The following is a 230,686-nucleotide window of genomic DNA, read 5'->3' on the forward strand; positions in this document are numbered from 1 at the left end:
CCAAGACCCGGTAGAGCTCGTTTAGACTCTGATTCATCACTTGTCGGCTTTTCCAGAAGTACTCGACTGCTCTCCAGAAAATTTTTTTTTAATATCAACCCGATATTCCTCTTCAGCCAGCTCATCTTTTGCTGAAAATCGATAAGAAGTTGCTTCTGACCAACTACCCGCTCTAATTCTGCTACTTTTTTCTTCAGCTCCAGCAACTGAACAGTGTCACTTTGGCTTTCCACGATCAAACGCTCTTGCTTCTGTTTCATACTACCGAATTTAATCATCCAGCGCCGAACTGACATGTCGGATACTTGATATTGTTGTCGAAGATCCCGGATACTCACTAGCCCTAGCTCTAGTTCTCTTACCTTTTCCTTTCTGAAATTGTCACTGAATCTGCGAACTCTACGCTCCGATTCACTCATCGTAAATTGTTCTCGTCTTGCCATTTTTTATCTAAGTTTTTTCAGACAAAAACGGTCAACTTATTTCAGGCACCGACAGGTTGTGAGTTGTGGGTTGTAGGTTTTAGGTTGTTAATGGCTATTACTTAGCTCCTACTGTTTACTTTTTAGATTTATTTGTTCAAAAAATGAGAAATAAAAAACCGCCTCAGGGATCTGAGGCGGCTTTCTTATTATTGGTCTAAGCCATATTTGAGGGTTTTTCCTTTTTCAACAGCCGGAAGACCTTCTGTCATCCACAAAGGTGCCGGAGCTCCTTTCAGGTAGTGATCGAAAAACTGACTCAATCTGATGGAAAGGTCTTTGCGGTTTTTACGCAGGCGTAAGTTGTGATCCTCTCCATTGTACTGGAGAAGCCAGGCCGGCTGGTTGAGACGCTTCAAAGCCATGAACATCTCAATGCCCTGATACCATGGAACTGCTCCATCTTCATCGTTGTGCATGATGAGTACAGGAGTCTGAACCCTATCCATATAGAATAGAGGAGAGTTTTCCAGGTAATACAAAGGCTTTTCCCAAAGTGTCCCACCGATTCTGGACTGGGTTTGTTCGTACTGGAACATACGGCTCATTCCTGTACCCCAACGGATACCGCCATAAGCAGAGGTCATGTTGACCACAGGAGCTCCGGCACCCGCAGCTTTAAACATATTGGTCTGGGTAATGAGGTAAGCCACTTGGTACCCTCCCCAACTTTGACCTTGGATTGCCATATTGTCTGCATCTACAAAACCTCTGGCCACAATGGACTGTACCCCGGGGATGATGCAGTTGTAGGCACTTGGTCCGGGAAGTCCCAAATCATACTTGATATCCGGAACGAAGACCAGGTAGTCGTTACTGACAAAGTATGGGATATTGATTGTGGAAGCGGAAGGTGCAGGTGCACGGTAATTATGCAACCCGTCACTGTTTCGCTCATAGAAATATACCATCATCGGATACTTCTTGCTGGCATCGAAACTTTCCGGTTTGAACAACAAACCCTGCAGGGCTGTACCATCATTGGCCAGGTAATCCACCAATTCTACAGAACCCCAGTTCACCTGGGCTTGTTGAGGGTTCAGGCTGGAAGCCTTTTTCAGGTTATGGAAGGAAAGATCACCAAGATATAAATCCGGGTTTTCCTGATAGGTACTTCTCTGAATGGTAATCTCATCTGATTCTTTCGCCTTATTCAAACCAAAATAGCGATGGGCACTCATGATGATTTTCTTAGGCGCAATCTTTCCATCCGTAGACCCCTGGTACATTCCAGATTCTTTATTTACCTCATTAAATGCTGTAAGGTAAAGTGGGGATTTAGGGTCAATGCTTTTTTCCTCCCGATCCAAAACCTGTCTTCTGAAAACAATCTTGTTCTTTCTTCCTTCTCCAGAAGTGATATTTACTGAAGAAGAGGGGTTCTTTGGATCAATTTTCCAGATATCGTAGCGGTCATTGATCAAAATAGCAGCATCCCCTTTGAGCCATCCTGAAGAACCATAGCTTCCGGGCAAGGAAGGAGAATCATGGAGCTCTTCATAGAAGTCAACTGGAATCGCCTTGGTCAGATTGATTTTCTTTTTAGAGGCAATATCGTAGACAACCCATGAGGAATCCCCGCTAGCATACCAGGTAACATAGTTGCTTTCCGGAGAAATGCTAGGGAAGCCCTGCACGTTTTTCTCAATTAAAGTTCTCTGACCGGTTTCGAAATCAACCAAATACAGGTCTCTTCCAATTTGAATATTCCAGCTATACTCCCTTCTATAAGCATTGTCTGTCCAGGCCAGGGCGAAGTCACGTTCTACCTTATCCTCCAAAACTACCTGATCCACCTTCCTATCTCCCAGCTGAGCAATACGCTTATCTTTCAGGTCAACGACAGCCAGATAAGACTTTTTCTCTTCTTGGGATTTCCGTCGCAACTGCATAGGCTGTATTTCAGAATCCTGCCAACCCCAGATATCCAAACTCACTCTTTCTTCATCAAGAATGGTCGTATCAGACTCATAGTCATAATCCTGATAGTCCTCGGCTACTCCAAAGAACAACCTGCCTTCATCCTCTGAAAACTTCAGGGAGGCATCCGGGCTAATTCTTCCGTTTTCCAAAATCCCCGGACTATCCTTTGCGACCAAAACCTCTGAAGAAGGCTTGGATGTATGGGTCAGAAAAATAGAGTGATAAGGCTTTTTGGCTTTGGAGGAATCATTGGTGCTGACAAAAGCCAGAAATCTGGATTTGGGGGAAAATGTCACTCGTTCATAAGAGGTATTCCCCTCATGAAGCAATGAGCTTTCCATTGTCTTCAGGTCCAAAAGGTAAATTGCCGCATTATCCAGAGTGTCTTCTTCTGCCAGTACATACTGAAGAAAATCCCCTTTTGGAGAAAAGCCGTATGACTTTACCCTTTCCAATTCTATGGATTGATCTCCTTTGAGTGTACGAACGATGAGTTTGCTCCCTTCAGTCTTTTTAGGCTTTTCTGCTTTGGCAGTTGAGTCGGCAGGATCTTTCTTTGCCGGCTTTTCCTTTTCAAAATGGATTGCTATCCAACTTCCTTCTTTTTCAGGAATGTCAAAGGATTTCACCTCAGGAAATTTTTCCAAAGTCCCGGAATTCAGTTGAAGGATAAATAGGCTATCCTTTGGCATATCCTCTTTTTTGGACTTTTTGAGCTTGAGCACTCTCAAGGAATCCTTTTGAGGCAGGATTTTACCGACAACAAAAGCATCATCTGGCGTAAAACTGAACCCTTGGGCTCTGGGAATTATGGTTTTTTTATCAGGATTATCAAAAGGGAGGATTTCCAGTCTGGCATCACCATCCTGTGGGGAAATCATATAGCCTACCCACTTGCCATTTTTGGTGATTTTATCAGAGGAAAGACTCTCCCAGGAATCATAGTCCTGATGAGTTAGAGCACGCTTTTGTTTTGCCACTGCGACCTGCCCCAGCAGGAAAAAAAGGAGCAGGGTAAATTGGCTTAGTTTTCTTAGCATAATCAGTTCAATATTACTTTAGGGTAAACTCTTTTGTAAATAGACCACCTCGGGTGGAAGAAAGCTTGATTTTGCCTTTCACTTCTTCCTCTCCCTTCACCGTCACTTTGAAGGTTGCACTTTTCTTTTCTCCTTTTCCGGTATAACCGCTATAAATGGTTTTGTCATACAGATCAGGGCTGGTGATTATCACCTTGGCCTCTTCATAGCCTTTGGTAAGTTCCTTGTCAAAATCCAGGCTCACCCGGTCTTCCTGAACAATTTTAACCAATTTGGCCTGCTCCAATGCAACAGGAAGGCCGCCCACATTTGTCCATTCCAAAGTAATTTCATATTCCCCTTTTCCGGTTTTTTTCACTTTAGGTTCGGAAACCTGTAGTTCGGGAAGTCTTTTGGCCATAGCCAGGTTAAACAGAGCCTGCTTTTTGGCCCAGTTTTCCAATTGCCAAGTAGGGCCATTCTGTCCAAAGAATTTGGGATGAAAACCGCCAATTTCCACCTCGCCCAATTGGGGATGGTTCATAGGAGTCCAGGATTTAAAGCCTCTTCCCTCATTTTCTTCCTCATCCCAAACTAGGGCATCGTAATCGTCATAAATTCCATCTCCGTTGTAATCTTTCATCGCTCCATTGTTCCAAAGCTCATCTCCGTACCAGATGCTTCCGAAGTAGAAATATCCAAAGTCGGGTCCATGTCCGAAAAGAGGGCTTGGCTTCAGGGGATCGCCAGTCATGGAATTGACTTTATATCTTGTGCTGTAAGTTTCATACACATCTCCTGCCCAAGGATAAGCGGTGAATGAAAGTCCGAGCTGATCCATCTCCTTATATATAGCCAAATCCGAAGGATACATGCGTTCCTCACTTTTGGAAGTTGAAGGTGGTCTCAGGTGCATAGGAACCCGGGTATCCATTGAGTTGACTACAGAAATATTGGCATGGCTCAACATCCACAGCACAGTAGACCTGCTTTCCGGTTCGCTCAGAGGGTACTCCCCTGCCCCATATTGGGTATAAGCTCTTCCTGTCAGGTCTCCTCCTATATCCGGTCTCCAGTTTTCAGGATAATTTCTATGCAGATCCAATCCTCCAATTCCGTCTTCATTATAATCCCCGTCGCCATCATTGTCGATTCCTTCGGTGTAGAGCAAGTAGTCTCCTTTTCCTGCAAAAACCCTTTTCATCAATTTTCCTGATGGGTGCTCCGGATCGATTATGAAATTGGCTTTTTCCTTTTCCTCAGGAGTAACTGCCTTCTTTCTGATTTGGTAAATGATACCGTCACCATCCAGGTCCTCTTCCGGATCCTCATCCAAAAGTCCATCCCTGTCGTTGTCATGAGGTCTTACTGTACTTCTATTTCTCTGTTCGGTGAAAAGATAGAGATTGGATCCATCCGGATTGTTTTGAGGACGGAGGTAGATTGTCTTGGTATCGATCAGATGGGTGATTTCCTGATCCTTTCCATAATTTTCCAACAGGTGTTGGGTCAGCCAAAGGATGGATTCACTGGATGTGATTTCTCCTGAATGTCTTCCTCCCTCAAAATAGGCGGCAGGTTTATCCGTATCCTTACCAGTCTTCTTGTTGGTAAGAGTCATTTGGTAGATCGGTCTTCCTTCAAAAGAATAACCGATCACATAAAGGTCTACAATCTCGGGAAATTCCTGAGCCCATTTTTCATACCAGTGATACATGACGTCCACGGTATGGTATTTATCAAAGGTGAGTTGTTCGCCGGGAGTATACTCTACTTCAGGAAAAGTGAATTTCTTGAAAAAAGAAGGCCCATGGCGCTCTCCACTTACTGTGTGGAATTTGGCTTTGCTGTCTTTTTCGGGAAAAACTTTCTCTTTTTTGAAGGGTTCGACCTGGGCTATGGCCAAGGTGCTTACAAAAGTCAAGCCCGCTGCTAGTAGGATTTTATTCATGTTCAGTTCACATTTTGACTGAATAAAAATAACCTCCTGATGGGGTCTAATCCAACCGCTCAAAAAAAAAGCCGGTTAAACCGGCTTATAATTTATTTTCTGATGACCATTTCGAAAACCTGAGGCCCATATTGTGTCATTCCCGGAATGGGTTCGCAATTTGGCAACTTTCGAATCACGTAATCTAATCTGTTGATCAATCCTTTGTCTTCGGAGTTCAAAACATCAAATCCACTGATTCTTCCCATGGAGTCAACTTCAAGTTGGATTTTCACTTCCTCCATTTCCTGACTTTTCTTGGTTCTGAAAATAAATGGAGAATAACTGTCCACCATTTCCAGGGAATTTTCTGCAAAAGCCCAATGAGCGACTGCCTCTTCGGAATTGTCAATAGACTTTACAAGAAGCTTGTCTTCCTTTTCGTTGGCCAAAATGGAAGAAGCCGAAATCATCAGTAAAAATAAAATCGAGAAGATATTGGAAAGGATCTTTTTCATGATTTCCTTATTAATAGCTTCAAAGATTAACAAAAAAACATTTCAAAGCAAGTTTTATGCATTTTATATCTGAGAAAAGGAAACAAAAAAGTCTTGCCAAAAGCAAGACCCTTTTCAGAATATAAACCCAAATATAACTTTAGAGATTAAAAGTTTTGATTCTAGTAGCTTTAACGTTTTGAAACAGAGGGTAAGTCCAACTATTATTTCAAGAAAACAATAATTATCAGAATAATTATTTGTAGTTCAAAGCTGAGCCCAAAGTAAAGCGATTTTAGCTTTAATTACAAATTGAAAAAATAATTTTGCAATATTTTGAACAATCTCTAATTTACAATCGATTTCATTAACAATCATCTAAATCCAAGCGCATAAAATGGATAAAATTTTAGATATCGATAACATAGACCTAAAAATTATTTCGCTTTTAAATGAGGACGCAAAGACTCCTTACACAGAAATTGCCAAAAAAGTATTCGTTTCCTCCGGTACAGTCCACGTAAGAATGAAGAAACTGGAGGATATGGGCATAGTAAAAAGCGCCACTTTGAATATAGATTTCTCCAAGCTTGGATATGATATTTCGGCTTTTCTGGGAATCTACCTCGAGAAAAGCTCTTTATATGACACGGTGATCGAAAAACTCAAGGGAATTTCAGAAGTGGTCAGCGCCTATTATACCACCGGTAATTATTCCATTTTCGCCAAAATCATCTGTCGCGATACCAATCACCTAAGAACTGTACTTGATAATATCCAAAAAGTAGAAGGGATAGACCGTACAGAGACTTTGATAGTACTTGAGGAAAGCATTAACAGACCCATACAGTTTTTTGACAAAGAGAAACAAGGTAATTAAGATTAAATCTAAATAAAGAAAATTTGGGGTAAAACCCGTCAAAAATGAGACTCGGAAAATTTTCAGTCTCATTTTTTTTTAGATTAAAATTTGGCCCAAATCAAAAAATAGGGCGATTTTGATCAGATTTTTAAATATCCCATAGATTTTTCAAATGAGCCGGAACATTATCTTTTCATTATAAGTTGTACATTCGCAATCAAAATGTAATTAGTCTAAATAACTCAGCACATGAGCAAAGACAACCAGATTTTAGAAGAACTTACCTCAAAGGAATACGAACACGGATGGTCGGTAAACTACGAAGCTGATGAGGCCCCTGTAGGATTGAATGAAGACATTATCCGTTGGATTTCCGCAAAAAAGGAAGAACCTCAATGGCTTCTTGAATGGAGACTGAAAGCCTTTAAAACCTGGCAATCCATGACAGAGCCTGAATGGGCAAATGTTCATTATCCCAAAGTGGATTTTCAGGCTTTGAAATATTATTCAGCTCCCAAGCAAAACTCCAAGCCCAAGAGCCTGGATGAGGTGGACCCTGAACTTTTGGCCATCTATGAGCGCCTGGGTATTTCTTTGAATGAGCAAAAAAGACTACAAGGGATTGCGGTAGATGCAGTACTGGATTCAGTTTCGGTTGCAACTACATTTAAAGGTACCCTTAGCAAACTGGGTATTATTTTCTGTTCTTTCAGCGAAGCGGTCAAAGAACATCCCGAACTGGTGAAGAAATATCTGGGTTCTGTAGTCCCGATGACGGACAATTATTATGCAGCACTCAATTCGGCAGTATTTTCTGACGGATCCTTCTGCTACATTCCAAAAGGGGTTAGATGCCCAATGGAGCTTTCTACTTATTTCCGGATCAACGCTGCCAATACAGGACAATTTGAGCGTACGCTGATTGTAGCTGAGGAAGAATCCTATGTGAGCTATCTAGAAGGATGTACCGCTCCTCAAAGAGACGAAAACCAGCTTCATGCCGCTGTTGTAGAAATTTATGCTGCAGCCCATGCTGAAGTAAAATATTCTACGGTTCAAAACTGGTTTCCCGGTGATAAAGAAGGAAAGGGCGGTATTTACAACTTTGTAACCAAAAGGGGTATATGCGCCGGGGATTTCTCCAAAATCTCCTGGACACAAGTTGAGACCGGTTCGGCTGTTACCTGGAAATATCCTTCCTGTATATTAAAAGGAGACAATTCCATTGGAGAGTTTTACTCTGTGGCAGTCACCAATAATTACCAACAGGCAGATACCGGTACGAAAATGATCCATATTGGTAAAAACACCAAGTCAAGAATCGTATCCAAGGGTATTTCCGCAGGAAAATCCCAAAACTCCTACAGAGGTCAGGTTCAGGTGATGAAGAGAGCCGACAATGCCAGAAACTTTTCCCAGTGTGATTCCTTATTGATGGGCGACCGATGTGGAGCACATACCTTCCCTTACATCGATATCCAAAATCCAAGTGCCAAAGTGGAGCATGAAGCTACCACCTCCAAAATCGGAGAGGATCAGATTTTCTATTGCAACCAAAGAGGTATTGCGACTGAAGACGCTGTGGCTCTGATTGTCAACGGTTATGCCAAGGAAGTTTTGAACCAGCTTCCTATGGAGTTTGCTGTAGAAGCCCAAAAGCTTTTGGCGCTAACCCTTGAGGGATCTGTTGGGTAAAAACTGATTTGAGATTTGAAATTCAGAATTTGAAATTATGGCAACTGTCACAAAATTCGAAGACCTGGAAGTCTGGAGAAAATCCAGAGAATTTTCCAAACAAGTCTTTGAATTGACACAAGCCAATGGCTTTGAAAAGGATTTCGTTCTCAAAAATCAAATCAATTCCTCCTCTGGATCAATTTCAGACAACATTGCTGAAGGATTTGAAAGAGAAGGAAAGAAAGAGTTTATTAATTTCTTGAGCATTGCTAAAGGTTCAGCGGGAGAATCTAGATCTCAACTTTACCGAGCATTTGACAGGAAATATATATCTGAAGAAACGCTTCAGGAAATGCTCAATATGTGTCTTGAAATTTCTAAATCAATTTCAGGCTTTATTAAATATCTGAAAGATTCGGAATACAAGGGAAACAAGTTCAAATGAACAAAAGAACCTGAGGTTTCAAATCTCAAATTTCAAATGAAATTATTAGTATCATGCTTTCTATAAAAAATCTACACGCTTCAATTGAAGGGACGCCGATTCTAAGAGGTATTAATCTGGAAGTAAAACCAGGAGAAGTCCATGCGATCATGGGGCCAAATGGTTCCGGAAAATCAACATTGGCATCTGTGCTTGCAGGAAGAGAAGAATATGAGGTTACTGAAGGAGAAGTTATCTTCCAAGGCAAGGACCTTTTGGAACTCTCTCCTGAGGACCGAGCCAGGGAGGGTGTTTTTCTTGCCTTCCAGTATCCTGTTGAGATCCCCGGAGTATCCTCTACCAACTTTCTTAGAACAGCGGTAAATCAGGTACGTGAGTACAGAGGACTGGAGCCTTTGGATGCAGTCAAATTTCTTTCTCTTATGAAAGAGAAAATGAAGCTGGTTGAGATTGATCAGAAATTGCTCAGCAGATCCCTTAACGAGGGTTTCTCTGGAGGTGAGAAAAAACGAAACGAAATCTTCCAGATGGCCATGCTTGAGCCAACGCTTTCCATTTTGGATGAAACAGATTCCGGTTTGGACATCGATGCATTGAGAATCGTTTCCAATGGTGTCAACCAGTTGAAATCAGATAAAACCGCTACCATCGTGGTAACGCATTACCAAAGACTTTTGGATTACATTGTTCCGGATTTTGTACACGTATTGTATAAAGGAAGAATCGTAAAATCCGGCACCAAAGAACTGGCTTTGGAACTTGAAGAAAAAGGCTACGACTGGATCAAAGACGAAGTTGATTCAAAGGCTACTGTCTGATTTCTAAAACAACAATCATGAGTACCTTGACCAAACAAGATACATTTAACAGCATATTAGAAGGGGCTCCCAAAAACTTCGAGTCAGAGAGGACTTTGGCAAAGGAAAGTTATTTTGCTCAGGGGCTACCTGCCTTGAAAGCAGAGGAATACAAGTTTACTTCCATTGCCAAAAAACTGGAGCAGACGATTGAAAACTTCTCTTCTGCCCAGGCTTTCGAAGTGAGCGATGAATTGGTTAAATCCTCCATTTATCCGGGATTTGAGGGAAATGTATTGGTTTTTTCCAACGGGAAATTCCTTCCTGAACTTTCCTCAAACATTGAAGGGCTGGAAATTTCTGCCCTATCTGAAAAACCGGAAACAGCCATTGGAAGCATTGCAAAAGTTGAAAAAGATGCTTTTGCGGCTTTGAATCAGGCTTCATTTGTTGATGGAGCATTCATCTCTGTTCCTAAAAAGTCACAAGTTGAGAAGCCATTTCTTCTTCTTTCCTTCAACAAGTCCAATGAAGGCCAGGTAATTCAGCCAAGAATTTGGATTGAAGCAGGGGATTTTGCTGAGGTCACATTTATTGACCAAAGTGTAGATCTAAGCGAGACCAGCTATTTCCTTAATAAGGTAATAGAAATCAAAGGAGGAGTAAATACCCACATTCGTTATTACAGAATCCAAAACGAAGGAAAAAACAGTATTGAGGTAAGCAATATTGAAACAGACATCCAGCAGGATTCCCGTTTCACTTCAGTCAATATTTCGCTTTCGGGAGATATGGTCAGAAACAACCTCAACCTGAACCTTTTGGGAAGTAATTCAGAGGGGAATATGTATGGTTTATACCTATTGAATGGGAAAACCCATGTGGACAACCATACCAATGTGGATCATACCATCCCTCATGCTGAGTCCAATGAACTCTATAAAGGTATCCTTGCCGATCAATCCCGAGGGGTATTCAACGGGAAAATCTTTGTACGTCAGGACGCTCAAAAAACAAATGCTTTTCAGCAAAACAACAATATCCTGTTATCTGAGGATGCGGTCGTGAACACCAAACCTCAGTTGGAAATCTGGGCAGACGATGTCAAATGTTCCCATGGCTGCACCACGGGTCAGCTGGATGAGGAAGCACTTTTCTACCTACAGGCTCGAGGAATTGATAAAACCCAGGCTAAAGGTTTGTTGTTGTATGCTTTTGCGGGAGAAGTCCTGGAGCATATTGAGGAAGACAGCTTCCGTGAGTATTGCATCTCCCTGGTACAAGAACGACTGGGAAGCAAATTTTAAACACCGACATGAGTTTAAATATTGACCAAATCAGGGGCTTGTTTCCTGTGCTTCATCAAGAGGTGCATGGCAAGCCCTTGATTTATTTTGACAATGCGGCAACTACCCAGAAGCCCAAGGCGGTTTTGGACTCCCTTTTGAACTACTATGAAAAGGACAACTCCAATATCCACCGTGGGGCACATGCATTGGCGGACAGAGCCACGCGATTCTATGAATCTACTCGTGAAGCAGTCCGAGATTTTATCAATGCCCGAGAAGCTGCTGAAATCATTTTTACGAAGGGAACTACAGAAAGCATCAATCTGGTTGCCCAGACTTTTGGAAGAAAATTCATCGGGAAGGATGATGAGCTCATCATTTCCACCATGGAGCATCATTCCAATATTGTACCTTGGCAGATGCTCTGCGAGGAAAAAGGAGCTGTACTGAAAGTGATCCCTATCAATGATTCAGGAGAGATCATTTACGAGGAATTTGAAAAACTCCTTTCCCCAAAGACCAAGTTGGTAAGCATTGTTCATGCTTCCAATGCTTTGGGGACCATCAATCCCGTCAAAAAAATCATCCAAGCTGCTCATGCTGTTGGTGCAAGGGTATTGGTGGATGGGGCTCAGTCCACCTCCCATCTTGAAATCGATGTTCAGGACTTGGATTGCGATTTCCTGGCATTTTCCGCCCACAAACTCTACGGACCTACCGGATTGGGAGTACTTTATGGAAAAAGAGAAGTTTTGGAAGCCATGCCGCCATTTTTGGGAGGAGGAGAAATGATCCGTGAGGTGACTTTTGAAAAGACCACCTACAATGACATCCCATTTAAATTTGAAGCGGGAACTCCCAATATCGGAGATGTGATCGCATTTGGTGAGTCGCTGAAATTCATCAAGTCTTTGGGAAAAAAGGCTATCAAGGATCATGAAGATGAGCTTCTATCCTATGCCAATGAACTTTTGCTTCCTATCAAGGGATTTATTCCAGTGGGCACAGCGGCTGAAAAAGTCAGCGTTTTATCCTTCAATATCAACGGAATGCACCCATTTGACGTGGGGCAGATGTTGGATGCCAAGGGGATAGCCGTACGTACAGGACACCATTGCACCCAGCCTTTGATGCAAAGATTTGGGATTGAAGGAACTGTAAGAGCTTCTTTTTCTGTTTACAATTCCAAGTCTGAAATCGAAAAGCTGGCCGAAGGGGTAAGTCAACTAGCCAGAATCAAAAACAAATGAGCACAATCAGAGAAATTCAGGACGAGATCGTATCCGAATTTGAAATTCTGGGGGAGGACCGGGAATCCACCATTTTTTATATCATGGAATTGGGAGGAAACCTGGAAGAGTTTCCCGAAGAGGAGAAAAAAGAGGAAAACATCATTAAAGGCTGTCAGTCAAAAGTCTGGCTGATTGCGGATGAGCATGATGGCAAAATCCACTATAAGGCAGATTCCAATACTGATATAACCAAAGGATTGATTTCCCTTTTGATCCGGGTTTTGAATGACAGAAGCCCGGAAGAAATCATTCAGGCTGAATTGAATTTTATTAACAGGATTGGTATGGGCAATATCATAGGGAGCCAGAGATCCAATGGATTGGCGGCTATGATCCAGCAAATGAAGCGATATGCCCTAGCTTTTCAAACCAAATTAAATACCTGATATGGAGACTGAAAACAGTGAATCAGCTGGACAAATCAAGGATCTGAAGGAAAAGGTCAAACTTGCGATCAAGCAGGTTTATGATCCGGAAATCCCTGTGGATGTATATGAGTTGGGGCTAGTATATGAAATCAGCGTATACCCAGTAAACAATGTCTATGTCCTGATGACCCTGACCTCACCCAACTGTCCCTCTGCAGAATTCATTCCTTCTGAAGTAAAGGATAAAATCCAGCAGATCCAAGGTATCAACCATGTGGAAGTAGAGATCACCTTTGATCCCCCCTACTCCCAGGATATGATGTCCGAGGCTGCCAAACTTGAATTAGGATTTCTTTAAAACGTAAAATAAAAACAAGAATAAATATGTATCCTGAAGAACTAATCGCTCCAATGAGAGCAGAACTTTCAAACGTTGGATTCGAAGAATTCAGAACCGCTAAGCAGGTAGCAGAACACCTGGGAGCATCACACAAGGGAACCACCTTTGTGGTGGTCAACTCTGTATGTGGATGTGCTGCCGGAGCGGCGAGACCAGGCGTATTGTATGCTTTAGAGAATGCCTCAAAAAAACCAAGCACCCTTGCTACGGTATTTGCAGGAAATGACAGAGAAGCCACTGCCAAGTTTAGAGAAATGGTATTACCCTACCCTCCTTCCTCTCCTGCCATGGCCATGTTTAAAGACGGGGAACTGGTTCACTTCATCGAAAGACACCACATAGAAGGTAGATCTGCAAAAATGATCGGGGATCATTTGGTTGAAGTTTTCGAGCATTTCTGTGATTAAAAAATAATAGCCCTTCGGGGCTTTTTTTACGAAAATTCCGGCTTTTACTGAATTCTTTCCAGGAAAAACCCAATTAAACAAATCACCGAAATTCATTTGGGGACACTTTAAATGTTCATTCAATCGATTTCGGATTAATTTATTACCCAAAATCGAATAAACCTCTTAAAAAAGATTTGATTTTATTAACTTAACAGCATCTTTTAAGGTTTTTCATTCAAAGAAATCCAATCTATTCGCAATATGTCTGAATCCGTTAAATTGTCTTACAAAGGACAAGATTTTGAGTTTCCGGTTACCGTCGGAACCGAACAAGAACCTGCAATTGACATTGCAAAATTAAGAGCCTCAACAGGTCTTATCACCCTAGATCCTGGATACAAAAACACAGGTTCTACCACAAGTGCCATCACGTTTTTGGATGGTGAAGAAGGTATCCTTCGTTACAGAGGCTATAGAATTGAAGATCTTGCAGAAAAATCAACGTTTCTGGAAGTAGCTTATCTTCTGATTTATGGAGAACTCCCAACTCAGGCTGAGTATGAAGTATTCACCCGGGAAATCACCCACCACACCCTAGTTCATGAGGACATTAAGAAGATTTTGGACGGTTTTCCTTCCAATGCTCACCCAATGGGCGTTCTTTCTTCCTTAATTTGCTCCCTTTCGGCATTTTATCCAAACTCTCTAAATCCAAACAGAAGTGAGGAAGAGGTTAATTTGAGCATCATCCGACTGATCGCCAAAATGCCAACCTTTGCTGCATGGGCCTACAAAAATGAGATGGGACATCCGGTGAATTATCCTGATAATACCCTGGACTACTGCTCCAACTTCATGAAAATGATGTTTGCGCTTCCTGCAGAGAAATATGAAGTGGATCCAGTTGTTGCAAAGGCTTTGGATTCCCTATTGATCCTTCATGCAGATCATGAGCAAAACTGCTCCACCTCTACCGTTAGAATTGTTGGTTCTTCCCAAGCTAGCATCTACGCGTCTATTTCTGCCGGAATCAACGCCCTTTGGGGACCTCTTCATGGTGGTGCCAACCAGTCTGTAATCGAAATGCTGGAAGCAATTAAAGCTGATGGTGGAGATGCTAAGAAATATCTGGACAAGGCTAAGGACAAAAATGATCCTTTCCGATTGATGGGCTTTGGACACAGAGTTTACAAAAACTTTGACCCAAGAGCTAAAATCATCAAGAAGGCTGCTGACGATGTATTGGGCAAGTTGGGTGTGAATGACCCAATTTTGGAAATTGCCAAAGAATTGGAATACGCCGCATTGAATGACCAGTACTTTGTAGACAGAAAGCTCTATCCTAACGTAGACTTCTACTCCGGAATCATTTACAGAGCCTTGGGAATTCCTACCGATATGTTTACGGTAATGTTTGCCCTAGGTCGTCTCCCAGGATGGATCGCACAGTGGAAAGAAATGCGTGAAAACGGAGAGCCTATCGGTAGACCTCGTCAGGTTTATGTAGGTGCCAATGAGCGTGATTATGTTACCATGAACAAGAGATAATCAATACTTGGAATAAAATAGAAAATGCCAGCCCAAAAGCTGGCATTTTTCATTAACGGTCTGTTTAAATCTTTGAAGTCTTCGCATATTTAGGAAAACATTACAAACTGAGATTTTAGAAAATTCATGAAACCAACTACACTTGAGGAAGCAGTGGCTTTGACCAAAAGATTTACATCCAAACCAAGCAACGAGGAGCTGCTTAGACTTTATGGTTTGTACAAGCAAGCCACAGAAGGAGACAATGAAGGAGAAAGACCTGGAGGGTTTGATTTTAAAGCCGCTGCAAAATATAATGCCTGGCTCACGCTTAAGGGCAAGTCTAAAGAGGAAGCATCACAAGCCTATTTAGAATTAGTGGAAGAACTTTCAAAAAAATACATGTAAGAAGATTGAGAGACAAATTATGGCAGCTCAATTTTGACTTTGTTTTCTTCCAAACCATCCAGCGATGATACTTCCCAAAATCAATTGCTGAATGTGGTAGAGCATTACCGGAAGAAGAACAAAACCCAATATAGTGGGGTCTGGAAAAATTACTTTCCCAATCACCACCCCATGAACAAGGGACTTCTTGGAACCACAAAAAAGAGCGGTAATTCGATCTTCAATCGGAAATTTCAATAGTCGGGAAACCAAGGAAATCAAAAACCAAATCAGCAAAAACAGCGAGAGCATGGTGAGTGCCACCTGCAGTAAGGTACTTAGGGAATAAGGAGAAAAGACCTTCTGGGAAAAGGATTGGGAAAATGCCGTAAAAACAATCATCATGATTACCGTTTGATCCACATATTTCAACCTGGACAGATGATTTTTAATCAAGGGGAATAATTTGGAGTGGATTGTAATTCCTAGCGATACAGGCAAAATCACCTTGAAAAAGAGCTCTATAAATGTTGGTAAAAAATCCACTTCAACCCCTTCTGAACCGGTCAGCACACTCATCCAAGCTGGTGTAATCAACACACCCAACAAGCTGGAGATACTGGCATTGAAAATTGCTCCGGGAATATTTCCACCTGCCAATGAAACCATTACCACAGATGCACTGACGGTTGAAGGTAAAGCTGATAAATAACTGATTCCCAATTTAAAATCAGAATCTATATAAGGTAATAGATCAAGTATAAAATATACCAGGACAGGAAAGACTAAAAAAGTAAACATCTGCACCAGAACATGCAATTTCCAATTGCTCAAGCCTTTTTTGAGTTGAACCGGATCGAGTTTGACTCCATAAAAAAAGAAGACCAGCGCAATCCCTACGTCAATCAGTGGCTTCCAGGGAATGGGGGAATCAGCAGCCCCCACTGAAGGGAAAAGCCATGCCAGAAAGATCGCTGCAAACAGGCCCAGCAAAAATCCATTGATACCTACCTTAGAAAGCGTGCTGGAAAGTTTGGGGATCATGAGCCAAGAATACGTTTGAAGTTGTCGCAGATGATAGCTGTAGCAATAGCCACATTCAGGGATTCTGCATTTCCAAAAGCCGGGATGGTCACTTTTTTACTGATCCATTTTTCCAGCTTTTCAGAAATTCCCTTCGATTCATTTCCCATCAAAATGACTCCTGGTTGGACTCGCTTGATCTGATGGACATTCTCCCCGTCCAAAAAAGCTCCGTACACGGGCAAGTTCCATTTTTGAAAAATCTGTTCCAGATCCCCGTAGAAAAAATTGACCCGGGTAAAGGACCCCATGCTGGATTGTATGACTTTTGGATTGTACAGCTCTGCCGTTTGGGGAGAAAAGACCAAATTCTTAATTCCGTACCAATCGGCAATCCGAAGAATGGTGCCCAGATTTCCTGGGTCTCGCACATCATCCAAGGCTATTATCAATTCATCCTTTTCGGGGGAAAAAGGCTGATTGGCTTTCATTTTAACCACGGCAAGACATGAATCATTGCTTTGGTATTGACCAAGGGATTCGAGCTGTTTGGGGGATACAGAAATTAGTTCTCCCCTGAAGGATTCTAGCAGTTTTTGGTTTTTTTCCAGGAAAAGTTCCGTAGCCAAAAGCAACTCTGTCTCGAAATTGGAGGACAGGACTTCCTGGACACTTTTTTCTCCTTCTACAAAGAACTTTCCGGACTCGAACCTGTATTTTTTTTGATGTAAGGATTTTATAAACTTAACTGTATTTTTGCTAAGCATTTGCGTCGATTCTCCTGTTTTGAAATTCATCAAATATATACTTTTTCTTCCTCTACTCGGGCTTTGCCTGAGTTGTTCACTCACCAAAAACCTTAAGGAGGGTGAATATGTACTCTATGAATCCGAACTGAAGGGAGTAGAAAAATCAGATGAGGAAGAGCTGATGGGGCTCATGCAACAAGAGCCAAATTTCAGAATCCCCTTATTCAATTTTTCCCCGGGCGTTTTCATCTACAAAACCGGGGAACTATTCTATGACAGCAGCAAAGTCGCCCGAAAAAAACTAAGATTGGAAAATGAGCTTGTCCAGGTAAAAGAACAATTGGATAGTCTTTCGGAAAACAGGAAACTATTGAAGCGACAGGATAAGCTACAGACCAAACTGGAAAACGTCAAAAAGAAGGAGGAGTTTGGAAACTCCCTCATGAGAACCGGGAATCCAGTCAGCATTTTGGACAGTGTCAAAGTCTATAATTCAGTCCGGAATATGGAAGGCTATCTGAAAAACCATGGTTTCTTTGAGGCCGAGGTGGATTATGAAGTGCGGACAAAGAAGAAAAAGGCCTATCTCACCTATCTGGCTGAAGAGAAGAAACCTTACTTGATAGACTCTTTTTATACCCGTACCAAAAACGAGGAGATTCTGAATCTACTTAAAAAACACAAGGAATCCTCCATGATTTCCAAGGGGAAAATATACAATCAGGATGATCTAATTGGGGAAAGAAACCGGATTGAGGAACTATTGAAGAACAATGGCTTCTATATGTTTTCCAATTCCTACATAGAGTATTTTGTCTATCAGGATAGCAGTGCCAAAACTGTCAAAATCGAACAGCTGATCAGCAGACCAACCTTTGCGGAAAAGCACCAGTCCTATACGATTGATTCCATCAATTTCCGGATCAACCCTCCTTCCGATGAGTTTGCGGATCGCCAAGTCAACCGAGTATTCAGAAACATAGATTTCAATTTTTACAGAGACAGGTATTCCGAAAAAATACTGGCCTCGAGGATATTTTTCCAAAAGGGCTCTACCTACAATCGCTCTGTGGTACTGGAATCCCAAAGACAGCTCAGCAATCTGGATCTGTTTAGGTTCGTAAATATCACCTTTGATACCTTAGGGACTTCTTTGACTGCAAAGATTTTTACCCAGCCCAATCAAAAATATCAGCTCACCAATCAAGTCGGGCTAAGCATCACTGAGCAATTGCCGGGCCCCTTCTTCAGTACATCGTTAAGGAACCGGAATTTTTTCCGCGCTGGTGAGATTTTGGAATTCAACTTCAGAGCTGGCCTGGAAGGGGTCGCCTCTGCTACTGACCAAGGGGTTTACCAAAGCCGGGAATTGGGTGTGTCAGCGGCTGTGATCTTTCCAAGATTCTTGATCCCGTTTGCAAAAGGATCATTGCAGCGCTATGGCCGCTATAATCCCAATACACGAACCCAAATAGGCTTCAATTATACCAACCGTCCTGAATACACCCGAAACAGCCTCAGCGGGCAGCTTTCCTACACTTGGGCTACCCGAAATCAAAGACAGCGGTATACAATCAATGCAGCCGACGTCAGTTACGTTCGTACTCCCAACATCACCGGAGATTTCCTCAATGTGCTCAACGACCTAGCCAGCCAGGGGAACAACCTGATTTATTCCTTTTTGCCTTCCTTTGTGAGCAGTTTTTCAGCTCAGACCATAATCAATTTCAATCAATATGGAGATTGGCAAAATAGACCTTCCTCTTTGTTGAGATTGTTTATGGAAAGTGGCGGCACTTCCCTGAATCTCTTCAATGTGCAAAGCAACAACACGGAAGGGATAGAATATGCCAACTTCCAATGGCTGAAATTTCAAGCCGACTTCAGGAGATATTATCCCTTGGACAAAAAACAGACTGTGGCCTATAGAGCCAACTTTGGTGTAGCAAGGCCCTATGGAGTCAGTGCAGGAATTCTTCCTTACGAAAAATATTTCTTTGCAGGAGGAGGAACCAGCATCCGTGCCTGGCAGGCCAGGCGACTTGGTCCGGGGAGTTTCAGTCCTCAAACGGGTTCAGGTGGGGAGTTTGATTACACCTTTGAACAGCCAGCAGAAATGATATTTGAAACCATGCTGGAATACCGTCGCAAAATCTATGGATATTTTGACATGGCTCTTTTTGTAGACGCGGGTAATTCCTGGGATATCGGGGTGGATCCAAGTAGACCAGGTTCCGACTTTAGGTTTGACCGATTTTATAAGGAAATAGCTGTGGGATCCGGAATCGGACTGAGAATGGACTTTGATTTCCTGATCATCCGACTTGATTTGGCCACCAAAGCCATTGATCCCGCGCAGCCTGAGGGAGAGCGATGGATCTTAGACAATCTTTCATTCAAAAAACCATTTGGAGTCCGAGGCCAAACAGTATTGAATTTTGGCATAGGCTATCCATTCTGATTGATTCAAATTATGAGTAGAAAAAGTAAAGAGGAAATAGCAATCATTTACCAAGGTATTCAAGATCATATTTGCAGTGAACTTGAGATACACGATGGTGGGGGCAGTTTTATGGAAGACCTTTGGGACAGACCCGAAGGAGGAGGAGGCAGGACCAGAATATTCCAAAATGGCAATATCATTGAAAAGGGAGGCGTTGCCTTTTCGGCAGTTCATGGGCCTACACCTGAAAAAATACTGGCTAAACTTGGGCTTGAAAAATCAGATTTTTTCGCGACTGGAGTTTCAATTGTGCTCCATCCCAAAAGCCCTATGGTTCCCATCATTCACATGAATATCCGCTATTTTGAGATGGATAATGGTACCCATTGGTTTGGAGGAGGAATAGACCTCACACCCCACTACATCGTTCCGGAAGATGCCCGATATTTTCACCAGGAAGTAAAAAAAGTCTGTGACCGCTTTGATCCAGCATATTACCCTAAGTTTAAAGCTTGGGCTGATGAATACTTTTTTGTCAAGCATAGAAATGAAACCCGAGGTGTGGGAGGTATATTCTATGACCGGCTAAGTGCCCAATCAGACGAGCATTTTGAAGAAATCCTAAATTTCAGCTTGGCTGTGGGGAGACTGTTCCCGGATGTTTATGGGTATTTTATGGAAAAAAACTCCCCTCTCCCCTATGGAGAAAAAGAAAAGCAATGGCAAAACCTGAGACGGGGACGCTATGTGGAATTTAATTTAGTTTGGGATGCAGGCACCAAATTCGGTCTGGACACCAATGGACGCACCGAAAGTATATTGATGAGTATGCCTCCGTTAGCGGAATGGAAATACATGCATCAGCCTGCTCCAGGCAGCCCGGAGGAGTTTACTCTTGAGCATTTGAAAAAAGATATGGATTGGCTTTCCTATACCCTATGATCGAAGTTTTCAAAAAATGGGATGAATCACTTTTTCTCTGGCTGAATTCCTTTCATGCGGACTGGCTGGATCCTATCGTGTTTCAAATGACTGAAACCATTACCTGGTTTCCCCTTTATGGCTTTTTGCTGTATAAAATTTACAAGCTGGACCCGAAAAACAGTGTTTGGATATTTGGGGGAGTTGCTTTGACCATTTTGATCACGGATCAGTTGACCTCAGGTTTTATGAAACCTTTTTTTGAGCGTCTTCGCCCCTGCCATGATGAGCGATGGACAGGGATCATCCACAATTACGGAAGATGCGGTGGGCTTTATGGTTTTGTTTCCTCCCATGCCGCCAACACCTTTGGAATGGCTGTATTTCTCAACAAGAAGCTTAAAGGTAAAATCCCCTACATACAGTATTTATTTCTATATGCCTTGGTTGTGAGCTATACCCGAATCTACTTGGGTGTTCACTATCCATTTGACGTGATTTTGGGTGCCGCGATAGGTATTGTGGCTGGTTTTATGGTTTGGTTTTTAATTGTATTTGTAAAGCGGGAAATCCTTAAAAAAGCCCTCAAGTAATCAAGGATTCCCTTTTTTGACCTTAGTATTTTAATCTGGCAATCATGGATTGCCTTTCGGGTCTCCTTTGTCACTTTTTCGGCTGACAAAACTCATAGAAATCCAGGTATAAATTGACTTAATTTATTCTATGTGAATCCATTAAAGAGGGTATTCTTCTCTTTTTACGCAGACAAACTAATGTGATAATTTAAAATAAACCAACACCATGAAAGCTTTAAAAATTGCATTTTCCCTTGCGTTAATTTTAATGATGGGATCATGTGGCCCCAACACGAAGATCCTGGGATCCTGGACCAACCCCAACAAACCGGCAGGTGGTTATGAAAGTATTTTTGTAACAGCACTTACGGACAATATCCTTGCAAGAAGGACAGTAGAAACTGATCTAGAACATCTACTTCAAGCAGAAGGGGTAAATGCGCGTAGCAGCTTTGAGGTAATGCCTCCGGGCTTCAAATCTGATGGAGTGGACAAGGATGAAATCCTTCATGAAATCAGGCAGTATGGAAGTGATGCCATTCTAACCATAGCCTTGCTAGAAAAAACCACTGAAACCCGGTATGTTCCCGGTACTACGACAGTTTATTCTCCTATGGTATTCAGGTATCACGGCAGGTTCTGGGTGTATTACAATTACTATAATCCAATCATCTATGATCCCGGATATTATACCACCGATAAGAGTTATTATTTAGAGGCCAACCTTTATGACTCAGAATCGGAGGAATTAATGTGGTCCTCCCAATCTGAAACGACCAATCCCTATTCATTGGATTCTTTTTCGGAGGATTTCTCTGAAGTAGTGGTAGGTCAGCTAAAGAAAAACGGGCTTATTCGATAAAAACGATCCCGTTTTAAAAGCAAAACCCCGGGAATGTATTCCGGGGTTTTTGTTTTAAGCTGCGTTTCTGGCGGCATTAATGATTCCGAACATACTTCTCAAAATGAGTTTTTGGAGAATCTCAGAAGTCTTTCCGGATTCCAGCATGGACTGAATCGCAAATTGCTGAATCGTAATCAAAGGCAAAACTATACGCTCCCGGATGGCGATGGAAGTTTTGGAAGTGGGATTGTCTCCCATCAATTCATCCATTGCAGCCACGGTTTTCAACTTCTGAATACTTCTTTCGTATTCCTCCACCATCAGTTCCCAGAATTGTCCATAATCCTTGTTTTCCTTTAGGTAACCAGTAGCAGGATAGAAACTCTTGTTGAGGGACTGCATGGAATTTCCCAAAAGGGTTCGGAAGAAGAGACTTTCCTGATAGAGGGATTTCAGCTGATCCAGTTTTCCGGATTTTTCCATGGCTTCAATTGCTGCGCCTACCCCATAGAATCCGGGAATATTCTGTTTCATCTGCGCCCAGGATCCCACAAATGGAATCGCTCTCAAATCCTCAAACTTCAAGCCTTCTCCTTTTCCTCTTTTCAAGGGACGGGATCCTATATTGGTCATTCCAAAATACTTCAGAGGAGTCACATGTTCCAAATACGGCACGAATTTCGGATGATTTTTAAAGTCCTTATAAGCCTGATATCCCAAATCTGCCAATTCCTGAATCAAGGCCCTTTGCTGATCGTTGAGGTTACGTTCTGCATCTGAATACAAATGATTTTCCAGACCAGCACTTAGCAGCTGCTCAAAATTATAGGTACAAGAAGCTTGCTTTCCATAGTTAGCGGAAATAGTCTGCCCCTGAATGGTTACTTGGATCTCTGAGTTTTCCACCCTTTCCCCTAAGGACGCATAGAAGTTGTGCATATTACCCCCTCCCCTTGCCGGAGGTCCACCACGGCCATCAAAGAAGACCACCTCTATACCGTTTTCTTTCGATACCCTTGTCAACTCCTCCTTAGCTCTCAAAATGGACCAGTTGGCTTTCAGATACCCCCCATCTTTTGTTCCATCCGAAAAGCCCAGCATGATGGTCTGCTTGTTCCCTCTTTTAGCAAGGTGCTGTCTATACTCTGGAAGCCCATACATCCAAGTCATGATTTCCGGCGCCTCAGCCAAGTCATCTATGGTTTCAAATAAAGGAACAATGTCCAGTGGAATGAACTCCTTCCCTGCACCTAAAGTCAATTTCGCCAACTGATACACCTCAATCATATGCTTGGAGGATTGACAGTTGGAGATAATATACCGGTGAAGCGCTTCCTCTCCATTTCTATCATGGATTTCCCCTATTGCCTGAAAAGACTTCAGCATTTCCTTATGGAAAGAATCCTTAAATAGAGAAAGCTGAGGAAGAGAATCGCAGGCAAGGATCTGATTGATCTGTTCCGACTCATTCTCTGCCTGAACTATGCCTTTCAATTGAAACAACTCCTCCCAAAGCCCATCATGCTTCCGGCTATCCTGCCGCATGTCCATGTAGGCAAAGTGAAAACCGAAGACCCTGACTTTCAGAATAAATTGATCAAGCAAATCCAAGAAAAGACCGTCATGGTATTTAATAAGTGCCTCCCTAGCCTGAAGCAGGTCATTCAACAGATCTTCCTTGGAAGCATAGACTGTCTTTTCTTCGAAGAGAGTTGAATAAATCCCTCTTTCCACCTGAAGCATCACTTCCTCCACTTTTTTGAAGGTCAGCCTTCTCCTTAGCTTTCGCAAGTCTCTGTAGTAGCATCTCAAAATCCATTTTTTAAGGCGATCTGCGACTTGAAGGGAAGTTTCATGGGTCACGAACGGGTTACCGTCCCGATCTCCACCAGGCCAAAAACCTATTTTCAACAGCCCTGGATTTTCCCAGTCATGCAGTGGGATATTCAAACTGTTGAGCAAGCGGATCATAATGTCCGAAATACTTTGGTAAAATACGTTTTCCAAATACCAGATCAAGCTCACGGCTTCCTCAAAAGGACTTGGTTTTTCCCGGTTGATAAATCCTGTTTTTCCCAGTTGTTGAAGCAATTGATTGATTCTGCCGATATCGTCATTTCGGATTGCCTCTTCCAGATCGGTAATGATCCCCAGTACATTTCCGGGGTAAAATTGTGTAGGGTGGGCAGTCAAAGTCAGCCTTACAGAGAAGGTTTTGAGTTTTTCGATCAGCTCCTCCTTTTTATGGTCATTTTCAGTTCGGTCTATTAGCGCCTTCATGGAGCCTTTCCCTCTCAAATCATTGATTTTTTCATAGGCAGCATCCTCAATGGAGTCAAAGAGGACCACTTGCCTTTCCACATATTGGATCATTTGAAAAAGCAAATCAGACTGGTCCTTCTCACTTTTTCCGGGGAGCATTTCCTCAAAAAAACCCTGAATGATCTCTTTTGGCGTTTTTCCGGACTGAAAACCCTTCTGACATGCTGTAGACAACAAGGGAAGCAAGGTCCCTGTACGGAAAATATCATCGAAGGGAAGATCTAAAAATAAACTATTGTAAATCGTGAAGCGCTTGGCGACTTCCGTATCGTAAGTAGTAAACATGGTCTATTAGGTTTTAAGGCATGGCAAATTAATGAATTTTATATTTTTTGAGGAAAAATTTAAAAATTCCACAAGAAACGAATTAATTTATTTCTCTTTTTTCATCAAACAAGGCAAATGAAAACAGTATAAAAATTCAGATACTATTCAATTTAACTATCTTCACCCTATGAGAAAAATATTTCAAATAATCTTCATTGCTTTCTTAGCCGCATGTTCGGCTCCGGAGCAGCATACATCCTCTACAAACAGCTCCATGGAATACAAATTTCTGGTAGGAACCTACACCGATAGCCCGATTGACGGGATCAATATGATCACATTTTCCCCCGACAGCAACCTACTTGTGGTAGAAACCATTGCAGCGGGAATAGCCAACCCTTCCTTTGTACTGGCGAGCGCAGATGGAAAGAGGGTATTTTCCCTGGAAGAGGAAGCCGGTGAAAAAGGAGGAAGAGTTTTGAGTTTTGAGAGAAGCGAGGACAATGCCCTTACCCTGATTGACCAAAAGGAGTCCATGGGAGATCATCCCTGCCATATTGCTCTTTCACCTGAAGAGGATTTTCTGGTAGTCAGCAATTACACTGGAGGAAGTCTCAGCGCTTTTCGGATTTCAGCAGACGGGAATTTGGAATTTCTCCAAAAAATCCAGCACGAAGGGAAAAGTATCAATGCAGAGCGACAGGAAGCTCCCCATGTACACAGTGCTAATTTTAGCCCAGATGGGAAAAAAGTTTTAGTAGCAGACTTGGGAACTGATAAGGTTTATGTGTACAACTTTGACAAGGGTCAGGCTGAACCACTAAGCCTTTTTGCAGAAATACCTGTCAATCCAGGAGACGGACCAAGACACCTTGCGTTCTCCAAAGACGGATCAGAAGTGTTTGTTGTCGAGGAATTGACTGCCAGTTTGGACATCTTTTCCTACGAAGGCGGCAAAATGCAGGCAAAACAAAGACTTTCCTTACTGTCAGAAGGATTTACCGGCGCAGTTGGAGCAGCAGAAGTTCGGGTTTCTCCAGATGGTCAAAACGTCTATGTCTCCAACCGGGGAGATGCCAACACCATTTCTGTTTTTGGAAAAAATGCCGATGGAGCATATGAGCGAATCCAAAACATCTCTTCTGGTGGGATAATGCCCCGTAATTTCAACCTGACCTCAGACGGCAAATACCTTTTTGCCGCTCATCAAGCCAGCAATGACATTATCCTCTTCGAAAGAGACCCGGAAACAGGAATACTGAGCCAGACCCTATGGAAAGCGGAGGTTCACAAACCGGTGTACCTATTCCCCTTGAAAAACTAGGAAGGCGCCTCCCATTTCTGATCCATCCTATAATGAATCTCACCCCCGCTGATTTCCAGCGGGGATTTTAGATTGTTATGATAGAGCTTTCCGGTACCCAAACCCTGAGGAATTATTGGATTCAAAGAGGAGGCCAATTGGGCAATGGCATTCAAGCCTATATTACTTTCCAAGGCTGAAGTCATCCACCAACCTATCCCGCGCTCCTCAGCCAGTCTTATCCATTCTTTGCTCTCTTGAAAGCCTCCCAAAAGCATTGGCTTCAATATAATATGTTGAGGTCTGATAGAATCCAGTAAGCCAGCTTTGTCCTCAACCCCAATCAATTCTTCATCCAATGCTATAGGAATAGGAGAGCTTTGACACAGTTTGTGCATTTCCTCAATCTGGCCCGCCCTTATGGGTTGTTCAATGCTGTGGATCTGAAATTCAGCCAATTTTTGAAGCTTATCCAAAGCCTCTTCGGGGCTAAAAGCCCCATTGGCATCAACCCTGAGCGTGATTTGATCCTCGGAATATTTTGATCTTATATAGGAAAGAAGTTCCAGTTCCTGCCGAAAATCTATCGCTCCAATTTTCAACTTGATACAATTAAAACCCTCACTGAGCTTCTGGTCAATCTGCTGCAGCATAAAATCCTTATTCCCCATCCAAATCAGACCGTTGATTGGAATAGCTTTTTGATTGTCGTAAAAATCATTTTGGAAAAAGCGCTTTTTCCCGCCGTTGACCCAATCCAATAGGGCCATTTCCAAACCAAAGCGGATGGAGGGTAACTGGAAAGGAACTCTCTCCTGAATTTGGTAGAGGAGAGTTTCAGGATCTTTGTCCCAAGAATAAGATTCCATTTGAACAAGAACATCCTTTAGAACAGATTCAAAATCAGGGATATAATCAACACTCAAGCCTACCAAAGGGGCGGATTCCCCCCAACCTATACGACTGGGATGAAGCGGATCAAAAACTTTGATCCACCAAACATCCCGGGTCTTCAGCACTCCTCGGGAGGTACCTGCATCAAATCGAAAAACTAAGGTTCTTTTTATACAATCAAATTTCAAAACTGACAAACTGGACATGGATTAGAAAGGGTTAATAAGGCAATAGGACTTAAAGGACTTATATTTGCCCTGCAAATGAGCAGATCAATGAAAGACCCCCAGATAGACCTTAGAGACTACGAATATACATTGCCTGAAGATCGAATTGCCAAATTCCCCTTGGAAAAACGGGATCATTCCAGGCTTTTACATTATAAAAAGGGAAAGATTGAACATCTTCATTTTTATGATTTACCAGATTTATTGGAATCCAACACCCTACTGGTTTACAATAACACCAAAGTAATCCCAGCTAGATTGATCTTTCAGCGGGAAACAGGAGCAAGGATAGAGATATTCCTGCTTCAACCCATTGCTCCGACTAGGGTAATTCCAGAAATCATGCTGGCCACACATCCGGTCATTTGGGAGGTAATGGTCGGCAACGCCAAAAAATGGAAAGATGAGGAAGTGCTGACAGGTAAAATTCAGATTGAAAATCAGGAAATCATCCTGGAGGCAAGATGGATCAACCGGGAGGATAAAAAAGTGGAATTTTCCTGGAACAGTGATAACATTCCTTTTGTCGATTTGGTCGAAGCTTGTGGAGAAGTGCCACTTCCCCCCTATCTCAACAGAAAACCAATTCAGGAAGACAAATCCAGGTACCAAACCGTTTATTCGGAAAAAGAGGGAGCCGTTGCCGCACCTACCGCAGGTCTGCATTTTACCCCTGAAATTTTCGAGAAGATCAGAGAAAAAGGAATCCAAGAAGCTCAAGTGACCCTGCATGTGAGTGCGGGAACTTTTCAACCGATCAAAGTTGAAAATGTGACTGAACATCCCATGCACAGCGAGCAGATCCATATCTCAAAGGAAACCATAGAGCAACTTCTTCAAAACACCGGAAAAACTGTTGCAGTAGGGACTACATCAGTAAGGACCCTGGAAAGCTTGTATTGGTACGGAGTAAAACTTCTGGAATCAAATGATCAAGAATTTAAAGTAGAAAAGCTCTACCCTTATCTGGAGAGGCAAAGTCTTCCTTCGAAACAAAAAGCACTTCAAGCGATTTTGCATCTGATGGAAGAAAGCGGAAAAGACCAATTGATGGGTTCAACTGAGATCTTCATTTTCCCCGGCTATCAATTCAAGATGATTGAGGGTTTGATCACAAACTTTCATCAACCCGGATCCACCTTGGTTTTGCTTATTGCGTCCATTTTAGGGGAAAACTGGAAAAAGGTTTACAGCGAGGCTCTTGAAAACGATTACCGATTCCTGAGTTATGGCGACAGTAGCTTGCTATGGCTTTAAGAAATAGAAAAAATTTTTGGAGAAAGTTTCAAAGGCGATGAGCAACAAAAAAGCCTGATTTTTTCAAATCAGGCTTTCCTTTTTATATCGATTATCAGTCCAACACGCTTATTTTTTTAGCATTGCTTCTGATTACATCATCAAGTTCTTTTGCCAAGGGCTTTAAATAGGAGAAGTATTTTTTATTTTCTTCATCCAATTTCCTTTGATCGATAAGATCCAAAAGCCCCATCATGGATGACAAAGGAGACCGAAGAATATGGGATGGACGAAATGCCAATTCCTTTAATGCTTCTGATTCCGATTCCAATTGTTGTAGTCTAGTATAGAGCGAGCTGATGTCAATTGCCTGAAGGATTACGTATTTGGCAATTCCTTTGGCATCAGAATAGGGATTGGCTAAAAACCGCCAAAACCCAGGAGATCCGTTCAGGTTGTTGATCCGAATGTCAATCTGACCAGCACTTCCCTTCAAGGCCATTTCCAGAATCCTTGCAATTCGGTTGTTTCTACCGGAATCCACTGGCAAACTGAAAAAGTCACCTTCCACAAAATTGCTGTTTTCCCAAACCAATTTCATTCTACCAGCCAGATGGTTTTGTTGATGAATTATCCTTTCCGGTCCCAAAACCCAAATCGGACCGGTAAAAGCCGCCAAATGAGCCTGAGAAATCGGCTTTTCAATAGATTGAGCCATGTTATTGGATTTAGTTGGAGCCAATAGAATCAAATATCCGTTTTTGTTTTTCAGAATAATCAGAGCAAACTCCCTGAACAAATTATTCATCGCTCCTATTCGTAAGCAAAGCGGTTCGTCATTCTCTTCTAATTTGAGGATAGCGGAAGCATCTGTTTTGGAAAAATCCAGAAACCCGTTGTCAAAAATAGAATCGCCGATCAACTTTTTACCTTCTTCCCCTATCCAACTCATTACCTTGGAGTCCATTGAATCAATCTTAAGATCCTCAGTGAGTTGTATTTTTGAAAAACTGAGAACATCCACCAAATTACTCCAAGGCATCTTTTGCTCTAAAAATTTAAGTCCTACTCCAATACCGATCAGTCCAATCAAATCCATATCAGAATTGGTAATCACAGAAAACTCCCACCATATAGGTGTTTCGGATATCCCTTTGGAATTTTTAAGGTTGAGCAACAAGTTTCGACTATCTTTAGGGCTGGTCAAAATTGAATCCAGCATTTCAGAAAACTCCGCTTGAGTTCCTTCACCAATCGCCAGCTTCAGGTCCTCTCCAACCTTCAGATTAGAATTAAAAGCAAACAACTTATTGTAATCCTGAATATGACCCTCCACATCCAAACGCACCACAAAAAAATGCTTTGAATCCATCAGGAAATCCGGGACTAATTGGTCAGTATTATCTATGCTTATCAATTGAAATAATGGGTTAGATGGAACGATTTTCTTCAAATACCAAATGAAAGATTACCTTTTTTTTTGAATTAAAAAAAGCTCAAAACAACCCTCAAGTCGCTAAAAAACACCTATTTACATACTCATATTTATTGCAATTCATTAAAAAGTTTCTGCCCAAACAAAAAATGCTTTTCATCCCTGAAAAGCATTTTAAAATTTTTTTATTTTTTTTTAAAATATTTACCCCAACACTGAAACAACACTTGAAAAATCGAAATAATCGATCTCTTTGACCATCAAAATCAAGGCGTCTGAAAACTCCTGTTTGCAGGACTTCACATGAAATGGCAACGTGTGGTTTTCTGATTTATTGATTTCCAAAGATCCAAAATAACGGGCTAAGTCAATCTCTGAATTACTATGTATAGTAATGCAATCTTTTTGATCCTGGCAAGTTTGAATTAAAAATGAGGCAGTAGAAGTTTGAATAATCATTTATAAGAATTTAGATATCAAATTTATCGGCTTTGCCTTTTACATAAAATACCCAGTACAGGGTATTTTTTTAAAAATCACCAATTTAAACCATTAATTATTTTATTTGATTATCAGATAGTTAAAAAAAAGAGAAAAACAGTGGCTAAACCGTGCCTCTTTCATTTGCTAAAATCTGGGCAATTGACTTATATTTGCATCGCTTTAGAGAGTTAGGCGAGTGGCTTATCCTCGATAGTTATCGGGACAGCAGTTTGCTAAATTCAAAAAAATAGAGAGTTGGGTGAGTGGCTTAAACCAGCAGTTTGCTAAACTGTCGTACGGGTCAAACCGTACCGGGGGTTCGAATCCCCCACTCTCTGCATTTTAATTCTCAAATCAGTTTAAAGCTCAACAAAAGACATTTGTTGAGCTTTTTATTTTTAATAAATCTCAAAGCATAACAGGCTTCGAAAGCTCTGTGCTTCATTATTTTAAAAATTTAAGTTTGACATTTCTGCACCATGATTGAAAAATCTTTTCAAATGACTTTTTTCCTAAAAACCTGAAAAAATGCGACCGACTAGTCACGTCACATATTCCTTCAAGTCACTGTAAATGGGAACAGCCGGGAAATCTCCCCCAAACTGGATTGACCTAAAAAGGGATGGAGTACTAAGGCCTGAATGGCTACCGGCTATAAGGAGGATGCATTGCGACTAAATACCTATTGGGTTTCCATACGTATCAAAGTAATACAAGCCAGGTGAAGCTTCTACCAAAAATTGGTTTTTGATCATAGATGTAGAGGAATAAATTTTGTTCTCTTTTTACAGAACCAACAAAACTTTTTCTAATTTTGCACGGTTACTTACTCGATTTGCCATAACAACATGGAAGTAAACGAAAAACAAAAAGAGCTCATTGAGCGGATAGGTGTTTTCTACGAGCGAAAAGGCATGCAGCCGCTGGTAGGAAAAATCATAGGCTTGCTTTTGGTTCATGAGCAGGCAGAAGCCGCGTTTGACGAAATCATCGAAACCCTTGGCGTAAGCAAAAGCGCAGTAAGCAATGCCCTCACCTTTCTCCAGGCCAAAAATTATGTGATTTACACCTCCAAACTTGGAGAGCGTAAACGCTACTTCACACTTAAGTCTACGGATTGGAAAGCAGATTTCGAGCAGGAACTGGAACATATCGCAGATATTCAGCGGTTTTTAGAGGAAGTTCTAGCAATCAGGCCCGGAGAAACCCAAGAATTCAATGACAGGCTTCGGGATTTCTGTGACTTCCTGGAATTTTTCCGAAACGAAATCCCCTCTTTATTTGAGCGATTCAAAAACCAAAGAGGCTAAAAAAATTTAAACCCTTGGTTCTCTTTTAACAGAACAAACCACATTAAACTTAATCAACTATCCCACAAAATGTTACGAAAGTATCTGTTCTATGCTTTTGCCTCTCTGATTCCCGGTTTGGCAATGGCTCAGAATCCGATGGAAGAAAATTCCAGCTCGGATAAAGTCACGCTAAAGGAGAGTATCGAAATCGGTCTCAAAAACAACCGAAATCTCCAAAAAGCACTCTTGGATGAAAAAAAGGCCCAATACCAAAGAAACGAAATCCGGGGTGCCGGCCTACCTCAATTCTCCGCCTATGGCAATTACAACAACTTTATAAATGTATTTCCACAGGCTGTGCCCGGAGGTATCTTCGGAGGTAATCCCGATGAAATCCAAGTGATCGCACTTGGAGTGCCCCAATCCCTAAAAGCCGGGTTTCAGCTTAATCAGCTTATCTACAGCAACTCCTACCTAATCGGACTGAAGGCTGCCCGTACAGGGGAAGAGTTTTATAGGCTCCTGGCCCAGCAATCGGAGGAAGATGTCATCTATGACATTGCTGCCAACTATTTGGGCACGGTACAGCTTCATTTGCAGCGGGAAAATCTCCTTGCCACCATTGATCAGTTAAAGGGACTGGAAAGAATCCTTCAGGCCCAATATGACAATGATCTAGCCCGAAAAGTGGATCTGAATAGAGTAAAAGTGAACCTGACCGCAGTCAGAGCCGAACTCGAAAACCTCGATATTGCCATCTACCAGCGAGAAGGCTACCTCAAGTTGCTGATGGGTATGCCTGTGGAAAATCCCATTACCCTCGACTTGGAAACAGATTCCTTACAGGGATACCTGTCCTCTTTCAATTCACTGGATTTCTCGGCACAGGACAGAAAGGATTTGCAGATTCTGGGAGTTCAAAAACAACTCTATGAATATGAGTTCAAAAACATCAAGTCCAATCATCTTCCACAGCTGGTAGGATTTGCGGATTGGAACCGAAACGCCTTTGCTACGCAATTTGACTTTCTGACGGACGGCAAAGTCTGGAGGCAGGGTTTTCTGATCGGTCTGCAACTACGGGTTCCCATTTTCGACGGATTACAAACCCGAAATCGCGCTGCCCAAACCAAAGTCAAGCTGGCTCAACTTGCTCTAGATCAAAGCCAAGCGGAACAGGGGGCTCAACTGGAATACCAAAGCGCTTCAAACAAGTACAAAAACTCAGTCAACACACTAGTCTCTCTAGACAAAAACCTGCAACTAGCTGAAGAGGTGCTGAAGGAAACTAATCTCCTATACAAAGAAGGTCTCAGCCCTCTCACTGACCTGTTGGAAGCAGAGACTACGCAAAGACAAGCACAAACCAACTATAATAATCAACTGATCCAAGTACAAATCGCCCAACTGGAGCTACTCAAATCCTCCGGACAAATCAAAAATCTAATCCAGAACTAATATTCTACCAAGCAATGAAAAATTTTATCATTCTGGCTGTCGTCATCCTCGGAATAGGTGCCATTGGCTATACCCTTTACAAAAATAAAACTGAACTCGAAACCTCTGCCAACCTGGCCATGAAGACCAGCGATCACATCGCCGTGACCATGGAAACGGTGAAAGAAGAGACCATCCTGAGGTCTTTTGAGGCCAACGGGGTATTTGAGCCCTCCCAAGAACTCAAGCTCATGGCAGAAACTGCCGGAGCGATCGTCAAAATCAATAAGCGAAAAGGTGATTTTGTAAAAAAAGGAGACATCATCCTACAGGTAGATGACCGCCTCATCCAGTCGGAATACACCATCGTCAAGCTCAACAGAGATCAGGCCGAAAAAGACATGAAGCGATTTGAAAACCTAGCTTCCACTGATGCGGTGACTCAAAAGCAGCTGGAAGAATACCAAAAAGCATTCAAAATCTACGATGCACAGTTTTCAGCGCTGCAAAAGCGCCTGGACGACACCCGTGTAGCCGCTCCAATCTCCGGATACATCAATCAAGAATACTTTGAAATGGGAGCGCTTGTGAGCCCGGGTATGCCGATCGTTGATATCATCAATTCTTCCCCTTTGAAGTTGACTGTGAAAGTAAGCGAAAGCGAAGTGTCCAGCATCAAAAAAGGAGACCAGGTTTCCGTCAAAGCAAATGCACTGTCTAACGACAACCTGATTGGCAAAGTCGACTTCATTTCCAACAAGGCTGATGGTTCCTTCAAATACGAAGTGATCCTCATTGTGAGTGGAGACAAGCTTCAGGAGATCAAGCCAGGTATGTTTGGCACGGCTACTTTCAAGTCTACAAAAGAAGAAAAAATCCTGAAAATCAGCAGGAAATCAATTGCCGGAAGCATCAAGGATCCTGGAGTTTACTTAGTAGAAAACGAACAGGCAACCTACCGTCCGGTAAAAATCAACCCGCTCCAGGATGGTACCGTGGAGATCCTTCAGGGGCTTAAGGTTGGGGAAGAAGTCATCTCCTCCGGACTTATCAACATCAAAGAAGGAACCAAAGTCAAAATCCAATAATCATGAAAATTACCAAACTTTCCATACAGCGTTCTTCGCTGGTAGTGGTACTGTTCACGGTATTGACTTTGCTGGGGATCTTTTCCTACACGCAGCTGTCCTATGAGCTTTTGCCCAAAATGGACACCAATATCCTGACCATCTCTACCATCTATCCGGGAGCGGCACCTTCGGAGGTGGAAACCTCCGTCACCAAAAAAATCGAAGATGCAGTCGCCTCTTTGGAGGGGATCAAAGCGATGAACTCCATTTCTCAGGAGAGCGTATCCATCATCACCATCGAGCTGGCATCTGGGACCGATGTAAACCTTTCTCTTCAGGATGCCCAACGCAAGATCAACGCTATTCTAGGTGATCTACCCGAAAGTGTGGATCCTCCTAGCTTGGGCAAATTTGACCTGGATGACATGCCCATCATGCAGATGGCAGTGTATTCAAACCTGAATCCGGCGGAGTTTTATGACTTGGTCAAAAACAAAATCCAACCCTCCCTGGCTAAAATAAACGGCGTGGCCCAAGTGAATATGCTGGGAGGTACCGAGCGGGAAATCAAGGTCAATCTAGACCGAAACAAGATGGAAGCCTACGGCATCTCTCCTCTTCAGGTCGTTCAGCAGATTGCCACTTCCAACTTAGACTTCCCTACCGGAAGGCTAAAAAACTCAGACAGTCAGATTCTCATCCGACTTGCCGGTAAGTTTAATTCTGTGGATGAACTCCAGGAACTCATCATTTCCTACCGCCCCAATGAATCACCGATCAAGCTAAAAGAAATCGCCGAGGTGGTGGATGACTTCAAAGACGAAAGCGTCCTGACCCGACTCAACAACAATGAGGCAATCGGACTTACCATACAAAAGCAGTCAGATGCGAATGCCGTAGAAGTGACCGAGATTGTACAGCGGGAACTCCAATCCTTGGAATCTACCTATGTCAATGAAGGACTTTCCTTCCAGATCTCTCAAAACAGTTCCGAATTCACCTTGGAAGCAGCAAATGATGTGATCAAGGACTTGGTGATTGCCGTCGTCTTAGTGGCCTTGATCATGTTGCTTTTCCTTCACAGCATTCGAAATGCAGTTATTGTGATGGTGGCGGTTCCAGCTTCTATCATCGCCACCTTTACAGTGATGTACTTGGCAGGATTCACGCTCAATCTCATGTCCCTGCTTGCCCTTTCCTTGGTAGTGGGTATCCTTGTGGATGATGCGATTGTGGTCATCGAAAACATCTACCGTCACCTTGAAATGGGTAAATCCATCGCCCAGGCATCCTATGACGGGATCAGAGAAATCGGCGGTACAGTCGTTTCTATTACTTTGGTAATTATGGTGGTATTCGTACCATTGGCGCTTACCGGGGGATTGATCGCCGGGATCATCAAGCAATTCAGTATCACGGTAGCGGTGGCAACACTTTTCAGTTTGCTGGTGGCCTTTACCCTCATTCCCCTGCTCACTTCCCGGTTTTCCAAATTGGAACATCTGGATAAGAGTTCCTTTTTGGGAAAAATAATTTATGGCTTTGAGCATGGGATAGATGCTTTCGTGGATTGGTTGCTGGGAATTTTAAGATGGGGTTTTGCCCATAAAATCGCTCTACTTCTCATCACCTTTGCCCTGTTTATTTCCTCCTTCTTCCTGATCGGAATGGGCTTGATCGGGAGTGAGTTTGTGTCTCAGGGTGATCGGGGAGAATTCATCATCCGTATGGAACTTCCAAAAGATGCTACCTTAGAACAGACCAATTTCCAAACCCAGGCAGTAGAAAACTATCTCCGAACCATTCCAGAAGTAAGTGAGGTATTTACCATGGTAGGCATGGCAAGCGGGCAATTTACCGGCTCTCAATCCTCTCCTTTTACTTCGGAAATTTCGGTGAAGTTGGTTCCAAAAGAAGAAAGAAAGGTCTCAGGACCTGATCTAGCACGACAGGTAGAATCCTATCTGGAAGAAAACCTTACCGGTGCCGAATACACCACTGTACCGATCTCCATTATGGGTACGGCAAACGACGCCCCTATTCAGGTCATCGTGTCCGGTCCAGACAAAGACTCGGTAACCGTAACTTCTGAGAAGATCATGGACATTCTGGCTGGAATCCGAGGAACCCGTAAAATCGAAAGCTCTCTGGAAGCCGGAAACCCGGAAATCCGTGTGGAAGTGAACCGGGTCAAAATGAATGAATTGGGGCTATCGATGAATCAGGTCGGTGGCACTCTTCAGGTCGCCTTCAATGGAAACGATGACTCCAAGTACAGTGATGGAGACTATGAATACGATATACAGGTACGCCTCAACGAGTTTGACAGACAATCTATCTCCGATGTAGAGCAGATTACCTTCCTCAACAACAGAGGACAATTGGTCAAGTTGAAGCAGTTTGCCGAGGTGATTCAGTCAGAAGGACCCACCAAACTGGAGCGTCGTGACCGCGTAGGTTCTGTAAAGATCACCTCCCAAGTGGCCGGAGTACCTTCAGGGACCGTTGGCGCTCAGCTTACCGAACAGATCAATCAGCTTCAGCTTCCTCCACAGGTAGAAATCAACTATGAAGGTGATTTGAAAAATCAAAGTGAAGGATTTGGAAGTTTGGGTATCGCCTTGATCGCATCGATCATTCTGATTTACTTAATCATGGTAGCCCTGTATGAGTCCTATGTCTACCCGCTCGTGGTGATGTTTTCACTGCCTATGGCTTTGATCGGTTCACTTCTAGCCTTGGCACTGACCAAAGGGACCCTGAGTATCTTCAGTATCATGGGTCTGATCATGTTGATGGGACTGGTGGCCAAAAACGCCATCCTCCTTGTGGACTTCACCAATGAACTGAAAGCAGCAGGGGTGGAAGTGAAAAAAGCTCTGGAAAAAGCCGTAAAAATCCGTTTCCGTCCGATTTTGATGACCACGTTGGCCATGGTCATTGGTATGCTTCCAATTGCCTTGGCTTCAGGTGCCGGTGCAGAGTGGAAAAACGGTCTGGCATGGGTCATCATTGGTGGATTGATTTCCTCCATGTTTTTGACCTTGGTGGTTGTACCGGTGATTTACTTCCTGTTTGACCGCTTCCTCGTAAAAATCGGTAAGTCCGAGAAAAAAGAAATTCCACTGGAAGATACCCCAATGGATGAATTTGAGTCTGAAGCGGCCTCTTACGTCTAATTTAAAAATGGCTGTCTCATAAGGGCTATCACGTAAAACTACCCTGAGACAGCCTAATTTCTCTACCCTTATGAAAAATTTCACTGATCTTCGCAAAATCTCAAAGGTTTTTCATCAATATGGAATCACTTTGACCGGAAAGAAAAAATACGCCTCCTTCGAAAAAGACCTCAATATGGACAAAGTGTTTGTCAATGGTCTGATATTCGAATGTGAACTGGAGCTAAGAAAGGAATTGGAGGAAGAAAAAATCCATCAAATTAAAGCTCCTGCCCAAGTAATTGAGCTTTTGGTGGGTTGATGAAAAAACATCCATCAAGCGAACCACTTATCGACTTCTTCAATATTTAATGGGATACTTGGGAGGATTTACTCACACAAAATGTAGATCCTCCCTTTTCTCTGTCTAGACTACATTTAGTATAAAGCATGTTATCTATCTGCCAACAGGGGCTGGCTGAATATGCGACTTCACCCTATATCTTCATTACTTTGAAAGGAAAAGGGATGCAATGAGAAAACACCTTTAGAATTTTTCCTCCATTCCTAAAAAATCGGAAAAACCTTTACACCTACAGCCGTCGGCGTTAACCTGAGCAAGTAGGCGGAAAGGGCTTTTTCAATCTGTTTACAGTGAATGGATTTTAACTTAAAATTTTTGCATTACCAAAAAAGTAAAAATCCATTAACCTTTAAAATCTGCTCTTATTGAAAGAGCACTCCCTTTTTCAACTGCTGCCCAAGCAACCTGTTGTTTTTTTTCTCCATCAATGCAAGTACATCAATTTCTAAATCAAGCATCTGAGAATTTTAGGCCTCAGCGGTCCTTTTATTATCAGCAAATCCCTTGCTCTAAGCTCAGAATGCATGACTGAAGCAATGAATAAGGTTCTTTAGCCTAAACTTTCAAAATGTTCCATTTAAACTAAATCATTTTATTATGTTCAAAACCTTAATCGCATCCCTGGCATTTTTCTTAAGTGCTGAAGTCTGTAATGCCCAGGAAAAAGTATTCCACTTCCACGAAGAGGGAGAAAAACAATGGAATTATGCCCAAGCCTATCGCTCAGGCAACCTTCTCTTTATTTCCGGAACTGTCGGAAAAGGAACTATGGAGGAAGCTGTAACAAGGGTTTATGACACATTGGGCAAAACCCTTGAAAAATATGGGTTGGATTTCAATCATGTGGTCAAAGAAGGACTTTTTACCACAAATATGCTTGCCATGCAAAATGCCCAGCCTATCCGACAAAAGTATTATGGCACACATACACCTGCTGCCACTTGGGTGGAGATCAAAAGACTTTTTGATGAGGATTCCATCCTTGAAGTAGAACTTATCGCTGAAATCGAAAAGCAGTGAAAAAATTTAAGAAAACACTAATAGAGCGTTTCCAATCCCTTTGGTTAAGCAGTTTCTTGCTTAGTATTTTTTGGTATTTCATGAGCTGTAGCAATTCCCCTGATCCCCTGGAAACTTTACTGCAAGCCGATCGGGATTTTGCCAAAATGGGAAGTTCAATTGGGCTGAAGGAAGCATTTCTTTACTATGCTGCCCCAGAGGCTATCCTATTGAGAAACGGGAGTAAACCCATCCAAGGAAAAGAATCCTTAGGAAGCTTTCTGGAACCAATGAATGGCGGGTTTAAATTGGAATGGGAACCGGAGTCAGGAACCATTGCCTCCTCCGAAGATTTGGGATACACCATGGGAAATTTTGTACTTCGGGATTCTTCCAATAAGCTACTGAGCAAGGGAAGCTATTTATCGATCTGGAAAAAAGACCCAGTCGGAGAATGGAAATGGGTGGTAGATGTGGGAATTAATCACTAGGAAAGGAAAAGCCGCATCATGGACGCGGCTTTACCATGAATAAAAAAGAGGCTGTTTAACACAGCCTCCCAACCAAAAAATACCCTAAAAAATTATTTCTCGATAGGCATCTCTAATTCAGCTACCATTTTATCAAAATCAGATTCATTCATTTGGGCTTTTACCACCTTCAAAACTTGCAGATAGAAAAACTCAGGGGCATTTGCCCTTAATCCTCCCATAGCCATCCTTCTCTCTGAATAAGTCAGAGAAGGGATGATGTATTTAAACGTTGCCATAATCTGATCCGGAGTAAAAGATGCCAGGATCCGCTGATGCTGTTCCATCAATTCCTCATCCGAAAAATTCATCCAGATTTTCTCCAAAATATCCTGCTCTTCCAATAACATGTGCTTGAGGTACTCAGCCTGGAAATTTGAAAAATCCAGATAAAAATTATTGACCTCCAGCATACTACTCTCCGCATTCAAGGCTTCAAGTTGTTTTGATAGAGTTCCAATTTGGGCATCCAAATACTCGTGTTCTTCATGATTTTCCAGAGTACTTCCCGGCATTCTCATTTCCAGCGCAGGCAAAATGACCTGATCCTCAACTTGGGCATGTTCCTCCAAAAAATCATAGAGTTCTTTAAAAAGGAATTTGAGGCTTTGAAGGGATTCTGGAAAGGAGGGATCTGCATTTCCAGCAGCTATTGACACTTTTCCCAACAAAGTTCTCAAAGCCTTATGAGGAAAGGCATAGGTATTCATTCTCATAATATGATGGTTTAAGTTACTCTTGGGAGATTGAAAAATTTCAATTGTGGTTGCATGAGGTATGAAAAAATAAGCTGAGTCTTACAAGCAACTCACTTTTCTATTTTTCCATCTCTTACCTACTAACTATTAATTCATATTGCCATGAAAAATTCACTTTTCACATTAGCTGCAATTGGCTGCCTGGTGTTTCAGGCCAATGCCCAGCAGATCCAAGAACCACAAATCCCCACTCACCATGATAGCAGAGGGTATGCAATTCTGAAAAACGGAGGGTTGATTGAGGGAAGAATTTATGATACAGAACATTCCAAATCAATCAAGCAAATCCATATGGAAATAGCTTCTGGCACTAATAAAAAAATAGCTGCCCAAGAGCTTCATGAATTCGGAATAGTAATATCAGATAAAGCCGAAGCCAACAAAAAGCTTATTTCCGAGAAAAAAGAAAGTTTGATGCCAGAAGATTTCATCATTTACCGCAATCTGAAAGTCCATGGAAAAAAGGAACTGTTGCTACAGCTCTTGAACCCAGAGAACAGCGGTATCATTGAGGTTTATTATGCACCATCCACTGAAAAAAGAAGGTTGAAACAGGTTGCACAAGACCCAACTCCTAATCCCAAAGAAGGAACCTATTACCTTTCAAAAAATGGAGAGAGAGTTCTAAAGGTGAAGTACCAAAACTATTGGAGAGCCTACAAAAAACTATTTAAAGAATGTCCTGAATTGATGAAAAACAAGTCTCCGGAACTTTGGGATTTGGAGGAGCATATTCAGGTCTTCACCTCACATGCACACTAATCCATCTTTTTATGAAGTCTTATAAACATTTAATTATTGCCACCAAAACGTACATGAGTTTGTCGTTGATATCCTTGTTTTATGTAAGCCTGATGGCACTTTTGGATCCCCAGGCGGTCATGGATCTGGTCCAAGTTAAGCTTGAAAACAACGACGCCTTGAGTTCTATCAGAGGAGTTTACGGAGGAGTGGGATTCACGATTTGCCTCAGCACCCTTTATCTTCTAGTCAATTTCCCGGAAAAGGGTGCGGCATTCCTGAGTTTGTTCTGGGGGTCTTATGCATTTTCAAGATTAATCACCTTGCTTTCAGATGGTCCTTTAGGGGATTTCGGGACTCAATGGTTTTTTATTGAAGGCCTATTTGCCCTGCTGGGACTTGGTCTTTGGTTCGCTCTGAAATCCAAAAGGAGACAACAGAAATTTATCCCAAAGCAAGGATTTTGATTTAGAGTCCCTTTCTATTTTTCGCCTTGATCTGAAAAACGGTCAAGGCGTTTTTATTTTCTGCTTTTAGAAGAAAGCCTCTCTCTTTTTTTCAGTGAGGAAGGGAAGATTAAATCGGCACCAAGGTATACGAATTTGCTTTCTGAATTAAGTTTTTGTCGAAAGAGCAAAGCTTAGGGACCTGTTTTTGAATGATCATCGTTCCATTCAACCTGAGGTAAAAACATTCCTAATGCCTTTCGTCTATACGCCTTCCCTTCTTGAGGAAAAGGCAAAAAAAAAGCCATCAAAATGATAGCCTTTCCAATTTAACCTGCATTCCATTTATCTTTTTTGGGGCTTGGCCTCCGCTCCGGCCAGGATCCCCCCATCTACAGTCAGTTCAATTCCTGTGAGATACGAAGATTCATCCGAAGCCAAAAAGAGAGCAGCATAAGCTACTTCTTCAGGCTTTCCAAACCTTCCTAAGGGAATTCCTGATTCCACCTGCTCGATTATTTTCTCCCGCATCTCCCCTTCTCCAAGCATGGAATCCCACATAGGAGTCATGATGGCAGCAGGATGAATGGAGTTGCATCGGATGGCATATCCTTTTTCAGCACACAGAAGTGCCACCGATTTACTATGATTTCTCACCGCCGCCTTACTAGCTGCGTAGGCTGCCGCCCCCGGAATCCCCACGATCCCGCTTCTGGAAGAAATATTCACGATACTTCCTCCTCCCTTTCTCTTCATCAGGGGAATGGCATATTTACAGCCTAACACTGTTCCATTGAGATTGACGGCCATTACCTCATTCCAAGAATCCATATCTACCTGTTCGGCATCAAAAGGCCCCTTGGTTTCCAAAAAACCCGTGATTCCAGCGTTGTTTACAAGGATATCCAGTCCTCCATATTCCAATAAAATCCGTTCGTAAACGAGCTGCCATTCCCCCTCATTTTTCACATCCAGATGGGTATAGCATGCCATTTCTCCCAATTCTTTTGCTAGCTCCTTACCCTGTTGGTCCAAGATGTCGGAAAGGATCACTCTGGCTCCCTCCTGAATAAATAGTCTAGCGATACTTTCTCCAATACCCCTGGCAGCACCTGTGATTAGGGCTGTTTTGTTTTTGAGTCTTTCCATCTGTTTTGGTTTAAACAATTTCCTAGTCAGGAATTTCAGGCATTACTAGCCCTTCAATATAAAATCTGGCAACCCCTCTAGAAAGGAAAGGATAAAAACCTCCTCTGCGGTTGGTAAGAACAATAATACTGATTTTTAAGTCAGGAAACCGTATCAGATCTGCCAAGGCCGGCCCACCACTGTGGCCCGTCATCTTAAACCCTTGGTATTCCTCGGTAATCCATCCCAAACCAAAATTTGATTGCTTCCCATCTTTCAAAGGATTGGGACCAAAAACCATATCCTGAATTTCCTTTCGGATAAAAACTCCACTGTCCAATGCTTGCATGGCTTTCGCCATATCACTTATGGATGAATAAATGCCTCCTGCAGGGTAAAACCAAATCGGGAATCTCATATCCGAAATAAAGTGGTGATCCGTATCCCATCCATACACAGCTACTCTTTCTTTGATAAGGTTTGCCGAACGAAACAATCCTCCGTCACTGAGATTATCAAATCCAGTCTGAGTCAAGCCCAATGGTTTCAGAAGGTGTTTGTCCATAGCTTCCTGAAAAGGCATCCCGGTGATATTTTGGATGATCTGATTTAAAAACGCATAATCCGTGCTGACATAGAATTCCCTAGAACCGGGTTCGTATTCCAAGCCTGCCTCAACAGCCGCCTTCATCGCAGACCCAAGATCCTGATAGCTTTCCAAGGAAATCATCCGAATCCCAGACTGGTGGGCTGCCAATTGTCGGATCGTGATTCCTTTCCAACTATCCGGTATGGAATCCAAGTAGCTGCCCATGGGATCATCCAAAGAAAGTAACCCTTCCTGATGCATTTTTCCCAAGAGCATTCCTGTGTATATTTTTGTCACAGATGCCAATTGGAAAGGACTGCTTTCCCGCAGCGGGATATTCCATTCCAGGTTAGCCAGGCCATAGGTTTGTTTCTTTATGATTTCCCCTTCCCGGATCACCGCCACAGCTATTCCGGGAATATGCTGGGCTTGCATCACGCTGTCCAAAAACAAATCAGTTTGATCCTGAGCTTTTACACTAAAACCCAGAAAGGCCATCAGAGCCAGGGTCATTATCTTTTTCATTGTAAGTGGTTTTTAAGGATATAAAATTGATTCAACTCTTCAGATGGATTAACCAACACTCTTGCAGAAGCCGGGTTTTTCATTTTGGAATGGAACCTTTCTGCATAATCAAAATACTCATGAGACTTACCCAAAGAGAAATCCCTCAGGAAATCCTGATAGTCCTCCAATAGATCACTTTCCTCTACAAGTACCCTCCCGAGGGACAGTCCTTCAAGCTGTATTTCAGTTCCTGAAAAAGCAGGGGCCTGAAGGGTATTGTTATGGGGATCCTGTATTTGAAAGACCAGCCAAGTCAAATTGGGCTCACTCGCTCCGAACCAAATTGAATAGACCAGATCTAGATCACCAGTTGGGTTAAGCAGATAATCTGTTTCATTCTTTGCCTGAAGAGAGAAATCCCCTGTAAACAACTCTATTTCCCCTTCAAATTCTTCCCCTCTAAAGCGGGAAAAGGTCTGGCTATCCTGCTCGAAATACGTGAGTTGAAACTCTACCCATGGGAAAAATTCGGCATAATCTGCAAGGGTGACCTGGTCCTGGTCTTCGAGTAGGTCTACCTGCAGGTAATATTGGCTTTGAAGATTGTTGGGATTTTCAAAACCAAAGGCCGAAAAGGAACCTGAAACAGATTTTGACAAGCTGATAGTTAAAGAATTGAGTTCCTGAAGTTGGGACAAATCAAAATCAAGAGAAGCACCGGAAAGGGTAGCCTGCTGTTGAAAAAATTTCCCCAGTATCCTTTCTCCCTGGTTTAAACGAAGGAAAAATCGGGATGGGATGTAATCCAAAAAAACAGCAAAGTTGGCTGAAAGAGATGTTCCATGGGAAAAGCCACCTCGGTTGCCAATCCAGTATTCCTGATGGGACGGAATATTTCTGAATTTTAGGTTTGCGGAACCAAATGGACTTTCATTCTCTGCATCAACTTTCAAGGGCCAGCTTTTTCCAAAGGGAACCTGCTTAAAGATCTGACCTAATCCCTGTTCAAAACCATTTGCTCTGGAAAATATCCCAAAACTGAATTCTGTCCCCAATATCTCTCCCATAGGAATTCGGATATTGCCTGTTTCCAAGATTTCCTTTTCCAAAAAGGAATTCCCCTCTTCATCCCAAACAAGGAGAAAATGCCGTATATCCTCCGATAAAAAACTTTCATCCACCCGTAATTCCAGAAGAAATTCAGCCTTTTCAAAAGGCTTTTGTTTCATGTTCTCAGGGTTGGACTTTTGTCTTGCTTTCAGCAGATGAACTCCTGCATCCAATTCAGCTATGGAAACTTCATAGGTCCCATTTGCGAGTTTTTGAGGAAAAACCTGCTGGGAGCCTATGAAAAAATCCAAATCTGAGTCCTGAATAGTTGGACTGGACTGGATTTCAAACCAAAGAGTGCTACCAAACACACCTGGCTGGCTAATCTCCAACTCAAATGGAGTCAAAGGATTTTCCGGATTCTTGTCACATGAAAAAAGGATCAATAGAAAAAAAACGGAAAGGATTCGTTGTATCATGGTCTTTAGAGTTTTAAAAAAAGGTTATTGTCTTTTTGTGTTATTGATTGAGAAAACATGTGCGGGGTTGCGTATATCCCAGAGAAAAATATCTCACATAAACATGTGATTATGAGACAAAAGATCGTGGCTTTCAGAGCGATTCACTTATTTTTAGCAGCTGAAAATGATTAAGAAACTCCTGCTTTCCGTTTTATTGTTTCTCTCCGTTCTCACTTTGCTGGCGGAAAGGAGAAAGTATTTTGTAACCCATTTTGGGACCGAGCAGGGAATGGCCTCTGATCAGATTTTTACACTTTTCAGGGATGATTCTGGATACTTATGGATAGGGACGGTGAATGGACTGCAGCGCTTTGACGGCAGGTCCTTCATGACCTATCAGATTAAAAGCCCAGAACTCCAACCCAGCAAACCAGTCATGGAAATCCTTAAGGATCTGGAGGGGACACTATGGCTAAAAGTTGGAGATGACTATGGATATTATCAGCCGGAACTGGAACTCTTTACTCCTATTCCTTTTGAAAAAGAAGAAAACCGCTTTTTGGGTGAGCAATTGTGGATGGACAGCAAGGGAAATCTTTTTGTAATTCTCACCAACACCAAGCTTCTGTGGATAGACCAGAAAAACAATAGAATTACTGACCAGAATCTTCCGGTTCAGATCCCGGATGGATGGAGACCCCGGTCTCTATTTGAAGATAAAAATGGACTCTATTGGATAAGCTGTGTAGAAGGGGTTGCGGTTTTTGACCCAAGCACTTCCGAAATTTTCACACATCAAAACAATCCAAGAAACCTGGAGGTCCTGAAAAACCAAGACCTCGGGCATGTTATAAATACTATTATTGATTCAAAAGGAATTTTTTGGATTAACTACTGGGCTCCGAATGAAAAGCTTGTTTCCTATAATCCACAGACCAATACCTGGAAAGAGCACCAGCAAGACTTGGCGAATACTAATTCCAACTACCAGGAGATATTTGGAAGCTTGGAGTTGCCGAATGGCGAACTATGGAGGTATGGAGTCCAGGCTTTTGCAAAACTGAACCGGGAAGCGCATCGGTTTGAGGTATTTGAACAGAGCAGTGTAAAATATGACTTGATATCAAAGTTGGTTTATGATCCCTCCGGAGGGCTCTGGGCAGGAACAGACAGGGGCTTGTATTTCCTTCATTTTGACACACCCAGTATGTATTTCATGGAGCTTTCTACCGAGAATGGAAATTATGAATTCCAGGCTTTGGAAGAGGTCATTTACCAAGGGGACACTACTTTTTGGCTTGGAAGCTGGGGAAAAGGAATCCAAATCTTTAAAAGCGGATTCCAAACGGTTAATCTCCCTTGGTTGTATACTACTTCTCCCGGTACAATTGAATCCAAACAAGTATGGGACATTCATTTTGATCCAAAAAGATCTTTGGTCTGGGTGGGACTTCAAAAAGGTCTGCTTCAGATCATTGATCTTCAAACCAATACTTCCAAATTCATCAAGCCTCCTCTATTCGAAAACTCTACCATTTTGACTATCACCCAAATGGAAAATGGAGATTTATGGTTTGGCACACAAAGTGGAAGAGTGCTTCGGTACCGTCGGGAAGGATTGGATGAAAATGGATTTGAAATTGTCCGAAGGTTCGATGCACATGTTCCGAAAATCATCGTCAGTCAGGATCAAAAAATCTGGGTCACCACTTCAGATGAAGGAGTCTATATGCTGGATCCCGAAACCGGGGATATAAACAGGCATCTAGACAAGAATCAGCTTAGTTCCAACAAAATGGAAGGTATCCTCCAAGTCAATGACAGCCTTTTTATGATGGGCTTTGAATTGCTCAACAAGTACAATGTGAATACCGGTGAAAACGAGGTTTTTTCCTATTCCAATGGCTTGCTGAGCAATAATATTTTTGATATGGAGGTGGATAAAGAAGGCATGGTCTGGGTCTATACCCCAAATGGACTAACCAGATTTGACCCTATTTCCAATACCTTTACATCGTTTGGTAAAAACCATATTTTCTCCCATCTGCCCAAAGACGGAAGAACCGGAAAAAGATTTTCAAATGGACAGCTGGCCTTTGTGAGCTCCAATGGAATGATCATTTTCGATCCTCTTCAGTTTGACAAAAACCTCCCTCCTCTTACTCCAACCATAACCAATGTGGAATTATTTGGGGTGTATGTAGGAGATGGCACTTCGGAAAATCCCCTGCAATCCTTCAAATCCCATCAGAACAGTCTGAATTTTGATTTCAATATCCTAAATTTTTCGCTTCAGGACAGATTCCGCTATCAATACCGGCTTGTAGGGGCCGATCCAGATTGGGTGGAGGCTAAAGGCGAATTTCGGGCTGTTTATTCACTTTTACCTCCCGGGGAATACCGATTTGAGGTAAGAAGTTACAATGAATCCGGAGTCTTTTCTGAGGCCGCCAGCTATCCTTTTGAAATCAAGCCCAGCCTTATTCAAACCTGGTGGTTTAAGGCTTTAATGGGTTTGCTGTTTCTGAGCATCATTCTTTTAATCTATAAAATGAATGTCAACCGGATTCTGGCTGTGGTCAAGCTCCGAAGCAGGTTGGCAAGAGACCTTCATGACGACATGGGATCTACCCTGAGTACCATCAATATTCTTAGCTCCATGGCTAAAACTAAAATCGGAACCGATCCTGCCAAGTCCAGTGAATATATTTCCAAGATTTCAGAAAACTCCCAACGAATGATGGAATCCATGGATGACATTGTATGGAGTATCAAGCCCCAAAATGACACCATGGAAAAGCTCATTGCCAGAATGAGGGAATTTGCCAATCAAGTATTGGAGAGTAAAGGCATTGAGTTTTCTATGGAAATCAATGAAAAAGTGCTTGGCATGAAGCTCAGCATGGATGCCAGAAGAGACCTTTTTTTGATTTTCAAGGAGGGTATCAACAATGCCGCAAAGTATTCCAAAGCAGAGCGGGTATTGATTTTGTTTTCATTGGATAAAACCAGCTTTACAATGCAGATCAAGGACAACGGAAAAGGTTTTGATTCCGAGAACAATCATGAGGGCAATGGGCTTCAAAACATGAAAAAACGGGCAGCGAGCCTTGAAGGAACAATGTACATCTACTCTAAACCCGGAAAAGGAACCGAGTTGATTTTAACCATTCCTCTGTAATCCACATATTTATGTGATTGAATTGGGATAGAACAAGAGGTATCTTTACCAAGATTTTTAGATTCTCTATGATTAAGCTACTGATATACGAAGACAATCCACAACTGAGAGAAGGTTTGACCATGTTGATTGACGGCAGTGAGGGTTTCAGCGTATTGGCGGCTTTTAAAAACTGTTCGAATGTAGCCAACGAGATAAAAACCTACCAACCGGATGTCATATTGATGGATATAGACATGCCCGGTGTCAATGGATTGCAGGGATTAAAGATCATCCGTGAAACCAACACGGAAGTCAAAATATTGATGCTCACCGTTTTTGATGATCACCAGAATATTTTTGAAGCCTTGCAAAATGGGGCAAACGGATATATTCTCAAGAAGACACCTCCTGCCAAACTATTGGAATACATAGAGGAAGCCTCGACAGGCGGAGCTCCAATGACTGCCTCCGTTGCTACCCAGGTTTTAAAAATGTTTGCCCAGCTAAATCTTCCATCAGACAAGGACTATAATCTTTCCGAAAGAGAAAAAGAGGTGCTTCAATGGTTGGTCAAAGGCTATTCCTACAAAATGATCGCAGCAGAAATGTTCATTGCCATGGACACCGTCAGAAGCCATATCAAAAAAATCTACGAAAAGCTTCATGTCAACTCAAAAAGTGAGGCAGTTGCCAAAGCTTTTCGAGACAAAATTGTTTAGTGTTGAACTTTTTGCAAGCCGCCCAAGGGTGGCTTTTTTTTATTACATCCTCTTCTTCCCAAAATTCGCAACTCACTATTTTTCACATATTTATGCGATTTCAAGATCCGGCCAACACTCGCAAATTTGTACTGTACAAAATGTGAAATACCTACATGAAAGCCTTCCTGAAAATTACCTTGATTTTATGGGGATTGACCTTTTCGGTGAACTATTCCAAACCAAAAAGTCAAAGCACTTACACTCGGGTTGACCTAAAAAGTGACTTTAAAATCACACAAACATGTGATCCCTTGTCCATGATCGGGAAAGATCAACTTTCGTAATAATAGCTATCAACCAAAGGCCCTTTTTGAAAATGAAACCAACTACTACCCACAGAAAAACTAACCATGAAAAAGCCATTGGTGAATCCAAAAGAAATCCAACTTCTTCCCCAAGTTGCCGCCGAAAAACGCTTGTTTTTAGGTTGCTTGGAGGGAAACCCAAAAATTCAGCGGGAACTTTTTAATAAGCTGTCTCCGAAGATGCTATCCATTTGCCTCAGGTACATTAAGGAGACAGCCGCCGCTGAAGATGTACTGATCATCGCCTTCGGAAAAGTGTTCGACAGAATTGGACAATTCCAACAGCGAGGAAGTTTTGAAGGATGGATCAGACGCATTGTAGTCAACGAATGCCTGATGCATCTGGAAAAAGAAAGAAATCTTTTTAGAGAGATCGGACTGGAAAACATCTACCCTGTTGCCAATCAATACAATCCCTCAGATCTATTGGAGTGGAACGACATGGTCAGCATGCTAAACTTCCTCCCCTCTGGATATAGAAAAGTCTTCGAACTCTTTGTGCTGAAAGGAATGAGCCATGAAGAAATTGGCAAAACCTTGGGAATATCCGAAAACACCTCCAAATCGCAGCTTAGCCGGGCGAGAGTTTACCTACAGCGGCTAATGGAATATAGAAACAATAAAAACTGAAGCCCAAATGAAGCCACCAATTAAAATCATTCATTTCCTGATTTTGGCCACTGCACTTACCCTGGTGGCCAACTTCATTCCGGCTTTATCAAGCGCAGGAAATATTAAGTCCCTGGTAATCATGTGGACACCTGGTTTGGCAGCCTTGGTTGTCAGTCTAATTCACAAAAGATCGCTCCGGGAAATCGGCTGGGGATTCAGCTTGAAATGGATTGCTTTGGGCTGGATCATTCCTGTCACCTATGGTAGCATTTCCTATTTCATAATCTGGCTGACCGGTGTTGGAGAATTCCCAAATCCCACATTTTTGGAAAGAGCCCAATTTACCATGGGCTTCGAAAGTGAAAATAGTGGCCTCGTCATACTGGCTGCATTTTTCTACATAACCCTGGTTAATTTGCTTCCTTCCATGTTTTTAGGGTTGGGCGAAGAGATCGGATGGAGAGGTTTTTTGGTCCCCGAACTTTTCAAAAGGGTAGACTTCAAGATGACGGCAATTATCAGCGGACTGATTTGGGCAATTTGGCACTTGCCCGGAATTATCCAAGGTGAATACGGTGAATCAAGCACCCCATTGGGGTATCGCTTGGTATGCTTTTTCCTACTTGTTATTTCAGGCGCAATCATTTTGGCTTGGTTGAGGATTAAATCCGGAAGTATTTGGCCTGTAGCGGTTTTTCATGCCACACATAACGGGGTGATCCAAACCTTTTTTGACCGACTGACCAAGTATGAGGAGCTTACCCCTTACTTCGCCGGGGAGTTCGGAATAGTCGTTCCGCTTATAAGCATGGCAATTGCCCTTATATTTTTAAAAAATTCAGGGACTTCTCTAGGCCTAAACGATAGAAAATAAAATAATTTCCCCACAATGCTTCAGCATTCTAAGCCTATTCTATTGGTCATTGGATCCGAACGTTTTTATTCAAAAGCTCTTCCAAGTTCTTTGGAAGAGCTTTTTACTCTCATACATTTTGACAACTTGGGATTTTCCCATTCTCCAAATTATTCAGAAAGTCTATATTCTGATCTCAATTCCATCCTTTTAGATATTGAGTCTTTCCGAAGTCAAAAGCAGCTGAATAATTTTCTGGTTTTTGGACACTCGGGCCATGCATATATGGCTCTAGAATATGCGAAAACCTATCCCCAACATGTATCCGCCCTTATTCTTTGTGCTTGTAGTCCCAATCTCCATGAAAATACAACCCAGAAAATAGCCGGGTATTTTGAACTGGAAGCAGATACCGAAAGGAAGGAAATTTTTAAAAAGGACATGTCTGGATTATCCGAAAAAATATCAAAAAATCCCGAGGCCAGATTTGTCCATTTTGCACTGGCACAAAAAGCCAAAAACTGGTTTGATCCTAATTTTGATGCTTCCAAACTTTGGGAGGGAGTCCCAACACACCTTCCCACTCTGGATTGGGTCTGGGGAAAACTATTTCATGATTATGAATTAAACCTGGGAGGCATGCCTTTATCCTGCCCAACTTTACTGATTCATGGAAAGCATGATTATGTAGGCGGATCATTATCCCTTTGGGATTCTTACTTGTCAGACTTCCTTCATTTGAACACCAAAATTTTTCAGAAAAGCGGACATTACCCCATGGTTGAGGAACCAGAATTATTTGAGGAAACGCTTATTTCCTGGTATAAGAGCAGCTGGGAGAAACCCTGAATAAATACCACAGAAATAAATAATCCTGTTTATAAAATAGAAATCCCCCAAAAAAAAGATAAAACATCATATTTGTATAAAATTCTAAACTCCAATGGAAGAATTCCTAATCAGCGAAGTCATGTTTGTGGAAGACGATTTGATCGTCAAAAAAGTAGGCAGCATACTCTTTCGCACCATTGGCTATACGAAAACTATCAGTCTATACGACAACGGAAGCCATGCAATCCAGGAAATCCAAAGAAGGATTGAAGAGAAGCAATTTGAAAATCTGGAACTGCCCATTCTATTGCTTCTGGACATCAATATGCCGGTGATGAATTCCTGGGACTTCTTGACCGAATATGCTTCCTTGGACCAATCTGTCAAAAAAAGATTCAGAATTGCCATCATCACCAGCTCCATCAACCCAGAGGATGAGGTAAAAGCTTATTCCTTCCCTGACGTGTTGGATTATATTCAAAAGCCCCTATCCCCTGAATACCTCAAGGATTTTTTGATTCGGCATAAGTTTTTTATTCAGCCATCAGTCAATGAGCAATAAAAAAGCCCTCAGCTTTCTGAAGGCTCTTTTATTGTATTTGGTTCAAACGGGATTCCCACCAACCCACTTTTAGATCAGTTTTGCTTAATAGTTTGGAAGGCACGTTCGCTTGACCCTTCCAAGAGCTTCAAAGTTACATGTGATCTACCAAGCCCCCAATCCTGGACCTGAAGTCGATAGCCCATTTGGAAAGCGCTAGTGGGTTCATTTCTGTCAAAATTCATGGAAGGATTACAGGAACTATGATATTTCTTTCTCCTTATGTCAGGGCTAAAAACCAATTGATCATCCACGAACTCAACCTTTCCCTCTAAGTATTCTGCAATATAAGCCTGGCAGCCTCCCACCCCGGTGGATACCACTGTGGACCAAGAAAATGTCCCATCTTCAAAAATCTCAATACCAAAGCCTGGCCTAGGATTCATGCTCCAAGGATCATAAGCTCCGTCAAACCACTGCCCAGTTGCCGGATTATACAGCTTATCCTTGTAGGCATAGCCACTTGTAAAGCTCCACTCATCCAACCAAGTGCCCAGTAAAATTTCAGGCAATTCGTTGGAATTGGGCAGCGGATCCTGGTCTTCACCGCAAGATGAAAATCCAATCAGGCAAATCAAGCCTGTCAATATTGATGTACGAAACATAAATGTTGATTAAGTATTAAAACAGAAAATTCAATCCTTGAGATGGGAAAAATTGAGCTACAGTTGCTTAGGATAAAGGCTTTATTTGCCTAGAATTACTCCCATCTTTTAGAGTCAGCATATTAAAGGTCCTTGGAATTCAAATCTTTGGAGTGGAATTCTAATCGGTACCATGCAAAAGGAAGCCTATGACCTATTATTTAGTCATAGGCAAGGGATAAAAAAAAATTATCCTAATTAAAAACACGAGTAGCATTTAAGTAATTTTTCCCTAAGTTTGCATCCGAATTAGGGATTGGCCTATTCAGAAAAGTTTGTTTCAGGTAGTTTACAACCAGTACAAACTTACCAAAAAGTCTTCGGGGTGTAGCGTAGCCCGGTATCGCGCCACATTTGGGATGTGGAGGTCGTAGGTTCGAATCCTGCCACCCCGACTTTTAAATCATTTAATGAAAATCCGTTGCGGACGTGGCGAAATTGGTAGACGCACTGTCTTCAGGTGGCAGCGCCTTCGGGTGTGAAGGTTCGAATCCTTTCGTCCGCACAAAAAGAGCCTATACTCACTGTATAGGCTCTTTTTTTGTTTCAGTATGCCAATCTTAGTTTTACCAATTTGTCCGAGTCAGTTAATCTTCTTTCTCTTAATCTTTTTCAAAAAGAGTTTTAAGTAATTTTCCTTCTCTTCATTTACCGGCACATCATCGCTAAGCAAATATCCAAATGCTTCCAAACCGTAACTTCTCTCCAAGGTAATTTTCAAAACTCCCACCATTGGAATAAAAAGAACCATTCCTGAAATTCCCCAAAGCCATCCTCCAAGTAGTATGGCCAAAATCACTGCCAAGGCATTAACTTTTACCTGAGACCCTACAATCCATGGAGTGATGATGTTATTTTCCAACAACTGAATACCCCATAATACCACAAAAGTCAAGAGTGGATACACCATGGAGTCTGTGGTCAAAAACACGTAAAGGATTGCGAAAAAGGAAGAAATCACCACTCCTACATAAGGGATTAGGTTCATCACAGCAATAAACACCCCAAATAAGAGAAAATATTTGACCCCGATGGAGTAGAAAAACAAACCCGCCAAAACCACCATAATCCCTGTTACCCGAAGCATACCGCTAAGGTAGGACTGAATGATATGACCACTGTCTCCAACCCAAAGCAGGACTTTCTCATTTGAATCGGCAGAAAGTTTTAATAGAAAAGCCATAAAAAAATCCTTATAATACATCATTAGAAAGATATACAAAGGAATAATACCTGCCAGAGTCAATGATTTTCCCGTAGAAAAGAGAGTCTCGTCCAGGTTTTCTAATTTCAGAATCGACCAAACCTCCAATTTATGAGCAGGGTCTCGCCAGTTTTCCCCTAGTAGCAAACTGGCTTCGTCCATATAAATACTTAGCTTTTCCTGAAGTTTTTCTCCTATTTCGGGTACATCCCGTATCAACCCTACCATTTGATTGAGCAGCAGGTAGAATATACCCACGGCTATCAGGGTAACAATAAGAATACTGATAACAATAGCTACTCCCCGAGGAAATCTTCGTTTTTCGAACCAGTTGGAAATGGGATTGAGGGAAAAGGCAAAAAAGACCCCCCAAACCATAGGAACCAGGATAAATGAACCTTCCTTGAGCACCAGGGATCCAAAAACCAATATGACAAGAAAGTATGCCGTTTTCTGTAGTGAATTCATCAGGTTTTGATATTGATAGCTGAATATACTAAATCCATTGAAGGCAAATATTTTCAGCCCATCAATCTTCAAATGAAAACTTCCAAATAATACTTAATTTTCAAAAATCTAGAATTGATCAAACTCATACCTATGAAAAAATTAATCGTTGCCTTGGCTTTGTCTATTCCTGCCTTGGGCTTTGCTCAGGCCCGGGTGGACACAATTGAAGTATATTCTTCCGCCATGAACAAAACCCTGAAGGCTGCTGTCACCACCCCATCAACCTACCAATCCAATGAAAAAAGCTACCCCGTAATTTACCTCCTACATGGTGGAAGTGGTTCATTCAGTGATTGGCATCAGAAGGTAACCGAGCCAGGATTGGTGAATCGAATGGCAGAAGAACAGGATTTGATCATCGTGACTCCAGGAGTTGGGCCTTCCTGTTACTATTATGATAGCCCTAAAATGGATTCTGTCCGTTATGAAACCTATCTCATCCAAGAGCTTATCCCTTTTGTTGACGAAAATTACAGGACGCTCAATCAGAGAGAATCCAGGGCGATTACTGGACTTTCCATGGGAGGACATGGGGCCATTTGGCTTTCTGCCCGCCACCCTGAGCTTTTTGTAGCGGCCGGGAGTATGAGTGGGGTAATGAATATTGACACCCGTATGTGGAAAGTTCCGGAAGAATTCGGAACCCTCAGAAGTACCCAACAAAAAGCCATGTTGGGCGAAGACCTGAATTACGATGGACCTGAATTCAACTCCTATACTGCTGTAGGCTATGTGGGAAAAATGAAGGAAAACGGGCTGCATCTTATTCTCGATTGTGGGGTGGATGATTTTCTCATCGCTACCAATAGGCAAATGCATCAGCTTCTCCTGGAAAACGGCACTCCTCACGAATACATTGAAAGACCGGGAGCCCATACCTGGCCCTATTGGACTGAAGCTTTACCGGTTCACCTGTTGTTTTTTGACAAGTACCTGAAAAGACAATAATTAACTTTCCTTCCTCCTACAAAAGCATAAATAAATTCCAAAATTCGTCGAATTTTTGCTTTTTGCAGGAGTTTCACTACCCATTACTATGTCCAAATTTGATTCAATCAGGCCTTTTTACGATGCTGAAGTCCATAATGCATTGATGAGTATCATCGATGATCCCATGCTTGAGGCCATGATGAATTTCACCTTCCCGGAAGACCAAAGCTCTCATTGGAAAGAACAAATGAGTCATACTCATTCCCTACGGGATTTTCAGATCAACTTCATTTATCCCGGATTGATGAAAGTCCTCGAAAAAAGTTCAGATGGCCTATCCTCTGGAGGTTTTGATCTTTTGGAACCCAACACCGCATATCTCTTTATCTCCAATCACCGGGACATCATTCTCGATACCTCTCTTCTGAATTCCTGTCTCTATGAAAATGGGCTGGTGATGACAACATCGGCAATTGGAGACAATTTGATCCAAAAACCATTTCTTCTGACTCTGTCCAAACTCAACCGGAACTTCGCCATTAAAAGAGGCTTGACCGGAAGGGCTTTACTGGAAAGTTCTCAGCTGGTATCTGAGTATATCCGAAAATCCTTGGTCCATGAAAACCGTTCCGTATGGACAGCACAGCGGGAAGGAAGGACCAAAGACGGAAATGACATTACTCAAAAAGGAGTGCTAAAAATGCTTACTCTATCAGAGGAAAGTAGAGACTCATTTTCCTATTTCGAAAAAATCAAGTTGGTTCCTGTATCAATTTCCTATGAATACGATCCCACTGATATCCTAAAAATGCCCGAACTTCTGGCAAAATCAAGAGATGAAAAGTATGTAAAAAGTGAAAATGAGGATTTCCTCAACTTGCTAAGAGGGATCATGGGTACTAAAAAACGAATTCACATTCAGGTCAATGGGGTTCTGGATCAGGAAATCCAGCAAATTTCCCAAATGGAAATCAGCCAAGGTGAAAAACTTTCTGCATTGGGCGAGTTAATTGACCAAAAAATCTGGAAAGGCTACAAACTATGGCCTTCCAACTTCATAGCCCATGACCTGCTTCATGGAAATGAAGAATACAGGAACTTTTATACCCCGGAAGAGAAAAAAGCATTTGAGAATAGGCTGAATTCCAAAATTGACACTTCCCATCCTGAAATAGTCAAGAACTTCCTTTCCATGTATGCCTATCCTGTGATTAATCATCAAAAAGTGCTTAGTGTTCATTGAGCACTTTTTGCTTAAACACCTTATTTGAAAAGACTAGGACGACATTTGGATTTTCTAACAAGGAATGCGCATTCGAAAAATAGAACCCCAAGAGCAAGAGGCATGAAAAACTTCCTTTTTCTTCTCCTTCTGACTGGTTTCGTGTTGAGTCCAGCCCTCCTTTCAGCCCAATCCCAAGCTGAAAAAATACCGGTAGGCCAGATTCAAACCCCTTATGGAACCATTCTGATCTCCCTAGATGAGCGTACTCCAAACCATAAAAAAAGCTTTATCCAACTTGCGGAATCGGGATACTGGGATTCCTTGACCTTTAACCGGGTCATTCCGAATTTCGTGGCACAAGGCGGTTGCCCAGACACCCCTGAGGGATTCAATGATCCTGAGTATTTGTTGGAACCGGAATTCCACCCTGAACTTAGGCATCGCTACGGGGCTGTAGGAGCAGGAAGGGATGATAACCCCGGCAAATTATCCGCTAGGTGCCAGTTTTATATCGTACAAAATAAGGAAGGCCTGCACCGCTTGGACAATAATTACACGGTTTTTGGCCAGGTGATCAAAGGCATGGAAATCATCGATCAAATTGTCAATGTTGATCGGGACCAGCTGGATACTCCGCTACAGCCTGTGAGTTTGGACATTGATATCATTTATCTCAGCCAAGAGGAAATCCAAGGCTTGAAAGCCCCCATTCACTGAGACCATTTATAACCAAAGAAAGCCAAATCATACATTCCCGAAATGGAAACTTGGTAAATCCGTCAAAGAGGATAATTTGGAGAATGGTTTTAGCCCATTAAAAAGATCAGTCAATTACTAACCTTAATTCCCAAAATAATGCGTAAGCCCATCCGAATCCTGATTGTTGGTTGTGGAAACATGGGTGCTTCCCATGCAACTGCCTATCATCACATGGCAGAATTTGAAATCTGCGGACTCGTAGCCCGTGGGGAGAGTAAAGTCCGGTTAAACAAAAACCTGGGAGCGGATTATCCACTTTTCGACGATTATGAAAATGCATTGGCGGAAACCAAACCTGATGCTGTCTGCATTTCCACATACCCGGACACCCATGAGGACTTTGCATTGAAAGCCTTAGATTCAGGATGCCATATTTTTATTGAAAAACCACTGGCAGATACAGTAATCGGCTGCGAAAAAATCATCTCAAAAGCGAAGGAAACAGGAAAAAAAGTGGTAGTTGGCTATATTTTGAGACACCATCCCTCCTGGATCAGATTCATTGAAGAAGCACAGAAACTGGGCAAGCCATTGGTCATGAGAATGAATCTCAACCAGCAAAGTCACGGCTTCATGTGGGATGTTCACAGAAATCTCATGAAGAGCCTTAGCCCTATTGTAGACTGTGGAGTACACTACATCGATGTAATGTGCCAAATGACCCGGTCCAAACCCCTGTCAGTCTCTGCAATTGGAGCACGTCTGACTGATGATATAGCAAAGGATAATTACAATTACGGACAGCTTCAAATCCGCTTTGATGACGGTTCCGTAGGATGGTATGAGGCAGGTTGGGGTCCAATGATCAGCGAAACTGCATTTTTTGTCAAAGATGTCTTCGGGCCTAAGGGAGCTGTCTCCATTGTGGCAAAGGATGCCGGTGCCGCAGGCAAATCAGACAACGTGGATTCACACACCAAGACCGAATCCATACGGATCCATCATGCTGACATTGACGACAAAAATCATTTCACCAAAAAAGATGAATGGGTGAACATGAAAGACGAACCAGGACACCAAGAGCTGTGTGACCGTGAACAAGCGTATTTTCTGAAAGCCATCCAAGAAGATCTGGATTTGACTGACCATCTGGATGATGCACTGAACAGTCTTAAAATTGCTTTTGCCTGTGATGAGTCGGTTAGGACAGGAGAAATTGTTAGATTATAGACTAATCTAAGTCAAGGAGACTTGGTTTTTCACCTATGACGAAGAACCTCCACTCAAAAATCATCTATCCAAAATGCCACAAATACCCTCAGATAAGCAAAATCAAGAAGAAAGAATTTCGAAGGAGCTGATTTCTGAAAAAGCCCAGATGATGGAATTAGTCAGAAAACTGGAATTGGCACAGGAGATTGGCAAAATCGGGTACTGGGAACTTGACCTTGTGACCCATGAAATTTTTTGGTCTGATGAAGTATATAAAATCTGGGGAGTCGAAAAAGAATCCTTTAAACCAAAGCTAAGTACATTTGAGGCCACCATTCATCCAGAAGATTTTCAGGAATTTCTAAAGCATCAGGATGGAGCCATTGCTGGGCTACATCCGCTGGACATGTCTCACAGGATCATTCTTCCCTTTGGTGAAATCAAATATGTCCATGAAAAGGGAATTTTGGAAACCGATTCCATTTCAGGGAACCCGCGTTTTAAGGGAACTGTCCAAGACATCACCCTTCAAAAGACTTTCGAATTGGAATTGGTTAAAAGAAACCAATTCATAGAAGAAACTCTCAAAAATCTTCCTCTTGGAATAACTGTCAATCAGATCAGTACAGGAAAAGTCACCTACATCAATCCCGCATTTTCCAAAATTTATGGATGGCCGGAAGAAGATTTTACAGACCTAGGCTCCTTCTTTGAAAAAATATATCCGAATTTGGAATACCGCAATTATATCACGAACATCATCTTAAATGATATTGAAAGCGGAGTTCCGGAAAGAATGGAATGGAGGGAAATACCCATTAGCACTCAACAGGGAGAAACACGCATTATCTCTGCCAAAAACATCCCCCTCCCCGATCAGGACCTGATGATTTCGACTGTTATCGACGAAACGGACCGCTATTGGGCTCAACAGGCTCTTCAAAAAAGTAATGAACGTTTCCATCTTGCCACGGAGGCGGTATCAGATGCCGTATCCGATTGGGATATTCCAAGCGAGAAAATTTTCTGGGGAAAAGGATTTCACCGACTCTTCGGATATCCAGAAACGATGGAATACGTTTCACCGGATTTTTGGGAAAGCAAAGTTCATCCAGACGATTTACAGAAGATTATGGAATCCATAATCGAAACCAGAAAAAACATCTCTGCGAGTAAATGGACTGGCGAATACCGTTTCCAGAAATTTGACGGTACCTATGCCTTTGTTAAAGAAAACACTATAATTATTCGAGATCAAACAGGAATTCCCATCCGAATCGTAGGAGCACTTCAGGACATAACCGAAAGAAAGGAAGCGGAAAAAAAGATCGAGGAATACAATGAACGGTTTAATATCATAGCCAATGCAACCAACGATGCGATTTGGGACTGGAAGATTGATACGGGAGAGCATTTCTGGAGTGAGGGCTTCAACCGCTTTTTGGAGGAAGATGTCGCGGGTATTCATTTTGATTTCAGCAAATGGAGCGACAGAATCCATCCCGAAGACAAACAAAAAATCACCGATAATCTCTATAGACTTCTGGGAGACCCTTCGATATATTATTTCCAAACGGAATACAGGTTTATCAAAAAATCCGGGGAAGCTATTTACGTAATAGACAAAGGAAGAATTATTAGGGATGAAGAGGGAAAGGCCATCCGTATGGTAGGTGCAATTCAGGACATCACGGAAAGAAAATCCTATGAAGAATCCCTGAAAACCTTAAATACCCGACTGGAACAGATCAACCACGATCTGGAAATCAGCAATAAAGAACTTGAGCAATTTGCTTATGTCGCCTCCCATGACCTACAGGAGCCTTTGCGGATGATTTCAAGCTTTTTGGGTCTAATCGAAAAAAAATACGAGGAAGTCCTGGACGAAAAAGGAAGGCAATACATTCACTTTGCGGTAGACGGAGCCAAACGAATGCGGGAAATCATGCTGGACTTGTTGGAGTTTTCGAGGGTGGGAGACCATTCTGAAGTCAAAACAAAACTGAACACCCATTCGGTGATCCAGGAAATTCTGCTTTACAACAAAAAATTAATCGAGGAAAAAAAGGCAAAAATCCATCTTGGAAGACTTGTGGAAATTTTTGCACACCGAAACTCCATTTTCCAACTATTTCAGAATCTGATCCTGAATTCTCTTAAATACCAACCCGAAAATCAGATTCCTGAAATTTGGATTGAATCACAGGATGAAGGAGATCATTGGAAATTCAGTATAAAGGATAACGGAATTGGGATAGAGCATGAATACCATGAGAAAATATTTATAATCTTCCAAAGACTTCACCAAAGGGAAGAATATTCCGGATCAGGAATAGGCTTGGCCATCTGCAAAAAAATCGTCGAAATTCACGGAGGAAAAATCTGGCTGGAATCAATACCGGGTCAGGGAAGCACCTTTTTCTTTTCGATTAAAAAACCCTTCTAATCTTGAATCCTCCAAAAGATACCTCGCTCATTTTAAAGTTGCTGTTCAGGAGGCCAATCCTAACGGGCATCATAATTTTTTTACTAAGCATTGCCTTTTCATTTTACACAAGTTTTAGTGAGTACAAATTCATCAAATTGGATCAGGATCAGTTGGTCACCTTAAAGCTTAATGAGCTTAGAAAATCCATTATTTCAACCATTGATGAAGGGAAGACTGCAATGAAAACCCTTGCCTTTATCTCAGAAAATTATCCTGTTGATACCAATTTCGAATTAATTGGTAAAGAAATCCTTGAAAGCAACCCTAAAATCGATGTTATCCAATTGTTGGACAGTGGCAAAATCATAGCAGTTTATCCGATCCATGGAAATGAATCTGTTCTAGGTTATGATATTTTGTCGGATACAGTCACAAAAAGTGAGGCTCTTGAAGCAATCCGAAGAAGGGACGTATATTTTGCAGGTCCTATTGATCTCAAACAAGGGGGAAGAGGTCTCGTAGGAAGATTTCCCATTTTTAAAGGGGGACAATTCAAAGGTTTTTCTGCCTGCATCATTTTTCAGAATTCCTTGGTGTCAAGCCTACAGCTCGATCAGGAAAATGACCTCTTCTATTACCAGCTTGACAAGTTCAATCCAAATACAGGCAAAAGGGATTATTTGCTACCTCTACCAGATGAAAAAAAAGAAATCTTGGGGCAAAAAGCAGAAACAACTATTGAAGAGGGAGGCTTAACACTTTCGGTTCAATATATAGACTCCCCAATAAGTTCTAGATTAATTACACAGGCAATCATTCAAGGCCTATTTTCAATACTTTTGGGCTTTTTTGCCTGGAACTTCGCCAGGCAGCCTGCCCATCTTGCCAAAAAAGTGGAAGAACAATCAAAGGCTCTTAAGGAATCCAACCAAAGATATGAGTATGCCACTATTGCCACCTCCGATGTGATTTGGGATTGGGATTTAAAAACAGGTCATATTTATCGCTCCTCTCAGTTTTATAAAATGCTGGGATTTAAACCCGATGAATATACTGGAATAGTGGATGTTTTTCGGAGTAGAATCCATCCCCAAGACCGAGAAGAAGCTGTAAACGAACTAAATGAAACTATAGCAGGGGAAAAATCTTATTGGGAAAATGAATTCAGAATCCAAAACGGGGAGGGAGAATATATCTATGTAATTGACAAAGGTCATATCCTCAGGGACAAAAATGGAAAAGCAATTCGAATGATTGGTGCGACTCAGGACATCACCAAGAGAAAAAATACGGAATTGGCCTTGAAGAAAGAAAAAGATCGGCTCAACTATGTGATTGATGGTACCCAAGCTGGAACATGGGAGTGGAATGTCCAGACTGGAGAGACGGTGTTCAATGAATCATGGGCCAAAATTATCGGCTATACCCTAGATGAAATTCAACCAGTATCCATCGATACCTGGATTAAATTCTCACATCCGGAAGATCTAAAAAAATCCAATGAGGAATTAAAACTATACTTTGAAGGCAAAAAAGACAGGTACGAAGCCGAAGTGCGAATGAAGCATAAAAACGGTTCCTGGAGATGGGTACTGGATAGAGGAAGGGCCTTTTCATGGACAGAAGATGGGAAACCTTTGATGATGTTTGGTACCCACCTCGACATTACCCATATAAAAACCCAAGAGGAGGAAATACAGAAAACCAACCAAAAATTGCTCGCCGCCAATGAGGAATTGAAAGTGTTTGCGAGTTTGGCGTCTCATGATATGAAAGAGCCTTTGCGAATGATCAGTTCCTTTCTTTCCCTTTTGAAGAAAAAGTACCAAGAGGTCTTGGATGCAAAGGGAAACCAATTCATTGATTTCGCAGTAGATGGATCCAAAAGGCTTACAGCTCTGATTGACAACCTTTTAGAATACTCAAAAATCGGATTTGACCTCAATCTTGCTGAAAATATTAACACCAAAAAATTGCTTGATGAGATTTTGGAACTAAAAAAACAAGTAATTCTCGAAATTGGAGCCGAAATCACTATCGGAGATCTTCCAAACATTCGTGGAGTAAAAACACCTATTCAATCTCTATTTCAGAATCTAATAAGCAATGCACTGAAATTCCGCCAAAAAGGCAAAGTCCCGAAAATTGTAATTAATGGCCATGAAACGGAAAATTTCTGGGAATTTTCTGTATCGGATAATGGGATAGGTATTGAATCCGAGTATATTGATAAAATCTTTGAAATTCTGGTTAAACTCCATTCAAAAGATGAATATTCAGGAACAGGCTTAGGACTTGCAATGTGTAAAAAAATCGTCAATCAACATGGAGGGAATATTTGGGTAGAGTCTACCCCTGGCCTAGGAAGTAAATTTAACTTTTCAATTAAAAAGAATGGAATATAAACCAATCAAAATTTTACTGGTCGAAGACAACGAAGGCGATATTTTCCTGACAAAAGAAGCCTTATCAGAAGCCAGAATCAAAAACGTAACGGAGGTTGTTCGAGACGGTGAACAGGCTATTTCTTTATTGGAGAACAGACTGAAAAAAAATCCAGACGAACTACCCGACCTGATCATTCTCGATATCAACCTTCCCAAAAAAAATGGGCATGAAGTTTTGATGCACCTCAAAAAAAATAAAGGCTTAACACATGTACCCATTATCATTTTAAGCACCTCATTTTCAGATCAGGATGTTTTAAAAGCATATCAAGAACATGCCAATTGCTATATAGTTAAACCTATTGATGTCTTTGATTTTATGCAAGTTGTTTCGAAAATTGAGGACTTTTGGTTTAATATTATCAAATACCCTAAAATTAAATAATTAGGCTATTTCATGAGAAAGGACAAAAAAATATACACTTTCCTAGTAATTGAAGATAATCTAGGCGACTATGTATTGATTGATGAGTACCTTTCTGAAGTTTTTGTCAACCCAATTTCGGTCAATTGCCGTTCCTTTCAAGAAGCAAAATCAATACTTGAAGGACCCGAAAAAATCGATTTGGTATTTTTAGACCTTTCCCTTCCTGATCTCTCCGGAGAAACCCTGATTAAAGCAGTGGTAGAATCTGCGCAGGAAATTCCAGTCATTGCCTTAACTGGATTTTCTGATCTGGATTTTAGCATTCGGTCCCTTTCTTTGGGAATATCAGATTACCTTCTCAAAGACGAATTGACTCCTACGGTTCTATACAAGAGCATCATTTATTCTATAGAAAGAAACAAACACATTGAGGAACTTCAGCATTCGGAAAAGCGATACAGTGACTTATTCCACCTCAATCCTACCCCTATGATGGTTTATGATTTGGCCACATTGAAAATATTGAATGTCAATGAAGCTGCAATTGAGGCATATGGCTATTCTCATCAGGAGTTTATTTCTATGACATTGAAAGATATTCGCCCCGATGAGGATGTTCCCAAGCTTCTTCAATCAGTGGAAGACTTTTGGGTAAATAACAACCCCAACTACCTAAGAATTTCCAGACACATTAAAAAATCAGGAGAAATAATAGATGTGGAAATCAGCCCTGCAAAAATCACTTATAATGGAAAAGAAGGGGCAATGGTTTTGATTCAGGACATCACCGAAAAACTGAAATATATCCGCACTATTGAGAATCAGAACAAAACATTTAGGGAAATTGCCTGGATTCAATCCCATGTGGTTCGGGCCCCTTTAGCCAGACTCATGGGTTTGATTAATCTATTTGAGAGCATTACAGAGTCCAACTCTGAAAAACAAGAGTTGATAAAATACATCAAAGCATCTTCAGAGGAACTAGACCAAATTATAAGGGATATCAGCAAAAAATCTGAAGGTCTGGAAGATTTCCATCAAAAAAACACCTAAAGTGATTTTATACCAAGGAGAAATCCTTTCAGAGCATTCTAAAACAGCAAACTAGATATCAACAGAAAGTAATACAAAAGAGCCAAGAATATTCGCCGTTAATCCACTTTAGCTTTGGTTATCATTTGATTTTTGAGCATTTTTTGACTTGATCTATAATCAAAAATCCATGAAGCATAAGACTGTCCTCATTACAGGAGGAGCGAGCGGAATAGGCCAGGCAATGGTCAGAAAATTTGCCGCCGAAGGTTGTTTGGTACATTTCATTGATACCAATCACGCCGAAGGAGTCAAACTCCAGTTCGAAGAACATGAAAAAGGCCTGCATGTCAAGTTCCATGAAGGAGACATCACAGACTACAATCAAGTAGAGAACATCATCCAATCCATCCCCGGAAAACTGGACGTATTGATTAATAATGCCGGCGTTTCCCACATAGGAAAGGCCGAATCCACCTCAGGAGAAGACTTTGACAGGGTATTTCAGGTAAATGTCAAAGGGATGTTCCATTGCATCAAAGCCGCCCTTCCCAAATTGAAAGAAAATGGAGGAGGCTCCATTTTAAACATGGCCTCCGTGGCAGCCACCATAGGTATCCCGGACAGATTTGCCTACAGTATGACTAAAGGCGCTGCTCTTTCCATGACCCTAAGCGTGGCTCGGGATTATGTTCAGGATGGCATTCGCTGCAACTGCCTTTCGCCCGGAAGAGTGCATACTCCATTCGTCGATGGGTTCCTAGCTAAAAATTATCCAGGACAAGAAAAGGAAATGTTTGATAAACTGGCAGCAACCCAACCTATTGGAAGGATGGGAACTCCAGCTGAAATCGCTGAATTGGCCTTTTTTGTAAGTTCGGATGCGGGTAGCTTCATCACAGGAGCCAATATCCCAATTGACGGGGGATTCTTGGGGCTTAAAATGTAAATTCCTCTTCTGCAGAAACCAACAACATTAAATCTTAAAACATCAATTCTCAATACCTAAAAAAACCTATATATGAAACTAATTCGATTTGGAGAAGCCGGACAGGAAAAGCCTGGGGTTCTGGACGAAAATGGAAAATATCTGGACTGTAGTTCTTTTGGTGAAGATTGGAATGAAACATTCTTCACAAACGAAGGATTGGAAAGACTTTTGGTTTGGCTACATGCCAATCAAAAAAACTTGCCTGAGATTCCAGCTGGGTCAAGAATCGGATCTCCAATAGCGAGACCATCCAAAATTCTATGCATTGGCCTAAATTATAGAAAACATGCCGCGGAAGCAGGAATGGCAGTTCCTGAAGTACCCATCGTTTTTATGAAAGCCACTTCTTCCCTATCCGGTCCTTATGACCCGGTGTTTATACCCAAAAATTCAGTAAAAACCGACTGGGAAGTAGAACTCGCGGTCGTAATCGGAAAAAGAGCCAAATATGTCAGTAAAGAAGAGGCCATGGATTATGTCGCGGGCTATTGTCTCCACAATGATGTCAGTGAACGGGATTTCCAATTGAATCACGGGGGCCAGTGGGTCAAAGGAAAAAGTGCAGATCACTTTGCTCCTTTAGGCCCTGTACTTGCCACCAAGGATGAAATCCCCGATCCTCACAACTTAAGACTTTGGCTCAAACTCAATGGAGAAATGCTGCAGGACAGCAATACCTCTGATCTGATTTTCGATATCCCAACCATTGTTTCTCATCTTTCCCAATACATGACCCTACTTCCCGGTGATGTGATTTCCACAGGAACACCAGCAGGTGTAGGGATGGGGCTAAATCCCCCCACCTACCTGAAAGACGGAGATGTCATGGAACTTGGAATTGATGGTTTGGGCAGTTCCAAGCAGGTGGCAGTCAATGATCCTGAAGCATGAAAATTGACGCCCATCAGCACTTCTGGCAGTTCGATCCTGTAAGGGATTCCTGGATCACAGAGGACATGGGGCGAATCCGGAGAAACTTCCTTCCGGAGGACCTTTACCCCTTGCTCAAAAGCAGTGGAATAGAGGCCTGTATTGCTGTGCAGGCAGATACAAGCTTGAGAGAAACAGACTTCTTGCTGGATTTGGCAGGGCAGTACAGCTGGATTTCGGGGGTAGTTGGTTGGGTGGACCTAAGTAGCCTAAACCTGGACCAGACATTAGAGGTTTATTCCGGGAATTCTAAACTATTGGGCTTTCGGGAAATCTTACAGAGCAAAGACCCTCAGTTTATGCTGAGAGAAAAATTCATCCAAGGAATTCAAGCCATAGGAAAAAAGGGATACACCTATGATATTTTGGTGTATCCCCACCACCTTTCTGCAAGCCTAGAGCTGGTCAAAAAATGTCCAAACCAAAAATTCGTGATCGATCATTTGGCCAAACCCTATATCAAGGACAAGGAATGGAAGGAATGGAAAAAAGCCATGCAGCCTATAGCTGAAAGGGAGTTGGTCTATTGCAAGGTTTCGGGAATGGTGACGGAGGCCGATTGGAAAAACTGGACTGAAGATGACCTTGCCCCTTACCTGGAAATTGCATTGGAGCTCTTTGGTCCTGACCGCCTGATGTATGGAAGTGACTGGCCTGTATGTCTCCTTGCCGGGGAATACGGACAGGTTTATGAAGTCATTCAAAATTGGACATCTCGTCTGAGCAAATCGGAGCGGGATAGAATTTTGGGAGAAACAGCAGCCGAATTCTACCATATCTACTGAATAAAAATCAGGCCCATTGGAAATGGGTTTTGAAATAACCTATATCAACCCAAAATGAACCTTAACCTACAAGACAAAGTCTACTTGATATCCGGAGGTGCCAAAGGAATCGGTGGAGCCATTTCACGAGGGCTCATCGAAGAGGGAGCGATTCCGGTGATGATTGACCCATCCGAACAAGAGGGAAAGGAAATAATAGAATTGGCGAAAGGAAAAGCCATGCAGATTCCTGTCCGGTTGTTTGCACCGGAAGATTCCCAAAAAGCGGTAGAACTGGCTTTGGAAAAATTTGGCAGAATTGACGGACTGGTAAACAATGCCGGAGCGAATGATTCGGTGGGCTTGGAAAAGGGAGACCCCGAAGCCTTTGCCAACTCCATCTCGAAAAACCTTTTTCATTACTACCACATGGCTCATTATGCCTTGCCTCATTTAAAAAAAAGCCAAGGTAGCATCGTTAATATCAGTAGTAAAACAGCGGTTACAGGCCAGGGAAACACCTCAGGGTATATCGCTGCCAAAGGAGCCCAGCTTGCTCTGACCCGGGAATGGGCGGTGGAACTTCTACCCTACCAAATCCGGGTAAATGCTATTTTACCGGCGGAGGTTTTGACTCCCCTATACCAAAACTGGATCAACACTTTTGCTGAACCCGATAAAAAGCTTGCTGAGATTACTAAAAGAATTCCTTTGGGAAAAAGAATGACCCAGCCGGAAGAAATCGCCTCCATGGCAATCTTTTTACTTTCTGATCGAGCATCTCACATCACCGGACAACATATCTATGTAGACGGTGGATACACCCATCTTGACCGTGCCCTATGAGCCAAAAACCTGCTCTTGTTCCGAAGGGATTATTGTTTCCCTTCATACTGATCACTTCCCTTTTTGCCTTATGGGGCTTTGCCAATGACATCACCAATCCCATGGTCGCTGCTTTCAAACGGGTCCTTGAACTGAACAATGTGCAGGCATCCTGGGTACAATTGGCCTTTTATGGGGGGTATTTCACTATGGCCCTGCCTGCTGCATTTTTCATCAAAAAATACTCCTACAAAACCGGAGTGCTTCTGGGCTTGGGACTCTATGCTTTTGGGGCCTTGCTCTTTTATCCTGCGGCAGCATGGGAAAGCTATGGTTTTTTTCTGGCCTCACTTTACATTCTAACCTTTGGTTTGGCTTTTCTGGAGACTACTGCCAATCCCTATATTCTTTCCATGGGACCTGAAGCCACGGCTACCCAGCGTCTAAATCTCGCTCAGGCCTTCAATCCCATGGGAGCTTTGGCGGGATTGTTTGTTGCCAAACAGTTCATCCTCAACTCCTTGGAATCCAATAACGTGGATGAAAACGGGAATTTGATTTTTGACAGCTTGGATGAATCTGCCAAGGCCATTATCCGGACCAATGACCTAATGGTCATCCGCAACCCTTACGTAATGCTGGGACTTGTGGTACTGGGAATGCTAGTCCTGATCATCTTGGCTAAAATGCCTGAAAGCAAAGATTCCGGCGAAAAAATTGAGTTTGGGCCTACCATGAAGAGACTTTTCAGTAAGCGGAATTTTGTGGAAGGGACCTTCGCTCAGATGTTTTATGTAGGGGCTCAGATTATGGTCTGGACCTATATCTACCAATATGCAGAGGCTCTTGGGATTGCAAATTCGGATGCGGTAAATTATGGGTATGCCGCTCTAGTGGTATTCCTTCTGGGCCGATGGGTCTGTACCTTCCTTCTCCGGTTTCTTTCACCCTCCAAACTCCTCACTGGTTTTTCAGTATTGGCAATGGCATTTACCCTTGGAGCAATTTTCCTTCCCGGAATGTCCGGACTTTACAGTCTGGTAGGGATTAGTTTTGCAATGTCCCTGATGTTTCCTACCATCTACGGTATCGCATTGGATGGACTTGGAGAGGATTCCAAGTTTGCTGCAGCATTTCTGGTCATGGCCATTGTCGGCGGTGCCATAATGCCCACTTTACAGGGAATGATTCTGGACTGGGGTGGATCAGGCTATACTGATATTCAAATCATGGGAGTTTCAGAAGTGAATTTTTCCTTTGTCCTTCCCCTAGTCTGTTTTCTGATGGTCTTCCTTTTTGCCTGGAGGGTAAAAAAGCCCGAAACCAAATCAACCCTGACCGAATAGCCATGAAGACCTATGTTTTAATTTGTGATCTCAAAGACGAACCTGAAGCTATTCAAGCCTATGTGGAATGTCATAAGGCTGTGGCTCCGGAAATCCTAGAAAGTATCCGGGTGGCCGGAGTATTGGAAATGAGCATTTACAGATGGAGAAACCGACTGAGCATGATACTCATTGGTGACGAGAATTTTAGCTTTGAAAGAAAAGCCGCTCTGGACAATGCCAATCCAAAAGTTCAGGAATGGGAAGCCTTTTTGGGGCAGTTCCAAACCAACCTTCCCGGTACTCCTCCAAATTGGCGCTGGGCTTTGACCGAGAAAATTTTCGACTTTAAGGCTTAACTGCTTCCAACCATGAACCTAAAAATAACGCCATGAAAAAAATCCTAACCTTAGTTTTCCTTTATATGACAATTTCAATCAGCCAAGCCCAAAATCATATTCTCCCCCTTTGGGAGGGTACCCCTCCGCTTCAGACCGACATGGGATTGAAGGAAGAAGCCACTCAGGAAGGGATCTTAAGGATTGGAAATGTACAGACTCCAAGTATTGAGGTTTACCTGCCAACCAGACAGATCGCCACCGGAAAGGCAGTGGTGATTTTCCCCGGAGGAGGATATTCCATCCTAGCCTATGATTGGGAAGGAACTGATTTTGCAAAATGGCTCAACTCTCAAGGGATTGCCGGCATTGTGGTCAAATACCGTCTGCCCCGATCCAAATCCCTGACAGATCCCAAGGAAGTTCCTCTTTTGGATGCGCAGCGAGCCATCAGATTGGTCAGACAACATGCCTCTGAATGGGACATAGACCCTGCCCAGGTTGGAGTTATGGGGTTCTCGGCGGGTGGACATCTGGCCTCCACACTGAGCACCCAGTATTTACATGAAATAGACCGAAAAAAAGATGAGGTAGATGCACTATCAGCCCGTCCTGATTTTTCCATTTTGGTTTATCCGGTGATTAGTTTCAGGGATGCTGCAGTGCATTCAGGATCCAGAAACAATTTGATTGGCGAAAATGCCCCCCAGGAATTGATTGATCGCTTTTCCGGTGAACTCAACGTCAATTCCGAAACTCCCCCGACCTTTTTGGTTCATGCCCAGGATGACAAAGGTGTTCCTATAGAAAACAGCCTGTTATACTACCGTGCTTTGCATCAACAGGGAGTAAGTGCTTCCCTGCACATCTACCCAACAGGTGGGCATGGGTTTGCTTTTGGGCTAGGCAAAGGAGCCGTAGAAAGCTGGAGAGATGTATTGCTGGCTTGGATAAAAGAAATTACACCTTAATATGTCAATAAAAGTCATAGCTTTTGATGCCGATGATACCCTCTGGGTAAATGAGCCTTTCTTCCGGGAGGCTGAGGAAAAATTCGCCTCTCTGCTTGAAGACTTCATGCCCACACATGCCTGTATCAAGGAACTTTACCGTACAGAAATCGGAAACCTGAATCTTTACGGGTATGGCATAAAAGGCTTTATGCTTTCTATGATCGAAACAGCTATGAGGATTACGGATCAAAAGATCCCAATTTCTGTGGTGGAAAAAGTCATAGCCATTGGTCGGGAAATGTTGGAAAAACCTGTAGAATTATTGCCCGGTGTAGAAGCCGTATTGAAAAGCCTGAATGGAGACTTTCGGATGGTGATGGCCACGAAAGGTGACCTATTGGATCAGGAAAGGAAGTTGAAGAAATCAGGACTTGAAAAATACTTCCATCACATCGAGATCATGAGCGAAAAAAGGGTGCCTGACTACCAAAAGTTGATGCTGCATCTGGATGTAATTCCAGGCGAATTTGTCATGATGGGAAACAGCCTGAAGTCTGATATTCTTCCGGTACTCGAACTGGGAGGTCATGGCATTCATATCCCCTTTCACATCACCTGGGAACACGAACAAGTAGAACATGAGATCAGGCATGAGTTTTTTTACCAGGTTGAGCATATCAGTGAAGCCGCAGACCTGATCCGGAAGATGAGGTAAGTGAGAAATCAGGTAAACTAATTAAGAATTTATTTCTCCATCAAAATCGAATTTCCATGATGGTATAGTCCTTTCCTGATTTTTGAAATCTATTAAAGGTATCTACCATCCCAAAGCGCTCATAAAACCCCTTTTTTTCCAAGCGGGCATTGCACCAGACTCTTTTACATCCTTTTTTCTTTGCCTCTTCCAATAGATGCAGGAGCAATTTGGAGCCCCATCCTTTTCCCTGATGATCCAGGCTAGTTGCAAATTTCCTAAACTGCATTTCTCCATTGGATTCGAAGCAGGAAACCACAGAAGTCAGGTTTTCATCCAGAAACAATCCATAATGGATTCCTTCTTTATCTTCTTCAATTTTGACAAAGTCTATGGGATGGTCCGGCCACATGACCCGGTGGCGAAGAGGCCAAGTTTCCTCAGGCTGGATTTCTCGGATAAGCATTACCAAAAGTACTTCATCTGATTTTTTCTTCAGCTACTTTTTCTTGCTTTTTTGATGATATCCCAAATAGCCAGGGCAACTCCCAAAGCGATCAAGGAGTAGCCGACCAATTGGTTTTCCCCAAAAAATATACCCGCAATGACCAGAGCAAAAGCAAGTCCTGCTATAGGGGACAGGCCTTTCTGGTCTTTATCCTTCCTGACAAAAAACATGATAAAAACCAGACCCAGCACCAAAACTAAAACAACAATATAAGTTAGCTCAACTTCCATAATCCTCCTTCTGTAAATGGGTTTTGAATCTACTCGTGATCTTAAATTTCAAAGAAAAATTTTCTCCTAAATCTGAGTTAAGTACAATTTGGCTAGATGCTACCGGATTTCAAATAAAATTATTCAGATATCATTTTAATCTTTACAGCTATCTATTTCAATTAGTTAAAGCAAAATCCTACTTAAATAAAAAAAGGCCCATAGAGTTCAAAAAAGGCTGTTTATCCGACAACAAGCGACTACTGTCGGATACTAATGATTATTAACCGATTAGCGTATTGAACAGCTGCCAACTTTGGTTCATCGATTTTCCTCTGGCGAAAACGAAAAATAAATTTTCTAACAAAAACAACATTATCATGAACACGCTAAGAAACAAAGTACAGCTAATCGGTCGCTTGGGCGACAGAATTGAAGTGAAAAATCTAGAATCCGGAAAGAAACTGGGAAAGGTAAGTTTGGCCACAAACGAAAGCTACAGAAACAAGGACGGAGAAAAGGTGACAGAAACCACTTGGCATAACCTGGTCATTTGGGGTAAGCAGGTAGATATCCTCGAGAAGTACACCGACAAAGGTTCTGAACTAGCCATAGAAGGAAAGATCAGTAATCGGGATTATAAGGACAAAGATGGTGTAAAGCGCTACATCACAGAAATCATCGTAAATGATTTTCTTCTCATGGGCAGCGGAAAAAGCGAGGCCAAAAACGGCTCTAAGGAAGAGGAGGATCTGCCTTTCTGAAAGTCTTGAAACTTCAAAAAAGGATGTTGAAAGCGGGTTTATATTACCCGCTTTTTTCTCTTTAACTGAACCCTCTAAAAATTAAAAACCTCCGGAACATTGTTCCGAAGGTTTCATAATAAAAAACCACCAACCTTAAATCAATCATGCTTTAATCTTACGCAGCGTCATATTCAACTTATCTGCCAGCAAATACATGACTGGTACGATCACTAACGTAAGGAAGGTCGCAAAGGTTAACCCAAATATTACAGTCCATGCCATCGGTCCCCAAAATTCCGCATTGTCCCCTCCTACATAAAACTGTGGATCAAACTGGCTCAACAGAGTTCCAAAATTGACATTCATCCCAATTGCCAATGGGATCAAACCCAAGACAGTAGTGATAGCAGTCAGTAATACAGGTCTCAATCGGGTCTTGCCTGCCTCAATAATACTTGAAAGAAGGTCATTGTACTCCAAAAATCCTCCCTCTTCAATTCCCAATTCCTTGCGTCTTCGACTTCGGACCAGATTGGTATAGTCAATCAAAACGATCGCATTATTCACCACGACCCCTGCAAGGGAGATAATTCCGATACCGGTCATAATCACCACAAAGTCCATGTTGAAAATCACCAACCCTAAGAATACCCCAATGGTACTGAGGACCACTGATGCCATGATAATCAAAGGAGTAATAATGGAATTAAACTGCGCGACAATGATCAAAAAGATCAATGAAACGGCTATCAGCAAAGCGTTTACCAAGAATGCCATGGATTTGGCCTGCTCCTCCTGCTCCCCGGTAAACTTGACGGTGATCCCGTCTGGAATCTGATAATCTGCCAATAAGTCTTGGATTTTCTGGTTGATCTCGGTAGGGTTATAACCATCCAGAACATTAGAATAGATCGTTACCGCTTTCTCCATGTCCTTTCTTTTTACCGAACCATAGGTAGAGCCATAGTGAATATCAGCAACTGCAGAAATTGGCACCTCTCTTTTTTCACCAAACTTATCCCTGAAACCGATTTTCTTATTCACCAAGGTATTGATGTCGTATCGGTAATCTTCTGCCAACCTCAACTGAATTGGATAATCATCTTCACCTTCTTTGTACTTTGAGACCTCCATACCAAATAAGGCAGTTCTCAGTTCGGTGGCAATCGTTGAAGTAGAAAGACCAAATCTTCTCGCCTTTTCCCTGTCTATATCCACAACAACTTCCGGGCTTCCCAGAGAAAGATCCGTCTTGAGTTCTTCAACACCTTCTATGTTTTTCTGATCCAAAAACTCCTTGGTCCGATTGACAAAGGCAATAAGCTGCTCATAGTCTTCGGAGACAAACTCAATATTAATAGGATTACCAACTGGAGGGCCATTTCTCTGCTTGCCCACAGTGATCAAAACCCCTGGATATTTCTCAACTAGTTTACGAATATCTTCCATGGCCAAGTTGGTGTTCACTCCCTGTCGGTCTATATAATCCACAAAGCCGATGGTGATTTTAGCTTTATGGGGAGTGGCTTCGTTGGTGCTACCTTCAGTAGGATCGGAAGTTCCTTCTCCAACTTGGGTGATTACAGATTCGATGATTTTATTGTAAGGTTCAAGAACCTCCATCATCTCATCTTCCATGTCGTCCACAAAGGCATTGGTGGCCTCGATATCCGCACCCATCGGAAACTCCACATAGACATTGATCAACTGGGGCTTGTTGTCCGGAAACAAAAGCACCTTAGGTGAACGGATAGCCAAAAGGCCTGCAGACCCGATCAATACCAAGAAGATTCCACCGAAAAACCAAAATGGCCTACTTCCATTCAATGCAAATTTGAGGGTTCTCTCATAAATATCTTCCAATTTGGAAAGAAGCACGATTTGGAACCAGGCGATGGCCTTTCGTAAAACAAAGACGTTGAAGAGCGTAAGAACAGATGCCACCAAAGCCAAGGATCCCATAGCAGTCAAGCCGGTGAGATAAAAGATAGCCGATAGCACCAAGAATATTCCCGAAACAATGATTGGTTTCTTTTTAGGCTTCACCTTGTTCACATCTTCCACTTTCATAAACATGGAAGTCATCACTGGATTGATTACCAATGCAACAAACAAGGAAGAGGAAAGTACAATGATCAGAGTAATCGGAAGGTATTTCATAAATTCCCCGATGGTGTCTTGCCAGAAAGCCAGAGGTAGAAAAGCCCCCAAGGTCGTAGCAGTGGAAGTAATAATTGGCCAAGCCACTTCCCCTACCCCCTCTTTCGCTGCTCGAAGCGGGCTTTTTCCTTCCGACATCAGACGGTAGATATTCTCCACCACCACGATACCATTGTCCACGAGCATACCCAAAGCCAGGATCAGGGAAAACAGAACCATCAGGTTCAGTGTAATCCCAAAGGCATTGAGGATCAAGAAGGAGATAAACATGGATAGCGGAATCGCCGAACCCACGAAAAGGGCATTGCGGAAGCCCATGAAAAACATCAGCACCAAGACCACCAGTATAATCCCAAAGATGATGGAATTTTCCAAATCACTCACCTGGGTTCTGGTGCTCTTACTCTGGTCATTGGTGATGGTCACCTCCAGGTCTTTAGGAAATCTGTTGGCTTGGGTTTCATCGATGATCGCCTTGATTTTATCGGCCGCGTCCAACAAGTTCTCCCCGGATCTCTTTACGACGTTGATCGTCACTACAGGAAGGTTCTTATTTCTGGCGTAGCTGCTTCTATCCTTGTAGGTATCCTTTACTTCAGCAACATCTCGCAGATATACAATTTTGTTGTTGTCTGTCTTGACGATAATGTCCAAAAGGTCCAAAGGATTGCTAAATTCCCCATCGATACGCAAGGTGCTCTGATAATCCCCGGCTCGGATATTTCCACCGGAAATTGTCACATTTTCTGCTTGAACTGCCCCAGAAATATCGGAGAAGCTAACCCCTACAGCCTCCATTTTGTAAGGATCTGCGTTGATCTGAATCTCCCGCTCCACGGTACCTGCAAGGTCTGCTTTGGAGATTTCCGGAAGCTTTTCGATTTCATCCTCCAGGTATTCCCCAAACTTCTTCAGTTCCGCTTCCGAATAATTTCCGGTAAGGTTCACGTTCATAATCGGAAAATCCGAAGTATTGATTTCCAATACACTCGGGTCCTGATCCAAATCAGTGGGCAATTCACTTTTTGCCTGATCCACAGCATCCTTTACATCCTGAATTGCCTTGGTAATTTCAACCCCAGGGGAAAAAGTGATCACAATGGATGAAAAGTCCTGAACCGATGTGGATTTGATATCCTTGACATCGTTCAATCCCTTCAATTCCTTTTCAATAGGTCTCGTGATCAGGTTTTCCATATCCACCGGTGAATTACCAGGATAAGGTGTACCTACATAAACCGTAGGAATAACCACCTCTGGAAAACTTTCCTTGGGCATTGTTCTATAAGCCCCTAATCCCAATACGGTGATAATCAGCGTCAATATGATCACAGAAGTAGAATTGTCCACACTGAAACTGGACAGTCCAAACTCCCTGATTACTTTATTATTTGATTGTTCAGCCATGATTTACAGCTTCGAAATGTTCACATTGAAATTGTCCCCTACTTCTCTAAAACCCTTGTCCACCAGGATCTCATCCCCTACCAGACCTTCCAGGATTTCGGTTTCGTTATTGAAGGTTTTTCCTCTTTTCACATATTTCTTCCTTGCAATATTCTCTTCAACCGTAAAGATGTAATCCCCACGATTGTCACTTAGAATCAAGTAATTCGGAACGATCACCGAACTAGAATTTTCATAATCCTTGATTTTCAATACGGCAAGCATATTGGGTTTTACCTCCGAAATACTTGGTAAAAACACCTCCGCTTTGAAGGTTCTGTTGTTTGGATTGATAATGGAACCAATTGCAGAAACCTTGGTTTTCAAATCCTGCTCAATCGAAGGAAAATAAACTTCTACAGAATCTCCTTTTGTCAAAACCCCCACATAAGCTTCAGAAACGTCCGCTTCAATAAACAGGTCATTTTCTCCTACAAACTGGAACATTGCCGATCCAGGCTGCACCAATTCACCCAAGCGAACATTGATGGATTCGATCGTTCCGTCAAATGGAGCCTTAACTACTGTCTTCTGAAGCTGAGTTCTCAAAGTAGCCAAACTACGCTCCAAGCTTTCCTTTCTATTTTTTGCTTCCAGATATTGGATTTCCGTACCGATTTCCTGCCTCCACAATCTTTCCTGCTTTTCGAATAAGGTTTTGGCTAAATCCAGGCTGATCGTCAATTCATCTATATTTCTCTGAATAGCTTCCGGATCGATCTTGGCAAGGACAGTCCCCTTGGAGACTCTCATCCCCTCCACTGCAGGAATTTCCAAAATCACCCCAGCACTCTCGGAGCTAATGCTGACATTCTTTTTGGAAACAACGGAACCCGTCACTTCTACATAATGCACAAAGCGGTCCTTTTTAGCATTTGTTGTGGATATTAATATTGATTTTTGGCCTGAACGGGCGAAATCCGGATCCAATTCAGCGATTTCCGCCTCCAGTGTTCTTATGGATTCAGCAATTTCATTGGCTTGAGTCTTCAATTCAGCCAATTGGTTCTTTTTAACCTCCAATTCTCTCTCATCAGTTGCACAGGACGCAATCAAACCTCCGAGAATGATAATTGGTAAAAATTTAAGCGTTGCTTTCATGATTGATTTTATGATGTCTTTGGAATAATGCCTAAAAGGCAGTTGGTTTAGTTTAATTTTCTGTCGATAAAAGCCCCAGAGCTTTTTCGAGGTCCACTTTTGCAATCAGTCCGTCATAGAGTGCAGATAGGTAATTGATCTCTGCCTCGATGAGTGCCGCATCTGCTTCTACTACTTCCAAGTTGGAACCTACGCCTTCATTGTACTTGATTTTGGAAATATCATAGACCTCTTTGGCAAGCTCGAGGTTTTCACGCTGCACATTGAGAACCTCCAAATCATTTCTAAGATTAGTTTTGGCGGTGAACACCTCATTTTTGATGGATTCATTCAAGAAGTAGCGCTGATTCTCCAATTGCTGGATCTGAATTCTGTTTTTTTGGATTCTTGCGCTTTTCCGGAGGCCATCAAAAACAGGAACGCTCATACTGAGTCCGATCAAGGAGCTTCCAAACCAGTTTTGCTTGTTGAAAGTTGTTTTCAGGGTATTCCCTGCTCCCAGTCGCTGCATATTCCCCACCAAGTCAATGGATGGCATATACTGGGCATGGTTGTTTTTCAAGTCCAGGTTGATCAGTTCTATATTTGTGTTCAATTGTTTGACCTCCACTCTCTCCGTTCCTTCCTCTGCAAGCAATGCATCCAGTTCCTCAATAGGATTGATGGTTTCCAGGGATTCGGTCAATTCCAAATCGAATTCCATAGGCATTCCCATTTGCAGTTTGAGGATTTGCTCACTAATCTCCAGCGCGGCCTGACTTCTTTCCACTTGGGTATAGGTATTGTTTCTCTGAACCTGAATTCTGGAAACCTCGATCTTTTCTGCAAAACCAGCTTCATTCAGAGCTTTGGTTTCCTGAAGTAAAGTATCGATCCTGCTCAGATTGGCCTTGGCAAGTTTGATTCTCTCCTGATTAACCAAGACTCCGAAATAAGCCTTTTTAACTGACTCAATTACATCATTTTCAGCTTTAACCAAATCGAGATCCGTGAGATTTTTATAGGTTTTGGCGGCTCTTAATCCTACGAAAAAAGAACCGTCAAATAACATTTGGGTCACATTGGCTGCTAAGGTTGACTGATAACTGACCCCAAATCTTGCCGGGATCACATCTCCAGGGATGTCGGGATTGGCAAAAGGGCCATCATTGGGCAAGAATACCACCGGAATGGATGGATTGTAATTGATTCCAAAGGACCCGTTGATCTGTGGTAGGCCATCCGCTGTAGTTTCCTTGACTGTAGCCTTGGAAATCAAAGTCTCCAATCGGGCATTTTTTGCATTGCTGTTATTTTCCAGGGAATAACTGAGAGCATCCTCAAGAGAAAGGCGCACAAACTGCTGTGCAGTCACCTCATAGGCTCCCATCACTAGAAATAAAAAGGCTAAAATGTAATTTTTCATCACGATGCTGTACGTTCTTGCGTTTCTTTTTGTGTTTGGTAGGCTTGTCTTCCTTTTTCGGTAAAAATCCCATGCAGAAAATGATCCAGCATCTGCATTTGAAAGTCTACCAGGTTAAAATCATTACGTTGAAAATTAGAAGGATCAAATGCAGAAGTAATCTGCTCCACCCTTAAACGAGCCAGAATATTGGAGTCTATTTCACTTCTGAAGTATCCCAAAGTCTTTCCCTTTTCAAGAATAAAGACCAAGTCCTTTTGAATAATTCCCTCCTTGTGCCGTTCAAAAATTTCCCATACATCTGGAAAATATTTTTGAATCTCCAAAATGGCGATGGGGTTAATTTTTGATAGGCTCTCCCGCATATACTTGGATAAATTAACCAGGTGTTCGATCACTCCATCTTCTGATTCAATCAAAAAGGACATGTCCTCTTGGTCCTTTTGAAGCTTCTTTTCAAAGGTTTCCTTTAATAGTTCCTTCTTGTCCTTGAATTCCTGATAAAGTGTTTTTTTAGATATCCCGAGCTGCCTAGCTACATCATCCATGGTCACATTTCTGATACCATAAGTCGAAAATTGCCCAATAGCAAACTCCAAAATTTTTTCTCTCATCTCCACTCTTTATCAAATTTGAGGCAAAACTAAGGAAACTATTTACACCCCCAAAGTTTCCGAAGTTTTAATTAAGAATTTTATTTGGGAAAAAGCTTGAATAAAAATACACCTAAAAAAAATCTCATGAATCATCAAGGGATTAAAACAGATAATTTTGCAGGAAAGTCCATCCTGTTCTTTTGGAAAAACTAATTCATTTTGGAAACTGATCTCAAAATGACACCTTGGAGTCTGTACGTTAATTGCTTCACCTGAGTTTAAAAAGAACATTCAGAATACCGAACCAATTTACGTTGGTTCAAAACAGGCTCCTACTCTAGTTGATCTTGAATGGAAAAATGGAGGAGAAGATTCCCCTCCTAAAATCATCTTTGGTCAGTCTTTTAGCTAATTTTTATCATGTTTTGAATTGTCTTTTTTAAGTTTCTATTCTAAAGGCTCCTTTTATATTAGCCGAAAATTACCGTTATGACTGACATAGAAATTGCAAATAGTATCACCCCGAGCCATATCAAGGAAGTAGCCTCCAAGTTGGATATTCCGGAAGATGAGTTGGAGTTTTATGGAAAATTCAAGGCCAAATTACCCCTGAACCTCATCAATGAAAACAAAATCAAACAAAGTAATTTGATATTGGTCACGGCCATTACCCCCACCCCTGCCGGTGAGGGCAAAACCACTACAACGATTGGCCTGGTAGATGCCTTAAATAAAACGGGAAATAAAACCACCGCAGTGATCCGAGAACCCAGCCTTGGACCCGTATTTGGAATCAAGGGAGGTGCAGCCGGAGGTGGATGGAGTCAGGTGATCCCCATGGAGGACATCAATCTCCATTTTACAGGAGATTTTCATGCGATAGAAAAAGCCAACAATCTACTTGCCGCTCTTATTGACAACAATATCCAAAGCAAAACAAGAAGTCAGAACATTGACCCCAGAAAGGTGCTTTGGAAAAGAGCCATGGACATGAATGACCGGGCACTTCGGAATACCGTAGTCGCTTTGGGCGGAATGGCTGGAGGCTTGCCACGGGAAACTGGATTTAATATCACGGCTGCCAGTGAGATCATGGCCATTCTTTGCCAAAGTAAGGGATTGCAAGACCTAAAAGACCGATTTTCAAAAATCTATATAGGAGACCGTTTTGATGGGACACCCGTATTTGCGGGAGATCTCAATGCCCAAGGAGCCATGGCTACCTTGATGAAGGATGCCATCAAACCCAACCTTGCCCAAACCCTGGAACACAACCCTGCCATCATTCATGGAGGACCTTTTGCAAATATTGCCCAGGGAACCAACTCTATTCTGGCTACCAAAATGGGAATGAGCCTAAGTGATTTTGTGGTCACTGAAGGAGGCTTTGGATCAGATTTGGGTGCCGAAAAGTTCTTCAACATCAAATGCAGGGAGGCCGAACTCTCCCCAAAAGTCGTGGTCCTGGTGGCTACCATCCGCGCTTTGAAATACCATGGAGGCAAAGCACTATCCGAATTAACCCAGGAAGATTTGTCCGCATTGGAAAAAGGATTTGAAAACTTAGCCGGACATATTGAATCCCTTCAAAGTTTTGGGGTTCCCATCGTAGTTTCCATTAATGCCTTCAGCAGCGACACAGAAGCCGAAAAACAAAGCCTGTTGCAGTATTGTAAAAACCTGGGAATTCCGGCCGCTTTAAGTTATGGCTGGGCCAAGGGCGGATCAGGCTGTCTTGATCTGGCAGAGCTCGTCATCAATGCCGCTGCCCACAGCGGGTCAACCTTCCATAAAACCTACGAGGACGAAGACCCAATCCTTACCAAAATCGAAAAAGTAGCAAAAACCATTTACGGAGCTTCCCATGTCACGCTGAGCAATCAGGCACAATCCAAACTCAAGCGATTTGAGAATCTGGGCTATGGGAAATTACCAGTTTGCATCGCCAAAACCCAAAAAAGTTTCAGTGACAATGAAAAGCTGTTGGGTAGACCCAAAAATTTTGAACTCCATATCCGGGATTTTGAAATAGCCGCAGGGGCCGGATTTGTAATTCCAATTGCAGGAGACATTCTACGCATGCCCGGTTTGCCCGCAACTCCTGCAGCAGAATCCATTGATATTGATTCAGAAGGAACAATCACCGGCCTTTCCTGAGGCATCATTGAATTCAAACACATGGAAAGTTGAGAGATTGGTGATTTTTCCAATCTTTCAATTTTCAATTTTTTCCAAAGATTATTTCAATTCCTTACCTTTGCATCTTACCAGCTCAAGGACATGATTTTCTTCTTTGAATCACCTCAGAAACTCGTTTACGCAGTTCAAACCCCACAGCCCTTCGCTTCCGAAGACATCGAAAAACTCACCTGGTTATTTGGCGGTGCCAAGGCGCTAGCAGCCTCATCCCTTGCCGGAAAATTCTCCGGACCGCGAAAGGAAATGATCACCCCTTGGTCCACCAATGCCGTAGAAATCACCCTAAACATGGGAATTCCGGGCATTCAGAGAATTGAGGAGTTCAACCCTATGCAGGAAGGAGACGAAATCGACCCCATGCTTCAAAAAGCATACGAGGGTCTGGACCAGGATATTTTCGACATCCATCTCCAGCCGGAACCAATTCAGGAGATCACGGACATCGAAAGCTACAACAAGCAGGAAGGGCTGGCTCTGAGCGAGGAAGAGGTACAATACCTTCAAAAAGTTTCTTCCCAATTGGGCAGACCACTGACTGATTCGGAAGTATTTGGCTTTTCTCAGGTGAATTCCGAGCATTGCCGTCACAAAATTTTCAACGGGACCTTTGTCATCGATGGAGAGGAGAAGCCGATGACGCTTTTCCAATTGATCAAGGAAACTTCCAAGAAGCATCCCAACCGGATCGCATCCGCATACAAGGACAATGTAGCCTTTATCAAAGGCCCATCCGTCCAGCAATTTGCCCCAAAAACCCAGCACCAGGCTGACTTTTTTGAAACCCGGGACATTGACACCGTGATTTCCCTAAAAGCAGAAACCCATAACTTCCCTACCACTGTGGAGCCTTTCAACGGAGCTGCAACAGGATCCGGCGGGGAAATCCGGGACCGTATGGCAGGAGGAACAGCCTCCATTCCATTGGCAGGAACTGCGGTCTACATGACTTCCTATTCCCGAAGCGAAAAGGACAGAAGCTGGGAAAAAAATCTTCCTGAGCGTCCATGGCTCTATCAAACTCCAATGGACATTCTGATCAAGGCTTCCAATGGAGCTTCTGATTTTGGAAACAAATTCGGACAACCTCTGATTTCTGGTTCTCTTTTGACCTTTGAGCATGAGGAAGGCGACAAACAATACGGTTTCGACAAAGTCATTATGCTAGCTGGCGGTGTTGGTTTTACCAATGCCAAATACACCAAAAAAGGAGAACCGGAAAAAGGCGATCAGATCGTCATCATGGGCGGAGACAATTACCGAATTGGTATGGGTGGATCGGCTGTATCTTCTCTCAACACCGGTGAACTTTCCAATGCCATAGAACTTAACGCCATCCAGCGTTCCAATCCGGAAATGCAAAAGCGGGTTTCGAATGTGATCCGGGCCATGGCAGAAAATGAGAACAATCCCATCATTTCCATTCATGACCACGGAGCTGGCGGACATCTCAACTGCCTTTCCGAATTGGTGGAAAACACTGGAGGAACTATTCATATTGACAAGCTCCCTATCGGGGACCCTACCCTCTCTGCCAAGGAAATCATCGGCAATGAGTCTCAGGAACGAATGGGACTGGTAGTGGGTAAAAAAGACATAGATACCCTCAAGCAACTTTCCGACCGGGAAAGAGCTCCTTTCTACGTAGTGGGTGAGACCACCGGAGACATGCATTTCAAGTTTGAGAATGAGAAAACAGGTGAAAAACCGGTGGACTGGAACTTGATGTACATGTTCGGATCTTCTCCGAAAACCGTATTGGAAGACAAGACTTCTGTTTCTTCCTTCTCAGAAGGCAGCTACGACAACATGAAGCTGAAAACCTACATCAAGGAAGTGCTTCAGTTGGAGGCCGTGGCCTGTAAGGACTGGTTGACCAATAAAGTGGACCGATCTGTGACAGGACGTGTAGCCACCCAACAGACTGTTGGCAAAATACAACTCCCATTGAATGACGTGGCTGTCATGGCTCTGGACTTCACCGGAAACAAAGGAATTGCAACTTCCATTGGACATGCTCCGGTTGCAGCTTTGGCCAACCCTGAAGCAGGAAGCCGACTTGCGATCGCCGAGGCAATGACCAATTTGGTTTTTGCTCCGATTGCAGATGGCATGCAGGGGATTTCCCTGAGCGCCAACTGGATGTGGCCTGCTAAAAACGAAGGGGAAAACGACAGACTGTATAGAGCGGTTCAGGCAGTATCCGATTTTGCCATTGAATTGGGTGTGAATATCCCAACCGGAAAAGATTCCCTTTCCATGACTCAAAAATATCCCGACGGAAAAGTGGTCTACTCTCCGGGGACGGTGATCATCTCTACCGTTGGGGAGTGCAGCGATATCAACAAAACGGTGAAAGCCGCGCTGAAGCCTGTCAAGGGTTCCAAGGTATTTTACCTGGACTTCTCCAAAGATGCCGCCAAACTGGGAGGTTCCAGTTTCTATCAGGTACTCAACAAGATCGGAAACGAGACTCCTACTGTTCAGGACGCAGCATACTTTAGCAAGGCATTTATGACCGTGCAGAAGCTCATCGAACAGGGGCTTATTCTGGCAGGGCACGATATTTCCTCCGGTGGCATCATTACGGCATTGCTGGAAATGTGCTTCCCGGGAACCCATACCGGATTGAAAGTGAAAACCGGAAGACTGAAAGAAAGAGACCTGATTAAGGCCTTGTTCTCCGAAAATCCGGGCATCCTCATCCAAGTTTCTGAAGTAGAGAAAGTCAAATCCATCTTGGCTAATTTCGAGGTAGACTACATTTCTCTGGCAGATGTGACCTTGGATGGAAAAGTTGACTTGGATGAGGCAGGTTTGGTTCTGGATGTAGCTGAAATGCGGGACACCTGGTATCGATCTTCCTACCTATTGGACAGAAGACAAAGTGGGGAAAAACTTGCCAAAGCCCGTTTTGAAAACTATAAAAACCAACCACTTATTTACGATTTTGAAGAAGGATGGCAAGGACGCTTCGAGGAAGCAGGTATTGATCCCTTCCGAAAAAATACCGGAAAGGCCAAAGCCGCTATCATCCGTGAAAAAGGAGTGAATGGAGACCGCGAGATGGCCTATTCCCTCTGGTTGGCTGGTTTCGAGGTGAAGGACGTCCACATGACCGACCTGATCTCCGGACGTGAAAATCTGGAAGATGTGCAGATGATCGTCTTTGTGGGTGGGTTCTCCAACTCTGACGTATTGGGTTCTGCCAAAGGCTGGGCCGGTGCCTTCCTGTACAACCCTAAAGCCAAGCAGGCCCTGGATAACTTCTATGCAAGACCTGACACCCTGAGTTTGGGGGTGTGCAACGGATGCCAGCTGATGATTGAGCTTGGACTGGTCACTGCAGACCACGACCAAAATCCGAAAATGCTCCACAATGAAAGCCACAAGTTCGAATCCGGGTTTGTGAACGTATCCATTCCTCAAAACAACTCCGTTATGCTGGGTAGCCTCAGCGGACAGAGACTGGGCGTTTGGGTAGCGCATGGAGAAGGTAAGTTCTCCCTTCCAAAAGAAGCTTCTGAATACAACTTCGCCATGAAATACAGCTATGATGCCTATCCAGGAAATCCGAATGGGTCGGATCATTCCACTGCAGGGATTGCTTCCGCAGATGGAAGACACCTGGCAATCATGCCACATATTGAGCGAAGCATTAAGCCTTGGAACTGGGCCCATTACCCATCCGATCGTCAGGATGAGTTCACCCCTTGGCTGGAAGCCTTTGTGAATGCAAGAAAATGGGTGGAAGAGCAGCTGTAAGCCTCAAAACATAAGCTCTATTAACAAATCCCTTTTGGTAAAAACCTGAAGGGATTTTTTTTGCCTTTGGAATAAAGAATTTGTAGTGTTTCTATTGAATCCTATATAATTATCAGTTTTTTTAATAATACCACCTCACGAGGTTTTGTTCTGTATTAATCTAGGTTATACCCATTCCTATCCTTTGGAATTTGTATTTTGGGAATATTGACTAAACCCTGACTGATTTAAAAAATGATTGAACTCTTATTCTTTTCCGGCAAAACCTGTGGAGTCTGTCAGGTGCTTAAACCCAAACTTTTACCTGCTGTACAAGAGGAGTTTCCTGAGGTCAACGTTCGTGTGATCGATGTGGAAGAAGAGGCAGAGCTGGCAGGACAATCCATGGTGTTTACCCTTCCGGTGGTAATCATCAAGTTTGATGGCCAAGAAATGCACCGTTTTGCGAGAAGTTTTTCTGTTTACGAGGTATTAAACTATTTGGATCGCTTGGTAAAAATGACCCAATAGAAGTATCTCCAACGATACTGTCATAAAATTGCATTCAATTAGATGTGATCCTCTGGCAGTAATTGCACCAAATGGTTTCGTGGATTTTATTCAGTGTTTTGCTAAATTTTGAAGGGCTTGAACCAAACACCGCCAAGTTGAAGGCTTAAGCACAAGAAAGCAATCAAAAATTCCAAATCCTGAAAATATGTTGAGGAGCCACCCATTTCTTTTATTTGATGGCAACTGTGCCGAGGCGATGACTTTTTACCACCATTGTCTTGGTGGTGAATTAAGGTTAACCAAGTTGGCTGACACGCCCATGAAAGATCAGTTTCCGCCGGAGAAACATGCCAGAATCATCAATGCCCATTTGAAGAGCAACCTGATTGAAATAGAAGCTACGGACTGGATGGCCTCGCCGGAATTTGACCCGGTACATGGAAATACCTTTGCCCTATTCATTACCGGGGATAATTATCAGGAAATGAAGGTGGTTTTTGACAAACTAAAGGATGGAACCAACAACAGCAGATTGCAGGATCTACATGAGTTGCCCATGGGAATCTATGGTCAGTTCTACGACAAGTATGGCATCCAATGGATTTTCCTTTGCTAGTCTTTGAATAATGAATAACTGGATCTACAGAAGAAATTGAAAATACCATGAAAACAATAGGACTGATCGGAGGAATGAGTTGGGAATCTTCAGCAGTGTATTACAAGCTGATCAATCAAAGGGTACATGAATTACTGGGAGGCTTTCATTCCTGTCAATGCATCATGTACTCAGTTGACTTTGCTGAAATTGAAAAGCTACAGCGGGAGGATAAGTGGGCCGAGCTGGATACCCTAATGGCAGACGCTGCAAAAAGACTGGAAAATGCCGGAGCAGACCTTCTTGTTTTATGCACGAATACCATGCATCTGTGTAGCGAAGCAATTCAGAAGGCCATATCAATTCCATTCCTTCATATTGCCGAGGCTGCCGGGGAGGAAATTGTAAAAGGAAACCTGAGGAAGGTCGGATTGCTTGGAACGAAGTTTACCATGGAAAAGGATTTCTACAAAGAAGTGCTAACCGGCAAATTTGGAATCGAGGTCATCATCCCCAATGAACAGGAAAGAGAAGAGGTGCACAGGATCATATATGATGAGTTGGTTCATGGACAAATCAAAGGAGAATCCAGAGAGAGGTATCAGGCAATCATCCACAATCTTGAAAAAAATGGAGCTGAGGGAGTAATTCTGGGCTGTACCGAAATCCCCTTACTGATTTCGAGTTCCGATGTAAATATCCCTGTTTTTGATACCACAAGATTACATGCAGAAAAAGCCGTAGAATGGATAGTAAAGAATAGCTAAGCCCCTGTTTGCAATAACAAGGAGAGGATTTTTTTGTATATTAATTTGCTGTAAATCAATTTTTTAATAATTAAATCCTATTGCAAATGGAGAAATACAAGGACCTATACAAGTGGATGTTGATCCCAATGGTCATTATGCAACTTGGAATTTTCAGGGATTATTGGGGAGATTTTTCAGACAACGCCTGGTCGGTCCATATTCATTATTGGACAGGTACGATATGGTATCTCTATTTGATTATCCAGCCTTATTATGCCACGCATGGAAAGCTGGAAAAGCACCGTACCAATGGAATTATAGGTATGTTTTTAGCGGGGGGCGTTACTATAACTGCCTTGAGCATGATGCATAGAGATATTGTTACCACCCAAAATGCAGCTCAAATGCCGGAAATTTTCGGTCCCTTTGAACCTTGGTTTTTCTTTGGGGTGGCTGCGGTTGAAATCCCTCAAATTACTGCATTTGGCTTTGCCGTCATCAAGAGCATTCTCAACAGAAAAAAGCTTGAAGATCATGCCTGGTGGTTGATCTGTTCCGTTTTTATAATCATGATGCCTGCTTTGGGCCGGGGTGTTCAAAACTTCTATGTGGGGATTCACATGGACACTTGGCCTGACATAGACATAATGCTGCCTTTGTATTATGCCCAATTCATCATTATCGGACTGCTTTTACTGACTGCATGGAAATTTAAAAACCTTAAACACCCAGGTACTTACCTGGCAGTGGGAGTGAATATTTATACCTGTTTCCTAGCACCAATTGGCAAATCAGAAGCGGTGCAGAACTTTTTAGAAAGCTTCATCAAAGGGTAAGCTCTATCCCGGCAAAACCTAGAAAATACGGCTCTCTCCCACTATTTCGGGTAAAACCCTTGCAGGAACACTTTCACTTCCGGAAGGATCTGGCAGCAAGCAAGTCCAAAAAGCAGGAGGTTATTTTGTTAGAAGGATTAAATCATTTATTTCAGGAAAGCAAAACAGGTCATCTTTCTGAATACCCTCAAATTGAACAAACATTTGCACCTGTGGCTTTAGAAAAAATCAGTAATTGGATAATAGAATAACCCAACTAGAATTTGTCTCATGAAAGTGAATTTGAAAGAAAAATTCTCCAAAATCAATCAGCACTGGCATCCCTATATCATAGGGGAGTTAAATGAAAACTATGTAAAGCTGGCAAAGCTTAAAGGAGAATTGGTATGGCATAGCCATCAGGAAGAGGACGAGATGTTTGTCGTGGTGAGTGGCACGCTAATGATGGACTTTAGAGATGGAAAAACAATCCAAACAGAACCAGGAGAGATTTTAATTGTGCCAAAAGGAGTGGAACACAAACCATGGACCCAAGATGAAGAAGTTTTGGTAATGCTTATAGAACCCAAGACCACCCTTCATACCGGTGATCTTAAAGTCGAGCAAACGATAGAAAAATTGAATTGGATATAAGGTAAGGCAATAGTAAAAAAACCGGGCGAATCGACTTCTACCCGGTTTTTTCATTTCTATCGATTCAAGGATTAACGCCCGAATTTTTTAGCGGTCTCTATTACTCCCCTATAGACATTTTTGCCCTCTTCCAGAACCTTCAGCACTTCCTGCTTTTGCTCTTCTGAGTAGAACAAACCTTTGGTGTTGACCCACTCTTCCAACTGTTCCGTAATTTCAATAAACCTTTCTGCTGGTTCGGACATGCCGGCTGGCCTTCCCTTGAAATTGACAAAGACAGGATTGGAATGGGCTCCGTTCGTCCTAACAGCCAAACAGCCGGAGTCTTCAAGGATGATCGTTTCATTCATACTTGTCCCTGATTGGATCACCTTCCCATTGAAGACAATTTCCACCGGCAATTCTCCTTCAGGAGAAAGAGCTTTTGCAGAGATTTCAAGCTTTGCTTTTTTGCCATTGACATTGAATTTTGTTCCTGCCAATTGCCCATTTACGGTAAAAAACAGCATTGGCCCTTTGGTAATAAAGCTTCTACCTCCTTTGCTTTGACAAACCTTAAAAAGTGAAAAAACCATTGCTTAAAAAATAAAAGCCACCTATTCTCCGACACTTTTTTTATCTCACTTTTCTGGTTAATTTATTGAACGGGGTTAGGAAATTTTCAAATCCTTGGGGCAATCGAGTTTCCTTAAAAACGTCTTATTTGAAAATGGGAGCAATAAATAATCCTGCCGAAATGCGCAAAAGAGTATATAGGCACATGCTCGAAACGAGGGGCTGGAAATACCGTGTGTTTCTCCGCTACCTACGAGTTTTTAAGTATGCTGCTTTTGCACCAACAAGAGGTGAATTCCTGGAATCCTACTATGTTTTGATGCGCTATCTGGATGATATTGTGGACGGAGATGCTCCCCTTCCTGAAGGCTATCATTCTGCAAGTGATTACCTATTGGGCAAAATTAAATTCTCGAAAAACCCAATTGACCCAAAAGACGAGGTGGATCATTTGATGAGCTATTGCTTTGACTTGGCAAAAAAGTTCGGGGAGGAATTTAATAACGAGACTGAGGACATCTTGAATTCCCTGCTTTTCGATGCCAACAGAAGAGGAAAAATGATCATTTTCCCCAAAAAGGATTTGATGCATCACTTCCACCTGCTGGACATCAGGGGAACAATCAAAGCCACCTTGAAAGTATTCAATGATGACCCTGAAAAATACCTGCTGCTGGAGCCGCTTGGGATTGCATGCCGCTACCAGTTCGATATAGAAGATATAGAAACAGATCTGGCAGTTGGTTTCGTGAATATTTCAAAAGAGGAATGTGAGCAATTCGGAATAGACCAGGAAGATCTGAAGAATCCGAATTCATTGAAGCTCAAAAAATGGTTGAGGCAAAGAGCAAAGGACGGATTGCTCCTTCTTGAAGAACACCACCGCAGAATCCCGGAAGGCAATTTTTCCTTGCTTGAAAGAATGACCTTTTCATTGGTCTATGAAAATCCAGCCCGGAAAGTTTTTGAAAAAGTAATCTCAGACACCAAAACCATCGCGTAAAATGGGAAGATCTGATTTTCATCTGGAAAAATGGTACCTCGATTTTGTGGGCAGGAATGGTGAAATCATGATCTTTTATGCAGCTAAATTATCGTTCAAAAGCATTACAGTACACTACGCAAGTTGGATAAACTACCAAACCCAAAGTGGACTAAAAGTGGAGTCGCACTTTAGACATGTCAATCTTCCGGAGAAGAAAGGCAATCTGATTACCTGGAAAAACGACGCTTTCCAAATTTCTGGAAGTTGGCAAGCTATATCCACACCGATTCAGGCACGGATAGTTGAGGATCACCAAGGCTACCTGGATTGGAACTGTTTCCAGCCAGCATCCAATGTCCAGTTAAAAATCAAGGACAAAACTCTTGAAGGCACAGGTTACGCCGAACTATTAACTCTGACCACCTATCCTTGGAACATCCCCATGAATCACCTCCGTTGGGGAAGGTTTCATTCCTTTCAGGATACTTTGGTCTGGATTGAACTGAGAGGAGACCAAAAGCAGCAATGGGTATGGCTCAATAGAAAAAGGCTTTCCGAATGTACCATTGAGAACGATCAACTTTCCTCAACAGAAGAGGGCTTTTCACTCACATTCGATCGCGGGATTGTACTGGAATCCGAAAAGAAAATAGGGAGTGTTGTCAAAAATATTTTGCGCTTTATCCCGGGATTCAATCATCTGATGAACCAAAATTTCCTTACCGCAACCAACCACAAATGGTTTAGCAAGTGCGAATTTCAAAAAAAGGGATGTTCCACTGTCCAAGGTTCAGCCATTCACGAATGGGTAAACTTTAACTCCGATACCCCATGATTTTAGAAGTGAAAAATATTGAAAAGGCTTTTGGAAGAAAACCCGTTTTGAAGGACATCAATTTCTTGTTGGAGCCCGGTTCTATTACGGGAATAGTCGGAGAAAATGGGTCGGGAAAAACCGTCCTAATGGAAATAATCGTTGGGGTGAAAAAGGCTCAAAAAGGAAAAGTCCACATCAATGGAAAACTGGGATATTGCCCTCAGAAAGCAATGCTCTTCTCACATCTGACTGTAAAAGAGCATTTTGATTATTTTTCAATTGCCTATGAACTCGATAAGACTCAATCGAAATTGAGAACTGAGGAGTTGCTGGACCATTTCAATTTCGGAAAGTACAAACAGGAACGAATAATCAACCTAAGCGGGGGGACACAACAGAAACTCAACCTCTCACTGGCCCTTCTCCATCAACCCAACTTACTGATTCTTGATGAGCCATACAATGGATTTGACTGGGAGACCTATGAACGATTTTGGAACTATACTACTACATTAAAAAACCAAGGTTGTGCCATCCTAATCGTCACTCATTTGTTGAGCGAAAAAGTAAGACTTGACCGCATTTATAAACTCGAAAACGGGATTCTGGTATGAGCGTCAAGAAAATCACCACGGGCGTTTCAATGATTTTGCGGATGCTAGTCCGGCAAAAAATAGTGATCCTGTTAATTCTGGTCATCCCGGCTTTTTTCTTAACCATTGTTGAACTTACTTCCTCGGATCGAATTCTACCATTTCAACTTGCCTCTGTTGGGGAGGATATTTTTGTAAACATCAGTGAAAATGGCATCTCCTTTATTTTTTTCTCAGTTGCCTCCTCTGGTTTTTTGGTTTCATTCTTAGCTCTCAATCTGATTCAAAAAAACAACCTGGTAAACCGTCGACTCATCATTTGCGGATACCACCCGGTAGAATTGCTTCTCTCGATTTTAACAGTATTGGTTTTAGTGATCACCTTTATCGCCGTCTATGTTGGTCTTCTCACCAATGCCTTTTACTCCATCGAGCACCTTGAAAAATTTATTCTGGGTTTAGTCCTGATAGGGTTCGTGTATGGAAGTTATGGCCTTGCGGTTGGTAGTTTGATTAAAGGAGAATTAGAGGGGATTTTGATGATTGTCTTGTTGGTAAACATTGATGTGGGCTGGCTACAGAACCCGCTTTTCTATGCCGAGGCGCAAAATCAAATCATTATCAAATTTCTCCCGGCTTACTTTCCTTCCCAAACCTGCATCATTACGGCAGTCACAGACTTTTCTTCTTCCTCATCAACGATGTACAGTTTAGCCTATGGATCAATATTTTTATTTTTCTCTATGCTTACCTTTTTCTACAAAATGCGGACAAAATGAAAACTGGAAAAACACTCTTGAACAAGATATTTTATGCTCTCACGTTTCTGGTCCTTATTCCTGCATTACTCTGGTTTTGGGCAAAAAAAACTGAAGATTTTATAAATCTGCCTGTTATTGATTCCATCGGATCGGGTTGGTTTTTGATCATTTTAGGAGGCTTACTCATGCTTTGGGCGATGTATAGTTTAAAGAAATTCGGGAAAGGTCTGCCCATGAATGCCTTTCCGCCCAAAAATTTTGTCACAAAAGGGCCTTATCATTTTCTCCGACATCCAATTTATATCGGATTCGGCCTATTTCTCACGGGATATTTTATTGTAACCCAATCGCCAAGTGGTCTTTGGTTCGTCACCCCAATAACCCTGCTGGCCATGGTCGCTCTTGTGCTGGGGTATGAATCCATTGATTTGAAAGAACGGTTTCCTGATGAATCCTTCCGGGTCCTTTTAGACCTTCCTGAAAACAGAGAAGCTCCTGCGAGTACAAAGGATAGACTTGTAGCTTTATTTTGGGCGGCATTGAGCTTGGGAGCAAGCAATTACATCATTGCTTTGTTGGTTGGAAGCTCAACTCCACTTTTCGGCAAACCCTGGGTTTTGGGATCCATTTCCGAAAACATCCAATTTCTTCTCCTTCCGACTTTACTTTTACTGACCATGCCTTTCCTTCTCAAAAGGAAGGATATTTTGCGTAATTGGTCCTATTCAGGTCTAATTGCCCTTGCAGTCTCCACTTTTTTGGCCTTGCTATATCCGAAAATTGGAGCCCAATTTTTCCCAATAGAGCAAATGCCTGTTTACACAGTTCCTATTTTCATGCTTTTACTTTCCGTAAAATCTGCTTTTCAACAAGATCAAAGGCTAGGCTTTTTGGTTGGTTTGATCACAGCAGGTTTGCTGGCCATAGAAGTTTCGTTTAGCCGTTCGGCAATACTCCATGTTTTCACTTCAATTTTCCTATTCCTAATTGGAGGCTATTATTTCCAAATCTGGATTTTCTTAAAAAACACTGCGGAAAAAATCGCCAATTCATGGCAGGAATGGATTTTTGGAAAGGTAAGGGTCATCAACCATGGCTTTTATGTTGGTTTTGGTTCCTTCTTCGGAATTGCACTTGCCGGGTATTTAGTAGGGGATGCTTATTCCTGGGCAATTTTAATGTTTGCCTTTGTGGTCATTATATTTTCAGCCCTCTGGGCCCAGATCATAGAAGGGTCGGAAAAACTGAAACGACCTTTTGGGTATTACGGGGCTTTGGTTGGGATAATTTTCGCCAGTACCGTGGTTTGGGCATTAGGGTTTGATGTTTGGGTGATCATTGGAGTGATTTCCGTAGTGATGCCATGGGTACAAGGAATCGGTCGTTTTCGCTGTTTGGTAAATGGTTGCTGTCATGGAAGCAAGGTCCCAGACCCCAACATCGGGATTCGTTATTTTCATGAACGTTCCCGAGTTTGTGGCATTTCACATCTAAAAGGAGAACTAATACACCCAACCCCATTGTATTCAATAATTTGGCTCTTCTGGGCGGGTTTTATACTTCTCTCACTCTGGCGAAATGGCTTTTCTCCTTCCTTCATTTTCGGCAGTTATTTGATTCTAAACGGGATAGGACGCTTTGTAGAGGAAGCCTACCGGGGTGAGGTTCAAACACCGATTTTAAAAGGCCTTAGGCTATATCAATGGACCGCCATTCTATCCGTCTTGATAGGAATCAGCATGACCATGATCCCAATTTCTGTGGAATTGAACCCATCATCCTTTGGCTGGCAAACGATTCTTTCTGCGATTTCCGGTGGCTTATTTACGGCTTTTGCGATGGGGATAGATTTCCCGTTTTCCAATGCCCGTTTCTCCAGACTGGTGTGATTTTTTTCCAAAATGAAGATTGAAATGGAAGGGATTTCAAAAAGGGGGAGAAAACCAATCTTTAACTGATTTCAGAAAATTTAAAGGTGAATGAACTGTCTTATTTTTCATTTTGATAGTCCTTATTAACTTAACTTAATGAAACGTCGGCCTTTCCTCCAAAAACTCAGCCTCATTGGCTCCACTTTAATGACCATGCCATTTATCACCTATGGGAAAATGGAATTCCCAAAAGCTACACGACTCAAATTCATCACTGCTTCCGATGGACATTATGGACAGCCGGATACAGATTTTGAAAGTTCTCACCGCCAACTGATAGATGCGATCAACCGGGAACAGGGAGTGGATTTTGTGGTATTCAACGGGGACTTGATCCATGATGACCCCAAGTGGATGCCGGAGGTAAAAAAAGTATATGATCAGTTGAACTACCCCTATTATGTATGCAGGGGAAACCATGATCGAGTAACCAAAGAAGCCTGGCTTCAGATCTGGGACCAACCTGAAGATTTTGCCTTTGTAGAAAAAGAAGACAAGGGAATTATTCTGCTTAATTGTTCCAATGAAGCTGGAGAATACCTATGCGCAGATCTGGCATTTCTAAAAGCCAAACTGGAGGAGTTTAAGCAACTTTCCCAGGTATTTGTTTTTGTCCATATTTCTCAAAACGACTGGACCAGGCATGGAGTAGCCTGCGAGGAAATCCTAGACGAAATCGCAGCTTATCCAAATGTAAAGGCTACTTTCCATGGCCATGATCATGATGTGGATGGGATCATGCTTCGAAAGAAAAAGGCCTTCCTCTGGTCTGGACACTTTGGTGGAAGTTGGGGAAACCCCTTCCCTTCCTACCGTGTCTGTGAAGTGGGGGAAGATGGGAAAACCATTTCCTACCTTAAGACGGTAAAAGATGGAACCATCCTGAATGGACATACACTTTGACCCTGAATACAGCTAAAGGCATTAATTCTGCTTTTCGACGACAAAACCAACCCTTCTTATGGAAAGCCTGCTGATAGACACCGAAACCTTCCGCTTGACCCAGGGGGAGTTTATCCTAAGGTTATTGGTTGCAATGGGGATTGGTGCGGTCATTGGACTGGAGAGGCAGCATGCTGCATTTCTTGAAAAGGTCACCGGATTTGCAGGAATCCGTTCATTTGTCTTTGTGACCCTTTTGGGTTTCATGGCAGGCCTGACTTATTTTCTTCTTTCCCCTTGGGTGTATTTGGGAATTTTGATTTCCGTTGCCATCCTTACCGGGGTATCCTATTGGGTCACGGCAACTAAAGGAGACATAGGATCTACTACTGAATTTTCAGTGTTGATCAGTTTTGTCCTTGGCACCTTGGCTTTTCTCGGTATCATCGAGCTCAGTCTGATGATCATGGTATTGGTGGTGGTATTCCTCTCTTCCAAATTCAGATTTATCAGGATCATCGGTAAAATCACTCCTGACGAGCTTTATGCCTTTATTCGGTTTGTGGTCATAGCCTTGTTGGTTTTCCCCTTCCTTCCGGATCAAACTTTTGGACCCTATCAAGTTCTCAATCCTCGAGAAGTCGGCTGGGTAATAATCCTGACCTCCGGTTTGGGATTTTTGGGATATATCCTGATCAAGTTTCTTGGAGCTCAAAAAGGAATTCTCTTGAGTGGGATTTTGGGAGGCTTGGTCTCCAGTACTGCGACTACTTGGATATTTGCCAAAAAAAGTAAAGAAAGCCCCAGGTATTCCTCCAGTTGCTCAGTTGCCATCATGGCCTCCTCCTCCATTATGATTTTGCGGGTGATGCTGTGGACCTTTGTTTTCAACAAGGGACTCTTCAACGACCTTTACCTTGAGTTTTTCCTGGTCTTTCTGAGTGGGTTTGGCATGACCATTTTCTATTTTTTCAAACAAAAGGAAAAGAAGCAAGTGAAGACCGAATTACCGGAAGGCAAACCTCTGGACATACCCGGGGCCCTTATGTTTGGATTGATTTATGTTGCCATCCTATTGATTGTGAGCTATGCAAATGAAAACTTAGGGGAGCGGGGAATCCTGATCTCCAGTGCTATTGCCGGTCTGACCGATATTGATGCCATTACCATCACGGTCTCCAAGCTTGCGGACCTGAAACTGGATTATTCCATCGCCTTTGTGGCACTATTGATTTCCTCTATTTCCAATACCATTTTCAAATTTGCGATCGGAGCCTGGGCAGGAAGCTCTGCACTCAGAAAGGATTTGTTTTGGGGATATGGGGCATTTTTTTTAGCAGCCTTATTGGTTTTGGTATTTAGATAATCCCAACCGGAAAAAGAGATCTTCCTTCTGTTAGTTCCTACCATTGGACTAGGCATTTTTGTGTTTACATCAAAAGGACTTTTTTATTGCTGATTTTTAGTTAATTTCTGCCATAGCCTTTGGCATAGTTACAAAAACCCAAAATAAATCCGTTCCTTAAATGCTTACCCTTTTCCTGATCCTTTTGGCCCTCGGCCTTATTTTATTGGCAATTTTAAAGTTCGACATTCATCCTTTTTTGGCTCTTTTCTCCGGGGCTATTCTCTATGGCCTGATGTCCGGTATGCCCACTGAGTTAATCATCAAGTCCGTATCTGAAGGTTTTGGGGGAGTATTGGGTTCTGTGGGTTTATTGATTTTGTTGGGGGTAATATTGGGCACCTTTTTGGAAAAAACTGGGGGAGCGATCGTGATCGCAGAAAAAATCCTGAGTTGGATTGGAAAAAAATCGGTCAACCTGACCATGATGCTTGGAGGTTATGTGCTTTCCATTCCGGTTTTCGGAGACAGCACCATCATCATGATGAACCCAATTGCCAAATCCCTTTCAGTACAGAGTAAAGTTTCCTATGCAGCCACCATGATCGCACTTTCTTTGGGAGCCATGTGCAGTCATTCCCTGGTCCCACCCACTCCAGGCCCGATTGCTACGGCAGGTTTATTGGGAGCGGATTTGGGATTGATGATTTTCTGGGGGATCATCGTCTCCCTGATCACCTTGATCCCGGGCTATATTTTTGTAAATAAGTTTGTAACCAAAATCCCCTTGGAAGCTAAAATGGCAACCAATGACACAGCGCCTGACAGAAATAAATTCCCTTCCGCTTTCAAGTCTTTTTTACCCATCATATTCCCTCTAATTCTGATCATCCTGGCTTCCATTGCCAAGTATCCTACCAAACCTTTTGGGGAAGGTGGATTTTATACGGTCATAGAGTTTTTGGGAACTCCCTTCGTCGCTTTGTTTATCGGGGCTTTGCTTTCGTTTTCCCTTCCTAAAAAGCTGGACAAAAAGATGCTTTCCGCTTCTGGATGGGCAGGGGAAGCCATGTTGATAGCCGCCCCGGTGATCTTCATTACGGGAGCAGGTGGAGTTTTTGGGAAAATGCTCCAAAATTCAGGAATAGGAGATTTGGTGAGTTCGGGAATGAGCGGTGCAAGCTGGGGAATATTCCTTCCCTTCTTGATTGCATTTGCATTAAAAACCGCCCAAGGATCCTCCACAGTAGCCATGATCACCACGGCCTCCATTATCGCTCCTCTTTTGGGATCTTTAGGTTTGGACTCCGAATCCATGAAAGTTTTTACTGCCTTGGCAGTGGGTGCAGGTGCCTTGGCAATTTCCCATGCGAATGACAGTGGTTTTTGGGTAGTAACCCAACTTTCCGGGATGAGCATCCGTCAAGGAAATAAATCCCACAGTTTGGGCACGCTGATCATGTCCCTGTCAGCAATTTCCGTCATCTACGTCCTATCCCTCTTTTTCGAATAAAAGACAAAAAATGAAGGCAGTTCCTTAATTGAAACTGCCTTTTACATATCATCGAGCTGTCCAGCCCCCATCGACTGTCACCATGGACCCGACCATATAGGTCCCTGCTTCGGAGGCCAATAAAATCGCTGCTCCCTGAATTTCTGAGAGCTTCCCCCATCGGCCTAGGGCCGTAGCACCCACCACAAATTTCTTACCCTCTTCAGTATCTGCTATGGGCAAATTCATTTCTGTCAAAAAGGGTCCAGGACAAATGGCATTTACAGCAATATTCCAAGGTGCAAGCTCCAAAGCCAATGCCCGGGTCATTTGAACCACAGCGCCTTTACTTGCGGTATAAGGAGTCCGGTTAGCCAAGCCAACCAAACCAAGCGTACTTGCCAAATTGATAATGGAACCTTTTTTCTGGTTTTTCATATAAGGGGTTACTGCTTTGGAAGCCAACCAGGTACCATTGACATTGATTTTCATCACCTGATTAAAGTCCTCCTGGGTCAGCTCGTCAATAGCTCCACGGATATTGATCCCTGCGGAATTGATCAAGACATCAATGCTTCCAAATGCCTCGAAGGCTGTTTTGGCCATTTCCTCCATGGCACTTTCCTCACTGACATCACCAGCAAAGGAAATCGCCTTGACTCCATATTCCTGGGCTATCTGCTTCGCGGATTCATGACCTTCCTGTTTGTTTCTGCTGACCAGCATGACATTGGCTCCGGCAGATGCCAAGCCAGCGGCCATCGCAAGGCCCAAGCCTTTGGACCCTCCCGTTATGATTGCGGATTTACCGCTCAGATCAAAAAGTTTTATTCCCGGTAATTGAGTGAAATCGGTTTTTTGAAACATGTCGAATTGTTTTAATTGGTAATTGAGAGTTTTGATTCAGCAATAATTCTTAAGATAAAAGGTTTGCTTTGGAATACTCCAAGCAAGCCACTACGTTTTCTTCCTCAAAAGCCAAGCGCTCTTCAGAGTTCAAGCCTTGAACTTTAGGCAAATCCTTTTTAGACTCCTTACTTCGGATATAGTCCAGCTTTTTGGCAAGGTCAGTTGCCTGAAAATCTCCGAAGGTAGCCCAATATTTTTCTGTCAGACAAGGAACCTCCAAGGGATCTCTAGTGATCATTTCCAGGGAAAAGGTGATTTGGGAATTGTGTTTCTTACATAGCTCCACTCCCCTTTTCAAATCCACGATTCCTTCTCCCAAAGGAACCTCGGAAAGTAAAAACCCTTCTGTATTCTGCTTCACTCCCATATCTTTCACATGAGTGGAAAATGAGTAGGGAGCTAAAACTTCTATCACCTCATCCGGATCTTCAAGAAGTGAGACATTATTTCCAAAATCCAGGGTCACTCCTACCCACTCGCTTCCCAGGTTTTGGATCAGTTCAGCCAATTCTTTGGCCTTCCAATCCTTGTGATTTTCAATAGCCAAACGAACCTGATGCTTCCGGACTATGGACTCTGCTAGATGTATGGATTCCAACGCGCGGGACTTGAAACCCTGGAATTCCCCGGCTGAGGCAAAATTCTCATAGCGCCTTCCATTCAGACAAACCGTCCTAAGTACCGTCGCTCCGGCTTCCTTGGCTGCTTTCACCTCCTTCTCAAAACGGGTTACATCATCCCTGCTTTTAGGCATGGAAATACTCCCCTCCAAATAAAGCCCAAGGTTTTCTCTGGCATCCCTGACCTTTTTTGCAAAGTCTGTTTCCCAGCCATTCACCATGACCTGAATCCCTCCTGCTCCTATGGATTTGCAGTGCTCCATCATGTCAATCGCATCCTGAAATGCAGGGTATTTGGTGCTTCCTGCCTTGGAACCCCATCTTGCCCCATAAGAATGCACCACTACCCCCATGGGTATATCCCTGAGAAAATCCGGAATCATTGAAAAAGGAAATGCAAGAGCCAAGGCGCTGGCACTTGAGGATTTGAGAAAGTCCCTTCTGGAGACAGTCGGCCGAAAGTGTTTTTCGGATAAGTTCATAGGCTGAGTTTTAAAGGTTATTGGGCTTTGTTTAGGGATTCCATATGTTGGTTCAGTTCGGCAGCGGACCAAGGATACACCCTTCCCTGTGAGGTATGGCGTACCCCTCCGACAGTTCTGCCTTGTACCGGTGGGGCTTGATTTCCCCACTCGTTTCGGATATAGGTAAGAATAGCTGCAATACTTCCATCATCCATGGTGGAATGAGCAGGCATAACCGGAAGAATATCCGGTGCATCATACTTTTTACCAGCAACTTCTATAGGGCCCTCTATCCCGTGGAGAAGTATCAGGGAAAGCCTTTTTTCATCTCCAAGCACCCATTCCGATCCGGCAAGAGGTGGCCCCATTCTATTCACCCCTTTGCCATTGGAGGCATGACATCCGGCACAACTGGCCAGGTATTTTTGCCGTCCTTGGGCAAATTGTTTCATTCCTGCATCATCCAGAGAATTCCCTGTAGAAGCAATTTCCCCAGGTGAGAAACCCGGCAATGAAAACAGTCTTTTCAGCATTTCCAAACGGGTCCCTTCCAAAGGAAGGTCTTCTCTTTGAAAGAGCTCAGGTTCAGAATCCAATGCCACTAAACCCAAAGCTTCCTGATCGGAGGCATGAATGGCCATAGCACCTAAAATCACTTCTTCTTTCCAGGTAAAATCGGGCTGGTCGCAAATCACCAATAGTTCTTTTATCTCCCCGATTTCTCCATTTTTCACCACAGCAGCAGTCAGCATTTCCAGAAATATTTCTTTATCTGTATCCTGATTTTGCCAAGAAGGATCTTTGAGTATTTGAGTCAGAAAAGCATATTCAGCATTTTCCAAACTGCTCATCACCGCATCCCGTATCAAAGGACTGTCTTTATGTTCTTGTATTACCTGAAAAAGAATGGATGCAGCTTGGTTCTTTTCCAAAACTCCGGCACTCAAAGCCAATTGAAGTGCTAGTTTTTCAGAAGCATTTTCAGAGATTCGAGCCATGGCACTGCCCAGTTTTTGACGCAGGGATGCATCTTCCAAGGATTGGCCTTCAAAAATTCTAAGGCTATTGGTCTGGATGAGTACGCTTGGATCTTCAAGGAGTATCAGCATAGACTCATCCAAAGGCTCATGCACCCCCTCTAAAACCCAAAGGGCATGAAACCTTCCCAACTCACTTTCTCCATTGATCAGGAGTTCTTTCAAATTCTGCACTATTTCCTTATTATTTCTTTCAACCAATAATCGCTGAGCTCTGTCCCTATACCAACCATCGGTATGACTTAAAAAAGAAATCAATTGCCCGTCTTCTAACTCCGAAAGTTTTTCTGGCTTTTTATAATGAGAATTTTCCGGAACTACTCTCCATATCCTTCCCAAATGAACCGGAGTCTCCAAGCCTCTTTCCAGGGTTTGCTCCTTCAAGTATGGAGTCATATACGATCCATGCTGCACAATCCCGTGGTACATGTCTACGATGTATAGTCCTCCATCAGGGCCTATGGCTCCATGCACAGGTCTGAACCTTTCGTCTGTGGATGCCAAAAACTCCCTACCGGGATTGGGGTCATGTGCCTCCAGCAAAATCCCGTTTTCCCGGACCACATTCCGCTTTACAATATTTCCGGCATTTTCCATGACAAACATATTCCCATAGTACTCTCCTGGAAAAAGATGGCTTCTGTAGACTACAGGTGAGCATGCAGATGTAAATTCTAAAAGTCTGCCCTCCTCATTGAGGGTTCCCGGTATATAGCCTCTATTGACAGCCGGATTGGATCGGATTGGAAATATTTTCCGGTCAATGGTCAACCCATGGTCTATTCCAGTGCTACTTTGATGATTGGCATTTCTGGACAAATAATTAGCTGGAACCATATCTCCATGAAGTTGGGACCAGTTGTAATTATAAATCAACCTCCCCTCATCATCCTGGGCGATACCCCATTGTCCCCGGAATTCTGTACTATCTCTGATCCAAGCCCCCTTTTCATAGCGGTATCTCAGTCTGGATTTGGCACTGTAATACCAATTGTCTACGTTTCTCAAAAAACCATTATCGGAATGCTCGGGAATCCCGTTGGACGCATACGTAGAGTCCAACAGTTCTTTGCTGTCAGCTATGAGGTCTCCGTCCAAATCCCTGGTAAACCAAAGGGAATTATTTTCTGCAACCAAAGCCCCACCGGAAACCAATCCCAAAGCCCGCGGCATGACCAGGCTGTCCAGATAAATCGTGGATTTATCCATTTTCCCATCCCCGTCTTCATCTTCCAATACGGATATTCTTCCAATAGGAAGATCTTCCTCGCTGCCCTCAATATCCGTCATATAGCCTCTCATCTCCACCACCCAGAGTCTTCCATCTTCATCAAAGTCAATCAGTACGGGATCTTCCACAAGTGGCTCAGAAGCCACCAACTCCACACGAAATCCTGGCTCGACCTGAAAGGTCTCCAATTCCTCCTCTGCAGTTCGTGCCGGGGAAAGTCCTTCTTCCTCAAGGAGACCTTGCTTTTTACAGGAACTAAGCGCAATTGCAATAAAAAAGGCGCTGCATAGAATGCGGGAAAAAGACATAGTCAATAGGGTAATTTTGGGTTTGAAGATTTGAGGGATTATCTCTAATTCAATTCAGTGAAGCGAGAGGTAAATCCCTTAGTTGTAATTTGATATATATTCTATAGATACACAAACAGGTTTTATCTGAATGGCTGATAATAAAAAAGTAGGCTTACTCTTCTTCTATCAAATCCAAGAAAAAGCCAATGATTCAAGTCATGAATCCACCTTAAAGGCAAATTCCTGAACTACAAAGCTTAACTTTGCCCAAAATCTCCTTTATGAATTTTTCAGACCTAGGATTATCCGACCAATTACTCAAAGCCATTGAGAAAGCGAACTATGAAAGCCCTTATCCCATACAGATTCAAGGGATTCCTGCTGTATTGAGCGGAAAGGATGTTCTTGGTATTGCGCCCACTGGTTCAGGAAAAACCGCTTCCTATATACTTCCCATTCTTCAGGTTTTACAGAAAAAAGAGGAGACCATCGGGAGGTCTGTTCCGGTTTTGGTTTTGGTTCCCACCCGGGAACTTGCGTCTCAGGTTGCCATGGTAGCAGAGGAATTCAGTCGCTTTCTGGACCGAAAAGTCAAGTCCTTCGCCGTATTTGGCGGGGTATCCATCAACCCCCAAATGAAAAAACTGAACCGGACGGATATTTTGATTGCCACTCCCGGGCGTTTGTTGGATCTGCTTTCCAGAAATGCACTTTCTCTTTCAAATGTGGAAATTCTTGTTTTGGATGAGATGGACAAGGTCCTCAACATGGGATTCAAGGAAGAGGTCGATCAGATTCTTTCTCAACTTCCCAAAAAGCGTCAAAACATCCTCTATTCCGCAACCCAAGACGAAAACATAGAAGATGTAATCAAAAAATTATTAAAAAACCCAGTCAGCATTTCCCTGCAACCTGAATCCATTGGGGTGGATCAGATCAATCAATACGCATACCGGGTCAGTCCGGAAAAGAAAGGTCCCTTCCTCCGACACTTGATCAGCTCAAAGGGCTGGAGTCAAGTCTTGGTTTTCGTTTCTTCCATCAGGACTGCCGACAACGTAGTGGGAAAACTGAATAAAAACGGGATTGAAGCCGTAGCCTTCCATGGAGATAAAAGCCAAGGGGCAAGAACAGAGGCTTTGAGCAGATTCAAATCCGGAAAAACAAAAGTCTTGGTCGCCACTGACCTTGCTGCCAGAGGAATAGACATTAAGTTTTTACCGGTAGTGATCAACTATGAGCTCCCAAGATCTCCAAAAGACTATGTACACCGGATAGGAAGGACCGGTCGTGCCGGAGCCGAAGGCGAGGCTATTTCCCTGATAACGGAAGAAGAGCTTCACCATTTCAAGGTCATTCAGAAAAAAATGAAAAAACGGGTTCAACTGCTCAATTCGGAAGATTTGGATTTTTAATTTTTGATAATTGAAAAGAACCTCTTCTGTCACTGAATAGGAAGTAATTCTTTTGTATTTTGGGTGTGAAGACCTGAAAACAACCATGAATTTTTTCTCCATTTCAGAAAAAGAACTTTATGAATCCCTAAAGTCGGGGCCTTCAGGACTTTCTCAACAGGAAGCAGCCAATCGCCTTCTTTCCAAGGGCCCCAACAAGCTCATCGAAAAAAAGAAACAACCGGCTTGGAAGCTTTTTTTGGGTCAGTTTAAAGATTTCATGATCAGCATTCTGATCATTGCGGCTCTACTTTCCGGAATAGCAGGAGAAATCACTGACACAATCATTATTCTGGTGATTATTATCCTGAATGCCATTTTGGGATTTGTCCAGGAATACAGAGCTGAAAAGGCCATGGAATCCTTGAAAAAGCTCACCCAGCCCCATTCTAAGGTAATCCGGGAAGGTCAGCTACTCACCCTTTTGTCAGAAGAGCTGGTACCCGGGGATTTGGTTCTCCTCGAAGCCGGAAACATGGTTCCGGCAGACATCCGGTTACTGGAAATTTTTTCATTGAAAGTAGATGAATCCTCCCTTACCGGGGAATCCGTAGCTGTCGAAAAATCCACTTTACTTTTAACGGACGAAAACCTAAATCCCGGTGACCAAAAGAACATGGCTTTCAAAGGCACTTTGATCACCAGTGGAAGGGGAAAAGGAATTGTGGTCTCCACAGGTATGGACACCATGCTGGGTAAAATCGCCAGCATGCTACAGGAAAAGGAAGGAAAAACTCCCCTTCAGGAAAGAATGAACCGATTTGGAAAAATGATTTCCTATATCATTCTCTTGATTTGTCTCTTCCTGTTTGGTTTGGGATGGCTAAGGGGTGAGGAATTTTTACCATTGCTACTGCTGACTGTCAGTTTGGCTGTCGCTGCTATCCCGGAAGCTCTTCCTGCCTTGATCACCATCGCCCTTTCTCTCGGGGCCGCCAGACTAGCCAAAAAGAATACGTTGATCCGAAAGCTACCCGCTGTGGAAAGTCTGGGCTCCGTCACCTTCATCTGCACTGACAAGACAGGCACCATCACCCAAAACAAAATGAAGGTGGTGAAAATGGAAGATGAGAGTACAGCCCCTCTTTTTTCAGGAATCAACAATTTGCTTTTGAGTATGGGGCTCAATGAGGACGTACACTTAGATGAAAACAGTGTACCTCAAGGAGAAGCGACCGAACTAGCCATGGTGGAAGAGCTCATTTTCCAAACCTCCCTTGAAGAATTCAAAAAAGTCAACAGTACTTTTAAGCGGATTGGTGAAGTCCCTTTTGATTCTGAAAGAAAAAGAATGAGTACCATCCATCTATTTGGAGACCGATACTTAGTCGTTACCAAAGGAGCAAGTGAATCTGTTGCCAGCCTTCTACAATCCCGGGAAAAGGCAGATCATTTCAGGGAAAAATCCCAGGAATGGGCTTGCCAAGGAATCCGTGTTTTGGCATTTGCCATGAAAATAGTGGATCATTTACCTGAAGAAAACCAATGGACCGAACTTGAAAGTGAGTTGGAAGCTATTGGGTTAGTAGGGCTGATAGATCCTCCAAGGGAGGAAGTCAATCTTGCCATTGAGGAATGCAAGACAGCGGGAATACGGCCTGTGATGATAACTGGAGATCATCCTGCTACCGCCAAAGCCATCGCTCAGGACGTAGGAATCTGGAACGAGGGAGATTTAGTGCTCAGTGGCTCGGAACTGGCCCAAATGAATGATCAGGAGTTTGCCGATAAGGTAGAAAAAACCACCGTATATGCTCGGGTGTCCCCAGACCAAAAACTCCGGATAGTCCGTGCCCTACAAGCGAAAGGGCATTATGCAGCCATGACCGGAGATGGGGTCAACGACGCCCCTTCCCTGCGAGCTGCCAACATGGGAATCGCCATGGGCATATCCGGAACCGATGTCAGTAAGGAAGCCGCACATATGATCCTGCTGGATGATAATTTCTCCACCATAGTCAATGCGGTGAAGGAAGGCAGAAGGATTTTTGACAATATCCGGAAGTTTGTCAAATACATCATGACCTGCAATAGCGCTGAAATATGGACTATTGCCCTTGCACCTGTATTGGGACTTCCCATCCCGCTATTGCCCATTCATATTCTTTGGATCAATTTGGTCACTGACGGACTGCCTGCTTTGGCCCTTGCAGGGGAACGCTCTGAAAAAAATGTCATGAAACGCCCTCCTCGAAAACCTCAGGAAAGCCTTTTTTCAGATGGAGTGGGCTACCATATTATTTGGGTGGGAATCCTGATGGCCGGGTTAACACTCTTCACACAATATTGGTCTTTGGAAACCGGAAAGGAACACTGGCAAACCATGGTTTTTGCCGTTTTGTCCTTTTCCCAACTTGCCCATGTCATGGCAGTCAGAAGCGACCATACCTTCCTGTACCGACAGGGATTTTTTTCCAACATGCCTCTATTGATTGCGGTTTCTATGACCATGGTATTTCAATTGGCAGTGATTTATCTCCCCTCTTTTAATTATCTATTCAAAACTCAGGCGCTGTCCTTGGAAGAACTGATTTTCTGTTTCAGTATGGCACTAATCCTATTTCATGCAGTGGAACTTGAAAAATTTGTCCGGAGAAAATTGAAAAACAAGCACCAAAAGAATACAGATTAAGCAGGAAAAAATTATTGAATTTATCCCAAAGTCCCATTGAATTTTGACCATAGAACCCTTTCCTCTGCATGTAAATAGTATTTTTCATTTATCTTCCGAAATCAGAGTAAAATCAAATTTCTTTTAGAATCGTGATTCAAAATACCAGGCAGGGAGAAATCCAGGAAAAATTACCAAGAAATCTAGGGCTTTGGGGAATATGGATGTTGGTGGTAAATGGCCTGATCGGGGCGGGGATTTTTGGGCTTCCCAGTGGAGCTGCTGCACTTGCCGGAGAATATAGTGTTCTGATCTACGCCTTTTGTGCACTTTTGATCTTGCCGGTCATCTTGTCCTTTGCAGAACTTGGCAGTTATTTTAGAGGAACGGGTGGACCAATACGCTATGGGACTTTGGCTTTTGGACCTTTCATTGGTTTTCAGGGAGGCTGGCTGTATTACCTTGCGCGTTTGATTTCCTTTTCGGCTAATACAGTACTTCTAACAGACAGCATCGCCTATTTTATCCCTGTTGCAGGGGATGGTACAGGAAGATTAATCTCCCTTGCTTTGACCTGCATAGTCTTGAGTTTGGTAAACATGGTGGGCTCTGTGGAGTCCATCCGCTCCATGACCCTTTTTACCATTATCAAGTTTGCCGTATTGATCGGTTTGGTTTTGGGAGGATTTAGCATTCTTGGCTCAGAAGTCATTCCTGATTTTAGCAGTCCTGCCCCTCCAATCTCAGATCTTGGAAGTGCTGCATTGTTGTTGATTTATGCATTTGTGGGATTTGAAGGGGCGGTTGTACCTGCAGGGGAAGCCAAACGTCCGGAGCGTGATATGCCGATGGGCTTATTGCTGGGACTGGGTATTGTCGCAGCTTTGTATATGCTGATCCAAGTCGTATCCCAAGCGGCAGTTCCCAACTTGGCCGAATCAACCACTCCCCTTTTGGATGCATCCTCTGCTCTTTTTGGACATGCAGGAGCAGTTGTACTGATGATCGGCGTTGCCACTTCTGTCTTAGCCAATCTTATCAGCTCAATGTTTTCGGCTACAAGAGTTACTTATGCCCTTTCTCTGGAAAACTCACTTCCAAAATGGTTTGGAGAAGTTCATCCCAAGTACCTTACCCCAGCCAACTCCGTCCTGTTTTTTGGTTTGGCGGCCTTTGTTTTGGCAGCAATGGGTTCCTTCACCGTATTGGCAGCAATGACGGTTCTGTCCCGTTTGTTCTTATTTATCATGAGCTGTGCTGCAATTCCGGTATTGAGACCGAAATTCAGGCAGGAAGGGAGATTCATCTTAAAAGGAGGATACCTCATCCCTGCGTTGGGGATTCTGGCTTGCATCTGGTTGATGTTTCAGGTAAGCTGGAATTCCGTATGGATGACGGCCCTGTTTATAATGATTGGGTCTGCTTTGTACTGGGTTGGAAAAAAACAGCAAAAAAATAAAGATCAGGAAAACTAAGGCTGAGCCCTTTCCCATTTTTTTCAAAAAAGCCAAGCAATCGAAGAATTTGTATAATTTGCTAAATGACCCCTTCTAACCTAGCAATCCGTACTGTGATTTTCAGCATGTTGGGCAATATTGTCCTTGCTGGGATCAAGTTTTTGACTGGAATATTGGGGAATTCCTATGCGCTGATTGCGGATGCTATCGAATCAGTAGTAGATGTTTTTACCGGGATTTTGATTTTGATAGGGCTGAAATACGCAGCCAGACCCGCTGATGAAAATCATCCCTATGGTCATGGAAAGGCAGAACCCTTGGTCACTTTTTTGGTAGTTGGCTTTTTGATAGTGTCGGCGGCTACCATCGCCTGGCAAGCCATATCCAATATCCAAACTCCCCATCAGGGGCCTGAAAACTGGACCTTATTGGTTTTAGGGTCCATCATTCTCTGGAAAGAAGTTTCCTTTCAGTTGGTCATGAGTCGGAGCAAAAACCTAAAAAGCTCCTCATTAAAAGCCGAAGCCTGGCATCATCGCAGTGATGCCATTACTTCGATCGCTGCTTTTATCGGAATTGTGATTGCTATTATTGGAGGAGAAGGGTATGAAGTGGCAGATGATTACGCAGCATTGGTTGCAGTTCTCTTTATTCTTTACAACTGTTATAAAATTTTCCGTCCCGCATTGGGAGAAGTGATGGATGAGGATTCCCACGAAGACTTGACCCAGGAAATTCGAAAAATAGCCCTTACTGTAGAAGGTGTAAAAGACACGGAGAAGTGTTTTATCCGGAAGGCGGGCATGAAATACCATGTGGATCTACACGCGAATGTCAACGGAGAACTCAGTGTAAAAGCAGGTCATGATATAGCCCATGATCTGAAGGATACGCTGAGGAAAGAGCTCCCCCAGCTCGGCCATGTTTTGATTCATATTGAGCCCTACGGGGATTAAGATGCTACCCTTTGGACCCCAACTGATCATCCAAACCAAATTTAATACAATCATGAAACGACTTTCCCTGCTTTCCCTGGCCTTATTTCTCTCCCTGACTCAGGTTTTCGCTCAAGCCAAACAAGACGTTGAGGCTTCTTTTTTAAAATTCAACCAAGCGCTTTTGGATGAGAACGTTGAGGCACTCCAATCCCTTACCTCCAAAGACTTGAGTTATGGACATTCCAGCGGAGGCATTGAAGACCAGGAAGCTTTTTTGGACGTGTTTAGAAATAAGAGCAATGACTATCAGCGTTGGGATGTTAGTGAAGTTAGCATACAAACTCCAAGTCCAAACCTCGCGATTCTAAGACATATGGTGGATGGGGTGATTTCAGCCAACGGTCAGGATATCCCTCTCAGTCTGGGAGTCATGATGATTTGGGTCAAGGAAAAAGGAAACTGGAAACTACTCGCTCGCCAAGCCTACAAACGATAAGTCATAATTTTTCCTATTTTTATACAAAAGTGTAGTTTAAGTACAATTTATTTTTAAAACCATGCCTAAAATAGTTATACAACCCTTCCAAAGCCCTGTAGGTGAACTCCTGTTGGGTTCTTTTGAAGATAAGCTATGTCTTTGTGACTGGACTTTCCGAAGTATGCGGGGTGTGGTGGATCATCGGATCCAAAAAGGACTGAGTGCCGAATTTGTATCCGGAGATAGTTCTGTTATTCAAGAGACCATATCCCAACTCGGAGAATATTTCAAAGGGGAAAGAAAAGAATTTAACATTCCAACGCTGTTAATCGGCACTGATTTTCAGAAACAGGTCTGGGCGGCTTTGATGAAAATACCTTATGGAGAAACCCGCACCTATCTTCAACTTTCCAAGGAACTCGGGAATCCAGACGCCAACCGGGCCGTGGCCTCTGCCAATGGAGCCAATGCACTTTCCATTCTAATTCCTTGCCACAGAATTATCGGTTCAGATGGAAGCTTAGTAGGCTATGCCGGAGGATTGGGAGCAAAAAAACAACTCCTGAAGCTTGAAAAAGCCCGCATTAGTCCAGGCAATGGCCAATTAGCCATCTTTTGAATCTCAAAAAAAGAAAAAACATCTGTCTAGAATCATACAACTAAACAGATGTTTTAATACACTCTCTTTTAAATCAGTTCAAACAGTTGCCTATTTTCCTTCCTTACTTTTTTTCTAAACTGACTTTTGTCTTGAACTGATCGGTAACCTACCGGGACAATAATTGCAGCATTTAGTCCTTGATTTCTGAGACCCAGGATTTCATTGTATGCCGTGGAATCAAATCCCTCCATAGGACAAGAATCTATCCTTAGTTCCGCACATGCCATCAGCAAATTATTCATGGCCACGTAGCATTGTTTTTCAGACCAGGAGTTTCTTTCTGAGGAGCTCATTTTGCGGATATCCTCCTTGATAGATTTACCATAATTCTTCAGATTCTCTGAGTCAGCATGATTCGTTTCGATCACCAAATCAATGTACTCCTCCACTCCTGAGCAGAAGTTTGAATTGTAATTACAAAAAACAAAGAGCTGTGAAGAGTCCGTGATTTGGGGTTGATCATAAGAATGTTCTCTTAATTTTTGCCGGATGGATTGATCCTCGATAATGAGGATTTTATAAAGCTGAAGCCCATAGGATGAAACGGACAAGCGAACAGCTTCCTTTAGGAGTTCGAGATTCTCTTCGCTGATTTTTTTATTGGGGTCAAATAATTTAGTGGCATAGCGCCAATTGAGATGATGGATTAAATTCATGATTAAGGTCTTTTTACTGTGAAAATTTTGATCGTAAAATCCTCCTCAAAGCCGGTTTTCAGGTAAAGTCCCTTACCCATTTCTGAAGCTTGGAGAATTGCATATTTGGACCCTTGGCTCTTGGCCTGATCCAAAACCTGTAGGAAAATATCCTCTGCATAACCTTTTCTTCTATGTGCAGGAATGATTCCAAGGGAATATATCCCTGCCGTCTCAAGTCCTTGCCCCTTGTAGATCAAGGCTGTCCCTACGGGATTCTCCCCTTCCCATGCAATCAGCCAATCCGCATGATTTCTCAATAGAAAAACTGACTCAGGACTGATCACGTAACCAAACGCCTCTTCAAACAAGCCCGACCAAAGACTTGCATTCTGTGGGTTTTCCACTTGAGTTAATCTAAGTTGGGCAGTATGGGGCGGCAATTCTGCTAAAGGGGCTGACATGCCGATGATTTCCATTTTCTTTTCCAAACCAAGGCTTAGAAGCCGATTTTCCTCCTCTTCAGTATGAATTTCCCAAATGGGAAGGGTCAGTGAGTTACGGAACAGGAGTGGATGAATGACTTTCCAGTTCTGCTGGGACAGTCCCCCTTTTAGCCATAGCTTGTTAGGCCAATGGGAATTTTCCACCATACTGAAATCATACGTGTCGGTGGAGACAAATTCACCTCCGATTTCACCACCTAGTTTCCATAATCCAGTCAGATTATCAATATTCAATTGTTTAAAATCCATGTCAGTTTTTACGCAGCTTTTACCAATATTCAGTGATTCTGAAAATCTTGCCGTCCTTGAACTCAAATACAGCCATTTCACCATCTTCCTGTTGAGGATTTGGGTTGGTTTGGGACACATATCTCTTGCTGACTGCCAATGCATCTTTTCCGGATATGACCGAAAACACACGGATATCATAAATGCTACCATCGTAGTCCCCCTTTTCTATATTCCGGCTATATCCATTATACAAATCTTCTCTTGTATACACTCCTCCATACTCCTCATGAACATACGTGAAGTCTTCTGAAAACATTTGAAAGAGCTTTTCAACATCCTTTATATCAGAATCTTTACTGAAAATCTTCAGATTGAGTTGATAATATTGATGGAGCAGTTCCTCCTGTTTGATTTTTTTATCAGCATCAGGGTTTCTTTCATTTTGAATTCCCAAAAACCCCAAAAACAGCAAATAAGCAATGGTAATGGCAATTTTCATTTCAAGTACTTTTGTTTTTCATGTGATTTAAAAAGGTTCAGATCGAACCCCGTACTATTTTATCCAAGATTTACACAGCCAGATTTTTAGAAAATCCTTATTTTCGACGATGGTCACGCGTAGTTCATCCCTATTTGAAATCCCCCTCACAGAGGAAGAAGCCCAAATCATTGACGAATTGATCCCAATCAAAACCTTCAAAAAAGGAACAATCCTTTTAGAAGAGGGGCAGGTTGCGAGGGAATCCTATTTCAACCTCAAAGGTCTTGTACGTCTCTATTACCTGATTGACGGAGAAGAAAGAACCATCCACTTTTTTGAGGAAGGCCAGCCGATTGCTTCCCTTTCCAGCTATCTGAATAAAACTCCCGCTAACCACTATTTTGAATGTGTGGAGGACACGACCTTGACCATTCTCAGCTATGATAATGAGCAGGAATTAATCAAGCGGGTGCCAGTTTTCGAATCAGTATGCAGAGTTTCGATTGAGCAGGAATTTGGGAAAAACCAGCAAATGCTCGCCGACTACATGATCAAATCCCCAGAGAAACGTTACTTGGAACTACAGAAAAAGCAACCTGAACTCCTCAACCGGGTTCCCCAGTATATTCTTGCTTCTTACCTAGGAGTAAAACCAGAGTCTCTTAGCAGGATTCGAAAACGATTGGCGACCAAAGCCTGATCTAAGCTACCTTAATGGCCACATTCCCAGCTTTTCTCCCTTTTTCCACATAGGCATGCGCGGCAGGAATTTCCTCGAAAGAGTAAACTCTATCCAAGTATGGGCTGATTTTTTTTTCAGCAAGCAGGGATTGAATTACTTTCAAATCAGTCTTTTTCTGATCGGCAATCCCCAACAAAATCTGCTCCTTTTTACCACTCAGGGTTTGGGTAAACAAATCCAGGTAATCTGAAAGAGAGGCGTCATTGGACAGGTATTTTCCTGTACTCTTGAGCAAATGTTTGACTTCCCGATAGGAGGTTTTTCCCACCGCATTGATGATCAAATCAAATTTTTCAGGAATTTGAGTGAAGTCTTCCTGCTCATAGCTAATCACCTGATCTGCTCCCAATTTTTTTACCCAACTCGCATTTCTTGAACTGCAAACCCCTACTACATACGATTGCTTCACTTTTGCCAATTGGAGCATGGCTGAGCCGACAGATCCGGAAACTCCATGGATCAGCACGTTCATTCCCGGCTGCAGATTTACTTTTTGGAGGAAATAATAGGCAGAAAGAAAACCTACTGGAACGACCGCAGCTTCCTCAAAGCTCAATCCCTCAGGGATTTTTGCCAAAGGCAATTCAGAATCTACCACCACGTATTCGGCATAGGTCCCTGAATTCATCCCCAAACTGCCAAAAATTCTATCCCCTACCTGGAATTCTGAGACATCCGTACCTACCTCCTCTACAACTCCGGCAAACTCATGCCCAAGCAAGGTGTTTTTTGGCTTCAGCAATCCGGCGTGAAACCGAATAGGAAAGGGAGTTGCACTCCGGATTCTCCAGTCTCCGGCAGTCACAGAAGTAGCACGAATTTTCACCAAAATCTGATTTGCTTTTGGTTTTGGCTTTTCCAGCGCATCGGGATTCAACACATCCGAAGCCCCATATCTTTTGAAGGTAAATGCTTTCATTTTCAAATGTTTTTGATTTACGCTTCAAAAGTAAAATCCACTTCTTCCCCAAAAATTGATCTGGGTTAAGAAGTGGATTAATTAGAAAAAAGGCCTTTACAAAAAATTTAAAAGATGAATTTTTATAGACTTTCTATAGCCAATTTGGCTATTTCTCGGGTAATTACAGTAGGTGAATTGCAATCGCAGTTACTCAATCCAACCACATAAATATCCTGCTCCGGAAGGTAAACTCCCATGGATTTAAAGCCAAAAACACTTCCCCCATGCTCTCTAATCGGCATTCCTCCTAACTCCTTGATATGCCAACCATAGCCATAGGTCAAGGTTTCTCCATTGGACAAAGTCCCGGGAGTGAAGGCCTTTCGTATGGTTTCCTGCTTCAGAAGTTTCTCCGAATTCAAGGCATTTTGCCAAATCAGTAAATCATCCACTGTGGACATCAATGAACCTGATGCAAAGGGAATATTCAAACTCACCCACATTTTATTGGTATAACCACCCCGGTCATGATAGCCATAGGCTCTGTTTTTTACCAATTCACGATCGGAGGCATAGCGCGAGTCATTCATTCCCAATTTTTGAAAAATTCGCTGCTCCACAAAATCCTCATAGCTCATTCCGGAAACCAACTCAATCACATATCCTAAAACCACATACCCTGAATTGTTGTATTCAAATTTTTCTCCCGGAAGAAAATCCACTGGCTCATCCTTGAAAAAATCAACTATTTCTTTTGGACTAAGGTCATTCCGGGCAATCGACATAATGCTTTTCATTCTGGTGAAATCCTTGATCCCAGAGGTATGATTCATTAATTGCTGAATGGTTAATTGATCTCCCTGAACAGGAAAATCGGGAATGTACTTTCTAACATCATCTTCGATATCGAGTTTCCCATCTTCTTCCAACATCAAAATTCCAACCGCAGTGAACTGCTTGGTCATGGAACCGATCTGAAAAATATTTTCGGGAACCATTGGCACCTCTAACTCCAGATTTGCCATTCCAAAGGCTTTTCTATAGATAGGCTTGCCATCTTTGGCTACCATAAAAACTGCCCCAGGCCCCTCCGTTTCAAACATCTTCGTCAATAGACTGTCAATTTTAGTTTCGAGAGTTTGGGCTTTGAGACTTAGTTGGCTTAAAAGCAACAATGCTATAAGCATACAGAAGGTGAATGCGTTTCTAGTTTGTTTTTGAGTTTTCATTTTTATCGTTATGATTAATAATACAGTATTGTCAATTCCTTTGGAGATAGTTTTTGAATTGATTTAAAGCCTGAGATTTTTGTCTAGGGAATGGCTTTGAGCTTATTGGGAAGCATTGATTTCCAGAACTTCCTTCAACAAGGAATCCATGGCTTTCACATTCACATAGTTAACCAGCAGGTTATCAGTACTTTTATCCATTTTTACCCCGTTCAGAAAAGGCAATAGGATTCCCAGAATGAATAATTTCATTTCAAAATTTTGTTTATTAGTTAGTTAGGAAATTAATCCAGACGGGAAAGCCTAAGGCTTTTTACCCATCCATTTGAAAGGTTTACTTCCGTCGCCTTAGCCTCTGAATCAGGGACAATTTCAACGGAAAGCACAGGCCATGCTCCCCGAAACGCATTTGCGGCAATTCTTTCCAAAGGAATTTCCCCATGGCGTGGATGATAGGCCACTAAGCCATCTCCTTTTACTGAAACCCAATAAGAAGTCTGAAGCTCCTCACTGTAATACTCCCCTTCCAAACCCACCAAATCGGATGTTGAAAAGGAATTTTCTCCATTTCCCCAATACTGAAGTGGGCGTTCGGAAGTTCCTATCGTACCAATAAGGCCCTGCTCCATCATTAGAATTTGAATCATATGCTTATCGTAGGTATCCCAGTAATTCCCCTCCAAAAGCATTAACTCATTTGGATCAGGAATTTGTGTCCCTACCTTTTCAGATGCGGATAGGTGATTGGAGGTTACAGCTTTTTCCAAAATTATTTCAGAACCCCCCTTAAACTTTTGGCCTAGGTTAGAGGAATTGAAGTTGGAAAGCATTACCATACTTAGCTTCAAGTCAGGACTAAACCGTGCCAAAGAATTTCCTATTGCACTTAAATAAAAGATGAAAATGAAGACTAGCTTTTTCAAAGGCTTATGCGGACTTGATTTTTTCTTGGTTCAAAATTAAGGCACCTATTTCCCTTTGACATTGACTTAGGTTAAGAATTCATTTTTTTACGGAAACCACCAATTTTTCATTCTTAACCTAGATCAATGTACAGCCTTTTTCAGCACCCTAGGTTTGTAGAAAATTTAGACAAAATGAAAAAGGAACTTCATCCAAATGACAGAAACCTCCATTTAGGGCTAACTGGCATACTTTATTTAATAGTAATTGTCGGCGGACTTTTCAGTGAACTGGGCGTACGAGGAGCTTTATTCCTACCTGAAAATCTCTTTCAGACCATGGAAAACATCCAAGGAAACCAAAGTCTACTTAAACTAGGCGTGGCTTCAGACATGGTGATGTTTTTAGCAGATATAGGATTGGCTTGGTTCTTCTTGATTCTGTTTCAGCAAAACTTTCCAAGACTTTCTTATCTAGCTGCCTTCTTCCGATTGGTTCAGGCGGGGATTATTGGGATCAATCTGATCCACCTGCTACAGATTCCTGCTCTATTTCAGTTTTTCCCCGAGACCAAAGATGCGCAATGGATAGCTCAACAAATAGGCTATCTGATTGAATCCCATCGTATGGGCTATTTACTCAGCGGGATTCCATTTGGAATGAGCTGTATTCTTTTGGGCTATATGATGTACCAATCCGGCTGGTTTTCCCGCCTTCTTGGAGCCATGGTACTGATTGCAGGATTTTCCTATTTGATTGATTCCTTCACCAACATCCTCTTTCCGGAGTATTCCCCAAAAAGTGAAATCCTGGTTATGGCGATTGCTGTCATCACAGAATTATCCCTATGCATCTATCTGATAATTAAAGGAATAAAGAAATACTAAACCAACTATTCTATTTACTTAAACACAAACAAAATGAGAAAAATCGTTTCAACGTTCGCTGTGGTTCTAGCCACTACCCTCCTTTTGAGTTCCTGCCATTCGTACACAGTCACAGTGGGAGAAGGCTCGCAAACCGGGATCGAGTACAAAGAGAAAAACCATTACCTGATTGAGGGATTGGCTCCTTTAAAAGTATCCGATCCTGAGAAAATGGCCCGGGGTGCCAAAGATTACGAAGTCACCACCAAGCACACCTTTGTGGATGGATTGATCCACGTGTTGACTTTCGGAATCTATGCTCCTACGACTACCATTGTAAGGAAGTAAAAATCAGGCATAATCAAAAAAGAAAGGGGGTCCGCAGGTTACCTGTGGATACCCTATCAATTATCAATGGAATTAACCCATGAACAAATCCTTTTCCTTAAGCTTATTGGCCCTATTCCTGACTTGGAGCCATTTGGCTGCACAAACTGAGGACAATGTGGTTGGAACAAATCATTGGATAGACTCCAACATACTGGAGGAAAAAAGAAATATCCAGATTTTCTTTCCGGAAGGCTATGAGGATTCACAAAGCAATTTCCCGGTTCTTTACCTGCTGGATGGACAGCGGTTTTTCCTTCATGGAGTTAGTCTTCAGCAATCTTTCCGACAATATGAACTGACTCCGGGCTTCATTGTCGTGGGAATCACCAACCAATATCCCAGTCGATTTAACCATTTTGGAGATGGGAAGGAAAAATTCCTGGCATTTCTCAAAGAAGAGGTAATCCCTTATATAGAGGAAAAATTCCGTGTCAACAAAAGTGAACGGATTCTCTTTGGTTGGGAATATGGAGCCGGTTTTACTTTTCATAGTTTATTGACCCAACCCGATCTATTTGATGCCTATTTACTAGCAAGCCCATACCCCATTCTAGATAAAACCCAGGATCTTGGCCAGTTTGATAGTTTAAAAAAGGTTTTGGTATATGCGGTAAGTCCGGATGAACACGAAATCAATCATGCGGTAGACCAACTGGATTCCCTGCTTTCAGCCAAAAAAATAAGTGGATTAGATCCAATTGGATTAAGACTTGAAAATGAGGAACATCGATCAACTGGCTGCCCTACACTTTATCATGGATTGAGACATTATTTTCGCTTCTATCCCGAACTTCAGGAAGACAACCTTTACAAGTTTCTGGAAAAGGGAGGTTTGGATTATGCTGAAAACTATACAATGGAGAGATCAAAACGGTATGGCTTTCCTGCTGAACTCTCAATTTGGTCCAAATACAGCATTATCCGAAGTGCCATCAGAGCAAGTGAATTTGGTCATTTCCAAGAATTTATAAAAAGGCTAAATCTTGAATCACTGATCTCTGACCTGATTGAGGATCAGAGGAATTATGCGGTTTTTCAAATACTTTCCTTTTACTATAAAAATGATCAAACTGAAAAGGTAGAATATCTCTTGGAGTTTCTAAATGATCAATATCCTGATCTCAAAATCCCTGATTCAATTTTAGAAAAATTGAAATCATCAGAATGAAAAAAAATCATATCAGAACAACCATCTCTCACTTTATCCATAAAATATTATGCCCCACTTTATTATTGACTGTTCAAAGGTGCTTTTAGAAAAGCAGCCCCCGGAAAAAATTATGAAAACGGTTTATGAAGCAGTAAGCTCATCAGGCCTATTTCAACCGGAAGATATAAAAGTCAGAATTAGTCCTTTTGCCTATTCATTCGGAACATTTACTCCATCTGAGTTTATCCATGTCTTTGGAAATATTATGGAAGGCCGAACGGCTGATCAGAAAAATGCACTTTCGGAAAGAGTAGTAACCGAACTAAACCGGCTTTTCCCGGAGCTTACAATCCTATCCATTAATATCAGAGATTTTGAAAAGCAAGGCTATTTCAATAAATCAATGATATCTGGATCTCCCCTAGAAACTAATTATAAGGCATAAACGAATCGAGATAAAATGAGAACGATATTAGTTATCCTGGCATTCACATTCAGCCAACTTAGTGTAAATGCCCAGTTAGCAAGAAACATAGAAATGACTCCCGACAATCAACTATTGGGCTTGGGACAACAGCATTTAATACAGTCAGAGATTTTACAAGAGGAACGTCCAATTATTGTTTCGTTGCCCAATGACTATGAAAATAGCGAAGCAGGTTATCCGGTGATTTATGTTTTGGATGGTCTGGAAAATATCAAGCATACTGTGGGTACGATAGAAATTTTATCCGAATCAGGTCTCATCCCTCCAATGATCATTGTTGGAATTCAAAGTTTAGACCGAGCGAGAGATTTAACTCCTTCGAATGCAGGGCAAAACGTTTACGGAGGAACCGGAAATAAGGGAATCCCACAAAGTGGTGGGGCCAAAAGATTCTTACAATTCATCAGCGAAGAAGTGTTCACTTTCGTGGAGAAGAACTACCGCACGTACCCTTATCGAGTCCTTGAAGGACATTCTTTTGGAGGTTTATTTGGTGTTTACACCTTGATGGAAAGCCCAGAATTATTTGATGCCTTCATCATAGAAGCTCCGGCACTGTGGTGGAATGAGGAGCAGATGACCCAAAAAGCATCTACTTTTTTCGCAGAAAATCAATCCCTAAATAAGACCGTCTACTTGGGTATAGGTGGTGGAGATGGATGGGGTATGAAACAGGAGTTGATCAGGTATGTGGATGAGATCAAAAAGAACCAACCGGAAGAGTTTCGCTGGCTTCATGAAGAAGTGGGCGATGAAGATCACATGGCTTCTCGCCTGTTGCTCAATTATCATGGGTTGAAATTCTTGTTCTCTGACATAAAACTTTCGGATAGTTTGAAGTCCAATTTTTCGGAGGAAGAATTTCTCCAAGGTGAGGAACAACTAATGCTGAAATATGGAGGCAACGTCAGGCGAGGTGCCAATGAGTATGTAAATCTGGCTTTTGAAGAGATTGACAAAAAAAATGAAAAAGGAGCAATAACTATCTTAAAAAGAGCGACCCAAGCTTATCCCAAATACATTGGAATGTTGACATTATTGGCACAGACCTATGAGAAGACTGGTCAGATTGAGCTTGCAATAGATACCTACAGGAAGGGAATAGAGGTTTCCAAACGCTATAAACTAGGAATGGAAGATGATTTTGTTCAAAAAATAGAACAGCTGAAACAGTCAAAATAGTGCGCTTGATACTCTGATTTTCGTCTCCATTTGGAAGTTGTACCTATCAACCACTCAGACCTAAGTATTCTTCTATTAACATATTTTCTCACGATAAATCCATCCAAAAAATGAAAAAAGGTACAAGCCTACTCTTGGCCATACTGCTTTTGATTTCCTGCAACTCTCCTAAAAAAGAGCGGGGAAGAATATTGATCATCGTTTCCAATACCGAAGACATGGGAGACCCCGAAAAGCATTTTGCTGGAAATAACCTCTGGGAAGTAGCGCCGCCTTACCACATTTTTGTCTCGCATGGTTATGAAGTGGATTTTCTATCACCTACCGGCGTAGAAGTCCCTTTTTCCATGGACCCCATGGGAATCAGCAGTTATACGATAAAGTATGAGAACTTCCTTGAAAGGGTTGAAAATTCCTTAACCCCTGATGAGGTAGATTTTGAAGAATATCAAGCAGTATTTATTGGCGGTGGATATGGGCCTTTGTTCGATGTGGCCTATGATGAAAAAATCATGTCCCTAATCGCCAAAATCTATGAAAATGGTGGAATCGTAGGAGGCTGTGGCCATGGTCCTGGTGCTTTTGCAAATGTCAAACTTAGCAATGGCGATTATATGGTTAAAGATAAAAAAGTAACTGGCTTCCCAAATTCTACCGAAATCACTAAAGATTGGGCTAAAAATGGCACCTTATTACCAATAATGCTCGAGGATCAATTAAGAGACAATGGTGCGGTGTTTCAAACCAAAAGTGATTTGGCCGATAAGCACGATGTAGTGATTGACGAGAGGATCGTGACCACCATGTTTCTTCCTTCCTCTGCCATAGTTGCCAAAGAAATGATAAATCAAATTGAAAACTAAAGTAACAAGATGTGTTAGGTCTATCGGCAGTAATTAAAACAAACAAAACATTCAAAAATCTTATTATTAAACTCTCAGCACTTGTGTTTTTAGCATTCTTAAGTGCTTGTAAAATTGAGAAATCAGAAACAAAAAAGAATGATTCTTCAACAGAGGAAAACCTCTACTTTGGGTATAAGCCACCCGGACTAACCCCTGAAATTTTTATTCCTAAAAGGAGTGCTTCTGAAGATTGGAAATTAGGGAACAAAGACTCTTTGGATATGCAGGAATTTTACTTCACATATTCAGGGAACGACCCCTTTCAGCCGGCTGTGGTTGTATATCGAAATGAAGGAAGTTATTACAGGGTCAATAAGTATAGCTTCAAACATAATCCTGGCGATAGTAACATCTTATACTCTAGATGGAACTACATAGAACGTACAGATTCCGGTTGGTCAAAGCTAAAAAGCCTGGGTCCAATGTTTGACAGGGAAGATTGGGGCATTATGGTCATGTCAGTATCTACTAAAGGGACCATGATTTTTGACGATTACAAAAGTAATGATGTACTCCGCATCTCAAGGGTTGTAGACGGAAAGCGTGAAGAACCAAAATTACTCGGTAAACATATTAACACAGGCAAATGGACCGCTCACCCCTTTATAGCTCCTGATGAATCCTTCATAATATGGGGTAGTGAGCGAGAAGAGGGATATGGCAAGTCGGACAATTACATCAGTTTTCAACAGCCCGATGGTTCATATGGTCCAGCTATTAATATGGGAGATAAGATAAATACAGAACTAATAGAAAATGGCGCCCGATTAACACCTGACGGAAAATATTTACTTTTTTCAAGGTCAGAAGAAAAAGTAAGGGAAGATGGAAGTACATATTCGGAATCAAAAAATTATTGGGTTGATGCTAAAATCATTGACCAGTTAAGACCTCAACAATGATTTGTAATAAAAATTAAGGTTAAAAAAGTGTAACTATAGCCAACAAGGTATATATGTAACAGCTGTTTTAAGTGATATAACGAAAGTATAAATATGAAACAACGGTTACTGTAAAACCTAAAGGTTTGTTGTAGATCCCTGCAATTTCTCATGCACTTGACCAATTATCAAAGCAATTAACCCATGAATAAATTCTTTTCCATAAGCTTTTTGTCCCTATTCCTGACTTGGAGTCATTTGGCTGCACAGACTGAGGACCATGTGGTTGGAAAAAATCATTGGATAGACTCCAATATACTGGAGGAAAAAAGAAATATCCAGATTTTCATCCCGGAGGGCTATGAGGATTCACAAAGCAATTTCCCGGTTCTTTACCTGCTGGATGGACAGCGGTTTTTCCTTCATGGAGTTAGTCTTCAGCAATCTTTCCGACAATATGAACTGACTCCGGGCTTCATTGTCGTGGGAATCACCAACCAATATCCCAGTCGATTTAACCATTTTGGAGAGGGGAAGGAAAAATTCCTGGCATTTCTCAAAGAAGAGGTAATCCCCTATGTAGAGGAAAAATTCCGTGTCAACAAAAGTGAACGGATTCTCTTTGGTTGGGAATATGGGGCCGGTTTTACTTTTCATAGTCTATTGACCCAGCCCGATCTATTTGATGCCTATTTACTAGCAAGCCCATACCCCATTCTAGATAAAATCCAGGATCTTGAAAAGTTTGATAGTTTAAAAAAGGTATTGGTATATGCGGTAAGTACTGATGAATACGAAATCAATCATGCAGTAGACCAACTGGATTCCCTGCTTTCAGCCAAAAAAATAAATGGATTAGATCCAATTGGATTAAGACTTGAAAATGAGGAACATCGATCAACTGGCTATGCTACACTTTATCATGGATTGAGACATTATTTTCGCTTCTATCCCGAACTTCAGGAAGACAACCTTTACAAGTTTTTGGAAAAGGGAGGTTTGAATTATGCAAAAGCCCATGCCATTGAAAGAGCTAGACGCTATGGTTTTGCTCCGGAACTCAGCCTTTGGTCCAGATTCACCATAATTCGGAGTGCAATCCGGGCAGAAGATTTTCCTCATTTCGAAATGTTATTGGAAGGGCTTGAATCTGAAAAATTTATCGATGAGTTGGTAAATAGTAATTGGGCTTATGGAGCAGGAATGATTGCCGAGTTCTATGAAAAAAACGCCCACTATGAGGAAACCATCCCCATTTATAAAAAGCTTTTGGAAAAAAATCCGGAATCTGAGCGTTTATTGAGCCGAATAGCCAATGCATTTCTGCAACTCGGAAAAGAAAAAGAGGCAAATTAGTATTTTCAACAAGCCAAAAAGAAAAAATCTGGCCAATAGCTAGCTTTTAAAAAAAGAAGAAAGATGACGATGGCCGAATATGTGCTCAAAAGAAACGGAGTGCCTTTGGGAGAATCCAATTCCCTGAGGAATATGCTCCTGCGTTCCCTTGGAGCTAAAAATTTTGCCGAGTTTTGGAATTATTGGAATCCCATTTTCGGATATTTCTTGGGTTATAAAATATTCAAACCCATTAAGACCATCTTACCGGATTCAATGGCATTTCTGACGACTTTTTTGGTAAGTGGATTGATCCATGATCTGGCGGCCTTGATTTTTACAGGCAGGACTTCTTTCCTATTTTCAATATGGTTTCTATGGATGGCAACGGGAGTTCTTTTAACTCAACTTTTGAAGTTCAATTTCAGCAAGAAACCTTTTGTCATTCGGGCCTTGATCAATCTGACCATCATTCTATTCTGCCTTGCTATTGCTTTTTCTCTGAAAAAATTCTTGGGATTCGAAATTTTACTCTCCCAATTCCTTTAAAATAAGGAGGACAAGTATTACCCGAGCATTGCAGCTACTGCAAATCCCAAGTAGGTTCCAAGCGCATTTCCCAAACTCCCTACAAGTACTCCAGGAATCAGCAGATCAGGTCGATTTAAGCTTTCTGCCGCAGCAATTGCCGTGGTATTCCCTCCTACATTTGCTTGTGAAGCCACAGCTACCACATCCCAATCCATCTTGAAAAAAGAACCCAATCCGAAAATCACCAACCCATGGATGAAAACCAGAAGGCCAACGAAAAGGATCAAGGTTACTGCCAGTTCTCCCGTTTCAGAAAGTGCACTTATATCGCAAAGGGTACCGATGACAGCAAGGAAAATCAGAATAAAGAAAAAGCCTAAAGTATGTTTGCCTTTAAGTTTCTGAACAGAGGGCAATTGAGCCATAATCAAAGCAATAGTAGTCAGGGTAATGATTTCAGGAATCTGAGGAAAATATTCCGCTACGATCTTGCTAATCACCATTGCAAAAAAAGCATAAGCCAAAAGTATTGCTAAAGAAGCAATAGAAACCTGCTCTTTTGGTAACGCATGCTCTCCCTGCTCTGCAGATTTTAGCTTTTTTCTGGGAAATAATTTTTGAAGGTATTTGGGCAGAATCAAAGTTGCGATCACCCAGGGAGTCCCGATCAAATTATCTACCACAGTGGTAGCAGCGTAGAGTGTTCCGTTTTCATTTACTCCATAGCCCAAGGCAACCGCATTGAAATTGATGCTCCCACCGATATAAGTTCCAGTATACATCCCTGCTACCGCAGCAGCCATATCCCCTATTTCCACTTCAGGGTTGACCAAATACCAGGACACCATAACTCCAACCAAAGTCCCCAATGTGCCGATTCCAAACATCAATAAAATGGGCAGACCTGCTTTTTTTAAACTTTTCAGATCCACTTCCAATAAGGCTATAAAAATTCCCAAAGGAGCCAGGTAAAGAAATACCCCGTCATAAACAGGATTTCCCTGCATGGCACTGGGAATAATTCCCACATTGGAAAGAACCGCACAGATCAGAATAACCAAGATGGGTGTTCCTATAGTTTTGCCCCAGGAAAACTTGGTGAGCCAGGTTGAAAAAAACACAGAAATACTCAGGATGCCGGCAACAAAGAGTGGGTCTTGGGTAAAAGTCATTTTTGAAAATAAATAAAATGAGGAGAAGTCCAACCCAGCTTTTTACTCAAGGTCTAAAAAACGCCCTGATTCTATTCACTATAAACCAAACGTCTTCTTCCGAAAGCCAGGGATTGAGCGGCAAGGACAAAGCCTCTCGGGTAATTTTTCTGGAAGTTCCAAAATCACCATTTTGAAAAAACACATCCATATCTGGCAATATCTGAGGATAATGTATAGCGGTCCCTATTCCTTCACTCGCCAAAAATTCTTTCAAACTGTCTCTGAATTGGGTCTGAATAACAAATAAATGAGCATTGTGATTATCAGAAAGGATTTTTTCGGGCAATTTCAGTTCGGAAATTTCAGCAAGACCCTCCAGATAGATCTGAGCTAATTTTTTGCGCTTTCCTTGGTGGACTTGGAAGTCCTCCAACATCACATTTAAAAATGCAGCCTGAACAGTATCGATTCGGCTATTCCTACCTATCAGGACATGTTCGTCCCGAATTGGCTGGCCGTGATTTCCCAGCAATCGTATCTTCTCTGCTATTTCTTTGTTTTGACTCAAGCACATCCCCGCCTCTCCCAAAGCTCCCAGATTTTTTGTGGGATAAAAACTCAGGCATCCCACCTCTGAAAAAGTGCCAGCTGGTTTTCCATTTTGCTTAGCTCCAAATGCCTGGGCAGCGTCTTCGATTACAAAAATCCCGAGTTCCCTAGCTTTTTCTCCCAAGGTTTTCATATCCGCCATTTGTCCATAAAGGTGAACTGGCACTACCGCTTTGGTAGTTGCATTGACGGCCTGAACCCAATCAGAACGAAGGAGACCTTCTTCATCCGTATCCCAAAAAACCGGTTTTGCACCAACCATAACCACCGCTTCTGCGGTACTTACCCAAGTCAGAGCAGGAACAATTACCTCATCCCCGGGACCGATTCCCAAAGCCCGGAATGCAAGTTCCAAAGCATCTGTCCCATTGGCGCAGGCTATGGCAAATTGGCTATTCAAAGTAGATTTAAAAGTCCCTTCCAACAGTTGTACTTCCTTTCCCCCGGAAAAGACTCCTTCCTCCAAAAGAGCAGCAAACCGAAGTTTCAATTTCTCTTTCAGCTTTTGGTCTAGTTTGCTCAGATCAAGAAACGGAATGTTCATCCAGAATTTTGGCTAGTTGGAAACTCAATGTGCGTCTGGAATACTTCTCCAAATCAGGGGAATCTATTTGTAAAGAAGTCGATTCAAATAATTCTCTGAGTCTCCTTCGGATTCCAGCAAGATCGGAATGAGGCAAGACAACTCCAGCCCCGGCATTTTTAAGAATCAACGCCGAATCCCCCTCAGGGTCCCCCAAAGCCAAGACTGGTATTTTTGTTGCTAAATATTCAAACAATTTACCGGGAATATTTCCCTTGGCATTTTTGGTATCCGTCAGAATCAAAACAAGGGCATCAGCTTCTGCATAAAAGCCAAAAACCTCTTGATGGGAAACATATCCCGGAAAGTGAATTCTAGAAGCAAGCCAAGAATCAGCCTGAACAAAGCCCCTGACCTGTTCGCTGACTTTTCCTACAAAGGTCATTTGGACTTGCACGTCTTCCGCTGAAAACTCCTCTTTCAACGCTTCCAGAAGAGGAATAGGATTGCGAATAGAATCGATAATTCCAGTATACACCAAATTCAATCTGCCCGGAATTTTTTCTTTTCTCTGAAAATCCCTTGGAAGATCAGCTGGATCAAAACCATTGGTCAGCAACCTTACTTTTCGATTGGCAATGGCTTCTAAATCATTCCGAAAAGTTGGGGAAATCGTGACGACCTCATCAGCCTCTTTCAATACCGATTGTTCCAGTTTTCGGTGCTTCTTTCTTACCCAGTCCTGCATAGGAAGCGCATCCAAAAACTCCCATTGGGACCAAGGATCCCGAAAATCTGCAAGCCAAAGTACTCCAGTTTTGCGCTTCAGCCCCCTTCCAATCAAATGCAAAGAATGAGGAGGACCGGTGGTAATGACAGCCTGAAACTGCTCTTTCCCCATCAAATCGACGAGAAAATCCACAGAGGGTTTTACCCAAAACACCCTCGGGTCAGGCACCAAAAAATTGGCCCTAAGCCAAATGGCCGTTTTTTCAAGCAATCCCTTTTTCTTTTGTTCAAGCATTCTCGAAGGATGGCCTCCTGTTTTTCCCTTCAGCTTTGCAAAAAGCTGATAGGGCTCCCAAATGGGGAATTTCAACACTTCAAGACTTGGAGGAACTTCTCGCGCCAAGGTCTCATCCTTCAGATCAAAATCCGGATTCTCGGTTGTAAAAATCACCGGTTCCCAACCAGCCTCCGGCAGGTACTTGGCGAATTTTAGCCAACGCTGCACCCCGGAGCCTCCACTGGGTGGCCAATAATAGGTGATGATGAGAACACGTTTTGTCATTAGGAATCGAAAAAAACAAAGGATGAAATTAATGGAATCCACCCAAAAAGAAAGGGAGAAAGTATCCTTTCTCCCTTTTAACTGTTCCAAAAGGAAACTTTTTGAATTACTCGCCCTGAGCCAGGGAATATCCCCTCACTCCGTCAAAGGTGTACAAATGCTCAGTTTTGATAAAATCAAAGCCCAGATTTTCAATCTGCTTGAGCAAATCCAAAATCTGTCCGTGAGTGATCACTCCTCCATCAGCTGTCTTGAATCTGCATCTCCAATGGTCTGTGCAAAAAGTTTCCTTTAATCCTTCCGGAAACACTTTTACACCTCGGTTAGTGATCAAGTAAAGTTGAAGTCCATTGGCATTTGCCTGACGGAGTCTTTCTCCGATCACATTAGGATCTCTTCCTTCCTCATCCCAATCAATAAATACGTCCACCCCTGTCAGTTCTTTCTTTGCTTTTGCCTTTGGAGAAAGTTTAATATTCATCGGTTGTGTATCCTCCTTTTCGAACGATGCGGAGGTCATTTTTTCTGGCTTTTGTCCCAAGCGTTCGATCACAGCCTGAGCAAACTCCTGAGTCCCCACCTTCTTGGAAGAAAGTCCTTCCTGATAAATATCCCCCGTGTGGATTCCATCTTCCAAAGTCTTCATCCATGCATTGGCGATTTTTTCGGCTACTTCCGGCTGTCCGATATGCACCAACATCATGATTGCACCGTTCAACAAACCGGAAGGATTGGCTATATCCATTCCTGCAATATCAGGAGCAGAACCGTGAATGGCTTCGAACATCGCGACTTCTTCCCCAACGTTTGCTGAACCTCCAAGGCCTACTGATCCAGTTACCTGAGCCGCAACATCAGAAATGATATCACCATAAAGATTGAGGGTGACGATCACATCAAAAATCTCAGGACGCTCGGCAATCAAAGCAGTACCGATATCGATAATCTTGTGGTCGGTTTGTATATCCGGATATTCTTTGGCGATTTCATCAAATGTTTTGTGAAATAGTCCATCGGCCAACTTCATGATGTTGTCCTTGGTCATACAAGTCACCTTTTTTCTTCCGTATTTTTTCGCGTATTCGAATGCGTAACGGATGATTTTTTCAGAACCAGGTTGGGATATCAATTTGAGTGTCTGATACACTTCCTGAGTTTGACGGTGCTCAATACCTGCATAGAGGTCCTCTTCGTTTTCCCGGATAATTACCAAATCGGTTTTTGGGAAATGAGTTTTGATAAAAGGAGAGTAAGCCTTACAAGGCCTTACGTTTGCGTAGAGACCAAAAGATTTTCGGGTGGTCACATTCAGCGACTTAAATCCTCCCCCTTGAGGAGTAGTGATTGGTGACTTCAAAAAGACCTTGGTTTCACGGAGCGAATCAAAGGCTTTGGGATCCATGCCGGAAGAAATTCCTTTGAGATAAACCTGCTCTCCGATTTCAATCACGTCATATTCCAGTTGTGCTCCAGCAGCCTCTAGAATATTGAGTGTGGCTTGCATGATTTCGGGCCCGATTCCGTCCCCGTAGGCAACCGTAATTTTTCTTTTGGAAGACATATTAAATAGTGGATTTAGTTTTAAAATTTCCTTCCGCAAAAGTAAAGAAATTTGCCATAAGAGGGCTTTCAAACTCCTGAAATTCATCTTATCACCTCTATAAAATTTTCTTTGGAAAATTAAATACACCAACGGTATTTGGATTTTTCTAATGTAGAGATTTGGGATTGAATACCCTGCTTGTATATTTGTTCGCGACTGAAGCTTACTATTATGGAAGATTTTCGAAATATTCTTGCCCAAGAAAAAGATGGAGTTCTTTATTTGACCGTCAACCGGGAGGATAAAATGAATGCCCTGAACTTTGCTACCCTAGAAGAGCTCCGAGAAATCTTCGATGTGGTGATCGACAACAAATCCATCAAGGCTGTGATCATCACCGGAGCAGGAGAAAAAGCCTTCGTCGCTGGAGCCGATATCAGCGAAATCGCAGAACTCAACGAAGTGAATGCCCGTAAATTTGCCGAGAATGGGCAGGAGATTTTTTCCATGATCGAAAATTGCCATAAACCTGTCATCGCCGTCACAAATGGCTACACTCTGGGCGGTGGATGCGAATTAGCAATGGCATGCCATATGCGAATTGCCACGGCCAATGCAAAATTTGGTCAACCCGAGGTCAACTTGGGAATCATTCCCGGTTATGGAGGTACTCAACGACTGACAATTCTGGTGGGAAGAGGAAAAGCCAATGAGCTGATGATGACCGGAGACATGATCGGTGCAGAGGAGGCAAAAAGCCTGGGACTGGTCAACCATGTACTTTCAACTAAAGAGGAGGCTATGGCCATGGCGGAGCAAATTATTGCCAAAATCATGTCCAAAGCTCCACTGGCCATTGGAATGATCGTGGACTGTGTCAACGCTGTCTATCTTTCTGAGGAAAACGGCTATCAAACTGAGGCCAACAGTTTTGCCCGATGTGTTAAATCCGGTGATTACAAAGAAGGAACCACTGCATTTTTGGAGAAAAGAAAACCGGTTTTTAAAGGAGAGTAAACTCCTTTCTACCGCATGAGCAATCTAAAAAAACTAGCCGGGCAAACCGCCATATATGGACTGAGCAGCATTTTGGGCCGGTCCATCAATTTTTTGCTCATCATAGTCTATACTGCCTACCTCAGCAAAGAATCCTTAGGGGCATTTACCGGTATTTATGCACTGATCGGCTTTCTCAATATTGTATTTACCTATGGGATGGAAACCAGTTTTTTCCGTTTTTCCACTGGTAAAAACCTGGATCAAACCAAAGTTTATCACAATACTCAGTCCCTTCTGGTCACCAGCTCCCTGATTTTGGGTTCGGCTATATATCTTTTAGCCCCCTTTCTCGCGGAGTGGATGAATTACCCGGGACAGGCCTACCTATTCCGCTGGACAGCATTGATTCTCAGTTTTGATGCTGTTCTTGCTATTCCTTTTGCAAAACTGAGACTGGACAATAAAGCCATTCTCTTTGCTTCGGCAAAACTGATCAACATTACCTTCAACGTTGCATTCAATCTGTTATTTATCATTGGAATCCCCATGATGATGGAGGCAGGTCAACTTCCGGAGGATTTCTTGGGATACAGATCAGATTGGGGAGTAGAATACATCCTATTAGCCAATTTATTGGCAAACGGGCTGATCATTCCATTTGTATGGTGGAAAGCCGGTTTTTTCCAATTCAAATTGGAAGGGCACATTCTTCGACCCATGTGGAGCTATTCCCTCCCCCTTCTTTTCATGGGACTGGCAGGAGTAACCAACGAACTGGTTTCCAGACTTCTTTTTGAATACGTCCTTCCACAAAATTTCTATCCTGGATTGAGTACCAGAGAAGCTACAGGGATATTTGGAGCCAATTTCAAATTGGCCATTTTAATGAATTTGGTTATCCAGGCTTTTAAATATGCCGCCGAACCTTTTTTCTTCAAACAGTCCGAAAACAAAAACTCACCTGCTCTATATGCCCGTGTAATGCATGCATTCATCATTTTCTGTTCCCTTTTGATGATTGCCATCTCCGTGAACCTATTCTGGCTAGGCCCTTTATTTTTAAGGAGTCCTGGATACGGGTCAGCCTTATACATCGTTCCTACGCTGCTTATGGGTTATTTATTTCTGGGAATTTATTTCAACCTTTCCATTTGGTTCAAAATCACTGACAAAACCCAATATAGCTTTTGGATTACATTCATAGGGGCAATAGTGAGTGTGGGCGTGATTCTTGGCTTTGTCCCAATTTGGGGCTATATGGGCGGGGCCTTGAGTACTTTCCTGTGCTATTTGACCATGAGTGCTATCTGCTTTTTTTACGGGCAGAAGTATTATCCCATCCCCTATCAAACTGGAAAAGGACTCAGCTATTTGGTAATGGCTTTCGGGTTGAGCTATCTCGGGTTCTTTTTGGAAAGCGGCAATACGATTTTAGATTTCTTCGTTAAAAACGCACTATTGATCCCATTTTTCCTGCTTATCTGGATTTTTGAGAAAAATGAAATTAAAAAATTGTTGACCAGTAAAAACCAAAAGATTAACTAAATTCTATTTGGATCATTTTTGGCTGAATTTTGGTTTAAACCGAGTAACAAGCCTTCAAAGGAGTTTGAATGCAATTCATTCACTCCTTTTGATAAAAGGCATTATGTTTGTGAATCCATGCAGATACTCTCATTACCCGTGATTTCCAGAAAATTCCCAATAATACTTCTTCTCTTGGCAATGGTAATTTCCCCGGTTTTTGCCCAGCAAAAACTTAGCAGGAAAGAACGAAAAGCAAAGGAAAAAGAAGCACTTACTAGCCGGTATTTTATAGAAGGCACCAAGTTGATGGCTTTGGGTGACTTGGAAAAGTCTTTTTTCTATTTGGAAAAAGCCCTTGAGCTTAACCCGGAGGAAGCTGCAATTCATTATAAAATCGCTGAAATTTTTACCCGCGCCAACCAAGCGGAGAAAGCGCTTCCATATGCTGAAAAGGCAGTATTGCTAGACGGAAACAACAAGTACTATGCGCTGATGGTTGCCGAGATTTATACCAAGCTCAACCAACCCCTCAAAGCTGCGGAAATCCTGGACAGGTTGACAGCAGACGGAAGCAGCAATCAGCAATACAACTTAGACCTCGCCTCCATTTACCTGAATTCAGGCGAGTTTGACAAGGCCTTGGTGGTATTGAACCGAGCCGAAGAGTATTACGGAGTCATGGAACCAATCACTGTACAGAAGCAACGCATCTATTTGCGAAAAAATGACCTAAACAGTGCATTAGAAGAAGGAAAAAGACTTATAGAAGCAAAGCCTGGCAATCCAAAGTATGTTCTCAATCTGGTCGAGATCTATTACAACAACAATCGAAAGGATGAGGCACTTGAATTGGTATCCCAAGAAATTGAAAAATATCCAAACCAGCCAGAACTTCAAATGGCTGCTCATTCCCTGCTAAAGGACAAGGGACTGATCGAGGAATCTACTGATTACTTATTGATGGCCATCGCTAGTCCTGATCTTGACCCGGAAGTCAAAGCCAGGGCTTTTTCGGCACAACTGGAAGAATTCCAGACTGTTGAGAGAGATGAACTATTAGATACTATGGAGGTTCTTTTGCGAAAAACAGAGCCTGAAAATGCTGCTATATTCGAAGCCCTTGGAGACAGGAAAATCAAAAGCGGTGACCAAAAAGAAGGTTTGGATCTGTATAAAAAATCCCTTGACCTGAACCCAAAAAATGCCAAAATTCTGGAACAAGTGATTTTGGGCTCTTTTGGTGAAAATCCGGACTTTGTCTCGGCAGAGCGCTACACCATTCTTGGAGTGGATGAATTCCCCCAAAATGCAGAATTTTGGTTCTATGATGGAATCGTCAAATCAGCCCAGAAAAAGGATAGTTTGGCTGTAAATTCACTCAGCAAGGCAGTTGAACTGAATGCCGGAAAAAACCAACAATTGGATCAGGTAGCATTTGGTTCTTTAGGCAGTTCCCTATACAATCTCAACCAGAAAGATTCGGCATTTCAATACTTTGAAAAAGCCCTAAAGCTGAACCCAAATGACGAACAGGTTTTGAATAATTATGCCTATTTCCTTTCACTGGAGAAAAGGGATTTGGAAAAAGCCAAGACCATGTCTGAAAAAGTAGTTCGGAAATTTCCAGACAATGGCACTTTTTTAGACACCCATGCATGGGTCCTTTTCCAGATGGGGGATTTCGAGGGCGCTAAGAAGTATATGGATCTTGCGATCAAAAACGAAGCCGAACCCAGTGGGGTGATGCTTGAACATTACGGGGATATTTTATACCATTTGGGTGAAAAATCAGAAGCATTGAGCTATTGGAAAAAAGCTGCTGGCAGCTCTGAGGCCTCAGAAAAGCTACCTCTAAAAATTAAAAATGGAAAATACCATGAGTAGAGTTTCAGGCATCTTTCTCATTTTGATAGCCATGGTAACCATTGCCGGTTGCGTAAAAAAAACAGTTTTCTATCAATCAGAAGGCAAAATGGAGGACTTCAACCCTGTCTATGCTGATTTTGATTTCATCAATGCCAGAGCAAAGGTGGTGATTGAGGAAGAGTCCGGTAAGGTCACCCGTGGAACCATGAATATCCGCGCCAAAAAGGACAGTGTGCTTTGGTTTTCGATTTCACCTGGAATGGGCATGGAAGCTGTTCGTGGTTTAGTCACGCAGGAAAAGATCAAAATCAAAGATCGCTTGGGGAATGAGGATATAGATATGAGTTTTCAGGAATTCGAAACCCTGTATGGGCTCTCTCTTTCCTTGGATTTGTTCCAGAATCTGCTTTGGGCTAACCCACCCTATCCATTTGATTACAGGGATAGGCTGGTTCGAGTAGGCAAGGCTTTTGAACTAACCCAAGTGCGAAACCAAGTCCGGTATTTTAGCAAGGTGGATGTAAACTATGCAAAAGTCACTGAATTGGTCAGCAATTCCCTAAACGACCGAGGATCCCTTCTTGCTAGTTTTGCCAGCTATCAGGAAGTCAACAAGCGTCCCTTCCCCGCCGAAGTCCTCTATAAATTAGCCTACCAACTTCCAAATGGGTCACAAAACACCATTATCCATTTGGATTGGGTATCCATCAATCCACAGTCCGAACCTTTAAATTTTCCATTTAGATTTTGAAAAGGTCATTTAGCGTCTATTTCCTCTATTTGAGTTTAGTTGGTGCACTCACCCTACTTTTTTCTTTGGAAGGATTTGCACAAACCCGAAAGACCCGTGAACAATTGGAACGGGAAAAAGCGGAAGTTCAGGCAAAACTCAAGGAGTTTGACGCCATCCTGAAACAAACCACTGCAACAAAAAATAACACCATTGGGGAACTTAATTCCATTATAAAACAATTTCAAACACAGACCCGATTGGTAAATACTCTTGACCGGGAGGTTAAACTCCTGAATCAGGAAATCAGCCAGACTGAGAGCAAAATCAAAGCACTGGAAGAAAAACTGAAAAACCTAAAAGCCGAATATGCCCGGATGGTTTACAATGCATCCAAACTTAACAGAGGGCTTTCGATTGTTGCCTTTGTTTTCAGTTCATCCAACTTCAATCAATTGTATATGAGATTGAAGTACCTAAAACAATATACGGATAGCCGAAAGCAACAAGCCGAACAAATTGAAAAGGTAGGTCTTGAACTTGAAGAACAGCGAAAGCAACTTGACCAACGAAAAGCTGACAAGGAAAAAGTCCTAGTGGAAGAGCGGGAGGAAAGAGCGAAGCTGGAAAAAATGAGAAAAGAGCAGCAAGTAGTTCTCAATTCCTTGACCTTGAAAGAAAGACAGATCAAAAGACAGATCTCGGCAGCCAAAAAGCAACAGGAACAGCTCAATCAATTGATTCGACAGGTAATTGAAGAGGAAATTCGGAAAGCAGAAGAAGCAGCTAAAAAGGAAAACAGCAAAGCAACCAAGTCTTCCGGAAGCAGCATGCCAATGACGCCGGAAGCCGCAGCACTCTCCAATTCCTTTGCAGGCAACCGAGGCAAGCTTCCTTGGCCGGTAGAAACGGGATTTGTAACCCAGGTATTTGGGGACAACCCCCACCCGACCTTGAAAGGAATTTCCATACCGAACGACGGGATTAATATCCGTACTCAGACCAATTCGGATGTTAGGGCAGTATTTGACGGCACTGTCACCAGAATTGCCACGATGCCAGGCTACGGTGAGACTGTCATCATCAAGCACGGAGAGTATTATACCTTATATAGTAAGTTAAAAACCATCTCTGTAAAAGCAGGTCAAACTGTCAAAGCAAAAGACGTTATTGGCAAGGTGGCCACTGGTCCGGACGGAATCGCAGAAGTTCATTTTCAAACCTGGAAAGGGCTTCAGAAAATGGATCCATCAGGCTGGATTTTATCCAGATAGTATAAAAATTAGTATCTTTAAAAAAAAGATGGAGAGCTGTCCCAGCTAGCTTTGTCTAAGCGAATGACAATCTTATCTTTGCAACCTCGTTTACCCTAAAACAAAAGTAATTATGAACACATTGGGTTTTATTCAAAACATGGGCGGTGGCTCGATCATTTTGATCATTTTGGTCATCCTCTTGTTATTTGGAGCTAAAAGAATTCCTGAACTAGCTCGTGGACTAGGTCGTGGAATCAGAGAATTCAAAGACGCAACCAAAGATATCCAAAATGACCTTGAAGAAGGGTTGAAAGACAAAAAGAAGTAAATTCTTAAACCAATACCCTTGGGAAAATTTAGTTCATTCGACGAAATCAAAAAATCGCTCGAAAAGAAAGAGACTGATTGCAAATCAGTCGTCAACTATTATCTCCAAAACATTCAAACGAAGGCGCATCTCAACGCCTTCGTTGAAGTTTATGAGCAATCCGCATTGGAAGATGCAGAGCGAATTGATCAGAAAATTGCCTCCGGTAAAGCAGGAAAGCTGGCAGGTATGGTCATCGGTATCAAGGATGTCTTGTGCTATACCGGACATGAATCAAATGCCTCCTCCAAAATTCTTCAGGGGTACCAAGCTCAATTTACCACAACTGCCATCCAAAGACTCCTCGATGAGGATGCCATCATCATAGGAAGATTAAACTGTGATGAATTTGGCATGGGTAGCTCCAATGAAAATTCCGTTCACGGAAAAGTCCTCAATGCTGCTGATGAAAACAGAGTCCCCGGAGGTTCCTCAGGTGGATCTGCTGTTGCAGTTCAAGCCAACCTATGTACTGCCTCATTGGGAACAGATACCGGAGGTTCAGTGAGACAGCCTGCGGCCTTCACAGGAGTGATAGGTATGAAACCAACCTACTCCAGAGTTTCAAGATGGGGACTGATTGCTTATGCTTCTTCATTTGACACCATAGGGGTTTTCTCCCAAACCGTTAAGGACAATGCCTTAATCATGGAGATCATGGCTGGACATGACGAATTTGATAGCACCTCTTCCCGTAAACCAGTTCTTCCCTACAGTCAGCTTTTGCACTTTGATAAAAAAGCAAAAGTGGCATACCTCAAGGAAACCATAGAATCTCATGCACTTCAGCCGGAGATAAAAGAGCACACCCTTTCCATGTTGGAACGGCTTAAAGAGGAAGGTCACGAAGTGAAGGAGGTTAGTTTCCCTTTATTGGATTACATCCTACCCACTTACTACATCCTCACCACAGCCGAGGCAAGTTCCAATCTTTCCCGATTTGACGGGGTAAAATATGGGTACAGAAGCCCCAATGCCCACAACCTGGAAAGCATGTATAAAATGACCCGAACAGAGGGCTTTGGAGAGGAAGTAAAACGGCGAATTATGTTGGGGACATTTGTTCTCAGCGCCAGTTATTATGACGCATATTTCACTAAAGCTCAAAAGGTCAGAAGGTTAATAAAAGATTTCACTGAAAATCTTTTAAATGATTTTGATTATATTATTATGCCAACAACGCCTTCAACGGCGTTTAAATTCGGTGAACACAGGGAAGATCCGGTAGCCATGTACCTGGAAGATTTGTATACCGTACAGGCTTCGGTATCGGGTGTTCCGGCTATTTCAATTCCAAATGGCCAGGATGCTCAAGGAATGCCAATAGGACTCCAAGTGATCGCAAACTCATTTAAGGAGGCAGAATTATATGCCTTCAGCAACTATCTGACGCAACTAACCTCATAAACCCAAACCCACTGATGAAAAAGACTTTGAACGGTTTTATCACACTGATCCTACTGGCCTGTATGATACCTCTGTCCAAGGCCTATTCACAGGAAGAAGGCGAATTGGTTGCTGCTGTTTCTATTGATGAAAATGAGGTAATTCCTAATTACCATTACGAGTATATCCCGGATTTCACCTATGAAGAAGTGGAACGGCGAATCAAGGCAATGGACACCGAAATGCCATTTGAATTGAATGACAGAATTTTTTCATTCATTCAATATTTCACAGTCCGCAACAGGGATTATACCAAAATGGTCCTGGCTAGAAAAGACCTCTTTTTCCCACTTTTTGACGAAACCATGCGCAAGCATGAAATGCCGGAAGAAATCAAATACCTCTCGATCATTGAATCCGGGCTTGACCCACAGATCCGTTCTAGGGTGGGTGCGATGGGGCTTTGGCAATTTATGCCGGCAACAGGCCGTATGTACGGTATGTATGTCAATCCCGACATAGATGACCGAATGGATCCTGAGCAATCCACAGAAGCCGCTGCCAAATACCTCAAGTCACTTTACCGAATGTTTGGGGATTGGGAAGTTGCCATGGCTGCTTACAACTGTGGACCTGGAAATGTGCGAAAAGCAATCCGGAGATCTGGAGGAAAAAAGACCTTCTGGGGAATTTACAATTACCTTCCCAGAGAAACCAGAGGCTACGTACCACAATTTCAGGCCATGCTTTATGTACTCAACCATTTGGAGGAGCACAATTTCCATCCGGAAGACCCTACTTATGCCCTAGCATATGAAAAAATCAGTTTTGAAAGAGCCATGAGTCTGGACAAGTTGGCAGAGCTCACCAATCTTTGTGTAGCAGATTTAGAAAAACTCAACCCCTCTGTCAAATCAAGAAGAATTCCCGAGACCAACCGAAACATGGCCTTGCGCATTCCCAAAGGAAAAACAGCTTTTATCAAGGAAAACATAGCCTGGCTCAGTGACTCTTTGGGAAATGCTCCTTTGACTTTATTGACCAGTGAAAAAGTAAATATTCAGCCAGTGGAAACATTGGCTGAGAAAATCCAAAGAAATGCACTAACCTACCGGGTAAGATCCGGGGATGTTCTTGGGTCAATTGCCCAAAGACACGGGGTAACTGTATCCCAAATCAAAGCTTGGAATGGTCTATCATCCAACCTGATCCGAGTGGGACAAAACCTGAAAATCTACTCTTCATCCTCTGAAAGTATTGCACAGGTTGAGACCAACTCCAATGGACAGTTAACATACACCGTAAGACCGGGGGATTCGCTTTGGATTATTTCTAAAAAACACGCCGGTCTGACTGTAGAGCAGATCAAAAGGCTAAATAATCTGAACAGCAACAATATCAAGCCAGGTCAGAAACTGATCATAGGTTGATCACTTGCCTTCAAAAAGGATTTTTACAAGCTTTTTATTTCTGGTTTCAAACTTCAATGGTGAGTTTAGCATCTATTCTGTTAATTTTTTTTAACAAAGCCCAAAAGACAAAAACAAAGCAAGGTTAAGAGTCTTAATCTATTTAATTTGACATCACCCAAGTATCAAACCAAATTACGATGAAAGCCTTTTCAACGATTTTCGCAGCTCTTTTACTCAGCATCATTCTATTTTCCTGTGAATCAGGACAAAATGGATCAGACAGTACCAAGCCCAAAGCCCGAGGTTCAATCGGAGAAATTATCATGGTCATTGATTCAGTAAAATATGCCGGCCCTCTTGGAGATGAGCTCAGGAGTATTTTTGAAGCTGACTTACCTGGCATGATCCGTTCTGAATCCCTATTCAAAATCAATACAGTGGATCCCCGAGCCATGACACGCATGCTTAAAATGTCTACAAATCTCATCTATGTGACCACATTTGATGACAAAGGCTCTGCCAGTCAGGTGATCAATGCCCAATTTTCCAAAGAATCCAAGGAAAAGGCCCTCAATGATCCTAGCCTGTATTCCTTGCGGGTTGAAGATGAATTTGCTTCAGGGCAAGAGGTCTTGTATCTATTTGGAAACAATGAAGAACAGTTGATCAAAAACCTACAAGACAACAAAGGTCGACTACAGAACCTATTTGAAGTAAGGGAAAGAAGAAGGTTGGAAAAAGCGCTTCTGGCCAGAAAAAATGCGGCAGCGAATGTAGAAGCCAAAAAAAACCTGGGCATTGAAATCAATGTCCCTGCTTCCTATCAGGTTGCTAAATCCCAACCTGGATTTTTGTGGGTTAGACAGCCAACCCCCAATGCAAATCGAGCGGATATCAGTTTGTTTTTCCATGTAGAAGATTATGTGTCAGAATCCCAAACTTTTCCAGAGAACATACTGGCTATCAGAGACTCTGTGACCCGACATCATATTTTTGGGGACCCTGAGGATCCAAACTCTTTCGTAGTTACCGAAAAACAAATTGTACCTGCTTTCCGAAACATGGTAATAAATGATAATTTTACCCGAGAAATAAGGGCTTCCTGGAAAACCAACAACGTCAGCATGGGCGGCTCATATCTGGGCTATCTCATGGTAGATGAGAAAAAAGGAAAACTCTATTATATCGAAGGGTTCGTATATTACCCGAATGAAATTCATCGGGATGCCTTACGAGAAATAGAAACCATTTTGCTCAATACAGATGTAAGCTGGACACCAGAACAAGGGGCCTAAAACCCAAATTACAGCTTTTATGGCAATCAAAATTCGTAAGGAAGACGCACTGAATTATCATACACAGGGCTCTCCCGGCAAAATTGAGGTTATTCCTTCCAAACCCTTGTCAAGTCAAATGGACTTGGCCTTGGCTTATTCTCCGGGGGTAGCTGAACCATGTAAGGAGATTGAGTCTGATGTTGAAAATGTCTACAAATACACTGCAAAGGGGAACCTTGTTGCTGTAATTTCCAACGGCACGGCTGTATTGGGACTTGGGGACATTGGTCCTGAAGCTTCCAAGCCAGTGATGGAAGGCAAAGGTGTATTATTCAAGAAATTTGCGGGAATTGATGTCTTTGACATAGAAATCAATGAAAAAGATCCCAAAAAGCTGATCGAAATAATCCGTTCCTTAGAGCCAACCTTTGGAGGAGTCAACCTTGAAGACATCAAGGCGCCAGAATGCTTTGAAATTGAACAGACCCTCAAAAAGGAAATGAATATCCCTGTCATGCATGACGACCAGCATGGGACAGCAATTATTTCTGGGGCGGCTTTGATGAATGCTTTGGAAATCGTAGGAAAGGATATTTCCCAAATCAAATTGGTAGTAAATGGTGCCGGAGCATCTGCTGTATCCTGTACACGTTTTTACATGTCCTTGGGTGTCAAAAAAGAAAACCTGGTCATGTGTGATAAAGAAGGGGTGATCCGAACAGACCGGGACCACTTGGATGAAATCAAGAAGGAATTCGCAACTGATCGTGATATTCACACCCTTACTGAAGCATTGCAAGGAGCGGATGTGTTTTTGGGCTTGTCTGCAGGAAATGTAGTTTCCCAGGATCAGATCAAATTGATGGCTGCCGACCCAATTGTCTTTGCCCTAGCCAATCCTGATCCTGAAATTCCTTACCAATTGGCTATTGAAGCTCGTGAAGATTTGATTATGGCCACAGGTCGCTCTGACCATCCTAACCAAGTCAATAATGTGTTGGGCTTCCCATATATTTTCCGAGGAGCATTGGACGTAAGAGCCACCGCAATCAATGAAGAAATGAAGCTTGCGGCAGCCCAAGCCATTGCCAAATTGGCGAAAGAGCCAGTTCCTGATATTGTGAATAAAGCCTATGGAGAAAGCAAGCTGGGTTTTGGAAGACTCTATTTGATCCCAAAACCGCTGGACCCAAGACTGATCACCACTATTGCCCCGGCAGTTGCCAAGGCTGCTATGGATTCCGGAGTTGCCAAAAACCCTATCAAAGACTGGGAAGCTTATGAACTGGAACTCCAAGAGAGAATCGGTATAGACCAACGACTGATGTCCGTGGTGATTGCCCGTGCGAAAAAAGACCCTAAACGAGTTGTATTTGCTGAAGCGGACAACAGAAAAATCCTCAAAGCAGCCCAAATTATCCGGGATGAGAAAATCGCGCATCCTATTCTATTGGGAAACAAGGAAAAAATCCTTTCTCTGATCGAAGAAAACTCCCTGGATCTTCAAAACGTCACCATTATTGACCCGCTTGAGGAAAGCGAAAAGCTCAATCAGTTTGCGGAAATTCTCTATAAGAAAAGACAGAGAAAAGGGATGACATTTGCCGACGCTACCAGAAAAGTGACCCAAAGAAACTATTTCGGAGCTATGATGGTGGAAACAGGTCTGGCAGACGCTTTTATTTCAGGACTTACTCGAGACTATCCAAAAACCATCCTACCATCTTTGCATTCCATTGGTGTTAAGCCAGGGGTCAACCGAGTGGCCGGGATGTACATTATGAATACGGATAAGGGACCTTATTTCTTTGCCGATGCTACAGTCAATCTGAATCCTACCGCTGAAGAAATGGTGGAAATCATAGGTTTGACAGCAGATGCGGTGAAATTCTTCAATATTGAACCAAGAGTAGCAGTCCTCTCCTATTCCAACTTTGGATCCGCTCAAGGAGAAATCCCTGAAAAAACCGCGAAAGCCACTGCATTGGCAAAGCAAAAATTCCCAGATCTGATTATCGAAGGGGAAATGCAGGCCAATGTTGCCATCAATGATGAAATCCAGCGAGAAATGTATCCATTCTCCAAACTCACCAATAAGAAGGCAAATACCCTGATCTTCCCAGACCTTAGCTCTGGCAACATTGCATATAAACTGCTTGCCGAACTTGGAAATGCTGAAGCCATAGGACCAATTTTGCTGGGCATGAACAAACCTGTTCATATCCTTCAATTGGGTAGCTCGATCCGTGAAATTGTCAATATGGTGGCCATTGCTGTGGTAGATGCTCAATCCGCAGATCAGTCATGATCGCCTATCTACAGGGGAGACTGGTATTCAAAGATCCTACCTATGTCATTATAGACGTAGGAGGAATCGGTTATCAGGTTAAAATTTCCCTTCAGACTTACAGTAAAATAAAAGATGAGGAGCAAATCAGGCTCCTCACCTTTTTACATATTAAGGAAGATGCCCATACCTTATATGGCTTCAGAGAAGAGAATGAGAAGAGACTTTTTCTTCAACTCATTTCAATCAATGGGGTTGGGCCAAATACGGGCTTAATGATCCTATCTTCCCTCAGTACGGAAGAAATAGAACATGCCATATTATCAGGAGATGTAGGCACCATTCAGCACGTGAAAGGAATTGGTGCAAAGACGGCACAAAGGATTATTTTGGAATTAAAAGATAAAATCGCAAAAGGCGGCACGGATAGTACATCCTCCCAATTGGGTTTCCTTAAATCCAGCAATAAAATCCGTGAAGAAGCGTTACAAGCTTTGATAACGTTGGGTTTCCCAAAAGCAGCCGCGGAAAAGAATATCGCTCAAGTGCTGAAAAAAACCAATGGAGAAATTTCCTTAGAAGATTTAATTAAAGCATCTTTAAAGACATCATAATTTGCATTTGGATTGAACTTTCGGACGATACTGATTTTTTGCAGAGGAAAGTTTCGGAGCAGCTATATAGCATGCTTCCTACTTTTTGGCTTGCTCCTGAGTTTTTCGCCAATACAGGCTCAACAAACCCAAACCGATAGTACCCAATCCCGTTTGGACTCCCTGAACAGGCGAAGAATATCCCCCTCGTTTTTGCTTTGGCAAAATATGAGGACCAGGCCTCTATTTCCTTATAGAAACCCCTTCTTACAACCTTCCTCACCATTTCTTCCATCCCCTTTATTTAACCAGCAAGTTGAGGTAAAAATTGACTCCACCCTTCGGTACAATATTGTGGATGAAATTGACAGTACCCGATTGGGGAATGAACAGGAATATGATTTCGAAGAATTCTCCAAAATTCAAGAATACAAAGTCAGACAGGATTATTGGAGGAGCAGGGCCAGAGGAGGCGACGGGGAAAGTGCGGTAGAAGGAAGAGGTATGATTCCTCCACTGACCGTCAGCCCAAACTTTGACCGGATATTTGGAGGAAGCGACATCAACATCCAGCCTACAGGATATGTCAACCTGGATTTTGGGGCAATTTTTAGAAGAATTGACAATCCTACACTTCCCATTCGTCAGCAGAGAAATGGAGGCTTCAATTTTGACCAACAAATCCAAATGGCTGTAAATGGCTCTTTGGGTGAAAAAATGAAGATTGGAGCCAATTTTGACTCCAACAATTCCTTTGACTTCCAAAATCAATTGAAACTGGAATACGACGGTTTCGAGGAGGATATTTTTCAATCCATAGAAATTGGAAATGTGAGCATGCCTGTTCAAAACAGACTGATCCAAGGTGCTCAGAATCTTTTTGGAGTCAAGACCCAAATGCAGTTTGGCAAACTAAATGTCACTGCCGTTGCATCCACCCAAAGAGGTCGCAGGGACAACTTAGTCATAGATGCCAATGGACAAGGAAGAAGTTTTGACATCCAAGCGTCCAAGTACGATGAAAACAGACACTTTTTCCTGGCTCATTTCTTCCGTGATAATTACGAGAGATGGCTGAGAGGCTTGCCCCAAGTACTTTCTGGAGTCAATGTGACAAGGATTGAAGTCTATATAATGAACCGTGCAGCAAACACGGAGACCCTCAGAAATTTTGCGGCATTTATGGACTTGGGTGAAGGACAGGTACTGCTCAATCCCAACAACCCAAACATTGGTACGGGGACACCCGGTGCTCCTGCCAGCAACAGTTCGAACAACCTTTTCAGCAATATTTCAAGCAACCCAAGCTTCAGACCCTTCGATACCGGATCCAGAACCTTGGAAAGCAGTCTGGGTTTAAGAAAAGGAGTGGATTTTGAACAGATCAATGGAGCCAGAAAACTGGATCCGACCGAGTTCTTTTTCAATCCCCAACTGGGCTACCTTTCTCTTTTCAGAAGGTTACAGAATGATGAGGTATTGGCAGTTTCTTTTGAATACACCTATAACGGGCAGGTGTATAAAGTAGGTGAACTTACCGAAGACTACCAGAACCGTCAGGAAGATGAACTCATATTTCTAAAACTCCTACGTCCCGCAAGGATCAACCCACGGGTTCCTACTTGGGATTTGATGATGAAAAACGTCTACAGCCTGAATGCGAGCCAAATCCTCCGGGATGGTTTCCAGCTTCAGGTGATTTATAGAGATGACCGAACCGGACTGGACAACCCTTCCTTACTTGAAGGGGAAAATGTGAAAAACATTCCTTTGATCCGTTTGACTGGATTGGACAATCTCAACCCACAAAATGACCCTGCTCCTGACGGGAATTTTGACTTTGTTGAAGGATTGACCATGATTTCAAACAGGGGTTTATTGATTTTCCCTGTTTTGGAACCTTTTGGTTCGAATTTGGATGAGAAATTCCTCCCCGGTGAAATCGTCCTCAAAGAAAAATACGTGTACGACACACTTTACAGGACGACTCAGGCAGATGCTGAACTGGTCACCAGGCTCAACAAATATTTTATCAAAGGACGGCTTACCGCGGGATCTGCCAGCGAAATACAGCTACCGGGTCTGAATATTTCCCCGGGCTCAGTAATTGTGCAGGCAGGAAATATTCCCTTGACAGAAGGGGTCGATTACACCATCGATTACAACGTCGGAAGATTGGTAATTATCAATAATGCCATACTTCAATCCGGGAAGCAAATCAATGTCAGTTTTGAAAAAGCCGATCTGGTTTCTTTCCAAACCAGAAGCTTATTAGGTACACGATTAGACTATCTCTTTAGCGATAAATTCAATCTGGGTGGTACATTCCTCTACCTAAATGAAAGGCCGAACGTAACCAGGATTGCTACCGGAAACGAAACATTGAGAAATAGCCTTTGGGGCCTAGATGCCAATTTTAGTGATGAATCCCGATGGTTGACCAAACTTGCCGATGCGCTGCCTTTTACTGATACCAAGGAAACTTCCCTGATTCAAGTAAGTGGAGAGTTTGCACAGTTGCTGCCGGGCACGTCCAATCGTGTAAATGGGGACCAAGCTTCCTATATTGATGATTTTGAGGCGGCCATTACTCCCTTTAACCTCGGAGGAGCTGCGAATCAAAACTGGAAGCTTTCATCCACTCCACAGACACCAGACAATCGCTTTGATTTGAGTATGCAAACGGAGGACAATCTGGGAGCTACATACCGAAGAGCGAGATTGGCCTGGTACAACATTGACAATATTTTTTACAGAGAAAACGGGCTGGGAGTACCATCCAATATCACCAGAGAAGACCGTAGAAACCACTATGTAAGAAGAGTGGTGCCTCAGGAGATTTTCCCACAACAGGACCGGGATGTAATCATCACACCTGAGCCGCTTTTTGAAATGGCCTATTTCCCGAGCGAAAGAGGGATGTATAATTACAACCCGAATTTGACATCAAATGGCCTTCTTCCCAACCCCAAGCAGAACTACGGAGGGGTTACAAGAGCCATTACGACCGAGGTTGATTTTGACCGGACAAATATCGAGTACATTGAATTCTGGATGCTAGATCCCTTTATCCAGGGAGAAAATGGCAGGGTCTTGGATGGAATCTTCAACCAGAACAATACCACCGGTGGAAAACTATATATCAACCTCGGGGATATTTCGGAAGATGTCCAAAAAGACGGTAGACATGCCTTTGAAAATGGCCTTCCGGCAGATGGTGATCCAGCCGAAACCGGCCAAAATGAATGGGGAAGAATCACTAGGGAACAATTCCTTTTGCCGGCCTTTGACAACTCTGAGTCCTCCAGAGAAAATCAGGACGTAGGTTTGGATGGACTTAAAAACGAAGACGAGGCAGCATTTTTCAAATCACGATTCCTAGATAGACTCAGTGTGACCCAGCAAGCCCGAAATCAAATTTTAGAGGATGTGTCAGGGGATTTATTTCAGTATTATCTGGATGAAAGATTTGACCAACAGGATGTGAAAATCCTCGAGAGATATAAAAAATTCAACGGTCTTGAAGGAAATACGCCTGTAACCGCAAATCAAAACCTACCCTATACCCCATCGGGATCGAACACACCTGACAATGAGGACTTGAATACGGATAACACCATCAACGAACTCGAAAACTACTACGAGTACGAAATTGATCTTCGTCCAGGGAACTTGATCGTAGGTGAAAATTATATTGTTGACAAAGTAACTCACAACGAAGGAGGGGAGAATGTAAACTGGTATTTATTCAGAATTCCAGTTAGACAACCAGACCGGGTTCAGGGGGACATCACAGGTTATAAATCCATTCGCTGGATGAGAACCTATCTGACGGACTTTGAGCAGCCAGTGGTATTAAGAATGGCCAATTTCCGCATGATCGGTAGTCAGTGGCGTGTTTTCCAAGAGTCACTCTTTGAGCGGGGCTTCTTTGAAATTCCAGAACCAGATAATTCCAATGTGACTGTGGATGTAGTAGGAATTGAGGAAAATTCCCAAGGAAGCGCTACACAAAGTCCTTATGTCCTCCCTCCAGGTATCAATCGTGACAGAGACAATACCTCAACTGTGGAGAGAAGACTGAATGAACAGTCCTTGAGAATCTGTGTGGAGGATTTGGCTCCAAGAGATGCCCGCGCGGTATTTAAAAACGTTACCTTGGATTTGGTACAGTTTGAGCGGATCAAGATGTTTTTCCATGCGGATAGTGAGGATGCACTGGACGGGGAAGTAACTGCATTTTTGAGATTGGGCACAGATTACACAGACAATTATTACGAAATCGAAGTTCCTCTGATCATTACCCCTAAAGGAACCAGGGACCCTCGTCAAATATGGCCTTTGGAAAATGAGATCGACATTGCGATCCAGGAAATTGTAGGCGTGAAAATCGACAGGGATAATGAACGTGTTCCGCTCAATCTCCCCTACTCCAAGCAGATCAGACAGTACAAAGTTACGGTAGTAGGTAGGCCTGAACTCAGCCAAACCCAAGGAAGTATGATCGGGGTTCGAAACCCTGGAACAGGAACCGGGGCAAGCAAAAGTATTTGTCTATGGGCCAACGAACTTCGGGTAACCGGATTTACCAAATCCAATGGATGGGCCGCAAATGCCTTCATGAATGCAAAAATTGCAGATGTCGCAGTGGTTTCTGCCTCTATCAGACATAACTCAATTGGCTTCGGTGGATTGGAAACCAGACTTTCTCAAAGAGCAAGACAGGCTACCACCCAATACGACATTTCCACCAATGTGGATGTTCATAAGCTCCTTCCTGCCCAATTGGGAGTGAGTATCCCTATGTATTTCAGTATTGAAAATTCAACTACGAAACCTGAATATGATCCACTCAATCCTGATGTTCCTTTTGAACTGGCTTTGAGGAAATTTGAAACCAATGCTGGCCGGGATGCCTATCGGGAAATAGCTTTGGATCAATTGGAACGAAAAAATATCAGCTTCAACAATGTCCGGAAAATGAAATCCAACCCGGACGCTCCAAGCAGACTGTATGACTTGAGTAATTTCTCGGTTTCCTATGCCTATGGAAATGTAAAGCAAACCAACGCTCAGATCCAGAATTACAATTTTGAAACCTACAAAGGAAACATCACTTATAGTTTCCAACCCAAACCATGGACACTCGAACCATTCAAAAACTCAGGATGGCTGAGTTCAAAACATCTGAAGTTGATCAAAGACTTCAACCTGAACCTGTCTCCTACCCTCATGTTGGCAAGATTGGATGTAGATCGACGATTCCTCAGATCCCAATACCGAAACGATCAATTGAGTACTTCAGGAGTGGATCCACTTTTCCAAAAAAGCTTCTTTGTAAACCGCTTTTACACCCTTAATTGGGATTTGACCAAAAACCTGCGGGCGGATTATACCGGATCGGTAATGGCCGTAGTGGATGAACCTCAGGGTGATCTGGATACAGAACAGAAAATTGACTCCGTAAGAACCAATTTCTGGAGGTTTGGAAGAAGGACCAATTACAATCATACCGCTACAGTCAATTACAAAATTCCATTTGAAAAAATCCCGACTCTGGATTGGATCAGAGCAGATTACAAATATGGGGCGACCTATACCTGGCAGACTGGAGCTATTGGCCAAAGAGACACCTTGGGTAATATTATCCAAAATACCAGAGACCAATCCCTCACCGGTAAATTGGATTTGATCAGACTCTATAATAAAAACAAAAAACTGGAGGCATTAAATGCACCCAAGCGTCCATCCATCCCGGGTAGACAAAGTGTCAATGCAGAAGACACAATCGGAACCCCTTTCTCAAACAAAATCCTCAAATTCATGATGATGGTGAAAGAAATCACCTTCAATTATGGGTTGGTGGAAGGTACCTTCCTTCCGGGATATTTACCCAATACAGGATTATTGGGAATGGACCGTGCATTCACAAACCCTGGCCTCTCTTTCCTATTTGGCAGTCAAAATCCACAAATCAGAAATGAATTGGCACTTCGGGGAGTAATGGCACCAAGTGCCGAACTGACCCAGCCATTCCGGCAAAACCGAGCAATGAATCTTCGTTTGGGCGGTTTGGTTGAGCCATTCCAGGATTTTAGAATCACCCTAAATGCTGAAAAACGGGAAACCGGCGAATTCAGGGAAATATTCAGGAACTCTACAGACAACCCCGGGGAATTTGTTTCTATCAGTCCAAACCGAATCGGAGGCTATAGTATCACCACAATCATGTTAGGAACCTCATTCAAAACAGATGATTTTGAAAACAACTCTCCGCTGTTTAATCAGTTTGAGTCCTACCGATCCATCATCAAAAGCAGACTGGATGCAGAAAGCGCCGGAGGGGAATACGGGATAAACGGACAGGATGTATTGATCCCAGCGTTTTTGGCGGCGTATAGAGGTAAAGACCCCGAAACTGCCACTTTGAACCCTTTCCCTAAAACCCCACTTCCCAACTGGAGACTTGATTATAGAGGACTTTCAAGATTGAAAGGCTTAAGTGATGTATTCAGTAGCATAAACATAACGCATGCTTACACCTCCACTTACGATGTGAGCAATTTCTCCAATTCCCTCCAATACCAGCAGGGACTTGAGCTCTACAATACGTTGCAGGAAATTGCCAGACCTAGCCTTACCAATGAACAGGGGCAGTTTATTCCGATTTATGTACTCAACCAAGTGGTATTGACCGAACGGTTCTCTCCATTGATCGGAGTGGACTTGCTGACTAAAGACCGCTTGAACATCGCCGTGCTTTATAATAAGGAAAGAAACTTGGGATTGAATTTTTCCAATTCCCAAATAACAGAACAAAGAAGTAATGACTTTGGGGTAAATATTGGCTATACGAAAGCCGGTATGAAGGTACCATTCAAAATACAGGGAAGGGAAACGGTATTGAAAAACGACCTTCAACTCAGAATGGACATGAAAGTGGTTGATACCAGACAGGTACAGCGAAAAATCGAAGAGGGAAGTACTGTGACCAATGGAAATCTGAATATTCAGGTCAGACCGACCATCAGTTATGTCATCAACCAAAACCTAAATCTGACTCTTTACTTTGACAGAACCATTAACGATCCAAGGGTAACCACAGCCTATAAACGAGCTTCTACTGCCTTTGGTGGACAACTGAGATTTAATTTATCACAATAGATTTTATTCATGTCCGAATCGTCTTATTTTTGGGTCCTATTTTAAAATCATCAACTATGAATTTCCCTCAAGAATTAAAGTACACCAAAGACCATGAATGGGTAAAAATCGATGGTGACGTCGCTACTATCGGAATTACTGAGTTTGCTCAATCCGAACTTGGTGACATCGTCTATGTTGAAGTTGAAACCGTAGGCGAAACCATTGATGCGGGTGAGGTTTTTGGTACCGTGGAAGCTGTTAAAACTGTTTCTGACCTATTTATGCCTATCTCAGGTGAGATTATGGAATTCAACGAAGAGCTGGAAGGTTCTCCTGAATTGGTCAATGAATCTCCATATGAATCAGGCTGGATGGTCAAGGTGAAAATCAGCGGAGACCTTCCTTCAGACCTTCTTTCAGCAGAGGAATATGCTGAACTAGTAGGGAAAGATTAATCCAAGAATATTGCGACTGAGCCTGAGTATAATCTGGTTGGTGATTTTGGCCTTTGCCATGCTTACCCCAGGTGACAAGTTTCCTGAAGTGGATGTGTTCGATTTTCAAGACAAACTGATCCACTTTGTTAGCTTTGGCTTACTCAGCTTTCTTTGGGCTGGAATCGGTGTACACTCAAAATTCAAGAATTGGCTTCCATCCAATTGGAAGCAGTTTTTGATCTTCGGTTTTTTACCGTGCATCCTTTTTGAGTATGGGCAACTTTATATTCCCAACCGGACTTTCGATTACTTCGACCTGATAGTCAATATACTAGGATGTTTTGCTGGATTGTTTGCATATTTTAAGATTCCACTCACATCTTCACGCTTGGATTAATGCATTAGAATCCTTAGAATTGTTAATCTGAAATAGAAAGATATTAACCTGTATAAACCAAATTCGCCATGGAAGTAAAAAAGACTCCCGGTGCTGACCTCACCAAAAAATCAGGAATGTTCCTGAACCTAGGTTTGGCAGTTGCTGTTGGTGTGACTCTTGCTGCCTTCGAATGGAAGTCATTTGACGACGGTGCCTTGATGGATCTCGGCATGGCAAATGACAACTTTGAAGAATTGCTGGATATTCCAATTACCGAACAGCCACCACCACCACCACCGCCGCCAGTTGAGCAGCCAATCATTCAGGAAATCCCTGATGAAGTTGAAATCGAAGAGAAAATTGAAGTAAACTTCGATGTGGACGTGAAGGAAGAGACTGTGATCAAAGAAGTAGTTATTGCTGAAGCCCCAGTTGAGGAAAAAGCTGACGAAATCTTTGACGTAGTAGAAACTCAGCCTCAGCCACCAGGTGGTATGTCAGGTTGGAACCAGTATCTTTCCAAAAACCTAAAGTACCCAACTCAAGCTAGAAGAATGGGTATCGAAGGAACAGTAATCGTGGTATTCGTAATCAATACTGACGGATCTATCCAAGATGTGGAAGTATTGAGAGGTATCGGAGGCGGTTGCGATGAGGAAGCTGTTGAGGTAGTTAAGAATGCTCCTAAATGGGAACCTGGTAAGCAAAGAGGCCGTCCTGTACGTACTCGTATGAGACTTCCAATCCGATTCAAACTGAGCTAATTCAGCCAGATATCGATAACAAGAGACTAGTCCAATTGGGCTAGTCTTTTTTTTTGTTTACAACATTTTTTAACCCAGTTAATCATTGTTAACAAATTAGTTTTTAAAAAGACTAGTGGGTAATTTCTTTGGTATGTTTTAACCAAATCAATTACACCATGGAACACAAGAAAAATTCAAAAACGGATTTAAGAAGATGGTCAGGAGTGATTTTTAACCTGAGCTTAGCAGTAAGTATGTTATTGGTATTGCTTGCTTTTGAATGGAAAAGTTATCAAGAAGGGCCCTTAAAACAAATCCAGGCCAGCCAGGAACAATGGGATGACTTGGATGTCCCTATCTCAATTCAGACACCTCCTTCCCCACCTCCACAGGTTGCTCTGATTATTATCCAAAAGCCAGATGATATTCAAGTTGAGGATCTGGATTATGAAATAGACGTTAATACCACGGAGACAACCGTGATTCCGGAGGTAGTATTGGTTGACAGCCCACCAATTGAAGAGGAAGCCGATGAAATTGTGGATTTCACCGAAGTCCAGGCAAGCTTTAAAGGAGGAATGGACGCTTGGTACGAATACCTGAGAAAAAACCTCACCTACCCTTCCCAAGCTAGAAGAATGGGAATAGAGGGAACAGTTTTGGTCCGCTTTGTAGTCAACAAGGATGGATCGGTACAGGATGTGGAGGTGCTGCGAACTATTGGAGGTGGATGTGACGAAGAGGCTATGAAAGTCATTCAAAATTCCCCAGCCTGGAACCCGGGGAAAATGAGAGGAATCCCGGTAAGATCAAGGCAAGTCATCCCCATCAAATTTAAATTGAACTAGGCATCCACAGGAATCGATCATTTTTTTGCGGAAAGAGCAAAGTGTGATTTTCGGTAGATAGTTATTCTTGGAAAAATTTTATTTTCAAGGATATCTAATCATCATCCATGCAAAACACCAATCTCTTTCCGCTTTTACTTTTGTTGCTTTTGTTTTCCTGCAACAGCATCAACGACACCCAATACGATATCCTAATCAAAGGAGGGATTATTTATGATGGCAGCGGTACGGACCCCTTCCAAGCAGACATTGGAATCAAAGAAGATAAAATCATCAAAATCGGAGATTTAGCAGGAGCGAGTGCAGATCAGGTCATTGATGCCAATGGACTTGCAGTCAGCCCGGGATTTATTGATATGCATACCCATTTAGAGCCTATCATGGAAATGCCTCTCGCTGAAAGCTTACTTCGTCAAGGAGTTACTCTTGCCTTGGGAGGTCCGGATGGCGGAGGACCTTGGCCGTTCGGAGCCTACCTTGATTCTTTGGATCAAATGGAGATCGGTCCCAATCTAGCTTATTTGGTAGGGCATAATACTATCCGAAGAAAAGTCATGGGTAATGAGGATAGGGAACCAAGTACCGAAGAACTCGACACTCTTAAATCCTATGTACAGAAGGCAATGGATGACGGTGCCTTTGGGATTTCTACAGGATTGAAATATTTGCCTGGGACATTTGCCAAACTGGATGAGGTGGTCGCGTTATCCAAAGTAGCCTCTGAGAACGGAGGAATTTACACTTCACACTTAAGAGAGGAAGGTTTGGGTCTCCTGGATGCTGTCAAAGAGGCAATTGTGATATCCAAACAAGCTTCTATCCCGGTTGTTTTGACACATCATAAGGCCATTGGGGTGAAAATGTGGGGAGCAAGCTCCCAAACTTTGGCCTTGGTAGATTCTGCAAGAAATGTGGGGCTGGACATCATGATGGACCAATATCCTTATGCGGCCAGTCATACGGGAATTAGTGTATTAATCCCAAGCTGGGCATTGGAGTCCAACAAATTTGCTGAGCGAGTAAAAGATCCAGTACTGAAAGACAGTATTAAAAACGGAATCATTTTCAATATTCTCAATGATCGGGGTGGAAGTGATCTTAGAAGGGTACAATTTTCAAGAGTGGCTTGGAACAAGGAACTGGAAGGCAAAACTCTACAAGATTGGGCACTTATGGAAGGAATGGAACCAACTGTAGAAAATGGCGCTGAACTCGTAATTCAAGCCGAGCTTAATGGAGGCACCGGAACGATTTACCATGCTATGGATGAACGAGATGTGGAAAACATCATGAAACATCCTATGACAATGATTGGATCCGACGGAAGACTTTCCCGCCCGGGAGAAGGGCACCCTCACCCGAGGGCCTACGGAACTTTCCCAAGAGTTTTGGGTCATTATGTACGGGAAAAAGGAGTATTGGATCTGAAAACAGCCATTTATAAAATGACTGGACTTTCTGCGAAAAGATTGGGCTTGACTGACCGGGGCTTGATCCGTGAAGATAATTATGCAGACATAACGATCTTTGATCCCAATTCTATTATCGACAAATCAACATTTACCGATCCCCACCAGTATCCAGAGGGAATAGAATACGTCATCGTCAACGGTGCACCTTTGGTAGAAAGGGGAGAATTCCTTTCAAAAGGTGCCGGTGTTGTACTGCGCAAAAAATAAAAAAAGGGGCCTAGGCCCCTTTTTTATAACACATTCATGGATTGTTCTTTGATCTTTTCAAGTTCATCCTTCATCAGAATCACATGACGCTGTATCCCCGCGTCATTTGCTTTTGATCCTATTGTATTTATTTCCCTACCGATTTCCTGACTGATAAACCCAAGCTTTTTGCCTTGGCTATTTTCCTCTTTGAGGCATTTGACAAAGTACTTTAAGTGGGTATCCAATCGAACCAATTCTTCATTGATATCCAGTTTTTCGAAGTAATAAATCAATTCCTGTTCAAAACGATTGGCATCAAAAGAATTTTCATCCAGCCACTCCTGAAAGTGTCCTCTGATTTTTTGTTTGATTTTCTCTTTTCGGTTCCCTTCTTCCGCTTTCACCTTTTCCAAGCCGGCAGCAATTGAGGAAATATTTTCCTGGAGTTTCTCAGATAAAGTGGCTCCCTCATCTGTTCTAAACGAATCACATTTCTTGACCGCTTCTTCAATCACATTTTTCACCAGTCCCCATTCCTCTTCTGCATTGCTTTGGTCGGAACTGGTATTGACCATGACATTTGGAGCCTGCAAAGCCAATTTAAACAAGTCTCCAGGGTCTTCATTTACCCCATCTGCCAGTGCCTTGAATTTTGAATAAAAAGCCTTGAACAACTCTTCATTGATTTGTACAGGAAGTTCTACACTGCTTTTGGAGAGAAACTCAATAGACACAGTCACTTTCCCTCTCTCCAAAATGGACTGAACCAGATTTCTTATTTCAAGTTCTTTATCAGAAAATTGTCTTGGGCTCCGGATCGACAGATCCAAAAACTTGGAGTTGAGAGACTTCACTTCCACATGGATCATGAAGTTATCATCCTCCCATCCGGCATTTCCAAAGCCGGTCATTGATTTAATCATGGTTAGATGGTCTTTTTAGAAATTGTAGCCCAAAGTTACATAGAACTTTAGATCCTCTGTTTCATAATTCCGAATTGGTCTTGCCATATCGAATTTGACATAGTAATTGAGTAGGACGGTTCTCAGCCCTGCTCCATAACTTTGAAGCCAAGGATTATTGAAATTATTCAAGGTGATGACAAAAGGTGAGCCTTCTGTATTGATGACTTCTGTATTCTGGTCATTGATTCGTTCCCAAGGTGCCGACTCGTCCCAAGCTGAACCAATGTCATAAAAGGCTACCAATTGGAAGTTCCGGATGAAATTGGATGTAATATTTCCTCTGGTTAAGTAAGAGAAAACAGGAATGCGTAATTCTGTGGAGAAGGTAATCACATTATTTCCACGGATTTCATCGTAATCAAAGCCTCTCAAATCCACAAAATCCGCAAACAGGATATTGGAATTCTCAACTCCCAATGGGTTTCTTACCGGGGAAGCCTCTGGACGGTTGGATGGAGGTCTGTAAAATTCATTGAAAAGCCAATTGTCCATGCCTCCTACCAAATAGGTCTGTGGATTCTTTCCGTAGAATGAACCGGCATACAGCTTAGAAGCTAAAATTATATTTCTGTGGATACGCTGATAATTTCTAAAATCGAGATAGACATTGCTAAAACTCCTTTCTCCCAAATTCAGTCCTTGGTAATGGACAAAACCAACTTTTCCCTTGAAGCCTGCAGCAGAGTACAATCCGATTTGCTCCGTATTATCAAAAACAAACTCCGCTTTAGCCCCGGCATAATTTACATTCAGTCCGTTGTATTCCGGATTCTGTCCCCATATCAAGGAATCTTGATTTAGATTAAAATATTGAGTTTTGGCGATAAATGGAGCCAGGGTAAATCTGGAGTTGACATTAAATGGATAAGAAAGTCCAGCCTCCACTTTGGTCAATACATATTTCTGGAAAGTCACATCTCCCTCAGAAACCCGAATAGTACGTCTATCAAAGCGTCCTCTAAAATCAATTCTTTCAGGCAGGTATTCGTACTCAAAATACAAATCACCACCGGATCTGAAATCCAAAGCAGTCATTACACCTCCCTGAAAAGTATGGTTGTCCAACAAATCGGACATTTTACCACTAAGATTAATCCCAAATCCTCTAAGAGGATCTACCACAAAACGTGAATTGAAGTTATTGGTGAAAAACTGAGGTTCCATTCTTCTTGGTCCAGTTACCCGCTTCTGAAGACTTTGTTTTCTGAAGGATTCCAGCAAACTCACTCCCCTATCCTGGTTTTGTGGAATATCTGCTTCTGCCCTTGTAGGAGGCAAAGAATCGAAAACATAATTATCCGTATTGATGCCTTTTCTAGATTCAAAACGAAGCCTTTCCAAACTAATCGGAGCAGTACTTCTTTGGGAAACCGTATCCAGTTTTGGCAATTCTTCCTCAACCTGTTGAGTTTTTGGACTCTCCTTCTCTTCCACTTCCACCTTCGCATTTTCGATTAGCCTTCTGGCTGCAATGCGCTCATTGAGGCTTTTTGCCTGCTCCAACTGAATCCTCGGAGTACTCGGGGTAAACTGGTCAGCGCCACTGTAATTATCCACTACAAGAAAGCTCTCTCCTCCATCACGGACCGAATAAGCAATCTTATTCATTCGACCATTTACATCAAATGCCTCGATGCTCTTATTAAATCCTGAGATTTGATTAGACACCTGATTACCCACACTCAAGCGCATGAGATTATTGATTCCACTCAAATCACTCAAATAAACCACTGTATTGCCATTCACCTTTCGGGCATTGACATTTTTACTTAAGGTATTGGTGAGTTTGGTGATTTTCACACTATCCCCGACTTCCGCTAAAAACAAATTATAGCTTTCAGGGAAATCGTCCATTGCCTTACCCCTGGATTTAAGAGAATCCGGTATTTCCGTAAAATTTGAAGAATAAATTATAGTGGAATCATTAAGGAACATTGGTGAGAGATCGTCAAACTCGTCATTTGTTAATCTCTTTCCCTGACCTCTCGAGTTAAGGGTATAGACATCTGTTTTCCCATTGGAGATAGCTGAAATCACCATGTTTCTGCCATCACTGTTGTAATCAATACTCAGGATTTGATTGATGTTTCTGAGGAAAATCTTGTCCTGGTCTGTGCCGTCAATGGAACGGAGTCTAAGGGTAGACATTCCTCTTTTAAAGGAAGCAATGGCGAGGTTTGCAGAGTCTTTCCAAGCAATCACCGGAGCCTGAAAATTAGGGGTTTGGTCATTGTAAACCGTTCCGCCCTGGAAAACAGTACGCTCAAGCCCACTGGACACTTCCCTTACCTGTACCTTAAATTTCCCTCCGTTGTTGATGACATAGGCCACATTCAAACCATCTGGACTGAACTTTACATCATTGATGGCTCCCAAAAATCGGGGAGAAGTTTTTGCCACTGCATTTTGGGAATTTACATCCTTATAATTAGCTTTTACCTGCTGATTGATAGTGAGGTAGTATTTTTTCCAGTCCTCTATAAAGGTTTTGAAATTGATCCCAACCGTATTGGCAATACTGTTTTCTTCATTCCTGTTGATCCTGGAAAGGTTAAGGATACTGGAAACATATCTTCTACCATAGCGCTCTGCAACATAATTCCAGACCGATTGACCTACCAATGCAGCTTCCTGACCGCTTAGTTTAAGGATTTTTGGGGTTTCTTCTTCTTTGAAATAATGTCTCACAAAATCATCCATCTCACGTCCCCATCCTTTGGCAAGATAGAGCGCGATTCCCTCAATGTACCAATCCGGAAAACTGTTCATCAAATTTGACTGAAACGCATCGGCAACTGAAGCTCCATAGAGCATCTCTTCTATGATAATTTTGGAAGTCGCATAAATTAAGTCTTCCTTAAAAAGGTCAATTCTACCTTTAAATGATACCTCTGCGATCAATCTTGAAAATCTAGTTTGCCCCTCTTCAGTGAAGGCCTGCTGGTTAAGATTCAGGTTACTTTGCAGCAGTTCTTCAGGAGAGTTATAAATAAAAATCTTTGGTTTTGTATAAGCCACATAGCCAATCATTTGAGTCAAACGCTGGAACTCGGACTCCAAGTAATCAATAGCCATTTTGGCATTGGCCCCGCCACGGTCGTAGTAGTAAACCTCAAAATTGTTGGATGAATAAAAATACCAGTCAAATTCTTTGTGTTGAACCCGGTTTTTACCAAAACGTTCTTGATCAAATTGGGCATATACAGCGCCATTTATCAACCAAAAACCAAAAAGAAGAATTATAAGGGCTTTAGTATATCGCATTCGTGTTACTAATAGTCTTTTAAATATAATTAAAATACCTTGTGATGTTCACTTCATCTTCAATGGGCTGGAATTCAACAAGAAACCTGAACATCATTTTACTGTAAAATGGAATCAGGGATACTCCTTTGGCTCCAAAACCATTAAAGATGTAAACGCTTTGTTCGGTTGGATGTTTCCCCAAAAATGGCTTTCTGTCACGAGTGGCAGGTCTGATTCCGGTCTTTTGGCTAAGCAATTCCTTAACGGGAAGATTCACCAATCCGGACAAGCGTTCGAGCAGCTCGTTTTTTGCAGATTCAGTGGGGCCTTGATCAAGATCATGCCAAGTGTATGTTGAACCTACTCTATGGATTCCATTTCCTAAATGAACCCTGAACACTCCCCGGTTTACAATATAATCAGGGCAGTAATCCTGCCTCAATTCCAATATTTCCCCCTTCACTGGAGCGAAAGGCAAAAACCCAAAAAACCTGGATTGCTTGGCAGCATTCCCATTGCAATAAACTAACGCCTTAGCTTGGATCCCCTTGTATTCCCAAAATCCATCCCGGAAATGAAGCCCATCTTCCTCAAATTTGTCTGGCACTAAATCCTCTCCAAAATATTCTCCCATAGCATCTAGCATGGGATTGATATCCAGCCATCCCGAATTCTTCAATATCACACCTCCATAGGGATCATTCAATTCGGGAGATTGGGAGTCTTGAACGATCTTTTTCAAATAAATTTGGAAAGAAGGATCGGCACTGTTGCCCATCCACTCATTTTGCTCCTCTATGGAAATAAAGGGTCGGTATATCGACTGCTCCCGGAGAAACTCCTGTCCTGTGAGATCTTCCAGTTCCTTGTAGAAGGGAATGATTTCCGGGAAAAGCAGATCAGCGTTCCAAGTTTTGACCATTTTTCTCCCTGTTACAGGATTAAAAAGGCCTGCTGCTATTCGGCTGGATTGATTTTGATCCCCCCGGTCATATATCCGAATCTTCTTTCCGGCTTTTTTTAATCTATAGCCTAGTGCTGTTCCCGCCAGCCCCTGTCCAATAAGCAAAAAATCAATTTCCATAGCCCAAATAAAAGGTATTATTCCTTATTTTGTTGTCTTTGAAAAGACAATTCCAATGCTCAAAATTAAGTCATTTACCTTCAACCCTTTCCAAGAAAACACATTTGTCGTTTATGACGAATATGGAAATGCGGCCATCATCGATCCCGGCTGTTTTGACCCCGGGGAAAAAAGGGAATTGCTGGACTTTATCACCGAAAACAAGCTCAAACCTACTCTATTAATGAACACACATTGTCACATTGACCATGTATTAGGAAATGCTTGGGTAAAAAGGACTTTTGGTATCCCATTTTTGATCCATGAGAAGGAAAGTTCAGTATTAAAATCTGTGGAAGTTTATGCTCCCAATTACGGATTCCATGGGTATGAAGGATGTGAGGCGGATCAATTTCTGGAAGAGGGCCAAGAAATAAAAATCGGGGAGGATACATTGAAAGTACTCTTCGTTCCGGGACACTCGCCGGGCCATGTTGTATTTTATCATGAAAATTCGGGACAATGCATCGCTGGAGACACAGTTTTCAGAGGCAGCATAGGTCGAACAGACTTGCCTGGAGGAGATCATGAACTCCTTTTAAATAAAATAAAAGGTGTACTTTTCAGTTTACCTGAGGAAACCATTCTCTATCCAGGTCATGGACCAAAAACAACCTTGGCTTTTGAAAAAAGCAACAATCCATTTGTAGGAAAAAACGCAATCTATTGAATATCAAATCCCACATCCCGAATTCCATCACCTTGCTTAACCTTCTTTCCGGATTGATCGGTATCATCTGGGTGTTTGAAGGGAATTATCAGACTGGGGCTTATTTTATATTTCTTTCAGCATTATTGGATTTCTTTGATGGATTTGCCGCAAGATTGCTGAAAGTTCAGGGAGAGCTCGGCAAACAACTGGATTCCCTGGCAGACGTGGTTTCATTTGGCGTACTTCCCGGGCTGATTCTTTTTAAAATGTGCGGAGAGGTGGCAACTTTAAATTGGCTACCTTATCTAACCCTGATCATTCCTTTATTTTCTGCATATAGGCTTGCAAAATTCAATATCGACAGCAGGCAAAGTGAGCAATTTATCGGTTTGCCTACCCCGGCAAACGCCCTGTTTTTCAGCACGCTTCCATTCTTGAAAAATGAATTTCCTTTTTTGGAAAACTACTTAAACACACCTTGGCTGCTGGTTGTATTTGCTTGGGTATTTTCCATTCTACTGATTGCCGAACTACCTTTGATTGCATTAAAATTCAAGAGTTTTTCTTTTCGGAGCAATGAGTTCCGATTTGTTCTTTTGGGTCTGGGATTGGCATCAATCTTGGTTTTTGGAGTGGCAGGAATTCCCCCAGTAATTCTCCTTTACATTGGACTTTCACTTTTGGAAAATCTGAAAAGTCAGAAATGACCCTTTTACCCTGGATAAGACTGTTGCTCCTTTCCCTTGTTTACCTGCTTCCATTGAGCGAGGTTTTGGGCCAAATTGTTTTTTACAAATTCCAAATCAAGAAAGAGGGAGTCTATAAACTTTCTAAAGCCCAACTTTCCCAAATTGGCTTTTCCAAGCTCTCAGAAATCAGTTTTTATGGATATCCCGGTCCCTTACCCCAAAAACTGAACAGCACACAATTATCCTTGGAAGAGATCCCCGCTTGGGAAAGTGGAGACGAACTATTTGTTTTTTTGAGTGGTCCTGATCCCATCTTATTAAAAGACGCAACGGGTGTAAACTTTACCAACAATCCCTATTCAGATTCCCTTAGTTTTTTGATCGGATTAAACTCCAACCCTAAACGAATTCAGGAAATCCCATTAGACCAAACGGCTTCTTCCCCTACGACCTTATACCAATGGTCTGCCTTTACCGATGAGAAAACCAACCTGTTGACTTCGGGGAGAAATTGGTATTCCAAACCCATCAGCTCTGGGGGATTGAAAAGCATTCCTTTAGAAAGAAAAACTGAGAGTGAGGCTCCCTGGAAATTCTCTGGAACACTGATGGCTCAATCATTTGATAATTCGGAACTGAAACTTCAAGCTTTTGGGGAGATCATTTATGAAAGCCAAATAGGGCCGATTCCCAACACCACTTATGGAGTCAAAGGGAAGGAAATTGAATTTTTCACCGAATACTCCCCTCAATCAGGAATACTGGAGGAAATTAACATCCTTTTTAACTCTCCTTCCTCCGGAAGCTCGGGGTACTTTCGTGAAATTCTGGTTGGAACACCCCACGAAAGTATAGACCTAAAAGAGGGTGTTTATTTCAATCATAGCCTGGATAAATTTCAGATCCAAACCAGAAATCAGGCTAAAATATTGGATGTAAGTGAGTATTTCCAACCAGGCATAATTTCCTCATCAGGGGATTTCACCCTCAACACTCAAAAATTAGCAGTATTTATCCCAGAAAACTGCCCTGAAATCTCGGAATTACAGCATGCAGATCTTAGCCTAAAACAAACATCAACCTGGCCGGAGCTTTTAATCATTAGTCCAAAGTCACTTTCCTTTGAAGCAGAAAAATTGGCAACCCACAAACTCCAAATGGGGATTTATGCAGAAGTGGCTTATCTGGATGAAATCTATGATTCCTTTGGGTATGGCAATCCAGATCTGGTGGCTATAAGAAACTTTATTGCTTGGCATTTCCATCAAGGAGCCGAACTCAAAAATGTATTGCTTTTTGGAAAAGGGACTTTCGATTACAAGGGAATCCTTGGAGGAAGACCTAATTTGGTTCCGATATACACCAGCCGAAACAGCTTAAATCCATTAAGCACTTTCAGTTCGGATGACTTTTTCGCACTTATTGATTGGGGTCAGGGAGAATGGGAAGAAAGTCAGGATGGAGATGAAGAGATGCAAATTGGGGTCGGGAGAATTCCAGTTACCACTCCCCAGGAGGCAGCTATAGTAGTCAATAAAATCATTGATTATGAAAGCGTTCCCAATCCAGGTCCTTGGAAAAAATCAATCACATTTGTAGCTGACGATGGTGACAATAACATCCATGTCAGGGATGCGGAAAACCACTCCGATTTCTTAAGGGAAGCCCACCCAGAATTTCTACAAAACAAAATTTACCTGGACAGGTACACCCAAGTATCCAAAAATGGACTTCAAAGTTCACCAGATGCAAAAAAGTCACTGCAGGAGATTTTGGAAAATGGCACCCTTTTGATCAATTACATTGGACACGGAAATGAAACCACCCTTGCTGCCGAGGAGATTTTCAGGATTGAAGACATCCCAAACTGGGCCGATCAGGACAAACTTGCTCTTTGGGTTACTGCCACCTGTGAATTTGGGAGACATGACAGCCCCTATATCAGATCTGCAGCTGAAGAATTACTGATCGCCCAAAACAAAGGAGCTATTGGCTTATTAACCACGGGAAGGCCTGTTTTCAGCAGTGCAAATTATTCCTTAAATGAAGCATTTATCCAAGAGGTCTTCCTATCCAGTAATCAGCAATACCAAGACCTTGGAAGTATCTTCAAAAACACCAAAAACAATAGCCTTAACGGAATATTAAACCGGAATTTCAGTCTTCTGGGAGACCCCAGCATTAAACTGGCAAATACGGAATATTCCATTCGTTTGAGTGAATTTACAGATGTCAACGGAGACAAACTACAAGAAATACCTTCCCAAGATGAGGTCTGGTATGAAGCCGAGATTTATGATCCAATCAGCAATTTACTTTTATCTAACTTTTCGGGATCTTATGAAATTGAGATCCGAGACAAAGCACGGACGGAAACCACGCTGGGTGACGAAAGCCCTTCTATAGAGTTTCAAGATGAAAATAGTATCCTGTTTTCAGGAAGTGGAGTAATTGAGCAAGGAAAAATCAGGGGTAAATTCCGAATTCCGTTAAATACTGATTTCACGCCGGAAACTGCGACAATTCGGTTTTATGGGCTAAACCCTTCCAATTCTGAAGAAGCTTTTGGTGTAGATCAGCCCCAAATTACTGAAGGCTCCGGTTCGTGGCTTATTGATCAAACAGGACCCGATATCCGTGTCTCATTTGAAAGTAAACCTGAAGGTCCTTGGATTTTCCCTATGAACTCTTTGTTTACTGAGGTATTTTTAGCTGATTCCAGTGGGATCGATATTTCCGGGATAACTGAGGGACAAAATATTTCCGTTAACATTAATGGAAAAGAGACCAAAATTTTAAATAACTTATATCGGGCAAACTCAAATTCTTATACCAAAGGAAGCCTGAGTTTCCAATTGGAAGGATTAGAGGAAGGGTTAAACCAGATTACTTTTCAGGCTTTTGACTTGAAAGGGAACGGAACAAGCAAAACATTTGAAATACTTATTGAGGGAAGCACCCGACTCCAGATTCTTTCCCACAAGGTCTACCCCAATCCTTCTGAAGTTCAGAGTAATTTTGAAATCAAACATAATCAACCGGGTGAAACCTTGGTTCTCACTCTAGTAGTTTTAAATATCAACGGACAGACACTATTTGAGGAAAGTATGCGTTTTGTAAAAGCTGAGGCTGTGATCGACGGTATATCGTGGATTTTTTCTCAAAACCAAACCAAATATCCAGCAAAAGGAACTTATATTTACAACTTATCGCTAAAATCGGAAGCTGATAATTCCACAGCAACGGCAAGCGGAAAAATCGTTATTCAATGAACAACACGGCCAAAAGAAACAGTATAGGTATTCTTGTTGCAGTATATCTGTTGGCTACGTATTCTACTTTTGCACAAAACTCTGTGATCATTTCAGGGCAGGATCCGAACAGACGAGTGATTACGACTGCGGTTCCATTTTTGAATTTCGCGCCTGATTCAAGACATTCAGCCATGGGTGATGTGGGGGTGGCTACGAGCCCAGATGCTAATTCAGCTCACTGGAATTCGGGTAAATTAGCTTTTATCGAAGACGACATGGGATTCTCTCTTTCCTACTCACCTTGGTTGGGCAAACTGGTGAATGACATGTCTCTTAGCTACCTGACTGGATTCATCAAAATTGACGAAAACTCTGCTTTTGGTTTGGACCTTCGGTATTTCAACATGGGAGACATCCAATTGACGGACGGAATCGGCAATGAATTAGGAGAATTTAACCCAAGGGATATCGCAATTGGGGCTACCTACTCCAGAAAACTATCCTCCAATTTGGGTCTGGGTATTTCTGCACGGTTTATTCATTCCAACCTTTCTGGCAACATCACTTCCGTAGGAGGCAACGAAGGTAGACCGGGAGTAAGTGTAGGCACTGATGTGGGCCTTTACTATCGAAAGCCAATCCTTGCAGGTTCTAAAGAAGGAACTTGGTCTTGGGGAGTAAACATTTCCAATATCGGCCCAAAAATCACCTACAACAGCGCTGAAGATCTGGACTATATCCCGACCAATTTCAGAGCAGGAACTGCATTCTCACTGGAATTGGACGAAACTAACGAAATCACCTTTGCCTTGGATTTCAACAAGCTTTTAGTACCAACTCCGCCTGTTTACCGTACCAACTCTGACGGCACACTTTATACAGATGAAGATGGAAATCTTGAAGTGATTCAGGGAAAAGATCCTAACAGACCTTTGATTTCTGGAATGTTCGGTTCTTTCGCAGATGCTCCAGATGGTTTTTCTGAGGAATTAAAGGAGATTATGATCTCATTTGGTGCGGAGTATACCTACAACGACAAATTCGCACTCCGAACCGGATATTTTTATGAAAACCCAAGTAAAGGAGGACGTAAATACTTCACCATGGGTGTAGGTTTTGACTTAAAAAATGTTGGATTTGATTTCTCCTATTTGGTACCTCAAACCCAAAACCATCCTTTGGCTGAAACACTGAGATTTACTCTTCTTTACACGATTGCATCCAAGTAAACAATGATTTTAGACAGAAGCCTTGCGCCGGAATTCAAGGTTCCGGAGGATTTTGTTTTGACTCCGCCTGAATGCACCACCCTATCCTCTGGAGCCAAAGTCTTTCATATTTCCACCCCAAATCTTGAGGCGATAAAAATTGAGGTGATTTCAAAAGGCCAGCGAGCTAGCCTTCCTTTGGAACAGACTCTTGTTCCATCCTTCACTTTACAGATGCTTCAAGAAGGGACAGTGTCCAAATCAGCAGAAGAAATTGCCGACTTTCTGGATTTTCATGCCAGTGAAATCGGAATGATTTCTACTTTCTCGCATGAGGGACTTTCTCTTCTTACTACTAGAAAACATATTTTCAAGGTTTTACCGCTCTTGATCGAAATCATAAACCAGCCTGCTTTCCCGGTAGAAATTCTAGAAAAAAGGAAATCCCAGAGAAAACTGAGTATTCGGCTGGAAATGGAAAAAACAGCATCCCGAGCGAGTCAACTTTTCCGAAAAACACTGTTTGGGCCAGCTCATCCGTACGGAGTCGAAATCCAGGAAAAACACGTAGAAATAATAGAAAGGGAACTATTAGAGACCTATTACCAAAATAAGCTTTGGCAGGAAACCGAATTTTTTGTCACTGGGAATTTTAGCTCCGAGGAGTTCAGAAATTTAGAACTCATTCTTGAAAACATCCCATTCCGAAAACCTGAGGCTTCTTTCCCCACCCCGGCATTTGTTACCGGTGAATCCATCATTGAACCCAGGGAAAAAGCCTTACAAAGCAGCATACGAATCGGAGGTTTTTCCATTCCCAAAGACCATCCGGATTTCATTGCATTAAGTGTTTTCAACACCATTTTGGGAGGATATTTTGGATCAAGACTGATCAAAAACATCCGAGAGGATAAGGGCCATACATACGGCATTTACTCAAGCCTTGCCGAAATCGGAACAGCTAACTATTGGGTAGTAAATGCAGATGTCCAAAAAGTACATTTCCAGGAAGTAATCAATGAAGTTTACAAAGAAATTGAAAAACTTTGTACCTATCCATTGGATTCCGAAGAGATTGAAACTGTCAGAAATTACCAAATCGGTCAAATGCTTAATAGATTTAGCTCATCCTTTGAATTGATGGATCGATTCCGAGCTGTGTATCATTCTGGTATGGATTTGGATTTTTATACCCGCAAACTCGATTTTCTTAAAACCTTTACTCAAGAGAATATCCTAAAAACCGGACAGGTCTTCTTTTCTAATCCTCCATTCACAGAAGTCGTCGTAGGATGATTAGGTGATCCGTATATAGACCCAGGAAATATCCCATCGGTATTTGGCCCAAATCTTATACAAATTAAACTTCAATCCGGCGAGGTTTATTTTTTTACCCAAAGCTATCAAGGAATTTGCTGATTGGAAATTAGCAGACCATAGGGCATGTTTTAACTCATAAAGTATTCTTTCCCCCAAAGCTTCATTTTCCTCTTGGGAAGAATTCATTTCAAAAGCCTTTTGACATACTTTGACTGTGGAAGGAAGCATTTTCGAAAAATATCTTTTGTATTGATCTGCCGACATCGATCGCTTGTGCTTTCGTTTCAGGACTCCAATATGATCTGAGAAAATCACAGGATATTTTCTTGCCAATCTCAACTGAATATCAAAGTCCTCGTAATACAAATCAGGGTCATATCCCCCTTCCTTTTTTAAAATTCCTGCGTTGAAAACCATGGTCGGAGAACAAATGAAATTTCTTCTCAAGAGTGTGTAATAGAGGTTTCCTATTTCAACGTCCTCTTCCAATTCCTGAAATGAATTTCTTTTATAAAAAGTATTAATCACTCCATTCTCACCAAGAATATAAGCATCTGAAAAGACAAAGGCAGCTTCCCTATTTTTACTTAACTCCTCAATTGATTTCCTCAAATGTTCCGGATAAAGGATATCATCTCCGGAAAGGTCAACTACATACCCCGAATGCGTATCGAATAAAACCTCATTGAACAGCTGGCAATAGGGATAGGGTTGGTCCTTAAAAATAGTTTTAACTGGAAAAAACAATTCGTTTCTCCCCAACCAATTCTTTATTTTCTCCGCAGTGCTATCCGCACTACCATTGTCCACTATGATTAGTTCTTTATCATAATATTCCTGCAGGCGAACACTCTCCAGTGTTTCCTCAATCCAATCTCCATGGTTGAAGGCAATACAAATAATCGTGGCTTTAGTCGAACTTTTCATTTCAAAGGTTCTTTACCCAGACAATTTTGTTGGCAATTTCGTTAGCAAACCTTGACTTAAAAAAACATAAGACTATGATTGACTCCATCTTCCAAATCGGAGGAATTGCTCACATTCAAGGAACCAGATTCATTCTGAAATATTTTTTTGTCTTTCAAAATAGTCAAAGTCTCTGATGTAATCTGTTTCAGAAAACGGCATGTCAGAAAGTCCCAACAATACTGCATTCCCATAAAACTTACTAACAACCCAATGCATAGGAGGAACCAACAGCCCTTCTTTAGGATCATTGAGTTCAAATATTTCAGGATTCCTGCCAGGCTTACTAATTTCCAAGATCACTCTTCCTGCCACGGCCACCAAAACCTGAGTTTCCTTCCAATGAGCATGATTTCCACGAGTAGCACCTTCCGGCACCTTGCTAATCCAAAAACAGCGTTTTATTCCTTCTGGAAAAAGTTTTGCATCCTCCCAAAATCGTAAATCCCCATTTGATTCGGAGTTTCCGGGTAGAGTAATCATCTTAATATTTTGGGACCTCATTATTTCAGGCATATTTTGCACCTCAATAGATTTAAAATTAAGACAAATCAAATGGAATAAGGCTGACTTCAGCGTTAATTTTACAGATACAATTCTTGAACCCTAAAACCAATGTCTCAAGCCAACGAAGAGGCCGAATACAGCGATACTTTTTTAACCCTCGGAAACCTTTCAAATGGTCTATATAAAGACCGAAACAGTAAATTTTACTATTTCGCGTATCCGGTCAAATCAGAAGAAGAAATCAAAGAACATCTTGCCGACCTTCGAAAAAAATATTTTGACGCAAGGCATCACTGCTATGCCTACGTCCTTGGAAGGGATGGTTTGAAATTTCGGGCTGTGGACGATGGAGAGCCAAATCATTCTGCTGGCGATCCCATTCTGGGACAGATTAGATCTCATAACCTTACTAACGTTTTAATTGTAGTGGTCCGGTACTTTGGGGGAACAAAACTGGGAATCAGCGGACTGATCCAGGCCTATAAAACATCTGCGGCTTTGGCTATCGAGGAAAACACCATTGTAGAAGAACAGGTAAAGCGAGCTGTCTCTGTCCAATTTCCTTACCAATCCATGAACGAGGTTATGAAGCTGGTTAAATCCCATGAACTTGAAATTCAGAATCAAGTCTTGGAACTGGACTGTAAGATGACTCTGGTTTTTCGGGAAAATCTCTCAGAAATCATCTACGAAGGATTGGATAACATTGAGTCTTTGACCTATTCAGATATTGAAGAGGGAATCTAAGAACCCGTTTTTATGTAATTTTTTAAAAATCTCGAGACAGGCCCAAGCATCTGTAGCAGCATAGCGTTGTTGCCTTTCTGTCAAAATCTGAGCCTCCCAGTTGGAAACTTGTTCCGATTTGGAAATCCTGATTCCTAGAACCATTCCTGATAGATTCCTGACTCCAACATTAGAAAAGCCCACTTTTTTGAGTTCATCATTCAGGTCAAAAAACGACTTTGGGTAAAAAGAATCTGTCAATTTAGACAGCCCTTTGAGATCATCATGGACAGCAGCCCCAATTTTCACAATATGTTCCCTTTCTAGGAGATTCCTAACCGAATCCGGCAGCCCTATTTCATTTAGTCTAAACAAAAATGCCTGTTCGGCAGTGGATAGCTGCAACAAGGACACCTGGTTGATTACACCTTTTCGAAAGGAAGGTTTGGTTTCTGTATCAAAGCCCAGGAAGTGCTGTTCTTCCAAAAAATCCACAACTTCATCCACATCTTCAGCTTTGTCAACAAGATATATCTCCCCTTCAAATTGTCCTAATGGAAGGGCATTGACTTCTTCTTTGGTAATTTTCAATGGAATCATGCCTCAACTTCTGCCTCTTCGTAGTAATTAATTCCAAGTTTTAAATATCCGTATAAAATAGTCATAAAGGGACTGATGATATTAAAAAAGCAATACGGTGCGTAAGTTAATGTAGCCACACCCAAAACAGAAGCCTGAGTGGCACCACAGGTATTCCAAGGAACCAAAACAGAGGTCACTGTAGCTGAATCCTCAAGAGTTCGGCTCAGGTTTTCGGGTTTTAGTCCCCGCTTTTTATACACATCTGCATACATCCTTCCCGGAACCAAAATGGCCAAGTACTGATCTGAAGTGGTGAAATTGAAAAAAACACAGGTTGCTGCAGTAGAAGCAATCAGGGAACCTACGGTATGAACTTTTTTAATGACTGCTTCTGCCAAAACCTGAAGCATCCCACTAACCTCCAGGATACCTCCAAATGCCATGGCAACAACAATCAACCAAATTGTATTCAACATCCCCCCCATTCCCCGGGTGACCAATAGTTCATTGACCACATCATTGCTAGTGACCACACTGATTTCCCCATAAAGGGCCATCATGACTGCTTTAAAACTCAAATAGGAAAATGAGCCCGAATCATTGGCAATCAGTCTGATGATATCAGGTTGGAAAATAACGGCAAAGATACCACCCAATAAAGCACCAATTAAAAGAGCTGGAATGGCAGGGACCTTTTTGATAATCAATACCAGCAATACTATTGGAACGATAAATAACCAACCACTGATATTGAAAGTGGAGAATATGACATCCGAAATACTTTTGACATCAGCTACAGAATCATTGGTTTCGTAATTCATTCCAATGATGATAAACAAAATGAAAGTAATGGTTATAGATGGAACCGTGGTCTTAGCCATATGTCGAATATGGGTAAAAAGGTCAGTACCGGCCATAGCAGGTGCCAGATTCGTGGTATCTGAAAGCGGTGACATTTTATCTCCGAAATAAGCTCCGGAGATAATTGCACCTGCAATTATTCCATCCTCAAAACCCAAGGCTTTTCCTATTCCTAAAAGAGCTACTCCAACAGTGGCTACCGTGGTCCATGAACTTCCAGTTGAAACTGAAACCACTGCACTTACAAAACATGCAGCTGCCAGAAAAACACCTGGACTCAAAACCTGAAGGCCATAATAGATCATAGCAGGAACTATCCCGCTCAAAAGCCAGGTTCCCGCCAAAGCTCCTATGAGAAACAGGATCAGGATACTGGACATGGCAGAACTAATACTCTTAATTATTCCGTCCTGGAGGGTTTCCCAATCAAAGCCCAACCTGAAAATCGCAATCAAAGCCGCTACAGTTGAAGAGAGAATCAATACGATTTGATTGGAACCAGATAATCCATCAGTACCAAAAACCCTGATATTCAATACAAGAAGTACAATTAAAAAAACCAGTGGAATAAGAGAATCTAATACTTTGGGGGCACGTGTCTGTCCTTGCATCAATCAGTAGTTGGAAATTTGAGCTTGAATCTAAATAAAAAAAATCAATTCCCTTTGTCAAGAATCTTACTAAGCTCCTTGCCAGCCTGCCACCCAAGGGCTACTCCCATTCCTCCCAAACGAACAGCCGCAGCAGCTTTTTCTCCTACTTTTTGAATAAGCGGAGACTTTTTGGGACCAAAAGCCATAATACCGGTCCACTCCATTTCCCAAGTGATGCGCTTTCCGGGAAAGATAACTTCTTGGGCAAGTTTTTCCAGATGGAATTTGATTTTAGGATTGACTTCATTTTTCAAGGACTTTTCCCCCTCAAAATCCTTGTTCCTTGCTCCTCCTAATAAAAGTCTTCCATCAATTTTCCGAAAATAAACATAGCCCTTATCCATGTGAAATGTCCCCTCCCAGGGAATTTCAAAATTCAAGGGGGTGCTGACCATCACCAAACCTCTTCCCGGCTGCAAATCAGATTCTGGCCAGATTTTTTTGGTAAATGCATTGGTACAGATGGCCACTTTCTTTCCAGAAAAATTAAAAACCAAATTGAGCCTGCTATCCTCGGCAAGCACGGTTCCATCATCCTTCCCTACTTCCATCACTTCAAGTCCGGTAAGAATTTTTACTCCAAGTTTTCCTGCTAATTGCCACAAGGCATTCAAATATTTCCCGGGATCCAATTCTCCCTCATACCTGTTCCTTACCACAGCTTTTATCCTATCCGAAAAACCGAAAGCTGCCGTTTCACTCTCAAGAGAAAATACCTCTTTCTTGAAAATATTACGAAGAAGTTTATTGATGGACTCCATTTGGTCCAAAGCTGATAATTGTTCCCCTTCAATCAATTCAAATCCTTTGGTCCCCTGGTAGGAAAGGGCCTTATCACCAAATTTTTTACGGATCTTTTGAAGCCCCTTATACCTTCTCTCCACCAAATCAACTACCTCATCGGGAGACATACTCCAAAAATCATCCAAAATCTCTGTCAAACTCCCAAAGCAGGCAAATCCAGCATTTTTTGTACTCGCTCCTGTGGGAAAAACACCTCTCTCCAATACCAAAACCCGTGCTTTAGGGTTTCTGCTTTTGTAGTGAATCGCTGTAGAAAGCCCAACAAAGCCTGCGCCTATTACAATCAAATCATAATTAAAAAAGTGCTTATTTTCCCAATAGCTAAACATTTTTCTGGTGTATTAAATCTTATTGAAAGGAGAATTAGTATTTTGACACCAATCTAACGGATAAATTCCCAAATAGCCATGAGAAAAATAGATGCTTTACTCGAAGAATATGGAGTCAGCCACCAAAACCCGACCAACAAACTGATCCATTGGTTTTGCGTTCCATTGATTTTCTTCAGCATTGTTGGTTTGATTTTCAGTATTCCTGCAAGCCCTCTTCCAACCGTACTCCCCATGCTTGACAATTTTGCCAATTGGGCGACCATCTTATTGGGACTTGTATTAATATACTATGTCATGCTTTCTCCCCCTTTGACATTGGGAATGCTGTTTTTCTCAGCTCTCTGTCTGGCATTTGCCAATTATCTAAACCTGGTTTTTCCGGGAAAACTATGGTTGATCAGTTTGGGGATATTCATTGTTGCTTGGATCATCCAGTTTTACGGACATAAAATCGAGGGAAAAAAGCCTTCCTTTCTGAAAGATGTGCAGTTCCTATTAATTGGACCAGCATGGCTGATGCATTTTATTTATAAGAAACTTGGCCTAGCCTATTAATTTTCAACAGAAAGATCTTCTTCTTTTTGGTTCTCATCAAAAATCAATTTTAGTCGATTTAAGGATTCCTGATTCTTTTTGGTTAAGATACTCTGCAAGATGGATTTCTTTTCTCTCGCAGTCAGTCTCCAATTGAGGGATGCACGTTGCATGGTTTTCTGACTACCCGTCAGCTCTGTAGACTGAACCTGCTCAGGCGCATATTCAAACTCGATTTTATCAATCGAAAACCCCATAGACTCGGCCATGTAATTGAACAGCACTTCATTCTGTATAGTCTGCACATTGTCCCAATTGGAATAAATGTTCTTGAGAGGAGTGAATACTTTTTCGAAAATTCTGGGAACTGGACTGTCTGGAATTGCTGTGTTTTTTTCCGAATCCCGGATCGTAACCAAAATCAAGCCTGACGTATTCTCGCGGATCCAGTCTTGAAAAACATAAGCAAACCGAAGCGCATCCTGTACACCAAAATTATCAGAAAGTCCAGTATCCATCACCTCCATCACCGGATTCGAAGGCAATTGAATATTTGGTGTAATAAATGGGAAAGTTGCAGACATCCTTAAAGCAGAAAGAAACCTGATTTCACCGGCCTTTTGATCATCGAAGAAGCGCTGGAAATCCACGCTTTGTTTTTTCTCAGCTTTACCGGTTTTCCCCGAGAGGGAAGTTCCCATATAGGCCATGGAATGCGGAGAAACGATCAATTTCCTTCCATCATTTGTAATCAAGGCAGTTACGGGCATCAAAGGTATTTTCCCGGAAAACTCAGGTTCTTTATAGGCCTTCAAAGGCTTATCCATCACCCCCTTTGTATTGATATTCAATTGATTTTCAAATGCATAACCTCTGTCTTTCAAGTATTTACCCCCATTGTAATTAAAGTACTGATTCCTTATCAAAAGATCGTTTACTAAAAGAGAAAAGATAATGGGATTCAAATTATCGGAAGAAATCTGATCTTGATATTTGATGTCAGAAGGATTGAAAATAGGATCCTCCAAAGACCGAAGATACAGCTCCCTAAAAAATGCCTCTCCCAAAACTCCCCCAGAAGCTCCGGTCATCATTTTGGTATGACGAATGACCTCTCCGTCATTAATTGAAAACAGGTTTTGTAAAACCACGAAGGTCCAAAGAGCAGCCCGTTGCCCTCCTCCACTTGCGGAGATTAGCACCATTTTGGGTTTTTCCTCACCGATTTCCTTTTTCCAGTTTTCAAGAATCTGAATAGTGTTTTCTCTATCCTTTTTCACTGTATCTGCATGGACCAAAGAATCCAGTCTCTCCAAGGAGTATTCAGCTTGTTCACCGAAATAATCTAAGCCAAATGCCTCATGCGGCCGGTTGAGGAAAGAAAAATTGGAAAAGTAATTCACCAATACAATCAGCATGAAAACAGTGACTGTTGCCCATCTTCTCAACCAAAAACTGACGGCACCTACCAGCATCATCAAAATTGCAAGAAGCAACATGGCACTCATTGCAGCTGGAAGCTGCAAAACCGGTTCCTCCTTGAAAAAACCAAGAAACAGGATAAATAGAATCAAAACCACCTGGATCACAAAAAGGTTGAGGTGGTTTTGATCAAATACTCTTAACAGTTTTGCCGTTTCAAATCTTGAAATATCCGGCCTGACTTTTACAAATTTAAAATTAATGCTCAGGTAAGTATGGACTGGATTTTTCTGGTTTTTCAGTTCTTTAAACCTACTCATAGCATTGGCCCTTGTAAGTTTAACCTTTCGGAGTCTCCTGTCTAGAGTTCCTGCGAAAATCACAAAAAAGTCTTTATTGGTAAATGCGAAATACCCAAATATCAGGGCATAAGTCAGTACACTGCCCCCAGAAAATCCTAAAAAATAACTTAAAACCTGCCAGTCAGAATCGAGGTCGTTATCCAGCTGAAAATCAATAAATCGATAACAAAATGACAAATAGAAAATCAGGGGAATGATGGAATTATTGAGGCAATAATGAATAAATGGTTTTGGAACTATGGCCAAAAATGAAAATTGGCGGCCATCCATAATGTAGGTAGTCATATGAAAAGCCATGGTGAAGACCCCCATGCCTACACTGACTAGAAAAAAACTTATCCAGGAAACATCATTTAGATATTCAGGGTCCAAAAAAAGAAAGGGAATCCCCAGCTTAACCCCGAAGCTTTCAAATACAATGAAAAGTAACAAGGCCCAGATTAAAACAAGGGCTAGGTTTTTTCTCAAATGAAGGAGAAAAAGCTGTACAGGGAAACTATACCAGATTATGTCGAGCATTTTATAGTTATTGGGAAATTTAGTGTTTTTATCAATTCTTAAAAAGTTCAGCCCAAACCTTTGTTTATCTGTTAGTTTTGAATTTTAAAAATAAAAAATATTGATTATCAACATCTTATTTAAAAAAAAATGTAAACAGAGTACTTTATCAAATTTCTACATGGAGCTTCCAAGTATAAATTTTACCTTCGAGATTCAAAATTAAAAAAGATGAGAACCTGGTTTTTGTGCAAAGTCAAGTATGCCAAAGAAAACGAACAAGGCTTGTTGAAAAACATTTCTGAGCAATACTTGGTAGACGCAGTTTCATTTACAGAGGCAGAAGCTATTTTATACGATAGGCTGGGAAGTCAAATTAGAGGAGATTTCCAAGTAACCGGAATTAGTAAAAGTAATATTGTAGATGTTTTCTTCTATGATGATGCAGATATCTGGCACAAATGCAAGGTGACATACCTGGTAGCGGATGGAGACAGTGGCAAGGAAAAGAAAGTCACCCAATACATGATTGTCACTGCAGAGGACGTAAAACAAGCTTTTGAGCGAATTCAGGAAAGCCTGAGCTCCATGCTTGTCAGCTTTAGAGTACCTGATGTCAACGAGAGTCCAATTGTGGAAGTATTTCCCTATGAAAGGGATGAAGTAGCAGAGCAGCTTCCCCCAGGAAATTTCAGACCTGTGTCAGAAGTTCAGGAAGATGAAGAATAATTAAAGGCCGCAAATGCGGCCTTTTAACTTTTCAATCCAAAGCTGACCCTTGATGGGAAATTACAAACTGGATTAAGTCATCCAGTGGAATTGCGGCACGTTGACAGGCATCGGCAATGTCCTCCCTGCTAACCTGAGCCGCAAAAGATTTATCCTTCAACCGTTTTTTAACCCCCTTGACTTCCATTCCCTCATAGCCTTCCGGGCGCATCAGGGAATATGCATGGATTAAGCCACTTAATTCATCAAAAGCATAAAGCATTTTATCCATTTCTGTTTGAGGTTCCACACCAAAATACTTTGGTCCATGCGAGGCAATTGCTCTAATGATTTCTGGGCAAACATTTCTGGATTCCAATTCCTCAATAATCTTTTTACAATGCTTTTCTGGCCATTGATCCCAATCCGCATCATGTAATAAGCCGGCTAGAAACCATCGATATTGAACTTCTGGGGTATACCCCTTGTGCTCAGCAAAAGCTCGCATAAGGTGTCCAACCTGTCTCATGTGTACAATTAGCCTTTCGTTCTTTACCCAATCTGTCAAAAGTCCCATCGCTTCCTCCATAGGCAACACATTCCCTTTGTTGGAAGGATTCCCAAACTCCAATCTATTCAACTTAAGATTTTCCATCTCACATATATTTTATTGTATTTTAAATTATTTTTTATGCTTTTTAAATAATTATCCGGAAACTATTACCGATATTTAAAGAATGAATAGGCTACCTAACATAAAACTCTTAGAGGCCCTCGCTTCAAAATCAGAGTATTTTATGGCTATCACTTTGGACAAAACTGGAAAGATTTTGTCCTCTGATTCGGCAATTGGACCAGCTCCTTCTCTTTTTGACAGAAAAGAAACTTCCATTCATTTTTCAGATTGTTTCCAAATTTCAGATTGGAAAAAATATGAAAATGCACGAAATAAAGCCCGAAAAAGCTCCCATCATTCGTTTATTATCCATCTGAAAAAAATCAACTACCCTTCTAAAAACCTAATAGAAACCAAATGGGAATTTTTCTTTAGTGACAAGGACTCTGGAACCTGTACCGGAATCGGGCATCCCCTTGAATCCTCAAAGCCTTACAATATCGAATTGGGTGATTTTATTTATTCTTCGGATACTTCCAATGAACTCTATGAGTCCATTTTAGAGAATAAACTCCTGGGATTCTGGGAATACATTCCCTCACAAAAATCAAATACCATTAGTTCTGGATTAGCACAATCCTTGGGATATAGCAAATCCGAAATTGAAAACTTGGAACAAATTTCCTGGGAACGACACATTCATCCAGAAGACTTTTCAGAGTTGATCAAGGAGCTGGTTTACCACTTTAAATACAAGAGAAATCAAGCTCTCAAAAAAGAATTCAGGATGATCAACAAAAGTAAGGAAACGATTTGGGTTCTTTGTTTTGGAAAAACGATCTCCTGGTCTCAGGAAGGTTCTCCTCTCAGTGTACAGGGAATTCTTTTGGATATTACAGAAAGAAAAAAACAAGAACTCTGGCTCCAAGAACATTATTACTTTTTAAAGGAATTGGCATTTAACCAATCTCATACCTTAAGAGCCAGAGTCGCAAATATTCTGGGACTTTTGGAAATACTCAACGCAGAGCAACAAACCGAAGAATCTAAAAATATCATAGGTATTCTAAAAAAGGAAACCCAACAATTGGATTTAGCTTTAAAGAAAAGCATCAAGGAATCCGTTCAACAAAACAAAACCTTTGAAAAGGAATCTCAATTCATTTAGAGTTCAAAAAAGGGAATTCCTGCCAGCTATTACTTATTTCAAAATCCTGCAAAGGAATAGTCTAGGACTTTTTGTTTCGAGAGGCTTCCATCATATCCCATAATTCCTGAGGAATTTGATCAAGGTTATTGAATTCACCCGCTCCTTTTAACCATTCTCCTCCGTCTATAGTCACTACCTCCCCGTTTACAAAGGAAGAAAAATCTGAAACTAGGTACGCTGCCAAATTGGCCAATTCCTGATGATCTCCTACTCTTCCGACCGGGACTTTTTTGGATGGATCAAATTGCTGAGCAAGGTTACCGGGCAACAATCGGCTCCAAGCACCTTCGGTTGGAAATGGTCCCGGAGCAATTGCATTGGATCGTATACCATATTTAGCCCATTCTACAGCCAATGAGCGTGTCATTGCCAACACCCCTGCTTTCGCTGCTGCTGAAGGAACCACATAAGCAGATCCCGTCCAGGCGTAAGTGGTAACAATATTCAAAAATGTTCCTCCTTGCTGTTTTGAAATCCAATCTTTTCCCGCGGTGAGTGTCAGTTGCGAAGTGCCTTTTAGAACTATATCCAAAATTGTATTGAATGCATTTGCGGATAGCCTTTCGGTTGGACTGATAAAATTCCCTGCGGCATTGTTCAAAACTACATGAATCTGCCCCATTTGTCTGGTTGCCTCCATCCACATCTCTTCAACTTGATCAATATGCCTCACATCACAGGCCAAAGGCACAACTTTACCTCCTTTGGAGTCCATCATTTCTTTAGCAGCTTTCTGGAGTACATCAAGCTTTCTGGAAGTAATTACGAGATGAGCACCTAACTCCAGGAAGTATTCTCCCATGGCTCGTCCCAATCCTGTTCCTCCTCCTGTAATCAAAATATTTTTTCCCGAAAGAGTCCCCTCTTTCAACATTCCATCGTTAAAATTCATAATTTCCTTGGTTTGAATTCATCCAAGATAAACATTCGGCCTAGTAATTGAAAGGTTTAAAAAAGTCAAATACCTATCCAATCTATGAACTCTAATCAGAAGGTATCTTTTGTTTTTTTACTTGTTTTAATTCTCAGTTCAGTCTCCTGTCAGGACGATACTGACCGGGAGATCCAAACCGATCTTCCAACCGAAGCCCAGCAGCTATTCGATACCTCCAAAAATTTAGACGAAAGCCTTTTCGCCACCCTCTATTCATTTCTCGAACTAAGTCAACTTTCCGAAAGCCAAATTCCAGGCTGCCCTTTGAAAACTGTGAACTTGGATGAAAGGACCATTACTTTGGACTTTGATCAAGTAGGAGATTGTGAGCAAGAAGCAACCCAAAACAGAAAGGGAAAAATCATCATCAGTTATTTCCCGGTTGGAGAAGGAAACGGGTGGACAGTCGAATTCAATGACTACCATTACAATAACTTTTCCATTCACGGACAACGTCAATATATCCCTTCCGGACAAGATCGGTTTATAGAAACTTTTGAGGACTTGCGTATTAAATCTGACAAAAACCTTCGCACAACCCTATCCGGTTCTTTTGTCCACACCACCTCGAAAATAAATTCAATCCTTAGCATAATCAGCTCATCTGGTTCCCTTACGGGAACGAATCCTGCAGGAAGATCAATGGAAATGTCCATCACCTCTGCAAAAAAATTGCAGGCTTTATGCCTTCAATCCAACTCCATGATCCCGGTATCCGGAACAGAACTCTGGCAAGTTTCTAGAGCAGATAACCAAAACGTCAGCTATACAATTTCCTACGAGGAAACAGAAGCCTGTCAGGTTGAAGCCCTAGCCATTTTACCAGATGGAAGACGGTTGCATTTAAACCAATAAAAAAGCCCTGAATTACTTCAGGGCCCTAATAAGCAACTTTTCTCAAAATCTTAATATCTGTAGTATTCAGGCTTGAATGGTCCCTGAACATCTACGCCAATATATTGTGCCTGATCTTCAGAAAGGGTGTCCAATTCCACACCTAGCTTAGCCAAATGAAGAGCCGCAACTTTTTCATCTAGATGCTTGGGTAACACGTACACTCCAGGCTGATAACTTTCATTATTTTTCCAAAGCTCCAACTGGGCCAAAGTCTGATTGGTAAAGGAGTTGGACATTACAAATGAAGGATGGCCTGTCGCGCAACCTAAATTCACCAAACGGCCTTCTGCCAAAACAATGATCTCTTTTCCGTCCAGGTCATACAAATCCACCTGAGGCTTGATGACGTTTTTGGTATGTCCGTAGTTTTTATTCAACCAAGCCATGTCAATTTCATTGTCAAAGTGGCCAATATTGCACACAATGGCTTTGTCCTTCATGGACTTGAAATGCTCCCCAGAAATAATATCCTTATTACCTGTTGCTGTTACTACAATATCAGCTTCTTTCACAGCATCTGCCATTTTCTTGACAGCAAAGCCATCCATAGCAGCCTGCAAAGCACAAATCGGATCAATTTCAGTAACGATCACGCGAGCCCCGGCACCTCTCAAGGAAGCTGCAGAACCTTTTCCAACATCACCGTAACCGGCAACAACGGCTACCTTTCCAGCCATCATCACATCAGTTGCCCTTCTGATTGCATCTACCAATGATTCTTTACATCCATATTTATTGTCAAACTTTGACTTGGTCACCGAGTCATTCACATTGATAGCAGGCAATGGAAGCGTACCGTTTTTCATACGCTCGTATAATCTATGAACACCAGTGGTGGTTTCTTCAGACAAGCCTCTGATTCCGGCAACCAATTCAGGATACTGATCCAATACCATATTGGTCAAATCACCTCCATCATCCAAAATCATATTGAGAGGCTTCTTCTCTTCTCCAAAAAACAAAGTCTGCTCAATACACCAGTCAAATTCCTCAGCAGTCATTCCCTTCCAAGCGTATACAGAAATCCCCGCTGCTGCAATAGCCGCTGCTGCATGATCTTGGGTAGAGAAAATATTACAGGAAGACCAAGTCACTTCAGCACCCAAAGCCACAAGTGTTTCGATCAAAACCGCTGTCTGAATAGTCATATGAAGACATCCTGCAATTCTAGCTCCTTTCAATGGCTGCTCAGCTCCAAACTCTTCTCTTAGAGCCATCAAGCCGGGCATTTCTGCCTCAGCCAATCGAATTTCTTTTCTTCCCCACTCAGCCTGGGAAATGTCTTTCACTTTGTATTTAATGAATTTTTCAGATTTGATTTCTGACATGTTATTGATAGTTAACGAAATAAATTCTTTTAAAAACTTGCGCAAAGGTATCGTTTAAATCTTGGAATTGAAAACGAAGTCACTCCAATGGGAGCCTGATATCCTTAAAGCCGAATGTCGATATTTCCCCGTTTTCCATTTCAATCTGCAGTTGCCCAAGTGAGTCGATTCCGAGTATTTTACCCAGAATTTGGTCTTCTCCCAAACCAAAGTTTTTCCACTCCCCTTTTGAATACAAATAATTCAGGTATTCGGTTTTAATTTCTTTGATTTTCCCCTTCCTCAACTGAATGTATTTCTGTTCCAATCGAGTAATCAGTAGCCTAAACAATTCCCCAAGATCAAATTCAGTCCCTGTCAGCTTTTTAAGAGAAGTAGCGAAAGGAAGGGGAAATTTTTCTTGATTGATGTTCAATCCAATTCCAACTACAGCAAACTCCCAGCCTTCTGAGGTTACGGAATTCTCAATCAAAATCCCTCCTATTTTCCCCTCTCCTGGCACAACCAAATCATTGGGCCATTTGACTTTTATATCAGGCACATATTCCTGCAAAAACTCCCTAATCCCATTGGAAACACACATATTCAGCTGAAACTGTTCTGTTATATCTAAGAATGAAGGCCTCAAAACAAGGGATAAAGTAAGGTTCTTTCCGGGCTCCGATACCCAAACATTTCCTCGCTGACCTCGTCCTTTGGTTTGATTGGAACAAATAACAACCGTACCCTCCTGAGCCTTTTTCTGCCTGACCATTTGGAAAGCAATGTCATTGGTAGAGTGACAGTCTGGCAGAAAATGTACATCTTTTCCCAAAAAAATCGTGTTGGCAAGAATTTTATACATAAGTTTTCAGTTTGCCTGATAGGAGTTAGTTTTACTCAGGCATGTGCAAAATTAAGTGAATAATATGACAGCAGAAGAGCTGAGCAAGGTCATCGTTAAAGGTATGGAGGAAAAGAAAGCTTCCAATATCGTGGTGATGGATCTACGTAAAATACCAAATGCAGTAACCGATTTTTTTGTGATTTGTTCCGGAAATTCAGATACGCAAGTGGATGCGATTTCCGATTCCATTGAAGAGGAAGTTTTAAAAGCCGGGGAATCTGCCCCATTCCGAAGCGAAGGAAAAGACAATCTTAACTGGGTACTTATGGATTATGTCAATGTAGTGGCCCATATTTTCCAAAAAGACAAAAGACAATTTTACGGTTTGGAAGATTTGTGGGGCGATGCAAAAATGACACGCATCAATTAAATACCACGAACATTCACCATTTGAAACCGTTTTAAGTTTAAATTAATAGAATTATCCTATATCAATGAGCGAGAATAATAAGAATAAAAAATTTGTCCCTAAACCACCTCAGCGTCCGAATTTTCAGCTTTGGCTGATTGTGGCCGCTATCTTAGTATTGATAGGCCTTACTTGGATTCAGCAAAGAGGTGCCGTCATTGACATTACTCAGAAAAGGTTTGAGGACATGTATATGTCGGGAGACGTAGCCAAGGTCATAATCGTCAAAAACATGGACCGGGTGGACGTCACGCTAAAGCCATCGGCACTTTCCAAGGAAAAATATAAAACCGAACTCGAATCCAACTCTGCGTTTTTCAACCCGAATGGGCCTCATTACTCTCTTCAGGTGGCTTCCTCAGACAAATTCGCAACGGATTTTGATGCTCTGGAAGAGAACTTTCCCTCAGAAGAAAGAATCGGCTATGGAGTAACCACTGAAGAAAACTGGAGCAGCTGGTTTGGCAGCTTTGGTTTCCTGATCATCCTGTTTGTCTTCTTCTGGTTTATGATGAGAAGAATGTCTGGACCTTCTGGGCCGGGTGGACAGATATTTAATGTTGGAAAATCTAGAGCACAGCTTTTTGATGCTGAAAACAAAGTCAAAATCACCTTTGACAATGTAGCCGGCTTGGACGAGGCAAAAGAAGAAATTCAGGAAATTGTCGAGTTCCTAAAGAATCCGTCCAAATTCACCAAACTAGGAGGTAAAATCCCAAAAGGTGCTCTTTTGGTAGGCCCTCCGGGTACCGGTAAAACTTTGCTTGCCAAGGCTGTTGCCGGGGAAGCAGGTGTTCCTTTCTTTACGCTTTCCGGTTCTGATTTCGTGGAAATGTTCGTTGGTGTTGGTGCAGCCCGAGTTAGGGATTTGTTTAAACAAGCCAAGGAAAAAGCCCCTTGTATCATTTTCATAGATGAGATTGATGCCATTGGCCGATCAAGAGGAAAAGGCCAAATGCCAGGCTCCAATGACGAGCGTGAAAACACCCTGAACTCACTATTGGTTGAAATGGATGGGTTCGGAACTGATTCCGGAGTAATTGTACTGGCAGCAACGAACCGTCCGGATGTGTTGGATAGTGCCTTGTTGAGACCGGGTAGATTTGACCGTCAGATTTCCATTGACAAGCCAGACATTGTGGGTCGTGAAGCGATTTTCAAAGTGCACTTAAAGCCTATCAAAATCTCCAAAGATGTTGATCCTAAAAAACTGGCAGCCCAAACTCCTGGTTTTGCCGGTGCGGAAATAGCCAACGTTTGTAACGAAGCAGCTCTGATTGCAGCAAGAAGAAATAAAACTGCTGTAGATATGCAGGACTTCCAGGATGCTGTTGACCGGGTAATCGGTGGTCTTGAAAAGAAAAACAAGATCATTTCTCCTGAAGAGAAAAAGATTGTTGCGTATCATGAAGCAGGTCATGCCGTAGCAGGCTGGTTCCTTGAGCATGCGGATCCTTTGGTAAAGGTCAGCATAGTCCCTCGAGGAGTTGCAGCTCTTGGCTATGCCCAATACTTGCCAAAAGAGCAATTCTTATATCAAACCGAACAGCTGATTGACGAGATGTGTATGACCCTTGGTGGACGTGCCGCAGAAGAAATCATTTTCGGTAAAATTTCCACTGGAGCATTAAGCGACTTGGAAAGAATCACCAAAATGGCTTATTCCATCGTGTCTGTTTATGGTATGAATGAAAGGCTAGGAAACGTATCCTTCTACGACAGTAAAAGCGATGGCTATAAAATGACCAAGCCATATTCCGAAGCTACAGCAGAAATGATTGATCAGGAAGTAAGTAAACTGATTCAGTTTGCTTACCAGAGAACAATCGATTTGCTACAGGAGAAACGTAATGAACTGGAAATTCTGGCTAAGGAATTATTGGAAAAAGAAATCATCTTCCAGTCTGATTTGGAAAAACTGATCGGAAAAAGACCTTTTGCCAAGGAGACTACCTATCAAGCCTATACCAATAAAAAAGAGGAAGAGGTTGAAGAGAGTAAAACTGAGGCTGAGGTAAAAGATGAAGTAGCCCAAGAGACTCCAAAGTCTGAGGAACCTGAAGCGGTGACCCAGCCAGAACCCAAACCGGAAAAGTAAAATCCCGGTTTAAAAGCTCTGAATTGTATGTGCCCCCATTAGTAAAATGACTAATGGGGGCACATCATTTATTCTCGCTTTTTATTTTTGATTCCGAATTCTATCTTTAGTCATGCCTGCTAATCCCCAAAATTTCTCCCTTAACGGGAAGAAACTCTTTTTTGCATCTGATTTTCACTTGGGAGCCCCCTCCGAAGAAGCCAGTAAAACCCGTGAACAAAAAATTGTCCGTTGGTTGGATCAAATCAAAGACCAGGCGGCTGCTATTTTTTTGGTAGGTGACATATTCGACTTCTGGTTTGAATACAAAGAAGTCATCCCAAAAGGGTTTATCCCCTTCATTTCCAAAATCCATCAGTTGAGAGAAGCAGGTGTTCCTGTACTCTTTTTTACTGGAAACCATGATCTCTGGATGAAGGATTATTTTACCAAAGAACTGGGTATACCTGTATATCACAATCCAATCGAATTGATCGTGGAAGGAAAAAAAATTCTAGTGGGTCACGGAGATGGTCTGGGACCTGGGGATAAGTCCTATAAACTGTTGAAAAAGGTTTTTACTAATCCTTTGGCCCAATGGTTGTTCCGATGGTTTCACCCTGACTTGGGCATCAAGATCGCAAAGACTTGGTCTGGAAATAGTCGAATCTCCAATATGAAAAAAAACGAAGACCATTTTTTGGGAGATGATGAATGGCTTTGGCAATATTGCAAGGAAGTTGAACGAAGCTTTCACCACGATTACTATATTTTCGGGCACAGACATCTCCCCTTGCGTTTGGAGGTGGGAGAAAATGCAACCTATATCAATCTGGGTGAATGGGTAAGCCGATACAGCTTTTTGGAATTTGACGGAAATCAGGCCAAGCTTGACTATTTTGAAAAATGAAATTCCTTCTAATACTTAGTTTTTTCTTTTCCTATTTGGCTTCCTTTGGACAACAAAGCCTTGGAAAGCCCATTACTGAAATCCAGCTGCCCAACCGGGATTTGGTATCCTTTGATACCAGAGACCAATTTTTTGTAAGTACCGAAGAGGGGGATATCTATTTATTTAATCCCGATGGCAAGGAGCTCAATTTCTTTTCCCCTACACGTCAGGGAAAACTCAGCCAACTGGAAGCCTCCTGGACAGTAAACATTTTCAGTTTTTCGGCAGACCTCCAGCAATACCGGGTTTTGGACCGATTTCTGAATCCATTGATTGAGGAAGATTTCATGAATTTGGATGTCCATCTCGCAAAAGCGGCCACCTTTGGAAACAATAATATTCTATGGGTTTGGGATGAATCCGACCTAAGTCTCAAGCGTCTAGATTATTTGAGATCATTGGTATTGGATTCTCAACCTTTGAACCTGATTCTTAATGATGCCACTCTTGGAGTCAGCGAAATCCGGGAATTCAAAAACCAACTTTTCATGAATGTGCCGGAAAGCGGAATTTATGTTTTCGACAATCAGGGCAACTTACTTCAAAAAATAGAACTGTCCGGAATCAAAAGGCTAAACCTTTACAAAAATCATCTAATCTGGACAGAATCAGGAAAACTAACCGCACTTGACTTAAGAGATCAATCCAAAAAAATCCTAGCCCCACTCCCCAAAGAGAACATTGATTTTGTTCAATTCGGCCAAAACAGGCTGGTATTAGCGGGAAAAGACACTCTATATCTTTATGCGATGCCAGATTGGATTAAAGCACTATAAAAACCTAGCATCTAAAAACAGAAAACCCGGTTTTGAACTGAACCAAAACCGGGTTTTGCTTGGGTAAAACAGAATTATCCGATTTTCACCAATTCAATATCAAAGATCAGATCTTTACCAGCCAATTGGTGATTGGCATCAAGAATGATTTTTTCATCGTCCACGTGAATCACAATAACTGGCATAGGTTGACCATTGCCACCCTGAAGCATCAATTGCAATCCGATTTCAGGCTTGATATCAGCAGGAACCTGATGACGAGGAACATCAATCATCATATCTTCTCTTCTCTCACCATAAGCCTCTGCTGCTGGAATAGTTACTGTCTTTTTATCTCCAATTGCCATCCCGTCAACTGCGGCATCGAATCCTTTGATCATATTTCCATCCCCTAGTGTAAAACCCAGCGGTTCCCTCTGCACTGATGAGTCAAATACACTTCCGTCTTCCAATCTTCCGGTATAGTGCACCTGCACTGCATCTCCTTTTTTTGCTTGCATAATTGTTCGTTTTTTTGGTCAATTGCAAAGGTACAAATTATATACCGGGGAGGAAAATCCGGCAAAACTGTCCGGATACAGTATAATTATGCGCAATATCGGACACAATTTCAGGCAAATGTCCACTTAATGCCTATTTTTGGCATTGGCATTATTTTCCCTCTAAAAAAGCCAAACAAACAATCATGGAAAATCAAGGCTTAGGAAAAATACTCATCATCGACGACAACGAGGATCTGCTTTTTGCTGCAAAAATGCTCCTGAAAAAACACGCCAAGGAGGTGATGATAGAAAAAGACCCTAGAAGGATTCCTTTCCTGATCAATAACAACAATTACGATGTCATCTTACTGGACATGAATTTCCGGGAAGATACCACCTCAGGAAAAGAAGGCTTTTATTGGCTGCAACAGATCAAGGAGATTGATCCCAAGGCCGTAGTAATTTTGATCACTGCATTTGGTGATGTGGAAATGGCTGTTCAGGCACTGAAAGAAGGGGCCACTGATTTTATTCTCAAGCCTTGGCAAAACGAAAAGTTACTTGCAACTCTCTCTGCGGCTGTCAGACTGAAAGAAAGCTACAACGAAGTAGAAAAGCTTCAGAAAAAACAAAAGCAGCTTCAGACAGATATGAAGAAGCCTTATACCGACATTATCGGGAACAGTGCTTCCATGAAAAACATCTTTTCCATCATTGACAAAGTTGCTCAGACTGATGCCAATGTTTTGATTTTGGGAGAAAACGGAACAGGAAAAGAGCTGATTGCCCGTGCCATCCACGAGCGCTCACTGCGAAAAGAAGAGATCTTCGTAGGTGTGGACATGGGAGCAATTACGGAGACCCTGTTTGAATCTGAACTTTTCGGTCATAAGCGAGGAGCATTTACCGATGCAAAAGAAGACCGTGCAGGTAGATTTGAGGTTGCGGACAAGGGCACCTTGTTTCTGGACGAAATCGGAAATCTTTCCATGCCACTCCAATCCAAACTTTTAACAGTACTTCAGAAAAGAGAAGTGACCAGAATCGGTACCAATAAGTCGGTTCCTGTAGATATCCGATTGATCTGTGCCACCAATATGCCGGTCCATGAAATGGTTATGGACAATTCCTTCCGTCAGGATTTACTTTACCGGATCAATACGGTTGAGATTTTCCTTCCACCACTGCGTGAAAGGCATGATGACATCCCTCAATTAGCCAACCATTTCCTGAAGGTCTACTCTCAGAAATACAGAAAAAATTTCACAGGATTTAAAGCAAATGCCATGGAGTTGCTGCAGCGCTACCCTTGGCCAGGTAATATCCGTGAATTGCAACATGCCATTGAACGGGCAATCATCATGGCTGAAGGAGATGAGCTGGACAGCCGAGATTTCTTCTTCCTTTCTTCCAAGCCTGCCTCAGAAAAAGCTCCTGTAAATACCACATTGAATCTGGACGATATGGAAAGAAGTACCATTCAAAGAGCAATCGATAAAAACGGAGGAAATATTTCAAAGGCAGCCAAAGAACTGGGCTTGACACGAGCTTCACTATACCGAAGATTGGAAAAATATGGATTATAAAGTCGGCTTATTAGGACGAATTGTCCTCTTGGCGGCGGCACTTTTTTTATTGGCCACTTCCATTTTCAATGAATGGGGAGTCTTTATGATTTCCCTGCTGATCATCATGGTGATTTTCCAGATCATCTTTTTGATCCGCTATTCTGAAAGCTCCTTCAAAAAAGTCAGGGTCTTCCTTGACAACATTAAACAGGACAAATACTCCCAGGTTTACCCAGTGAAATTTGACGGGACCGAAACCGACGATCTCCATATTGAGTTCAATGCAATCCTGGCAAAACTCAAAGAAGACCAAGCAGAAAAAGAGGCCAATTACCAGTATTTCCGCTCGGTGTTTAAGCATCTGAGCATAGGCTTGATCACCTTTGGGGAAAATGGAGAAATACAGATCCTCAATACGGCAGCACGCAGAATCCTGAATGTGGACGTACTGAAAAACATCGGGGAAATCGAAAGCATCAATAAAGAACTGTTTTTAGCCATCCAAAACCTCCGAACAGGTGGCAGCGAACTCATTAAAATCGCCCATCCGGATGGAATCATGCAGCTGTCCGTCTATGTGATCGAACTTTTGATGCGCGGGGAAAAATTCAAACTCGTATCGCTTCAGAACATCCAATCCGAGCTGGAAGAAAAGGAAATGGAAGCCTGGCAAAACCTGGTAAAAATCCTTACTCATGAAATCATGAATTCTATCGCTCCGATCTCCTCATTAGCAGGAACCATCAAAAGCGATATTGAATCCAAAATGGACAATCAGGAAGAACTGACCATCACTGACCTTGAAGATTACCTGATGGGTATCAGCACCATTGAAAAACGCTCCGAAGGCCTGACCAGCTTTGTATCTGACTTCCGAAGTCTCGCCCATATCCCAACTCCAAAATTCAGCAGCATCCGGATTGCCAAGCTTTTTGAGCAATTGGAAGTCCTTCTCCATCATCAATTGGAATCAGGAAATATTCAAGTCAATATTGATTTGGAGCCTGAAGAACTCATCCTTTTTGGAGACCAGACCCAAATCGAACAAGTCCTGATCAACTTAACCCAGAATGCCATTCAGGCACTGGAAGATGCTGAAGAAAAGACAATCACACTTCGGGGCTACATTGATGAAGCTGGCAAAATCATCCTGGAAGTAAGTGACACGGGCAAAGGAATTGAAGAGGAAGCCTTAAGTAAAATCTTCATCCCATTCTTCACTACCAAAAAGAAAGGGTCCGGAATTGGACTCAGTCTTTCCAAACAGATCATGCGTCGACACAAAGGAAACATTCAGGTCAGTTCCAAGCTAGATGAAGGTACTACCTTCAAACTCATCTTCAACGGGTAAAAAGCCCAACAAGCCTTATCAGGAGATTCTGACAAACGCCAGCTTTTCTACCTCAGTTTGTTTATAAATTAGCAAACCAAGGGAAATCAATGCTAGATTTTTTATGATATACTGACCGATCAAAGTTGGGGTAAGCCACATTTGCCAAGTATCCTCTGGAAGCAACAATTCGGGAAGAAAGGTCAACACCATATGAAAAAGGAGAATGTAAAGGGAAAATCTCGTGAGTCCGGGAACCAACCAAATTATGCCTATAAAACATTCAAATGCCCCAAAAAGCCTATTGAAGATTTGAAAAGAAATGATCTCAGGAAAGAGTTGATCAAATAGATTATGAACTAAGGGTTCTGCAGGAGATATCCCGATTACTTTTAAAATTCCGAACCAGAAGAAGATTACAAATAGGGAAACACGTCCAAGGAGTACAAGTTTTTTCATACGGGTATTGTTAAGACCTGAAACATACCTGTTCAAAATCAAGCTCTCAATGACAAAAATCAGTTTTTTTAAAGAATTTAATACATTTTCTATTCTGCCCTCAATTTTATAGGTATTACAGCGATTCAAGGGGGGCTAAAAAGATTGATTTTATAGGCTTAACTGACAAGCATCATAGGAATTGAATAAGGGCTTTCCGAACTTAATTTCATCTTGAAAGCCTTCGATTACATATCACATACTGCGGATATTCGCATGAGAATTCGGGCTGACTCCTCTCCTGCCCTATTTGAGGCAGCCTTGGAGGGCATGAGCCAAATTATCAAGGCAGATGCCTGCAAGAATCCACCTTTTTTCACTTTGACAATCCCTATCAATCTCAGGTCCAAAAACATAACCACACTTTTGATTGAATTTTTGGGAGAGGTATTGACACATTCCCATTTGCATAATGCTATTTTCTGTAAACTCCAGATTAAAATTCTCAACGATCATTTTATCTCTGCATTGATTTTTGGATTCCCTGAGGAAAAAATAGATGAAGACATCAAGGCAGTGACTTATCACGAAGCCGATGTTAAACTAAATCAAGACAAGCAATTAGAAACCATAATTGTATTTGACATTTGAGCCATGGACCTAAAGCAACATATCCAAAAAGTAGATGAATACCTTTGGGAAATCCCCCAAAAAACCCGGGAAGGCATGCGCGTACCTGCTCAAATCTATGCCTCAGATAAGTTGATGCAAGAGCTGGGAAATGATAATTCTTTGGAGCAACTCACCAATGTTGCCATGCTTCCCGGCATCAAAAAAGCTTCGATTGTTATGCCTGATGTTCATGAAGGCTATGGTTTTCCCATAGGCGGAGTGGCAGCAACCGAGTGGCCTCATGGGGTAATTTCTCCAGGAGGAATAGGATATGATATCAATTGTGGAGTCAGAATTCTTTGTTCCGAATTGGAAAGAAAGGATCTTAAAAATCGGGGAGAAGAACTCGCAAAAGCCCTCTATGCGCATATTCCCTCAGGGGTGGGAAAAGGAGGTTCCCTTCATCTGGATGAATCAGAACTGGATAAAGTATTGAGAAAAGGTGCACAATGGGCACTTGAAAACGGGTTTGCAGAAATGGAGGATATAGAACACATTGAATCCAATGGCTGCTTGAAAGATGCAGACCCAGACTTCGTGTCAGAATATGCAAAAAAACGAGGGGCTGACCAATTGGGAACCATAGGTTCGGGAAACCACTTTTTGGAAGTTTCTTATGTGGATGAAATTTTTGATTCTGAATCAGCTCGGGCATTTGGCTTGAAAAAGAACCAACTAATCATACTAATCCACACTGGATCCAGAGGCCTGGGACACCAAATTGCTTCAGATTACCTCAAACAAATGGTATCCACCTTAGATTCCTATCACATCCAATTACCAGACCGTGAACTGGCCTGTGCACCCTTTGACTCCAAAGACGGTCAGGCCTATTTCAAAGCCATGGCTGCCGCAGCGAATTTTGCTTGGTGTAATAGACAGGTGATCACTTCAAAAACCAGGGAACTATGGAGGGAGTTTTTTGGCAAAGAAAAAGGGGGGCTTCGGCTTTTGTACGATGTAGCCCACAATATTGCCAAAGTTGAAGAGCACATCGTGGACGGAAAGAAAATAAAACTGATCATTCACAGAAAGGGCTCAACACGATCTTTTGGCCCCCACAACCCGGAAATCCCTGAGGCCCTCCGCTCCACAGGACAACCCGTGATCATTCCGGGAAGCATGGGAACCGCATCCTATGTGATGGTAGGAACACAGACTGCCATGGAAAAAACATTTGGATCTACCTGTCATGGGGCAGGAAGAAGAATGTCCCGGCATGCAGCCACCCGAAATGTCAACATCCATAATTTGGAAAAAGAACTATTGAGCATGGACATTCATGTGCGAGCCGGTTCAAGAAAAGGAGTAAGTGAAGAAGCTCCCATTGCCTACAAGGACATTGAAGAAGTGATCAATGTGGTTCACAATGCAGAAATCGCCCGAAAAGTGGCAAGACTGAAACCCATGGTCGTGATCAAAGGCTGATTGACTTTAATTTTTCCAAACAGTGACCATTATCATAAAATTTATCAAAGGTTCAGGTTACCTTAATTTTTGAAAATGAATTTGTTGAGCCGTAAAATTCTTGAGTTATGAAACCTCATCCTCATAATTTACCCCCTAAAGCTGTGGATTACATTCGCAAAAATTTCCAGGAAGACTTCCTCTTGAACTTGTCAGAAATCAAGATGATCCAGGAGGAACCTCATTATTTTGTAGAGGTTGCAAAGGACAATTACCTCCACAAACTTCAATTTGATAAAGCGGGAACCTTGATAAATAAAGAGGCTACCGAGGCCTTTCCTTCAAATGACCACGATGGCAAAACATTCGGAGAGATACCAGAATAATCCCTTGGATGAATCCTTTAAAAATTAAGAACTCCATCCTCTCCCAAAACCGTATCAAATTCCGATGAAGATTTTTGAAAGCGTCTCATCACCCATTGATAATCTTCGCCAATGGCCTTATTGGCTTGGTAATCAAAAATCCTGACAGGAATTACTTCAAGCTTTTTCACTCCTGAACAACCCACATAAATCTCAAAAAAAGCTGAACGGTCATTTCTCAGCAAAGGATCTACTACATAATCATCCACAAAGTCCCCCGTATCATACAGGATCAAACCTCCATGATATTGTTCAACAGCCTGAAAAATATGAGCACTGTGACCATGGATTATATTCGCCCCATGATCAATCATAGAGTGGGCAAATTGGACAAATTCCTCTGGAGGGCTTTCTACCATATTGGGGCCCCAGTGAATGGACACCACAAGGCAATCACACTGGCGCCTTGCTTTTTCTATTGTTTGGAGAACCTTTGCTCTATCTTTCTCACTTTCAATTTCCAGATAATTTGTTCCTGGCCCCTTACCAGCCTTCCAGGTCGATTCATTATCCGTCATTCCAATCACTCCAACCCTTATTCCTTTTATTTCAACAAATTCAGGGGACTCGGCTTCCTCTAGATTCATCCCGGCTCCTACATATTTGATACCAGCCCCTTTCAGAGTATTTAGCGTTTCAATCAATCCAGACTCCCCATAGTCCAAAACATGGTTATTGGCCAGATTTACCACCGTTATCCTTGCCTTGACTAAGCTTTCTACCTTATCAGGCTTGGCTTTGAAGTTGAAAGTTTTGAGCACTTTATCCTCACTATTTGTCAAGGCAGTTTCCAAGTTGATGATATTCAAATCAGTTTGTTGCATGATTGGCAAAACATCACCCCACGGATACCAATATCCCCGCTCGTCCAGGATGTGATCAAGTGTTCTCCCCAACATCACATCTCCGGCAAATCCAATTCTAAGAGTTTGGTCCATTGCTAAAAATCTAGATTTTTTGGTCCTTCACAACTTACTTTTGATCTAAGAACATAACAATGATTTTGGTCAGGGAAGACTTTTAGAAGGGAAGCAATTAAAAAGGCGACCCCAATGGATCGCCTTTATGACTTGAATAGATTGAAATTATTTGAGATCGAATCGGTCGAGGTTCATCACCTTGTTCCAAGCCGCCACAAAATCTTTCACAAACTTCTCCTTTCCGTCCTCGCAACCATAAACTTCGGCAATGGCTCTCAGCTCGGTATTGGATCCGAATATCAAGTCTGCACGGGTTCCGGTCCATCTTGGTTCTCCTGAATTTCTATCACTTCCTACAAATACGTTTTGTGAGTCCGAAGTAGCTCTCCAGGTCGTGCCCATATCCAATAGATTTACAAAGAAATCATTGGTCAATACGCCGGGAGTATTGGTCAATACTCCATGCTTGGAACCGTCATAATTTGCACCCAAAACACGCATTCCTCCAACCAGAACAGTCATTTCCGGAGCAGTCAAGGTCAAAAGCTGAGCTTTGTCTACCAATAATTCCTCCGCTTTAACAGGACAATTAGCCATCATATAGTTGCGGAAACCATCTGCTACAGGTCTAAGGAACTCGAATGATTCGACCTCGGTCTCTTCCTGCGAAGCGTCCATTCTTCCCGGGGTGAAAGGAACTGTGATTTCGAATCCAGCGTCTTTTGCGGCCTTTTCAATGGCAGCACATCCACCCAACACAATCAGATCAGCAAGGGATACTTTTTTGTTTCCGGACTGAGTACCATTGAATTCCTCCTGAATGCTTTCTAAAACTCCCAATACTTTGTTCAGTTGGGTTGGATTGTTGGCTTCCCAATTTTTCATTGGCTCCAACCGAATACGTGCACCATTGGCACCTCCACGGTAGTCAGAGCCTCTGAAAGTGGAAGCAGAAGCCCAAGCAGTAGAAACCAATTCAGAAACAGTCAAGCCGGAAGCCAAAATATTGGCCTTTAAACCAGCTATATCCTTTTCGTCTACCAAATCATGGTTTACTGCCGGAATCGGATCTTGCCAGATCAAATCTTCAGCAGGCACTTCAGAACCCAAGTAACGGGACTTTGGTCCCATATCTCTGTGAGTCAATTTGTACCAAGCCCTTGCGAATGCATCCGCGAACTCATCCGGATTGTCCAAGAAATGCCTTGCGATTTTCTCATAGGAAGGATCTGTCTTCAAGGCAATGTCCGTAGTGAACATGATTGGAGTATGGCGCTTACTGGAATCATGAGCATCAGGTACGGTTCCTGCTCCCATTCCATGCTTTGGAATCCACTGATGAGCTCCTGCAGGGCTCTTGGTCAATTCCCAATCATAGCCAAAAAGATTCCATAGGTAGTTGTTGCTCCATTTGGTAGGAGTAGTGGTCCAAGCCCCTTCCAATCCGGAGGTAATGGTATCTCCCGCATTACCTGTTCCAAAATTATTTTTCCAACCGGTGCTCATCTCCTCAATAGGTGCTGCCGCTGGTTCTCTTTCCACATATTTACTTGGGTCGGCGGCACCATGGGCTTTACCAAAAGTATGACCTCCTGCAATCAAGGCTACCGTTTCATAATCATTCATTGCCATCCGGCCAAATGTCTCCCGTATGTCCTTTGCAGCTGCCATAGGATCAGGGTTTCCGTTAGGTCCCTCTGGATTTACATAAATCAATCCCATCTGCACCGCACCTAATGGATTTTCCAACTGACGGTCACCGGTATATCGCTTGTCTCCCAACCACTCAGTCTCGGAACCCCAGTAGATATCCTCTTCTGGTTCCCAAACATCTGCACGGCCACCGCCAAAACCAAAAGTTTTCAAGCCCATGGACTCCAAGGCAACATTTCCGGTCAGGATCATCAAATCTGCCCAAGAAAGTTTCTTACCATATTTCTGCTTGATTGGCCAAAGTAACAATCGGGCCTTATCCAGGTTACCGTTGTCTGGCCAAGAATTCAAAGGCGCAAATCTCTGTGTTCCGGTACCAGCACCTCCTCTTCCGTCATGGACCCTGTAAGTACCTGCACTATGCCAGGCCATACGAATCATGAAAGGACCATAATGACCATAGTCAGCAGGCCACCAATCCTGAGAAGTCTTCAACACTTTCTCGATGTCTTTTTTAAGTTCTGCCAAATCCAAAGACTTGAACTCCTTTGCATAATCAAATCCCTCATCCATAGGGTTTGACTTTGCAGAATGCTGACGGAGGATATTCAATCTCAGTTGGTTGGGCCACCAATCCCTATTACTGGTACCTCCTCCTGCTACATGTTTCATTTCTCCATTGTGAAAGGGGCATTTACTGATATCGCCTCCAGATGTGCTGTGTTTATCCATATGATTATTTGGTTTGTTAATTTCTACAAAAGCTAATTTACTGAAATGTTTTATTTATTTATTCAAAATTTCAATAGATAAAAACTATGACTCTTTTGTATTCCCAAACCTTGAAATCCTCAAGATTGGAAATCAATAAAAATGTCTAAAATAGACTTAAAAATTATCCTTTTTAAAAGACAATTGAGGTTAAACCTACTTAAATCTGATTTAAATCATATCCTCGGATCCTACAGAAATCCCTATCATCGGGAGGGGTATTTTGAAAACAATCTCAAAGGTCAAAAAAAAACCCAGCCTCTAGGAGCTGGGTTTTCATTCTTATCAAAACGAGTAAAGTATTTAATCATCCTTGGGTTTATCCCTTTGCATCTCTACCATATCCACAGGAGGAGGAGTATTGTCTCCCAAAAGATGGCGTACAAAATAATCCCCCATTTTCCAGAAGAAGTATTCTGTCATATCCCCATATCCATGACGCTGTCCAGGCAGGATCACAAACTCAAAGCGCTTTCCAGCCTTGATCAATGCATTGGCCATTCGAATAGTCCCCGCTGGGTGAACATTGTTGTCCACATCTCCAGTAGAAAGCATCAAATGCCCCTTCAGGTTTTTAGCTAAATCGGGATTCTTTTCAATCTGATAAACGAAAGTAGTATCCCCTTTTACAGAAACCTGCTCTTTCACACCATGGTGCTTTTCTGACCACCAACGGTTGTAGATATTGTTCTCGTGATTTCCAGCAGAGGAAACAGCCACCTTAAACACATCAGGGTAAACCAACATGGCCGCCGTTGACATAAAGCCTCCTCCGGAATGTCCATGAATCCCAACCTTGTTTCGGTCAATAAATGCATGACGGTCAGCTAACTGGTCAATTGCAGCTTTTTTATCTGCTAAACCATAATCCCTCAAATCCCCATAACCATAATTATGATACCATTTGGAGCGGGCGGGATGTCCTCCCCTATTTCCCAAAGTTACCACCACAAAACCAAACTGAGCCAGACGGTCTGTTCGGTCCATACTTCTTCCAAAAGATTTGTTGACCGCTTCGGTCTGAGGCCCGGGATAGACATATTGAATCAAAGGATACTTGCGGGTAGAATCAAAATCAAATGGCTTATACATCACCCCATAAAGATCGGTAATTCCATCATCTGCCTTGAATTTAAAGGGCTCCGGAAACTGGTATCCTGCTGCAAAAAGCTGGCTTAAGTCTGCCGTTTCCAAATCCATTACCTTATTCCCATTGCGGTCCATCAACACAGAAACCGGGGTGGTATTGACCCTTGAAAAGGTATTGACAAAATAAGCTGAATTGTCATTGATATCTATGTCATGGTTAAAATCCCCTTTGTTCAAGAGGCTAACTGCTCCACCGTCCAAATTCACACTATACAAGTGTTCGTAATAAAGATCTTCTCCTTTTTCACGTCCATTTGCAACAAAAAACACCTTTCTGTTTCTTTCATCAACCCTTGCCACTCCACTTACATGGAAGGTTCCCGTGGTAAGTTGTCGCTTCAGGGATCCATCTTTTCCATATAGGTATAAATGTCCCCATCCGTCCCTTTCAGACCACCAAATCAATTCATTCCCCAAGATTTCAAGTTTTGGAAAATCAATATAAGTATTGCTTCTCTCCTCGATCAGTACTTCCTTTTCATTGGTCTTTAAGTTCCATCTGCATACATCCACTCTTTTTAGATCCCGGGAAGTAATGGCAAAATAAAATCCATCCAAATCTCCCAACCAAGTAGCAGGACGGAAGTCATCGTCCCGGGTATTGGCCGCAGGAGTGGTGGACCAAAGGCTGACTGTCTGATCCTTGAAAGTCGAAATCGGCAACTGACTCATCTTTCCATTTGCAAAAGAATAGTGCAGCAATTCCGTCTGGGGTTGTTCCTTTTCACCCGGCATGGCATATTTATAGGTTTCCAATGTAGGGCGAGGGTTTCGTGTATTATGGATCACCCAAAGATCCTTTACTTCACGGGAATCTGTTCGGGTCAATACAAATTGTTTGGAATCCTGACTCCAAAGCACCCCTGCACGCTTGCGGTCGTCTTTTTTCTTTTCTTCTTCCACATTGTCGTCCCCACGGCCAGCCCAACCGTATTCATAATCCTTTTCCCCATCCGAGGTCAACTGATTCTCTACAATAGTGCTGTCTTTTTCATCCTTCACGGCCTTTAAAAAATTCTCCTTGTCCATCCAATACAGGTTGTAATTTTTCATGTAGACCACCTTGGAGGAATCAGGAGAAATATTGGCCCAGGAAAGTCGCTTTGGATCTTTTTCAGTTTCTATTTCTTGAAGCTGCTGGGAACTGATATTGAAAAGGAAGGTAAAAACCTTCTTCTCAAGGGAATCCTTGGCATTTTTGTTTTTTTCCTTGATTTCAGCCCAATCCGATTTGACTACGTCCTGTGTACTTTTTACCTTAAACCGGATGGTGTTTTCATCTTCAAGCAATTTCAGGTCATCCAATTTCAGATGCTGTCCATCAAACGGATCCTTGACCACCTTGGTGATTTCCATGGCAAGTTTATCCCTGTCAAATAACGCAGTCTTGGTTTTCCTCACAGGGTCCACCACATACCAGAATTTCCCCTCGCTGGTTTCGTATTCATACCAAAAACGATCTGACTTTTTCATCCAATGAGGATTCACACTGGTCGAAAAAATCATTTTCTTGAGTTTTTCCGGTGAAAAGCGGGCAGCCAGTTCATAGTTACCCGGGTAGATGGTTTCTTGGGCGGAGCTTACCAGATAGGTAAAAAAAAGCCCCAAAACCAAAATTGATTTTCTCATAATCTCTCTAGTTAAAATTCAGTTCGAAACTATATCAGGGACTCAAAAACTGCTATACCGCTTGCATAAAAAAGGCCAACTCGAACTAGTCTCAAGTCCATACGAAAACAAGCATTTTAATACATGCTTAACATGAATTTCATTTTTACCAAATAAAATTCTGAAAAAATAGCAATTCATTAATCAACCATTCATGACTGATTTATTTAAGGGTTATAGTTTTGAATCAAAACCAAACGTGTGAAAACTCAATTCAAAACCATCGTCCTTTCTGATGTACACTTGGGCTCCAAAGGCTCCAAAGCCAAAGAAATCGTGCGATTTCTCAAACAGTACAGCTGCGAAAATCTGATCTTGAATGGAGACATCATTGACGGATGGCAGCTCAAAAAATCCGGTAGCTGGAAAAGAAAGCATACGCGCTTTTTCAACAGAATCGTCAAAATGATGGAGAATGACAAAACAAAAGTTTTTTATCTACGGGGAAACCACGATGATTTTTTGGACCAGATTCTCCCCCTCCAAATAGGAAATCTGTCGATACAGAGGGATATGATCTACGAAAGCAATGGAAGAAAGTACTTTATCACACATGGGGATGTCTTTGACAGTATCACTACCAACCTGCGGTGGATAGCCTATATGGGAGACATTGGCTATACTTTCTTGCTTTGGCTCAATCGAATTATCAACCATTACCGCATGAGACGTGGCCTCCCCTATTTTTCACTCTCTCAATATGTAAAAGGGAAAGTAAAATCCGCGGTTTCCTACATTGACCAGTACGAAAGCGAACTGGCCAAAATGGCCCGCGCAAAAGGATGCGACGGGATAATTTGCGGACACATCCATAAAGCCGAAAATAGAAACATTGACGGAATAGAATACATGAATTCGGGAGATTGGGTGGAAACGATGAGTGCTTTGGCAGAGGATCACGAAGGAAACTGGCAACTGATCTTTTATAATGAGATCAATTTCAAAGAAATCAGAAACAGCCAATTCGGCTCATTCTTCTCAGGAGACAGCCACTTCACGCCACTGCAACAGGTTGCCTTTGACTCTCCAAAAGAGGATTTGACACCACCAGCTTTTAGGTAGCATGAAATTTTTGTTCATAATTCAGGGGGAAGGAAGAGGGCATATGACTCAGGCCATCGCTTTCTCTAGATTGCTGAAAGAACAAGGCCATGAGCTCTGTTCAGTTATACTTGGAAAAAGTAAGAGAAGGGAAGTTCCGGCATTTTTCACCCGGGAAATCCTAGCTCCCATTCATTTGGTTTCAAGTCCCAACTTTGAGACAGACAGCACGGAAACAGCAATTCTATTGGGAAAAACAATCCAAAAAAACCTATGCGCGCTTCCTGTATTCTGGAAAAGTCTCGAAAAAATCCACCAGATAGTCAATCGGGAACGACCGGACATCATTTTGAATTTTTACGACCTGCTTGGCGGATTCTATAATTTCCTGTTTAGACCTAGAGCCGCCTATTGGGTGATCGGTCATCAGTACCTGATTGAACATCCGAGTTTCCCCTTTGCCCCATCCAAAGGACTGGAAAAAACCTTTTTCCAATTGAACACCCGACTGACAGCTTTGGGAGCAGACAGGAAATTGGCTCTTTCATTTCTTCCACAGAAAAATCCTGTCAACTCAATCCAGATAGTTCCTCCCTTACTTCGCCGGGAAGTTAAAAACCAAGAGATAAAACAGGGAGACTTCTTTCTCGCTTACATTGTTAACCCGGGATACGGAGCCCAAATATTAAATTATGCCCAAGCCAATCCTCATATCAAAATCAAAGTTTACTGGGATAAAAAAGGCGCTACTGAAGTCGAACAACCCTTGAAGAACCTGAGTTTTCACCGGGTTCATGACCAAAATTTCCTGAAAGACATGGCTTCCTGCAAGGGTTTGGTTTGTACTGCTGGATTTGAATCCGTATGTGAGGCCATGTATTTGGGAAAGCCAACTCTAGTAATTCCTGTGGCCGGGCAATATGAACAAGCCTGCAATGCTTTGGAGATTCAGCAAAAGAAAATAGGTATTGCCTCAACTGAATTTGATTTTAGCCTATTGGAAAAAATTCCACTGGAAGAAACAAAAACTCCCCAGGAATTTATCCATTGGCAAAATTCCTGGGGAGAAATACTTCAAAATCTATTGACCAAAGGGGAAGTTTTCTGGGATTCTACAGCTCCTTCTTTGGAAATGGGATGATTTCAGCACCCTACCTTTTCTTTTTCTTCTTGGGTTAATTCTGAGGGAAGTTTAAAAATTTCTTTTCCCTCTTTTAAAAGTTTTACATAGGGATACTGGGGGTTAGTAGGCCTGCTAACAAGCTTTTTATCACTATAATCCAATGCAAAAAAAGCAGATTCAACTTTTAGAAATTGATTCAATAATGCCTCTTGCTTTGACTTGTAGATAAAATGGTCTTTTTCATTCCTGTTTAATTCATAGGTGAAATAAAGATCCTTATACACATTCAACATGGAAATGTTCGATGATTTAGGAGCTGGAGGAGGTGGTGCAGGAAGTGACGCTTTCTCTTCTTCAGTGAGATTTTCTCTCAGCTTATAATAAACCTCGCCCTCATTCTCCAACTTTACATAAGGTGCGTAGGGATGCTTTGGCCTTTCAGCTTTCTTTTTATCCATTTCCTGAAGTCTGAAATATCTCCCTCCGATATCCAAGAACAACTCCATAATCTCCAGCTGCTCATTTTTCGGTTTATGGATGAAATGAACGCCTGTGGCCAACCTTTCTTTATATTCCTGCAGATCGTTTAAATAATCAGTCAAATTATTGATCCTTTCATTTCTTTGAGGCCAGATTTTGGGATCATTGACATACAATATTTTTCGTATCCCCATTTCTCGGAATTCACTTTGAAAATCTGCCACCTCTCCCATCGATATTTTTGGTTCTGCCGAAATAGAAAGCAATTCAATAGGTGAAGTCTCTTCCAATACTTTTTTCAACTCAGTTTTTTCATAAACCTTTCCTTCGAATTCAAATTTTCCACCAGACAAAAGATGAAAAACGGGACCTTCAAGGACTTTTTCACCCAATTGGTTTTCTTGTCCATTCACCTTTTCAATGACTCTTTTTTCGCTGAAACCATAAATCACCAGTCCCAGCAATGGCAGAAGAGCCAGGAATTTGATCGCCCGAATAGTCGGTTTAGTTTTCTTTTTCATCATTTCCAGTCTTTTTTTGGTTAAAGAAAAATTCAAATTGCTCACCAAAGAATTTCCAGTTTGAAAAAGGGCCAACTGAAGCAATTCTTGCTGATATTGAAGTAGTGAAGACTTTCTGAGCGCTATCCGATCGGCAATAAACTCATGGTTCATCTGAATGCTTTGCTTTGCCCAGTACAAACCGGGGTGGAACCAAAACGGAATAATAAGTAGCTCAATCAATAATATATCCCAGCTATGCTTTCCCTTAACATGGGCAAGTTCATGTTCGAATACCGCATCGCTGATTCCTTCATTTTCAAACTTCTCTCGATTGACAAAAATGAATTGAAGGAAAGTATAAGGAAGGGTATCTTCTTCTAAAAGCACCAATACCTGTCCCCTATATGTCACCCGAATATTCCGACTGATCTTATTTCTTAGAATTCGAATATTATTGAAAAACCGGAACAAGAAGATTAAGGAAATCAAGCCATAACCTAACCCCAATCCCAATTTCCATGAAAAATCAGCCTCAGTTGTAAGCCTTTGATCCACATGAAGAACCGGATCAAAGTTTTGGGTCCCGTATTCGAAATCATTCGGCAAATTCCCCTCCTCAATTGACATAGGCTCAACCAGAACCTCTGTCTCAAAAGTATTCAGTGGGATCAGGAATGAGGCTACCACAGAAAACAACAAATAAAAGCGGTTGAACATGTGGAAAACTTCCTGTTGCAAAATCAGCCTATGGATAGCCAGCAAAATCAGAAGACAAACTATAGATGTCAACAAATATTCCATCACTTTTTTTGGTTTAGTTGATCTTCAATCAAAGACTTAAGTTCCTCCAGTTCTTCCTTCGACAAATCCGCTTTTTTTGTAAAAAAGGAGGCAAACTGCCCGGGGGAATCATTGAAAAAGTTCTTGATCAAGCCATTGATATGCGTAGAGAAGTAATTTTCCTTGCTCACCATTGGGAAGTATTGACGCATATTCCCAATAGTTTTGTATCCCACAAATTGTTTTTCCTGCATTCTTTTCAATAGGGTGGAAATCGTGGTGGCTGCCGGTTTGGGTTCAGGATAGACTTCCAAAAGTTCCTTCATGAATGCTTTTTTCAGCACCCACAAATGATTCATCAGCTCTTCCTCCGTTTTCGAAAGTTTCATTTTCAAGAATTTAAGACACTAATTCTACAAATGTAGAAGAATATCAATGTTCTACAAATGTAGAATCACAATAGTTGAAAAATTTTTCAATCAACTAGTTTCCAGGGATTTTAAGAATTTAACCGATAAGACGAAGAGAAATCCTAATTTTGGGCTTAAGTGGAAGAAAATTAATATTTTCAAAACTGCTCAAAAAAGAACCTAGATGTTAGCCGAACATATACGATTAAAGGAGAATAAGGAGAGGAAAAAGCATTGGAAAAAATGGGGACCTTATCTCACAGAAAGACAATGGGGAACAGTACGGGAGGATTATAGCCCGGATGGCGCTGCCTGGGAAAATGTCACACATGACGAGGCCAAAAGCAAAGCCTATCGATGGGGAGAAGAAGGGATTGCCGGAATTTCAGACCATAAGCAAAAACTCTGCATTGCTTGGGCTTTTTGGAACGGACAGGATCCCATCATCAAAGAGCGCCTTTTTGGCCTTACGGGCAACGAAGGCAATCACGGGGAAGATGTAAAGGAAGTTTACTATTACTTGGACTCCACTCCCACTCATTCCTATATGAAGATGCTTTACAAGTATCCTCAGAGCAAATTTCCCTATGAGGAACTTGTCAAGGAAAACAAACGGAGAGGAAGAAGCGAGCCTGAATATGAATTGGTAGATACCGGGATATTTGATGAAGACCGTTACTTTGACATCTTTATTGAATATGCCAAACATGATGTAGAGGACATCATTGCCATAGCAACCATCCACAACCGGGGACCTAAAGAGGCCAAAATCTGGGTTATGCCCACACTTTGGTTTAGGAAAACTTGGTTTACAGGTCATGAACCGTTCATGCCAAAAATCAGCCTGGTCAAATCCAACAAAGTCAAGGCATTCAACCCCAAGTCAGGAAACTACATGTTTACCTTTGACGGGGAACCCGATATCCGCTTTTGCAATAATGAAACCAACCGGGAAAAGCTGTACCAAATCCCAAACGATAAAAATTACCCCAAAGACAGTATCAATGACTTTGTGGTAAACGGAGATGATTCCGGCTTGAACCCATCCTTTTTCGGTACCAAAGCTGCAGCAATCTATCAAATCACTATTCCTGCCGGTGAAAGCAGGCAGGTGAAAATGAGAATGCAACATCAAGCAGAGGAAGAACCCCTTAGAAACTGCGACAAGTGCTTCAACAACCGTAAAAAAGAAGCAGATGAATTTTACGAGGATTTACAGCGGTCTATCAAAGATTCTGAAATGAAGCAAATCCAGCGTCAAGCCTATGCAGGCATGATGTGGTCCAAGCAATTTTATTATTACGATGTAGAGCGCTGGTTAGAAGGGGATCCAGGCAGATACCAACCCCCAATAGAACGGAAAAAAGGCAGAAACCGGCACTGGAAACACCTTCAGAATTACGACATCATCTCCATGCCCGACAAATGGGAATACCCTTGGTACGCAGCATGGGATTTGGCTTTCCATTGCATCCCTATCGCCCGAATCGATCCGGAATTTGCCAAAGAACAGCTACTCCTTCTGCTCAATGAATGGTATATGCATCCAAACGGCCAGATTCCCGCTTATGAGTGGAATTTTTCTGATGTAAATCCTCCGGTGCATGCCTATGCAGTTCAGCGAGTTTATCAGATTGACAAAAAAGCCAATGGAGGAAAGGGAGATCAGGAATTTCTGGAGCGGGCCCTTCACAAGCTTATGCTCAATTTTACTTGGTGGGTCAACCAAAAAGACTCGGAAGGGAACAACATATTCGAGGGTGGCTTCTTAGGTTTGGATAATATTTCCCTGTTTGACCGAAGTCATGCACAATATTATCAGGGAAAACTGGAGCAAGCAGATGCCACCTCCTGGATGGCTATGTTTTCCCTGAATATGCTTCGGATTTCATTGGATCTCTGTGAATTTAACAAGGTCTATCAGTTTACCGCGACCAAATTCCTGGAACATTTCCTGTTCATCGCAGGTGCAATGAATAATATTTCCTCAGAACATATTTCTCTTTGGGATGATGAGGATAATTTCTTTTATGATGTCTTCCATGTGAAGGGGAAAGAATCCAAAAAAATGAAGGTAAGGTCCATTGTTGGACTCATCCCGTTGTTTGCCGTTGAACCAATCCGGGAGGACCTTTTCAATGAGCTTCCTGATTTCAAGGAGAGACTGGATTTTTTCCTTCGGGAAAAGCCCAAACTGGCAGCCTTGGTATCGAGTTGGATTCAGCCCGGATATGACAAAAGGCGTTTATTCTCCTTGCTTAGAGGTCATAGGATGAAAAGTGTTCTGCAGAAAATGCTGGACTCAGATGAATTCCTAAGTGAATACGGAATCCGCTCCTTGTCCAAATTCCACGAAAAAAACCCCTATACCATGCAGATCGCCGGTGATGTACTTTCGATCAAATACACTCCCGGTGAAGCAGATACACAGATGTTCGGCGGTAATTCCAACTGGAGAGGGCCTATCTGGTTCCCGATCAATTTCCTCATCATCGAGTCACTCAAAAAGTTTGATTACTACTATGGGGGTGACTTCTCCATCGAATACCCGACAGGCTCCGGAAATTTCCTGACAATGGACATCATTGCCAAAGCCCTTTCCTATCGCTGCATCAAGATTTTCCTAAAAAATGAAAAAGGGGAAAGACCTGTTTATGGAAAGGATAAAAAATTTCAGGAAGATCCTCACTTCAAAGACTACATCTTGTTTTACGAGTATTTCCATGGAGATAGCGGAAAAGGGTTGGGGGCCTCCCACCAAACCGGTTGGACAGGCTTAGTAGCTGAAATGATTCATAATTTCTACAAAGAAAAAGAAAATCAAGAAAATGCCTCTCTTACCCTATTTAGAAGCTAACCGCTTAGAAGCTGGATGTGATGAAGTAGGACGAGGGTGCCTGGCTGGACCTGTAGTGGCAGCTGCTGTGATCCTACCCCAAGACTACTCCAACCCATGGATCAACGATTCCAAAAAACTGGGAAAAACACAACGGGAGGACCTCATTCAAGAAATCAAGGATAAGTCTATCTCTTGGGCAATTGCGGAGGCCAGTGTGGCAGAAATCGACCAAATCAATATCCTCAATGCTTCCTTTTTGGCCATGAAGCGGGCAATTCAGCTTTTGAAAGTTGAGCCAGAGTATTTATTGATTGACGGGAACCGTTGGAAATCAGACCTAACCCTCCCCTATTCTTGTATAATCAAAGGGGATGGGAAATTTGCCAGTATTGCTGCTGCCTCCATTTTGGCAAAGGTTTATCGAGATAAACTAATGGCCAAGCTTGCCGAAGAATTCCCTTATTATGGATGGGAAAAAAATGCTGGCTATCCTACTAAAGCCCACCGGGAAGGGATTTTGTCCCAAGGTTCCACCCTTTGGCACCGCAAAAGCTTTCAGCTTCTTCCCAAGCAATTGGAGTTGGGATTCTAATCTTCCTTTTTGAAATAAGGTTCAAATATCATCCTGCCAACCTGTCCTCCCTCCAAAATGGGCTCCAGCACCAAGCGTTCAGGACTGAGTTCTATGATTTTTGCCTTTTTCACCTGCGGACCATCGAAGATACTGAGTACCTGATCCTCAGAAATTTCAATCCTCACTCTCTTTTGAACCACTTGATAATCCACATTATCCGTGAAATACAAACTATCCATTGAAATGAAATTGTAAACAGTATTCTCTAGCCTAGCCTTGATTTTCATTTCAATATCTTCCCTCATGGAGGGAACGGCCGTCCTGTAAGCCTGCGACGCCCGCATTTTATCTATCCCATCAAAATGAGTCAATTGCCATTCTTTGATTAGAAGTGAATCTTGGGCTGAAACTAGCAATACGGATGAACACAAAAAGGCGGTGAGCAATAGGATTTTTTTCATGAATCAAAATTGAAAATAATTATGCAAAATCCCCTTAGTAGTAAAGCACTTAACTGGACAAAAAGGGAAGCCATTCTTCAGCCTGACGCTCGGCATAATCGGCCAAAAAGAACGATAAGGTTGGTTTAAAAGGGAATGTTCTGAGGTTCATTCCAGTTTGCTCAGGAGTTTTGTCTCCTTTATTGACGTTACATCTGTTGCAGGCCGTGATCAGATTGGTCCAATTGGTCTTTCCTCCTTTGGATTTTGGAATTACATGGTCTATGGTGAGATGCCTCTTGCTCCCACAATATTGACATTCTCCTTTATCCCTACGAAATAAGTTGACTCTATTGAGTAAAACGCCTCTATAAGGGATGTTTTTGTAGTGGTTGAGCCGGATTACCGCAGGATATTCAAAGCTCCTGCTTACTGTACGGATTTCAAGCAAATCATAAGTAGACAGCACATTGGCTTTGTCTAGAAGAGTCAAGACAATTGCTTTTTGAGCCGATACCACTGCTACCGGTGAATGATCCAGATTCAATACCAAAACTCTCTTTTCCATTCCCTTAAGTTACTACGGATCTTGTTTCCAAAACAACTTCTCCATGCCTGTTGTTTTTTAAAAAAGCCTGCCACTCATCCAGGTCAGAAACTTTCATCTTATTATCCATCCAGAGTACATCCTCCAGGCCCAGATAAATTGCAAAGCTATCCTCTCCGCTTTCTCCATGATGACAGGTAAACAAATCTCCCGGCATGGCATGATTAAAAGGGATCAGTCTTCCGGGAAGATGGGAGGCATTCCAGTTATATCCTGCAATGGAATAAATAAGGGCAAAGCCCTGTAAGTCATCCAAACCAAAAATACTCCTCCCTCCTGCTTGCCAAGGTGCATTGACATATTTGAGTGCGATCTCAATCAATTGATCCCTGTCTGCTTTTAGTGCATGACTTCTGGTGGTACCTGTAAACCCAATATGATCCTGCCAGTTGAATAGTTCCAAGTCCGAAAAATGAAGACGACTTCCAGGCAAGAGATACAAATTAGTCCCGAGGTATTCAATAGCGGCAATGGGACTAGTCACCACCTGAAAATCCTGATTCAGGTAATTCTGATAATCCGAAGGAGAGATTTCCTTCAGTGATTTTGCAGAAATCCATCCACCGATTCTGGTATCCTCATGAAAAACCCGGTACCATTTTCGGTCCGAGGTTACTGCCAATACCTGATAGCATTCCCCAAAAAGCAATTGGGTAACCAAAGCCGAATCAAAGGTAGGTTTGCGGTATAGCGGCAAAATCGTTTGCCGACAAATACCGAACACGTCATTTAAGGGCCATTCGCTGGAGTTCTCTTTTGGCATCTTTTTCCTTCAGATCCTGTCTTTTATCATGGAGCTTCTTACCCCTGCCCAAGGCAATTTCCATTTTGGCTTTGCCCCGGTCATTGATAAATATACGAACCGGAATAATAGTAAGACCTTTTTCCTGGGACTTAGTTTGCAGTTTTTCGAGTTCTTTTTTACTCAAAAGCAATTTTCTGTCCCGCACAGGCTCATGGTTGTAGCTTGCGGCCATGGAATAAGGGGCAATATGCATTTGTCTCACATAGAGTTCCCCATCCAAAAAAATACAAAAAGCCTCATTCAGTGATACTTTTCCCTCGCGTATGGATTTGATTTCTGTTCCTTTCAGAACCATCCCAGCGACATAAGTATCTATAAATTCAAACTGAAAGCTTGCTTTCTTATTCTTGATATTGATGACTTTATCAAACTTGTTAGCCTTGGCCATATTAGATTTTCATTTTAGCAAGAGGAGTCACATCCAGTGAGGAAAAATCCCCCTTTAAGAATTTGTAATGCGCTGCCATAGCAATCATAGCTGCATTATCAGTACAATATTCGAATTTGGGTATATACAGGTTCCAGCCTTTTCGGGCAGCCAATTCGGTAAGGGTACTTCTCAGACCAGAGTTGGCGGAAACGCCTCCGGCAATCGCTATTTCCCGGACCCCATATTGTTTCACAGCCTCTTTCAGTTTAATCAACAACATTTGGATCAAACTGTACTGGATACTGGCGCATAAATCAGCCAGGTTTTCCTCGATGAATTTGGGATTTTCCTGAAGTTGGTTTCTAAGAAAATAAAGGACGGCTGTTTTAATTCCGCTAAAGGAATAATCCAGATTTGGCATACGGGTAATCGGAAATTCGAAAGCCTTTGGATTTCCTTCCTTTGCATATTTATCGATCAGCGGCCCACCGGGATAAGGCAATCCAAGCAATTTTGCTGTCTTATCAAAGGCCTCCCCAACCGCATCATCCCGGGTTTCTCCAATGACCTCCATATCCAAGTGATCTTTGACTAGGACCAATTGTGTATGTCCTCCACTGACAGTGAGGCAGATAAAGGGGAAATTCGGTTTGGGATCTTCGATAAAATGAGCCAAAACATGAGCCTGCATATGGTTCACTTCGATCAGGGGAATCTGTCTGGAAAAAGCAAAAGCCTTGGCAAAACTCACCCCTACCAACAGAGCTCCCATCAGACCAGGACCACGGGTAAATGCTACCGCGGAGAGTTGGTCTTGGCTAAGGCCAGAGGAATGAATGGCTTCCTGAACTACAGGAATCAGGTTTTCCTGATGAGCCCTTGATGCAAGCTCCGGAACTACGCCTCCATATTTTTCGTGAACTGATTGTGTGGCCACAATATTATTAAGTACTTTGCCATTTAAGATTACAGAGGCAGAAGTTTCGTCACACGAGGACTCAATTGCTAGAATAGAAATATCGTTGGTATCCATTGGAAAAGAACGCGAAAGTTACGGATTTTTTGCACAAAGCTTTTCGAGTGCTTTTATGGATCGTATTCTCCATAGTTATACTTTTTACACTGATTGCACTGTTGATCCAGACCGACTCCTTCCAGAATTGGTCGATTGACAAAATTACCTCCTATCTCAATTCAAAAGGAAAGTTCAAAACCGATATTGATCAAATTCATATTTCTTGGTGGGATGCTTTGGAAATTTCCGGCTTTGAAGTCCGCGATCATCGGGACTCAATTCTGTTCCAAATTGAAAAAGCCTCTGTGGATTTTGAGCTAAGCTCCGTATTGGCTTCAGGCAACCCTTCTCTGGACGCGGTAAGATTGGAACAGGCCCAAGTCAACCTATTTACCCATGAAGGGGATTCTATAATGAATCTCAACCGATGGATTGGGGAACTAACTGACATATTTGGATCCGGATCCTCACAAGGCGGGTCAAAATTTGAAATCGGAACCATTGAAATCAGAAAATCCGGATTTTCCCTGGTGAATTACAATTCAGAACCCATCCAAGAAGGACTGGATTACAATAAAATGCGCTTTTCTGATGTGGTTCTAAGCGCTGAAGACTTTTATCTGGAAAATGGAGAAGTCGGCATCAAGGTGGGATTGCTTACCGGCATGGAATATGCCTCTGGATTGGAAATCAAAGAGTTCAAGACCAACTATACTTTTTCCCCGGAAATGATGGAATTCGACAAGCTTTCCATCATTACCAACAACAGTTACATCAAAAATTATCTACGGTTTGAATACGCGAGTACCGCATCTCTTTCAGACTTTGTCAATAAAGTAGCCATCATTGCCAGAATGGACGAAACGGTCCTAGGCCTAAAAGATTTGCATTTTTTTGCTCCTAGCCTTCCGGATATTGATCATGACTTAGTGTTGACTGGAGAAGTCACAGGCCCGATTGCGGACATGAAATCAGACGAATTTCTTCTTCGCCTGGGCCAAAAAACTGAAATATTCGGTTCCTTCCTGATAGATGGGCTTCCCAATATTGAGGAAACTTATTTGAATTTATCCCTTAAAAACTCAACCGTATTGGCCAAGGATCTCGATCCCTTTCTCAGCCCTGAGATCCAGAAGGAACTGAAAAAATTCAACACCATCCGATTGAACGCAGACTTTGCAGGACTTTTGAGCCGATTCACCACGAATGGAGAGTTTAAAACATCCATCGGAAATCTGACAGGCCGAGTATATCTTGACAGAAAGGACGGGGTCAACACCATCGTTTCCAAAGTCAGCATTTCTGATCTTGACTTAGGTATCATCACGGACAGCCCGGAACTATTACAAAAGGTCAGTCTGGATGGAAATGTCAATATTCAAGGCTCCAACAAGGAAGATATTCTGATTGGCTTGGATGCAGCCATATCAGAAATTGGCATCAACAACTATACTTACAAAAACATCAACACGGATGCGGAATATGGATTGGATCTGTTCAAAGGAAATATTTCCATTCAGGATCCCAATTTGAAAATGATTGCCAATGGAGCCATCAACCTTCGCGACACAGTGGAATCCATCAATATCAAAGTTCAATTGGATACCGCCAATCTAGGTTTGATCAACCTCAGTAAAAAGCAGGCCTTCTTAAGCGGGAATCTGGAAATGGACACCCAAGGGATTAAAATAGATGATCTGACAGGTATCGCACGCTTCAAAAATATCAAAATCGGCTACGAAGACCGCTTTCTGGATCTGGGAGATTTCTTCTTCCAATCCCTTTTTGCAGGAGGTACCCGGTCCATGTCTCTAAACTCCGACTATTTGGTAGCAGGGGCCTCAGGGCATTTTGAACTGGAGCAAATGTATCAGGACCTGAAAGTACTATTCAGCCAATATTTAGCGATTCTAATCAATGAAGAGCAGCCCATCGCAGATCTGAGCAATACATTTTCCCAAGCCTACAATCTGGATTTAAATGTGCGGATGATTGACATCAATCCCTTACTCCAATTATTTCAGCCAGACTTTAAAATCTCAAAAAACACCATTTTGGAGGGTGCTTTTTACCAAACTTCAGAAAACACCGTTTTCAACTTTTTTACCAGTATAGATACTCTTACCTATAAGACCAATTCTGCAAGAGAAGTCAATATTGACTTCAACACTTCCAAAATCATCAACAGCGATGATATCCTTGCCTCCTTTTATGTGTTTTCCAAAGCCCAAAACCTGGGTCAAGACCTTGAGTTCAACGATTTTGGATTTGAGGCAATTTGGAATGAAAATGTGCTTGACCTGGAATTAGCCATAGATCAGGACAGCACCCAAAGTGAAGCACGGATACTTGCCTATGCACAGTTTTCCAACGAAAACACAAAACTTATATTCAAGGATTCTGATCTGAAAGTATTGAATAGAACTTGGGAATTTGACCCGGAAAACCAAATTACGATTAGGCCGGGTGAAATAACCTTTGAAAATGTAAGGCTCAACTCCGAAGACCAGGAAATTGACCTTGAAGGGCGCTATTCCAACCGTCCCGGAGATTTGCTCACTTTGTTGGTGGACAATGTGAATATGGATTTGCTAAATACCCTGACTCCACTTGAATTCCTGGGTAGAGCCAACGGTGAACTCTCCCTTAGCAATTCGGACAGTAGCCAAAGAACCCTAGATGCTGTCCTGAAAATCGATGATCTGAAAATCAATGATTTCCCGATTGGAAATCTCTCTACGGAAGCTCACCTCAATGATTCTACAGTTCGGGTTTCCCTTGAAAATTTCACAGAAGGGAAACGCTCCATCTTCCTATCGGGTGATGTCTATCTGGAAAACTTTAAATATGACCTTCAGGGAGAACTTAGGGATGCGGAAATGGTGATCTTCGAACCGTTTTTAGCAAATTACCTAAGTGACATGGGCGGTACGGTTACTGGTGACCTCAAATTGTCAGGGACTGCATTGAAACCTATACTTACCGGATATGGAGCTGTCAGCCAGGGAAAACTGAAGGTGAATTTCCTCAACACCAACTACCAATTGGATGGAAGATTTCTGTTTGAACCCGGTGAAGTCAGTTTTGATCAATTGGTGGCAAAAGACATCAATGGCAATACCGCCAGCCTTAACGGTGGATTGACCTACCAGGGCATTGAAGATATTGTCCTGAACATCAACTCCAGGATGAATAATTTTCAGGTTCTCAACACTACCATACTCAACAATGAGGTGTTTTACGGCAATGCCTTTGTAACAGGCACCTTGGATATCATCGGTTCCACCTCTAATCTGGACATTAATGCACGTGCCACAAGTCAACCCAATACCCGGATTTACATTCCTCTAAGCAGTAGTGATGAGCAGACCAGTGAAGACTTCATTCACTTTATCAATGTCAGTGATACCCTCAGTATTCAGGGATTGACTGAGGAAATCAATCGTCTGGACATAAAAAATGTCAGAATGAACTTTGTATTGGACGTAACTCCCGATGCCTATACTGAGATCATCATAGACCCGAGAACTGAGGAGAAAATTTCCGGAAGAGGACAGGGAATTCTCACGATGAATATTGACACCCAAGGCAATTTCTCCTTAAGTGGAACCTATGAAGTGACTGAAGCCACTTACAATTTCTCTCTTTACAATGTCCTGAAGAAAGATTTCGAAGTTGAGCCAGGAGGAAGGATTACCTGGTATGGCAATCCTTATGAGGGCATCATGGATTTGACGGCTCGATACACGGAAACGGTTTCCATTGAACCTCTATTAGCAAGAAGCAGTACTTCGACTCAGGACCAATCCAGTAGCCTAGCCAGAAGGCGTTTTCCGGTAGATGTGATCATGGAATTGGATGGAAAACTACTTTCCCCTGATTTCAAGTTTGGCTTTGATTTCTCCAATTTTCCTACGAGCAGTGGGGAAATCCAAACTGCCATTTCAGCATTCCAAAACCGGATTGCCAATGATGAACAGGAAATGAACAGGCAGGTATTCTCTGTGATCATGACCCGGTCCTTCTCTCCTGAAGGACAGTTTGCGGGGGTCAATTCCTTCTCCAACTCCCTGGGTCAATTGCTTTCCTCCCAGTTGAACAACTTCTTGGGACAAGTGGACAAGAATCTGGAAATCAATATCGATTTGGCTTCATTGGATCAAAATGCACTGGAGACCTTTCAGTTGAGCGTAGCCTATACCTTTCTGGATGGGCGGTTGAGAGTATCCCGTGACGGAGGATTTACAGACAACAGAGGGCAGGCAGTTGCCACTTCTATTATTGGGGATTGGCAGGCAGAATATTTATTGACCGAGGATGGGGTTTACCGAATCCGGATTTTCAACCGAAACAACTTCAACACCTTCACTTCACTTTCACTTTCCAAAAATGTAGCCACTTATGGAGTTGCCGTTTCCCAAAACGTCTCCTTCAATTCCATTGGTGAACTTTTCCAGAAGATTACACGCAAAAAATCCCGAGAAAACCAGCTTCATGAGGATTCTGACAATTTCCTCCGATATAGTCAAGAAGACTGGACACCAATCAATCTGGATAATATTGAAGAAAGACTTGATTCCCTGAAAAATACACAGAATCAGTTTTTATACCGAAAAGAGGAAGATCAATAAACATTTTCTGCCTGAGTGTACTTGTTCATAAAAACAAAATCATGCAACAAATCACCCTTTTTTGGTTCAGAAGAGATCTAAGACTTGAGGACAATACTGGTTTTTTTTACGCCCTGCAACAGGAAAAAAATGTACTCCCTTTATTCGTCTTTGACACCAATATCCTGGAGAAGCTTGAGGACAAGAAAGATGCCCGCTTGGAGTTTATCCATGAACAAGTCTGCAAACTAAAAAAACAACTAGAAGAAAAGGGAAGCAGCTTTTTGGTCAAAATTGGACATCCACTGAATGTATACAGGGAGCTTATGGAGAACTTTGACATTCAGGCTGTATATACCAACCGGGATTATGAGCCCTACGCAAAAGAAAGGGACAAAGCAGTGGAAAACCTACTCAAAGAAAAGTCCATTCCTTTCTACACATTCAAAGACCAAGTGATCTTCGAGCCGGGAGAAGTTCTCAATGGCTCTGGGGAATTTTATAAAGTTTACACCCCGTATAGCAAGGTTTGGTTGGACAAATTCAAAAACACCAAAATTGAGTTATTGAGTAGCCCTCAGTGGAAAAACCTGCTTCAATGCCCTGCCTTTCCCCTTCCATCATTGGAGGAAATAGGTTTTGAGAAAACCGGAATCCAAATACCTCCGATGGACACCGATGAGCAACTGATAGCCAACTATGACAAAACCCGGGATTTCCCAGCAAAGGCTGGAACTTCAAGACTGGGAGTTCATCTTCGATTTGGGACGATTTCCATCCGGAAACTGGCACTCATTGCTTCCAAACTCAATGCAGTTTTTCTCAATGAACTGATCTGGAGAGAATTTTACATGACTATTTTGGCCTACAACCCCCAAGTAGTGGAAAAAGCTTTCAAACCCGCCTACGACCGAATCCAATGGAGGAACAATCAGGAGGAGTTTAAAGCCTGGTGTGAGGGCAAAACCGGCTATCCCATTGTCGATGCAGGAATTCGTGAACTAAATGCAACTGGATACATGCACAATCGGGTCCGGATGATAGTTGCCTCTTTTCTTACCAAACATTTGCTGATAGACTGGAGATGGGGAGAGGCTTACTTTGCCAGTAAACTTCTGGACTTTGAATTGGCTTCCAATAACGGAGGCTGGCAATGGGCTGCAGGAACCGGTACGGACGCTCAGCCTTACTTTCGGGTTTTCAATCCGGAGTCCCAAATGGAAAAATTTGACAAAGAATTGAAGTATGTTAAAAAATGGGTTCCAGAATTTGGAACAAATCTCTACCCAAAACCCATTGTAGATCATAAATTTGCCAGACAGCGCGCGCTGGACACATATAAAAAAGCATTAGATCAATGAATATAGGAGACCGGGTTCGGTTAATACACGGAAAAGAAGAGGGAATTGTACGAAAAATCTCTTCCAGCGGAAGGATAGAGGTGGAAATTGAAGATGGCTTCATCATCCCTGCCATGAAGTCGGAAGCAGTGGTAATCCACGAAACTGAAAAAGCCTACTTCGGAGACAAAGAAACCAAAGAAGAGTATACCCCTGCTCCTGTTTCCAGTTCCCCAAAAGACCAAGGCATCTATCTTGCCTTTGTCCCCATCAATGATCAAAACCTGAGCCTTTATCTCATCAACGACAGCAAGCAAGCCTATTTAGCCCATATCTCTGAGGTTTTTGGTGGAAATCACCGAACCCTATTTGCAGGAAACATCCAATCTGGGGAGGGGAAAAAGTTCGATGACCGCCTATTGAAAGAAATGGATGAGTGGCCCGCATTTTTACTTCGATTCATTCCGATTCAGGATAGACTGGAAAAGGCCAAGCCTGCCTTTGAAAGACAACTGAAAATGAAGCCAACCCAGTTTTTCAAACATCTCAGTAATGCTCCAATCCTAAACAAAACTGCCTACCTGTTTTCATTGGAAACGACAACCAAGGAATTGGACATCAGGAGCCTAAATCAGGAACTTGAACAACTCAACCCCAAACCGGAACCGCTTCAAGGCAGACAACCTGACAAAAGCATAGATCTACACATTGAAAAGCTGGTTCAGAACCATGACAAGATGAGTAATTCTGAAATCCTGAGAATACAGCTCGAAACTTTTGAAAAAAATCTGGATCAAGCAATAGCTTCCGGAATGCACGAAATCACTTTTATCCACGGACATGGAAACGGTGTTCTGAGAAAAGAAATTCATAAGCGCCTGAGCCAATTAGGAAATATTAAGTACTTTCAGGATACGCAAAAAGACCAATGGGGCTATGGGGCAACCTTGGTCAGAATTTATTAAACCATGCCGGTAAAAATCTCACCAGTATTTCAGGTTTTTGAGCAGCAGTATCAGGATGCAAAACAGCTTTATTTGGATCTGGGTAAACAAATAAAATCCAAAAAAGCGATTGAACTGCAGGGAAAGTTGAGCTTTCTGGATCTTTATGTTTCCCTAATTGCAAAAATTCACTTTGAAAAGGAAGGGCTTGAATTTCAATTTTTATCCCCATTCAAACAGCTCACTAAAAATCTCAAGAAAATCAACCACCTCAAACTGGTAGAGCGCGGCTTAAAAAGAAGAGAGGGACGATCCGGAGAGACTTTCAATTCCTTTTCTGTCTATCTGGATAGGCAGAAAAAAGACCTATACAACGAGACTTTTGATCTGGTGGTAGGGAGCCCCTTGAAGACTTGGGAAGATTTTCATGTCAAATCTCTAGAATTCAGTAAAGGGATCAAACCACTGATGATCAATACAGCCATCAATCAACTGATCCAGGAAGAACTGGAGTTCTTTCATTTTGACCAAAGATCCGGGCTGGACAGCAAGGCAAAAAGAGACACATTTGAAGGTCTGAGAAGAATCATCATGTTGGAAAACCTTCTGATCAACCTAGGTTTCAATCCAATCTTTGTTGAAAGTGTACATTCAGAAATTGAAACACTCAAAGAGAATTTGAAACCTTGGTATGCCAACCACCTTGAACTTCAATCCCTCACCTATTTTCTGGGCCAAAAAGAGGAAGTTTCCAACAAATACCTGCAGTGGGTGATTGATTTAAAAGAGGAAAAGAAAAGCCTGTCTTCCAAGGTGGAAAAACAGGCTCTTGCTCTGTTTAAGAAAATTCTCGTCTGATCAAATTTTGGCTAAGGCATTTGCCAGGTCGTTTTTCAGATCCTCTGCATCCTCCACTCCTACACTCAAGCGAATCAGGGAATCCACCAAGCCGACCTTCTCCCGCTCTTCCTTTGGAATACTTGCATGCGTCATCGTTGCAGGGTGACCACAAAGGGACTCCACTCCTCCAAGTGATTCCGCAAGTGAAAATAGATGGAAACTTTCCATGACTTTCTTGGCATCCTCCAATTTGTTGCCTACCAAGGTGAAGGAAATCATCCCACCAAAATCTCTCATTTGTTGCTTGGCTATCTCATGGTTAGGATGATCTTCAAAGCCAGGCCAATAGACCTTTTCAACTTTGGGGTGGTTTTTTAAGTAGGCCGCAATGGTCTTACCGTTTTGAGAGTGACGCTCCATTCTCAAATGAAGGGTTTTGATTCCTCTCAATACCAAGAAACAATCCTGAGGTCCTGGAGTAGCTCCACAGGCATTTTGGATAAACGTTAATTGCTTAGCCAATTCATCATCATTGACAACCAAAGCTCCCATGACTACATCCGAGTGTCCTCCTAAGTATTTTGTTACCGAATGCATCACGATATCTGCTCCAAAATCCAAAGGATTCTGGATATAGGGGGAAGCAAAAGTATTGTCCACTGCCAATAACAGCTTGTGATCCTTTGCAACTTTTGCCATTGCCTTCAGATCAATAATGTTCATCATTGGATTGGTGGGGGTCTCAACCCAAATCATCTTTGTATTGGAATTGATATAAGGAACGACCGCTTCAGCATCCCCCATGGGAACAAAATGAAATTTGATTCCATACCGTTCGAATACTTTGGTAAAAAGGCGGTAAGTTCCTCCATACAAATCGTTGGTACTGATGATCTCATCGCCAGGATTGAAGAGTTTGATCACTGCATCAATCGCTCCCAAGCCGGAAGAAAAACAAATTCCGTGTTTCCCATTTTCTAAAGCAGCGAGATTTTCCTGCAAAGCCGTACGGGTAGGATTATGAGTACGGGAATACTCATACCCCTTATGTTCTCCGGGGGAACTCTGCACATACGTGGAAGTTTGGTAGATCGGTGTCATAATCGCACCCGTAGATGGGTCTGGAGCGACTCCGGCATGAATTGCTTTGGTACCGAATTTCATGGTAGGTAATATTGGCTTTGTAGACTTTGTTAAAATTTTGTCAGAAAAGAACACATTTCTTTTCTGCCCTGCTATACTTGCAGTCCAATAACGAAAAATTATTGGGTCAGCCAAATATGAAAAAAAAGGGCAGTATTTTCAACTTCTTTCGTTCGTACTTTAGCACCCATCCCCTAGCGGTCCTAGGTTGGATATGGGTAACTTTTGTACCTGCCTTGGGAAGCATTTTACTGGTGAGCCAATACTCCTACTTCGAAGAACTCTCAATTAACTCAGTGGGGGATCATTTTGTGCTTATTCTCATCCTTGGAATTGTCATGGGTTTTGCACTTCTTCCAACGACCTTGACGGCAGTTTTTACAGGGTATTTGATGGGAGTAACGGGACTTGTGGATTTATTGATTGGTTATACCTTAGCGAATATCCTAGGTTATGGGTTGGGAATGAAATTCAATTCAGACTTTCTGGAATTGCTCTTTCTCCGTCAACCTCAACTTTCTGGAGAAATCGAAAAACGTAAGAAAAATCCGGGGGAATTGATATTTTTTATACGGATCAGTCCATTGATCCCATTCGCAATCTCCAATTTCATTTTTGCCTCGCTCAAGGTTCCTTTAAAACAGGTACTCAAATTTGGAATACCCGGAATGCTTCCCAGGACCTTGATTGCTTTTGCCACCGGTATGCTGGCCAGCTCATTCCTAAGTGCACGGGAAGCCCTTCAGGAACCCTGGCAGATTCTTTTTTTACTTCTGCTTCTTTTATTGAGCTCCTGGGGTATTTACAGAAATTTAAAAATCAAAAAAGCCTAGCGAAGCAGGTACATTTTGCCATACCCCTTCTTGAAAGCCTTATCCCCTGCCGACGGTCTTTGCTCCATAAACTGCCCATTTTGGCGCACTAATACCCGGTAAATATATACTCCGTTGGCGAGTTGGTCTCCGTACTCATCCCGTCCATCCCAGGCATATTCTGTGATATTGTTACCGATCCGGATTGGCCCCAGTTCATTCTGAAGAATCTCTCGCACAACTTTACCCGTGACGGTCATGATCTGGATTTTAATCTCATCGGGAACATCCGTACCAGTCAGGGTGAAAACAAATCTCACACTGGAGCTGAATGGATTCGGATAAGGGTAAAAATTGGTGATCTGAGCCTCATTGATCACTTCGAATGTAACCTCGTAAGGATGCGCAGAATCTTCATTCTGAACTCTCAAAGTATACATCCCGTCCTCCAGTGGTCCAGGCAAATAGGACACCTTGAAATCCACATTTTCAGCAGCTGGGCTCCATGTAAGGTTGGGGTCTGAGAAATTGATCCGTTTGAAAGTACAGGTTTCACAGTTTTGCTTTAGATAAAGCTCCAGTCCAACTGTATCCTGCTTGTAAAGAAATGCCTGATCGTTTTTCAAAAGAGCTGTAATCAATACGTTGGGAGAGACAATATCCCCATCCATAATGTATACCCCATCAAAATTCACATCCAACAAAGAAGTGGAATTGTCTCCCTCCACCATGAGGTGCTCACCCAAATCCATTTGGTTGTTTCTATAGGTCTGCTCTCTTTGAATCCTTGGATTAGCAAAGACTTCCAGTTCATTGGCTCCCGCCTTTCCCATTGAATTGAAATCAATTGAAAAATCAAAGGCTTCTCCTGCCTTTAGGGGAGGAAATTTCTTGCTGAAATTTTCCTCCTTCTTTGCTGGTACATTGGTCAGGGTCCAATTCACCTGAATGGAATCCAGAAAATCATATTTGGAGATATTTTTGAACTGAAACTCCACACTTGTAGACTCTCCTTCACGGAGTTGTATGGGACCACCGGGGGATTTCAAGGTCAAAGCCCCCTCCGGCACTCCTGTGTAATTCACCTGCCATTTGTCCAAAAATGCAGGAGCTGTGGATTCTGGATCTTCCATTGAAAAACGAAGACGTAGATAAGGATAGGTCTCGGGATTGATAAAAGAAAGGTCCAATTGCGTATCTGAGACTCCTTCAAAAATCACCTCTTCTTCTCCATTCTCTTTTACTCCAATGATGTCAAAACTGGTGTTTTCTTCTTCTATCCAAGGTCTGTCATTAACTTGCTGGAAGAAACGTTCCCAAGCAGAAGCAGGGCCAACCCTCGGAGTAAAAATCACTCCAGAAGTTAAATACCCTTCCAAATCTGTCTCAAATGAAAGGGTCTGTTCCCTAGATGGCAATTCAAAATTAGGATTCCCCACGATTTCCAACGCTTCTCCAGGATACATCCCCTTTCTTCCATACAGAATATAGGGGTCCCCTGTTTTCAAAGCCCTGAGTGTTACCTCACTTGCACCAAATTCCTTTAGGGACTGGTAGGCAATATCCGGCCATGAATCGAAAGTCACATTGCCCACAGAGAAAATAACCACATAGTCTCCATCAGGCACATTGGCCACATAGTCCTGAAGCATGGTTTGGCCCGGAGTTGTAATCCATGAGTTTCTGATACTTTGGATCAACTGGGGAGGTCTACCACAAGACCTACCATCCAGGATATCAAACCCGGGAACAGGGATGGCCAAATAGGGCTGAAGAGATTTTTGCTCAAAAGCTACCAAACCCAAAGAACCGTCCGGACAAAGCCGGCTGTTGGCATTATTCACATTATCAATAATCTGGGGAACTTGGTTGAGATAGAACTGGGTATTTCTAAAGGAAAGCGTATCCACCCCTGCTCCTACGGTAAACACTTCTATTCCCAAAGTCTTGTCTATATATTTCCAGGTTTTCCCTGTCTCATCCAATTCAATGTTTTCCAGATGATCTTCATTCAGTTGAGGGATTGTTCTCTGTATCCATCCTTCTGGCCCATCAGAAATAAAAGAGAAGGAAGAAGTGGTCCAAGAATCAGTTTCCCCAGGCAACACATCCTGAAAACGCGTTCTCCAATAGTAGGTCACTGTATCATTTCCGGAAAGTAACTCTACCGGCCAATTCACCAAGCCTCTCGTAGCCAAGCGAACCTCTTTTCTGTAGGCAGATTTAAAATCCGCTGCGGTATCGAGTTGTATAATCAGAGTTCTATCTTCAAGAGCTTTTCCCGGTATCTGGGCTATCAGTTCAAGGTTTTTGTTTTGGACGATTCCATATTCCAACGGAAATAAATTCAAAGGACCGCTAAGTGAAATAAATTGACTAAAACTGATCGAATTATTGGAATAAGTCATTTCCGCAACATTCCTTTCCGTATTGACTTCCAACGTGAAGGTATTTTCTCCAGCAGAGTTGATCCCAATATTAGGAACTGAGAATTCGATGGAATCCAAGCGGGCTACATAGGGGATTTTAATTGGGTCATAGTTGATTTCTGTTCCATCCGGAAGTTTGCGACTTACCCTATAAGTGATGGAGTCCGTGTTTACTATGCCAATATTGCGAAGAGCAAAGGTCAGCTTTAGGCTATCTGAAAGTGCTGAAATGGGATCTTCATCAAAACTTCCCAGTGAGACTTCATTTGCATCCACTGAATAATCTGCTTTATTCGCAGGGAACATTCTCAACGCGGGATCGCCAAACAAAATCATCTGTTCCATATGGGAATAATTCAGTTCCCCATATCCATACCTTCTGATAAAATGTCGCTCCGCCTCCATCTTGACCTCCCCGATAGAACGGTAAATCACAGAACTGTCAGCAAATGCTTTGCTATAAAACGACTCGGAGTACCTTCTCAGATAGACGTCAACCCCTATTGAGGAGTTTGCAAGAATATTGGAAGCCCCTTTATCCGGAGTCATTACCCAGTCCTCTCCTTGGGTATAACCCGTTCCAAACGCACTTCCATAATCACAACCATTAAACAGCATGACTGGGTATTTCCCCTTATTCTGATAATTGATGGTGGGATCTGAGGCAAATCCAATATCAATATCCAAGATCGTGGGAGCTCCGTGCCCAAAAAAAGTGACCAATGATCTTCCTTCATTCAAATCCCCCGTGATATCGATTACTTCTATCACATTATTGGACCGCTTTCGATAGGTAGTAACATTTCCTCCTAGATAGGGTCCTTCCGCGATGGTTTTGAATCCATTTAAAAAATTGAAAAAACGGTCCAACTCAGCTTCGGAAACACCTCCTCCCAAGTGAATCAACTCTTTTTGCCAAGGCTGAGAAATCCCCAATTGATCCTTTTCAATTGCCTTACCCAGATAATCAGCCAATTCTTGGGAATTTTTGGCAGGAATACGGCCAATGGCAATATCCGGAAGGTCGGGTAATGTTGGGTCTAAGTTTTGGACATAAATATTGTCCGAAAAAGGATAACCTCCCACGGGAACCATTTCCTGAAAAGGAAATACGGAAGGATTTTTTCGGTAATAGTGATTTACTCCTCCGGACCTTACAGTGGTATAAATGGCTAACCCCCTTCCTGCCAATAGCACGTGACTTGGCTTATGAATGGGATAATAGGCTCTTAAAAATTCAAAAAGCGCAAGCGGTGAATTTTCACCAAAGCCGAAATGATTGATCAATTCGTCCATTCTAAAGGTCAGGGTATCAAAGCCACCACCCACTGCAGAAGCCCGGTGTTCAGCATAGGCTTTCATAGGGTTTTCAAAAGTGCTTGAAGGCTTTTCCAACTCCCGATTTCCAACTAGTATAAAGTTGGCTTCCTGCCCCAAAAAATCCCTGAATTTCAAACGTTCCATCTTATTCACAGGGATCAGGTTCTGGTCTGATTGCAACAGGACCTTACTAATACGATTCGGATCTGTTGCCAAAAAAGAAAGCCCTTGGGAATTGGAAGTCAGCTGTACTCTTTCAGGGTTGCTTGGATCAGCTATGTCATAGGCAATATAATTTCCTGTTGCACCCAAAATCCTGACTTGCTGATTACCGGATGGAAGAATCAATGTTTCCGACTGTAAATCTCCAGTTCCAATGATTTTTTGGTAGGTGATTTTCGCATAGGCAATGGCAATATTATCGGCAGACTCCGTACCTGCAGCGTTAACACCGATAGAAATAGAACCATCGCTGTTAAAATCCGACATTAACAAGGGAACCGACAAACGTGCACTGTTGAAACTGGTAAATTGATGCAAAAAGACCTCTCTTTGAGAGGAGGCCGTAGGTCCGGCCAAAATTCTTGTATTATGGATATTTGCCGATCTTCCGACCAAACCTATTTCTAGAACAGCTTCTCCTGAACTGGCCAAACTACCCAATTGATCAAATAGTATCTGCCTGGTTGCCCCCTTTGAAACTACCGGACTCATCCAGCCCTGCGCCAGATCGTACTTGGCAAGTCGAAATCCCAAAGCATAGGAAATCCCCAAGGAATATTGATCTGAAAAAACCTGTAAACGCTCGGAAGCATAGGTATTGGCCTGTGGCAGACTTGTTGATGGGGTAGGACGAACCTTCATCCTTTTCCCATTTTGACCTGGAGAGACGGTCAGAAAAAAGGCAGTTGTATCTGAAAAGGTATTGTAGTATGGGTTTGGAACCATAATTTCCTGATACAACAAGGAATCCAAGCTTGCATCATTTCTCAGTCCGTAAAAATCGATGTAGTCATTCGGATCCATCTTGCCATCGCCTCCTCCAGCCACATAAATGGCTACCTCTTTTCCCCTATGAAACAACTGAAGGTTGGCAGGATTGATTGAAGATGGATTCATCCCAGCCTGACTCATTGTTTCATAGGAAATTCTGTAAATCCCATCCTGGGCAGTTGGAATTTTATAATAGTTTTGATCAAAGGAATACCAAGTAGGCTGCTGAGCTGGCACAGTACCTATGAAACCCAACAGGGATAAAACGATGATTACTATTTTTTTCAATGGCTCCATCCTTTAAACTTTCTGAAATCCTCCTCCAATTTATCCAAGGAAAGTCTCACACTGAACACGTGGGAATAGGGCGTATCGGACACATTCCCTATATCGGTAAGTGCATAATCGATCCTGAGTTTTTCATTGAGATATACCCCCAATCCCATACTGGGGGTAAAATTCAAACTTCGGTTTCCTTGAAAATCCTTGATGTATTGAAAATTCCCCAAACCAGCCCGTAAAAAGGCCATTTTTTCAAATCCAGCTTCAACTCCAAACCTAGGATCGATGCTGAAAAATCCGGTGGATACTACCGTATTTCGATTGCCATCAAAGGTCATATCAAAATCCAACACCGTCAGTAGGCTAAAGCGCTCTCCCAAACTCCAGTCATAGGCAATGCTGGAAATTGCTCTTGGCAAGGTAAGTTCAAGGGAATTGACCGGTAATTCATTATTAGTCTGGGCATAAACCTCCCTAACCAGTTCCGCATCGTGGGACCAGGCATTGAAGGTAGTGGTGATATCCCGCAGCATCAGTCCCAAAGTCAGTCTGTCCTTGATGTACATCCCACCTACATCCAGACCAAAGCCCCAAGCCTGGGCGAATTTCCCCACGTTTCTATGGATCACCTTGGCATTGGCACCTACCTTGAACTGATCTGACATATCCCTTGCATAGCTGAGCAGCAAGGCATAATCAGCGGCATTGAAAAATTGTATGTTATTGTAATTCAATGCACCGTTGGCATCATACAAAAAGCGGGTATCGGGAATATCATCCACTCCGAAACGGATCAAGGAAACAGCAACCTGGCTTTCATTTTTTATGGGAGTTGAAAAGCCTAAATAGTCGTATTGGGCAATTCCCGCAAAATATTCAGCATGCATCAAGGAAGCATCATAACGGTGCTTAATTCCCATTAGACCCGCAGGGTTCCAATAAGCCGCCGTGACATCTCGGGATGCTGCTACCTGGGCACCTCCCATAGCCAATGCTCTTGCACCAACTCCAATACTTAAAAATTCATTGGAATATTTGGGGGCCAAAGCTTGCGAAAATACAGGACTGGTCCAAAAGCCAAAGAGCACCAAAAGAAGACAGATCAGAGCTGGATTAAAAAGGTTTCTGTTCACAAATTGAAAATAAGTCAAATTATTTAGCCAAACAGATTCTGGGAAAAAAAATCTCTTCATCTAGCTCAAGGATGTCCGCCTGCGTACAGTTTAATGTACGCAATTTTAACATTCTGAGCTTCTTCAATGAACCCTGAATTTTTGAGAAAAAAAATATGACCAAATGGAAATTTTTCAAAAAAAAGCTCCAAAACACCTTAAAAAGCCATTTTTGAAAAATTCAAAAGTTAAAATCTAACTTTTAACGCAAGGAATTAGGTAATACAAGGTAGCTTGGAAAAGATTGGTACTATTTTTCATCTAAAAGGAATGGGGATAGCAAATTCCCTATCCTTGGAATTTAACCACCACATCATGAACATCGCAAATACACAAATTCAAATGCGAAAGGGAATCCTGGAGTATTGTGTACTCCACATCATCTCGAGGGGGGAAGTTTATACATCAGACCTGATTGAAGAACTTACCCAATCACAGATGATCGTAGTGGAAGGCACCCTCTACCCTTTGCTGAACAGGCTCAAAACAGCCGAACTGGTAGATTACAGATGGGTAGAATCCGAATCCGGACCTCCCAGAAAATACTACTCTATTACTGAGAAAGGAAAAACATTCCTCAGCACCTTGTCCGAAACCTGGGCTTCCCTGGTCAGTTCCGCCACCCAAATCACCACAAAGAACTGAAATCACAAGAGGTCCAATTACCGATGAATAACTGACATACACATGAAAAAGACTATAAGTATCAACATCAGTGGGATTCTTTTCCACATAGAAGAGGACGGGTATGATACCTTGAGAAAATACCTAGATGCTATCAACAGGCACTTTTCTTCTTACAAAGACAATCAGGAAATCATTTCTGATATCGAAAACCGTATTGCCGAGATCTTCCTCAGCAACTTAAAAAACAACAAGCAGGTCATCACCGCGGAAAACGTGGATAAACTCATTGAGAAAATGGGGACCATTGCTGATTTTGTGTCCATAGAGGAAAATCAAAATGAAGAAGAGGATGAAAGCCAAGCCACCCAAGAGGATTTCTATAAGTATGTGACTCCTCCGAACATGGAAAAGAAGGGCTACAAAAAGCTGGTTCGACTTGAAAACAAAAAAATCCTGGGAGGGGTCTGCGCCGGCTTAGCCCACTACTTTGCCATCGACCCGCTCTGGACCAGGTTGATTGCCATTCTACTCTTATTTAGCGGCAATCTAAACTTCAATCTGAGGTTCTTGGACATTCTCCCTTTTGACAACTTCAGATTTTCACTGGGCTTTGGCTTCTTTGCCATTGTAGCCTATATCGTGCTTTGGATCATCCTGCCTGTCTCCTATGAGGTAGAGGAAGACAAAAACATCAAGAAACTTTATAGAAATCCGGATGACAAAACCCTGGGAGGTGTAGCCAGTGGTCTGGCTGCATACTTTGGAGTAGAGGTAATTTGGACACGTTTGGCCTTTGTTGTTTTGACATTGGCTGGTGGATCTGGACTCTTGATCTATCTGATCCTTTGGATCATCACTCCGGTGGCTACTTCCATCACGGAAAGAATCCGAATGAAAGGAGGGGAAATCACCCTGGACAATATCGATTCTACCCTCAAGGAAAACCTCAACCCCAATCCGGTAAAGCCTGAGTCCAGAACTCGGCAGATTTTGATGACCCCTTTCAGGATTCTTGGACAGATAATCGAAGCTATAGGAAGTGCCTTAGGCCCACTTGGTAAATTTCTCCTAGCAGTGATTCGTGTCGTATTCGGTTTATTTATTTTCTTCTTAGGACTGGCCTTGACCATTGCTCCTTTGATGGCGATGACCATATATTTGGGAATTTTCACCTTTGAGGATTACAGAATCCTGATGGATAATTTCCCTATCGAACTCTTCTCCGATTTGGTCCCAATTTGGCTGGTGATCGCATCCTCCTTCCTGATGATCATTCCAGGAATCATCATCATCCTATTGGGATTAAGTGTACTGGCTATGAAAAACCTAATTGGCGGACGGTTTGGATTGGTGGCTTTGGGACTTTGGCTCCTTTGCTTGGGCATTTCAGCTTTCCAGATTCCTAAAATTGTGGCTCAGTTTAAGGAAGAAAACTGGCATAAAACCGAAAAAAACATTCCTGTCAGTGAAGGTGTGATGATCCTGAGACTCAACCCAATTGGAGAGGAAGCCTCGTTCAACCATGTCAATCTGAAACTGGAAGGAAGTGCTGATTCCATGGTGGTATTGAACGAAGAGTTTTTCTCCAGAGGAAAAACCAAGGCAGAAGCTATGAGTAACGCTCAGGGATTCAAATACAACCTGGAAGTGGCTGACTCAGTCCTGACTTTCGATGAAGGATTTGATATCAGTTCCATCGCCGCATTTAGAGCTCAAAGGCTGAATCTGATCCTAAAGATTCCTTATGAAAAACCTTTCATCATCGAGCGTTCCCTTCTGGAAATTCTTCGAAATACCATTAACCGAAACGGATATCGTTCTAGGGATGTATCCCAAAACACGGTTTGGACATTTAATGAAGCTGGTTTGGTTTGCCTGACCTGTGATAAGGATGACTCTGAGGATTTCGGTGAAAGCAGCAAAGAAGCTGAGGTACAGACCATTCCAAAAGAAACCTTGGATAGTCTCACCAAGGCAAAGTTTTCTGACTCATACTTTTTAAAAGACTGAGACCGGAGGCACCCAAAAGGTGCCTCTTTTTTTGTATCTTCTCCCCATTAGTTAATACAATTATGGATATTTCAGTAAAGTTTTTAGGAGGCGCCGGTTCCGTTACCGGCTCGAAGTATTTAATAGACACCGGAGATTTTGAATTTTTGGTAGACTGTGGCTTATTCCAGGGAAGGAGAGAGTTGAGGGAACGCAATTGGGATAAATTCCCCATGCCCTTGGAAGAAATGGAAGCCATTATCATCACCCATGCGCATCTGGATCATGTCGGCTATCTCCCAAGAATTGTAAAGCAGGGATTCAGAGGCCCCATCTACTGCACGGAGGCGACAGCAGAATTGACCAAAATCCTATTATTGGATTCCGGTAAACTTCAGGAAGAAGAAGCAGAGTATGCACGTAAAAAAGGATATTCCCGACACGACGATCCTCAGCCTTTGTACACAGTAGAAGATGCCGAAGCCGTATTTCCTCTTTTGGTTCCCCAACCATTTGAGGAGCCATTTCAAATACACCCTAATATCACAGTGACCTATTACCATGCCGGTCACATCCTCGGAGCAGCCATCACCAAGGTGCTGATCAAAGGAGACCAACAGGAGAAAAGACTGGTATTCTCCGGGGATTTAGGAAGATATCATGATCCCATTTTGTTCCCCCCTACTCTTATCCCCAATGCAGATATCCTATGGATAGAATCCACCTACGGAAACCGTGTCCCTATTAATATAAAACCTGAGGAAGAACTTGGAAGAGCCATCCGGGAAACTTTTCATCGGGGTGGCTTAGTCATCATTCCATCCTTTGCTGTAGGACGGACACAACTCGTCATGTATTACATCTATCAACTGATGAAAAAAGGGAAAATCCCCTCAGTTCCTGTGTTTTTGGATTCTCCCATGGCCATAGATGCCACCAAATTATATCTGGATTTCAGTACTGACCATCAACTAACGGCCAGTCTACAAGAAGACAGTTCCCATTTGTTCAATTTCCCACAACTTCATTATTACCAAAAACAGGAAGAGTCCAAATCTTTAAATGAGTTTAGGGGAAATGCCATCATCATTTCTGCAAGTGGTATGGCAACAGGGGGACGTGTCCTGCACCACCTTCACCATCATTTACCCAAGGAGCAAAACGGTGTGATTTTCGTAGGTTTCCAGGCCGAGGGGACCCGGGGCAGGCGCCTTGTGGAAGGGGAAAAATTTGTCACGATCTATGGAAATCAAGTAGAGGTCAAAGCAAAAATTTACCAAATTGAAGGCCTGTCCGCGCACGCTGACCAGGAAGAGTTGATGGAATGGGCGGAAGGCTTCTGCAAAAAGCCAAAGCTTACTTTTGTAATCCATGGCGAACCAGAAAGTGCAGAAGCCTTGGCAAATAAGCTAAAAGAAGAACTGGAATGGCATACCGTCATTCCAAATTACCTGGAATCCGTCATGTTGTTTGAAGGGATCTAAAAGCAGACCACTATGAAACAATTCCTGTTTTTACTGCCTATTATGGGAGCGCTGCTTACATTTACCCAATGCAAGCCCTCCCAACAAAAGGGAGAGGGTATATCCGGGCAAGTCACTTGGCTGGAAGGTAATCAAATGCCCAGAATTTCCGAAGAAGGAAGAGAAACAGAGGTTAACCCAAAAGGTATCCCAATCCAGCGTTTGGTGCGGGTTTATCCTCTTACCAACTTCAAAGATGCCAAATTGGAAAACGGGCTTTTTCAATCTATCGCCTCAGAACCTATCCAAGAAGTGGAAACTGACCAAGAAGGCAGATTTAAAATTTCTTTGGCACCCGGTACCTATTCCTTATTTACAGTTGAAGAAGAAGGGCTATTCGCAAACATGTTTGATGCCCAGGGGAATATCCAGCCCATAATAGTAAAAAAAGGGGAATGGACTTTGTTGGACATTGTGATCAACTACAAAGCTTACTATTGACGATCAGTCAATAGTAAGCTTGAAGATTTTTTTGAACAGCAGTGCAACTTTTTTAAAAGGTCCTGCATCTACCTAAATGAAAGCAAATCGGAATGTTCAGCAGAACCAACTTTTCTACCGAAACAGGATTAATCAAAGCATGCCTCAAGGGTGATCGGTCAGCCCAGAGACATTTATATGATTGCTATTCGGGGAAATTTTTGGCCATCTGCATCCGCTACCTGAAGGACCGGGAACATGCCGAGGATGTGATGATTGAGGGCTTTATGAAAATCTTCGAAAAACTCCCACAATTTCAGGCAAAGGGGAGTTTTGAAGGCTGGATGAAGCGAATCATCGTCACTCAGGCCCTGATGACTTTAAGAAGTCACCGGCACTTAATGATGGAAGTCAATACGGAGGATGAAGCCATGTATGCAGACCAGCACTATGAACTCTCCCATTTGGAAACTGCTGACCTGATGGACATGGTGGAAAGTCTCCCCGTAGGATACCGGACGGTATTCAACCTGTATGCAATCGAAGGTTACTCCCATCAGGAAATCGCCGAACTTCTGGGAATCACAGAAAGTACTTCCAAATCCCAGCTTAACCGGGCTAGGAACTCATTAAAAGATAAAATTGCCACACAGCAACTCAAGGAAAGGAGAATCAATGGCTAAACAATCCAAAAATATGGATCAGGTTTTTAGGGAAAGACTCGAAAACCACCAAGTCAAGCCCAGTGCATTAGCCTGGGAACAATTGGAAAACCAACTTCCCGTAACCCAAAAATCTTACAAAGGATATTGGTGGGCAGCAGCGGCAGGTATTCTGGTTTTGCTGGCTGCGGGGATTTTATTCAAACCTGGTCAGGATCAAATATCTGAGGAAAGACTTTTGGCGGAGGAAAATCCAAGCTTGGAAATCCCAGTTCAGGAGAAACAAGGCTTTGAGACTGAAATCGAAGAAAATTCCCCAGTCAGCAATCCAGTTGAGGAATCGGAGACAATAAAAGTGGAAAACACTGCCAAGACTGAAACAAAACAGAAAAAGCAAGTACAACCTGCTATTCAGGAGCCGTCTAAAGAAAGTCCCAAAAACCTGGTTGCTCTGGCCGAAACTCAGGAGGAACCTAAAGCAACTGAAATCATGGAAAAAATCAGCATTGAGCCTATTATTCTGGAAACAGAGATTCCTGATTTACCTCAATTGCAATTGCAAACCACTATAGCGGAAGCCAGTCCTCAAGTGGAAGAAGAGCCTTCCTATAAAATCACCATCTTTTCCGACGGAATCAAAGAAGACAAAACCATCATTGACGGAATCGAAAAGCGAGTGGATCAGGTTGAGGGACTTTTAGGCAAAGTAGATAGTGGATTTGCAGGACTTCAGGATGCCAAAAACAACCTTTTTGCTACCCTGACTACCAAAAAAGACCGATTGACCGAAAAACCTTAAAAAGAAACACCAACTGTTTAATTGGATAAAGACATGAAAAAGTACCTATTATTTATTTGCTTGATGGCACTGGTTCAAATTGGATTTGCTAGTACTCAATCCCTTAAGATAGACCATCAAATCAATAAAGACTCCGTAGTGGTGGAGTTCGGACAATCCGGAAAAGTAATCATCATCGTGGACAGCAAAGAAGATTTTGAAAAGCTGAAAATGATGAACATCAACGAAATCATCCAGTCACTGGATTTGGAAGAAAACCAGGAGACCGGTGAATTGACCATCGTGGAAATCCGC

The 230,686-nt window shown here is 42.3% G+C and carries 197 protein-coding genes and 3 tRNA genes (1 of these 200 cut by a window edge); 135 read left to right on the forward strand and 65 right to left on the reverse strand.

All coding sequences use genetic code 11. The annotated features are described in order from the left end of the window. The 4 genes from P2G54_RS04030 to P2G54_RS04045 form a co-directional block, all read right to left on the reverse strand. On the reverse strand, window positions 1–443 hold a 443-nt coding region (locus P2G54_RS04030; protein ID WP_275868459.1), incomplete at its 3' end, for a hypothetical protein. Window positions 444–631: 188 nt separating this feature from the next. Then, window positions 632–3,445, reverse strand: coding sequence for a prolyl oligopeptidase family serine peptidase (locus tag P2G54_RS04035; RefSeq protein ID WP_275868461.1), 2,814 nt, complete (start codon window positions 3,443–3,445; stop codon window positions 632–634). 13 nt (window positions 3,446–3,458) lie between these two features. Next, window positions 3,459–5,375, reverse strand: coding sequence for a M14 family metallopeptidase (locus P2G54_RS04040; protein ID WP_275868463.1), 1,917 nt, complete (start codon window positions 5,373–5,375; stop codon window positions 3,459–3,461). A gap of 92 nt (window positions 5,376–5,467) precedes the next feature. After that, a complete protein-coding gene (locus P2G54_RS04045) occupies window positions 5,468–5,872 on the reverse strand; it encodes a hypothetical protein (protein ID WP_275868466.1) in 405 nt (134 codons plus the stop codon). A gap of 376 nt (window positions 5,873–6,248) precedes the next feature. Here P2G54_RS04045 and P2G54_RS04050 point away from each other — a divergent pair, with 376 nt between their 5' ends. From P2G54_RS04050 to P2G54_RS04100, 11 genes are all read left to right on the forward strand, one after another. Beyond that, entirely contained in the window at window positions 6,249–6,731 is a 483-nt protein-coding gene (locus P2G54_RS04050; protein WP_275868468.1) for an Lrp/AsnC ligand binding domain-containing protein, read from the forward strand. A gap of 231 nt (window positions 6,732–6,962) precedes the next feature. Next, a complete protein-coding gene (sufB, locus tag P2G54_RS04055; protein ID WP_275868469.1) occupies window positions 6,963–8,408 on the forward strand; it encodes a Fe-S cluster assembly protein SufB in 1,446 nt (481 codons plus the stop codon). Between the two features lie 37 nt (window positions 8,409–8,445). Continuing rightward, window positions 8,446–8,835, forward strand: coding sequence for a four helix bundle protein (locus tag P2G54_RS04060; RefSeq protein WP_275868471.1), 390 nt, complete (start codon window positions 8,446–8,448; stop codon window positions 8,833–8,835). A 53-nt stretch (window positions 8,836–8,888) separates the two neighbouring features. Then, window positions 8,889–9,653, forward strand: a complete 765-nt coding sequence (sufC, locus tag P2G54_RS04065) for a Fe-S cluster assembly ATPase SufC (RefSeq protein WP_275868473.1) — start codon at window positions 8,889–8,891, stop codon at window positions 9,651–9,653. A gap of 17 nt (window positions 9,654–9,670) precedes the next feature. Next, window positions 9,671–10,939 (forward strand): Fe-S cluster assembly protein SufD, encoded by a 1,269-nt coding sequence (sufD, locus tag P2G54_RS04070; RefSeq protein WP_275868475.1) that lies wholly within the window; start codon window positions 9,671–9,673, stop codon window positions 10,937–10,939. Between the two features lie 8 nt (window positions 10,940–10,947). Next, window positions 10,948–12,171, forward strand: coding sequence for a cysteine desulfurase (locus P2G54_RS04075; RefSeq protein ID WP_275868477.1), 1,224 nt, complete (start codon window positions 10,948–10,950; stop codon window positions 12,169–12,171). Continuing rightward, a complete protein-coding gene (locus P2G54_RS04080; protein WP_275868480.1) occupies window positions 12,168–12,599 on the forward strand; it encodes a SufE family protein in 432 nt (143 codons plus the stop codon). Before P2G54_RS04075 ends, P2G54_RS04080 begins: the two co-directional genes overlap by 4 nt. 1 nt (window position 12,600) lies before the next feature. Further along, window positions 12,601–12,939: an iron-sulfur cluster assembly protein gene (locus tag P2G54_RS04085; protein WP_275868483.1), complete on the forward strand. Its 339-nt coding sequence runs from the start codon at window positions 12,601–12,603 to the stop codon at window positions 12,937–12,939. 26 nt (window positions 12,940–12,965) lie between these two features. Beyond that, window positions 12,966–13,388 carry a BrxA/BrxB family bacilliredoxin gene (locus P2G54_RS04090; protein ID WP_275868484.1) on the forward strand — a complete coding sequence of 141 codons (423 nt, stop codon included), beginning with the start codon at window positions 12,966–12,968 and terminating at the stop codon, window positions 13,386–13,388. A 243-nt stretch (window positions 13,389–13,631) separates the two neighbouring features. Beyond that, entirely contained in the window at window positions 13,632–14,918 is a 1,287-nt protein-coding gene (locus P2G54_RS04095; RefSeq protein ID WP_275868486.1) for a citrate synthase, read from the forward strand. 126 nt (window positions 14,919–15,044) lie between these two features. Continuing rightward, window positions 15,045–15,305, forward strand: coding sequence for an acyl-CoA-binding protein (locus tag P2G54_RS04100; protein ID WP_275868488.1), 261 nt, complete (start codon window positions 15,045–15,047; stop codon window positions 15,303–15,305). Window positions 15,306–15,332: 27 nt separating this feature from the next. Here P2G54_RS04100 and P2G54_RS04105 read toward each other — a convergent pair whose 3' ends face one another. Together P2G54_RS04105 and P2G54_RS04110 are read right to left on the reverse strand one after the other, a co-directional pair. Further along, complete coding sequence (locus tag P2G54_RS04105) at window positions 15,333–16,328, reverse strand: bile acid:sodium symporter family protein (RefSeq protein WP_275868490.1); 996 nt, start codon at window positions 16,326–16,328, stop codon at window positions 15,333–15,335. Next, window positions 16,325–17,074, reverse strand: coding sequence for an RNA methyltransferase (locus tag P2G54_RS04110; RefSeq protein WP_275869650.1), 750 nt, complete (start codon window positions 17,072–17,074; stop codon window positions 16,325–16,327). The genes P2G54_RS04105 and P2G54_RS04110 overlap by 4 nt, the downstream gene beginning before the upstream one ends. 19 nt (window positions 17,075–17,093) lie before the next feature. Here P2G54_RS04110 and P2G54_RS04115 point away from each other — a divergent pair, with 19 nt between their 5' ends. From P2G54_RS04115 to P2G54_RS04130, 4 genes are all read left to right on the forward strand, one after another. Continuing rightward, complete coding sequence (locus tag P2G54_RS04115; RefSeq protein WP_275868492.1) at window positions 17,094–19,517, forward strand: BamA/TamA family outer membrane protein; 2,424 nt, start codon at window positions 17,094–17,096, stop codon at window positions 19,515–19,517. Between the two features lie 12 nt (window positions 19,518–19,529). After that, window positions 19,530–20,441, forward strand: coding sequence for an oxygen-dependent coproporphyrinogen oxidase (gene hemF / locus P2G54_RS04120; protein ID WP_275868493.1), 912 nt, complete (start codon window positions 19,530–19,532; stop codon window positions 20,439–20,441). After that, on the forward strand, window positions 20,438–21,013 hold the full coding sequence (locus P2G54_RS04125) for a phosphatase PAP2 family protein (protein WP_275868495.1): 576 nt from the start codon (window positions 20,438–20,440) through the stop codon (window positions 21,011–21,013). The genes hemF and P2G54_RS04125 overlap by 4 nt, the downstream gene beginning before the upstream one ends. Before the next feature lie 208 nt (window positions 21,014–21,221). Further along, complete coding sequence (locus P2G54_RS04130) at window positions 21,222–21,857, forward strand: hypothetical protein (protein WP_275868497.1); 636 nt, start codon at window positions 21,222–21,224, stop codon at window positions 21,855–21,857. 54 nt (window positions 21,858–21,911) lie between these two features. Here P2G54_RS04130 and P2G54_RS04135 read toward each other — a convergent pair whose 3' ends face one another. Continuing rightward, entirely contained in the window at window positions 21,912–24,446 is a 2,535-nt protein-coding gene (locus P2G54_RS04135) for a phosphoenolpyruvate carboxylase (RefSeq protein ID WP_275868499.1), read from the reverse strand. 169 nt (window positions 24,447–24,615) lie between these two features. Here P2G54_RS04135 and P2G54_RS04140 point away from each other — a divergent pair, with 169 nt between their 5' ends. Beyond that, entirely contained in the window at window positions 24,616–25,752 is a 1,137-nt protein-coding gene (locus tag P2G54_RS04140) for a lactonase family protein (RefSeq protein ID WP_275868501.1), read from the forward strand. Here P2G54_RS04140 and menC read toward each other — a convergent pair. Beyond that, on the reverse strand, window positions 25,749–26,831 hold the full coding sequence (menC, locus tag P2G54_RS04145) for an o-succinylbenzoate synthase (protein WP_275868503.1): 1,083 nt from the start codon (window positions 26,829–26,831) through the stop codon (window positions 25,749–25,751). The genes P2G54_RS04140 and menC overlap by 4 nt on opposite strands. A 69-nt stretch (window positions 26,832–26,900) precedes the next feature. Here menC and P2G54_RS04150 point away from each other — a divergent pair, with 69 nt between their 5' ends. Next, on the forward strand, window positions 26,901–28,109 hold the full coding sequence (locus P2G54_RS04150; RefSeq protein WP_275868505.1) for an S-adenosylmethionine:tRNA ribosyltransferase-isomerase: 1,209 nt from the start codon (window positions 26,901–26,903) through the stop codon (window positions 28,107–28,109). A gap of 94 nt (window positions 28,110–28,203) precedes the next feature. Here the strand turns inward: P2G54_RS04150 and P2G54_RS04155 are convergent, their stop codons facing one another. After that, complete coding sequence (locus tag P2G54_RS04155; RefSeq protein ID WP_275868520.1) at window positions 28,204–29,460, reverse strand: hypothetical protein; 1,257 nt, start codon at window positions 29,458–29,460, stop codon at window positions 28,204–28,206. Window positions 29,461–29,727: 267 nt separating this feature from the next. Next, the gene (locus tag P2G54_RS04160; RefSeq protein ID WP_275868522.1) at window positions 29,728–29,982 is read right to left on the reverse strand and encodes a hypothetical protein; all 255 of its coding nucleotides are present in this window, start codon (window positions 29,980–29,982) and stop codon (window positions 29,728–29,730) included. Between the two features lie 273 nt (window positions 29,983–30,255). Here P2G54_RS04160 and P2G54_RS04165 point away from each other — a divergent pair. From P2G54_RS04165 to P2G54_RS04200, 8 genes are all read left to right on the forward strand, one after another. Beyond that, window positions 30,256–30,344, forward strand: a tRNA-Ser gene (locus P2G54_RS04165). Window positions 30,345–30,854: 510 nt separating this feature from the next. Next, window positions 30,855–31,316 carry a hypothetical protein gene (locus P2G54_RS04170; protein ID WP_275868524.1) on the forward strand — a complete coding sequence of 154 codons (462 nt, stop codon included), beginning with the start codon at window positions 30,855–30,857 and terminating at the stop codon, window positions 31,314–31,316. A 69-nt stretch (window positions 31,317–31,385) separates the two neighbouring features. Next, the gene (locus P2G54_RS04175) at window positions 31,386–32,756 is read left to right on the forward strand and encodes a TolC family protein (RefSeq protein ID WP_275868525.1); all 1,371 of its coding nucleotides are present in this window, start codon (window positions 31,386–31,388) and stop codon (window positions 32,754–32,756) included. Window positions 32,757–32,770: 14 nt separating this feature from the next. Beyond that, a complete protein-coding gene (locus P2G54_RS04180; RefSeq protein WP_275868527.1) occupies window positions 32,771–33,823 on the forward strand; it encodes an efflux RND transporter periplasmic adaptor subunit in 1,053 nt (350 codons plus the stop codon). A 2-nt stretch (window positions 33,824–33,825) separates the two neighbouring features. Further along, on the forward strand, window positions 33,826–36,984 hold the full coding sequence (locus tag P2G54_RS04185) for an efflux RND transporter permease subunit (RefSeq protein WP_275868528.1): 3,159 nt from the start codon (window positions 33,826–33,828) through the stop codon (window positions 36,982–36,984). 70 nt (window positions 36,985–37,054) lie between these two features. After that, window positions 37,055–37,285 (forward strand): acyl carrier protein, encoded by a 231-nt coding sequence (locus P2G54_RS04190; RefSeq protein WP_275868530.1) that lies wholly within the window; start codon window positions 37,055–37,057, stop codon window positions 37,283–37,285. A gap of 639 nt (window positions 37,286–37,924) precedes the next feature. After that, window positions 37,925–38,347, forward strand: a complete 423-nt coding sequence (locus P2G54_RS04195) for a RidA family protein (protein ID WP_275868532.1) — start codon at window positions 37,925–37,927, stop codon at window positions 38,345–38,347. Next, window positions 38,344–38,817 carry a hypothetical protein gene (locus P2G54_RS04200; RefSeq protein ID WP_275868534.1) on the forward strand — a complete coding sequence of 158 codons (474 nt, stop codon included), beginning with the start codon at window positions 38,344–38,346 and terminating at the stop codon, window positions 38,815–38,817. Before P2G54_RS04195 ends, P2G54_RS04200 begins: the two co-directional genes overlap by 4 nt. A 92-nt stretch (window positions 38,818–38,909) precedes the next feature. Here the strand turns inward: P2G54_RS04200 and P2G54_RS04205 are convergent, their stop codons facing one another. Then, the gene (locus P2G54_RS04205) at window positions 38,910–39,572 is read right to left on the reverse strand and encodes a hemerythrin domain-containing protein (protein ID WP_275868535.1); all 663 of its coding nucleotides are present in this window, start codon (window positions 39,570–39,572) and stop codon (window positions 38,910–38,912) included. A gap of 144 nt (window positions 39,573–39,716) precedes the next feature. On the opposite strand from P2G54_RS04205, the gene P2G54_RS04210 reads away from it, so the two are divergent. Together P2G54_RS04210 and P2G54_RS04215 are read left to right on the forward strand one after the other, a co-directional pair. Then, the gene (locus P2G54_RS04210; protein WP_275868537.1) at window positions 39,717–40,376 is read left to right on the forward strand and encodes a hypothetical protein; all 660 of its coding nucleotides are present in this window, start codon (window positions 39,717–39,719) and stop codon (window positions 40,374–40,376) included. Window positions 40,377–40,387: 11 nt separating this feature from the next. Further along, window positions 40,388–40,822, forward strand: a complete 435-nt coding sequence (locus tag P2G54_RS04215) for a DUF4345 domain-containing protein (protein WP_275868538.1) — start codon at window positions 40,388–40,390, stop codon at window positions 40,820–40,822. A gap of 324 nt (window positions 40,823–41,146) precedes the next feature. Here P2G54_RS04215 and P2G54_RS04220 read toward each other — a convergent pair whose 3' ends face one another. Genes P2G54_RS04220 through P2G54_RS04230 form a run of 3 tightly spaced genes read right to left on the reverse strand, consistent with a single transcriptional unit; the run spans window position 41,147 to window position 44,554 of the window. After that, window positions 41,147–41,950 (reverse strand): glucose 1-dehydrogenase, encoded by an 804-nt coding sequence (locus P2G54_RS04220; protein WP_275868540.1) that lies wholly within the window; start codon window positions 41,948–41,950, stop codon window positions 41,147–41,149. Between the two features lie 22 nt (window positions 41,951–41,972). Continuing rightward, a complete protein-coding gene (locus P2G54_RS04225) occupies window positions 41,973–43,043 on the reverse strand; it encodes a serine hydrolase domain-containing protein (RefSeq protein ID WP_275868541.1) in 1,071 nt (356 codons plus the stop codon). After that, window positions 43,040–44,554, reverse strand: a complete 1,515-nt coding sequence (locus P2G54_RS04230; protein ID WP_275868543.1) for a hypothetical protein — start codon at window positions 44,552–44,554, stop codon at window positions 43,040–43,042. The genes P2G54_RS04225 and P2G54_RS04230 overlap by 4 nt, the downstream gene beginning before the upstream one ends. Before the next feature lie 166 nt (window positions 44,555–44,720). Here P2G54_RS04230 and P2G54_RS04235 point away from each other — a divergent pair, with 166 nt between their 5' ends. The 6 genes from P2G54_RS04235 (at window position 44,721) to P2G54_RS04260 (ending at window position 51,623) form a co-directional block, all read left to right on the forward strand. Beyond that, window positions 44,721–47,717, forward strand: coding sequence for a sensor histidine kinase (locus tag P2G54_RS04235; protein WP_275868545.1), 2,997 nt, complete (start codon window positions 44,721–44,723; stop codon window positions 47,715–47,717). Between the two features lie 68 nt (window positions 47,718–47,785). Continuing rightward, window positions 47,786–48,418 carry a response regulator transcription factor gene (locus P2G54_RS04240; RefSeq protein ID WP_275868547.1) on the forward strand — a complete coding sequence of 211 codons (633 nt, stop codon included), beginning with the start codon at window positions 47,786–47,788 and terminating at the stop codon, window positions 48,416–48,418. A gap of 392 nt (window positions 48,419–48,810) precedes the next feature. Continuing rightward, entirely contained in the window at window positions 48,811–49,395 is a 585-nt protein-coding gene (locus tag P2G54_RS04245) for an RNA polymerase sigma factor (RefSeq protein ID WP_275868549.1), read from the forward strand. Between the two features lie 7 nt (window positions 49,396–49,402). Then, window positions 49,403–50,251 (forward strand): type II CAAX endopeptidase family protein, encoded by an 849-nt coding sequence (locus tag P2G54_RS04250; RefSeq protein WP_275868551.1) that lies wholly within the window; start codon window positions 49,403–49,405, stop codon window positions 50,249–50,251. A 15-nt stretch (window positions 50,252–50,266) separates the two neighbouring features. Beyond that, window positions 50,267–51,079 carry an alpha/beta hydrolase gene (locus tag P2G54_RS04255; RefSeq protein ID WP_275868552.1) on the forward strand — a complete coding sequence of 271 codons (813 nt, stop codon included), beginning with the start codon at window positions 50,267–50,269 and terminating at the stop codon, window positions 51,077–51,079. Window positions 51,080–51,173: 94 nt separating this feature from the next. Further along, the gene (locus P2G54_RS04260; RefSeq protein WP_275868554.1) at window positions 51,174–51,623 is read left to right on the forward strand and encodes a response regulator; all 450 of its coding nucleotides are present in this window, start codon (window positions 51,174–51,176) and stop codon (window positions 51,621–51,623) included. Between the two features lie 74 nt (window positions 51,624–51,697). Here the strand turns inward: P2G54_RS04260 and P2G54_RS04265 are convergent, their stop codons facing one another. Continuing rightward, window positions 51,698–52,267 carry a hypothetical protein gene (locus P2G54_RS04265; protein ID WP_275868556.1) on the reverse strand — a complete coding sequence of 190 codons (570 nt, stop codon included), beginning with the start codon at window positions 52,265–52,267 and terminating at the stop codon, window positions 51,698–51,700. A 360-nt stretch (window positions 52,268–52,627) separates the two neighbouring features. Here P2G54_RS04265 and P2G54_RS04270 point away from each other — a divergent pair. Further along, window positions 52,628–52,701: transfer RNA gene (locus P2G54_RS04270), tRNA-Pro, on the forward strand. 28 nt (window positions 52,702–52,729) lie between these two features. Next, a tRNA-Leu gene (locus P2G54_RS04275) sits at window positions 52,730–52,811 on the forward strand. 78 nt (window positions 52,812–52,889) lie between these two features. Here P2G54_RS04275 and P2G54_RS04280 read toward each other — a convergent pair. Beyond that, window positions 52,890–53,978 carry an AI-2E family transporter gene (locus P2G54_RS04280; RefSeq protein ID WP_275868558.1) on the reverse strand — a complete coding sequence of 363 codons (1,089 nt, stop codon included), beginning with the start codon at window positions 53,976–53,978 and terminating at the stop codon, window positions 52,890–52,892. Between the two features lie 132 nt (window positions 53,979–54,110). On the opposite strand from P2G54_RS04280, the gene P2G54_RS04285 reads away from it, so the two are divergent. The 16 genes from P2G54_RS04285 to P2G54_RS04360 all read left to right on the forward strand — a co-directional run bounded on the left by P2G54_RS04285 (window position 54,111) and on the right by P2G54_RS04360 (window position 71,201). Next, window positions 54,111–54,968 carry an alpha/beta hydrolase family protein gene (locus P2G54_RS04285; protein ID WP_275868560.1) on the forward strand — a complete coding sequence of 286 codons (858 nt, stop codon included), beginning with the start codon at window positions 54,111–54,113 and terminating at the stop codon, window positions 54,966–54,968. An 88-nt stretch (window positions 54,969–55,056) separates the two neighbouring features. Further along, window positions 55,057–56,193, forward strand: coding sequence for a 1-acyl-sn-glycerol-3-phosphate acyltransferase (locus P2G54_RS04290; RefSeq protein ID WP_275868562.1), 1,137 nt, complete (start codon window positions 55,057–55,059; stop codon window positions 56,191–56,193). Between the two features lie 24 nt (window positions 56,194–56,217). Beyond that, window positions 56,218–56,892, forward strand: coding sequence for a peptidylprolyl isomerase (locus P2G54_RS04295; protein WP_275868564.1), 675 nt, complete (start codon window positions 56,218–56,220; stop codon window positions 56,890–56,892). A 138-nt stretch (window positions 56,893–57,030) separates the two neighbouring features. Beyond that, window positions 57,031–58,104, forward strand: a complete 1,074-nt coding sequence (locus P2G54_RS04300; protein ID WP_275868566.1) for a Gfo/Idh/MocA family oxidoreductase — start codon at window positions 57,031–57,033, stop codon at window positions 58,102–58,104. Between the two features lie 73 nt (window positions 58,105–58,177). Next, window positions 58,178–60,532: a PAS domain-containing protein gene (locus tag P2G54_RS04305; protein WP_275868569.1), complete on the forward strand. Its 2,355-nt coding sequence runs from the start codon at window positions 58,178–58,180 to the stop codon at window positions 60,530–60,532. A 137-nt stretch (window positions 60,533–60,669) separates the two neighbouring features. Then, window positions 60,670–62,919 carry a PAS domain-containing protein gene (locus P2G54_RS04310; RefSeq protein WP_275868571.1) on the forward strand — a complete coding sequence of 750 codons (2,250 nt, stop codon included), beginning with the start codon at window positions 60,670–60,672 and terminating at the stop codon, window positions 62,917–62,919. Next, on the forward strand, window positions 62,909–63,346 hold the full coding sequence (locus P2G54_RS04315; RefSeq protein WP_275868573.1) for a response regulator: 438 nt from the start codon (window positions 62,909–62,911) through the stop codon (window positions 63,344–63,346). The genes P2G54_RS04310 and P2G54_RS04315 overlap by 11 nt, the downstream gene beginning before the upstream one ends. 12 nt (window positions 63,347–63,358) lie before the next feature. Continuing rightward, entirely contained in the window at window positions 63,359–64,381 is a 1,023-nt protein-coding gene (locus P2G54_RS04320) for a PAS domain S-box protein (protein WP_275868575.1), read from the forward strand. Window positions 64,382–64,550: 169 nt separating this feature from the next. Then, window positions 64,551–65,309, forward strand: a complete 759-nt coding sequence (locus P2G54_RS04325) for an SDR family oxidoreductase (RefSeq protein WP_275868577.1) — start codon at window positions 64,551–64,553, stop codon at window positions 65,307–65,309. A gap of 72 nt (window positions 65,310–65,381) precedes the next feature. Beyond that, window positions 65,382–66,242, forward strand: a complete 861-nt coding sequence (locus P2G54_RS04330; RefSeq protein ID WP_275868579.1) for a fumarylacetoacetate hydrolase family protein — start codon at window positions 65,382–65,384, stop codon at window positions 66,240–66,242. After that, the gene (locus tag P2G54_RS04335) at window positions 66,239–67,066 is read left to right on the forward strand and encodes an amidohydrolase family protein (RefSeq protein ID WP_275868581.1); all 828 of its coding nucleotides are present in this window, start codon (window positions 66,239–66,241) and stop codon (window positions 67,064–67,066) included. Before P2G54_RS04330 ends, P2G54_RS04335 begins: the two co-directional genes overlap by 4 nt. Before the next feature lie 54 nt (window positions 67,067–67,120). Continuing rightward, window positions 67,121–67,891, forward strand: coding sequence for an SDR family oxidoreductase (locus P2G54_RS04340; protein ID WP_275868583.1), 771 nt, complete (start codon window positions 67,121–67,123; stop codon window positions 67,889–67,891). Further along, window positions 67,888–69,216, forward strand: a complete 1,329-nt coding sequence (gene fucP, locus P2G54_RS04345) for an L-fucose:H+ symporter permease (protein WP_275868585.1) — start codon at window positions 67,888–67,890, stop codon at window positions 69,214–69,216. Before P2G54_RS04340 ends, fucP begins: the two co-directional genes overlap by 4 nt. 2 nt (window positions 69,217–69,218) lie before the next feature. Further along, a complete protein-coding gene (locus tag P2G54_RS04350; RefSeq protein WP_275868587.1) occupies window positions 69,219–69,554 on the forward strand; it encodes an L-rhamnose mutarotase in 336 nt (111 codons plus the stop codon). Window positions 69,555–69,586: 32 nt separating this feature from the next. After that, window positions 69,587–70,504, forward strand: coding sequence for an alpha/beta hydrolase (locus tag P2G54_RS04355; RefSeq protein WP_275868589.1), 918 nt, complete (start codon window positions 69,587–69,589; stop codon window positions 70,502–70,504). 1 nt (window position 70,505) lies between these two features. Next, complete coding sequence (locus P2G54_RS04360; RefSeq protein WP_275868591.1) at window positions 70,506–71,201, forward strand: HAD family hydrolase; 696 nt, start codon at window positions 70,506–70,508, stop codon at window positions 71,199–71,201. 40 nt (window positions 71,202–71,241) lie between these two features. Here P2G54_RS04360 and P2G54_RS04365 read toward each other — a convergent pair whose 3' ends face one another. Both P2G54_RS04365 and P2G54_RS04370 read right to left on the reverse strand, forming a co-directional pair. Next, on the reverse strand, window positions 71,242–71,646 hold the full coding sequence (locus P2G54_RS04365; protein WP_275868593.1) for a GNAT family N-acetyltransferase: 405 nt from the start codon (window positions 71,644–71,646) through the stop codon (window positions 71,242–71,244). A 29-nt stretch (window positions 71,647–71,675) separates the two neighbouring features. Beyond that, on the reverse strand, window positions 71,676–71,918 hold the full coding sequence (locus P2G54_RS04370; RefSeq protein WP_275868595.1) for a hypothetical protein: 243 nt from the start codon (window positions 71,916–71,918) through the stop codon (window positions 71,676–71,678). 359 nt (window positions 71,919–72,277) lie between these two features. Between P2G54_RS04370 and ssb the strand changes: the two genes are divergently transcribed. Then, entirely contained in the window at window positions 72,278–72,661 is a 384-nt protein-coding gene (gene ssb, locus P2G54_RS04375; RefSeq protein WP_275868597.1) for a single-stranded DNA-binding protein, read from the forward strand. Window positions 72,662–72,805: 144 nt separating this feature from the next. Here the strand turns inward: ssb and P2G54_RS04380 are convergent, their stop codons facing one another. The 4 genes from P2G54_RS04380 to P2G54_RS04395 are packed head-to-tail and all read right to left on the reverse strand — an operon-like array spanning window position 72,806 to window position 79,369. After that, window positions 72,806–76,210, reverse strand: a complete 3,405-nt coding sequence (locus tag P2G54_RS04380; RefSeq protein WP_275868599.1) for an efflux RND transporter permease subunit — start codon at window positions 76,208–76,210, stop codon at window positions 72,806–72,808. A gap of 3 nt (window positions 76,211–76,213) precedes the next feature. Next, window positions 76,214–77,350 carry an efflux RND transporter periplasmic adaptor subunit gene (locus P2G54_RS04385; RefSeq protein WP_275868600.1) on the reverse strand — a complete coding sequence of 379 codons (1,137 nt, stop codon included), beginning with the start codon at window positions 77,348–77,350 and terminating at the stop codon, window positions 76,214–76,216. A gap of 52 nt (window positions 77,351–77,402) precedes the next feature. Further along, window positions 77,403–78,755, reverse strand: a complete 1,353-nt coding sequence (locus P2G54_RS04390; protein ID WP_275868602.1) for a TolC family protein — start codon at window positions 78,753–78,755, stop codon at window positions 77,403–77,405. Further along, on the reverse strand, window positions 78,755–79,369 hold the full coding sequence (locus tag P2G54_RS04395) for a TetR/AcrR family transcriptional regulator (protein ID WP_275868604.1): 615 nt from the start codon (window positions 79,367–79,369) through the stop codon (window positions 78,755–78,757). The genes P2G54_RS04390 and P2G54_RS04395 overlap by 1 nt, the downstream gene beginning before the upstream one ends. Before the next feature lie 471 nt (window positions 79,370–79,840). Here P2G54_RS04395 and P2G54_RS04400 point away from each other — a divergent pair, with 471 nt between their 5' ends. The 7 genes from P2G54_RS04400 to P2G54_RS04430 all read left to right on the forward strand — a co-directional run bounded on the left by P2G54_RS04400 (window position 79,841) and on the right by P2G54_RS04430 (window position 88,617). Continuing rightward, complete coding sequence (locus P2G54_RS04400; protein ID WP_275868606.1) at window positions 79,841–81,508, forward strand: formate--tetrahydrofolate ligase; 1,668 nt, start codon at window positions 79,841–79,843, stop codon at window positions 81,506–81,508. A 123-nt stretch (window positions 81,509–81,631) separates the two neighbouring features. After that, window positions 81,632–85,312: a phosphoribosylformylglycinamidine synthase gene (purL, locus tag P2G54_RS04405; protein ID WP_275868608.1), complete on the forward strand. Its 3,681-nt coding sequence runs from the start codon at window positions 81,632–81,634 to the stop codon at window positions 85,310–85,312. 234 nt (window positions 85,313–85,546) lie between these two features. Continuing rightward, on the forward strand, window positions 85,547–85,822 hold the full coding sequence (locus P2G54_RS04410; protein ID WP_275868610.1) for a thioredoxin family protein: 276 nt from the start codon (window positions 85,547–85,549) through the stop codon (window positions 85,820–85,822). A 187-nt stretch (window positions 85,823–86,009) separates the two neighbouring features. Continuing rightward, window positions 86,010–86,420 carry a VOC family protein gene (locus tag P2G54_RS04415; protein ID WP_275868612.1) on the forward strand — a complete coding sequence of 137 codons (411 nt, stop codon included), beginning with the start codon at window positions 86,010–86,012 and terminating at the stop codon, window positions 86,418–86,420. Between the two features lie 47 nt (window positions 86,421–86,467). After that, complete coding sequence (locus tag P2G54_RS04420) at window positions 86,468–87,166, forward strand: aspartate/glutamate racemase family protein (RefSeq protein ID WP_275868614.1); 699 nt, start codon at window positions 86,468–86,470, stop codon at window positions 87,164–87,166. 86 nt (window positions 87,167–87,252) lie between these two features. Beyond that, on the forward strand, window positions 87,253–87,984 hold the full coding sequence (locus P2G54_RS04425) for a hypothetical protein (protein WP_275868616.1): 732 nt from the start codon (window positions 87,253–87,255) through the stop codon (window positions 87,982–87,984). Between the two features lie 270 nt (window positions 87,985–88,254). Further along, on the forward strand, window positions 88,255–88,617 hold the full coding sequence (locus P2G54_RS04430) for a cupin domain-containing protein (RefSeq protein ID WP_275868618.1): 363 nt from the start codon (window positions 88,255–88,257) through the stop codon (window positions 88,615–88,617). A gap of 71 nt (window positions 88,618–88,688) precedes the next feature. Here the strand turns inward: P2G54_RS04430 and P2G54_RS04435 are convergent, their stop codons facing one another. Further along, entirely contained in the window at window positions 88,689–89,126 is a 438-nt protein-coding gene (locus P2G54_RS04435; RefSeq protein ID WP_275868620.1) for a hypothetical protein, read from the reverse strand. A 227-nt stretch (window positions 89,127–89,353) separates the two neighbouring features. On the opposite strand from P2G54_RS04435, the gene P2G54_RS04440 reads away from it, so the two are divergent. The 8 genes from P2G54_RS04440 to P2G54_RS04475 all read left to right on the forward strand — a co-directional run bounded on the left by P2G54_RS04440 (window position 89,354) and on the right by P2G54_RS04475 (window position 97,999). Then, entirely contained in the window at window positions 89,354–90,175 is an 822-nt protein-coding gene (locus P2G54_RS04440; RefSeq protein WP_275868623.1) for a hypothetical protein, read from the forward strand. Between the two features lies 1 nt (window position 90,176). Continuing rightward, window positions 90,177–90,992, forward strand: coding sequence for a hypothetical protein (locus P2G54_RS04445; RefSeq protein WP_275868625.1), 816 nt, complete (start codon window positions 90,177–90,179; stop codon window positions 90,990–90,992). After that, window positions 90,989–91,588 (forward strand): ABC transporter ATP-binding protein, encoded by a 600-nt coding sequence (locus P2G54_RS04450; RefSeq protein WP_275868627.1) that lies wholly within the window; start codon window positions 90,989–90,991, stop codon window positions 91,586–91,588. Before P2G54_RS04445 ends, P2G54_RS04450 begins: the two co-directional genes overlap by 4 nt. After that, on the forward strand, window positions 91,585–92,346 hold the full coding sequence (locus P2G54_RS04455) for a hypothetical protein (protein WP_275868629.1): 762 nt from the start codon (window positions 91,585–91,587) through the stop codon (window positions 92,344–92,346). The genes P2G54_RS04450 and P2G54_RS04455 overlap by 4 nt, the downstream gene beginning before the upstream one ends. Further along, window positions 92,343–94,217: a prolipoprotein diacylglyceryl transferase family protein gene (locus P2G54_RS04460; protein WP_275868631.1), complete on the forward strand. Its 1,875-nt coding sequence runs from the start codon at window positions 92,343–92,345 to the stop codon at window positions 94,215–94,217. Before P2G54_RS04455 ends, P2G54_RS04460 begins: the two co-directional genes overlap by 4 nt. A 138-nt stretch (window positions 94,218–94,355) precedes the next feature. Beyond that, window positions 94,356–95,162, forward strand: a complete 807-nt coding sequence (locus P2G54_RS04465) for a metallophosphoesterase (RefSeq protein WP_275868633.1) — start codon at window positions 94,356–94,358, stop codon at window positions 95,160–95,162. Between the two features lie 58 nt (window positions 95,163–95,220). Continuing rightward, window positions 95,221–96,507 (forward strand): MgtC/SapB family protein, encoded by a 1,287-nt coding sequence (locus P2G54_RS04470; RefSeq protein WP_275868635.1) that lies wholly within the window; start codon window positions 95,221–95,223, stop codon window positions 96,505–96,507. 160 nt (window positions 96,508–96,667) lie between these two features. After that, entirely contained in the window at window positions 96,668–97,999 is a 1,332-nt protein-coding gene (locus P2G54_RS04475; RefSeq protein ID WP_275868637.1) for a GntP family permease, read from the forward strand. A gap of 48 nt (window positions 98,000–98,047) precedes the next feature. On the opposite strand, the gene P2G54_RS04480 is transcribed toward P2G54_RS04475, so the two are convergent. From P2G54_RS04480 to P2G54_RS04490, 3 genes are read right to left on the reverse strand one after another with little or no spacing between them, the layout of a single operon-like run. Next, a complete protein-coding gene (locus P2G54_RS04480; protein ID WP_275868639.1) occupies window positions 98,048–98,845 on the reverse strand; it encodes a glucose 1-dehydrogenase in 798 nt (265 codons plus the stop codon). A gap of 49 nt (window positions 98,846–98,894) precedes the next feature. Next, window positions 98,895–99,989 carry a TIM barrel protein gene (locus tag P2G54_RS04485; protein ID WP_275868641.1) on the reverse strand — a complete coding sequence of 365 codons (1,095 nt, stop codon included), beginning with the start codon at window positions 99,987–99,989 and terminating at the stop codon, window positions 98,895–98,897. 17 nt (window positions 99,990–100,006) lie between these two features. Next, entirely contained in the window at window positions 100,007–102,547 is a 2,541-nt protein-coding gene (locus P2G54_RS04490) for a c-type cytochrome (protein WP_275868644.1), read from the reverse strand. A 263-nt stretch (window positions 102,548–102,810) separates the two neighbouring features. Here P2G54_RS04490 and P2G54_RS04495 point away from each other — a divergent pair, with 263 nt between their 5' ends. From P2G54_RS04495 to P2G54_RS04520, 6 genes are all read left to right on the forward strand, one after another. Continuing rightward, on the forward strand, window positions 102,811–103,944 hold the full coding sequence (locus P2G54_RS04495; protein ID WP_275868646.1) for a DEAD/DEAH box helicase: 1,134 nt from the start codon (window positions 102,811–102,813) through the stop codon (window positions 103,942–103,944). 85 nt (window positions 103,945–104,029) lie between these two features. Further along, on the forward strand, window positions 104,030–106,615 hold the full coding sequence (locus tag P2G54_RS04500; RefSeq protein ID WP_275868649.1) for a cation-translocating P-type ATPase: 2,586 nt from the start codon (window positions 104,030–104,032) through the stop codon (window positions 106,613–106,615). Window positions 106,616–106,746: 131 nt separating this feature from the next. Further along, complete coding sequence (locus P2G54_RS04505; protein WP_275868652.1) at window positions 106,747–108,069, forward strand: APC family permease; 1,323 nt, start codon at window positions 106,747–106,749, stop codon at window positions 108,067–108,069. Between the two features lie 65 nt (window positions 108,070–108,134). Further along, a complete protein-coding gene (locus tag P2G54_RS04510) occupies window positions 108,135–109,007 on the forward strand; it encodes a cation diffusion facilitator family transporter (RefSeq protein WP_275868655.1) in 873 nt (290 codons plus the stop codon). Between the two features lie 52 nt (window positions 109,008–109,059). Beyond that, window positions 109,060–109,485 carry a nuclear transport factor 2 family protein gene (locus P2G54_RS04515; RefSeq protein WP_275868658.1) on the forward strand — a complete coding sequence of 142 codons (426 nt, stop codon included), beginning with the start codon at window positions 109,060–109,062 and terminating at the stop codon, window positions 109,483–109,485. A 61-nt stretch (window positions 109,486–109,546) separates the two neighbouring features. After that, window positions 109,547–110,086 carry a methylated-DNA--[protein]-cysteine S-methyltransferase gene (locus P2G54_RS04520; protein ID WP_275868661.1) on the forward strand — a complete coding sequence of 180 codons (540 nt, stop codon included), beginning with the start codon at window positions 109,547–109,549 and terminating at the stop codon, window positions 110,084–110,086. 68 nt (window positions 110,087–110,154) lie between these two features. Here the strand turns inward: P2G54_RS04520 and P2G54_RS04525 are convergent, their stop codons facing one another. The 3 genes from P2G54_RS04525 to P2G54_RS04535 are packed head-to-tail and all read right to left on the reverse strand — an operon-like array spanning window position 110,155 to window position 111,999. After that, on the reverse strand, window positions 110,155–110,784 hold the full coding sequence (locus tag P2G54_RS04525) for an NAD(P)H-dependent oxidoreductase (RefSeq protein WP_275868664.1): 630 nt from the start codon (window positions 110,782–110,784) through the stop codon (window positions 110,155–110,157). Window positions 110,785–110,786: 2 nt separating this feature from the next. Beyond that, window positions 110,787–111,518, reverse strand: a complete 732-nt coding sequence (locus P2G54_RS04530; RefSeq protein ID WP_275868667.1) for a GNAT family N-acetyltransferase — start codon at window positions 111,516–111,518, stop codon at window positions 110,787–110,789. A 19-nt stretch (window positions 111,519–111,537) separates the two neighbouring features. Beyond that, window positions 111,538–111,999, reverse strand: a complete 462-nt coding sequence (locus P2G54_RS04535) for a nuclear transport factor 2 family protein (protein ID WP_275868669.1) — start codon at window positions 111,997–111,999, stop codon at window positions 111,538–111,540. Window positions 112,000–112,108: 109 nt separating this feature from the next. On the opposite strand from P2G54_RS04535, the gene P2G54_RS04540 reads away from it, so the two are divergent. After that, window positions 112,109–112,681, forward strand: coding sequence for a Crp/Fnr family transcriptional regulator (locus tag P2G54_RS04540; protein WP_275868671.1), 573 nt, complete (start codon window positions 112,109–112,111; stop codon window positions 112,679–112,681). Window position 112,682: 1 nt separating this feature from the next. Here the strand turns inward: P2G54_RS04540 and P2G54_RS04545 are convergent, their stop codons facing one another. From P2G54_RS04545 to P2G54_RS04560, 4 genes are all read right to left on the reverse strand, one after another. Continuing rightward, the gene (locus P2G54_RS04545) at window positions 112,683–113,642 is read right to left on the reverse strand and encodes an NAD(P)-dependent alcohol dehydrogenase (RefSeq protein ID WP_275868673.1); all 960 of its coding nucleotides are present in this window, start codon (window positions 113,640–113,642) and stop codon (window positions 112,683–112,685) included. 122 nt (window positions 113,643–113,764) lie between these two features. Continuing rightward, window positions 113,765–114,853 (reverse strand): serine hydrolase domain-containing protein, encoded by a 1,089-nt coding sequence (locus P2G54_RS04550; protein WP_275868675.1) that lies wholly within the window; start codon window positions 114,851–114,853, stop codon window positions 113,765–113,767. 102 nt (window positions 114,854–114,955) lie between these two features. Then, the gene (locus tag P2G54_RS04555; RefSeq protein WP_275868677.1) at window positions 114,956–115,105 is read right to left on the reverse strand and encodes a hypothetical protein; all 150 of its coding nucleotides are present in this window, start codon (window positions 115,103–115,105) and stop codon (window positions 114,956–114,958) included. A gap of 32 nt (window positions 115,106–115,137) precedes the next feature. After that, entirely contained in the window at window positions 115,138–115,776 is a 639-nt protein-coding gene (locus P2G54_RS04560; RefSeq protein WP_275868679.1) for a hypothetical protein, read from the reverse strand. Window positions 115,777–115,950: 174 nt separating this feature from the next. Between P2G54_RS04560 and P2G54_RS04565 the strand changes: the two genes are divergently transcribed. The 9 genes from P2G54_RS04565 to P2G54_RS04605 all read left to right on the forward strand — a co-directional run bounded on the left by P2G54_RS04565 (window position 115,951) and on the right by P2G54_RS04605 (window position 123,501). Beyond that, window positions 115,951–116,643, forward strand: coding sequence for a DUF4386 domain-containing protein (locus tag P2G54_RS04565; RefSeq protein ID WP_275868681.1), 693 nt, complete (start codon window positions 115,951–115,953; stop codon window positions 116,641–116,643). Window positions 116,644–116,676: 33 nt separating this feature from the next. Continuing rightward, window positions 116,677–116,970 carry a Bor family protein gene (locus tag P2G54_RS04570; protein ID WP_275868684.1) on the forward strand — a complete coding sequence of 98 codons (294 nt, stop codon included), beginning with the start codon at window positions 116,677–116,679 and terminating at the stop codon, window positions 116,968–116,970. Between the two features lie 79 nt (window positions 116,971–117,049). After that, window positions 117,050–118,180 (forward strand): alpha/beta hydrolase-fold protein, encoded by a 1,131-nt coding sequence (locus P2G54_RS04575; RefSeq protein WP_275868686.1) that lies wholly within the window; start codon window positions 117,050–117,052, stop codon window positions 118,178–118,180. 49 nt (window positions 118,181–118,229) lie between these two features. Beyond that, the gene (locus P2G54_RS04580; protein ID WP_275868688.1) at window positions 118,230–118,607 is read left to right on the forward strand and encodes a 5-carboxymethyl-2-hydroxymuconate Delta-isomerase; all 378 of its coding nucleotides are present in this window, start codon (window positions 118,230–118,232) and stop codon (window positions 118,605–118,607) included. A 15-nt stretch (window positions 118,608–118,622) separates the two neighbouring features. Beyond that, window positions 118,623–119,831 (forward strand): alpha/beta hydrolase-fold protein, encoded by a 1,209-nt coding sequence (locus P2G54_RS04585; protein ID WP_275868691.1) that lies wholly within the window; start codon window positions 118,623–118,625, stop codon window positions 119,829–119,831. 110 nt (window positions 119,832–119,941) lie between these two features. Beyond that, window positions 119,942–120,694 carry a type 1 glutamine amidotransferase domain-containing protein gene (locus P2G54_RS04590; RefSeq protein WP_275868692.1) on the forward strand — a complete coding sequence of 251 codons (753 nt, stop codon included), beginning with the start codon at window positions 119,942–119,944 and terminating at the stop codon, window positions 120,692–120,694. A gap of 11 nt (window positions 120,695–120,705) precedes the next feature. Further along, a complete protein-coding gene (locus tag P2G54_RS04595) occupies window positions 120,706–121,638 on the forward strand; it encodes a hypothetical protein (RefSeq protein WP_275868694.1) in 933 nt (310 codons plus the stop codon). 183 nt (window positions 121,639–121,821) lie between these two features. After that, a complete protein-coding gene (locus P2G54_RS04600; RefSeq protein ID WP_275868696.1) occupies window positions 121,822–122,973 on the forward strand; it encodes an alpha/beta hydrolase-fold protein in 1,152 nt (383 codons plus the stop codon). A gap of 63 nt (window positions 122,974–123,036) precedes the next feature. Beyond that, window positions 123,037–123,501, forward strand: coding sequence for an MBOAT family O-acyltransferase (locus P2G54_RS04605; RefSeq protein ID WP_275868698.1), 465 nt, complete (start codon window positions 123,037–123,039; stop codon window positions 123,499–123,501). Between the two features lie 17 nt (window positions 123,502–123,518). Here P2G54_RS04605 and P2G54_RS04610 read toward each other — a convergent pair whose 3' ends face one another. From P2G54_RS04610 to P2G54_RS04625, 4 genes are all read right to left on the reverse strand, one after another. Next, window positions 123,519–124,655 carry a DUF819 family protein gene (locus P2G54_RS04610; protein ID WP_275868700.1) on the reverse strand — a complete coding sequence of 379 codons (1,137 nt, stop codon included), beginning with the start codon at window positions 124,653–124,655 and terminating at the stop codon, window positions 123,519–123,521. Between the two features lie 46 nt (window positions 124,656–124,701). Beyond that, window positions 124,702–125,790 (reverse strand): DegT/DnrJ/EryC1/StrS family aminotransferase, encoded by a 1,089-nt coding sequence (locus tag P2G54_RS04615; RefSeq protein WP_275868702.1) that lies wholly within the window; start codon window positions 125,788–125,790, stop codon window positions 124,702–124,704. Then, entirely contained in the window at window positions 125,771–127,060 is a 1,290-nt protein-coding gene (locus tag P2G54_RS04620) for a glycosyltransferase family 4 protein (protein ID WP_275868704.1), read from the reverse strand. The genes P2G54_RS04615 and P2G54_RS04620 overlap by 20 nt, the downstream gene beginning before the upstream one ends. 106 nt (window positions 127,061–127,166) lie before the next feature. After that, window positions 127,167–128,621, reverse strand: coding sequence for an NADP-dependent isocitrate dehydrogenase (locus P2G54_RS04625; protein WP_275868707.1), 1,455 nt, complete (start codon window positions 128,619–128,621; stop codon window positions 127,167–127,169). 213 nt (window positions 128,622–128,834) lie between these two features. On the opposite strand from P2G54_RS04625, the gene P2G54_RS04630 reads away from it, so the two are divergent. The 17 genes from P2G54_RS04630 to P2G54_RS04710 all read left to right on the forward strand — a co-directional run bounded on the left by P2G54_RS04630 (window position 128,835) and on the right by P2G54_RS04710 (window position 153,538). Continuing rightward, window positions 128,835–129,620, forward strand: a complete 786-nt coding sequence (locus P2G54_RS04630; protein WP_275868709.1) for an enoyl-CoA hydratase-related protein — start codon at window positions 128,835–128,837, stop codon at window positions 129,618–129,620. 15 nt (window positions 129,621–129,635) lie between these two features. Further along, on the forward strand, window positions 129,636–131,147 hold the full coding sequence (locus P2G54_RS04635) for a polysaccharide biosynthesis C-terminal domain-containing protein (protein ID WP_275868711.1): 1,512 nt from the start codon (window positions 129,636–129,638) through the stop codon (window positions 131,145–131,147). Window positions 131,148–131,264: 117 nt separating this feature from the next. Next, window positions 131,265–133,013 carry a tetratricopeptide repeat protein gene (locus tag P2G54_RS04640; RefSeq protein WP_275868713.1) on the forward strand — a complete coding sequence of 583 codons (1,749 nt, stop codon included), beginning with the start codon at window positions 131,265–131,267 and terminating at the stop codon, window positions 133,011–133,013. Then, on the forward strand, window positions 133,006–133,746 hold the full coding sequence (locus P2G54_RS04645) for a DUF4292 domain-containing protein (RefSeq protein ID WP_275868715.1): 741 nt from the start codon (window positions 133,006–133,008) through the stop codon (window positions 133,744–133,746). The genes P2G54_RS04640 and P2G54_RS04645 overlap by 8 nt, the downstream gene beginning before the upstream one ends. After that, window positions 133,743–134,999 (forward strand): peptidoglycan DD-metalloendopeptidase family protein, encoded by a 1,257-nt coding sequence (locus P2G54_RS04650; protein ID WP_275868717.1) that lies wholly within the window; start codon window positions 133,743–133,745, stop codon window positions 134,997–134,999. The genes P2G54_RS04645 and P2G54_RS04650 overlap by 4 nt, the downstream gene beginning before the upstream one ends. Before the next feature lie 112 nt (window positions 135,000–135,111). Beyond that, window positions 135,112–135,309: a twin-arginine translocase TatA/TatE family subunit gene (locus P2G54_RS04655; RefSeq protein WP_275868719.1), complete on the forward strand. Its 198-nt coding sequence runs from the start codon at window positions 135,112–135,114 to the stop codon at window positions 135,307–135,309. 18 nt (window positions 135,310–135,327) lie between these two features. Further along, window positions 135,328–136,755: an Asp-tRNA(Asn)/Glu-tRNA(Gln) amidotransferase subunit GatA gene (gatA, locus tag P2G54_RS04660; protein WP_275868721.1), complete on the forward strand. Its 1,428-nt coding sequence runs from the start codon at window positions 135,328–135,330 to the stop codon at window positions 136,753–136,755. Window positions 136,756–136,769: 14 nt separating this feature from the next. Further along, entirely contained in the window at window positions 136,770–138,164 is a 1,395-nt protein-coding gene (locus tag P2G54_RS04665; protein ID WP_275868723.1) for a LysM peptidoglycan-binding domain-containing protein, read from the forward strand. A gap of 179 nt (window positions 138,165–138,343) precedes the next feature. Then, a complete protein-coding gene (locus tag P2G54_RS04670) occupies window positions 138,344–139,441 on the forward strand; it encodes a DUF4837 family protein (protein WP_275868725.1) in 1,098 nt (365 codons plus the stop codon). A 19-nt stretch (window positions 139,442–139,460) separates the two neighbouring features. Then, on the forward strand, window positions 139,461–141,731 hold the full coding sequence (locus tag P2G54_RS04675; protein ID WP_275868727.1) for an NADP-dependent malic enzyme: 2,271 nt from the start codon (window positions 139,461–139,463) through the stop codon (window positions 141,729–141,731). Next, window positions 141,728–142,324 (forward strand): Holliday junction branch migration protein RuvA, encoded by a 597-nt coding sequence (gene ruvA, locus P2G54_RS04680; protein WP_275868729.1) that lies wholly within the window; start codon window positions 141,728–141,730, stop codon window positions 142,322–142,324. Before P2G54_RS04675 ends, ruvA begins: the two co-directional genes overlap by 4 nt. 207 nt (window positions 142,325–142,531) lie before the next feature. Then, window positions 142,532–149,467: a cell surface protein SprA gene (gene sprA, locus P2G54_RS04685; protein ID WP_275868731.1), complete on the forward strand. Its 6,936-nt coding sequence runs from the start codon at window positions 142,532–142,534 to the stop codon at window positions 149,465–149,467. 56 nt (window positions 149,468–149,523) lie between these two features. Further along, a complete protein-coding gene (gene gcvH, locus P2G54_RS04690) occupies window positions 149,524–149,904 on the forward strand; it encodes a glycine cleavage system protein GcvH (RefSeq protein ID WP_275868733.1) in 381 nt (126 codons plus the stop codon). A gap of 10 nt (window positions 149,905–149,914) precedes the next feature. After that, window positions 149,915–150,283 carry a VanZ family protein gene (locus P2G54_RS04695; RefSeq protein ID WP_275868736.1) on the forward strand — a complete coding sequence of 123 codons (369 nt, stop codon included), beginning with the start codon at window positions 149,915–149,917 and terminating at the stop codon, window positions 150,281–150,283. A 68-nt stretch (window positions 150,284–150,351) separates the two neighbouring features. Next, window positions 150,352–151,029: an energy transducer TonB gene (locus P2G54_RS04700; RefSeq protein WP_275868738.1), complete on the forward strand. Its 678-nt coding sequence runs from the start codon at window positions 150,352–150,354 to the stop codon at window positions 151,027–151,029. Between the two features lie 158 nt (window positions 151,030–151,187). Continuing rightward, on the forward strand, window positions 151,188–151,859 hold the full coding sequence (locus P2G54_RS04705) for an energy transducer TonB (RefSeq protein ID WP_275868740.1): 672 nt from the start codon (window positions 151,188–151,190) through the stop codon (window positions 151,857–151,859). Window positions 151,860–151,966: 107 nt separating this feature from the next. After that, window positions 151,967–153,538, forward strand: a complete 1,572-nt coding sequence (locus P2G54_RS04710; protein ID WP_275868742.1) for a D-aminoacylase — start codon at window positions 151,967–151,969, stop codon at window positions 153,536–153,538. Window positions 153,539–153,561: 23 nt separating this feature from the next. Here P2G54_RS04710 and P2G54_RS04715 read toward each other — a convergent pair whose 3' ends face one another. Genes P2G54_RS04715 through P2G54_RS04725 form a run of 3 tightly spaced genes read right to left on the reverse strand, consistent with a single transcriptional unit; the run spans window position 153,562 to window position 158,815 of the window. Next, window positions 153,562–154,443, reverse strand: a complete 882-nt coding sequence (locus tag P2G54_RS04715; protein ID WP_275868744.1) for a YicC/YloC family endoribonuclease — start codon at window positions 154,441–154,443, stop codon at window positions 153,562–153,564. A gap of 15 nt (window positions 154,444–154,458) precedes the next feature. Continuing rightward, complete coding sequence (locus tag P2G54_RS04720) at window positions 154,459–157,749, reverse strand: biopolymer transporter Tol (RefSeq protein WP_275868746.1); 3,291 nt, start codon at window positions 157,747–157,749, stop codon at window positions 154,459–154,461. 19 nt (window positions 157,750–157,768) lie between these two features. After that, window positions 157,769–158,815 carry an FAD-dependent oxidoreductase gene (locus tag P2G54_RS04725; protein ID WP_275868748.1) on the reverse strand — a complete coding sequence of 349 codons (1,047 nt, stop codon included), beginning with the start codon at window positions 158,813–158,815 and terminating at the stop codon, window positions 157,769–157,771. Between the two features lie 55 nt (window positions 158,816–158,870). Here P2G54_RS04725 and P2G54_RS04730 point away from each other — a divergent pair, with 55 nt between their 5' ends. From P2G54_RS04730 to P2G54_RS04750, 5 genes are read left to right on the forward strand one after another with little or no spacing between them, the layout of a single operon-like run. Then, window positions 158,871–159,524 carry an MBL fold metallo-hydrolase gene (locus P2G54_RS04730; protein WP_275868751.1) on the forward strand — a complete coding sequence of 218 codons (654 nt, stop codon included), beginning with the start codon at window positions 158,871–158,873 and terminating at the stop codon, window positions 159,522–159,524. Beyond that, a complete protein-coding gene (gene pssA, locus P2G54_RS04735; RefSeq protein ID WP_275868753.1) occupies window positions 159,521–160,213 on the forward strand; it encodes a CDP-diacylglycerol--serine O-phosphatidyltransferase in 693 nt (230 codons plus the stop codon). The genes P2G54_RS04730 and pssA overlap by 4 nt, the downstream gene beginning before the upstream one ends. Beyond that, window positions 160,210–163,467, forward strand: coding sequence for a type IX secretion system sortase PorU (gene porU, locus P2G54_RS04740; protein ID WP_275868755.1), 3,258 nt, complete (start codon window positions 160,210–160,212; stop codon window positions 163,465–163,467). The genes pssA and porU overlap by 4 nt, the downstream gene beginning before the upstream one ends. Continuing rightward, entirely contained in the window at window positions 163,464–164,678 is a 1,215-nt protein-coding gene (gene porV / locus P2G54_RS04745; protein WP_275868757.1) for a type IX secretion system outer membrane channel protein PorV, read from the forward strand. Before porU ends, porV begins: the two co-directional genes overlap by 4 nt. A 3-nt stretch (window positions 164,679–164,681) precedes the next feature. Continuing rightward, window positions 164,682–165,953 (forward strand): pitrilysin family protein, encoded by a 1,272-nt coding sequence (locus tag P2G54_RS04750; protein WP_275868759.1) that lies wholly within the window; start codon window positions 164,682–164,684, stop codon window positions 165,951–165,953. Here the strand turns inward: P2G54_RS04750 and P2G54_RS04755 are convergent, their stop codons facing one another. Together P2G54_RS04755 and P2G54_RS04760 are read right to left on the reverse strand one after the other, a co-directional pair. Next, window positions 165,954–166,904, reverse strand: coding sequence for a glycosyltransferase (locus tag P2G54_RS04755; protein WP_275868761.1), 951 nt, complete (start codon window positions 166,902–166,904; stop codon window positions 165,954–165,956). A 129-nt stretch (window positions 166,905–167,033) separates the two neighbouring features. Further along, complete coding sequence (locus P2G54_RS04760; protein WP_275868764.1) at window positions 167,034–167,426, reverse strand: FdtA/QdtA family cupin domain-containing protein; 393 nt, start codon at window positions 167,424–167,426, stop codon at window positions 167,034–167,036. Window positions 167,427–167,558: 132 nt separating this feature from the next. On the opposite strand from P2G54_RS04760, the gene P2G54_RS04765 reads away from it, so the two are divergent. Further along, window positions 167,559–168,197 carry a YigZ family protein gene (locus tag P2G54_RS04765; protein WP_275868766.1) on the forward strand — a complete coding sequence of 213 codons (639 nt, stop codon included), beginning with the start codon at window positions 167,559–167,561 and terminating at the stop codon, window positions 168,195–168,197. On the opposite strand, the gene P2G54_RS04770 is transcribed toward P2G54_RS04765, so the two are convergent. Genes P2G54_RS04770 through P2G54_RS04780 form a run of 3 tightly spaced genes read right to left on the reverse strand, consistent with a single transcriptional unit; the run spans window position 168,174 to window position 171,405 of the window. After that, window positions 168,174–168,776 carry a 3'-5' exonuclease gene (locus P2G54_RS04770; RefSeq protein WP_275868768.1) on the reverse strand — a complete coding sequence of 201 codons (603 nt, stop codon included), beginning with the start codon at window positions 168,774–168,776 and terminating at the stop codon, window positions 168,174–168,176. The two genes, P2G54_RS04765 and P2G54_RS04770, sit on opposite strands and share 24 nt — an antisense overlap. Further along, window positions 168,773–170,230, reverse strand: coding sequence for a Na+/H+ antiporter NhaC (gene nhaC / locus P2G54_RS04775; protein ID WP_275868770.1), 1,458 nt, complete (start codon window positions 170,228–170,230; stop codon window positions 168,773–168,775). The genes P2G54_RS04770 and nhaC overlap by 4 nt, the downstream gene beginning before the upstream one ends. 44 nt (window positions 170,231–170,274) lie before the next feature. Further along, window positions 170,275–171,405, reverse strand: a complete 1,131-nt coding sequence (locus P2G54_RS04780; RefSeq protein ID WP_275868773.1) for an FAD-dependent oxidoreductase — start codon at window positions 171,403–171,405, stop codon at window positions 170,275–170,277. A gap of 78 nt (window positions 171,406–171,483) precedes the next feature. Here P2G54_RS04780 and P2G54_RS04785 point away from each other — a divergent pair, with 78 nt between their 5' ends. Beyond that, a complete protein-coding gene (locus P2G54_RS04785) occupies window positions 171,484–171,963 on the forward strand; it encodes an Mpo1-like protein (RefSeq protein ID WP_275868775.1) in 480 nt (159 codons plus the stop codon). Here P2G54_RS04785 and P2G54_RS04790 read toward each other — a convergent pair. Next, window positions 171,960–174,245: a patatin-like phospholipase family protein gene (locus P2G54_RS04790; protein WP_275868777.1), complete on the reverse strand. Its 2,286-nt coding sequence runs from the start codon at window positions 174,243–174,245 to the stop codon at window positions 171,960–171,962. The genes P2G54_RS04785 and P2G54_RS04790 overlap by 4 nt on opposite strands. 210 nt (window positions 174,246–174,455) lie before the next feature. On the opposite strand from P2G54_RS04790, the gene P2G54_RS04795 reads away from it, so the two are divergent. Continuing rightward, window positions 174,456–174,953: a DUF4494 domain-containing protein gene (locus tag P2G54_RS04795; protein ID WP_275868779.1), complete on the forward strand. Its 498-nt coding sequence runs from the start codon at window positions 174,456–174,458 to the stop codon at window positions 174,951–174,953. Between the two features lie 31 nt (window positions 174,954–174,984). On the opposite strand, the gene P2G54_RS04800 is transcribed toward P2G54_RS04795, so the two are convergent. Further along, the gene (locus tag P2G54_RS04800; RefSeq protein ID WP_275868781.1) at window positions 174,985–175,587 is read right to left on the reverse strand and encodes an HD domain-containing protein; all 603 of its coding nucleotides are present in this window, start codon (window positions 175,585–175,587) and stop codon (window positions 174,985–174,987) included. Window positions 175,588–175,729: 142 nt separating this feature from the next. Here P2G54_RS04800 and P2G54_RS04805 point away from each other — a divergent pair, with 142 nt between their 5' ends. Further along, window positions 175,730–176,716, forward strand: coding sequence for a PAS domain-containing protein (locus tag P2G54_RS04805; protein ID WP_275868783.1), 987 nt, complete (start codon window positions 175,730–175,732; stop codon window positions 176,714–176,716). 61 nt (window positions 176,717–176,777) lie between these two features. On the opposite strand, the gene P2G54_RS04810 is transcribed toward P2G54_RS04805, so the two are convergent. Next, window positions 176,778–177,650, reverse strand: a complete 873-nt coding sequence (locus tag P2G54_RS04810) for an SDR family oxidoreductase (protein WP_275868784.1) — start codon at window positions 177,648–177,650, stop codon at window positions 176,778–176,780. Between the two features lie 84 nt (window positions 177,651–177,734). Between P2G54_RS04810 and P2G54_RS04815 the strand changes: the two genes are divergently transcribed. Then, entirely contained in the window at window positions 177,735–178,547 is an 813-nt protein-coding gene (locus P2G54_RS04815; protein WP_275868786.1) for a hypothetical protein, read from the forward strand. Window positions 178,548–178,597: 50 nt separating this feature from the next. Here P2G54_RS04815 and ahcY read toward each other — a convergent pair whose 3' ends face one another. Beyond that, window positions 178,598–179,917 (reverse strand): adenosylhomocysteinase, encoded by a 1,320-nt coding sequence (gene ahcY, locus P2G54_RS04820; protein WP_275868788.1) that lies wholly within the window; start codon window positions 179,915–179,917, stop codon window positions 178,598–178,600. Between the two features lie 79 nt (window positions 179,918–179,996). Next, the gene (locus P2G54_RS04825) at window positions 179,997–180,761 is read right to left on the reverse strand and encodes a biotin--[acetyl-CoA-carboxylase] ligase (RefSeq protein ID WP_275868789.1); all 765 of its coding nucleotides are present in this window, start codon (window positions 180,759–180,761) and stop codon (window positions 179,997–179,999) included. A 64-nt stretch (window positions 180,762–180,825) separates the two neighbouring features. On the opposite strand from P2G54_RS04825, the gene rsfS reads away from it, so the two are divergent. The 4 genes from rsfS (at window position 180,826) to P2G54_RS04845 (ending at window position 185,017) form a co-directional block, all read left to right on the forward strand. Further along, window positions 180,826–181,173: a ribosome silencing factor gene (gene rsfS / locus P2G54_RS04830; protein WP_275868791.1), complete on the forward strand. Its 348-nt coding sequence runs from the start codon at window positions 180,826–180,828 to the stop codon at window positions 181,171–181,173. Window positions 181,174–181,237: 64 nt separating this feature from the next. Next, window positions 181,238–183,310 carry an ATP-dependent zinc metalloprotease FtsH gene (ftsH, locus tag P2G54_RS04835; protein WP_275868792.1) on the forward strand — a complete coding sequence of 691 codons (2,073 nt, stop codon included), beginning with the start codon at window positions 181,238–181,240 and terminating at the stop codon, window positions 183,308–183,310. 112 nt (window positions 183,311–183,422) lie between these two features. Further along, complete coding sequence (locus tag P2G54_RS04840; RefSeq protein WP_275868794.1) at window positions 183,423–184,199, forward strand: UDP-2,3-diacylglucosamine diphosphatase; 777 nt, start codon at window positions 183,423–183,425, stop codon at window positions 184,197–184,199. Next, window positions 184,196–185,017 (forward strand): hypothetical protein, encoded by an 822-nt coding sequence (locus P2G54_RS04845; protein WP_275868795.1) that lies wholly within the window; start codon window positions 184,196–184,198, stop codon window positions 185,015–185,017. Before P2G54_RS04840 ends, P2G54_RS04845 begins: the two co-directional genes overlap by 4 nt. A 74-nt stretch (window positions 185,018–185,091) precedes the next feature. Here the strand turns inward: P2G54_RS04845 and P2G54_RS04850 are convergent, their stop codons facing one another. Further along, window positions 185,092–185,520 (reverse strand): peptidylprolyl isomerase, encoded by a 429-nt coding sequence (locus P2G54_RS04850; RefSeq protein ID WP_275869652.1) that lies wholly within the window; start codon window positions 185,518–185,520, stop codon window positions 185,092–185,094. A gap of 182 nt (window positions 185,521–185,702) precedes the next feature. Between P2G54_RS04850 and P2G54_RS04855 the strand changes: the two genes are divergently transcribed. After that, a complete protein-coding gene (locus tag P2G54_RS04855; RefSeq protein ID WP_275868797.1) occupies window positions 185,703–187,085 on the forward strand; it encodes a sigma-54 dependent transcriptional regulator in 1,383 nt (460 codons plus the stop codon). Continuing rightward, window positions 187,075–188,418 (forward strand): ATP-binding protein, encoded by a 1,344-nt coding sequence (locus tag P2G54_RS04860; protein WP_275868799.1) that lies wholly within the window; start codon window positions 187,075–187,077, stop codon window positions 188,416–188,418. The genes P2G54_RS04855 and P2G54_RS04860 overlap by 11 nt, the downstream gene beginning before the upstream one ends. A gap of 18 nt (window positions 188,419–188,436) precedes the next feature. On the opposite strand, the gene P2G54_RS04865 is transcribed toward P2G54_RS04860, so the two are convergent. After that, window positions 188,437–188,856 carry a hypothetical protein gene (locus P2G54_RS04865; protein WP_275868801.1) on the reverse strand — a complete coding sequence of 140 codons (420 nt, stop codon included), beginning with the start codon at window positions 188,854–188,856 and terminating at the stop codon, window positions 188,437–188,439. Between the two features lie 213 nt (window positions 188,857–189,069). On the opposite strand from P2G54_RS04865, the gene P2G54_RS04870 reads away from it, so the two are divergent. The 3 genes from P2G54_RS04870 (at window position 189,070) to P2G54_RS04880 (ending at window position 191,300) form a co-directional block, all read left to right on the forward strand. After that, the gene (locus tag P2G54_RS04870; RefSeq protein WP_275868803.1) at window positions 189,070–189,486 is read left to right on the forward strand and encodes an archease; all 417 of its coding nucleotides are present in this window, start codon (window positions 189,070–189,072) and stop codon (window positions 189,484–189,486) included. A 3-nt stretch (window positions 189,487–189,489) separates the two neighbouring features. Beyond that, window positions 189,490–190,935, forward strand: a complete 1,446-nt coding sequence (locus P2G54_RS04875; RefSeq protein WP_275868805.1) for an RtcB family protein — start codon at window positions 189,490–189,492, stop codon at window positions 190,933–190,935. A gap of 107 nt (window positions 190,936–191,042) precedes the next feature. After that, window positions 191,043–191,300: a hypothetical protein gene (locus tag P2G54_RS04880; RefSeq protein WP_275868806.1), complete on the forward strand. Its 258-nt coding sequence runs from the start codon at window positions 191,043–191,045 to the stop codon at window positions 191,298–191,300. Between the two features lie 17 nt (window positions 191,301–191,317). Here the strand turns inward: P2G54_RS04880 and P2G54_RS04885 are convergent, their stop codons facing one another. The 3 genes from P2G54_RS04885 to P2G54_RS04895 all read right to left on the reverse strand — a co-directional run bounded on the left by P2G54_RS04885 (window position 191,318) and on the right by P2G54_RS04895 (window position 197,461). Further along, window positions 191,318–192,277, reverse strand: a complete 960-nt coding sequence (locus P2G54_RS04885; RefSeq protein ID WP_275868808.1) for a CapA family protein — start codon at window positions 192,275–192,277, stop codon at window positions 191,318–191,320. Between the two features lie 147 nt (window positions 192,278–192,424). Next, the gene (gene katG / locus P2G54_RS04890; RefSeq protein ID WP_275868810.1) at window positions 192,425–194,644 is read right to left on the reverse strand and encodes a catalase/peroxidase HPI; all 2,220 of its coding nucleotides are present in this window, start codon (window positions 194,642–194,644) and stop codon (window positions 192,425–192,427) included. A 342-nt stretch (window positions 194,645–194,986) separates the two neighbouring features. Then, window positions 194,987–197,461 (reverse strand): DPP IV N-terminal domain-containing protein, encoded by a 2,475-nt coding sequence (locus tag P2G54_RS04895; RefSeq protein ID WP_275868811.1) that lies wholly within the window; start codon window positions 197,459–197,461, stop codon window positions 194,987–194,989. A 240-nt stretch (window positions 197,462–197,701) separates the two neighbouring features. Between P2G54_RS04895 and P2G54_RS04900 the strand changes: the two genes are divergently transcribed. Next, window positions 197,702–198,562: a UDP-2,3-diacylglucosamine diphosphatase gene (locus tag P2G54_RS04900; protein ID WP_275868813.1), complete on the forward strand. Its 861-nt coding sequence runs from the start codon at window positions 197,702–197,704 to the stop codon at window positions 198,560–198,562. Window position 198,563: 1 nt separating this feature from the next. Further along, complete coding sequence (locus tag P2G54_RS04905; RefSeq protein ID WP_275868815.1) at window positions 198,564–199,682, forward strand: glycosyltransferase family protein; 1,119 nt, start codon at window positions 198,564–198,566, stop codon at window positions 199,680–199,682. 2 nt (window positions 199,683–199,684) lie between these two features. Here P2G54_RS04905 and P2G54_RS04910 read toward each other — a convergent pair whose 3' ends face one another. Further along, window positions 199,685–201,448 (reverse strand): M56 family metallopeptidase, encoded by a 1,764-nt coding sequence (locus P2G54_RS04910; protein WP_275868816.1) that lies wholly within the window; start codon window positions 201,446–201,448, stop codon window positions 199,685–199,687. Next, window positions 201,448–201,816, reverse strand: coding sequence for a BlaI/MecI/CopY family transcriptional regulator (locus P2G54_RS04915; RefSeq protein WP_275868818.1), 369 nt, complete (start codon window positions 201,814–201,816; stop codon window positions 201,448–201,450). Before P2G54_RS04915 ends, P2G54_RS04910 begins: the two co-directional genes overlap by 1 nt. A gap of 205 nt (window positions 201,817–202,021) precedes the next feature. Here P2G54_RS04915 and P2G54_RS04920 point away from each other — a divergent pair, with 205 nt between their 5' ends. Continuing rightward, window positions 202,022–204,694: a glucosidase gene (locus P2G54_RS04920; protein WP_275868819.1), complete on the forward strand. Its 2,673-nt coding sequence runs from the start codon at window positions 202,022–202,024 to the stop codon at window positions 204,692–204,694. Then, window positions 204,666–205,268 (forward strand): ribonuclease HII, encoded by a 603-nt coding sequence (locus P2G54_RS04925; protein WP_275868821.1) that lies wholly within the window; start codon window positions 204,666–204,668, stop codon window positions 205,266–205,268. The genes P2G54_RS04920 and P2G54_RS04925 overlap by 29 nt, the downstream gene beginning before the upstream one ends. Here the strand turns inward: P2G54_RS04925 and P2G54_RS04930 are convergent. From P2G54_RS04930 to tsaD, 5 genes are read right to left on the reverse strand one after another with little or no spacing between them, the layout of a single operon-like run. After that, on the reverse strand, window positions 205,265–205,711 hold the full coding sequence (locus tag P2G54_RS04930) for a hypothetical protein (protein WP_275868822.1): 447 nt from the start codon (window positions 205,709–205,711) through the stop codon (window positions 205,265–205,267). The two genes, P2G54_RS04925 and P2G54_RS04930, sit on opposite strands and share 4 nt — an antisense overlap. A 49-nt stretch (window positions 205,712–205,760) precedes the next feature. After that, window positions 205,761–206,258, reverse strand: coding sequence for an HNH endonuclease (locus P2G54_RS04935; RefSeq protein ID WP_275868824.1), 498 nt, complete (start codon window positions 206,256–206,258; stop codon window positions 205,761–205,763). Window positions 206,259–206,262: 4 nt separating this feature from the next. After that, window positions 206,263–207,060: a hypothetical protein gene (locus P2G54_RS04940; protein ID WP_275868825.1), complete on the reverse strand. Its 798-nt coding sequence runs from the start codon at window positions 207,058–207,060 to the stop codon at window positions 206,263–206,265. Further along, a complete protein-coding gene (smpB, locus tag P2G54_RS04945) occupies window positions 207,023–207,490 on the reverse strand; it encodes an SsrA-binding protein (protein WP_275868827.1) in 468 nt (155 codons plus the stop codon). Before smpB ends, P2G54_RS04940 begins: the two co-directional genes overlap by 38 nt. Before the next feature lies 1 nt (window position 207,491). Further along, complete coding sequence (tsaD, locus tag P2G54_RS04950) at window positions 207,492–208,505, reverse strand: tRNA (adenosine(37)-N6)-threonylcarbamoyltransferase complex transferase subunit TsaD (RefSeq protein WP_275868829.1); 1,014 nt, start codon at window positions 208,503–208,505, stop codon at window positions 207,492–207,494. A gap of 47 nt (window positions 208,506–208,552) precedes the next feature. Here tsaD and P2G54_RS04955 point away from each other — a divergent pair, with 47 nt between their 5' ends. The 4 genes from P2G54_RS04955 to P2G54_RS04970 are packed head-to-tail and all read left to right on the forward strand — an operon-like array spanning window position 208,553 to window position 216,239. Beyond that, window positions 208,553–213,118 (forward strand): translocation/assembly module TamB domain-containing protein, encoded by a 4,566-nt coding sequence (locus P2G54_RS04955; RefSeq protein WP_275868831.1) that lies wholly within the window; start codon window positions 208,553–208,555, stop codon window positions 213,116–213,118. Between the two features lie 41 nt (window positions 213,119–213,159). After that, window positions 213,160–214,458, forward strand: a complete 1,299-nt coding sequence (locus P2G54_RS04960; RefSeq protein WP_275868833.1) for a deoxyribodipyrimidine photo-lyase — start codon at window positions 213,160–213,162, stop codon at window positions 214,456–214,458. Continuing rightward, entirely contained in the window at window positions 214,455–215,402 is a 948-nt protein-coding gene (locus tag P2G54_RS04965) for a DUF2027 domain-containing protein (protein WP_275868834.1), read from the forward strand. The genes P2G54_RS04960 and P2G54_RS04965 overlap by 4 nt, the downstream gene beginning before the upstream one ends. Window positions 215,403–215,405: 3 nt before the next feature. Beyond that, window positions 215,406–216,239, forward strand: coding sequence for a hypothetical protein (locus P2G54_RS04970; protein WP_275868836.1), 834 nt, complete (start codon window positions 215,406–215,408; stop codon window positions 216,237–216,239). On the opposite strand, the gene P2G54_RS04975 is transcribed toward P2G54_RS04970, so the two are convergent. Then, window positions 216,240–217,385 (reverse strand): cystathionine gamma-synthase, encoded by a 1,146-nt coding sequence (locus tag P2G54_RS04975; protein WP_275868838.1) that lies wholly within the window; start codon window positions 217,383–217,385, stop codon window positions 216,240–216,242. Window positions 217,386–217,501: 116 nt separating this feature from the next. Here P2G54_RS04975 and P2G54_RS04980 point away from each other — a divergent pair, with 116 nt between their 5' ends. Beyond that, window positions 217,502–218,197, forward strand: a complete 696-nt coding sequence (locus P2G54_RS04980) for a VTT domain-containing protein (RefSeq protein ID WP_275868839.1) — start codon at window positions 217,502–217,504, stop codon at window positions 218,195–218,197. Here the strand turns inward: P2G54_RS04980 and P2G54_RS04985 are convergent. Both P2G54_RS04985 and P2G54_RS04990 read right to left on the reverse strand, forming a co-directional pair. Beyond that, a complete protein-coding gene (locus P2G54_RS04985; RefSeq protein WP_275868841.1) occupies window positions 218,194–223,215 on the reverse strand; it encodes a C25 family cysteine peptidase in 5,022 nt (1,673 codons plus the stop codon). The two genes, P2G54_RS04980 and P2G54_RS04985, sit on opposite strands and share 4 nt — an antisense overlap. Continuing rightward, window positions 223,203–224,393, reverse strand: a complete 1,191-nt coding sequence (locus tag P2G54_RS04990; protein ID WP_275868843.1) for a PorV/PorQ family protein — start codon at window positions 224,391–224,393, stop codon at window positions 223,203–223,205. Before P2G54_RS04990 ends, P2G54_RS04985 begins: the two co-directional genes overlap by 13 nt. A gap of 294 nt (window positions 224,394–224,687) precedes the next feature. Between P2G54_RS04990 and P2G54_RS04995 the strand changes: the two genes are divergently transcribed. The 7 genes from P2G54_RS04995 to P2G54_RS05025 form a co-directional block, all read left to right on the forward strand. Then, window positions 224,688–225,017, forward strand: coding sequence for a PadR family transcriptional regulator (locus tag P2G54_RS04995; RefSeq protein WP_275868845.1), 330 nt, complete (start codon window positions 224,688–224,690; stop codon window positions 225,015–225,017). Window positions 225,018–225,059: 42 nt separating this feature from the next. Next, entirely contained in the window at window positions 225,060–227,009 is a 1,950-nt protein-coding gene (locus P2G54_RS05000) for a PspC domain-containing protein (RefSeq protein WP_275868847.1), read from the forward strand. Between the two features lie 62 nt (window positions 227,010–227,071). Further along, window positions 227,072–228,472, forward strand: a complete 1,401-nt coding sequence (locus P2G54_RS05005) for an MBL fold metallo-hydrolase (protein WP_275868848.1) — start codon at window positions 227,072–227,074, stop codon at window positions 228,470–228,472. Window positions 228,473–228,484: 12 nt separating this feature from the next. After that, on the forward strand, window positions 228,485–228,952 hold the full coding sequence (locus tag P2G54_RS05010) for a carboxypeptidase regulatory-like domain-containing protein (RefSeq protein WP_275868850.1): 468 nt from the start codon (window positions 228,485–228,487) through the stop codon (window positions 228,950–228,952). Window positions 228,953–229,044: 92 nt separating this feature from the next. Continuing rightward, complete coding sequence (locus P2G54_RS05015; RefSeq protein WP_275868852.1) at window positions 229,045–229,614, forward strand: sigma-70 family RNA polymerase sigma factor; 570 nt, start codon at window positions 229,045–229,047, stop codon at window positions 229,612–229,614. After that, a complete protein-coding gene (locus P2G54_RS05020) occupies window positions 229,607–230,392 on the forward strand; it encodes a hypothetical protein (protein WP_275868853.1) in 786 nt (261 codons plus the stop codon). The genes P2G54_RS05015 and P2G54_RS05020 overlap by 8 nt, the downstream gene beginning before the upstream one ends. A gap of 33 nt (window positions 230,393–230,425) precedes the next feature. Further along, on the forward strand, window positions 230,426–230,686 hold the 5' portion of the coding sequence (locus P2G54_RS05025; RefSeq protein WP_275868856.1) for an outer membrane beta-barrel protein. The gene runs 777 nt beyond the window's last position; only the first 261 of its 1,038 coding nucleotides appear in the window; it begins with the start codon at window positions 230,426–230,428; its stop codon lies off the right edge, out of view.

Origin of the sequence: Algoriphagus sp. CAU 1675, from assembly GCF_029222925.1 — a bacterium.
GTDB lineage: Bacteria > Bacteroidota > Bacteroidia > Cytophagales > Cyclobacteriaceae > Algoriphagus.

Bases quoted from the DNA above. Each gene is read 5' to 3' on its own strand.
- P2G54_RS04035 (WP_275868461.1), bottom strand. From the start codon at position 3,445: ATGCTAAGAAAACTAAGCCAATTTACCCTGCTCCTTTTTTTCCTGCTG.
- P2G54_RS04040 (WP_275868463.1), bottom strand. From the start codon at position 5,375: ATGAATAAAATCCTACTAGCAGCGGGCTTGACTTTTGTAAGCACCTTG.
- P2G54_RS04045 (WP_275868466.1), bottom strand. From the start codon at position 5,872: ATGAAAAAGATCCTTTCCAATATCTTCTCGATTTTATTTTTACTGATG.
- P2G54_RS04050 (WP_275868468.1), top strand. From the start codon at position 6,249: ATGGATAAAATTTTAGATATCGATAACATAGACCTAAAAATTATTTCG.
- sufB (WP_275868469.1), top strand. From the start codon at position 6,963: ATGAGCAAAGACAACCAGATTTTAGAAGAACTTACCTCAAAGGAATAC.
- P2G54_RS04060 (WP_275868471.1), top strand. From the start codon at position 8,446: ATGGCAACTGTCACAAAATTCGAAGACCTGGAAGTCTGGAGAAAATCC.
- sufC (WP_275868473.1), top strand. From the start codon at position 8,889: ATGCTTTCTATAAAAAATCTACACGCTTCAATTGAAGGGACGCCGATT.
- sufD (WP_275868475.1), top strand. From the start codon at position 9,671: ATGAGTACCTTGACCAAACAAGATACATTTAACAGCATATTAGAAGGG.
- P2G54_RS04075 (WP_275868477.1), top strand. From the start codon at position 10,948: ATGAGTTTAAATATTGACCAAATCAGGGGCTTGTTTCCTGTGCTTCAT.
- P2G54_RS04080 (WP_275868480.1), top strand. From the start codon at position 12,168: ATGAGCACAATCAGAGAAATTCAGGACGAGATCGTATCCGAATTTGAA.
- P2G54_RS04085 (WP_275868483.1), top strand. From the start codon at position 12,601: ATGGAGACTGAAAACAGTGAATCAGCTGGACAAATCAAGGATCTGAAG.
- P2G54_RS04090 (WP_275868484.1), top strand. From the start codon at position 12,966: ATGTATCCTGAAGAACTAATCGCTCCAATGAGAGCAGAACTTTCAAAC.
- P2G54_RS04095 (WP_275868486.1), top strand. From the start codon at position 13,632: ATGTCTGAATCCGTTAAATTGTCTTACAAAGGACAAGATTTTGAGTTT.
- P2G54_RS04100 (WP_275868488.1), top strand. From the start codon at position 15,045: ATGAAACCAACTACACTTGAGGAAGCAGTGGCTTTGACCAAAAGATTT.
- P2G54_RS04105 (WP_275868490.1), bottom strand. From the start codon at position 16,328: ATGATCCCCAAACTTTCCAGCACGCTTTCTAAGGTAGGTATCAATGGA.
- P2G54_RS04110 (WP_275869650.1), bottom strand. From the start codon at position 17,074: ATGCTTAGCAAAAATACAGTTAAGTTTATAAAATCCTTACATCAAAAA.
- hemF (WP_275868493.1), top strand. From the start codon at position 19,530: ATGAGTAGAAAAAGTAAAGAGGAAATAGCAATCATTTACCAAGGTATT.
- P2G54_RS04125 (WP_275868495.1), top strand. From the start codon at position 20,438: ATGATCGAAGTTTTCAAAAAATGGGATGAATCACTTTTTCTCTGGCTG.
- P2G54_RS04130 (WP_275868497.1), top strand. From the start codon at position 21,222: ATGAAAGCTTTAAAAATTGCATTTTCCCTTGCGTTAATTTTAATGATG.
- P2G54_RS04135 (WP_275868499.1), bottom strand. From the start codon at position 24,446: ATGTTTACTACTTACGATACGGAAGTCGCCAAGCGCTTCACGATTTAC.
- P2G54_RS04140 (WP_275868501.1), top strand. From the start codon at position 24,616: ATGAGAAAAATATTTCAAATAATCTTCATTGCTTTCTTAGCCGCATGT.
- menC (WP_275868503.1), bottom strand. From the start codon at position 26,831: ATGTCCAGTTTGTCAGTTTTGAAATTTGATTGTATAAAAAGAACCTTA.
- P2G54_RS04150 (WP_275868505.1), top strand. From the start codon at position 26,901: ATGAAAGACCCCCAGATAGACCTTAGAGACTACGAATATACATTGCCT.
- P2G54_RS04155 (WP_275868520.1), bottom strand. From the start codon at position 29,460: ATGGATTCAAAGCATTTTTTTGTGGTGCGTTTGGATGTGGAGGGTCAT.
- P2G54_RS04160 (WP_275868522.1), bottom strand. From the start codon at position 29,982: ATGATTATTCAAACTTCTACTGCCTCATTTTTAATTCAAACTTGCCAG.
- P2G54_RS04170 (WP_275868524.1), top strand. From the start codon at position 30,855: ATGGAAGTAAACGAAAAACAAAAAGAGCTCATTGAGCGGATAGGTGTT.
- P2G54_RS04175 (WP_275868525.1), top strand. From the start codon at position 31,386: ATGTTACGAAAGTATCTGTTCTATGCTTTTGCCTCTCTGATTCCCGGT.
- P2G54_RS04180 (WP_275868527.1), top strand. From the start codon at position 32,771: ATGAAAAATTTTATCATTCTGGCTGTCGTCATCCTCGGAATAGGTGCC.
- P2G54_RS04185 (WP_275868528.1), top strand. From the start codon at position 33,826: ATGAAAATTACCAAACTTTCCATACAGCGTTCTTCGCTGGTAGTGGTA.
- P2G54_RS04190 (WP_275868530.1), top strand. From the start codon at position 37,055: ATGAAAAATTTCACTGATCTTCGCAAAATCTCAAAGGTTTTTCATCAA.
- P2G54_RS04195 (WP_275868532.1), top strand. From the start codon at position 37,925: ATGTTCAAAACCTTAATCGCATCCCTGGCATTTTTCTTAAGTGCTGAA.
- P2G54_RS04205 (WP_275868535.1), bottom strand. From the start codon at position 39,572: ATGAGAATGAATACCTATGCCTTTCCTCATAAGGCTTTGAGAACTTTG.
- P2G54_RS04210 (WP_275868537.1), top strand. From the start codon at position 39,717: ATGAAAAATTCACTTTTCACATTAGCTGCAATTGGCTGCCTGGTGTTT.
- P2G54_RS04215 (WP_275868538.1), top strand. From the start codon at position 40,388: ATGAAGTCTTATAAACATTTAATTATTGCCACCAAAACGTACATGAGT.
- P2G54_RS04220 (WP_275868540.1), bottom strand. From the start codon at position 41,950: ATGGAAAGACTCAAAAACAAAACAGCCCTAATCACAGGTGCTGCCAGG.
- P2G54_RS04225 (WP_275868541.1), bottom strand. From the start codon at position 43,043: ATGAAAAAGATAATGACCCTGGCTCTGATGGCCTTTCTGGGTTTTAGT.
- P2G54_RS04230 (WP_275868543.1), bottom strand. From the start codon at position 44,554: ATGATACAACGAATCCTTTCCGTTTTTTTTCTATTGATCCTTTTTTCA.
- P2G54_RS04235 (WP_275868545.1), top strand. From the start codon at position 44,721: ATGATTAAGAAACTCCTGCTTTCCGTTTTATTGTTTCTCTCCGTTCTC.
- P2G54_RS04240 (WP_275868547.1), top strand. From the start codon at position 47,786: ATGATTAAGCTACTGATATACGAAGACAATCCACAACTGAGAGAAGGT.
- P2G54_RS04245 (WP_275868549.1), top strand. From the start codon at position 48,811: ATGAAAAAGCCATTGGTGAATCCAAAAGAAATCCAACTTCTTCCCCAA.
- P2G54_RS04250 (WP_275868551.1), top strand. From the start codon at position 49,403: ATGAAGCCACCAATTAAAATCATTCATTTCCTGATTTTGGCCACTGCA.
- P2G54_RS04255 (WP_275868552.1), top strand. From the start codon at position 50,267: ATGCTTCAGCATTCTAAGCCTATTCTATTGGTCATTGGATCCGAACGT.
- P2G54_RS04260 (WP_275868554.1), top strand. From the start codon at position 51,174: ATGGAAGAATTCCTAATCAGCGAAGTCATGTTTGTGGAAGACGATTTG.
- P2G54_RS04265 (WP_275868556.1), bottom strand. From the start codon at position 52,267: ATGTTTCGTACATCAATATTGACAGGCTTGATTTGCCTGATTGGATTT.
- P2G54_RS04280 (WP_275868558.1), bottom strand. From the start codon at position 53,978: ATGAATTCACTACAGAAAACGGCATACTTTCTTGTCATATTGGTTTTT.
- P2G54_RS04285 (WP_275868560.1), top strand. From the start codon at position 54,111: ATGAAAAAATTAATCGTTGCCTTGGCTTTGTCTATTCCTGCCTTGGGC.
- P2G54_RS04290 (WP_275868562.1), top strand. From the start codon at position 55,057: ATGTCCAAATTTGATTCAATCAGGCCTTTTTACGATGCTGAAGTCCAT.
- P2G54_RS04300 (WP_275868566.1), top strand. From the start codon at position 57,031: ATGCGTAAGCCCATCCGAATCCTGATTGTTGGTTGTGGAAACATGGGT.
- P2G54_RS04305 (WP_275868569.1), top strand. From the start codon at position 58,178: ATGCCACAAATACCCTCAGATAAGCAAAATCAAGAAGAAAGAATTTCG.
- P2G54_RS04315 (WP_275868573.1), top strand. From the start codon at position 62,909: ATGGAATATAAACCAATCAAAATTTTACTGGTCGAAGACAACGAAGGC.
- P2G54_RS04320 (WP_275868575.1), top strand. From the start codon at position 63,359: ATGAGAAAGGACAAAAAAATATACACTTTCCTAGTAATTGAAGATAAT.
- P2G54_RS04325 (WP_275868577.1), top strand. From the start codon at position 64,551: ATGAAGCATAAGACTGTCCTCATTACAGGAGGAGCGAGCGGAATAGGC.
- P2G54_RS04330 (WP_275868579.1), top strand. From the start codon at position 65,382: ATGAAACTAATTCGATTTGGAGAAGCCGGACAGGAAAAGCCTGGGGTT.
- P2G54_RS04335 (WP_275868581.1), top strand. From the start codon at position 66,239: ATGAAAATTGACGCCCATCAGCACTTCTGGCAGTTCGATCCTGTAAGG.
- P2G54_RS04340 (WP_275868583.1), top strand. From the start codon at position 67,121: ATGAACCTTAACCTACAAGACAAAGTCTACTTGATATCCGGAGGTGCC.
- fucP (WP_275868585.1), top strand. From the start codon at position 67,888: ATGAGCCAAAAACCTGCTCTTGTTCCGAAGGGATTATTGTTTCCCTTC.
- P2G54_RS04350 (WP_275868587.1), top strand. From the start codon at position 69,219: ATGAAGACCTATGTTTTAATTTGTGATCTCAAAGACGAACCTGAAGCT.
- P2G54_RS04355 (WP_275868589.1), top strand. From the start codon at position 69,587: ATGAAAAAAATCCTAACCTTAGTTTTCCTTTATATGACAATTTCAATC.
- P2G54_RS04360 (WP_275868591.1), top strand. From the start codon at position 70,506: ATGTCAATAAAAGTCATAGCTTTTGATGCCGATGATACCCTCTGGGTA.
- P2G54_RS04365 (WP_275868593.1), bottom strand. From the start codon at position 71,646: ATGCTTATCCGAGAAATCCAGCCTGAGGAAACTTGGCCTCTTCGCCAC.
- P2G54_RS04370 (WP_275868595.1), bottom strand. From the start codon at position 71,918: ATGGAAGTTGAGCTAACTTATATTGTTGTTTTAGTTTTGGTGCTGGGT.
- ssb (WP_275868597.1), top strand. From the start codon at position 72,278: ATGAACACGCTAAGAAACAAAGTACAGCTAATCGGTCGCTTGGGCGAC.
- P2G54_RS04380 (WP_275868599.1), bottom strand. From the start codon at position 76,210: ATGGCTGAACAATCAAATAATAAAGTAATCAGGGAGTTTGGACTGTCC.
- P2G54_RS04385 (WP_275868600.1), bottom strand. From the start codon at position 77,350: ATGAAAGCAACGCTTAAATTTTTACCAATTATCATTCTCGGAGGTTTG.
- P2G54_RS04390 (WP_275868602.1), bottom strand. From the start codon at position 78,755: ATGAAAAATTACATTTTAGCCTTTTTATTTCTAGTGATGGGAGCCTAT.
- P2G54_RS04395 (WP_275868604.1), bottom strand. From the start codon at position 79,369: ATGAGAGAAAAAATTTTGGAGTTTGCTATTGGGCAATTTTCGACTTAT.
- P2G54_RS04400 (WP_275868606.1), top strand. From the start codon at position 79,841: ATGACTGACATAGAAATTGCAAATAGTATCACCCCGAGCCATATCAAG.
- purL (WP_275868608.1), top strand. From the start codon at position 81,632: ATGATTTTCTTCTTTGAATCACCTCAGAAACTCGTTTACGCAGTTCAA.
- P2G54_RS04410 (WP_275868610.1), top strand. From the start codon at position 85,547: ATGATTGAACTCTTATTCTTTTCCGGCAAAACCTGTGGAGTCTGTCAG.
- P2G54_RS04415 (WP_275868612.1), top strand. From the start codon at position 86,010: ATGTTGAGGAGCCACCCATTTCTTTTATTTGATGGCAACTGTGCCGAG.
- P2G54_RS04420 (WP_275868614.1), top strand. From the start codon at position 86,468: ATGAAAACAATAGGACTGATCGGAGGAATGAGTTGGGAATCTTCAGCA.
- P2G54_RS04425 (WP_275868616.1), top strand. From the start codon at position 87,253: ATGGAGAAATACAAGGACCTATACAAGTGGATGTTGATCCCAATGGTC.
- P2G54_RS04430 (WP_275868618.1), top strand. From the start codon at position 88,255: ATGAAAGTGAATTTGAAAGAAAAATTCTCCAAAATCAATCAGCACTGG.
- P2G54_RS04435 (WP_275868620.1), bottom strand. From the start codon at position 89,126: ATGCTGTTTTTTACCGTAAATGGGCAATTGGCAGGAACAAAATTCAAT.
- P2G54_RS04440 (WP_275868623.1), top strand. From the start codon at position 89,354: ATGCGCAAAAGAGTATATAGGCACATGCTCGAAACGAGGGGCTGGAAA.
- P2G54_RS04445 (WP_275868625.1), top strand. From the start codon at position 90,177: ATGGGAAGATCTGATTTTCATCTGGAAAAATGGTACCTCGATTTTGTG.
- P2G54_RS04450 (WP_275868627.1), top strand. From the start codon at position 90,989: ATGATTTTAGAAGTGAAAAATATTGAAAAGGCTTTTGGAAGAAAACCC.
- P2G54_RS04455 (WP_275868629.1), top strand. From the start codon at position 91,585: ATGAGCGTCAAGAAAATCACCACGGGCGTTTCAATGATTTTGCGGATG.
- P2G54_RS04460 (WP_275868631.1), top strand. From the start codon at position 92,343: ATGAAAACTGGAAAAACACTCTTGAACAAGATATTTTATGCTCTCACG.
- P2G54_RS04465 (WP_275868633.1), top strand. From the start codon at position 94,356: ATGAAACGTCGGCCTTTCCTCCAAAAACTCAGCCTCATTGGCTCCACT.
- P2G54_RS04470 (WP_275868635.1), top strand. From the start codon at position 95,221: ATGGAAAGCCTGCTGATAGACACCGAAACCTTCCGCTTGACCCAGGGG.
- P2G54_RS04475 (WP_275868637.1), top strand. From the start codon at position 96,668: ATGCTTACCCTTTTCCTGATCCTTTTGGCCCTCGGCCTTATTTTATTG.
- P2G54_RS04480 (WP_275868639.1), bottom strand. From the start codon at position 98,845: ATGTTTCAAAAAACCGATTTCACTCAATTACCGGGAATAAAACTTTTT.
- P2G54_RS04485 (WP_275868641.1), bottom strand. From the start codon at position 99,989: ATGAACTTATCCGAAAAACACTTTCGGCCGACTGTCTCCAGAAGGGAC.
- P2G54_RS04490 (WP_275868644.1), bottom strand. From the start codon at position 102,547: ATGTCTTTTTCCCGCATTCTATGCAGCGCCTTTTTTATTGCAATTGCG.
- P2G54_RS04495 (WP_275868646.1), top strand. From the start codon at position 102,811: ATGAATTTTTCAGACCTAGGATTATCCGACCAATTACTCAAAGCCATT.
- P2G54_RS04500 (WP_275868649.1), top strand. From the start codon at position 104,030: ATGAATTTTTTCTCCATTTCAGAAAAAGAACTTTATGAATCCCTAAAG.
- P2G54_RS04510 (WP_275868655.1), top strand. From the start codon at position 108,135: ATGACCCCTTCTAACCTAGCAATCCGTACTGTGATTTTCAGCATGTTG.
- P2G54_RS04515 (WP_275868658.1), top strand. From the start codon at position 109,060: ATGAAACGACTTTCCCTGCTTTCCCTGGCCTTATTTCTCTCCCTGACT.
- P2G54_RS04520 (WP_275868661.1), top strand. From the start codon at position 109,547: ATGCCTAAAATAGTTATACAACCCTTCCAAAGCCCTGTAGGTGAACTC.
- P2G54_RS04525 (WP_275868664.1), bottom strand. From the start codon at position 110,784: ATGAATTTAATCCATCATCTCAATTGGCGCTATGCCACTAAATTATTT.
- P2G54_RS04530 (WP_275868667.1), bottom strand. From the start codon at position 111,518: ATGGATTTTAAACAATTGAATATTGATAATCTGACTGGATTATGGAAA.
- P2G54_RS04535 (WP_275868669.1), bottom strand. From the start codon at position 111,999: ATGAAAATTGCCATTACCATTGCTTATTTGCTGTTTTTGGGGTTTTTG.
- P2G54_RS04540 (WP_275868671.1), top strand. From the start codon at position 112,109: ATGGTCACGCGTAGTTCATCCCTATTTGAAATCCCCCTCACAGAGGAA.
- P2G54_RS04545 (WP_275868673.1), bottom strand. From the start codon at position 113,642: ATGAAAGCATTTACCTTCAAAAGATATGGGGCTTCGGATGTGTTGAAT.
- P2G54_RS04550 (WP_275868675.1), bottom strand. From the start codon at position 114,853: ATGAAAACTCAAAAACAAACTAGAAACGCATTCACCTTCTGTATGCTT.
- P2G54_RS04555 (WP_275868677.1), bottom strand. From the start codon at position 115,105: ATGAAATTATTCATTCTGGGAATCCTATTGCCTTTTCTGAACGGGGTA.
- P2G54_RS04565 (WP_275868681.1), top strand. From the start codon at position 115,951: ATGAAAAAGGAACTTCATCCAAATGACAGAAACCTCCATTTAGGGCTA.
- P2G54_RS04570 (WP_275868684.1), top strand. From the start codon at position 116,677: ATGAGAAAAATCGTTTCAACGTTCGCTGTGGTTCTAGCCACTACCCTC.
- P2G54_RS04575 (WP_275868686.1), top strand. From the start codon at position 117,050: ATGAACAAATCCTTTTCCTTAAGCTTATTGGCCCTATTCCTGACTTGG.
- P2G54_RS04580 (WP_275868688.1), top strand. From the start codon at position 118,230: ATGCCCCACTTTATTATTGACTGTTCAAAGGTGCTTTTAGAAAAGCAG.
- P2G54_RS04585 (WP_275868691.1), top strand. From the start codon at position 118,623: ATGAGAACGATATTAGTTATCCTGGCATTCACATTCAGCCAACTTAGT.
- P2G54_RS04590 (WP_275868692.1), top strand. From the start codon at position 119,942: ATGAAAAAAGGTACAAGCCTACTCTTGGCCATACTGCTTTTGATTTCC.
- P2G54_RS04600 (WP_275868696.1), top strand. From the start codon at position 121,822: ATGAATAAATTCTTTTCCATAAGCTTTTTGTCCCTATTCCTGACTTGG.
- P2G54_RS04605 (WP_275868698.1), top strand. From the start codon at position 123,037: ATGACGATGGCCGAATATGTGCTCAAAAGAAACGGAGTGCCTTTGGGA.
- P2G54_RS04610 (WP_275868700.1), bottom strand. From the start codon at position 124,655: ATGACTTTTACCCAAGACCCACTCTTTGTTGCCGGCATCCTGAGTATT.
- P2G54_RS04615 (WP_275868702.1), bottom strand. From the start codon at position 125,790: ATGAACATTCCGTTTCTTGATCTGAGCAAACTAGACCAAAAGCTGAAA.
- P2G54_RS04620 (WP_275868704.1), bottom strand. From the start codon at position 127,060: ATGACAAAACGTGTTCTCATCATCACCTATTATTGGCCACCCAGTGGA.
- P2G54_RS04625 (WP_275868707.1), bottom strand. From the start codon at position 128,621: ATGTCTTCCAAAAGAAAAATTACGGTTGCCTACGGGGACGGAATCGGG.
- P2G54_RS04630 (WP_275868709.1), top strand. From the start codon at position 128,835: ATGGAAGATTTTCGAAATATTCTTGCCCAAGAAAAAGATGGAGTTCTT.
- P2G54_RS04635 (WP_275868711.1), top strand. From the start codon at position 129,636: ATGAGCAATCTAAAAAAACTAGCCGGGCAAACCGCCATATATGGACTG.
- P2G54_RS04640 (WP_275868713.1), top strand. From the start codon at position 131,265: ATGCAGATACTCTCATTACCCGTGATTTCCAGAAAATTCCCAATAATA.
- P2G54_RS04645 (WP_275868715.1), top strand. From the start codon at position 133,006: ATGAGTAGAGTTTCAGGCATCTTTCTCATTTTGATAGCCATGGTAACC.
- P2G54_RS04655 (WP_275868719.1), top strand. From the start codon at position 135,112: ATGAACACATTGGGTTTTATTCAAAACATGGGCGGTGGCTCGATCATT.
- P2G54_RS04665 (WP_275868723.1), top strand. From the start codon at position 136,770: ATGAAAAAGACTTTGAACGGTTTTATCACACTGATCCTACTGGCCTGT.
- P2G54_RS04670 (WP_275868725.1), top strand. From the start codon at position 138,344: ATGAAAGCCTTTTCAACGATTTTCGCAGCTCTTTTACTCAGCATCATT.
- P2G54_RS04675 (WP_275868727.1), top strand. From the start codon at position 139,461: ATGGCAATCAAAATTCGTAAGGAAGACGCACTGAATTATCATACACAG.
- ruvA (WP_275868729.1), top strand. From the start codon at position 141,728: ATGATCGCCTATCTACAGGGGAGACTGGTATTCAAAGATCCTACCTAT.
- sprA (WP_275868731.1), top strand. From the start codon at position 142,532: ATGAGGACCAGGCCTCTATTTCCTTATAGAAACCCCTTCTTACAACCT.
- gcvH (WP_275868733.1), top strand. From the start codon at position 149,524: ATGAATTTCCCTCAAGAATTAAAGTACACCAAAGACCATGAATGGGTA.
- P2G54_RS04700 (WP_275868738.1), top strand. From the start codon at position 150,352: ATGGAAGTAAAAAAGACTCCCGGTGCTGACCTCACCAAAAAATCAGGA.
- P2G54_RS04705 (WP_275868740.1), top strand. From the start codon at position 151,188: ATGGAACACAAGAAAAATTCAAAAACGGATTTAAGAAGATGGTCAGGA.
- P2G54_RS04710 (WP_275868742.1), top strand. From the start codon at position 151,967: ATGCAAAACACCAATCTCTTTCCGCTTTTACTTTTGTTGCTTTTGTTT.
- P2G54_RS04715 (WP_275868744.1), bottom strand. From the start codon at position 154,443: ATGATTAAATCAATGACCGGCTTTGGAAATGCCGGATGGGAGGATGAT.
- P2G54_RS04720 (WP_275868746.1), bottom strand. From the start codon at position 157,749: ATGCGATATACTAAAGCCCTTATAATTCTTCTTTTTGGTTTTTGGTTG.
- P2G54_RS04725 (WP_275868748.1), bottom strand. From the start codon at position 158,815: ATGGAAATTGATTTTTTGCTTATTGGACAGGGGCTGGCGGGAACAGCA.
- P2G54_RS04730 (WP_275868751.1), top strand. From the start codon at position 158,871: ATGCTCAAAATTAAGTCATTTACCTTCAACCCTTTCCAAGAAAACACA.
- porU (WP_275868755.1), top strand. From the start codon at position 160,210: ATGACCCTTTTACCCTGGATAAGACTGTTGCTCCTTTCCCTTGTTTAC.
- porV (WP_275868757.1), top strand. From the start codon at position 163,464: ATGAACAACACGGCCAAAAGAAACAGTATAGGTATTCTTGTTGCAGTA.
- P2G54_RS04750 (WP_275868759.1), top strand. From the start codon at position 164,682: ATGATTTTAGACAGAAGCCTTGCGCCGGAATTCAAGGTTCCGGAGGAT.
- P2G54_RS04755 (WP_275868761.1), bottom strand. From the start codon at position 166,904: ATGAAAAGTTCGACTAAAGCCACGATTATTTGTATTGCCTTCAACCAT.
- P2G54_RS04760 (WP_275868764.1), bottom strand. From the start codon at position 167,426: ATGATTACTCTACCCGGAAACTCCGAATCAAATGGGGATTTACGATTT.
- P2G54_RS04765 (WP_275868766.1), top strand. From the start codon at position 167,559: ATGTCTCAAGCCAACGAAGAGGCCGAATACAGCGATACTTTTTTAACC.
- P2G54_RS04770 (WP_275868768.1), bottom strand. From the start codon at position 168,776: ATGATTCCATTGAAAATTACCAAAGAAGAAGTCAATGCCCTTCCATTA.
- nhaC (WP_275868770.1), bottom strand. From the start codon at position 170,230: ATGCAAGGACAGACACGTGCCCCCAAAGTATTAGATTCTCTTATTCCA.
- P2G54_RS04780 (WP_275868773.1), bottom strand. From the start codon at position 171,405: ATGTTTAGCTATTGGGAAAATAAGCACTTTTTTAATTATGATTTGATT.
- P2G54_RS04785 (WP_275868775.1), top strand. From the start codon at position 171,484: ATGAGAAAAATAGATGCTTTACTCGAAGAATATGGAGTCAGCCACCAA.
- P2G54_RS04790 (WP_275868777.1), bottom strand. From the start codon at position 174,245: ATGCTCGACATAATCTGGTATAGTTTCCCTGTACAGCTTTTTCTCCTT.
- P2G54_RS04795 (WP_275868779.1), top strand. From the start codon at position 174,456: ATGAGAACCTGGTTTTTGTGCAAAGTCAAGTATGCCAAAGAAAACGAA.
- P2G54_RS04800 (WP_275868781.1), bottom strand. From the start codon at position 175,587: ATGGAAAATCTTAAGTTGAATAGATTGGAGTTTGGGAATCCTTCCAAC.
- P2G54_RS04805 (WP_275868783.1), top strand. From the start codon at position 175,730: ATGGCTATCACTTTGGACAAAACTGGAAAGATTTTGTCCTCTGATTCG.
- P2G54_RS04810 (WP_275868784.1), bottom strand. From the start codon at position 177,650: ATGAATTTTAACGATGGAATGTTGAAAGAGGGGACTCTTTCGGGAAAA.
- P2G54_RS04815 (WP_275868786.1), top strand. From the start codon at position 177,735: ATGAACTCTAATCAGAAGGTATCTTTTGTTTTTTTACTTGTTTTAATT.
- ahcY (WP_275868788.1), bottom strand. From the start codon at position 179,917: ATGTCAGAAATCAAATCTGAAAAATTCATTAAATACAAAGTGAAAGAC.
- P2G54_RS04825 (WP_275868789.1), bottom strand. From the start codon at position 180,761: ATGTATAAAATTCTTGCCAACACGATTTTTTTGGGAAAAGATGTACAT.
- rsfS (WP_275868791.1), top strand. From the start codon at position 180,826: ATGACAGCAGAAGAGCTGAGCAAGGTCATCGTTAAAGGTATGGAGGAA.
- ftsH (WP_275868792.1), top strand. From the start codon at position 181,238: ATGAGCGAGAATAATAAGAATAAAAAATTTGTCCCTAAACCACCTCAG.
- P2G54_RS04840 (WP_275868794.1), top strand. From the start codon at position 183,423: ATGCCTGCTAATCCCCAAAATTTCTCCCTTAACGGGAAGAAACTCTTT.
- P2G54_RS04845 (WP_275868795.1), top strand. From the start codon at position 184,196: ATGAAATTCCTTCTAATACTTAGTTTTTTCTTTTCCTATTTGGCTTCC.
- P2G54_RS04855 (WP_275868797.1), top strand. From the start codon at position 185,703: ATGGAAAATCAAGGCTTAGGAAAAATACTCATCATCGACGACAACGAG.
- P2G54_RS04860 (WP_275868799.1), top strand. From the start codon at position 187,075: ATGGATTATAAAGTCGGCTTATTAGGACGAATTGTCCTCTTGGCGGCG.
- P2G54_RS04865 (WP_275868801.1), bottom strand. From the start codon at position 188,856: ATGAAAAAACTTGTACTCCTTGGACGTGTTTCCCTATTTGTAATCTTC.
- P2G54_RS04875 (WP_275868805.1), top strand. From the start codon at position 189,490: ATGGACCTAAAGCAACATATCCAAAAAGTAGATGAATACCTTTGGGAA.
- P2G54_RS04880 (WP_275868806.1), top strand. From the start codon at position 191,043: ATGAAACCTCATCCTCATAATTTACCCCCTAAAGCTGTGGATTACATT.
- P2G54_RS04885 (WP_275868808.1), bottom strand. From the start codon at position 192,277: ATGGACCAAACTCTTAGAATTGGATTTGCCGGAGATGTGATGTTGGGG.
- katG (WP_275868810.1), bottom strand. From the start codon at position 194,644: ATGGATAAACACAGCACATCTGGAGGCGATATCAGTAAATGCCCCTTT.
- P2G54_RS04895 (WP_275868811.1), bottom strand. From the start codon at position 197,461: ATGAGAAAATCAATTTTGGTTTTGGGGCTTTTTTTTACCTATCTGGTA.
- P2G54_RS04905 (WP_275868815.1), top strand. From the start codon at position 198,564: ATGAAATTTTTGTTCATAATTCAGGGGGAAGGAAGAGGGCATATGACT.
- P2G54_RS04910 (WP_275868816.1), bottom strand. From the start codon at position 201,448: ATGGAATATTTGTTGACATCTATAGTTTGTCTTCTGATTTTGCTGGCT.
- P2G54_RS04915 (WP_275868818.1), bottom strand. From the start codon at position 201,816: ATGAAACTTTCGAAAACGGAGGAAGAGCTGATGAATCATTTGTGGGTG.
- P2G54_RS04920 (WP_275868819.1), top strand. From the start codon at position 202,022: ATGTTAGCCGAACATATACGATTAAAGGAGAATAAGGAGAGGAAAAAG.
- P2G54_RS04925 (WP_275868821.1), top strand. From the start codon at position 204,666: ATGCCTCTCTTACCCTATTTAGAAGCTAACCGCTTAGAAGCTGGATGT.
- P2G54_RS04930 (WP_275868822.1), bottom strand. From the start codon at position 205,711: ATGAAAAAAATCCTATTGCTCACCGCCTTTTTGTGTTCATCCGTATTG.
- P2G54_RS04935 (WP_275868824.1), bottom strand. From the start codon at position 206,258: ATGGAAAAGAGAGTTTTGGTATTGAATCTGGATCATTCACCGGTAGCA.
- P2G54_RS04940 (WP_275868825.1), bottom strand. From the start codon at position 207,060: ATGCCAAAAGAGAACTCCAGCGAATGGCCCTTAAATGACGTGTTCGGT.
- smpB (WP_275868827.1), bottom strand. From the start codon at position 207,490: ATGGCCAAGGCTAACAAGTTTGATAAAGTCATCAATATCAAGAATAAG.
- tsaD (WP_275868829.1), bottom strand. From the start codon at position 208,505: ATGGATACCAACGATATTTCTATTCTAGCAATTGAGTCCTCGTGTGAC.
- P2G54_RS04960 (WP_275868833.1), top strand. From the start codon at position 213,160: ATGCAACAAATCACCCTTTTTTGGTTCAGAAGAGATCTAAGACTTGAG.
- P2G54_RS04965 (WP_275868834.1), top strand. From the start codon at position 214,455: ATGAATATAGGAGACCGGGTTCGGTTAATACACGGAAAAGAAGAGGGA.
- P2G54_RS04970 (WP_275868836.1), top strand. From the start codon at position 215,406: ATGCCGGTAAAAATCTCACCAGTATTTCAGGTTTTTGAGCAGCAGTAT.
- P2G54_RS04975 (WP_275868838.1), bottom strand. From the start codon at position 217,385: ATGAAATTCGGTACCAAAGCAATTCATGCCGGAGTCGCTCCAGACCCA.
- P2G54_RS04980 (WP_275868839.1), top strand. From the start codon at position 217,502: ATGAAAAAAAAGGGCAGTATTTTCAACTTCTTTCGTTCGTACTTTAGC.
- P2G54_RS04985 (WP_275868841.1), bottom strand. From the start codon at position 223,215: ATGGAGCCATTGAAAAAAATAGTAATCATCGTTTTATCCCTGTTGGGT.
- P2G54_RS04990 (WP_275868843.1), bottom strand. From the start codon at position 224,393: ATGAAGAGATTTTTTTTCCCAGAATCTGTTTGGCTAAATAATTTGACT.
- P2G54_RS04995 (WP_275868845.1), top strand. From the start codon at position 224,688: ATGAACATCGCAAATACACAAATTCAAATGCGAAAGGGAATCCTGGAG.
- P2G54_RS05000 (WP_275868847.1), top strand. From the start codon at position 225,060: ATGAAAAAGACTATAAGTATCAACATCAGTGGGATTCTTTTCCACATA.
- P2G54_RS05005 (WP_275868848.1), top strand. From the start codon at position 227,072: ATGGATATTTCAGTAAAGTTTTTAGGAGGCGCCGGTTCCGTTACCGGC.
- P2G54_RS05010 (WP_275868850.1), top strand. From the start codon at position 228,485: ATGAAACAATTCCTGTTTTTACTGCCTATTATGGGAGCGCTGCTTACA.
- P2G54_RS05015 (WP_275868852.1), top strand. From the start codon at position 229,045: ATGTTCAGCAGAACCAACTTTTCTACCGAAACAGGATTAATCAAAGCA.
- P2G54_RS05020 (WP_275868853.1), top strand. From the start codon at position 229,607: ATGGCTAAACAATCCAAAAATATGGATCAGGTTTTTAGGGAAAGACTC.